Annotated in this window: 212 protein-coding genes, 4 tRNA genes, 2 pseudogenes and 1 riboswitch (1 of these 219 cut by a window edge); of the genes and pseudogenes, 155 read left to right on the top strand and 63 right to left on the bottom strand. The window is 72.0% G+C overall.

Annotation, left to right across the window (positions count from 1 at the left end; all coding sequences use genetic code 11):
• The 8 genes from hemL to ACWD3O_RS04675 all read left to right on the top strand — a co-directional run.
• Positions 1-992 carry the 3' portion of a glutamate-1-semialdehyde 2,1-aminomutase gene (hemL, locus tag ACWD3O_RS04710; RefSeq protein ID WP_451410657.1) on the top strand. 325 nt of this gene lie to the left of the window's left edge, so 992 of the gene's 1,317 nt are visible here — the last part of the coding sequence; its start codon lies beyond the left edge, outside the window; its stop codon occupies positions 990-992.
• Positions 989-1,684 carry a histidine phosphatase family protein gene (locus tag ACWD3O_RS04705; protein ID WP_451410656.1) on the top strand — a complete coding sequence of 232 codons (696 nt, stop codon included), beginning with the start codon at positions 989-991 and terminating at the stop codon, positions 1,682-1,684. The genes hemL and ACWD3O_RS04705 overlap by 4 nt, the downstream gene beginning before the upstream one ends.
• 103 nt (positions 1,685-1,787) lie before the next feature.
• On the top strand, positions 1,788-2,408 hold the full coding sequence (locus ACWD3O_RS04700) for a TlpA family protein disulfide reductase (protein WP_451410655.1): 621 nt from the start codon (positions 1,788-1,790) through the stop codon (positions 2,406-2,408).
• A gap of 37 nt (positions 2,409-2,445) precedes the next feature.
• On the top strand, positions 2,446-3,168 hold the full coding sequence (locus ACWD3O_RS04695; RefSeq protein WP_451410672.1) for a cytochrome c biogenesis CcdA family protein: 723 nt from the start codon (positions 2,446-2,448) through the stop codon (positions 3,166-3,168).
• 3 nt (positions 3,169-3,171) lie between these two features.
• On the top strand, positions 3,172-4,980 hold the full coding sequence (gene resB / locus ACWD3O_RS04690) for a cytochrome c biogenesis protein ResB (RefSeq protein WP_451414820.1): 1,809 nt from the start codon (positions 3,172-3,174) through the stop codon (positions 4,978-4,980).
• A 65-nt stretch (positions 4,981-5,045) separates the two neighbouring features.
• Complete coding sequence (gene ccsB / locus ACWD3O_RS04685; RefSeq protein ID WP_451410671.1) at positions 5,046-6,077, top strand: c-type cytochrome biogenesis protein CcsB; 1,032 nt, start codon at positions 5,046-5,048, stop codon at positions 6,075-6,077.
• Positions 6,078-6,195: 118 nt separating this feature from the next.
• Positions 6,196-6,975 (top strand): CDP-alcohol phosphatidyltransferase family protein, encoded by a 780-nt coding sequence (locus ACWD3O_RS04680; protein ID WP_451410670.1) that lies wholly within the window; start codon positions 6,196-6,198, stop codon positions 6,973-6,975.
• A gap of 138 nt (positions 6,976-7,113) precedes the next feature.
• Complete coding sequence (locus tag ACWD3O_RS04675) at positions 7,114-8,079, top strand: DMT family transporter (protein WP_451414819.1); 966 nt, start codon at positions 7,114-7,116, stop codon at positions 8,077-8,079.
• Here ACWD3O_RS04675 and ACWD3O_RS04670 read toward each other — a convergent pair.
• Positions 7,964-8,875 carry a LysR family transcriptional regulator gene (locus ACWD3O_RS04670; RefSeq protein WP_451414818.1) on the bottom strand — a complete coding sequence of 304 codons (912 nt, stop codon included), beginning with the start codon at positions 8,873-8,875 and terminating at the stop codon, positions 7,964-7,966. The two genes, ACWD3O_RS04675 and ACWD3O_RS04670, sit on opposite strands and share 116 nt — an antisense overlap.
• An 87-nt stretch (positions 8,876-8,962) precedes the next feature.
• Complete coding sequence (locus ACWD3O_RS04665; protein WP_451414817.1) at positions 8,963-9,343, bottom strand: PLD nuclease N-terminal domain-containing protein; 381 nt, start codon at positions 9,341-9,343, stop codon at positions 8,963-8,965.
• Positions 9,344-9,479: 136 nt separating this feature from the next.
• On the opposite strand from ACWD3O_RS04665, the gene ACWD3O_RS04660 reads away from it, so the two are divergent.
• Together ACWD3O_RS04660 and mqnP are read left to right on the top strand one after the other, a co-directional pair.
• Positions 9,480-10,943 (top strand): menaquinone biosynthesis decarboxylase, encoded by a 1,464-nt coding sequence (locus tag ACWD3O_RS04660; RefSeq protein ID WP_451414816.1) that lies wholly within the window; start codon positions 9,480-9,482, stop codon positions 10,941-10,943.
• The gene (gene mqnP, locus ACWD3O_RS04655) at positions 10,927-11,856 is read left to right on the top strand and encodes a menaquinone biosynthesis prenyltransferase MqnP (protein WP_451410649.1); all 930 of its coding nucleotides are present in this window, start codon (positions 10,927-10,929) and stop codon (positions 11,854-11,856) included. Before ACWD3O_RS04660 ends, mqnP begins: the two co-directional genes overlap by 17 nt.
• Positions 11,857-12,253: 397 nt before the next feature.
• On the opposite strand, the gene ACWD3O_RS04650 is transcribed toward mqnP, so the two are convergent.
• Entirely contained in the window at positions 12,254-12,871 is a 618-nt protein-coding gene (locus tag ACWD3O_RS04650) for a rhomboid family intramembrane serine protease (RefSeq protein ID WP_451410648.1), read from the bottom strand.
• A gap of 128 nt (positions 12,872-12,999) precedes the next feature.
• Here ACWD3O_RS04650 and ACWD3O_RS04645 point away from each other — a divergent pair, with 128 nt between their 5' ends.
• The 9 genes from ACWD3O_RS04645 (at position 13,000) to ACWD3O_RS04605 (ending at position 24,396) form a co-directional block, all read left to right on the top strand.
• On the top strand, positions 13,000-16,512 hold the full coding sequence (locus ACWD3O_RS04645) for a hypothetical protein (protein ID WP_451414815.1): 3,513 nt from the start codon (positions 13,000-13,002) through the stop codon (positions 16,510-16,512).
• 67 nt (positions 16,513-16,579) lie between these two features.
• Complete coding sequence (locus ACWD3O_RS04640; protein WP_451414814.1) at positions 16,580-17,257, top strand: UbiX family flavin prenyltransferase; 678 nt, start codon at positions 16,580-16,582, stop codon at positions 17,255-17,257.
• Positions 17,258-17,423: 166 nt separating this feature from the next.
• Positions 17,424-17,879: an Lrp/AsnC family transcriptional regulator gene (locus ACWD3O_RS04635; RefSeq protein ID WP_356137216.1), complete on the top strand. Its 456-nt coding sequence runs from the start codon at positions 17,424-17,426 to the stop codon at positions 17,877-17,879.
• Positions 17,880-17,951: 72 nt separating this feature from the next.
• Complete coding sequence (locus ACWD3O_RS04630; RefSeq protein WP_451410645.1) at positions 17,952-18,476, top strand: N-acetyltransferase family protein; 525 nt, start codon at positions 17,952-17,954, stop codon at positions 18,474-18,476.
• Between the two features lie 143 nt (positions 18,477-18,619).
• Complete coding sequence (locus ACWD3O_RS04625; protein WP_451410644.1) at positions 18,620-18,880, top strand: DUF4229 domain-containing protein; 261 nt, start codon at positions 18,620-18,622, stop codon at positions 18,878-18,880.
• Between the two features lie 354 nt (positions 18,881-19,234).
• On the top strand, positions 19,235-20,575 hold the full coding sequence (locus ACWD3O_RS04620) for a dicarboxylate/amino acid:cation symporter (protein WP_451410643.1): 1,341 nt from the start codon (positions 19,235-19,237) through the stop codon (positions 20,573-20,575).
• 233 nt (positions 20,576-20,808) lie between these two features.
• Positions 20,809-21,444: a TetR/AcrR family transcriptional regulator gene (locus ACWD3O_RS04615; protein WP_451410642.1), complete on the top strand. Its 636-nt coding sequence runs from the start codon at positions 20,809-20,811 to the stop codon at positions 21,442-21,444.
• Between the two features lie 18 nt (positions 21,445-21,462).
• Complete coding sequence (locus ACWD3O_RS04610) at positions 21,463-23,640, top strand: MMPL family transporter (protein WP_451410641.1); 2,178 nt, start codon at positions 21,463-21,465, stop codon at positions 23,638-23,640.
• Positions 23,641-23,742: 102 nt separating this feature from the next.
• Positions 23,743-24,396, top strand: coding sequence for a TetR/AcrR family transcriptional regulator (locus ACWD3O_RS04605; RefSeq protein WP_451414813.1), 654 nt, complete (start codon positions 23,743-23,745; stop codon positions 24,394-24,396).
• Between the two features lie 26 nt (positions 24,397-24,422).
• Here the strand turns inward: ACWD3O_RS04605 and ACWD3O_RS04600 are convergent, their stop codons facing one another.
• Complete coding sequence (locus ACWD3O_RS04600; protein WP_451414812.1) at positions 24,423-25,319, bottom strand: MaoC/PaaZ C-terminal domain-containing protein; 897 nt, start codon at positions 25,317-25,319, stop codon at positions 24,423-24,425.
• Between the two features lie 4 nt (positions 25,320-25,323).
• The gene (locus tag ACWD3O_RS04595) at positions 25,324-26,637 is read right to left on the bottom strand and encodes a 3-oxoacyl-ACP reductase (RefSeq protein WP_451414811.1); all 1,314 of its coding nucleotides are present in this window, start codon (positions 26,635-26,637) and stop codon (positions 25,324-25,326) included.
• 190 nt (positions 26,638-26,827) lie between these two features.
• On the opposite strand from ACWD3O_RS04595, the gene ACWD3O_RS04590 reads away from it, so the two are divergent.
• Positions 26,828-28,117 (top strand): acetyl-CoA C-acetyltransferase, encoded by a 1,290-nt coding sequence (locus ACWD3O_RS04590; RefSeq protein ID WP_451414810.1) that lies wholly within the window; start codon positions 26,828-26,830, stop codon positions 28,115-28,117.
• A 156-nt stretch (positions 28,118-28,273) separates the two neighbouring features.
• Here the strand turns inward: ACWD3O_RS04590 and ACWD3O_RS04585 are convergent, their stop codons facing one another.
• The gene (locus ACWD3O_RS04585) at positions 28,274-28,477 is read right to left on the bottom strand and encodes a cold-shock protein (protein WP_108954893.1); all 204 of its coding nucleotides are present in this window, start codon (positions 28,475-28,477) and stop codon (positions 28,274-28,276) included.
• Between the two features lie 353 nt (positions 28,478-28,830).
• On the opposite strand from ACWD3O_RS04585, the gene ACWD3O_RS04580 reads away from it, so the two are divergent.
• From ACWD3O_RS04580 to ACWD3O_RS04555, 6 genes are all read left to right on the top strand, one after another.
• Positions 28,831-29,679: a menaquinone biosynthetic enzyme MqnA/MqnD family protein gene (locus ACWD3O_RS04580; RefSeq protein ID WP_451414809.1), complete on the top strand. Its 849-nt coding sequence runs from the start codon at positions 28,831-28,833 to the stop codon at positions 29,677-29,679.
• A gap of 80 nt (positions 29,680-29,759) precedes the next feature.
• The gene (locus tag ACWD3O_RS04575) at positions 29,760-30,491 is read left to right on the top strand and encodes a prepilin peptidase (RefSeq protein WP_451410634.1); all 732 of its coding nucleotides are present in this window, start codon (positions 29,760-29,762) and stop codon (positions 30,489-30,491) included.
• Between the two features lie 126 nt (positions 30,492-30,617).
• Entirely contained in the window at positions 30,618-31,820 is a 1,203-nt protein-coding gene (gene mqnC, locus ACWD3O_RS04570) for a cyclic dehypoxanthinyl futalosine synthase (RefSeq protein WP_451410633.1), read from the top strand.
• 14 nt (positions 31,821-31,834) lie between these two features.
• A complete protein-coding gene (locus ACWD3O_RS04565; protein WP_451414808.1) occupies positions 31,835-32,488 on the top strand; it encodes an imidazolonepropionase-like domain-containing protein in 654 nt (217 codons plus the stop codon).
• 50 nt (positions 32,489-32,538) lie between these two features.
• Positions 32,539-33,234 (top strand): demethylmenaquinone methyltransferase, encoded by a 696-nt coding sequence (locus ACWD3O_RS04560; RefSeq protein WP_451414807.1) that lies wholly within the window; start codon positions 32,539-32,541, stop codon positions 33,232-33,234.
• An 810-nt stretch (positions 33,235-34,044) separates the two neighbouring features.
• Positions 34,045-35,283 (top strand): hypothetical protein, encoded by a 1,239-nt coding sequence (locus ACWD3O_RS04555; protein WP_451414806.1) that lies wholly within the window; start codon positions 34,045-34,047, stop codon positions 35,281-35,283.
• Between the two features lie 67 nt (positions 35,284-35,350).
• Here ACWD3O_RS04555 and ACWD3O_RS04550 read toward each other — a convergent pair whose 3' ends face one another.
• Together ACWD3O_RS04550 and ACWD3O_RS04545 are read right to left on the bottom strand one after the other, a co-directional pair.
• Complete coding sequence (locus ACWD3O_RS04550; RefSeq protein WP_451410629.1) at positions 35,351-35,863, bottom strand: GNAT family N-acetyltransferase; 513 nt, start codon at positions 35,861-35,863, stop codon at positions 35,351-35,353.
• Between the two features lie 77 nt (positions 35,864-35,940).
• The gene (locus ACWD3O_RS04545; RefSeq protein WP_451414805.1) at positions 35,941-36,453 is read right to left on the bottom strand and encodes a GNAT family N-acetyltransferase; all 513 of its coding nucleotides are present in this window, start codon (positions 36,451-36,453) and stop codon (positions 35,941-35,943) included.
• A 91-nt stretch (positions 36,454-36,544) separates the two neighbouring features.
• Here ACWD3O_RS04545 and ACWD3O_RS04540 point away from each other — a divergent pair, with 91 nt between their 5' ends.
• Both ACWD3O_RS04540 and ACWD3O_RS04535 read left to right on the top strand, forming a co-directional pair.
• The gene (locus ACWD3O_RS04540) at positions 36,545-37,825 is read left to right on the top strand and encodes a geranylgeranyl reductase family protein (RefSeq protein WP_451410627.1); all 1,281 of its coding nucleotides are present in this window, start codon (positions 36,545-36,547) and stop codon (positions 37,823-37,825) included.
• Positions 37,826-37,927: 102 nt separating this feature from the next.
• Positions 37,928-39,571, top strand: a complete 1,644-nt coding sequence (locus ACWD3O_RS04535) for a hypothetical protein (protein ID WP_451410626.1) — start codon at positions 37,928-37,930, stop codon at positions 39,569-39,571.
• An 82-nt stretch (positions 39,572-39,653) separates the two neighbouring features.
• Here the strand turns inward: ACWD3O_RS04535 and ACWD3O_RS04530 are convergent, their stop codons facing one another.
• Positions 39,654-40,469 carry a C40 family peptidase gene (locus ACWD3O_RS04530; RefSeq protein WP_451410625.1) on the bottom strand — a complete coding sequence of 272 codons (816 nt, stop codon included), beginning with the start codon at positions 40,467-40,469 and terminating at the stop codon, positions 39,654-39,656.
• A 735-nt stretch (positions 40,470-41,204) separates the two neighbouring features.
• On the opposite strand from ACWD3O_RS04530, the gene ACWD3O_RS04525 reads away from it, so the two are divergent.
• Genes ACWD3O_RS04525 through nuoN form a run of 14 tightly spaced genes read left to right on the top strand, consistent with a single transcriptional unit; the run spans position 41,205 to position 57,368 of the window.
• The gene (locus tag ACWD3O_RS04525) at positions 41,205-41,567 is read left to right on the top strand and encodes an NADH-quinone oxidoreductase subunit A (protein ID WP_451410624.1); all 363 of its coding nucleotides are present in this window, start codon (positions 41,205-41,207) and stop codon (positions 41,565-41,567) included.
• Between the two features lie 28 nt (positions 41,568-41,595).
• Complete coding sequence (locus ACWD3O_RS04520; protein ID WP_356128452.1) at positions 41,596-42,150, top strand: NuoB/complex I 20 kDa subunit family protein; 555 nt, start codon at positions 41,596-41,598, stop codon at positions 42,148-42,150.
• Entirely contained in the window at positions 42,147-42,899 is a 753-nt protein-coding gene (locus ACWD3O_RS04515) for an NADH-quinone oxidoreductase subunit C (RefSeq protein ID WP_451410623.1), read from the top strand. The genes ACWD3O_RS04520 and ACWD3O_RS04515 overlap by 4 nt, the downstream gene beginning before the upstream one ends.
• On the top strand, positions 42,896-44,218 hold the full coding sequence (locus ACWD3O_RS04510) for an NADH-quinone oxidoreductase subunit D (RefSeq protein ID WP_356128458.1): 1,323 nt from the start codon (positions 42,896-42,898) through the stop codon (positions 44,216-44,218). Before ACWD3O_RS04515 ends, ACWD3O_RS04510 begins: the two co-directional genes overlap by 4 nt.
• Before the next feature lie 41 nt (positions 44,219-44,259).
• A complete protein-coding gene (gene nuoE / locus ACWD3O_RS04505; RefSeq protein WP_451410669.1) occupies positions 44,260-45,138 on the top strand; it encodes an NADH-quinone oxidoreductase subunit NuoE in 879 nt (292 codons plus the stop codon).
• Positions 45,138-46,490: an NADH-quinone oxidoreductase subunit NuoF gene (gene nuoF, locus ACWD3O_RS04500; RefSeq protein ID WP_451410622.1), complete on the top strand. Its 1,353-nt coding sequence runs from the start codon at positions 45,138-45,140 to the stop codon at positions 46,488-46,490. The genes nuoE and nuoF overlap by 1 nt, the downstream gene beginning before the upstream one ends.
• Positions 46,487-49,006 carry an NADH-quinone oxidoreductase subunit G gene (locus ACWD3O_RS04495; RefSeq protein WP_451414804.1) on the top strand — a complete coding sequence of 840 codons (2,520 nt, stop codon included), beginning with the start codon at positions 46,487-46,489 and terminating at the stop codon, positions 49,004-49,006. The genes nuoF and ACWD3O_RS04495 overlap by 4 nt, the downstream gene beginning before the upstream one ends.
• Positions 49,007-49,044: 38 nt before the next feature.
• Positions 49,045-50,391, top strand: coding sequence for an NADH-quinone oxidoreductase subunit NuoH (gene nuoH / locus ACWD3O_RS04490; RefSeq protein ID WP_451410668.1), 1,347 nt, complete (start codon positions 49,045-49,047; stop codon positions 50,389-50,391).
• The gene (gene nuoI / locus ACWD3O_RS04485; protein ID WP_356128466.1) at positions 50,384-51,031 is read left to right on the top strand and encodes an NADH-quinone oxidoreductase subunit NuoI; all 648 of its coding nucleotides are present in this window, start codon (positions 50,384-50,386) and stop codon (positions 51,029-51,031) included. Before nuoH ends, nuoI begins: the two co-directional genes overlap by 8 nt.
• On the top strand, positions 51,028-51,891 hold the full coding sequence (locus tag ACWD3O_RS04480) for an NADH-quinone oxidoreductase subunit J (RefSeq protein WP_451410620.1): 864 nt from the start codon (positions 51,028-51,030) through the stop codon (positions 51,889-51,891). Before nuoI ends, ACWD3O_RS04480 begins: the two co-directional genes overlap by 4 nt.
• Positions 51,888-52,187, top strand: a complete 300-nt coding sequence (gene nuoK / locus ACWD3O_RS04475) for an NADH-quinone oxidoreductase subunit NuoK (RefSeq protein ID WP_108954875.1) — start codon at positions 51,888-51,890, stop codon at positions 52,185-52,187. The genes ACWD3O_RS04480 and nuoK (ACWD3O_RS04475) overlap by 4 nt, the downstream gene beginning before the upstream one ends.
• Positions 52,188-52,199: 12 nt before the next feature.
• Complete coding sequence (gene nuoL / locus ACWD3O_RS04470; RefSeq protein WP_451414803.1) at positions 52,200-54,137, top strand: NADH-quinone oxidoreductase subunit L; 1,938 nt, start codon at positions 52,200-52,202, stop codon at positions 54,135-54,137.
• 1 nt (position 54,138) lies between these two features.
• On the top strand, positions 54,139-55,710 hold the full coding sequence (locus tag ACWD3O_RS04465; RefSeq protein ID WP_451410618.1) for an NADH-quinone oxidoreductase subunit M: 1,572 nt from the start codon (positions 54,139-54,141) through the stop codon (positions 55,708-55,710).
• Positions 55,707-57,368, top strand: coding sequence for an NADH-quinone oxidoreductase subunit NuoN (gene nuoN / locus ACWD3O_RS04460; protein WP_451414802.1), 1,662 nt, complete (start codon positions 55,707-55,709; stop codon positions 57,366-57,368). Before ACWD3O_RS04465 ends, nuoN begins: the two co-directional genes overlap by 4 nt.
• 214 nt (positions 57,369-57,582) lie before the next feature.
• On the opposite strand, the gene ACWD3O_RS04455 is transcribed toward nuoN, so the two are convergent.
• Positions 57,583-58,593: a polyprenyl synthetase family protein gene (locus ACWD3O_RS04455; protein ID WP_451410616.1), complete on the bottom strand. Its 1,011-nt coding sequence runs from the start codon at positions 58,591-58,593 to the stop codon at positions 57,583-57,585.
• A gap of 431 nt (positions 58,594-59,024) precedes the next feature.
• A riboswitch (cyclic di-AMP (ydaO/yuaA leader) is annotated at positions 59,025-59,196 on the top strand.
• A gap of 5 nt (positions 59,197-59,201) precedes the next feature.
• On the opposite strand from ACWD3O_RS04455, the gene ACWD3O_RS04450 reads away from it, so the two are divergent.
• On the top strand, positions 59,202-59,714 hold the full coding sequence (locus ACWD3O_RS04450) for a transglycosylase SLT domain-containing protein (protein ID WP_451414801.1): 513 nt from the start codon (positions 59,202-59,204) through the stop codon (positions 59,712-59,714).
• A 20-nt stretch (positions 59,715-59,734) separates the two neighbouring features.
• Here ACWD3O_RS04450 and ACWD3O_RS04445 read toward each other — a convergent pair whose 3' ends face one another.
• The 9 genes from ACWD3O_RS04445 to ACWD3O_RS04405 form a co-directional block, all read right to left on the bottom strand.
• Complete coding sequence (locus ACWD3O_RS04445) at positions 59,735-60,574, bottom strand: HAD family hydrolase (protein WP_451414800.1); 840 nt, start codon at positions 60,572-60,574, stop codon at positions 59,735-59,737.
• Positions 60,575-60,669: 95 nt separating this feature from the next.
• Positions 60,670-62,526: a DNA helicase RecQ gene (gene recQ / locus ACWD3O_RS04440; protein WP_451414799.1), complete on the bottom strand. Its 1,857-nt coding sequence runs from the start codon at positions 62,524-62,526 to the stop codon at positions 60,670-60,672.
• A 137-nt stretch (positions 62,527-62,663) separates the two neighbouring features.
• Positions 62,664-63,128, bottom strand: coding sequence for a VOC family protein (locus tag ACWD3O_RS04435; protein ID WP_451410612.1), 465 nt, complete (start codon positions 63,126-63,128; stop codon positions 62,664-62,666).
• A gap of 50 nt (positions 63,129-63,178) precedes the next feature.
• On the bottom strand, positions 63,179-64,264 hold the full coding sequence (rarD, locus tag ACWD3O_RS04430; RefSeq protein ID WP_451410611.1) for an EamA family transporter RarD: 1,086 nt from the start codon (positions 64,262-64,264) through the stop codon (positions 63,179-63,181).
• A 128-nt stretch (positions 64,265-64,392) separates the two neighbouring features.
• Positions 64,393-65,445: a 2-oxoacid:ferredoxin oxidoreductase subunit beta gene (locus ACWD3O_RS04425; RefSeq protein ID WP_451410610.1), complete on the bottom strand. Its 1,053-nt coding sequence runs from the start codon at positions 65,443-65,445 to the stop codon at positions 64,393-64,395.
• A complete protein-coding gene (locus ACWD3O_RS04420) occupies positions 65,438-67,333 on the bottom strand; it encodes a 2-oxoacid:acceptor oxidoreductase subunit alpha (RefSeq protein ID WP_451410609.1) in 1,896 nt (631 codons plus the stop codon). The genes ACWD3O_RS04425 and ACWD3O_RS04420 overlap by 8 nt, the downstream gene beginning before the upstream one ends.
• 184 nt (positions 67,334-67,517) lie before the next feature.
• Entirely contained in the window at positions 67,518-68,177 is a 660-nt protein-coding gene (locus ACWD3O_RS04415) for a response regulator transcription factor (RefSeq protein WP_451414840.1), read from the bottom strand.
• A gap of 97 nt (positions 68,178-68,274) precedes the next feature.
• Positions 68,275-68,952 carry a sensor domain-containing protein gene (locus ACWD3O_RS04410; RefSeq protein WP_451410608.1) on the bottom strand — a complete coding sequence of 226 codons (678 nt, stop codon included), beginning with the start codon at positions 68,950-68,952 and terminating at the stop codon, positions 68,275-68,277.
• Positions 68,953-68,956: 4 nt separating this feature from the next.
• Complete coding sequence (locus ACWD3O_RS04405) at positions 68,957-70,195, bottom strand: sensor histidine kinase (protein ID WP_451410607.1); 1,239 nt, start codon at positions 70,193-70,195, stop codon at positions 68,957-68,959.
• Between the two features lie 165 nt (positions 70,196-70,360).
• On the opposite strand from ACWD3O_RS04405, the gene ACWD3O_RS04400 reads away from it, so the two are divergent.
• The 11 genes from ACWD3O_RS04400 (at position 70,361) to htpX (ending at position 81,290) form a co-directional block, all read left to right on the top strand.
• The gene (locus ACWD3O_RS04400; RefSeq protein WP_451410606.1) at positions 70,361-70,732 is read left to right on the top strand and encodes an NADH-quinone oxidoreductase subunit A; all 372 of its coding nucleotides are present in this window, start codon (positions 70,361-70,363) and stop codon (positions 70,730-70,732) included.
• A complete protein-coding gene (locus tag ACWD3O_RS04395; RefSeq protein ID WP_451414798.1) occupies positions 70,723-71,352 on the top strand; it encodes an NADH-quinone oxidoreductase subunit B in 630 nt (209 codons plus the stop codon). Before ACWD3O_RS04400 ends, ACWD3O_RS04395 begins: the two co-directional genes overlap by 10 nt.
• Complete coding sequence (locus ACWD3O_RS04390) at positions 71,349-72,434, top strand: NADH-quinone oxidoreductase subunit C (protein WP_451414797.1); 1,086 nt, start codon at positions 71,349-71,351, stop codon at positions 72,432-72,434. Before ACWD3O_RS04395 ends, ACWD3O_RS04390 begins: the two co-directional genes overlap by 4 nt.
• Positions 72,431-73,396: a complex I subunit 1/NuoH family protein gene (locus tag ACWD3O_RS04385; RefSeq protein ID WP_451410603.1), complete on the top strand. Its 966-nt coding sequence runs from the start codon at positions 72,431-72,433 to the stop codon at positions 73,394-73,396. Before ACWD3O_RS04390 ends, ACWD3O_RS04385 begins: the two co-directional genes overlap by 4 nt.
• The gene (locus tag ACWD3O_RS04380; protein WP_451410602.1) at positions 73,396-73,947 is read left to right on the top strand and encodes a NuoI/complex I 23 kDa subunit family protein; all 552 of its coding nucleotides are present in this window, start codon (positions 73,396-73,398) and stop codon (positions 73,945-73,947) included. The genes ACWD3O_RS04385 and ACWD3O_RS04380 overlap by 1 nt, the downstream gene beginning before the upstream one ends.
• Positions 73,944-74,492 (top strand): NADH-quinone oxidoreductase subunit J family protein, encoded by a 549-nt coding sequence (locus ACWD3O_RS04375; protein WP_451410601.1) that lies wholly within the window; start codon positions 73,944-73,946, stop codon positions 74,490-74,492. The genes ACWD3O_RS04380 and ACWD3O_RS04375 overlap by 4 nt, the downstream gene beginning before the upstream one ends.
• Complete coding sequence (nuoK, locus tag ACWD3O_RS04370) at positions 74,492-74,971, top strand: NADH-quinone oxidoreductase subunit NuoK (RefSeq protein ID WP_451414796.1); 480 nt, start codon at positions 74,492-74,494, stop codon at positions 74,969-74,971. Before ACWD3O_RS04375 ends, nuoK (ACWD3O_RS04370) begins: the two co-directional genes overlap by 1 nt.
• Positions 74,968-77,010 (top strand): NADH-quinone oxidoreductase subunit 5 family protein, encoded by a 2,043-nt coding sequence (locus tag ACWD3O_RS04365; RefSeq protein WP_451414795.1) that lies wholly within the window; start codon positions 74,968-74,970, stop codon positions 77,008-77,010. Before nuoK (ACWD3O_RS04370) ends, ACWD3O_RS04365 begins: the two co-directional genes overlap by 4 nt.
• 6 nt (positions 77,011-77,016) lie before the next feature.
• Positions 77,017-78,612, top strand: coding sequence for an NADH-quinone oxidoreductase subunit M (locus ACWD3O_RS04360; protein WP_451410598.1), 1,596 nt, complete (start codon positions 77,017-77,019; stop codon positions 78,610-78,612).
• On the top strand, positions 78,609-80,249 hold the full coding sequence (locus ACWD3O_RS04355) for a proton-conducting transporter transmembrane domain-containing protein (protein ID WP_451410597.1): 1,641 nt from the start codon (positions 78,609-78,611) through the stop codon (positions 80,247-80,249). Before ACWD3O_RS04360 ends, ACWD3O_RS04355 begins: the two co-directional genes overlap by 4 nt.
• A gap of 177 nt (positions 80,250-80,426) precedes the next feature.
• The gene (htpX, locus tag ACWD3O_RS04350) at positions 80,427-81,290 is read left to right on the top strand and encodes a zinc metalloprotease HtpX (RefSeq protein ID WP_451410596.1); all 864 of its coding nucleotides are present in this window, start codon (positions 80,427-80,429) and stop codon (positions 81,288-81,290) included.
• Positions 81,291-81,323: 33 nt separating this feature from the next.
• Here the strand turns inward: htpX and ACWD3O_RS04345 are convergent, their stop codons facing one another.
• From ACWD3O_RS04345 to ACWD3O_RS04335, 3 genes are all read right to left on the bottom strand, one after another.
• The gene (locus ACWD3O_RS04345) at positions 81,324-81,746 is read right to left on the bottom strand and encodes a YccF domain-containing protein (RefSeq protein WP_451414794.1); all 423 of its coding nucleotides are present in this window, start codon (positions 81,744-81,746) and stop codon (positions 81,324-81,326) included.
• Positions 81,747-81,777: 31 nt separating this feature from the next.
• Positions 81,778-83,010, bottom strand: coding sequence for an APC family permease (locus tag ACWD3O_RS04340; RefSeq protein WP_451414793.1), 1,233 nt, complete (start codon positions 83,008-83,010; stop codon positions 81,778-81,780).
• Positions 83,011-83,138: 128 nt separating this feature from the next.
• Positions 83,139-83,627, bottom strand: a complete 489-nt coding sequence (locus ACWD3O_RS04335; protein WP_451410593.1) for a YajQ family cyclic di-GMP-binding protein — start codon at positions 83,625-83,627, stop codon at positions 83,139-83,141.
• A 217-nt stretch (positions 83,628-83,844) separates the two neighbouring features.
• Here ACWD3O_RS04335 and ACWD3O_RS04330 point away from each other — a divergent pair.
• Positions 83,845-83,929: transfer RNA gene (locus ACWD3O_RS04330), tRNA-Tyr, on the top strand.
• A 152-nt stretch (positions 83,930-84,081) separates the two neighbouring features.
• Here ACWD3O_RS04330 and ACWD3O_RS04325 read toward each other — a convergent pair.
• The 13 genes from ACWD3O_RS04325 to ACWD3O_RS04265 all read right to left on the bottom strand — a co-directional run bounded on the left by ACWD3O_RS04325 (position 84,082) and on the right by ACWD3O_RS04265 (position 95,015).
• Positions 84,082-85,458, bottom strand: coding sequence for a tyrosine-type recombinase/integrase (locus tag ACWD3O_RS04325; protein WP_451414792.1), 1,377 nt, complete (start codon positions 85,456-85,458; stop codon positions 84,082-84,084).
• Positions 85,459-85,522: 64 nt separating this feature from the next.
• Complete coding sequence (locus tag ACWD3O_RS04320; RefSeq protein ID WP_451414791.1) at positions 85,523-85,723, bottom strand: helix-turn-helix transcriptional regulator; 201 nt, start codon at positions 85,721-85,723, stop codon at positions 85,523-85,525.
• A gap of 429 nt (positions 85,724-86,152) precedes the next feature.
• Positions 86,153-87,631 (bottom strand): ATP-binding protein, encoded by a 1,479-nt coding sequence (locus tag ACWD3O_RS04315; RefSeq protein WP_451414790.1) that lies wholly within the window; start codon positions 87,629-87,631, stop codon positions 86,153-86,155.
• A 2-nt stretch (positions 87,632-87,633) separates the two neighbouring features.
• The gene (locus ACWD3O_RS04310) at positions 87,634-88,482 is read right to left on the bottom strand and encodes a bifunctional DNA primase/polymerase (protein ID WP_451414789.1); all 849 of its coding nucleotides are present in this window, start codon (positions 88,480-88,482) and stop codon (positions 87,634-87,636) included.
• Complete coding sequence (locus ACWD3O_RS04305) at positions 88,479-89,210, bottom strand: DNA methylase (RefSeq protein ID WP_451414788.1); 732 nt, start codon at positions 89,208-89,210, stop codon at positions 88,479-88,481. Before ACWD3O_RS04305 ends, ACWD3O_RS04310 begins: the two co-directional genes overlap by 4 nt.
• Positions 89,211-89,299: 89 nt before the next feature.
• Positions 89,300-89,740 carry a hypothetical protein gene (locus tag ACWD3O_RS04300; protein WP_451414787.1) on the bottom strand — a complete coding sequence of 147 codons (441 nt, stop codon included), beginning with the start codon at positions 89,738-89,740 and terminating at the stop codon, positions 89,300-89,302.
• Between the two features lie 210 nt (positions 89,741-89,950).
• The gene (locus ACWD3O_RS04295) at positions 89,951-92,071 is read right to left on the bottom strand and encodes an ATP-binding protein (protein ID WP_451414786.1); all 2,121 of its coding nucleotides are present in this window, start codon (positions 92,069-92,071) and stop codon (positions 89,951-89,953) included.
• 110 nt (positions 92,072-92,181) lie between these two features.
• Positions 92,182-92,499, bottom strand: coding sequence for a hypothetical protein (locus ACWD3O_RS04290; RefSeq protein WP_451414785.1), 318 nt, complete (start codon positions 92,497-92,499; stop codon positions 92,182-92,184).
• A 9-nt stretch (positions 92,500-92,508) separates the two neighbouring features.
• On the bottom strand, positions 92,509-92,838 hold the full coding sequence (locus ACWD3O_RS04285) for an RRQRL motif-containing zinc-binding protein (RefSeq protein WP_451414839.1): 330 nt from the start codon (positions 92,836-92,838) through the stop codon (positions 92,509-92,511).
• Positions 92,838-93,662 (bottom strand): protein spdB, encoded by an 825-nt coding sequence (locus tag ACWD3O_RS04280; protein WP_451414838.1) that lies wholly within the window; start codon positions 93,660-93,662, stop codon positions 92,838-92,840. Before ACWD3O_RS04280 ends, ACWD3O_RS04285 begins: the two co-directional genes overlap by 1 nt.
• Positions 93,663-93,709: 47 nt before the next feature.
• Entirely contained in the window at positions 93,710-94,159 is a 450-nt protein-coding gene (locus ACWD3O_RS04275) for a Pycsar system effector family protein (protein WP_451414784.1), read from the bottom strand.
• Positions 94,156-94,425: a DUF6284 family protein gene (locus ACWD3O_RS04270; protein ID WP_451414783.1), complete on the bottom strand. Its 270-nt coding sequence runs from the start codon at positions 94,423-94,425 to the stop codon at positions 94,156-94,158. The genes ACWD3O_RS04275 and ACWD3O_RS04270 overlap by 4 nt, the downstream gene beginning before the upstream one ends.
• Before the next feature lie 164 nt (positions 94,426-94,589).
• A complete protein-coding gene (locus ACWD3O_RS04265; protein WP_451414782.1) occupies positions 94,590-95,015 on the bottom strand; it encodes an NUDIX domain-containing protein in 426 nt (141 codons plus the stop codon).
• 403 nt (positions 95,016-95,418) lie between these two features.
• On the opposite strand from ACWD3O_RS04265, the gene ACWD3O_RS04260 reads away from it, so the two are divergent.
• The 5 genes from ACWD3O_RS04260 to ACWD3O_RS04240 all read left to right on the top strand — a co-directional run bounded on the left by ACWD3O_RS04260 (position 95,419) and on the right by ACWD3O_RS04240 (position 100,592).
• Positions 95,419-96,285 carry a winged helix-turn-helix domain-containing protein gene (locus ACWD3O_RS04260; RefSeq protein WP_451414781.1) on the top strand — a complete coding sequence of 289 codons (867 nt, stop codon included), beginning with the start codon at positions 95,419-95,421 and terminating at the stop codon, positions 96,283-96,285.
• On the top strand, positions 96,275-96,964 hold the full coding sequence (locus tag ACWD3O_RS04255) for an HAD family hydrolase (RefSeq protein WP_451414780.1): 690 nt from the start codon (positions 96,275-96,277) through the stop codon (positions 96,962-96,964). The genes ACWD3O_RS04260 and ACWD3O_RS04255 overlap by 11 nt, the downstream gene beginning before the upstream one ends.
• Before the next feature lie 299 nt (positions 96,965-97,263).
• On the top strand, positions 97,264-97,899 hold the full coding sequence (locus tag ACWD3O_RS04250; protein WP_451414779.1) for a hypothetical protein: 636 nt from the start codon (positions 97,264-97,266) through the stop codon (positions 97,897-97,899).
• The gene (locus ACWD3O_RS04245; RefSeq protein ID WP_451414778.1) at positions 97,868-99,049 is read left to right on the top strand and encodes a helix-turn-helix domain-containing protein; all 1,182 of its coding nucleotides are present in this window, start codon (positions 97,868-97,870) and stop codon (positions 99,047-99,049) included. The genes ACWD3O_RS04250 and ACWD3O_RS04245 overlap by 32 nt, the downstream gene beginning before the upstream one ends.
• 733 nt (positions 99,050-99,782) lie before the next feature.
• Positions 99,783-100,592, top strand: coding sequence for a leucine-rich repeat domain-containing protein (locus ACWD3O_RS04240; RefSeq protein WP_451414777.1), 810 nt, complete (start codon positions 99,783-99,785; stop codon positions 100,590-100,592).
• 108 nt (positions 100,593-100,700) lie between these two features.
• Here the strand turns inward: ACWD3O_RS04240 and ACWD3O_RS04235 are convergent, their stop codons facing one another.
• Both ACWD3O_RS04235 and ACWD3O_RS04230 read right to left on the bottom strand, forming a co-directional pair.
• Positions 100,701-101,360 carry an SDR family oxidoreductase gene (locus ACWD3O_RS04235; RefSeq protein WP_451414776.1) on the bottom strand — a complete coding sequence of 220 codons (660 nt, stop codon included), beginning with the start codon at positions 101,358-101,360 and terminating at the stop codon, positions 100,701-100,703.
• Between the two features lie 53 nt (positions 101,361-101,413).
• On the bottom strand, positions 101,414-102,748 hold the full coding sequence (locus ACWD3O_RS04230) for an amidohydrolase family protein (protein ID WP_451410590.1): 1,335 nt from the start codon (positions 102,746-102,748) through the stop codon (positions 101,414-101,416).
• Positions 102,749-103,069: 321 nt separating this feature from the next.
• Between ACWD3O_RS04230 and ACWD3O_RS04225 the strand changes: the two genes are divergently transcribed.
• From ACWD3O_RS04225 to ACWD3O_RS04185, 9 genes are all read left to right on the top strand, one after another.
• A tRNA-Thr gene (locus ACWD3O_RS04225) sits at positions 103,070-103,142 on the top strand.
• A gap of 46 nt (positions 103,143-103,188) precedes the next feature.
• Positions 103,189-103,261: transfer RNA gene (locus ACWD3O_RS04220), tRNA-Met, on the top strand.
• Between the two features lie 92 nt (positions 103,262-103,353).
• Positions 103,354-103,518: a 50S ribosomal protein L33 gene (rpmG, locus tag ACWD3O_RS04215; protein WP_003948671.1), complete on the top strand. Its 165-nt coding sequence runs from the start codon at positions 103,354-103,356 to the stop codon at positions 103,516-103,518.
• Between the two features lie 121 nt (positions 103,519-103,639).
• On the top strand, positions 103,640-104,092 hold the full coding sequence (locus ACWD3O_RS04210) for an FAS1-like dehydratase domain-containing protein (RefSeq protein WP_451410589.1): 453 nt from the start codon (positions 103,640-103,642) through the stop codon (positions 104,090-104,092).
• 5 nt (positions 104,093-104,097) lie between these two features.
• Complete coding sequence (locus tag ACWD3O_RS04205) at positions 104,098-104,526, top strand: MaoC family dehydratase (RefSeq protein WP_451410588.1); 429 nt, start codon at positions 104,098-104,100, stop codon at positions 104,524-104,526.
• 113 nt (positions 104,527-104,639) lie between these two features.
• Positions 104,640-105,260: a TetR/AcrR family transcriptional regulator gene (locus ACWD3O_RS04200; protein ID WP_451414775.1), complete on the top strand. Its 621-nt coding sequence runs from the start codon at positions 104,640-104,642 to the stop codon at positions 105,258-105,260.
• A 143-nt stretch (positions 105,261-105,403) separates the two neighbouring features.
• Positions 105,404-106,885: a DHA2 family efflux MFS transporter permease subunit gene (locus tag ACWD3O_RS04195; protein ID WP_451414774.1), complete on the top strand. Its 1,482-nt coding sequence runs from the start codon at positions 105,404-105,406 to the stop codon at positions 106,883-106,885.
• A 719-nt stretch (positions 106,886-107,604) separates the two neighbouring features.
• Entirely contained in the window at positions 107,605-107,985 is a 381-nt protein-coding gene (locus tag ACWD3O_RS04190) for a DUF3291 domain-containing protein (protein ID WP_451410585.1), read from the top strand.
• A gap of 78 nt (positions 107,986-108,063) precedes the next feature.
• Positions 108,064-109,119, top strand: a complete 1,056-nt coding sequence (locus ACWD3O_RS04185) for a UDP-N-acetylmuramate dehydrogenase (RefSeq protein ID WP_451414773.1) — start codon at positions 108,064-108,066, stop codon at positions 109,117-109,119.
• Between the two features lie 73 nt (positions 109,120-109,192).
• Here ACWD3O_RS04185 and ACWD3O_RS04180 read toward each other — a convergent pair whose 3' ends face one another.
• Both ACWD3O_RS04180 and ACWD3O_RS04175 read right to left on the bottom strand, forming a co-directional pair.
• Positions 109,193-110,218 (bottom strand): adenosine deaminase, encoded by a 1,026-nt coding sequence (locus ACWD3O_RS04180; protein WP_451410583.1) that lies wholly within the window; start codon positions 110,216-110,218, stop codon positions 109,193-109,195.
• Positions 110,219-110,373: 155 nt separating this feature from the next.
• The gene (locus ACWD3O_RS04175) at positions 110,374-111,600 is read right to left on the bottom strand and encodes a pyridoxal phosphate-dependent aminotransferase (RefSeq protein ID WP_451410582.1); all 1,227 of its coding nucleotides are present in this window, start codon (positions 111,598-111,600) and stop codon (positions 110,374-110,376) included.
• A gap of 275 nt (positions 111,601-111,875) precedes the next feature.
• On the opposite strand from ACWD3O_RS04175, the gene ACWD3O_RS04170 reads away from it, so the two are divergent.
• The 11 genes from ACWD3O_RS04170 to ACWD3O_RS04120 all read left to right on the top strand — a co-directional run bounded on the left by ACWD3O_RS04170 (position 111,876) and on the right by ACWD3O_RS04120 (position 126,196).
• Positions 111,876-111,948 (top strand) — tRNA-Trp (locus ACWD3O_RS04170).
• Positions 111,949-112,056: 108 nt separating this feature from the next.
• The gene (gene secE / locus ACWD3O_RS04165; protein WP_356128579.1) at positions 112,057-112,332 is read left to right on the top strand and encodes a preprotein translocase subunit SecE; all 276 of its coding nucleotides are present in this window, start codon (positions 112,057-112,059) and stop codon (positions 112,330-112,332) included.
• A gap of 241 nt (positions 112,333-112,573) precedes the next feature.
• The gene (gene nusG / locus ACWD3O_RS04160; RefSeq protein WP_451410581.1) at positions 112,574-113,419 is read left to right on the top strand and encodes a transcription termination/antitermination protein NusG; all 846 of its coding nucleotides are present in this window, start codon (positions 112,574-112,576) and stop codon (positions 113,417-113,419) included.
• Positions 113,420-113,583: 164 nt separating this feature from the next.
• Positions 113,584-114,018: a 50S ribosomal protein L11 gene (gene rplK / locus ACWD3O_RS04155; protein WP_108954835.1), complete on the top strand. Its 435-nt coding sequence runs from the start codon at positions 113,584-113,586 to the stop codon at positions 114,016-114,018.
• Between the two features lie 76 nt (positions 114,019-114,094).
• Positions 114,095-114,820, top strand: a complete 726-nt coding sequence (gene rplA, locus ACWD3O_RS04150) for a 50S ribosomal protein L1 (protein ID WP_451410580.1) — start codon at positions 114,095-114,097, stop codon at positions 114,818-114,820.
• A gap of 253 nt (positions 114,821-115,073) precedes the next feature.
• Positions 115,074-116,012, top strand: coding sequence for a hypothetical protein (locus tag ACWD3O_RS04145; RefSeq protein WP_451414772.1), 939 nt, complete (start codon positions 115,074-115,076; stop codon positions 116,010-116,012).
• A 308-nt stretch (positions 116,013-116,320) separates the two neighbouring features.
• Entirely contained in the window at positions 116,321-116,851 is a 531-nt protein-coding gene (gene rplJ / locus ACWD3O_RS04140) for a 50S ribosomal protein L10 (protein ID WP_356128592.1), read from the top strand.
• A gap of 122 nt (positions 116,852-116,973) precedes the next feature.
• Positions 116,974-117,360, top strand: a complete 387-nt coding sequence (rplL, locus tag ACWD3O_RS04135) for a 50S ribosomal protein L7/L12 (protein ID WP_108954831.1) — start codon at positions 116,974-116,976, stop codon at positions 117,358-117,360.
• Between the two features lie 665 nt (positions 117,361-118,025).
• Positions 118,026-121,511: a DNA-directed RNA polymerase subunit beta gene (gene rpoB, locus ACWD3O_RS04130; RefSeq protein WP_451410578.1), complete on the top strand. Its 3,486-nt coding sequence runs from the start codon at positions 118,026-118,028 to the stop codon at positions 121,509-121,511.
• 103 nt (positions 121,512-121,614) lie between these two features.
• Positions 121,615-125,514 carry a DNA-directed RNA polymerase subunit beta' gene (locus tag ACWD3O_RS04125; protein ID WP_451410577.1) on the top strand — a complete coding sequence of 1,300 codons (3,900 nt, stop codon included), beginning with the start codon at positions 121,615-121,617 and terminating at the stop codon, positions 125,512-125,514.
• A gap of 172 nt (positions 125,515-125,686) precedes the next feature.
• Positions 125,687-126,196: a DUF1707 and DUF4190 domain-containing protein gene (locus tag ACWD3O_RS04120; RefSeq protein ID WP_451414771.1), complete on the top strand. Its 510-nt coding sequence runs from the start codon at positions 125,687-125,689 to the stop codon at positions 126,194-126,196.
• Between the two features lie 674 nt (positions 126,197-126,870).
• Here the strand turns inward: ACWD3O_RS04120 and ACWD3O_RS04115 are convergent.
• The 7 genes from ACWD3O_RS04115 to ACWD3O_RS04085 all read right to left on the bottom strand — a co-directional run bounded on the left by ACWD3O_RS04115 (position 126,871) and on the right by ACWD3O_RS04085 (position 135,158).
• Positions 126,871-127,773 carry an N-acetylmuramoyl-L-alanine amidase gene (locus ACWD3O_RS04115; protein WP_451410575.1) on the bottom strand — a complete coding sequence of 301 codons (903 nt, stop codon included), beginning with the start codon at positions 127,771-127,773 and terminating at the stop codon, positions 126,871-126,873.
• Positions 127,774-127,927: 154 nt separating this feature from the next.
• Positions 127,928-129,424 (bottom strand): M48 family metalloprotease, encoded by a 1,497-nt coding sequence (locus tag ACWD3O_RS04110; protein WP_451414770.1) that lies wholly within the window; start codon positions 129,422-129,424, stop codon positions 127,928-127,930.
• Positions 129,425-129,462: 38 nt separating this feature from the next.
• The gene (locus ACWD3O_RS04105; RefSeq protein ID WP_451414769.1) at positions 129,463-130,056 is read right to left on the bottom strand and encodes a Pycsar system effector family protein; all 594 of its coding nucleotides are present in this window, start codon (positions 130,054-130,056) and stop codon (positions 129,463-129,465) included.
• Positions 130,053-131,246, bottom strand: coding sequence for a hypothetical protein (locus ACWD3O_RS04100; RefSeq protein ID WP_451414768.1), 1,194 nt, complete (start codon positions 131,244-131,246; stop codon positions 130,053-130,055). Before ACWD3O_RS04100 ends, ACWD3O_RS04105 begins: the two co-directional genes overlap by 4 nt.
• Positions 131,247-131,261: 15 nt before the next feature.
• Positions 131,262-133,418: a hypothetical protein gene (locus ACWD3O_RS04095; RefSeq protein WP_451414837.1), complete on the bottom strand. Its 2,157-nt coding sequence runs from the start codon at positions 133,416-133,418 to the stop codon at positions 131,262-131,264.
• A gap of 5 nt (positions 133,419-133,423) precedes the next feature.
• Positions 133,424-134,314: a hypothetical protein gene (locus ACWD3O_RS04090; protein WP_451414767.1), complete on the bottom strand. Its 891-nt coding sequence runs from the start codon at positions 134,312-134,314 to the stop codon at positions 133,424-133,426.
• 139 nt (positions 134,315-134,453) lie between these two features.
• The gene (locus ACWD3O_RS04085; RefSeq protein ID WP_451414836.1) at positions 134,454-135,158 is read right to left on the bottom strand and encodes a Crp/Fnr family transcriptional regulator; all 705 of its coding nucleotides are present in this window, start codon (positions 135,156-135,158) and stop codon (positions 134,454-134,456) included.
• Between the two features lie 364 nt (positions 135,159-135,522).
• Here ACWD3O_RS04085 and rpsL point away from each other — a divergent pair, with 364 nt between their 5' ends.
• The 8 genes from rpsL (at position 135,523) to ACWD3O_RS04045 (ending at position 147,259) form a co-directional block, all read left to right on the top strand.
• Entirely contained in the window at positions 135,523-135,894 is a 372-nt protein-coding gene (gene rpsL, locus ACWD3O_RS04080) for a 30S ribosomal protein S12 (RefSeq protein WP_003948652.1), read from the top strand.
• A 2-nt stretch (positions 135,895-135,896) separates the two neighbouring features.
• Positions 135,897-136,367: a 30S ribosomal protein S7 gene (gene rpsG / locus ACWD3O_RS04075; protein ID WP_003974303.1), complete on the top strand. Its 471-nt coding sequence runs from the start codon at positions 135,897-135,899 to the stop codon at positions 136,365-136,367.
• Between the two features lie 39 nt (positions 136,368-136,406).
• Positions 136,407-138,533, top strand: coding sequence for an elongation factor G (gene fusA, locus ACWD3O_RS04070; protein ID WP_108954827.1), 2,127 nt, complete (start codon positions 136,407-136,409; stop codon positions 138,531-138,533).
• Between the two features lie 164 nt (positions 138,534-138,697).
• Positions 138,698-139,891 carry an elongation factor Tu gene (gene tuf, locus ACWD3O_RS04065; protein WP_166021546.1) on the top strand — a complete coding sequence of 398 codons (1,194 nt, stop codon included), beginning with the start codon at positions 138,698-138,700 and terminating at the stop codon, positions 139,889-139,891.
• A 333-nt stretch (positions 139,892-140,224) separates the two neighbouring features.
• Positions 140,225-143,374, top strand: coding sequence for a glycosyl hydrolase 115 family protein (locus tag ACWD3O_RS04060; protein ID WP_451414766.1), 3,150 nt, complete (start codon positions 140,225-140,227; stop codon positions 143,372-143,374).
• Positions 143,375-143,491: 117 nt separating this feature from the next.
• Positions 143,492-144,577 carry an endo-1,4-beta-xylanase gene (locus ACWD3O_RS04055; protein ID WP_451410573.1) on the top strand — a complete coding sequence of 362 codons (1,086 nt, stop codon included), beginning with the start codon at positions 143,492-143,494 and terminating at the stop codon, positions 144,575-144,577.
• A 243-nt stretch (positions 144,578-144,820) separates the two neighbouring features.
• Entirely contained in the window at positions 144,821-145,744 is a 924-nt protein-coding gene (locus ACWD3O_RS04050) for a LysR substrate-binding domain-containing protein (protein WP_451410572.1), read from the top strand.
• 138 nt (positions 145,745-145,882) lie between these two features.
• Positions 145,883-147,259, top strand: coding sequence for a carbohydrate-binding protein (locus ACWD3O_RS04045; protein WP_451410570.1), 1,377 nt, complete (start codon positions 145,883-145,885; stop codon positions 147,257-147,259).
• Positions 147,260-147,501: 242 nt separating this feature from the next.
• Here the strand turns inward: ACWD3O_RS04045 and ACWD3O_RS04040 are convergent, their stop codons facing one another.
• The gene (locus ACWD3O_RS04040) at positions 147,502-147,912 is read right to left on the bottom strand and encodes a four-helix bundle copper-binding protein (protein WP_451414765.1); all 411 of its coding nucleotides are present in this window, start codon (positions 147,910-147,912) and stop codon (positions 147,502-147,504) included.
• 137 nt (positions 147,913-148,049) lie between these two features.
• On the opposite strand from ACWD3O_RS04040, the gene ACWD3O_RS04035 reads away from it, so the two are divergent.
• From ACWD3O_RS04035 to truA, 32 genes are all read left to right on the top strand, one after another.
• The gene (locus tag ACWD3O_RS04035) at positions 148,050-149,759 is read left to right on the top strand and encodes a DUF2207 domain-containing protein (protein ID WP_451414764.1); all 1,710 of its coding nucleotides are present in this window, start codon (positions 148,050-148,052) and stop codon (positions 149,757-149,759) included.
• A gap of 736 nt (positions 149,760-150,495) precedes the next feature.
• Positions 150,496-150,804, top strand: a complete 309-nt coding sequence (gene rpsJ / locus ACWD3O_RS04030; RefSeq protein ID WP_003948644.1) for a 30S ribosomal protein S10 — start codon at positions 150,496-150,498, stop codon at positions 150,802-150,804.
• Positions 150,805-150,821: 17 nt separating this feature from the next.
• Positions 150,822-151,466 carry a 50S ribosomal protein L3 gene (rplC, locus tag ACWD3O_RS04025; protein WP_451410567.1) on the top strand — a complete coding sequence of 215 codons (645 nt, stop codon included), beginning with the start codon at positions 150,822-150,824 and terminating at the stop codon, positions 151,464-151,466.
• An 8-nt stretch (positions 151,467-151,474) separates the two neighbouring features.
• Entirely contained in the window at positions 151,475-152,122 is a 648-nt protein-coding gene (gene rplD / locus ACWD3O_RS04020; protein WP_451410566.1) for a 50S ribosomal protein L4, read from the top strand.
• Positions 152,122-152,541 carry a 50S ribosomal protein L23 gene (rplW, locus tag ACWD3O_RS04015; RefSeq protein WP_451410565.1) on the top strand — a complete coding sequence of 140 codons (420 nt, stop codon included), beginning with the start codon at positions 152,122-152,124 and terminating at the stop codon, positions 152,539-152,541. The genes rplD and rplW overlap by 1 nt, the downstream gene beginning before the upstream one ends.
• A gap of 39 nt (positions 152,542-152,580) precedes the next feature.
• Positions 152,581-153,417, top strand: a complete 837-nt coding sequence (rplB, locus tag ACWD3O_RS04010) for a 50S ribosomal protein L2 (protein ID WP_151771773.1) — start codon at positions 152,581-152,583, stop codon at positions 153,415-153,417.
• 12 nt (positions 153,418-153,429) lie between these two features.
• A complete protein-coding gene (rpsS, locus tag ACWD3O_RS04005) occupies positions 153,430-153,711 on the top strand; it encodes a 30S ribosomal protein S19 (protein WP_003948639.1) in 282 nt (93 codons plus the stop codon).
• A 43-nt stretch (positions 153,712-153,754) separates the two neighbouring features.
• Positions 153,755-154,102 carry a 50S ribosomal protein L22 gene (rplV, locus tag ACWD3O_RS04000; protein WP_108954813.1) on the top strand — a complete coding sequence of 116 codons (348 nt, stop codon included), beginning with the start codon at positions 153,755-153,757 and terminating at the stop codon, positions 154,100-154,102.
• A complete protein-coding gene (rpsC, locus tag ACWD3O_RS03995) occupies positions 154,102-154,944 on the top strand; it encodes a 30S ribosomal protein S3 (protein WP_356128633.1) in 843 nt (280 codons plus the stop codon). The genes rplV and rpsC overlap by 1 nt, the downstream gene beginning before the upstream one ends.
• A gap of 3 nt (positions 154,945-154,947) precedes the next feature.
• Entirely contained in the window at positions 154,948-155,367 is a 420-nt protein-coding gene (rplP, locus tag ACWD3O_RS03990; protein ID WP_005313579.1) for a 50S ribosomal protein L16, read from the top strand.
• Positions 155,367-155,591: a 50S ribosomal protein L29 gene (rpmC, locus tag ACWD3O_RS03985; protein WP_108954811.1), complete on the top strand. Its 225-nt coding sequence runs from the start codon at positions 155,367-155,369 to the stop codon at positions 155,589-155,591. The genes rplP and rpmC overlap by 1 nt, the downstream gene beginning before the upstream one ends.
• Positions 155,588-155,872, top strand: a complete 285-nt coding sequence (gene rpsQ / locus ACWD3O_RS03980) for a 30S ribosomal protein S17 (protein WP_108954810.1) — start codon at positions 155,588-155,590, stop codon at positions 155,870-155,872. Before rpmC ends, rpsQ begins: the two co-directional genes overlap by 4 nt.
• Positions 155,873-156,042: 170 nt before the next feature.
• Positions 156,043-156,411: a 50S ribosomal protein L14 gene (gene rplN / locus ACWD3O_RS03975; protein WP_055718836.1), complete on the top strand. Its 369-nt coding sequence runs from the start codon at positions 156,043-156,045 to the stop codon at positions 156,409-156,411.
• A gap of 2 nt (positions 156,412-156,413) precedes the next feature.
• Entirely contained in the window at positions 156,414-156,725 is a 312-nt protein-coding gene (gene rplX / locus ACWD3O_RS03970; RefSeq protein WP_108954809.1) for a 50S ribosomal protein L24, read from the top strand.
• Entirely contained in the window at positions 156,722-157,279 is a 558-nt protein-coding gene (gene rplE, locus ACWD3O_RS03965) for a 50S ribosomal protein L5 (RefSeq protein WP_166024943.1), read from the top strand. The genes rplX and rplE overlap by 4 nt, the downstream gene beginning before the upstream one ends.
• A gap of 5 nt (positions 157,280-157,284) precedes the next feature.
• The gene (locus ACWD3O_RS03960; protein WP_003956452.1) at positions 157,285-157,470 is read left to right on the top strand and encodes a type Z 30S ribosomal protein S14; all 186 of its coding nucleotides are present in this window, start codon (positions 157,285-157,287) and stop codon (positions 157,468-157,470) included.
• Between the two features lie 237 nt (positions 157,471-157,707).
• On the top strand, positions 157,708-158,106 hold the full coding sequence (gene rpsH, locus ACWD3O_RS03955) for a 30S ribosomal protein S8 (RefSeq protein ID WP_180220786.1): 399 nt from the start codon (positions 157,708-157,710) through the stop codon (positions 158,104-158,106).
• A 22-nt stretch (positions 158,107-158,128) separates the two neighbouring features.
• Complete coding sequence (gene rplF / locus ACWD3O_RS03950) at positions 158,129-158,668, top strand: 50S ribosomal protein L6 (protein WP_356128641.1); 540 nt, start codon at positions 158,129-158,131, stop codon at positions 158,666-158,668.
• A gap of 3 nt (positions 158,669-158,671) precedes the next feature.
• Entirely contained in the window at positions 158,672-159,055 is a 384-nt protein-coding gene (gene rplR, locus ACWD3O_RS03945) for a 50S ribosomal protein L18 (protein WP_451410564.1), read from the top strand.
• A 46-nt stretch (positions 159,056-159,101) separates the two neighbouring features.
• Positions 159,102-159,707 carry a 30S ribosomal protein S5 gene (rpsE, locus tag ACWD3O_RS03940; protein WP_019753099.1) on the top strand — a complete coding sequence of 202 codons (606 nt, stop codon included), beginning with the start codon at positions 159,102-159,104 and terminating at the stop codon, positions 159,705-159,707.
• Positions 159,707-159,889 carry a 50S ribosomal protein L30 gene (gene rpmD, locus ACWD3O_RS03935; RefSeq protein ID WP_003974250.1) on the top strand — a complete coding sequence of 61 codons (183 nt, stop codon included), beginning with the start codon at positions 159,707-159,709 and terminating at the stop codon, positions 159,887-159,889. Before rpsE ends, rpmD begins: the two co-directional genes overlap by 1 nt.
• A 2-nt stretch (positions 159,890-159,891) precedes the next feature.
• A complete protein-coding gene (gene rplO / locus ACWD3O_RS03930) occupies positions 159,892-160,347 on the top strand; it encodes a 50S ribosomal protein L15 (RefSeq protein ID WP_151771766.1) in 456 nt (151 codons plus the stop codon).
• Positions 160,348-160,630: 283 nt separating this feature from the next.
• Complete coding sequence (gene secY / locus ACWD3O_RS03925; RefSeq protein WP_451410563.1) at positions 160,631-161,944, top strand: preprotein translocase subunit SecY; 1,314 nt, start codon at positions 160,631-160,633, stop codon at positions 161,942-161,944.
• Positions 161,944-162,597 (top strand): adenylate kinase, encoded by a 654-nt coding sequence (locus ACWD3O_RS03920; protein WP_356128654.1) that lies wholly within the window; start codon positions 161,944-161,946, stop codon positions 162,595-162,597. Before secY ends, ACWD3O_RS03920 begins: the two co-directional genes overlap by 1 nt.
• A gap of 205 nt (positions 162,598-162,802) precedes the next feature.
• A complete protein-coding gene (gene map / locus ACWD3O_RS03915) occupies positions 162,803-163,642 on the top strand; it encodes a type I methionyl aminopeptidase (protein ID WP_451414763.1) in 840 nt (279 codons plus the stop codon).
• 277 nt (positions 163,643-163,919) lie between these two features.
• Positions 163,920-164,141, top strand: a complete 222-nt coding sequence (infA, locus tag ACWD3O_RS03910; protein WP_004927214.1) for a translation initiation factor IF-1 — start codon at positions 163,920-163,922, stop codon at positions 164,139-164,141.
• A 75-nt stretch (positions 164,142-164,216) separates the two neighbouring features.
• Complete coding sequence (gene rpmJ / locus ACWD3O_RS03905; RefSeq protein WP_003998809.1) at positions 164,217-164,330, top strand: 50S ribosomal protein L36; 114 nt, start codon at positions 164,217-164,219, stop codon at positions 164,328-164,330.
• 206 nt (positions 164,331-164,536) lie between these two features.
• Positions 164,537-164,917: a 30S ribosomal protein S13 gene (gene rpsM, locus ACWD3O_RS03900; RefSeq protein WP_351110686.1), complete on the top strand. Its 381-nt coding sequence runs from the start codon at positions 164,537-164,539 to the stop codon at positions 164,915-164,917.
• 65 nt (positions 164,918-164,982) lie between these two features.
• Positions 164,983-165,387 carry a 30S ribosomal protein S11 gene (rpsK, locus tag ACWD3O_RS03895; protein WP_003956432.1) on the top strand — a complete coding sequence of 135 codons (405 nt, stop codon included), beginning with the start codon at positions 164,983-164,985 and terminating at the stop codon, positions 165,385-165,387.
• A 305-nt stretch (positions 165,388-165,692) separates the two neighbouring features.
• Complete coding sequence (locus ACWD3O_RS03890) at positions 165,693-166,715, top strand: DNA-directed RNA polymerase subunit alpha (protein WP_151771761.1); 1,023 nt, start codon at positions 165,693-165,695, stop codon at positions 166,713-166,715.
• A 123-nt stretch (positions 166,716-166,838) separates the two neighbouring features.
• The gene (rplQ, locus tag ACWD3O_RS03885; protein ID WP_451410561.1) at positions 166,839-167,360 is read left to right on the top strand and encodes a 50S ribosomal protein L17; all 522 of its coding nucleotides are present in this window, start codon (positions 166,839-166,841) and stop codon (positions 167,358-167,360) included.
• A gap of 102 nt (positions 167,361-167,462) precedes the next feature.
• A complete protein-coding gene (gene truA / locus ACWD3O_RS03880) occupies positions 167,463-168,377 on the top strand; it encodes a tRNA pseudouridine(38-40) synthase TruA (protein WP_451410560.1) in 915 nt (304 codons plus the stop codon).
• Between the two features lie 91 nt (positions 168,378-168,468).
• Here the strand turns inward: truA and ACWD3O_RS03875 are convergent, their stop codons facing one another.
• Positions 168,469-169,365: a hypothetical protein gene (locus ACWD3O_RS03875; RefSeq protein WP_451410559.1), complete on the bottom strand. Its 897-nt coding sequence runs from the start codon at positions 169,363-169,365 to the stop codon at positions 168,469-168,471.
• Positions 169,366-169,770: 405 nt separating this feature from the next.
• Here ACWD3O_RS03875 and rplM point away from each other — a divergent pair, with 405 nt between their 5' ends.
• From rplM to glmM, 3 genes are all read left to right on the top strand, one after another.
• Entirely contained in the window at positions 169,771-170,214 is a 444-nt protein-coding gene (gene rplM / locus ACWD3O_RS03870) for a 50S ribosomal protein L13 (RefSeq protein WP_108954789.1), read from the top strand.
• A gap of 42 nt (positions 170,215-170,256) precedes the next feature.
• Entirely contained in the window at positions 170,257-170,769 is a 513-nt protein-coding gene (rpsI, locus tag ACWD3O_RS03865) for a 30S ribosomal protein S9 (RefSeq protein WP_361138106.1), read from the top strand.
• A 208-nt stretch (positions 170,770-170,977) separates the two neighbouring features.
• A complete protein-coding gene (gene glmM, locus ACWD3O_RS03860; RefSeq protein WP_451410558.1) occupies positions 170,978-172,336 on the top strand; it encodes a phosphoglucosamine mutase in 1,359 nt (452 codons plus the stop codon).
• A 122-nt stretch (positions 172,337-172,458) separates the two neighbouring features.
• Here glmM and ACWD3O_RS03855 read toward each other — a convergent pair whose 3' ends face one another.
• The gene (locus ACWD3O_RS03855; RefSeq protein WP_451410557.1) at positions 172,459-173,406 is read right to left on the bottom strand and encodes a DUF389 domain-containing protein; all 948 of its coding nucleotides are present in this window, start codon (positions 173,404-173,406) and stop codon (positions 172,459-172,461) included.
• A 124-nt stretch (positions 173,407-173,530) separates the two neighbouring features.
• Positions 173,531-174,523, bottom strand: coding sequence for a type I pantothenate kinase (gene coaA / locus ACWD3O_RS03850; RefSeq protein ID WP_451410556.1), 993 nt, complete (start codon positions 174,521-174,523; stop codon positions 173,531-173,533).
• Between the two features lie 438 nt (positions 174,524-174,961).
• Here coaA and glmS point away from each other — a divergent pair, with 438 nt between their 5' ends.
• The 6 genes from glmS (at position 174,962) to tsaE (ending at position 182,098) form a co-directional block, all read left to right on the top strand.
• Entirely contained in the window at positions 174,962-176,827 is a 1,866-nt protein-coding gene (glmS, locus tag ACWD3O_RS03845) for a glutamine--fructose-6-phosphate transaminase (isomerizing) (protein WP_451414762.1), read from the top strand.
• 138 nt (positions 176,828-176,965) lie between these two features.
• Complete coding sequence (locus tag ACWD3O_RS03840; protein WP_356128686.1) at positions 176,966-177,337, top strand: holo-ACP synthase; 372 nt, start codon at positions 176,966-176,968, stop codon at positions 177,335-177,337.
• 22 nt (positions 177,338-177,359) lie between these two features.
• Positions 177,360-178,892, top strand: coding sequence for an NAD(P)H-hydrate dehydratase (locus ACWD3O_RS03835; protein WP_451410553.1), 1,533 nt, complete (start codon positions 177,360-177,362; stop codon positions 178,890-178,892).
• Between the two features lie 127 nt (positions 178,893-179,019).
• Positions 179,020-180,186 (top strand): alanine racemase, encoded by a 1,167-nt coding sequence (gene alr, locus ACWD3O_RS03830; protein ID WP_451410552.1) that lies wholly within the window; start codon positions 179,020-179,022, stop codon positions 180,184-180,186.
• A gap of 84 nt (positions 180,187-180,270) precedes the next feature.
• Positions 180,271-181,572: an alpha/beta fold hydrolase gene (locus tag ACWD3O_RS03825; protein ID WP_451410551.1), complete on the top strand. Its 1,302-nt coding sequence runs from the start codon at positions 180,271-180,273 to the stop codon at positions 181,570-181,572.
• Entirely contained in the window at positions 181,523-182,098 is a 576-nt protein-coding gene (gene tsaE / locus ACWD3O_RS03820; protein ID WP_451410550.1) for a tRNA (adenosine(37)-N6)-threonylcarbamoyltransferase complex ATPase subunit type 1 TsaE, read from the top strand. Before ACWD3O_RS03825 ends, tsaE begins: the two co-directional genes overlap by 50 nt.
• A 66-nt stretch (positions 182,099-182,164) precedes the next feature.
• Here the strand turns inward: tsaE and ACWD3O_RS03815 are convergent, their stop codons facing one another.
• A complete protein-coding gene (locus ACWD3O_RS03815) occupies positions 182,165-182,380 on the bottom strand; it encodes a hypothetical protein (protein ID WP_451410549.1) in 216 nt (71 codons plus the stop codon).
• A gap of 178 nt (positions 182,381-182,558) precedes the next feature.
• The gene (locus tag ACWD3O_RS03810) at positions 182,559-183,104 is read right to left on the bottom strand and encodes a hypothetical protein (RefSeq protein WP_451410548.1); all 546 of its coding nucleotides are present in this window, start codon (positions 183,102-183,104) and stop codon (positions 182,559-182,561) included.
• Positions 183,105-183,229: 125 nt separating this feature from the next.
• Between ACWD3O_RS03810 and tsaB the strand changes: the two genes are divergently transcribed.
• From tsaB to ACWD3O_RS03780, 6 genes are all read left to right on the top strand, one after another.
• Positions 183,230-183,883: a tRNA (adenosine(37)-N6)-threonylcarbamoyltransferase complex dimerization subunit type 1 TsaB gene (gene tsaB, locus ACWD3O_RS03805; protein ID WP_451414761.1), complete on the top strand. Its 654-nt coding sequence runs from the start codon at positions 183,230-183,232 to the stop codon at positions 183,881-183,883.
• 56 nt (positions 183,884-183,939) lie between these two features.
• The gene (gene rimI, locus ACWD3O_RS03800; RefSeq protein WP_451410666.1) at positions 183,940-184,443 is read left to right on the top strand and encodes a ribosomal protein S18-alanine N-acetyltransferase; all 504 of its coding nucleotides are present in this window, start codon (positions 183,940-183,942) and stop codon (positions 184,441-184,443) included.
• The gene (tsaD, locus tag ACWD3O_RS03795; protein ID WP_451414760.1) at positions 184,436-185,578 is read left to right on the top strand and encodes a tRNA (adenosine(37)-N6)-threonylcarbamoyltransferase complex transferase subunit TsaD; all 1,143 of its coding nucleotides are present in this window, start codon (positions 184,436-184,438) and stop codon (positions 185,576-185,578) included. The genes rimI and tsaD overlap by 8 nt, the downstream gene beginning before the upstream one ends.
• The gene (locus tag ACWD3O_RS03790) at positions 185,575-185,832 is read left to right on the top strand and encodes a hypothetical protein (protein ID WP_451414759.1); all 258 of its coding nucleotides are present in this window, start codon (positions 185,575-185,577) and stop codon (positions 185,830-185,832) included. Before tsaD ends, ACWD3O_RS03790 begins: the two co-directional genes overlap by 4 nt.
• A gap of 7 nt (positions 185,833-185,839) precedes the next feature.
• On the top strand, positions 185,840-186,247 hold the full coding sequence (locus tag ACWD3O_RS03785; protein ID WP_451410544.1) for a DUF7919 family protein: 408 nt from the start codon (positions 185,840-185,842) through the stop codon (positions 186,245-186,247).
• Positions 186,248-186,779: 532 nt separating this feature from the next.
• Positions 186,780-187,475 (top strand): hypothetical protein, encoded by a 696-nt coding sequence (locus ACWD3O_RS03780; protein WP_451414758.1) that lies wholly within the window; start codon positions 186,780-186,782, stop codon positions 187,473-187,475.
• A gap of 54 nt (positions 187,476-187,529) precedes the next feature.
• Here the strand turns inward: ACWD3O_RS03780 and ACWD3O_RS03775 are convergent, their stop codons facing one another.
• Both ACWD3O_RS03775 and ACWD3O_RS03770 read right to left on the bottom strand, forming a co-directional pair.
• Positions 187,530-189,860, bottom strand: a complete 2,331-nt coding sequence (locus ACWD3O_RS03775) for a beta-xylosidase/alpha-l-arabinosidase (protein ID WP_451410665.1) — start codon at positions 189,858-189,860, stop codon at positions 187,530-187,532.
• An 18-nt stretch (positions 189,861-189,878) separates the two neighbouring features.
• Positions 189,879-190,055 (bottom strand): annotated as a pseudogene (locus tag ACWD3O_RS03770) (carbohydrate ABC transporter permease); the annotation flags it as partial.
• A 47-nt stretch (positions 190,056-190,102) separates the two neighbouring features.
• Between ACWD3O_RS03770 and ACWD3O_RS03765 the strand changes: the two are divergent.
• The gene (locus ACWD3O_RS03765) at positions 190,103-190,297 is read left to right on the top strand and encodes a hypothetical protein (RefSeq protein WP_451414757.1); all 195 of its coding nucleotides are present in this window, start codon (positions 190,103-190,105) and stop codon (positions 190,295-190,297) included.
• Here the strand turns inward: ACWD3O_RS03765 and ACWD3O_RS03760 are convergent.
• Complete coding sequence (locus ACWD3O_RS03760; protein WP_451414756.1) at positions 190,290-191,603, bottom strand: ABC transporter substrate-binding protein; 1,314 nt, start codon at positions 191,601-191,603, stop codon at positions 190,290-190,292. The genes ACWD3O_RS03765 and ACWD3O_RS03760 overlap by 8 nt on opposite strands.
• Before the next feature lie 217 nt (positions 191,604-191,820).
• Here ACWD3O_RS03760 and ACWD3O_RS03755 point away from each other — a divergent pair, with 217 nt between their 5' ends.
• Entirely contained in the window at positions 191,821-192,879 is a 1,059-nt protein-coding gene (locus tag ACWD3O_RS03755; RefSeq protein WP_451410540.1) for a LacI family DNA-binding transcriptional regulator, read from the top strand.
• A gap of 83 nt (positions 192,880-192,962) precedes the next feature.
• Positions 192,963-194,195 carry an LCP family protein gene (locus ACWD3O_RS03750; RefSeq protein WP_451414755.1) on the top strand — a complete coding sequence of 411 codons (1,233 nt, stop codon included), beginning with the start codon at positions 192,963-192,965 and terminating at the stop codon, positions 194,193-194,195.
• Between the two features lie 121 nt (positions 194,196-194,316).
• Here the strand turns inward: ACWD3O_RS03750 and ACWD3O_RS03745 are convergent, their stop codons facing one another.
• Complete coding sequence (locus ACWD3O_RS03745) at positions 194,317-195,510, bottom strand: THUMP-like domain-containing protein (RefSeq protein WP_451410538.1); 1,194 nt, start codon at positions 195,508-195,510, stop codon at positions 194,317-194,319.
• A 352-nt stretch (positions 195,511-195,862) separates the two neighbouring features.
• Here ACWD3O_RS03745 and groES point away from each other — a divergent pair, with 352 nt between their 5' ends.
• The 5 genes from groES to ACWD3O_RS03720 all read left to right on the top strand — a co-directional run bounded on the left by groES (position 195,863) and on the right by ACWD3O_RS03720 (position 201,715).
• Positions 195,863-196,171, top strand: coding sequence for a co-chaperone GroES (gene groES / locus ACWD3O_RS03740; RefSeq protein WP_031477499.1), 309 nt, complete (start codon positions 195,863-195,865; stop codon positions 196,169-196,171).
• Between the two features lie 160 nt (positions 196,172-196,331).
• Entirely contained in the window at positions 196,332-197,963 is a 1,632-nt protein-coding gene (gene groL, locus ACWD3O_RS03735) for a chaperonin GroEL (RefSeq protein ID WP_451410537.1), read from the top strand.
• Between the two features lie 335 nt (positions 197,964-198,298).
• Positions 198,299-198,751, top strand: coding sequence for a hypothetical protein (locus ACWD3O_RS03730; RefSeq protein WP_451410536.1), 453 nt, complete (start codon positions 198,299-198,301; stop codon positions 198,749-198,751).
• Between the two features lie 19 nt (positions 198,752-198,770).
• Complete coding sequence (locus ACWD3O_RS03725; RefSeq protein ID WP_451414754.1) at positions 198,771-201,017, top strand: hypothetical protein; 2,247 nt, start codon at positions 198,771-198,773, stop codon at positions 201,015-201,017.
• A gap of 164 nt (positions 201,018-201,181) precedes the next feature.
• Positions 201,182-201,715, top strand: a complete 534-nt coding sequence (locus ACWD3O_RS03720; protein WP_451414753.1) for a hypothetical protein — start codon at positions 201,182-201,184, stop codon at positions 201,713-201,715.
• Between the two features lie 26 nt (positions 201,716-201,741).
• On the opposite strand, the gene ACWD3O_RS03715 is transcribed toward ACWD3O_RS03720, so the two are convergent.
• Both ACWD3O_RS03715 and ACWD3O_RS03710 read right to left on the bottom strand, forming a co-directional pair.
• Positions 201,742-202,644 (bottom strand): hypothetical protein, encoded by a 903-nt coding sequence (locus ACWD3O_RS03715; protein ID WP_451414752.1) that lies wholly within the window; start codon positions 202,642-202,644, stop codon positions 201,742-201,744.
• Positions 202,641-203,657 (bottom strand): SPFH domain-containing protein, encoded by a 1,017-nt coding sequence (locus ACWD3O_RS03710; protein WP_451414751.1) that lies wholly within the window; start codon positions 203,655-203,657, stop codon positions 202,641-202,643. The genes ACWD3O_RS03715 and ACWD3O_RS03710 overlap by 4 nt, the downstream gene beginning before the upstream one ends.
• Positions 203,658-203,842: 185 nt before the next feature.
• On the opposite strand from ACWD3O_RS03710, the gene ACWD3O_RS03705 reads away from it, so the two are divergent.
• Both ACWD3O_RS03705 and ACWD3O_RS03700 read left to right on the top strand, forming a co-directional pair.
• Positions 203,843-205,285, top strand: a complete 1,443-nt coding sequence (locus tag ACWD3O_RS03705; RefSeq protein ID WP_451414750.1) for an NAD(P)-binding domain-containing protein — start codon at positions 203,843-203,845, stop codon at positions 205,283-205,285.
• A 14-nt stretch (positions 205,286-205,299) separates the two neighbouring features.
• Positions 205,300-205,695 (top strand): GNAT family N-acetyltransferase, encoded by a 396-nt coding sequence (locus tag ACWD3O_RS03700; protein ID WP_451414749.1) that lies wholly within the window; start codon positions 205,300-205,302, stop codon positions 205,693-205,695.
• A 148-nt stretch (positions 205,696-205,843) separates the two neighbouring features.
• On the opposite strand, the gene ACWD3O_RS03695 is transcribed toward ACWD3O_RS03700, so the two are convergent.
• On the bottom strand, positions 205,844-206,620 hold the full coding sequence (locus ACWD3O_RS03695) for an SDR family NAD(P)-dependent oxidoreductase (RefSeq protein WP_451410529.1): 777 nt from the start codon (positions 206,618-206,620) through the stop codon (positions 205,844-205,846).
• Between the two features lie 63 nt (positions 206,621-206,683).
• A complete protein-coding gene (locus ACWD3O_RS03690; protein WP_451414748.1) occupies positions 206,684-207,352 on the bottom strand; it encodes an MOSC domain-containing protein in 669 nt (222 codons plus the stop codon).
• Positions 207,353-207,434: 82 nt separating this feature from the next.
• Here ACWD3O_RS03690 and ACWD3O_RS03685 point away from each other — a divergent pair, with 82 nt between their 5' ends.
• On the top strand, positions 207,435-208,346 hold the full coding sequence (locus ACWD3O_RS03685; protein WP_451410527.1) for a LysR family transcriptional regulator: 912 nt from the start codon (positions 207,435-207,437) through the stop codon (positions 208,344-208,346).
• A 254-nt stretch (positions 208,347-208,600) separates the two neighbouring features.
• On the opposite strand, the pseudogene ACWD3O_RS03680 reads toward ACWD3O_RS03685, so the two are convergent.
• Positions 208,601-208,909 (bottom strand): annotated as a pseudogene (locus tag ACWD3O_RS03680) (WhiB family transcriptional regulator); the annotation flags it as partial.
• Between the two features lie 403 nt (positions 208,910-209,312).
• Here ACWD3O_RS03680 and ACWD3O_RS03675 point away from each other — a divergent pair.
• From ACWD3O_RS03675 to ACWD3O_RS03660, 4 genes are all read left to right on the top strand, one after another.
• Positions 209,313-209,924, top strand: coding sequence for a response regulator transcription factor (locus ACWD3O_RS03675; protein WP_003948568.1), 612 nt, complete (start codon positions 209,313-209,315; stop codon positions 209,922-209,924).
• Between the two features lie 295 nt (positions 209,925-210,219).
• The gene (locus tag ACWD3O_RS03670) at positions 210,220-210,795 is read left to right on the top strand and encodes a sigma-70 family RNA polymerase sigma factor (protein WP_356128757.1); all 576 of its coding nucleotides are present in this window, start codon (positions 210,220-210,222) and stop codon (positions 210,793-210,795) included.
• Between the two features lie 224 nt (positions 210,796-211,019).
• Positions 211,020-212,525, top strand: a complete 1,506-nt coding sequence (guaB, locus tag ACWD3O_RS03665; protein WP_451410526.1) for an IMP dehydrogenase — start codon at positions 211,020-211,022, stop codon at positions 212,523-212,525.
• 115 nt (positions 212,526-212,640) lie between these two features.
• A complete protein-coding gene (locus ACWD3O_RS03660; protein WP_451410525.1) occupies positions 212,641-213,765 on the top strand; it encodes a GuaB3 family IMP dehydrogenase-related protein in 1,125 nt (374 codons plus the stop codon).
• Between the two features lie 78 nt (positions 213,766-213,843).
• Here the strand turns inward: ACWD3O_RS03660 and ACWD3O_RS03655 are convergent, their stop codons facing one another.
• Positions 213,844-214,449: a hypothetical protein gene (locus ACWD3O_RS03655; protein WP_451410524.1), complete on the bottom strand. Its 606-nt coding sequence runs from the start codon at positions 214,447-214,449 to the stop codon at positions 213,844-213,846.
• Between the two features lie 116 nt (positions 214,450-214,565).
• The gene (locus ACWD3O_RS03650; protein ID WP_451414747.1) at positions 214,566-215,795 is read right to left on the bottom strand and encodes a nucleotide sugar dehydrogenase; all 1,230 of its coding nucleotides are present in this window, start codon (positions 215,793-215,795) and stop codon (positions 214,566-214,568) included.
• Between the two features lie 312 nt (positions 215,796-216,107).
• On the opposite strand from ACWD3O_RS03650, the gene ACWD3O_RS03645 reads away from it, so the two are divergent.
• The 5 genes from ACWD3O_RS03645 (at position 216,108) to ACWD3O_RS03625 (ending at position 226,889) form a co-directional block, all read left to right on the top strand.
• Positions 216,108-217,814 carry a glycerol-3-phosphate dehydrogenase/oxidase gene (locus ACWD3O_RS03645; protein ID WP_451410522.1) on the top strand — a complete coding sequence of 569 codons (1,707 nt, stop codon included), beginning with the start codon at positions 216,108-216,110 and terminating at the stop codon, positions 217,812-217,814.
• Positions 217,815-218,467: 653 nt separating this feature from the next.
• Positions 218,468-220,405 (top strand): protein kinase domain-containing protein, encoded by a 1,938-nt coding sequence (locus ACWD3O_RS03640; RefSeq protein WP_451414746.1) that lies wholly within the window; start codon positions 218,468-218,470, stop codon positions 220,403-220,405.
• 161 nt (positions 220,406-220,566) lie between these two features.
• Positions 220,567-223,170: a protein kinase gene (locus ACWD3O_RS03635; protein WP_451414745.1), complete on the top strand. Its 2,604-nt coding sequence runs from the start codon at positions 220,567-220,569 to the stop codon at positions 223,168-223,170.
• Between the two features lie 115 nt (positions 223,171-223,285).
• Positions 223,286-225,031, top strand: coding sequence for a serine/threonine-protein kinase (locus tag ACWD3O_RS03630; protein WP_451414744.1), 1,746 nt, complete (start codon positions 223,286-223,288; stop codon positions 225,029-225,031).
• Between the two features lie 223 nt (positions 225,032-225,254).
• Positions 225,255-226,889, top strand: a complete 1,635-nt coding sequence (locus tag ACWD3O_RS03625; RefSeq protein WP_451414743.1) for a succinic semialdehyde dehydrogenase — start codon at positions 225,255-225,257, stop codon at positions 226,887-226,889.
• Positions 226,890-227,171: the final 282 nt, after the last annotated feature.

Raw genomic sequence — 227,171 nt, 5'->3', positions numbered from 1 at the left:
TGGCGCGCATCGCCCCGCTGGAGCAGGTCCGCCTGGTCTCCAGCGGCACCGAGGCCACCATGTCCGCGATCCGCCTGGCCCGCGGGTTCACCCGCCGCTCCAAGGTCGTGAAGTTCGCCGGCTGCTACCACGGCCACGTCGACTCGCTGCTGGCCGCGGCCGGTTCGGGCCTCGCCACCTTCGCGCTGCCGGACACCCCCGGTGTCACCGGCGCGCAGGCCGGCGACACCATCGTGCTGCCCTACAACGACCTCGACGCCGTGCGCGCCGCCTTCGCGGCGCACCCGGGCGAGATCGCCTGTGTGATCACCGAGGCCTCGCCCGGCAACATGGGCGTGGTCCCGCCGCTGCCCGGCTTCAACCAGGGCCTGAAGGACCTGTGCGCCGAGAACGGCGCGCTGTACGTCTCCGACGAGGTGATGACCGGTTTCCGCACCTCGAAGGCCGGCTGGTTCGGCGTCGACGGCGTGGTCCCGGACCTGATGACCTTCGGCAAGGTGATGGGCGGCGGCTTCCCCGCCGCGGCGTTCGGCGGCCGCGCCGACGTGATGGCGCACCTCGCCCCGGCCGGCCCGGTCTACCAGGCGGGCACCCTCTCCGGTAACCCCGTCGCGACCGCCGCGGGCCTGGCCCAGCTGCGGCTCCTCGACGACGCCGCCTACGAGAAGCTGAACGCCACCTCGGAGCGCCTGAGGGCGATGGTCACCGAGGCCCTGACCAAGGAGGGCGTCGCGCACACCGTGCAGAGCGCCTCCAACATGTTCTCGGTGTTCTTCACCGACCGGCCGGTGCGCGACTACGAGGACGCCAAGGCCGCCGAGGCGTTCCGCTTCACCGCCTTCTTCCACTCGATGCTGGCGAGCGGCGTCTACCTGCCGCCGTCCGCCTTCGAGAGCTGGTTCCTGTCCACGGCCCACGACGACGCCGCCCTCGAGCGGGTCGCCGCCGCGCTGCCCGCCGCCGCCCGCGCCGCCGCGAAGGCCACGGCATGAGCGCGTCCACCGGCTCCGCCAAGGACGTCACCGTCGTCCACCTGATGCGCCACGGCGAGGTGGAGAACCCCACCGGGCTGCTCTACGGCCGGCTGCCCGGCTACCACCTGTCCGAGCTCGGCCGGAAGATGGCCGACCGGGTCGCCGAGCACCTGGCGCACCGTGACATCACCTACGTCTGCGCCTCCCCGCTGGAGCGGGCGCAGGAGACGGCCGCGCCCGTCGCCAAGACGCACGGGCTGGAGCTGGACACCGACGAGCGGCTGATCGAGGCGGAGAACGTCTTCCAGGGCAAGACCTTCGGGGTCGGCGACGGCGCGCTGAAGCGGCCGGGCAACTGGAAGCACCTGTTCAACCCGTTCAAGCCGTCCTGGGGCGAGCCCTACGCCGCGCAGGTCGCGCGCATGCGGGCGGCGCTGGACGCCGCCGCCGCGGCCGCCCGCGGCCACGAGGCGGTCCTGGTCAGCCACCAGCTGCCGATCTGGATCGTGCGGTCCGCGATCGAGGGCCGCCGGCTGTGGCACGACCCGCGGCGCCGGGAGTGCACCCTGGCCTCGCTGACCTCCTTCACCTACGAGGACGACCGGATCGTGGCCGTCGGCTACAGCGAGCCGGCCCGCGATCTGGTGCCCGCCCACCTGCTGGCCGGCGCCAAGCCGGTGAAGGGCGGCCAGAAGGCGTTCGGCGCCTGAGACCGACCGGCGGAGCAAGCCCGCGAACCCCCGCTGAAGTGGGGGTTCGCGGGGCCGAGGGGGGTCCCCAAGATCCCCGGAACGGACATGCGAAACTTTTCACATGACTGGCCACAAGCGTCGTGAGCACCGCCGCCACCGCCGCACCGGGCTCGCCGCAGCCACCGCTGCCGCCGCGCTGCTGCTGTCGGCGTGCGGCTCGGACAGTGACGGCGGCGGCCCCGCCTCGGGCAGCGGCACCAACTTCGTCACCAGTGAGAGCGGCATCGCCACCGTCGCCAAGGGCGAGCGCGGGCCCGCTCCCCGGCTGCAGGGCAAGACGCTGGACGGCGGACAGCTCGACACGGCCGACTACAAGGGCAAGGTGCTCGTCCTCAACGTGTGGGGCTCCTGGTGCGCCCCGTGCCGCGCCGAGGCCAAGCACTTCGTGAAGGTCTCCGAGGAGACCAAGGACCAGGGCGTCCAGTTCGTGGGCATCAACACCCGCGACGCCGCCGTCCAGCCCGCCCTCGCCTTCGAGAAGGAGGAGGGGGTCACGTATCCGAGCCTGTACGACCCGACGGGCCGGCTGCTGCTCCGCTTCGACAAGGGCACGCTCAACCCGCAGGCCGTCCCCACCACGCTGATCATCGACCGGGACGGCCGGGTCGCGGCGCGTGGTCTCGGGGCGCAGAGCGAGGAGAAGCTGCGCGAGATGCTCGACCCGGTGCTGGCGGAGAAGTGACGTGACGCTCCTCGCCCTGGACGTGACCGGCACCGTGATGAGCGGGGCCCTGCTGCTGGCCCTGCCGATCGCGGTGCTCGGCGGACTCGTCTCCTTCTTCTCGCCGTGCGTGCTGCCGCTGGTGCCCGGCTACCTCTCCTACGTCACCGGCGTCACCGGCACCGACCTGGCGGAGGCCCGGCGCGGTCGGATGGCGGCCGGCGCCTCGCTCTTCGTCCTCGGCTTCACCGTCGTCTTCGTCTCCACGGGCGCGCTGTTCGGCTACTTCGGGCAGACGCTGCAGGAGTACAGCGGCGTGCTGTCCAAGGTGCTCGGCGTGCTGATGATCGCGCTGGGCGTCTTCTTCATGGGGCTGATGCCCTGGCTGACCCAGCGCGAGTTCCGCTTCCACCGCAAGCCCGCCGCCGGCCTCGCGGGCGCGCCGCTGCTCGGCGCGCTCTTCGGCATCGGCTGGACGCCCTGCATCGGGCCCACGCTGACGTCCGTGCTGGCGCTCTCCAGCGACCAGGCCAGCGCCGGGCGCGGGGCGATCCTGACCGTGGCCTACTGCGTCGGTCTGGGCCTGCCGTTCGTGCTGGCCGCCGTCGCCTTCCGCAAGGCGCTGGGCGCCTTCGGCTGGGTCAAGCGGCACTACGTCTGGGTGCTCCGCGTCGGCGGCACCATGATGATCGTGACCGGTGTGCTCCTGCTCACCGGTGTCTGGGACCTGCTCGTGCAGCACATGCAGGGCTGGGCCAACGGCTTCACACCGGGGATCTGATCCATGAGCGACACCACGACCACCGAACCGGCCGGCGAGGCGGGCGACACCGAGTCGCAGACCCGGCTGTCCACCGCGCCGGTGGAGGACGCCGCGTCGACCGCGATGCCGGGCTCCTTCGGCGGCCGCCGCGCCCCCGGACCGTGGGGGTGGATCACCTGGACCGGCCGGGAGGTCACCGGCTGGGTCCGCTGGTTCTGGCGCCAGCTCACCTCCATGCGGACGGCGCTGCTGCTGCTCCTGCTGCTCTCGCTGGCCGCCGTGCCCGGCTCGCTGATCCCGCAGAACGGCGTCGACCCGATGAAGGTCGAGCAGTTCCGCGAGGAGCACACCACGCTGTCGCCGGTCTACGACGCGCTGGGCATGTTCGACGTGTACAGCTCGGTGTGGTTCTCCGCGGTGTACATCCTGCTGTTCGTCTCGCTGATCGGCTGCATCGTCCCGCGCACCTGGCAGTTCGTGGGCCAGCTCCGCGGACGGCCGCCGGGCGCGCCGCGGCGGCTGGACCGGATGCCGGCGTACACCACCTGGCGCACCGACGAGGCGCCCGAGAAGGTGCGCCAGGCGGCCTTCGGCGTGCTCAAGGGCCGCCGGTTCCGCGTCGAGGCGGTGGGTGACGCGGTGGCCGCGGAGAAGGGCTACCTGCGCGAACTCGGCAACCTCGCCTTCCACCTGGCGCTGATCGTGATGCTGATCGCCTTCGGCTGGGGCGAGCTGTTCAAGTCCGAGGGCAACAAGCTGATCGTCGAGGGCGACGGCTTCGCCAACACGCCCGTGCAGTACGACGACCTCCGCTACGGGAGCCTCTTCTCCTACGACGACCTGGAGCCGTTCAGCTTCGACCTGGACGACTTCCGCGCCACCTACGCCACCTCCGGCCCCAACCGCGGCACCCCGCGGACGTACGAGGCCGAGCTCACCTACCGCGAGGGCGTCGACGGGGCCGAGAAGAAGAAGGTCGTCGAGGTCAACAAGCCGCTGGAGATCGGCGGCTCCAAGGTGTACCTGACCAGCCACGGCTACGCGCCGGTGGTGACGGTGCGGGACGGCAAGGGCGAGGTCGTCTACTCCCAGCCGGTGCCGATGCTGCCGATCGACCAGAACATCACCTCGCAGGGCGCGGTGAAGGTGCTGGACGGCTACCGCAACCCGAAGGGCGAGGAGGAGCAGCTCGGCTTCTCCACGGTCTTCGTGCCGACCTTCGCCGGTCAGGGCAAGGGGACGATGTTCTCCCAGTTCCCGGCGCTGGAGTACCCGGTCCTCGCGGTCGCCGGCTTCCACGGCAGCCTGGGCGTGGACTCGGGCATCCCGCAGAACGTGTACCAGCTCGACGACCGGAAGCTGAAGCAGTTCAAGGACGAGAACGGCGACATCGTCCGGAAGATGCTGCTGCCCGGCGAGACCATGGAGCTGCCCGGCGGCGCCGGCTCGATCACCTTCGAGAAGGAGATCAAGGAGTGGGCGAACTTCCAGGTGGTGCAGCAGCCCGCCGGCGGCTGGGCGCTGGGCGGCGCCGTCGTCGCCATCGCCGGTCTCTCCGGGTCCCTGTTCATCCAGCGCCGCCGCGTGTGGGTGCGCGCCGTCCCCGCCGGCGGGGGCGGGACCGTCGTCGAGATGGCCGGGCTGGGCCGCAGCGAGTCGGCGCGGCTGCCGCAGGAGCTCGGCGAGCTGGTCGGCCTGGTGCACGACCGGGCGCCCACCGCCCCGTCCGCCGCCGACTCCGACCCCGTCTCCGGGGCCGCCGCCGACTCCGACTCCGACTCCGACTCCGAAGAATCCCCCGTACCTTCCCCTGAAGGGGCTGACAAGTGACGACGCTCGCCGCCAGTACCAACGAGAGTCTCGCGGAGATCAGCAATCTGCTGATCTACTCCGCGATGGCCGTGTACACCCTGGCCTTCTTCGCCTACATCTTCGAGTGGATCTTCGGCAGCCGCAGCAAGGTGGCCCGCACGGCCGCCGCGCTGACGGCGGGCGACCAGGCCGCCCCGGCCGCCCCGTCCGCTCCCGCGGTGACGGTGAAGAAGGCCGGCGGCACGGCCGTGATGGAGCGGCCCGAGGTCGTCGTCCGCTCTTCGGCCTCCTCGCGCGCCGACGTCCCGGACGGCCCCGGCGCCCACGGCGGTGACGAGAAGGGCGACCTCTACGGCCGGATCGCGGTCTCGCTGACCGTCCTCGGCTTCCTGCTCGCCTTCGGCGGCGTGCTCACCCGCGCGCTGTCGGTGCAGCGGGCGCCGTGGGGCAACATGTACGAGTTCAACATCACCTTCACCACGGTGGCCGTCGGCGTCTACCTGGCCCTGCTGGCCTTCCGCAAGAACGTGCGCTGGATGGGCCTGCCGCTGATCACGGTGGTCCTGCTGGACCTCGGCCTCGCGGTCACCGTGCTGTACACCGAGAGCGACCAGCTCGTCCCGGCGCTCCACTCGTACTGGCTGTACATCCACGTCTCCACCGCCATCCTCTGCGGCGCGGTGTTCTACGTGGCGGCGGTCTCCACGATCCTCTACCTGTTCCGCGACTCCTACGAGAACAAGCTGGCCGCCGGCGGCAAGCCGGGCCGGTTCGCCACCTCGGTCCTGGAGCGGCTGCCCGCCGCCGCCTCGCTGGACAAGTTCGCCTACCGGGTCAACGCCGCGGTCTTCCCGCTGTGGACGTTCACGATCATCGCGGGCGCCATCTGGGCGGGCGACGCCTGGGGCCGCTACTGGGGCTGGGACCCCAAGGAGACCTGGTCGTTCATCACTTGGATCGCCTACGCCTGCTACCTGCACGCCCGGGCCACCGCCGGCTGGAAGGGCCGCAAGGCCGCCTACCTGGCGCTGATCGCCTTCGGCTGCTGGCTGTTCAACTACTACGGCGTCAACATCTTCGTCTCCGGCAAGCACTCCTACGCCGGCGTCGAGTGACGCGGCCCCCCGGAACGCCTGGAGCCGCCCCCGCCGAGGGGGCGGCTCCGTGCTGTCCGGGGGCCTCCTCTACCCTGGCCGTCTCTCAGCCCGTCGGTGGAAGGAACAAGTGAAGATGGTGGCTGCTGCCCCGGTCCTGGAGGAGCTGCGGGAGGTCTGCCAGCCGCAGGCCAAGCTGGCCAGCCGCAACGGCGAGCACTGGGCCGGCCGGCTGTACATGCGGCGGATCTCCCTGCGGGTGACGCGCCAGCTGGTGCGGACGCCGGTCACCCCGGACGCGCTGACCTGGACGATGGTCGTGTGCGGTGTCGCCGCCGGCGCGGCCCTGCTGATCCCCGGACTCACCGGCGCGGTGCTGGCCGCCGTGCTCTTCCAGCTGTTCCTGCTCTTCGACTGCGTCGACGGCGAGGTCGCGCGCTGGAAGGGCCAGAACAGCGCGGCCGGCATCTACGTCGACCGCCTCGGCGCGTACCTGGCCGACGCCGCGCTGCTGGCCGGCGCCGGCTTCCGGGCCGCCGGCTGGGGCGAGGGCGGCGGCTTCGACGGCTGGGTCGCGCTGGGCCTGTTCACCGCGATGGGCGTCGTCCTGCTGAAGGCCTCCACCGACCTGGTGGACGTCGCCCGCGCCCGCCGCGGACTCACCGTGGCCGACGACGAGTCGACCCGGCCGCGCTCCGAGGGCGTCGCCACGCTCCGCAAGGTGGCCGCCGCGTTCAAGATCCACCGGCTGACCAACGGCATCGAGGCCTCGCTGGTCCTCCTGGCCACCGCCGTCGTGGACGCCGCCCTCGGCTCCCTGGACGCCACGCGGATCGCGCTGGTGGTGCTGGCCGCGGTGACCTGGGTGATGGTCCCGGCGCACCTCTTCTCGATCCTGTCCTCCTCCCGCCTGCGGTAACTCCCGCCTGCGGCAGCTCCTGTGGGGTGACGGAAACCCGCTCCCACCTGGGGTCATCGGCTCGGCCGATGGCCCCATCGGCATCCCGGCGGGGTGCGCCGTGGCCCTGCGTGACGCCCGGGCCGTAGCTTCGTCGGCATGACAACAGAGACGAAGGGGATCGCCCAGCTCACCGCCGCCATGGTGCTGTCCGGGACGATCGGCGTGTTCGTGGTCGAGTCGGGGGCCTCCTCGCTCAACGTGGTGTTCTTCCGGGTGCTGTTCGGCGCGCTGGCGCTCGGCGTCTACGTCGCGGCCCGCGGTTGGACGCGGGGACACGGGTTCACCCGGCGGAGCCTGGCCCTGACCGTGCTGGCGGGGCTGTTCATCGTCGGGAACTGGATCCTGCTCTTCGAGGCGTACGGCAACACCTCGATCTCGGTGGCCTCGGTCGTGTACCACATGCAGCCGTTCTTCGTGGTGGTGTTCGGCGCCCTGCTCTTCCGGGAGCGGCTGACCGCCGCGACCCTCGGCTGGGTGGGCGTGGCCTTCGTCGGCCTGGTCCTGGTCTCGGGGGTGCGGCCGTCCGACCTGGCCGGGGGCGGCGGCGAGTACCTGCTGGGCATCGGCCAGGCGCTGGGCGCGGCCGTGCTGTACGGACTGGCCACGCTGGTGGTCAAGCGGGTGAACGGGGTGCGCCCGCACCTGATCGCGCTGGTGCATGTCCTCGTGGGCATCCCGCTGCTGCTGCCCTTCGCCGACCTGGGCGCGATGAGCGGCGCGGGGGCCGGCTCCTGGGGCTGGCTGGTGGCGCTGGGGGTCTTCCATACCGGCGTGATGTACGTGCTGATGTACGCCGCCTACGCCAAGCTCTCCACGCAGAAGATCGCGGTGCTGGCCTTCGTCTACCCGGCGGTGGCGATGCTGACGGACTGGGTGGTCTACGGGCACCACATGGGCCCGCTGCAGGCCCTGGGGCTGCCGCTGATCGTCTGGGCGAGCCTGCGGGTCACCCTTCGGAAGCCCGCTGCTCCCGCAGTAGTTGCCGGGTCCGCTCCACGAACAGACGCGCCGCCGGCGTCAGTTGCTTCCCGGAGCGCCACGCCAGTTGCGAGTGGAGAGTGAACGGAGGTCGCCAGTCGAGGCGTTGAAGCGTCCCGGCGGCCAGCAGGTCGGCGACCGTGACCTCGGGGAGCAGCGCGATCCCCAGGGCGGTCGCCGCGGCGCGCCGGGTCGCCTCCACGGTGCCGAACTCCCGGAACGAGACCGGCCGCGGGGCGGCGGCGTTCAGCTCGGCCTCGAAGAGGTCGCGGAACGCGCAGCCGGACTCCACCGCCAGCAGCCTCTCCCCGCGCAGTTCTTCGGTGGCGAGCGGCCGTCCGGCCAGCGGGTGGCCGGGCGCGGCGACCAGGACGAGCGGCTCGGTCAGCAGCACCACCGACTCCAGCCCGGCGTGCTCGGTCCGGGCCTCCATCAGGAAGCCGAGGTCGTAGGCGCCGCGGCGCAGCGCGTCCAGGGTCTCGTCGCCGCCGGTGGTGCGCAGCGAGAGCCGGATGCCGGGGTAGCGGTGGTGGAACAGCTCGAAGAGCGGCGGCAGCCGGTAGGACGTCAGGGACTCGATGGTGCCGACGGTGAGCTGACCCGAGGGTTCGCCGGGGGCGACGGCGGCGGCGCGGGCCTCGTCGGCGAGGTCCAGCAGGCGGCGGGCGTAGGGCAGCAGCCGCTCCCCGGCCTCGGTGAGCCGGATGCGGCTGCCGAGGCGGTCGAAGAGCTCGACGCCGAGGTCCTGTTCCAGGGCGCGGACCTGCGCGGTCACCGTGGACTGCGCGTACGACAGGTCGGCGGCGGCCCGGGTGAAGCTGAGGCGGGTCGCGACCTTCTCGAAGGTCGCGAGGAGCCGCAGTTCGAGCGTCCCGGACACCGGCGTCGCTCCTCCTCGGTCTCTGGCACGCGCTCGGGGGCGGGAGTTGTGGCGAGGGGCGGTGCGGTTCCGCCGGGCGCCGGGGGATCAGGCCTCGGGGGTGTCCTCGTCGCGCTTGCCGTCGCGCGGGTCACCGTCCGACGGGTCCTGCGGCTCCTCCCGCTTCTTGCGCGACTCGTCCCCCAGCGACTTCAGGAAGTCCGGGTTGTCGTCCGGCGCGACGAACCGCCGGCGCCGGCCGCCCCCCATCCCCGGCGAACGCCCTTCGGCGCCGCCCGCCCCGTGGCGGACCTTGCCCGCGACCAGCCACGCGACCGGCCCGATCAGCGCCGTGCCCAGCAGCAGGATCACCAGGGCCCACACCGGCTTGGGCAGTACCCGGACGTCTTCCTCCGGGGTGTTCAGACAGTCGATGAACGCGTAGATGGTCAGGGCCAGCACCAGCAGCAGCGGCAGGATCCTCAGCATGACGGGCGTTCCCCCAGGCAACGACGGCGGGACGGCGGAGGCCGACCCGTGACGTCACCCAGGGTAGCGGCTGGGCGGGTGCTTCGTCCGAGGGGCGGACGCGGAGCCCGGGGGGCCCTCGGCGATACTGGGGGGCATGGCTTACGACGATCTTCGCTCCTTCCTGCGGGCCCTGGAGCGCGACGGAGACCTGAAGCGGGTGACGGCCGAGGTCGACCCCCATCTGGAGATCGGTGAGATCGTCGACCGGGTCCAGAAGGCGGGCGGACCGGCGCTGCTCTTCGAGAACGTGCGCGGTTCCGCGATGCCCCTCGCGATGAACGTGTTCGGCACCGACCGCCGCCTGCTGAAGGCGCTCGGCCTGAAGTCGTACGAGGAGATCGGCGAGACCATCGGCGGCCTGCTCAAGCCGGAGCTGCCGCACGGTTTCGTGGGTGTCCGCGAGGCGTTCGGGAAGCTGGGCACCATGACGCACGTGCCGCCGAAGAAGGTGAAGGACGGCCCCGTGCAGGAGGTCGTGCTCACCGGCGACGACGTGGACCTCGAGCAGCTTCCGGCGCTGTTCACCTGGCCCCAGGACGGCGGCGCGTTCTTCAACCTGGGCCTGACCCACACCAAGGACCCGGAGACCGGGGTCCGCAACCTCGGGCTCTACCGCCTCCAGCGCCACGACAAGCGCACCATCGGCATGCACTGGCAGATCCACAAGGACAGCCGCAACCACTACCAGGTGGCCGCCCGCCGGGGAGAGCGGCTGCCGGTCGCGATCGCCTTCGGCTGCCCGCCGTCGGTGACCTACTCGGCGACCGCGCCGCTGCCGGGCGGGATCGACGAGTACCTGTTCGCCGGGTTCGTCGCCGGACGCCGGATCGAGATGGTGGACTGCAAGACGGTGCCGCTCCAGGTCCCGGCCAACGCCGAGGTGGTGCTGGAGGGCTGGCTGGAGCCGGGGGAGATGCTGCCGGAGGGGCCGTTCGGCGACCACACCGGTTTCTACACCCCGCAGGAGCCCTTCCCGGCCCTGACCATCGACTGCGTGACCATGCGGAAGAAGCCGCTGCTGCAGTCCATCGTGGTGGGCCGGCCGCCGACCGAGGACGGTCCGCTGGGCCGTGCCACCGAACGGTTCTTCCTCCCCCTGCTGAAGATCATCGTGCCGGACATCGTGGACTACCACCTGCCCGAGGCGGGCGGCTTCCACAACTGCGCGATCATCTCGATCGACAAGAAGTACCCGAAGCACGCCCAGAAGGTCATGCACGCGATCTGGGGCGCGCACATGATGTCGCTGACCAAGCTGATCGTGGTGGTCGACTCCGACTGCGACGTCCACGACCTGCACGAGGTGGCCTGGCGGGCGCTGGGGAACACCGACTACTCCCGCGACCTCACGGTGGTGGAAGGCCCCGTCGACCACCTGGACCACGCCTCCTACCAGCAGTTCTGGGGCGGCAAGGCGGGAATCGACGCGACCGCGAAGTGGCCCGAGGAGGGGTACACCCGGGACGGCGGCTGGCCCGAGATGGTCCTGTCCGACCCGGAGACGGCGGCGAAGGTCGACCGCCGGTGGAAGGAGTACGGCCTTGACCGCCGCCGCTGAAGCCGCCGACGCCTCCGGTCCCGTACCCGCCGGGTCGCGGCCCGGCCGGGTGCGCGCGTTCCTGCGCCTGGTGATGATCGAGCACTCGGTCTTCGCGCTGCCCTTCGCCTACATCGCCTCGCTGACCGCGATGTTCACGGTGGACCGGTCCGTGCACTGGGTGGACCTGCTGCTGGTCACCGTCGCCATGGTCGCCATGCGCACCTTCGCCATGGCGGCGAACCGGATCATCGACCGGGAGATCGACGCCCGGAACCCGCGGACGGCGCAGCGGGAACTGGTCACCGGCGCGGTGTCGGTGCGGACCGCCTGGACGGGGGCGCTGGTCGCGCTCGCCGTCTTCCTGGTCACGGCGGCGCTGCTCAACCCGCTGTGCCTGGTGCTGGCGCCGCTCGCCGCGATCCCGATGGTGGTCTACCCGTACGGCAAGCGGTTCACCAACTTCCCGCAGGCCATCCTGGGCCTGGCCCAGGCGATCGGGCCGCTGGGCGGCTGGCTGGCCGTCACGGGTGAGTGGTCCTGGGAGGCCGTCGTCCTCGGCGTGGCGGTGGGCGTGTGGATCGGCGGGTTCGACCTGATCTACGCCTGCCAGGACGTCGAGACGGACCGGGAGGTCGGCGTGAAGTCCGTCCCCGCCCGCTTCGGGATTCCCGCGGCGATCTGGGGCGCCCGCGGCTGCCACGTCGTCACCACCGCGCTCTTCGCCTGGTTCGGCCTCCTCACCGGGGCGGGCCTCTTCTACTGGCTGGGCCTGCTGATCGTGGCCGGCGCGTTCGTCTACGAGCACACCATCGTCCGCCCGCACGACCTCTCCCGCCTCAACCGGGCCTTCTTCAGCGTCAACGGCTTCATCGGCATCGCCCTCTTCGTGTGCGCGCTGCTCGACCTGGTGGTACGCGGCCTCACGGTCTGACCCCCGGGGCCTTGCCCGAAGCCTGCCGCCGGGCGGCCCGGCGGGCGGGTCCGGGGTTCGGCGCCTGCCTGACCGGTCGTCTGCCCGACGGTCGGGCGTAGGCACCGCGTTGTACGGGTGAGCGCTGCTCGACCTGGCGCTGTACGGCCGCACCTCCTGACGCCCGGCGGCTGGGCGGGCCAACGCCCTGGTGTCCGCCCGACGGTCAGCCGGCGGTACCCGCCCGGTACGGGTGGGCGCTGCTCGACCTGTTGGTGTGCGGCCTCACGCGCTGACGCCCGGTGCCCGGCGGCCCGACGGCTCGGGGGTCCGATGCGCGCGCCCGGTGGTCCGTGCGTCGACGCCCGACGCGGCGCTCAGGGCAGGCGGGGCACCTTGACCGGTGCGCCCCGTGGGGTCAGGCGTCGGCGGGGCGGCGGCGGGCCAGGAGGAAGGCGGCGGCGACGCCGGCGAGCAGACCGATCAGGTGGCCCTGCCAGCTGACGCCCGTCTGGTTCGGCGACAGCCCGGCCAGCACGGAGCCGCCCCAGACCGCGGTGATCAGCACCGCGACCAGGACGCCCAGCGGCCGGCGCTCCACGAAGCCGGAGACCAGCAGGAACCCGAAGAGCCCGAAGATCACCCCGGAGACCCCCGCCGTGTTCACCCCGGCCGGGGATATCAGCCAGACGCCGACCCCGTCGGCCACCACGATCAGCGCGCACACCGCGAGGAACCGCCGCACCCCGCCCAGGGCGGCGAGGAAGCCGAGGACCAGCAGCGGGACCGTGTTGGCGGCGACGTGGGCGAACCCGAAGTGGATGAACGCCGAGGGCACCACGTCCACCAGCTCGCCGGGATCGCGCGGCATCACCCCGAAGCGGTCCAGGGAGTTCCCCAGCAGGACGTCGGTGATCTCCAGCGCCCACAGCAAGGCCACCCAGCCCAGCATCAGCTTCACGGCGAGCCGCGCCCGGCCCCCGCGCGACACCGCCGCACCGGGTCCCGCACCCGTACCGCCACCGATGGCCGCCATGGCTCCCCCGTCCCTGTCGTGGACCGCCTGCTCCCAGAACGCTTTGTGCCCCTTGTCCGGTTCCCGGATCCGCGCACCAGATCGAAATCCGTTCGCACGGCCCGACCGCGCGGGACACAATCACGCCCATGCCCAGCTCCGCCGACCGGCTGCTCGAAGCGCTGGAACCCTTGTCCTTCCCCGCCGGACTCCGCCTCACCGCGACCACCGCCCGGGACCTCGCCCGCCAGGGGGACGGCGCACTGGCCGAGCTGCTGGCCGCGCTCGACGCCCGCGGCCCCTACGAGCGGCGCCTCGCCGCGCTGGCCGCGTACGCCGGGCGGGACGTGGCGTTCCTGACCGCACGCCTCGCCGACCCCGACGCGGTGGTCGCCCGGTACGCGCACCGCGCCGCCCGTACCCTCCCGGTGCCGGACGAGGCCGTCGAGGCGGCCTATCGGGACGCCCCGGACGCGCTCCGCCACCGCCTCGCCGCCCTGATCGTCTCCGGCCACCGCACCGGGCTCGCCGAACGCCTGCTGCCGCGGCTGCGCGAGGAGTGGGGCGACCACGAGGCCGCCCGCCTGCTGCGCGCCTGCTCCGCCGCCTTCGTCGCCCGGCACCTTCCCGCCCTGGCGCACGCCGTGTGGAGCTGGCCGGCGCTGGCCCGCCGCCACCCCGACGCCGTGCTGGACCACCTCGCCGCGGAGCCGGGGCACCGGAGCGCCGTCGCGGAGCGCGAGGGCTGGTGGCGGGAGCACGCCCCCACCCTGACCGCACTCGCCGCGGCCCGGCCCGCCCGCGTGATGGAGCTGCTGGAGCGCCACGGCCCGGCGAGCATCCCGGTGGCGCTGCACCCCGTCTTCCCCGCGCTGGTCATCGCCGACGCCGACCGCCTCGCCCGGTGGCTGGTCGCCCCGGAGCGCGAGCCGGAGAGGGGAGAGGCGACCCTCCCGCCGGGCGTGCTGCGGAAGCTGGTCCGGGCCGAACGGGCGTCCCTGGTGGCCCTCGCCCGCCACTGGACGCACCGCCCCGCCAGGATCCGGTCGCTGCTGAGGGCCCTGCCGCCCGCCGCGCGGCCGGCGCTCCTCGACGAGGCATGGGGCGCGGACGGGGGCGAGCGCGGGGGATGGGCGAACCTCGACGTCCTCCTGCTGCTGCCCCGCGAGCGCCGCCACGCCGAGGTACGCCGACAGGTCGCGCTGTTCGACCCGGACGACCTCTGGTGGGACGACCTGGACACGCTCGCCCACGGCGCCTACGAGGAGGCCCGCGAGGAACTGCTCGCGGCGGTGCGCCGTCGCGAGGCGGGCGACCGGGAGCTTGCCTGGCCGCCGTTCGTGCGCGCCGCCACCCTGGACGGCGGCGAGGCCGCGGTCACCGAGCTGCTGACGGTCATGCGCAGCCGGCTCCGCAACGACCAGGACCCGGTGCGCCGCGCGGCCCTGGAGGCGCTGGCCGACGCCCGGCCCACGGTGTTCGCCGCCGTCCACGCGCCGCTGCTGCGGCGGATCGCCGCCGACGCGCTCCAGGCCCGGGACGCCTCCGCGGGCACCCGGGACGCGCTCCGGCTGCTGGCCACCCGGGTCCTCGCCGCCCACGCCACGGGCACCGCCCCCACCACCGACGCCGCCGAACCCCCGCGCGCCGCCGAACCCCCGCGCGAAGGCGACGTCCCGCGCGAAGGCGACGTCCCGCGCGACGGCGACGCCCTCCGCGGCTGGGCGCTCGCCACGCTGGACGGGCTCACCGGCCGCACCGGCGTGCCCGACTTCGGCCCCCTGCACCGCGTGCTCCGCCGCGGCCAGGAACACGAGGTGCTGGACACGCTCCGCCCCTGGCTCGACGCGGCCGCCGACCGCGCCGACTTCCGGCTGCTGCTCGGCCTCGCCGCCGCCCTCGGCCCCCGCGCCCGGCGGATGCCCGAGCTGCAGGACCGTCTGGCCACCGCCGTGGAACGCGGCGACGACGACACCGTCCGCACCGCCGCCGAGCTGTGGCTCGCCGACCCCCGCACCCGCGACGAACGGGTCGAGGCACTCCTGCGGCGGGAGCCCTCCGCCGCCGTCCTGCCACCCGTGCTCACGGTGCTGTCCCGCCGCCGCACCGACCTGCTGGACGTCCTGCTCGGCGACGAACCCCCGTACGGGCGCTTCCTGACACCGGGCGCCCGCCGCCCGCTGCCGCACCTCGCCGACGGCGGCCGCTGGCTGCCCCGCCGGCAACGGGCCGCCGCGCGCCTGGCCGAGCGGACGGCGGCGGATCCCGGGCTCCCGCTGGACGAGCGGGCCGCGGTGATCCGCGCCGCCGCGCCCCTGCCGGAGCTGGGCGCCCGGCTGGCGTTGCGGCACGTCGACGATCCGGAGGTGGTGGTCGCGGAGGCCGCACTGGCCGCGCTGCCCTGGACCGACCGCCCCGAGGACGCCCTCCCCGTGCTGCTGGAGCACGCCGGCACCGACCGTGCCCGGGTCGCCGTGTACGCCGCCGCGCGGGCCGCCCGCTTCACCGCGCCCTCGGCCCTGGGGCCGTCGCTGGGCGCGATCCTGACCGGGGAGCGTCCCGCGAAGGTGACCTCCCGCAAGGAGGCGGCCCGCCTGGCCGCCCGGTTCCTGCCGCCCGGGCAGGCGGTCGCGCTGCTGGCCGGGGCGTTCGGCGCCGAGGACAGCCAGGCCGACGTGCGGGCCGCGATCGTCCGCGTCCTCCCCGCGCTGGCCGGTACGGCGTCCGCCTGGGAGGTGCTGGCCGCCGGCGGACGCGACCCGGAGTGGGAGGTGAGGAACGAGCTGTTCGCCCTCCGCCCGTGGGACTTCGCCGAGGAGCACCGCCGCCGTTTCGCCGCCCTGCTGGGCGAGGCGTACGACACCCACCTGACGACGGGCCTGGACCTTCCGCCTTCGGCGGCCGACACCCTCGCCGCCTGGGTGCGCCACGACGCGCGGATGGCCGACCGGCTGTCGCGCACCGTGTGCGATCTCGTGGACGGCGCCCGCTCGGTCATGGGCATCTCCGCCTGGTCGTTCGCGGCCGACGCCCTGCTCGGGATCGCCGCCTCGGAGCTGCCCCACCCGCTGGGCGGAGCGGCGGAGGGCAGCGTCCTCCACACGACGGTGACCACCCTGCTCTCCCTGCTGCACACCCCCGAGGGCGGCCGCGAGGCGCTGGAGCGCAGCGACCTCCCCGCCCTGCAGCGGCTGAGGCGCCTGCTGTGGACGACGGGACGGCACGACGCCATCACGCGGACCCTCACCGAACTGTTCGCCCGGGAGCCGCTGCTGGCGTTCGAGCACGCCCAGCTCGTCGCCCGGCGGGTCGACCTCACGGCCCGGCCGGACGTCCTCCACGCCGCCCTGTCGGAGCTGGCGGACACCCTGGAATCCCTCGGCGTGCAGGCGGCCGTCACGATCGCCGGCGAGCTCGCCCGCCACCGGCCCGCGACGCCCGGGACCGCCGGGGAGGCGACCGAGGGGGTGGCCGAGGCGGTCGGACGGCTGCTGGGCGACGGCCGCACCACCACCGGCCTCCTCGCCGTCACCCTCACCACCGAGGGCGGCCTGCGGGGGCAGTGGACCGAGGAGTGGCGCGACCTGCTGCGCGCCCTGCGCCGCCACCCGGACCCGGACGTGCGGCACCTGGCCTACCGGACGCTCACCGCGCGGGAGTAGGGGCGGTGCCGGCGTACGCGGCCCCGCCCCTGCCGGACCTGTCCGGCCCCGCCGGTAGGCTCGGAGTGTGAACGCAGGGGAAAAGCGGCGGACTCCTTGGATCGTGGGGGTCTCCGGGGCATCCGGTACGCCATACGCGGCCGCGGTACTGCGCGGGCTGATCGAGGCCGGGGAGAGCGTCGACCTGGTGGTCAGCCGCGCGGCCCGGCTGACCCTGCTGGACGAGACCGGGATCGCCTTCCGCGACGCCCACTGGCAGGACGACCTGTCCGCCTGGCTGGCCAGGGGCGCCGACGGAAAGCCCGGCACCTTCGCCCCGCCGCAGGGCGACATCCGGTACTGGACCGCCGGCGACCTCGCCGCGGGCCCCTCGTCCGGCTCCTACCCGGCCCGCGGGATGCTGATCGTGCCCGCCTCCACCGCCTGCGTGGCCGGTGTGGCGCTGGGCCTCTCCAAGGACCTGCTGCAGCGCGTCGCGAGCGTGACGCTCAAGGAGCGCCGCCCGCTGGTGGTCTCCGTGCGCGAGACGCCGCTCAACGGACAGACGCTGCGGCACCTGGTCACGCTGGACGACGCCGGGGCGAGCGTCGTCCCGGCCTCCCCGGCCTTCTACGCGGGAGCCACCCACATCCAGGACCTGGTGGACTTCGTCGCCGGCCGGGTGCTCGACGCGGCGGGCGTCCCGCACACGCTCTACCGGCGGTGGAAGGGCGGCCTCGGCGAGGCGAGGTCCGCCGGGAGCTGACCGCCGCACCTCCGTCGGCGACGGGACCGGCCCCGGCCCCGTCGGGACGCCACCGGCCGCCCCACCACCCGCTCCACCACACCCCCCGTACTACCGGTCACGTCACCGGGCACACGTCTTCGATCACATTCGCGCAGGAACACCTCACCGGAAGGCAATCGATCGCATGGACGCCGTGGACAGGCAGCTCATCCAGGCTCTCAGGGAGAACGGGCGGGCCTCCTACGCGGAACTGGGACGCCTCGTCGGCCTGTCGGGGCCCAGCGTCACCGACCGCATCAACCGGCTGGAGGCCGCCGGGGTCATCACCGGCTACCGCGCCACCGTCGACGCGGCCTCGCTCGGCCTCGGCGTCACCGCGCTGATCGGCATCTCGCTCTCCGACGCCGCCGACCACGAGGACGTCGCGCAGCGGCTCAAGGAGCTGCCCGAGATCGAGGACTGCTGGTTCATCGCCGGTGACGACAGCTACATGCTGAAGGCCCGCGCGAAGGACGTCGACGGCCTGGAGCGCATCATCCGGCGGCTCTCCGGCACCCACGGGGTGTCCCGCACCCGCACCACCATCGTGCTCTCCACCAAGTGGGAGAACCGCGTCGGAGAGCTCCCCGAGGAGTCCTGACCGCGCACCTGCCCGTGTCCGCCCTGTGGAATCGTCTTGAGGAGCGCGAACGGTAATAAGTAAGGTCGCATCATGACCCTTACTTTCACGTTCGACCCGGCCGTCACCCCGGACCTTCGCGACGGCATCCTCGACCTCTGGGTGGACGTGACCAACGCCGGCGGCGCCGTCGGGTTCGTGCCCACGGTGACCCGTGACGACGTCCGCCCGGCGCTGGTCAAGCAGCTCACCCAGGTCGCGGACGGCACCGCCCGGCTCCTGGTCGGCCGGGACGCGGACGGCCGCGTGCTGGCCACCGGCTTCCTCGCCTTCAACAGCCACCGGCTGATGCGGCACTGGGTCATGGCCTACACCGTGATGGTCCACCCCGGCCACCAGGGCAAGGGGTACGGCCGCGACCTGATGGCCGCGCTCGCCGACGCCGCCCGCGGCCTGGACGGCATCGAGGCCGTCAAGCTGACCTGTCGCGGCGGGCTCGGGCTGGAGCGCTTCTACGCCTCCTGCGGCTACAAGGAGGTCGGCCGCGTCCCCGGCGCCATCCGGGTCGCGCCGGGCGACGACCGCGACGACATCACCATGTACCTGCCGCTGGCCTAGGGCTCCGGCCCTCCGCGCCTCCGGCCCTCCGCACCTCCGGTTCTCCGCCCTTCCGCCCCGCGCGCAAGATCCGTCCGCCGTCGTGTTTCACTGGACGGCAGTGCCTGTGACTCGGGCTCGTTGGACGGAAGAGTGGGTGTGAGATGCTCCGCTACACACTGATGCGCCTCGGCATCTTCGTGGGCTGCTTCGTGGTCGTCTGGGGCGGTGTCTACGCCGGTCTCCTGCCGAGCGCCGTCGGTGACGCCAACGGCATGTGGATCGTCCTGCTGGCGCTGGTGCTCTCCGCCCCGATCAGCTTCGTGGTGCTGCGCGGCGAGCGCGACCGCGCCTCGGTGCGGATCGTCGAGCGGATGGAGCGCGCCAAGCTCAACCTGGAGCGCAACCGCACCCAGGAGGACTGACCCGCTTCCGCGCACCCTCGGTGCCCCGATTCCCCAAGGGAGTCGGGGCACTTGCCATTTATCGGGTGAAAGAGCGTCCTGCCTCACAAAGAAAGGCTTTGGGGTTCCCAAAGCATTGCTGTTAACGTATTCGCATGACGTCAGCAGCCGCGCCCTCCACGCCTCAGCGCCTCGCGCTGGTGGCGCGCCTGCATGTGGACCTCTGCCGCCGCACGGCCGCGGCGTGTCCGGCTCTCACCTGAGCCCGTTCCACACGCTCGATCCCTTCCGCGGCGCTGCTGACCGATTCCGGGGCGCCGCCCTCGCACGTCTCGTCCCCCCGCGCCCCCGCGCGTTCCTCGTCGGAGTGTGTCCGTGTCCGTGTCCGAGAGCACGAAAACCCCGAGCAAGCCGAAGCGCTCGTTCCCGGTGCCCTTCTGGGCCCAGATCATCGCCGGCCTGGTCCTCGGCGTCCTGCTGGGCTGGCTGGCCCGCAGCCAGGACCTCACCTGGCTGGTCACCACGCTCGACAAGATCGGCGGAACGTTCGTCCAGCTGCTGAAGCTGGCCGTCGCACCGCTCGTCTTCTTCGCGATCCTGGTGTCCATCACCAACCTCCGGAAGGTCAACAACGCCGCCCGGCTGGCCTCCCGCACCCTGCTCTGGTTCCTGATCACCTCGCTGATAGCCGTGGTGATCGGCCTCGCCATCGGCCTGATCACCAATCCGGGCGCCGGCACCGGCCTGACCCCGAAGGACGGCGCCAAGCCGGACAGCCAGGGCAGCTGGATCGACTTCCTGACGGGCATCATCCCGACCGACGTCATCACGCCGTTCACCGAGCTGAACGTGCTCCAGATCGTCTTCATGGCCGCCGTCGCCGGCATCGCCGCGCTCGCCATCGGCGAGAAGGCGCAGCCCGTCCTCTCCCTCAGCGAGTCGGTCCTGGAGCTGCTGCAGAAGGCGCTGTGGTGGGTCATCCTGCTCGCCCCGATCGGCACGATCGGCCTCATCGGCCGCGCCATCGCCACCTACGGCTGGGACCTGATCGGCAAGTACGCGACCTTCACCGCCGACGTCTACATCGGCTGCGCGCTGGTGATGTTCGGCGTCTACCCGCTGCTGCTCGCCACCGTCGCCAAGGTCAGCCCGGTGCAGTTCTTCAAGGGCGCCTGGCCGGCCATCCAGCTGGCCTTCGTCTCGCGCTCCTCGGTCGGCACCATGCCGCTGACCGTCAAGGTCGTCGAGCGCCTGGGCGTCCCGCGTGAGTACACCTCCTTCGCGGTGCCGTTCGGCGCCACCACCAAGATGGACGGCTGCGCCGCCATCTACCCGGCGCTGGCCGCGATCTTCGTGGCGCAGATCTTCGACATCCAGCTCGGCATCCAGGAGTACCTGCTGATCGCGTTCGTCGCGGTCGTCGGCTCCGCCGCCACCGCCGGCCTCACCGGCGCCACCGTGATGCTGACCCTGACGCTGTCCACGCTGGGTCTGCCGCTGGAGGGCGTGGGCCTGCTGCTGGCCATCGACCCGATCCTGGACATGATGCGCACCGCCACCAACGTGGCCGGCCAGGCGGTCGTCCCGGTGATCGTGGCCGCGCGGGAGAACATCCTGGACCGCGACGCCTACCGCACCGCCTCCGCGTCGCCGCTCGAGGGTGACGAGCCGGAGGTCCGCGACCGGGCCCCCGAGCCGGTGCCCGCCACCGTCTGACCCGCTCAGTCACCGCTTCCCGCTCCACCACCGCTACCGCCCGGGCCGCGTCCGCCGCCCCGGCCGAGCAGCCGCAGACCCCCTCCGCCCCGTTCGGGTGGAGGGGGTCTTTCGGCATGTTCGGAGCATTCCGGTCCACTTCGGGCCTTCCCGTGCGCTTCCGTGACCGAACACACACCGCGTCGACTGTCCGAACGGTCAGATCTGACCGTTCGGACAGTTAGCGTGGGGCTATGGCACGCCCGTCCAGCGGTCTGCACGAGCGCCTGCTCGCCTCCGCCCTGCGCCTGTTCGTCTCCCGCGGCTTCCGCGGCACGTCCCTCGCGGACATCGCCGCCGACGTGGGCTGCTCCAAGGCGTCGTTGCTCTACCACTTCAGCAACAAGGAGGCCATCCTCACCGAGCTGCTGATGCCGGTGGGATGCGAGGTCTTCGCGCTGGACGACCGGCTGGCGGAACTGGACGGCGAGGAGGCCGCGCTCACCGCGGTCCACGCCTTCGTCGACATCACCCTGCGCTTCCGCCGCGAGATCAAGCTGCTCTTCGACAACCTCGCCGACGTGTCCACGCTGCCCGACCTGGGCGTGGAGACCATCGACGGGATCCGCGAGCGGCTGGTCGACGCCGTCGCCGGGCGCTCCACCGACCCCCGCGACCGCATCGCCGCGGCGATGGCCCTCGGCGGCGTCTTCGCCACCGGCGCCGGCGACCTGCCCTACGACGACCGGACCCTCCGCGAGGCGCTGCTCACCGGCGCCCTGCGGACCCTCGACCGGGACCCCGGCCGCGCCGCCCTCGACCCGGACGCCCCTCGGGACGCCGGTCGGGGCGCCGGTCACGACATCGATCCACAGCTCGGGAAGAACTAGAAGAAGGGCCCCACTCCCATGGCGACCTTGCTCTACCGGTTGGGCCGCGCGTGCTTCGGGCGCCGCGGCCTGGTGGTGGCCGTATGGCTGCTGCTGCTCGCCCTGATGGGCGGTGCGGCGGCCGCCTTCATGGGCACCACCACCAACGCGTTCCGGATGCCGGGGACCGAGTCCCAGCGTGCGATGGACGCGTTGCAGAAGCAGTTCCCGCAGGCCGCCGGCGCCACCGGCACGGTGGTGATCACCTCCGAGCGGAAGCTCACCCCGGCCGACGTCACGCCCGTCGTGAAGGACGCGGCCGCCATACCGGGCGTGGTCGCCGCGATGGACCCCTTCCAGATGCGGTCCGTCTCGCCCGACGGGCGGTACGCGCTGGTCCAGGTCCAGTTCAAGGACGAGATCGCCGACATCACCGACAAGCAGCGCGAGGCCTACGCCGAGCTGCCCGAGGAGTACGACGGCGAGGGCGGCGCGGTCCGGGTCGAGGTGGGCGGCGAACTCGCCCAGACCCCGCCGGAGATCGGCTCCACCGAGGCGATCGGCGTGGCGGTCGCCGCCGTCGTCCTGGTGGTCACCTTCGGCTCGCTGGTCGCCGCCGGCATGACGCTGCTCAACGCCCTGGTGGGCGTGGGCGTCGGCATGGCCGGTCTGTACGCCCTCACCGGCTTCGTCGAGCTCAACAGCACCAGCCCGGTGCTGGCGCTGATGCTGGGCCTGGCCGTCGGCATCGACTACTCCCTCTTCATCACCTCCCGCTACCGCCAGTTCCTGGTCGAGGGCATGGAACGGCCCGAGGCGGCCGGGCGGGCCATCGGCACGGCCGGCTCCGCGGTGGTCTTCGCCGGCGCCACGGTGGTCATCGCCCTGGCCGGCCTGTCCGTCGTCGGCATCCCGTTCCTGTCCGCCATGGGCCTGGCCGCGGCGGCCACCGTCGCGGTCGCGGTGCTGGTGGCGCTCACCCTGCTCCCGGCGGTGCTGGCCTTCGCCGGCGACAAGATCCTGCCGCGCAAGCTGCGCGGCACGGTCGCCGAGAAGGGCGAGGCGGAGGTCAAGGAGGGCTTCGGGTACACCTGGGGCCGCCTGGTGCTGAAGCTGCGCATCCCGATCCTGCTGGTCGGCATCGTCGGCCTGGGCGCGCTGACCCTGCCCGCCCGCGACATGCACCTGGCGCTCCCGGACGCCGGCACCGCCGCCGTGGAGACCACCGAGCGGCAGGCGTACGACCTCACCGCGGAGGGCTTCGGCCCCGGCTTCAACGGCCGCCTGATGGCCGTCGTCTCCGCCGACACCCCGAACGCCACCAAGGCCGCCGTCCAGGACGTCGCCGCGCTGCTCCCGGACGTCAAGGGCGTCGCCGCCGTCGCACCGCCGCAGTTCAACCAGGACGGCACGACCGCGCTGGTCGCGGTGATCCCGACCACCGGCCCGACCGACCCGGTCACCGAGGACACCGTCCACGCCATCCGCGGCAAGGTCGCCGACGTCCAGGGCGCCGACGTGGCGCTGACCGGCATGACCGCCATCGGCATCGACATCTCCGAGAAGCTGGCGGACGCCCTGCCGGTCTACCTGCTGCTGGTGGTCGGCCTCTCGGTCCTGCTGCTGATGCTGGTGTTCCGCTCGGTCCTGGTGCCGCTGAAGGCCGCCCTCGGCTTCCTGCTGACCGTCGGCGCCACCTTCGGCCTGACCACGGCGGTCTTCCAGGAGGGCCACCTCGCCGACCTGGTGGGCGTGGACACGCCGGGCCCGCTGGTCAGCTTCCTGCCGATCATCCTCATCGGCATCCTGTTCGGCCTCGCCATGGACTACGAGGTGTTCCTGGTGTCCCGGATGCGGGAGGACTTCGTCCACGGGGACACCCCGCGCCAGGCCACCGTCAGCGGCCTCGGCCACAACGCGCGGGTGGTGACGGCGGCCGCGCTGATCATGATCGCGGTGTTCGCGGGCTTCGTCTTCGCCCACGACCCGATCATCAAGTCCATCGGCTTCGCCCTCGCCGTCGGCGTGGTGATCGACGCGTTCGTCGTCCGCATGACGCTGGTGCCGGCGGTCATGTCGCTGATGGGCCGCGGCGCGTGGTGGCTGCCGAAGTGGCTGGACCGGGCGCTGCCGGACCTCGACATCGAGGGCGAGAAGCTCCGCCACGCGCTCGCGGAGCCGGCCACCGGGGACCGCGAGAAGGTCACCGTGGGCTGACGCCGCGTCGCGCACGTCTCCGGAGCCCCGGCGGATGCTTCCGCCGGGGCTCCGTCGTGAACGAGGGGTTCCGCCCGGCGGCGGGCGTCATAGGGTGGCCGCATGGTTGGAGGAGCGGTGCGGACCCGTCGCCTGCCGCGGGCGGAGCGCGAACGACAGATGATGGACGCCGCCGTCCGGGTGTTCGGCCGCCGCGGCTACCGCGGCGCGTCCATGGACGAGGTCGCCGAACTGGCGGGTGTGTCCAAGCCGTTGGTGTACCTCTACCTCAACTCCAAGGAAGACCTGTTCACCGCGTGCATCCGCCGCGAGGCCCAGGCGCTCTCGGACGCGGTCCGGGCGGGCGTCGCCGACGCCTCGCTGCCCGCCGACCGCCAACTCTGGGCAGGGCTCCACGCGTTCTTCCGGCACACCGCCGAACACCCCGACGGCTGGGCGGTGCTGCACGTCCAGGCCCGGACCCACGGGGAGCCGTTCGCGGCGGAGGTGGCGGCGATGCGGGAGGAACTGGTCGCGCTGGTGACCCACCTGATCGCGGTGGGGGCGCGGGCCGCGCACCGCGACCCGGACCTCCCGGAACGGGAGGTGGCCGGGCTCGCGGAGGCGCTGGTGGGGGCGGCGGAGTCGATGGCGGCGTGGGCCAACGCGACGGAGGGGGTGTCGGCCCGGCAGGCGGCCGCGACGCTGATGAACTTCGCCTGGGCCGGCCTCGGCAACCTCACCACCGGCCACCCCTGGACCCCGCCCCCACCCTGAGCGGAGCGGCGGCGGGACAGCGGGGGTCAGGCCGGGGTGACGTCGCCCTCGACGTGGAGGCGGCCGGGGGAGCGGAGCTGGAAGCGGGGGCCCGCCTCGGCGTAGTGGACGGTGGCCGGCAGCAGCACCGGCGCCTTGAAGCGGGCGCCCACCACCGCCCCCTCCGGCACCCCGTACGCCGCGAGGGACCGCGCCACCGTCCACATGCCGTGCGCTATCGCCCGCGGGAAGCCGAACAGCCGTGCCGTCGCCGCCGAGAGGTGGATCGGGTTCCGGTCCCCGGACGCGGCCCCGTACCGCCGGCCGAGGTCACCGGACAGCCGCCACTCCGCCGCCACCGGCAACTCCTCCGGCTCCGCCCGCTGCTCCTCCCGCTTCCCCGTCGGCTGCTCGGTCTCCTCCGGCTCCGCCCGTTCCCCGCCCTCGGAGCCCGCCGCGCCCGGCGGGACCCGGTGCCGCGCCAGGTACGTGCTGCGGGACTCCCACACCAGCTCGCCGGCGTCCCGCGCCCGGGTGAGGACCGTCGCCTCGGTGCCCCGCCGGTGCGGGGCGAGCCCCTCCACCTCGACCGCGATCTCGTACGGCCGGTCCGCCGGCATCGCGCCGCGCCGCGTGATCCCGATCGACGTGTGCACCAGCCCCAGCACCGGCAGCGGGAACGCCCGCCCGCTCATCAGCCGCATCGTGGCGGCGAACCCCAGGACGTGCGGGTAGGTCACCGGCAGCGTGCCGTCGCCCTCGAACCCGCAGATCCGCCGGTAGGCGTCGAGCCGCCCCGCGTCCGCCCGCACCGCGGGCTGCACCAGCCGCGTCCGCGGGAACGGGGCGTCGGGTCGGGGCCGCTTGGTGGGGGAGAGCAGGGCGCCCCGCAGCAGCAGCGGCGTCAGCGCGGGCGGCCGGGTGAGCACGATCGCGTCGGTCATGTCCTCACGCCCCCAGCAGGCTCTGGCCGCAGACCCGCACGACCTGGCCGTTGACGCCGCCGGAGGCGGGGCCGGCGAACCAGGCGTGGGTCTCGGCGACGTCCACCGGAAGTCCGCCCTGGACCAGGGAGTTCATCCGCCGGCCCGCCTCGCGGATCATCAGCGGGACCGCCGCCGTCATCTTGGTCTCGATGAACCCCGGCGCCACCGCGTTGACGGTGACCCCGTGCTCGGCGAGCGCCCGCGGTGCCAGCGACCGGACCATGCCGATGACGCCCGCCTTGCTGGCGGCGTAGTTCGTCTGCCCGGAGTTGCCGGCGATGCCCGCGATGGAGGCGGTGGCGGTGATCCGGCCGCCGCGCGGGATCAGCCCCTGCGCCAGCAGCGTGTCGGTGGTGTGCAGCACGCTCGCCAGGTTGACGTCGAGCACCGAACTCCAGCGCTCGGCGGGCATGTTGACCAGGCGGCGGTCGCGGGTGATCCCGGCGTTGTGGACCAGCACGTCCAGCCGCCCGTCGGGCAGGACCGCGGCGATCCGGTCCGCGGCGTCCACGGCGGTGATGTCCAGGCCCAGGGCGGTGCCGCCCAGCCGCATGGCGAGCGCGCGGGCCTCCTCCTCGGCCTGCGGCACGTCCAGCACGACCACATGGGCGCCGTCCCGCGCCAGGGTCTCGGCCACGGCCGCGCCGATGCCCCGGGAGGCGCCGGTGACCAGTGCGGTCCTTCCGGCCAACGGGCGGTCCCAGTCCTCGGGAGCGGTCACCTCGGCCTCGTCGACCTCGATCACCTGGCCGTCCACGAACGCGGACTTCGGCGAGAACAGGAAGCGCAGCGTGGACTCGGCGGAGGCGGCGTCGGTCAGGCGGACCAGGTTGACCGTCCTGCCCCGGCCGATCTCCTTGCCCAGCGAGCGGACGAAGCCCTCCAGGCCCTGCTGCACCGCCGCCTGATGGTGGTCGCCCGCGTCGAGCGGCGCCCCGAGGACGACCACCCGGCCGGACTCGGCGACACCGCGGACCACCGGGTGCAGCGCGCCGTGCACCTCGGCCAGCGCCTCCACGGTCCGCACACCGGTGGCGTCGACCACCACCGCGGCCGGCCGCTCGGCGCCCTCGGTGCGCACCTCCGGCCCGGTGCGGGCGAGCACGGGCGCGAGGTCGAGGGCGGACTTCCCGGCCGTCAGGTGCAGCAGGGGGCCGTCGAGGGCGGGCCGCTCGGCCGACCACCGGCGCAACGGGGCGGGCTGCGGCAGCCCCAGCCGCTTGCTGAGGAAGCGGCCGGGGGCGGTCCGGGTGAAGCTCTGATAGCGGTCGGCCATGTGGGGGCTCCCAGGCAGGTGCTCGACGAACGAGGGCGGCTTGCGGTGGCTTCGCGTGGCGTGCGGTGGCTTACTCTGGAGTAACGTTACCGATGGTAAGGCTCGATGGGTAAGCCCCGGTCGCTGGACCGGTGCGTGAGCGCCGCCGAGGCCCGGGCGGCACCAGGCTCGAGGTAAGGAGCAGGCAGAGATGACCGATTCCCCCCAGCCCCCGGCGACCCGGCGCGTCGCCGTCGTGGGCGGCACGCGCATTCCGTTCGCCCGCTCCGACGGCCCCTACGCCACCGCCTCCAACCAGGACATGCTGACGGCCGCCCTGGACGGGCTGGTCGAGCGGTACGGCCTCCACGGGCCGGGCGCGGTCGGCGAGTTCGTGGCCGGGGCGGTCCTCAAGCACAGCCGCGACTTCAACCTGGCCCGGGAGACGGTCCTGGGCTCGCGGCTGGATCCCAGGACGCCCGCCTACGACATCCAGCAGGCGTGCGGCACCGGCCTCCAGGCCGTGATCGCCGTGGCCAACAAGATCATGCTGGGCCAGCTGGAGTCCGGCGTGGCGGGCGGCGCCGACACCGCCAGCGACGCCCCGCTGGGGCTCAACGACCGGCTGCGGAAGATCCTGCTGGAGGCCCGCCGGGCGAAGTCCGCCGGCGCCCGGCTCAAGGCGCTGTCCCGGGTGCGCCCCTCCCACCTGGTCCCCGACATCCCGCGCAACGCCGAGCCCCGCACCCGCCTCTCCATGGGCGAGCACGCGGCGATCACCGCGCGGGCCTGGGGTGTCACCCGCGAGGCGCAGGACGAACTGGCCGCGGCGAGCCACCGCAAGCTGGCCGCGGCCTACGAACGGGGCCTCTTCCAGGACCTGGTGGTGCCCTTCCGGGGCCTGGCCCGCGACCAGAACCTGCGGCCCGGCTCCACGGTGGAGAAGCTGGCCACCCTCGAGCCGGTCTTCGGCCTGGACGGGCCGGAGCCCACCATGACGGCGGGCAACTCCACGCCGCTCACCGACGGCGCGGCCACCGTGCTGCTGGCGAGCGAGGAGTGGGCCGAGGCGCAGGGCCTGGAGCCGCTGGCCTACCTGACGGCCTACGAGACGGCCGCCGTGGACTTCGTGCACGGCGACGTCGCCGACGGCGAGGACGGGCTGCTGATGGCCCCGGCCCACGCGGTGCCGCGGATGCTGGAGCGGGCCGGGCTGGGCATCGAGGACTTCGACCTGATCGAGATCCACGAGGCCTTCGCCTCGCAGGTGCTGGCCACGCTGGCCGCCTGGGAGAAGCGGGGCCTGGCCCCGGTCGACCGCGACCGGCTGAACGTGGCCGGGTCCTCGCTGGCCACCGGTCACCCCTTCGCCGCGACCGGCGCCCGGGTGGTCGCCACGCTGGCCAAGCTGCTGGCCGAGCGGGACGGGCCGGGCCGCGGCCTGATCTCCGTCTGCGCGGCCGGCGGGCAGGGCGTCACGGCCATCCTCGAACGGGCCTGAGCGCCGGAGACGGCAGGAGCCCCCGAGGCGGGAGCCGGAAAAAGGCAGGAGCCCCCGGACGCCGGCGAAGGCCGGCAGGGGGCTCCTTGGGTACTGCACTCGTTCCGGAATCAACTCAACCGGAGCAGAGCATCGGGCTCTCTTCGAGCCGGAGGCTTACTGCGGGGTGACGTTCTCCGCCTGCGGGCCCTTCGGACCCTGGGTCACGTCGAAGGTCACCGCCTGGTTCTCCTCGAGGGAGCGGAAGCCGCTCGCGTTGATCGCGGAGTAGTGGACGAAGACGTCGGGGCCTCCGCCTTCCTGGGCGATGAAGCCAAAGCCCTTTTCGGCGTTGAACCACTTCACGGTTCCGGTAGCCATAAGCCCTCCTTGGGCCCAAAGGGTTGCCCTGCTCCAGATCCTGCAAGTGTCCGAAACAACTGCACAAGTCTGAAAACGACGAGAGCCCGCGGTCACATGCTCCGCAGGCTCTGTACTGCAAGGGAAACCAAACTGCAACTTGCTGCGAGCCTAGCACGCGAGGGCCCGGACGCAAGAGAGGGCAAGATCACGTCACCCGTGTGCATAAAACCCGCAGATCGGGGTTGACGGTCGGGTTGGGCCGTGCGGGTGAGCGGGGGCGGTGCCGGTCGTGGCGCGGGCACGAGGTACGCGGGCGCGCGCGGGCACACCCTGAGCGCCGGGTTGCGCCGGACGGGGTCTAGTCTCGCGATGTGGACAATTCTCGCATCCGGCCGCGCGTCGGCCACATCCAGTTCCTGAACTGCCTGCCCCTCTACTGGGGGCTCGCGAGAACAGGCACGCTCCTCAATCTGGAGCTGACCAAGGACACCCCGGAGAAGCTCAGCGAGAAACTGGTCGCGGGCGACCTGGACATCGGCCCGGTCACGCTCGTCGAATTCCTGAAGAACGCCGACGAACTGGTCGCCTTCCCGGACATCGCGGTCGGCTGCGACGGACCCGTGATGTCCTGCGTGATCGTCTCCCAGCTCCCGCTGGAGCAGCTCGACGGCGCCCGCGTCGCCCTGGGCTCCACCTCCCGGACCTCGGTGCGGCTGGCCCAGCTCCTGCTGCAGGACCGTTTCGGCGTCACCCCCGAGTACTTCACCTGCCCGCCGGACCTGGGCGCGATGATGCTGGAGGCGGACGCCGCGGTGCTGATCGGCGACGCGGCCCTGCGGGCCAGCCTGCACGACGCGCCGCGGCTCGGTCTGGCCGTGCACGACCTGGGCGCGCTGTGGAAGGAGTGGACGGGCCTGCCGTTCGTCTTCGCCGTCTGGGCCGCGCGGCGCGACTACCTCGAGCGCGAGCCGGAGCTCACCCGCCGCGTCCACGAGGCGTTCCTCGCCTCCCGCGACCTCTCCCTGGAGGAGGTCACCAAGGTCGCCGAGCAGGCCGCCCGCTGGGAGGCCTTCGACGCCGAACTCCTGGAGCGGTACTTCACCACCCTCGACTTCCGCTTCGGCCCCGAACAGCTCGGCGCGGTCACCGAGTTCGCCCGCCGCGTCGGCCCCACCACGGGCTTCCCGGCAGACGTACGGGTCAACCTGCTGGAGCCGTAGGAGCGGAGCGGGGAGCCCGGCCCGCGGCCCGGAATCCGCAGGGCCCCTTCCCTGACCGTTCCCCGGCCTAGGCTGGGTGGGTGACGACCGAGCTGTGGCTGCTGGTGCTGGTGGCGGCGGGGTGGGGGGCGGTGGCGGGGCTGCCGCTGGCGAGGCCCGCGTACCGGCTGGCGGTGGAGCCGGGGCTGCCGTGGCGGGCCGACTGCCCCGACGGGCACGCGCTGGCCGGCTGGCTCGGCACCGCCCGGTGCGGTGGCTGCGCCGGGCCGTACGGCGGGGGCGGGGTGACGCTGCCCCTGGTCACCGCCGCTCTGTGCGGGGCCCTCGCCGCCGCGACCGGGCCGCGCCCGGAACTCCTCGTCTGGCTGCTGCTGACCCCCGTGGGCGTGCTGCTGGCCGCCGTCGACCTCCGGGTCCACCGCCTGCCCGACGTGCTGACCCTGCCGCTGGCCGGGGCCGCCCTCTCGCTGCTGGGGGCCGCCGCGCTCCTGCCCGGGCACGCGGGCCGGTGGACCGGCGCGGTGCTCGGCGCCCTCGCGCTGGCCGGCGGTTACCTGGTGCTCCACCTGGTCAGCCCGGCGGGCATGGGCTTCGGCGACGTCAAGCTCGCCCTCACCGCCGGCGCCGTCCTCGGCTGGTACGGCTGGGGCGCCGTGATCCTGGGCGCCTTCCTCGGCATCCTCCTCGGCGGCCTCCAGGGCCTCGCCCTGGTCGCCCTCCGCCGCGCCGGCCGCCGCACCGAGTACCCCTTCGGCCCCGCCCTGCTCCTGGGCACCCACCTCACCCTCCTCGCCGCCGCCCGGGCGGCCTGACCCCACCTCCCCGGCGCACGGCGGCAGGCGGTGGCCGCAAGGTGCCCGGAGGCTCCGGCGGGGCCGGTGAGGGGCTGGCGTAGGCTGAGGCGGTCCGTCCAAACCCTTGACGAAAGGGACGCATCGGTGACCGAGAAGGCCGAACTTCAGTCTGTGCTCGACCGTGCCGCCGATGGTGGGCGGATCACCCCCGAGGAGGCGGTCGCCCTCCTCCGGGACGCCCCGCTGCACGCCCTCGGCCAGGCCGCCGACGCCGTCCGCCGCCGGAAGTTCGCCGGTATCGAGCACATCGCGACGTACATCATCGAGCGCAACATCAACTACACGAACGTGTGCGTCACCGCGTGCAAGTTCTGCGCCTTCTACGCGGCCCCGAAGGACACCAAGAAGGGCTGGACCCGCGACCTCGACGACATCCTGCGCCGCTGCGCGGAGACGGTCGAACTGGGCGGCACCCAGATCATGTTCCAGGGCGGGCACCACCCGGACTACGGCGTCGAGTACTACGAGTCGCACTTCAAGGCCATCAAGGACGCCTTCCCGCAGCTGGTCATCCACAGCCTCGGCGCCTCCGAGGTCGAGCACATGGCCCGGATCTCCAAGGTCTCCGTCGAGGAGGCCATCACCCGGATCCACCAGGCCGGCCTGGACTCCTTCGCCGGCGCCGGCGCCGAGCTGCTGCCCGCGCGGCCGCGCAAGGCGATCGCCCCGCTGAAGGAGAGCGGCGAGCGCTGGCTGGAGATCATGGAGACCGCCCACCGCCTCGGCGTCGAGTCGACGACGACCATGCTGATGGGCACTGGCGAGACCTACGCCGAGCGGATCGAGCACCTGCGGATGATCCGCGAGGTGCAGGACCGCACCGGGGGCTTCCGCGCGTTCATCCCGTACACGTACCAGCCGGAGAACAACCACCTGAAGGGCCGCACCCAGGCGACGCTCTTCGAGTACCTCCGGATGATCGCCGTGGCCCGCCTCTTCCTGGACAACGTCACCCACATCCAGGGCTCCTGGCTGACCACCGGCAAGGAGGCCGGCCAGCTCTCCCTGCACTACGGCGCGGACGACCTGGGCTCGATCATGCTGGAGGAGAACGTGGTCTCCTCGGCGGGCGCCCGCCACCGCTCCAACCGGCAGGAGATCATCGACCTGATCCGCGCCGCGGACCGCGTCCCCGCGCAGCGCGCGACGACGTACGAGCACCTCGCGGTGCACGACGACCCGGCGAACGACCCGGGCGACGGCGACCGCGTCACCTCGCACATCTCCTCCACGGCGATCGAGCGCGGCATCGCCCACCCGGAGCTGCAGATCGTCGACGCGGGCTGAGGGACGACGCCACGGTGCCGACCATCCACGCCGCCGAGCTCCTGGTGACGGGGGACCGGCGGCCGCCCGTACCCCGGGGCGCGGTGCTGGTGGAGGGCCGCACGGTCGTCAGCGTCGGGCCGTACGAGGAGGTCGTCGCGGCCCACCCGGCCGCACGGGTGCGGCGCTGGCCCGGGATCATCACGCCCGGCCTGGTCAACCCGCACGGCCCCGAGCTGCTGGAGGGCACCTACCACCCGGACCCGCGCGAGGCGGACGAACTGGGGACCGAGCCGCTGGCCGGGGAACGGCTGACCGCCCTGGAGATGACCGACGCCCGGTGGTCCGCGAGCGCCCGCCGCGGCGTGCAGCGGATGCTGGCCCACGGCACGGTGGCCGTGGCCGGCGCCCTCCGGCGGCCGGGCGCGCTCGACGCCGTCGACCGCGTCGGCCTCGTTCCCGTTTCCGGTTCCGAGGAACGGTTCGCGGTACCAGGGGGGCCGCCCTCGCTGGACCCGCTCGCCGGGCGGACCCCGGCCGAGGCCTACGGCCCGCCCTTCGCCCTCGACGGCGCGGACGCCACCTTCGCGGTCTTCGACGTCCCCGACGAGGCCGCCCTCGCCGAACGGGGCGCGTCCACCTGCGTCGCCACCGTCCTCCACGGCCGCCTGCTCTTCCGCCGCCGCTGATGGACGGGGCGTCGGTCCCGGGTGGGAGGGCGGCTGCAACAATGGGCGGCGTGACCCGCGCATCCCTGGACAAGCAGCCGCACGAAGTCGCCTCGATGTTCGACGGCGTGGCGAAGCGGTACGACCTCACCAACGACGTGCTGTCCCTGGGCCAGGCCCGGCTCTGGCGCAAGGAGGTCGCCCGGGCGGTGGACGCCCGGCCGGGACAGAAGGTGCTCGACCTCGCCGCCGGCACGGCCACCTCCTCGCAGCCGTTCGCGGAGGCCGGCGCCTACGTGGTGCCGTGCGACTTCTCCCTCGGCATGCTGCGGGTCGGCAAGGAACGCCACCCGTGGATGCCGTTCACCGCGGGCGACGCCACCAGGCTGCCGTTCAAGGACGACACCTTCGACGCCGTCACCATCTCCTTCGGCCTGCGCAACGTGCACGACACCGACGCCGCGCTCGCCGAGATGTTCCGGGTGACCAGGCCCGGCGGGCGCGTGGTCATCAGCGAGTTCAGCCGGCCCGTGTGGGCCCCGTTCCGCACCGTGTACATGGAGTACCTGATGAAGGCGCTCCCGCCGGTGGCCCGGGCGGTCTCCTCCAACCCGGACGCGTACGTCTACCTGGCCGAGTCGATCCAGGAGTGGCCCGACCAGCCGACGCTGGCCTCCCGACTGGTCAAGGCCGGTTGGGGCGAGGTGGCGTGGCGGAACCTCACGGGCGGCATCGTGGCCCTGCACCGGGGTTTCAAGCGGGTCTGAGGGGCCGGCCAACGCCGTTACCCGGCGCGGATGTTGGGGAACTGACGGGGTACGTCCCGGTGTCCGAAGGGGCAGTCCAGTCCTCCAGGATGGGTGGTACCCATGGCTACGTTCTGCCCGAGATGCCGTATCCCGGGGCCCGACGGGGCTCGTTTCTGCTCGCGCTGTGCCGCGCCGGTGATCGAGGGCCCGCCCCCGGGCCCACCGCCCGGCGACCCCTCCGCCCCACCCGCCCCCAGCCCGGTCACACCCCCCGAGCCACCGCAGCCGCCTGGTGCCTCCGCCCCTCCGGAGCCGCCGCAGCCGCCTGGTGCCTCCGCCCCGCCTGAGCCGCCGCAGCCGCCCGGTGCCACCACGCCCCCGGAGCCGCCGCAGCCGCCCGGGTCCGCCGCGTCGCCCGAGTTGACGCCGCCCCCGGCCTCCGCCGTGTCGCCGGAGCCGACCGAGCCCCCGGCCCCCGCAGCCCCGCCGCGGCCGAACACGGCGCCCGGGTCCGCCGCGTCGCCCGGGCAGCCCGCGCCCCCGGCGCCCGCCGCCTCGCCGCAGCCGACGGTGCCGCCCGGGCCCGCCACCCCGCCGGAGCCGAGCACGCCCCCGGCCGGCGCGGCTTCGCCCGAGCAGCCCGCGCCCCCCGCGCCCACTGCCCCTCCGCAGCCGACGGTGCCGCCCGGGCCCGCCACCCCGCCCGCGCCGACCGACCCCCCGGCCCCCGCGGGACCGCCGCCGCCCGCCCCGCCGACGCCCCCCGCACCCCGCACCCCGCCGCCGCCCCCCGGTGCTCCGGGGCCGGCGGCGCACGGGCACGGGTTCGTGGAGCGGTTCGTCGGGGGTGACTGGGCCGGCGCGGCGTTGGGCGCGCTGATCCCGGTGGGGCTGCTGCTGGGGACCGCGGTGGTCGTCGGCGTCGTGCTCCAGATCACCGGCGGCGACTCCGCTGGCGAAGCGGTCGGCGGGATCCGCGGCATCCTGGCCCTGCTCCTGCTGGGCCTCGGTGTCGGCGGCCTGGAGGTCCGGCAGCAGGGCGACGGCTTCTCGCTGTTCGCGCCGGACGACTACGCGCTGAACGTCTCGGGCGTCCCCTACACGGCCACCGCCCTGTGGCTGCTGGGGCTGTGGCTGGCCGGCCGCATCCTCCGCGCCCGCACGGCCACCCGCGCGGCGGCGGTGGCCGGAACCGCGCCGGGACGCCCCGCCGGACCCGCCCCCGCCCTGGAGGCCGCCCTCCGCACCGCCCTGCCGGCCGGCCTCGGCGCGCTGCTGCTGGCCCTGTTCGCGAACTCCGGCAGCTGGGACGGGGCGACCTTCGAGGTCTCCCCCTTCCGCGCGTTCCTGTCCGCGCTGGTGGTCACCTTCGTCGTGGTCGCCCTGATCGCCGGCCGCGACGGGCTCGCGTCGTGGCGCGCCGGACGGCCCGGGGCCGACCTGCTGCTGCGGGCCGGCGGGACGGCCGTGCGGGCCACGGCCGCCGTCCTGGCGCTGTGCGCGGCGGTCGCCCTGGTGCTGCTCGTCCTGGTGCTCACCGAGGTGGTGCCCGTGGACGGAGCCCCGCCGAACGCCGAGGAGGGCGCCGCCCTGCTGGCGCTGCTGCCCAACCTCGCGGTCCACCTGCTCGGGCTCTCCTGGGCGGTCCCGGTCCACGGCGAGGGCTGGGCGTTCGCCGCCCGCGGCGACCGCGGGGGCGAGTGGACCTACGGGCTCTCCGAGCTCGCGGACGACGGCACGGGTCTCGCCCTGGGCGCCCTCGCCCTCGGGCTGCTCTGCTCCCTGCTGATCGGATGGGTGGTCGCCCGCCGCTCCGCCGAGCCCCGTGAGGCACTGCTGGCCGGGGGCCTGGTCCTCGTCCTGTTCCTGCTGCTCGCCGCGTGCGGAGGTGTGACCAGCGAGGTCGCCGACCTGGAGGGACTGCCCGGCGAGATCCTCAGCGGCGTCACCGGCACCCGGACGCTGCTCGAGGCCGGCCTGGACCTCGGACTCGCCGCCCTGCTGGGCATCCTGTGGATCCTCGGGCCCGCCGCCGTCGCCGCCCGGTTCGCCCGTCCCCGCGGCTGAACGCCCGGAGGCCCGCCGCGGCACGACCCCGGCGGGCCCCCGGCCGGGCCCTCCGCCCGGCCCGGTGTCACGCCAGGTCGAGCCGGTACATGTTCCAGTCCCGCCCCGTCTCCGGCGCGACGAGCCCCTCGGCGAACTCCATGCCGAGACGCCGGGTCACCGCGACGGACCGCGCGTTCTCCGCGTCGACCATGGCGATCACCGTCCCGACGCCGGCCTCCCGGATCCGCTCCAGCGTCTCCACGGCCGCGGCGGTCACGTACCCGCGGCCCCAGTACGCGCGGCCCATGCGCCAGGCCACCTCGATCTGCTCGGCGTCCGGGCCCCAGTCCTGCCCCCACGGCTGCGCGCCGACGAAGCCCATCACCCGGTCGTCCTCGTCGAGCACGGACCACAGGCAGAAGCCGTACCGCTCGGCGTAGTCCCGCTGGCGGGCGGTGGCCCGTTCGTAGGCGGCGAGCGGCGCCGGTTTGCCGCCGAAGAACTCCATGACCTCCGGGTCGTCGAAGAGGGCGTGCCATGCCACGGCGTCCTCCTCGGTCGGGACACGGAGTCGCACGGCGGGGAGCGGTCGGTTCATGACAGGGGTCCTTCGGCCGGGGAGGTGCGTCGCCGCATCCTGCCAAGTTGCCGCCGCCCCGGGGAAGCCGCCGGTCGTCAGGTCAGGTCCAGCCGGTACATGTGGCCCTCCCGCTGCGGTGCGGGGGTGACGAACCGCCGGGCGAGGTCCATGCCGAGGCGCCGGGCGACCGCGGCGGACCGCGCGTTCTCCGCGTCGACCATCGCCACCACCGACCCGACGCCGGCCTCCCGCACCCGGTCCAGCGTCTCCAGCGCCGCGGCGGTCACATAGCCGCGGCCCCAGTACGCGCGGCCCAGCCGCCAGCCGATCTCGATCTCGCCGACCGCGGGACCCCACCCCCAGGGCCAGGGCTGGGCACCGGTGAACCCCATCACCTCGTCGTCCTCGTTGAGCACCGACCAGAAGCAGAAGCCGTGCTCGGCCGCGTTCCGGCGCTGGCGGGCCGTGCTCTCGTGGTAGGCGGAGAGCTCCTTGGAGGCCCCGCCGAGGAACTTCATGACCTCCGGGTCGTCGAAGAGTGCGTGCCAGGCCCAGGCGTCCTCCTCGGTCGGCACGCGCAGTCTCACCGCGGGAAGCGTCGTGTTCACAGGTACGTCCTTCGGCCGGAGACGGATGGTCGCTGCATAGACTGCCCAGGACCAGCCCCGTCGGCACCCTCGATCCCGGGGAGATTCCGCTGTGACCGAGCCGCCCTCCGACACCGCCGACGTGATCGTGGTCGGCGCGGGTCCCTCCGGTGCGACCGCCGCCTACCACCTGGCGCGTGCCGGACTGGACGTCCTGCTCCTGGAGAAGACCGCGTTCCCGCGCGAGAAGGTGTGCGGCGACGGCCTCACACCGCGCGCCGTCAAGCAGTTGGTCGCCATGGGGATCGACATCTCCCCGGAGGCGGGCTGGCTGCGGAACAAGGGCCTGCGGGTGATCTCCGGCGGGATGCGCATGGAACTGGACTGGCCGCAGCTCGCCACCTTCCCGGACCACGGCCTGGTGCGGCGGCGCGACGACTTCGACGAGCGGCTGGCCCGCCAGGCGCAGAAGGCGGGCGCCCGGCTGACCGAGCGCTGCACCGTCACCGGCCCGGTCCGCGACGACCGCACCGGCCGGATCACCGGCGTGCACGCCACGCTGGGCGAGGACAAGCACCCGGTGACCTACCGGGCCCCGCTGGTGGTGGCCGCCGACGGCAACTCCAGCCGGCTCTCCCTGGGCATGGGCCTGCACCGCCGCCACGACCGGCCGATGGGCGTCGCGGTGCGCACCTACTTCACCAGCCCGCGGCACGACGACGACTACCTGGAGTCCTGGCTGGAGCTGCCGGACCGGCCCGGTCCCGAGGGGCGGCTGCTGCCCGGCTACGCCTGGGTCTTCGGCATGGGCGACGGCACCTGCAACGTGGGCCTGGGCGTCCTGGACGCCTCGCTGCCGTACCGGGAGCCGGACTGGCGCGGGATCCTGCGCACCTGGTGCGCCGGGCTGCCCGAGGACTGGGGCTTCACGCCGGAGAACATGACGGGCCCGATCCGCGGCGCGGCGCTGCCCATGGGCTTCAACCGGCAGCCCCACTACGCGGACGGCCTGCTCCTGGCCGGCGACGCGGCGGGCGCCGTCAACCCGTTCAACGGCGAGGGCATCGCCTATGCGATGGAATCCGGGCGCACCGCGGCCGAGGTCGTCACCCAGGCCCGCGCCCGCCGCACCGCGGAGGGGCGCGAGGCGGCGCTGCGCCACTACCCGCGCGTCATGAAGGACACCTACGGGGGCTACTACACGCTGGGCCGGGCCTTCGTGAAGCTGATCGGCCGGCCGCGGCTGATGCGCCTGGCCACCGAACGAGGGCTGTCCCACCCGCAGTTGATGAGGATCGCGTTCCGCCTGGTCAACAACCTGACGGACCCGACCGGCGGGGACGCCGTCGACCGCGTGCTCGGCGGCCTGACGAAGCTGGTCCCCCGAGCGTGATGCGTTCGTGACGAACTCCTGAGCAACCGGGGGCGGTTGTGGCCGGTCGGACCGGGTGTACGCACCACCCGGTGCGCCCCTTCGGCGAAAAGGTTGTCCCTCATGAACTCATCGGCCCGACGGCCCTTGGGCCCCCGCGGAGCGGTCGGTCTGCTGGCCGCCGCCGTCCTGCTGACCGGCGGTCTCGCGGGAACCGCCCAGGCCGAGGACGAGGCCCCGCTCACCCTCCCGATCACCGCGAGCAAGACCCAGGTGGACGTCGACCTCGCCGACCACGCGGAGGGCATGCAGGGGCCGCAGGTCACCATCGGCTTCAAGGGCCCCGGTGAGGAGCCCGAGCCGGACGAGGAAGGCGTCATCTACCCGGTCCGTTACGCGGACTTCACGGTGACCGTCGACGCCAGCGACCTGGAGGGCGTCGCCTCGGTCGACTGGGAGGACCTGCACAACTGCGACGTGGAGGACATGGTCGCGGTCTGCGACGGCTGGGAGGTCTACGCGGGCGAGTACTACAACGAGCTCGGCGGCATCGAGTTCAACGCCAACTCCCGCAGTGAGTCCGGCGACACCGGCACCGTCCGCATCACGGGCGAGGGCGAGAACCTGACCTTCACCCCGCAGGACATCGAGGTGCGGGTCGGCGGTGCGGCGTACAAGGGCCGCACGCTCACCGAGCCCGAGGGCTTCGCGGCCGGTGACACCCTGAAGGCCCCGCTGGGCTTCCGCAACGCCGGCGGCCAGGACGGCAAGGGCGCCGTGCTCACCGTCCACGGCAGCCACGGTCTGCTCTTCGAGCAGCGGTACCGCAACTGCACCTACACCGAGACCACCACCGGCTCGCTGCTCCGCCAGGGGACCGACGTGGTCTGCGTCTTCCCCGGCACCTTCACGGCCGGCGCGGCGTACGAGCTGTCGGCGCCCATGGAGATCGGCACCCGTGACTACGCGGCGTTCGACATCGTCAACTACCGCTTCGTCCCCGGCACGACCGGCGGCGCCGGGACGCCCGGCGACGGCCCGGAGCTGACCCTGCGCGAGGTCCCCGGCGCCGACGCCGGCGACTACGCCACCTACACCGAGCTGGACTTCCCGACCAACACGCCCATCGACCTGGAGCTGACCGGCGCCTCGGTGAAGGGCGCCAAGGGCGACACCGTCACGGCCGAGCTGGGCTTCCGCAACAACGGCCCGGCCTGGATCAGCTCGCTCCGCTCGGGCGGCGAGCCCATCCGGTTCACGGTGGGGACGCCGGAGGGCACCACGGTGACGAAGGCCCCGGCCAACTGCCGCCAGGCCAACGTCGAGGACCGGCGCGAGTACTTCTGCTCGGTCGCCACGCCGATGCTTCCCGACGCCTCCTTCGACCTGCCGTTCGAACTGCGCATCGACGAGGTGGTGGCGGGCGCCAAGGGCAAGGCGGCCCTCCCCGACGGCGGCCGCCCCGACTCCGACCCGTCGAACGACACCGCCTGGATCGTGGTCAACGGCACCGGTGACGAGGCGCCCGGCGAGGGCGGCGACGGCGGCCAGGGCGAGGGTGAGGGCGACGGCGGCACCGCCGGCGGCGACGACGACGGCGGCGCCCAGGGCGGCGGCGGCCAGGACGAGGGCGACACCGCCGGCGGACTCGCCTCCACCGGCGCGGGCGGCGTCCTGCTCATCGGCGGCGGCGCGCTGCTGCTCGTGGCGCTCGGCGCGGGCCTCTACCTGCTCCGCCGCCGGACGGCCGGAGCCACCGTGGCCTGACACGCGGCAGAAGCACACGGCGAAGGGCCGCAGCCTGGAGGCTGCGGCCCTTCGCCGTGCTACGCGTGGGTGGGGACGGACGTCAGAGGACGCGGACCGCGCCGGACGGCGGGTCGTAGTCCAGGGACGCCTGGACCACGCCGGTGCCGGAGTTCTGCGCGCCGACGAACTGGCCGCCGCCCACGTAGATGCCCACGTGGTACGCGCTGCCCGCGCCACCCCAGTACAGGATGTCGCCCGGCTGCAGGTTGCTCAGCGAGACCTGGGTGCCGGCCACGGACTGGCTCTGGGAGACGCGCGGCAGGTTGACGTTGACCTGCTTGTAGGCGGCCTGCACGAGGCCGGAGCAGTCCCAGGAGTTGGGACCGGTGCCACCGGAGACGTACGCGTCGCCGACCTGCGCCTTGGCGAAGGCGACCACGGCGGCGGCGGAACCGGTCGCGGCGGTGGAGCTGTTGGAGGAGGAAGAGGAGGCGGAGGCGGCCGTGGTGGTGAGGCTCTCGCGGGAGGAGTCGCGGGAGGCGCGCTCGGCGGCCTCGCGGGCGGCCTCCTCCTCGGCCTTCTGCTGCGCCTCGGCCTCCGCCTTCGCCTTCTTGAGGTTGCGCTCGGCCAGGTCGGCGGCGCGCTCGGCGGCGGCGTCACGCTCCGCCTGGAGCTCGTAGGTCGCGGCGGCCGACGCGGTGGCCTCCGCGGAGCGGGCGACCTCGCTGGAGAGGTCCGCCGTGAGCGTGGGGAGTTCCAGCGTCTGCGTCACGGGCTCGGCCGCAGTCGCCGTACCCGAGGCGCCGGCCACGGCCAGGGTGCTGAGAACGCCACCGGCGACCCCGGCGCGCATCGCGATCTTCGATGCGCTGCGGCGGGGCTTCCGGTGGCTGCGTATGTGAGCGGTCTGGGACATGGCACCCAGACCTACCAGGGGATCACCCCGCCTTCAACAATCGTGCCGTCCGCCACATTTGGCGCCCGACGCCCCCGAAGTCGCTTCCGGGGAACGGATATTGGCCCCGAAAAGGTCAAAACGGGCACAGTCGTGCGAGGCCCTGAGCATGGACTTCCGTCGTTACGCCCGATTTGCCCTCGCTTACCATCCGTGCACGAGTTCGCCAACTCGAGGGCCTGGAAGCGCCACGCCGATGTGGCGGAGGTCACGGAGAGGTCACTGTTGTGATCTTCCTGTGTCGCTCGTGAACGCGCGCACACGCCGGGCGCCGGTCGCGGGGCGGAGCCGGCGCCTCCGGGAGGCGCGTCCCCCGGCTTCGCGGGAGAGCGCTCGCTTATATCAATGATCAACGATCATCGCGAATTTGCATGCACGGTAAGCCTCTTGATATAGAGACGCGCCCTCTGGCCTGCGGCGACGAGCCAACTTGTCACTTCATGTGATCAGTTGTGTGCGGTCAGCGTCAAGATCCAAGCCGTTCCGGCCCGTTGAACCCCTCGCGGGTGGCAGAGATCACAAAGACCGTCTCGTATCGCGTGTCGCAGATCACAGACCACCAGGCATAAGATGCGGAGCAGCCGGGCTTGTGACCTGCTTCACATGTTCTCGATCTTCGCGAACACGCAGAGGCAGGAAGCGGATCCGGTGTGCAAGCGCCAGCAGTCCAGTGCCGACTGAGAGGAGCGAGGAGCGGTGAACGCGTATGCGCCCATCCTCGTACTGGGAGCCCTCGGGGCAGGCTTTGCGATCTTCTCCGTGGTCATGGCCACGCTTATCGGTCCAAAGCGATACAACCGAGCCAAGCTCGAGGCGTACGAGTGCGGTATCGAGCCGACCCCTCAACCGGCCGGCGGTGGGCGATTCCCCATCAAGTACTACCTGACGGCGATGCTCTTCATCATCTTCGACATCGAGATCGTCTTCCTCTACCCGTGGGCGGTCTCCTTCGACGCCCTGGGGATCTTCGGGCTCGTCGAGATGCTGCTCTTCGTGCTCACCGTCTTCGTCGCGTACGCCTACGTGTGGCGGCGCGGCGGCCTGGACTGGGACCGATAGGCCCGCGGGGCCTGAGGGGCTGAGAGACATGGGACTCGAGGAAAAGCTGCCGAGCGGATTTCTGCTGACCACCGTCGAGCAGGCCGCGGGCTGGGTGCGCAAGTCATCCATGTTCCCCGCCACGTTCGGTCTTGCCTGCTGCGCCATCGAGATGATGACGACGGGCGCGGGCCGGTACGACCTGGCGAGGTTCGGCATGGAGGTCTTCCGCGGATCGCCGCGCCAGGCCGACCTGATGATCGTGGCCGGCCGGGTGAGCCAGAAGATGGCGCCCGTCCTGCGTCAGGTCTACGACCAGATGCCCAACCCCAAGTGGGTGATCTCGATGGGCGTCTGCGCCTCGTCGGGCGGCATGTTCAACAACTACGCGATCGTGCAGGGCGTCGACCACATCGTGCCGGTCGACATCTATCTCCCCGGCTGCCCGCCGCGGCCGGAGATGCTGATGGACGCGATTCTCAAGCTCCACGAGAAGGTGCGCACCTCCAAGATCGGCGTGAACGCCGAGGAGGCGGCCCGGGAGGCGGAGGAGGCGGCGCTGAAGGCCCTGCCGACCATCGAGATGAAGGGCCTCCTGCGATGAGCGACGCCAAAGAACCCGACCGGCACCACGAGCCCAACCCGGAGAAGGAGCTGTCCGCCTCCAACCTCCCCGGACAGCGGGGGGACCACGGCGAGCAGATCCGCGTGCAGCGCGGCATGTTCGGCGCGAACAACGGCGGCGACACCTCCGGCTACGGCGGCCTGGTCCGCCCCGTCCGGCTCCCCGGCCCGTCGTCCCGCCCCTACGGCGGCTGGTTCGACGAGGTGGCGGACGAGCTGGAGGGCGCCCTGGAGGAGCAGGGCCTGCTGCCGGACAACGCCATCGAGCGCACCGTCGTCGACCGGGGCGAGCTCACCTTCCACATCGAGCGCGAGCACCTGCTCCGGGTCGCCCGCACCCTGCGCGACGACCCGGCGCTGCGCTTCGAGCTGTGCACCGGCGTCAGCGGCGTGCACTACCCGCACGACAAGGGCCGCGAGCTGCACGCCGTGTACCACCTGCGGTCGATCACCCACAACCGGCTGATCCGGCTGGAGGTCAGCGCGCCCGACGCCGACCCGCGGATCCCGTCGCTGGTGCCGGTCTACCCGACCAACGACTGGCACGAGCGCGAGACGTACGACTTCTTCGGCATCGTCTTCGACGGTCACCCGGCACTGACGCGGATCATGATGCCGGACGACTGGCAGGGCCATCCGCAGCGCAAGGACTACCCCCTCGGCGGCATCCCCGTCGAGTACAAGGGCGCCCAGATCCCGGCTCCGGACCAGCGGAGGTCCTACTCATGAGCACGCAGTCGGCAACAGCCCGCGACACCACCGAGGGCAAGGTCTACACGGTCACCGGCGGCGACTGGGACGAGGTCGTCGAGGCTGCCGCCAAGGCCGACGACGAGCGCATCGTCGTCAACATGGGTCCCCAGCACCCGTCCACCCACGGGGTGCTCCGCCTGATCCTCGAGATCGAGGGCGAGACGGTCACCGAGGCCCGCTGCGGCATCGGCTACCTGCACACCGGCATCGAGAAGAACCTCGAGTACCGGACGTGGACCCAGGGCACCACCTTCGTCACCCGCATGGACTACCTGACGTCCTTCTTCAACGAGACGGCCTACTGCCTCGCGGTGGAGAAGCTCCTCGGCATCGAGGACCAGGTACCCGACCGGGCGACGATCATCCGCGTCCTGCTGATGGAGCTCAACCGGCTCTCCTCCCACCTGGTGTGCATCGCCACCGGCGGCATGGAGCTGGGCTCCACCACGATCATGATCTACGGCTTCCGCGACCGCGAGATCATCCTGGACCTCTACGAGCTGATCACCGGCCTGCGCATGAACCACGCGTTCATCCGTCCCGGCGGGCTCGCCCAGGACCTCCCGCCCGGCGCCGTCGACCAGATCCGCGAGGCGATCAAGAAGCTGCGGAAGAACCTCCCGGAGTACGACAAGCTCGCCACCGGGAACCCCATCTTCAAGGCGCGCATGGAGGACATCGGCCACCTGGACCTGGCCGGCTGCATGGCGCTCGGCGCCACCGGCCCGATCCTGCGCTCCACCGGCCTCCCGCACGACCTGCGCAAGACGCAGCCGTACTGCGGCTACGAGACCTACGACTTCGAGGTCCCGACCGCCGACACCTGCGACTCCTACGGCCGGTTCCTGATCCGGCTGGAGGAGATGCGCCAGTCGCTGCACATCGTCGAACAGTGCCTGGACCGGCTGGCGCCGGGACCGGTGATGGTCGCCGACAAGAAGATCGCCTGGCCGGCCCAGCTGGCGCTCGGCCCCGACGGGCTCGGCAACTCCCTCGACCACATCCGGAAGATCATGGGCACCTCCATGGAGGCCCTGATCCACCACTTCAAGCTGGTCACCGAGGGCTTCCGGGTCCCGCCCGGCCAGGCCTACACGGCCGTCGAGTCGCCCAAGGGCGAACTGGGCGTGCACGTCGTCTCCGACGGCGGCACCCGCCCCTTCCGGGTCCACTTCCGCGACCCGTCCTTCACCAACCTGCAGGCCATGGCGGCGATGTGCGAGGGCGGCCAGGTCGCCGACGTCATCGTCGCCGTCGCGTCCATCGACCCCGTGATGGGAGGCGTCGACCGGTGACCACCACACCTTCCCAGGGCACCGAGGCGGTCGGGCTGGGCATGCCCCAACTGCCCGCCCCGGACTACCCGGAGGACGTGCGGGCCCGGCTGGAGGCCGACGCGCGCGAGATCATCGCCCGCTACCCGGACTCCCGCTCGGCGCTGCTCCCGATGCTGCACCTGGTGCAGTCGGAGGAAGGCCACGTCACCCGCACCGGGATGCGGTTCTGCGCCGAGACGCTGGACCTCACCACCGCCGAGGTGACCGCGGTCGCCACCTTCTACAGCATGTACCGCCGCCGGCCGAGCGGCGACTACCAGGTGGGCGTCTGCACCAACACGCTCTGCGCGGTGATGGGCGGCGACGCCATCTTCGAGGAGCTCCAGGAGCACCTGGGCGTCACCAACAACGGCACCACCGCCGACGGCAAGGTCACGCTGGAGCACATCGAGTGCAACGCGGCCTGCGACTTCGCCCCCGTGGTGATGGTCAACTGGGAGTTCTTCGACAACATGACCCCGGCCACCGCCCGGCAGCTCGTCGACGACCTGATCGCGGGCCGCCCGGTGACACCGACCCGCGGCGCGCCGATGTGCACCTTCAAGGAGACGGCCCGCATCCTGGCCGGCTTCCCCGACGAGCGCCCCGGCGCCGTCGAGTCGGGCGGCAGCGCCGGCCCCGCGTCCCTCGCCGGGCTCCGCCTCGCCAAGGGACTGCCGCTCGGCCCCCGCGTGGTGCACCCCCGCGACGCCGCCGGACACGACGGCGAGGGCAGGCACGGCGCCGCCTTCGACGACGGGCCCCGCACCGGCCCCTCGCCCGCGGCGCACCCCAGCTCGCACGACGCGCCGAGCACCACCTCGGCGTCCGACCCGGCCCACCCGTCAGGTCCCGTGGCCGGCGGCGGCCGCCGTGCCGAAGAAGAGGAGGGGGAGTGATGAGCGTGGCGACCGGAGAGCTCAACGAGACGAGCCCGGACAAGCTGCTCGCTCCCGTGCTGTCGGCGTTCTGGGACGAGGACCGCTCCTGGACCCTGGACGTCTACCGGCGGCACGAGGGCTACGAAGGGCTCCGCAAGGCCCTGACGATGACCCCCGACGAGGTCATCGCCTACGTCAAGGACTCCGGGCTGCGCGGCCGCGGCGGCGCCGGCTTCCCCACCGGGATGAAGTGGCAGTTCATCCCCCAGGGCGACGGCAAGCCGCACTACCTCGTCGTCAACGCCGACGAGTCCGAGCCCGGCACCTGCAAGGACATCCCGCTCCTCTACGCCAACCCGCACTCCCTCATCGAGGGAATGATCATCGCCTGCTACGCGATCCGCTCCTCGCACGCCTTCATCTACCTGCGCGGCGAGGTCGTCCCCGTGCTGCGGCGGCTGCACTCCGCCGTGCGCGAGGCCTACGCGGCCGGCTACCTCGGCGAGAACGCCCTGGGCAGCGGCCTGGACCTCGACATCACCGTCCACGCGGGCGCGGGCGCGTACATCTGCGGCGAGGAGACGGCCCTGCTCGACTCGCTGGAGGGACGCCGCGGCCAGCCCAGGCTGCGCCCGCCCTTCCCCGCGGTCGCCGGCCTCTACGCGTGCCCCACCGTGGTGAACAACGTGGAGTCCATCGCCTCGGTTCCCGCGATCCTGCACCACGGCAAGGACTGGTTCCGCTCCATGGGCAGCGAGAAGTCCCCGGGCTTCACGCTGTACTCGCTCAGCGGCCACGTCGCCAACCCCGGCCAGTACGAGGCCCCGCTCGGGATCACACTGCGCCAGCTGCTCGACATGAGCGGCGGCATGCGGCCCGGCCACCGCCTCAAGTTCTGGACGCCCGGCGGCTCCTCCACCCCGCTCCTCACCGACGAGCACCTCGACGTCCCGCTGGACTACGAGGGCGTCGGAGCGGCCGGCTCCATGCTCGGCACCAAGGCCCTGCAGTGCTTCGACGAGACCACCTGCGTGGTCCGCGCCGTCACCCGCTGGACCGAGTTCTACGCGCACGAGTCCTGCGGCAAGTGCACCCCCTGCCGCGAGGGCACCTACTGGCTGGTCCAGCTGATGCGCGACATCGAGGCCGGCAAGGGCGCCCTGTCCGACCTCGACAAGCTCAACGACATCGCCGACAACATCAACGGCAAGTCCTTCTGCGCCCTCGGCGACGGCGCCGCCTCGCCGATCTTCTCCTCCCTCAAGTACTTCCGCGACGAGTACGAGGAGCACATCACGGGGCGCGGCTGCCCCTTCGACCCGGCGAAGTCCACCGCCTGGGCGGACAAGCACCTGGAGGTGAACGCATGACAGCGCCGACCAGTGCTCCCTCCGGCGGCGGCAAGGGAGCCGGGGCCGCGCCCGCCGAGGACCTCGTCACGCTGACCGTCGACGGCGTGGAGATCAGCGTGCCCAAGGGCACCCTGGTCATCCGGGCCGCCGAGCAGCTCGGCATCGAGATCCCCCGGTTCTGCGACCACCCGCTCCTCGACCCGGCCGGCGCCTGCCGCCAGTGCATCGTCGAGGTGGAGGGCCAGCGCAAGCCGATGGCCTCCTGCACCATCACCTGCACCGACGGCATGGTGGTGAAGACGCAGCTCACCTCCCCGGTCGCCGAGAAGGCGCAGAAGGGGGTGATGGAGCTGCTGCTCATCAACCACCCCCTGGACTGCCCGGTCTGCGACAAGGGCGGCGAGTGCCCCCTGCAGAACCAGGCGATGTCGCACGGCGACGCCGAGTCCCGCTTCGAGGGCCACAAGCGCACCTACGAGAAGCCGGTCCCGATCTCCACCCAGGTGCTGCTGGACCGCGAGCGCTGCGTGCTCTGCGCCCGCTGCACCCGCTTCTCCAACCAGGTCGCGGGCGACCCGATGATCGAACTGATCGAGCGGGGCGCGCTGCAGCAGGTCGGCACCGGCGCGGGCGACCCGTTCGAGTCGTACTTCTCCGGCAACACCATCCAGATCTGCCCGGTCGGCGCGCTCACCTCGGCCGCCTACCGGTTCCGGGCCCGCCCGTTCGACCTCATCTCCAGCCCCTCGGTCTGCGAGCACTGCGCGGGCGGCTGCGCCACCCGCACCGACCACCGGCGCGGCAAGGTGATGCGCCGGCTCGCCGCGGACGACCCGCAGGTCAACGAGGAGTGGATCTGCGACAAGGGCCGCTTCGCCTTCCGCTACGCCCAGCAGCGCGACCGCCTGGCCTCGCCGCTGGTGCGCAACGCCGACGGGGTGCTGGAGCCGGCCTCCTGGCCGGAGGCGCTGGAGGCGGCGGCCCGCGGGCTGAACGCGGCGCGCGGCCGGGCCGGCGTGCTCACCGGCGGACGGCTCACCGTCGAGGACGCCTACGCGTACTCCAAGTTCGCCCGGATCGCGCTGGACACCAACGACATCGACTTCCGCGCCCGGGTGCACAGCGACGAGGAGACCGTCTTCCTCGCCTCCCGGGTCGCCGGACGCGGTGTCGGCCTCGACGGCACGGGCCTCACGTACACGACGCTGGAGCAGGCGCCCGCCGTGCTGCTGGCCGGCTTCGAGGCGGAGGAGGAGGCCCCCGGCGTCTTCCTGCGGCTCCGCAAGGCCTGGCGCAAGCACGGCCAGAAGGTGTTCTCGCTGGCGAGCCACGCCACCCGGGGCCTCACCAAGGCGGGCGGCACCCTGCTGCCGGCCGCCCCGGGCACCGAGACGGCCTGGCTGGAGGCGCTCGCCGACGGCACCGGCCTGGAGGGCGACGCCCCCAAGGTGGCCGAGGCGCTGCGCGCCGAGGGCGCGGTGATCCTGGTCGGCGAGCGGCTCGCGGCCGTGCCCGGCGCGCTCACCGCCGCCGTCCGGGCCGCCACCGCCACCGGCGCCCGGCTGGTGTGGATCCCGCGCCGGGCCGGTGAGCGCGGCGCGATCGAGGCGGGCGCGCTGCCCGGGCTGCTGCCCGGCGGACGCCCCGCCCACGACCCGCAGGCCCGCCGCGAGGTGGCCGCCGCCTGGGGGACCGCCGTCCTGCCGGAGCGCCCGGGCCGCGACACCGCCCGGATGCTCGACGCGGCGGCCGAGGGCGAACTGGCCGCGCTGGTCGTCGCCGGCGTCGAGGTCGCCGACCTGCCGGACCCGGCGCTCGCGCGGCGCGCGCTCGCCGAGGTGGGCTTCCTGGTCTCCCTGGAACTACGGCCGAGCGAGGTCACCGACCACGCCGACGTGGTGCTGCCGGTGGCCGCCGTCGCCGAGAAGGCCGGCGCCTTCGTCAACTGGGAGGGCCGGGTGCGGCCGTTCGACACCGCGCTCAAGCCCGACCAGACGACCACCCGCCACCACCCCGCGGACAGCAGGGTGCTGCACATGCTGGCCGACGCCATGGACCGCCACCTGGGCCTGCCCGACCTGCGCACCACCCGTGCGGAGATCGACCGGCTCGGCGTGTGGGAGGGGCAGCGCCCCGAGGGCCCGGCCGCCGTCCCCGCCGAACTGCCCCGCCCCGCCGCGGGCGAGGCGGTGCTCGCCGGGCACCGGCTCCTGCTCGACCTGGGCGTGCTCCAGCAGGGCGACGACGCCCTGGCCGGCACCCGGCACGCGGCGACCGTGCGGCTCTCCGCCGCCACCGCCGCCGAGGCCGGCGTCAAGGACGGCGACCTGGTGGCCGTCACCGGCCCCGCGGGCAGCGTCGCGCTGCCGCTGACGGTGACCGCGATGCCCGACCGGGTGGTCTGGCTGCCGCTCAACTCCACCGGGGGCGGCGTCGCCTCCGACACCGGGGCGCTGCCCGGCGCCCTGGTCCGCGTCGGCCCGGCGACCCTCGCCGCCGAGGCCCCCGGTACCGCCGAGGAGGCCGAAGCGTGAACCCGAACCTCACGCCGCTCGCCGCGGAAGACCTCTCGATGTTCGGCCAGGACCCCTGGTGGCTGGTCGTCGTCAAGGCCGTCTTCTGCTTCGCCTTCCTGATGGTGACGGTGCTCTTCGCCATCGTCTGGGAGCGCAAGGTCGTCGCCTGGATGCAGTTGCGCGTCGGTCCCAACCGCCACGGCCCCTGGGGACTGCTGCAGTCCCTGGCCGACGGCGTGAAGCTGATGCTCAAGGAGGACGTGATCGTCCGCCGGGCCGACAAGGTGGTGTACGTCCTGGCGCCGATCGTCGCCGCGATCCCCGCCTTCATGGCCATCGCGGTGATCCCGTTCGGCCCGCCGGGCAACGAGGTCTCCATCTTCGGCCAGCGCACCACCATGCAGCTGACGGACCTGCCGATCGCGATGCTGTACATCCTGGCGGTCGCCTCGGTGGGCATCTACGGCATCGTGCTGGCCGGCTGGAGCTCCGGCTCGACCTACCCGCTGCTGGGCGGCCTGCGCTCCTGCGCGCAGATGATCTCCTACGAGATCGCCATGGGCGCCGCCTTCGCCTCGGTGTTCCTCTACTCCGGGTCGATGTCCACCTCGGAGATCGTGGCCCAGCAGGAGGACCGCTGGTTCATCGTGCTGCTGCCGGTCTCGTTCATCCTCTACATCGTGACCATGGTCGGCGAGACCAACCGGGCCCCGTTCGACATGCCGGAGTCCGAGGGCGACCTGGTCGGCGGCTTCAACACCGAGTACTCCTCCATCAAGTTCGCGATGTTCATGCTCGCCGAGTACGTGAACATGGTGACGGTCTCGGCGGTCGCCACCACGCTCTTCCTGGGCGGCTGGCGGGCCCCGTACCCGATCAGCTCCTTCTGGGAGGGCGCGAACCACGGCTGGTGGCCGATGCTCTGGTTCGTCCTCAAGGTGCAGCTGCTGCTCTTCCTCTTCATCTGGCTGCGCGGCTCGCTGCCCCGCGTCCGGTACGACCAGCTGATGAAGCTCGGCTGGAAGGTCCTCATCCCGGTCTCGGTGGTCTGGCTGATGGTCGTGGCCACCATGCGGGCGCTGCGCAACGAGGGCTACGGGTTCACCGACATCGCCCTCTACGTGGCCGCGGCGATCATCGCGCTGCTGCTGATCTCGCTGGTCGTCGACACGCTCCGTGAACGGCGCGCGCCGAAGGAGGACGCCTCCGCCGGCGGCCCCGCCGCCTTCGACCCCATGGCGGGCGGATTCCCGGTGCCCCCGCTGCCCGGACAGCAGCTGCCCCCGGTGCCGCGGCGCCGCTCGCGCACCGAGCGGGAGCTCGTTGTCAGTGGCGGGACGGACACTCTCAGTGACGGACCCCGTGACGGATCTCTGGATGGAAAGGAGGCGTCCGATGGCTGAGGAACAGCAGAACCCCGGTGACACGAAACCGGGCTTCATGAATCCCGTGGCCGGCTTCGGCGTGACCTTCAAGGCCATGTTCAAGAAGCGGCTGACCGAGCAGTACCCGGAGCAGAAGAAGACCACGGCCCCGCGGTTCCACGGACGGCACCAGCTCAACCGCCATCCGGACGGCCTGGAGAAGTGCGTCGGCTGCGAGCTGTGCGCCTGGGCGTGTCCCGCCGACGCGATCTACGTGGAGGGCGCGGACAACACCGACGAGGAGCGCTACTCGCCCGGCGAGCGGTACGGCCGCGTCTACCAGATCAACTACGCCCGCTGCATCCTCTGCGGTCTGTGCATCGAGGCGTGCCCGACGCGGGCGCTGACCATGACCAACGACTTCGAGCTCGCCGACCTGTCCCGGCAGAACCTGATCTACACCAAGGAACAGCTGCTGGCCGGGCTCGAGGAGGGCATGGTCGACACGCCGCACTCCATCTTCCCGGGCACCGACGAGCAGGACTACTACCGGGGCCTGGTCACCGAGGCCGCCCCCGGCACGGTCCGGCAGGTCGCGGTCTCCCAGGGCGAGAAGCCGGAAGAGGCCACCCAGGACGCGGACACGCAGCCCACGGCCCAGCAGGAGGTGGGGGCGTGAACGCTCTTGCCGCCTACACCACCTCCACCGGCGAGGCCGTGCAGTTCTGGATCCTCGGCACGGTCGCGGTGATCGGTGCCCTGTGCACGGTCTTCATGCGCAGGGCGGTGCACAGCGCCCTCTGCCTGGCCGGCACGATGATCGTCCTCGCGGTGTTCTTCCTGGCCAACGGCGCGTACTTCCTGGGCATCGTGCAGATCGTCGTCTACACCGGCGCGATCATGATGCTGTTCCTGTTCGTGGTGATGCTGGTCGGCGTCACGGCGGCGGACTCGCTGAAGGAGACCATCAAGGGCCAGCGCTGGCTGGCCCTGCTGTGCGGTCTCGGCTTCGGCGCGCTGCTCGTCGGCGGCATCGGCAACGCGGCCGTCACCGAGTTCGAGGGACTGGCCGCCGCCAACTCCGGCGGCAACATCCAGGGCCTGGCGGCCCTGCTGTTCGGCAAGTACGTCTTCGCCTTCGAGATCACCGGCGCGCTGCTGATCACGGCGGCGGTCGGCGCGATGGTGCTCACCCACCGGGAGCGCACCGAGCGGGCCAAGACCCAGAAGGAGCTGGCCGAGGAGCGCGTCCGCAAGGGCGAGCACCTCCCGCCGCTGCCCGCCCCCGGCGTCTACGCCCGCCACAACGCGGTCGACATCGCGGGCCTGCTGCCCGACGGCACCCCCTCGGAGCTGACGGTCAGCGCCACGCTGCGCGAGCGCGGCCAGATCCGTGACGTCTCCACGGAGGCCATCGCGGACCTGCGGGCGCTGGAGCAGCGGTCCAACGAGCGGCTCGAGCGGACCCCGGTGGAGCCCCCGCGGCCGCGCCGCGGCGGGTCCACGGAGCTCACGCGGGCGGAGGAGGCCCAGCAGTGAACCCGGTCAACTACCTCTACCTCGCGGCTCTGCTGTTCACCATCGGAGCCACCGGTGTGCTGGTCAGGCGGAACGCCATCGTGGTGTTCATGTGCATCGAGCTGATGCTCAACGCCTGCAACCTCTCGCTGATCGCCTTCTCCCGCATGCACGGCAACCTCGACGGCCAGATCATCGCGTTCTTCACGATGGTCGTCGCCGCCGCGGAGGTCGTGGTCGGTCTCGCGATCATCGTGTCGCTCTTCCGTACCCGCCACTCGGCCTCGGTCGACGACGCTCGACTGATGAAGCTCTAAGGGGTCGCAGACGTGGAGAACATGATCGCGCTGCTGATCGCGGCGCCCCTGCTTGGAGCGGTCGTCCTGCTGTGCGGCGGCCGGAGACTGGACGGGGTGGGCCACTGGATCGGCACCGCCCTGGCCGGCGTCTCCTTCGTCCTGGGCGCCGTCCTCTTCGCCGGCCTGCTGGGCCGTGACGCCGAGGACCGCACCCTGGTCCAGCACCTGTTCAGCTGGGTCCCGGTGGAGGGCTTCCAGGCGGACATGGCGTTCCGGCTGGACCAGCTGTCCATCACCTTCGTCCTGCTGATCACGGGCGTCGGCTCGCTCATCCACGTGTACTCGATCGGGTACATGGAGCACGACGAGCGCCGCCGCCGGTTCTTCGGCTACCTCAACCTGTTCCTCGCGGCGATGCTGATCCTGGTGCTCGCCGACAACTACCTGCTGCTGTACTTCGGCTGGGAGGGCGTGGGTCTCGCCTCCTACCTGCTGATCGGCTTCTGGCAGCACAAGCCCAGTGCGGCCACCGCGGCCAAGAAGGCCTTCCTGGTCAACCGCGTCGGCGACATCGGCCTGTCCATCGCGATCATGCTGATGTTCACCACCTTCGGCACCTTCGCGTTCACGCCGGTGCTGGACTCGGTGGGGGAGACGAGCGAGGGCACGCTCACCGCGATCGCGCTGATGCTGCTGCTCGCCGCCTGCGGCAAGTCCGCCCAGGTGCCGCTGCAGTCGTGGCTGGGCGACGCGATGGAGGGCCCGACCCCGGTCTCGGCCCTGATCCACGCGGCGACCATGGTCACCGCCGGCGTCTACCTGATCGTCCGCTCCGGCGCGATCTTCAACGCGGCGCCGGACGCGCAGCTGGTGGTCACCATCGTCGGCGCGGTCACGCTGCTCTTCGGTGCGATCGTCGGTTGCGCCAAGGACGACATCAAGAAGGCGCTGGCCGGCTCGACGATGTCGCAGATCGGCTACATGGTGCTGGCCGCGGGCCTCGGCCCGATCGGCTACGCGGTGGCCATCATGCACCTGGTGACGCACGGCTTCTTCAAGGCCGGGCTCTTCCTCGGCGCGGGCTCCGTGATGCACGGCATGAACGACGAGGTCGACATGCGCAAGTACGGCGGCCTGCGGAAGTACATGCCGGTCACCTTCGTGACGTTCGGCCTCGGCTACCTGGCGATCATCGGTTTCCCCGGCCTGTCCGGGTTCTTCTCCAAGGACCTGATCATCGAGGCCGCCTTCGCCAAGGGCGGCGTCCAGGGCTGGATCCTGGGCGGGGTGGCGCTGCTGGGCGCCGGGATCACCGCGTTCTACATGACGCGCGTGATGCTGATGACCTTCTTCGGCGAGGAGCGCTGGCGGAACCTCCCGGCGGCCTCCCCGGACCGGTCCGACGTGGAGCCGGCCGCCGGTCACGGCGGGGTGCCGCACCCGCACGAGTCGCCCAAGGTGATGACCGTCCCGATGATCGTGCTGGCCTTCGGCTCGGTCTTCGCCGGCGCCTTCTTCGGCATCGGCGAGCGTTTCGTGCACTGGCTGGAGCCGGTGACCGCGTTCGAGCACGGCCACCCGCCGGTCAGTGCGCTCACCGTCACCGCGGCCACGGTCACGGTGATGCTGCTCGGCGTCGGCCTGGCCTGGCTGCAGTACGGACGGCGTCCGGTGCCGGTGGTGGCCCCGCGCGGTTCGCTGCTCACCCGGGCGGCCCGCCGGGACCTGCTCCAGGACGACTTCAACCACGTGGTCCTGGTCCGCGGCGGCGAACACCTCACCCGCTCCCTGGTCTACGTCGACCACACCCTGGTCGACGGGGTGGTCAACGGCGCGGCGGCCGGGGTGGGCGGGCTGTCGTCCCGGATGCGCCGGCTGCAGAACGGCTTCGCGCGCTCCTACGCGGTCTCGATGTTCGGCGGTACGGCGGTCCTGGTCGCCGCGACCCTGCTGATGAGGGCGGTCTGACATGAGCTTTCCCCTGCTGACGGCGACCGCGGTGCTGCCCGCCCTCGGGGCGATCGCCACCGCCGCCGTCCCCGCCGCGCGGCGCGAGGCCGCCAAGTGGCTCGCGCTGCTGGTCTCGCTGGGCACGCTGGTGCTGGCCGTCGTGGTCGCCGTCCGCTTCGAACCGGGCGGCGCGCGCTACCAGCTCACCGAGTCCTACGAGTGGATCCCGGCCTTCGGGGTGCGCTACGAGCTCGGCGTGGACGGCATCGGGGTGGCGCTGCTGCTGCTGACCGCGCTGCTGATCCCGTTCATCGTGCTGGCCGGCTGGCACGACGCCGACCCCCTGGAGACGCAGACCAAGCGGTGGAGGCCCACCCAGGGCTTCTTCGCGCTGATCCTGATGGTCGAGGCGATGGTGATCCTCTCCTTCGAGGCCACCGACGTCTTCCTCTTCTACATCTTCTTCGAAGCCATGCTCATCCCGATGTACTTCCTCATCGGCGGCTTCGGGGACCGCGCCCACCAGGGCGGCGAGGAGGCGGCCGCCACCCAGCGGTCGTACGCGGCGGTCAAGTTCCTGCTCTACAACCTGGCCGGCGGCCTGATCATGCTGGCCGCGGTGATCGGGCTGTACGTGGCGGCGGGCAGCTTCTCGCTCCCGGACATCGTGGCCGCCCGCGCCAGCGGCGAGCTGGAGATGGCGACGAACACCGAGCGGCTGCTCTTCCTCGGCTTCTTCCTCGCCTTCGCGGTGAAGGCGCCGCTGTGGCCGCTGCACACCTGGCTGCCCAACGCCATGGGCGAGGCCACCGCCCCTGTCGCCGTGCTGATCACCGCGGTGGTCGACAAGGTCGGCACCTTCGCGATGCTCCGCTTCTGCCTCGGTCTCTTCCCGGAGGCCAGCAAGTGGGCCACCCCGGTGGTGCTGGTGCTGGCGCTGATCAGCATCGTCTACGGGGCGCTGCTGGCGGTCGGCCAGCGGGACATCAAGCGGCTGGTGGCGTACGCGTCGATCTCCCACTTCGGCTTCATCATCCTCGGCATCTTCGTGATGACCAGCCAGGGCCAGTCCGGCGCCACGCTGTACATGGTCAACCACGGGATCTCGACGGCGGCGCTGATGCTGGTGGCCGGCTTCCTGATCTCCCGCCGCGGCTCGCGCCTGATCGCCGACTACGGCGGGGTGCAGAAGGTCGCCCCGGTGCTGGCCGGCACCTTCCTGATCGGCGGTCTGGCCACCCTGTCGCTGCCCGGACTCGCCCCGTTCGTCAGCGAGTTCCTGGTGCTGGTGGGCGCGTTCGCCCGGTACCCGGTGGTCGGGATCATCGCCACCTTCGGCATCGTCCTGGCCGCGCTCTACACGCTGGTGCTCTACCAGCGGACCATGACCGGCCCGGTCAAGCCCGAACTGACCAAGCTGCCCGACCTGCGGGTGCGTGAACTGGCGGTCGTCGCGCCGCTGATCGCCCTGCTGATCTTCCTGGGCGTCTACCCGAAGCCCCTCACGGACCTCGTCAACCCGGCGGTCCGGCACACCATGTCCGACGTGCAGCAGCACGACCCCGAGCCCGAGGTGGAGGCGGCCAAGTGAGCGCATCAGCCGTCCACGGCCTGTGGACAGACCTGGCCGCACCCGCGGCCGAGCCGATCGCGAAGATCGAGGCCCCCACGATCGAGTACGCGCAGCTCTCGCCCGTGCTGATCGTGATCGGCGCGGCGGTGCTGGGCATCCTGGTGGAGGCCTTCGTGCCCCGCCGGGGCCGCTACCCCGCGCAGCTCTTCCTCGCCGCCGTCGCGCTCGCCGCCGGCTTCGCCGCCGTGGTGGCGCTGGCGGTGAGCGGCTACGCCACCACCGAGGCCGGGATCGCCGCCGAGGGCGCGCTCGCCGTCGACGGGCCCGCGCTGTTCCTGCAGGGCGTGGTCCTGCTGGTCGGCCTGGTGGCGCTGTTCACCTTCGCCGAGCGGCGCCTGGACCCGGCGGCGCACGGCAACCAGGTGGACTCCTTCGCCGCGCAGGCGGCGGCGGTGCCCGGCAGCGAGGGCGAGAAGGCGGCCGTGAAGGCCGGTTTCACCACCACCGAGGTCTTCCCGCTGCTGATGTTCGCGGTCGGCGGCATGATGGTCTTCCCGGCCGCCAACGACCTGCTGACCCTGTTCATCGCGCTGGAGGTCTTCTCCCTCCCGCTGTACCTGCTCTGCGCGCTGGCCCGCCGCAAGCGGCTGCTGTCGCAGGAGGCCGCGGTCAAGTACTTCCTGCTGGGCGCCTTCGCCTCGGCGTTCACCCTGTTCGGCATCGCCCTGCTGTACGGCTACGCCGGCTCGGTCTCCTACGGCCGGATCGCCCAGGTCGTCGAGGGCACCGTCCAGGACGTCAGCCCGGCCCTCGCCGGGACCATGGGCAACGACGCGCTGCTGCTCCTGGGTGCCGCTCTGGTCACGATGGGCCTGCTCTTCAAGGTCGGCGCGGTGCCGTTCCACATGTGGACGCCCGACGTCTACCAGGGCGCTCCCACCCCGGTGACCGGCTTCATGGCGTCGGCGACCAAGGTGGCGGCCTTCGGCGCGCTGCTGCGGCTGCTGTACGTGGTGCTGCCGGGCCTGCGCTGGGACTGGCGGCCGGTGATGTGGGCGGTGGCCGCGGTGACCATGGTGATCGGTGCGATCGTCGCCATCACCCAGACCGACATCAAGCGGCTGCTGGCCTACTCCTCGATCGCGCACGCCGGGTTCATCCTGGCCGGTGTGATCGCGGCGAGGCCCGAGGGCATCTCCTCGGTCCTCTTCTACCTGGCCGCCTACTCCTTCGTCACGGTCGGCGCCTTCGCCGTGGTGACGCTGGTGCGCGACGCGGGCGGCGAGGCCACCCACCTGTCCAAGTGGGCCGGGCTCGGGCGGCGTTCGCCGCTGGTGGCGGCGGTGTTCGCGGTGTTCCTGCTGGCCTTCGCGGGCATCCCGCTGACCTCCGGGTTCGCGGGCAAGTTCGCCGTGTTCAAGGCCGCCGCGGAGGGCGGCGCGGCGCCGCTGGTGGTGGTCGGCGTGCTGTCCTCGGCGGTCGCGGCGTTCTTCTACATCCGGGTGATCGTGCTGATGTTCTTCAGCGAACCCAAGCCGGAGGGGCCGACGGTGGCGGTGCCGTCGCCGCTGACGACCACGGCGATCGCGGTCGGCGTGGCGGTCACGGTGGTGCTGGGCGTCGCCCCGCAGTACTTCCTCGACCTGGCGACCTCGGCAGGCACCTTCGTCCGCTGACGGCCGGCCCGCACCTGCAGGCGCGCCCGCCACCTGAGGCCGACCCGCCGCCTGACGGCGGCTCGCCCCACCAGGCGCCGGCATCCACGCCGAAGGCCCGGCTCCACCAGGAGCCGGGCCTTCGGCGTACACGCGGGGAGCGCGGCCGGGGCCGCGGCAGGGGTCGCGCGGCCGAGGCCGCGGCGGGGGTCAGCCCGCCCGGGGCCGCGGCGGGTCAGCCCGCCCGGTGCACGACCGCGTCGCACAGGTGCACCAGCGCCGTCCGCGCCTCGCACTCCGGCAGCGGGGTCAGCGCCGCCCGGGCCTCCTGCGCGTACCGCACCGTGTCCGCCCGTGCCTCCTCCAGCGCCGGGTGGGCCCGCAGCCGCGCCACCGCCTCGGCGAGCCGCGCCTCGTCCGTCAGGTCGGAGTCCAGCAGCTCGCACAGCTCGACGTCCTCCGCCAGCCCCAGCCGCTCCACCCGCTCGCGCAGGCGCAGCACCGGCAGGGTGGCGATGCCCTCGCGGAGGTCGGTGCCGGGGGTCTTGCCGGAGTCCGAGGACTCGGAGGCGATGTCCAGGACGTCGTCGGCGAGCTGGAACGCCACGCCGAGCCGCTCGCCGTACTGGGTCAGCACGTCCACGACCTGGTGGTCGGCGCCCGACATCAGCGCGCCGAAGCGGCAGGCGACCGCGACCAGCGAGCCGGTCTTGCCGGCCATCACGTCGAGGTAGTGGTCGATGGGGGAGCGCCCCTCGGCCGGACCGGCGGTCTCCAGGATCTGGCCGGTGACCAGGCGCTCGAACGCCTCGGCCTGCACCCGTACCGCCTCCGGGCCCAGGTCGGCCAGGATGTGCGAGGCCCGCGCGAACAGGAAGTCGCCGGTGAGGACCGCGACCGAGTTGCTCCAGCGGCTGTTGGCGCTGGGCACCCCGCGGCGCACCTCGGCCTCGTCCATGACGTCGTCGTGGTAGAGGGTGGCGAGGTGGGTGAGCTCGACGACCACGGCCGAGGGGACGATGCCCGGGGCGTCCGGGTCCCCGAACTGCGCGGCGAGCATCACGAGCAGCGGGCGGAACCGCTTGCCGCCCGCCTTCACCAGGTGCTGCGCGGCCTCGGTGATGAACGGGACCTCGCTCTTGGTGGCTTCGAGCAGACCTTCCTCGACGGCCGCCATGCCGGCCTGGACTGCGGCCTCCAGCGCCTGGTCCCGAACCCTCAGCCCGAACGGCCCGACCACGGTCACGAGGGGTCTCCTGTCTGCTGGTGTGTGTCGACGGTTACACGGTTTGTCGATAGGTCATTGCCATCACCCCACTCAGCGTATCCGGTCAGCTTTCGATCACCGACAGCCCCCACCCGCCAGATGGCCGGAGACACCCCTGTCCGGTTTAGAAGGGTTGTGCGGGTAGTTTCGCATTCACTCCTTTTGGGTGGCCAACGGCTGATCCGTGACATGAGCCACAGGAGCGGGTGGCCGGATGGATGGGGCGGCTGGCCCGAACTCGGCTCTGGCAAAAGCCAGTTGGGGTGGCCCGGTGCGGGCGGGCGAGGGGCAAATCACCCGTAACCATGATCAAGGGTCTTGATCATCCGAGTTCGTACTTGTTTCGGACATTCGCTCTCACATACGTTTCGCGCCAGCCGGGTGGAACGCCGAGTCCTGCCGCCGTCCGGTCCTCACTGATCCATTCCACGCACGGCAGGAGCGGGGGACCCAGGTACACCGCCGGACCGGAGCGCGCTCCGGACGGCTCGGGGTGAAGCCTGCCGCCCGCCAGGGCGACGGGCCGGGCAGCCTTTCTGGCCCGAACCCGACAGCTCACCTCGCAGGCGCCGGAAAGGAAGAGCGCAATGTCCCGTCTCACCCGTACCGCCTCGGCCCTGGCCGTCGCCGCGGCCGTCGTCGCCACCCCGGTCATGGGTGCCACCGGCGCCTGGGCCGCCGAGACCCCGGCCGCCCAGACCTCGGCCGCCCAGACCTCGGCCGCCCAGGCCAAGGTCGCCGTCGCCCCGGGCAACAAGGTCACTCACCTGGCCGCCACCCAGGACAACCTCGACGGCTGGATCCGCGAGGCCCTCGCCGTCATGGCGAAGAACGGCATCCCGGGCACCTACGAGGGCATCCACCGCAACGTGATGCGCGAGTCCTCGGGCAACCCGCTCGCCATCAACGACTGGGACATCAACGCGATCAACGGCATCCCCTCCAAGGGGCTGCTGCAGGTGATCGACCCCACCTTCGACGCGTACCACGTCGAGGGCACCGAGCCCTCGCCGTTCGACCCGGTCGCCAACATCGTCGCCGCCTGCAACTACGCGGCCGACCGCTACGGCTCGATCGACAACGTCAACGGTCCCTACTGACCGACCCCGTCACCCGTGGCTCACGGGGACGGGAACAACCGCTCGAGGACGACGGCCACGCCGTCGTCCTCGTTGGTCGTGGTGACCTCGTCGGCCACCGCCTTCAGGTCGGCGTGCGCGTTGGCCATGGCGACGCCGTGGGCCGCCCATCTGAACATGGGCACGTCGTTCGGCATGTCGCCGAAGGCGATGGCGTCCTCCGGGCCGAGGCCCAGCCGGGACGCCGCCATGGCCAGGCCGGTCGCCTTGGTGACGCCGTGCGGCTGCAGTTCGACGGTGCCGGGGCCGGACATGGTCGCCGTCGCCAGCGAGCCCACCGCGGCGGCGGCCACCGCGGTCAGCTCGTCGTCGGTCAGCCGGGGGTGGGCCAGCAGCACCTTGGTGATGGGCCGCTCCCACAGGTCGTCGCGCCGGCCGACCCGCACCGCGGGCAGCGTCGGCCGCGCCATCCGGTAGCCGGGCTCGATCAGCGTGAGCCCCTGGACGCCGTCCTGGTCGACGGCCGCGTACACCTGGCCCACCTCGGCCTCGATCTTGCCGAGCGCGGTCTCCGCCAGCTCCCGGTCCAGGGTCATCGACCACACCAGGCGGTCCCGGTCGGCGTCGTAGAGCTGGGCGCCCTGGCCGCACACCGCGAAGCCGCCGCCGATGCCGGCGAGCAGGTCGCGGACCCGCGGCGCGGGGCGGCCGGTCACCACCAGATGGCGGGCCCCCGCCCTGGCCGCGCACCCCAGTGCGGCGCGGGTGCGGGGTGAGACGGTGTCGTCGTCACGCAGGAGCGTGCCGTCCAGGTCGGTGGCGACGAGCGCGTACGCGGGGAGCGCACGGGAGGGGGGCGCATAGGCGGCGGGTGCGGGCATGATCAGAGAATACGGATCCTCCGGCGCGCCCCCGTGACGGGTTGACAGCTCAGCGTGATGTGTGCAATAGGGCGTTGGTCATCTCATCTGAGCGATCACTCGTCCAGCGAGGCCAGGAGTTCGACCACGCTCTCGCCGTGGGTGGCCAGCTTCTTCTCGCCGATGCCGCTGATCCCGCGGAGCTCGTCCACCGAGGACGGGCGGGCCGCCGCGATCTCGCGCAGCGTGGCGTCATGGAAGACGACGTAGGCGGGGACGCCCTGCTCACGGGCCCACTCGGCCCGCCACGCGCGCAGCGCCTCGAAGACCGGCTGGAGTTCCTCGGGCAGCTCGGCCGCGGCAGCCGCGGCCTTGGCCTTGCGCTCACCACGGGCGGAGGGCGCCTTCTTGGGCTCCTTGCGCATCGGCACCTGCCGCTCGCCGCGCAGCACGGCGGCGCTGCCCTCGGTCAGCACCAGCGTGCCGTACTCGCCCTCCACCGACAGCAGGCCCTGGGCCAGCAGTTGGCGGATCACGCCGCGCCACTCGCCCTCGGCCAGGTCCTCGCCGATGCCGAAGACCGAGAGCTGGTCGTGGTCGAACTGGATCACCTTGGCCGTGCGCTTGCCGAGCAGGATGTCGGTGATCTGGGTGGCGCCGAACTTCTGGCGCCGTTCACGGTCCAGCCGGACCACGGTGGACAGCGCCTTCTGCGCGGCCACCGTGGCGTCCCAGGTCTCCGGCGGGCTGAGGCAGGTGTCGCAGTTGCCGCAGTGCTCCTTCTCTGCCTCCTGGCCGAAGTAGGCGAGCAGCTGGCCCCTGCGGCACCGCACCGTCTCGCACAGGGCCAGCATGGCGTCCAGGTGGGCCTCGGCGCGGCGGCGGAAGGACTCGTCGCCCTCGCCCGACAGGATCATCTTCCGCAGCTGGACGACGTCGTTGAGGCCGTAGGTCATCCAGGCCGTCGACGGCAGTCCGTCGCGGCCCGCGCGGCCGGTCTCCTGGTAGTAGCCCTCGACCGACTTCGGCAGGTCCAGGTGGGCCACGAAGCGCACGTCCGGCTTGTCGATGCCCATGCCGAAGGCGATGGTCGCCACGACCACCAGGCCCTCCTCACGCAGGAACCGGGCCTGGTGGCGGGCGCGGGTCCCGGAGTCCAGGCCCGCGTGGTACGGCACCGCGTCGATGCCGTGGGAGGTCAGGAACTCGGCGGTCTTCTCGACCGAGTTCCGGGAGAGGCAGTAGACGATGCCGGCGTCGCCCTGGTGCTCCTCGCGCAGGAAGGCCAGGAGCTGCTTCTTCGGTTCCGCCTTGGGCACGATCCGGTACTGGATGTTCGGCCGGTCGAACCCGGCGACGAAGTGCCGCGCCGAGCCGAGGCCGAGCCGGCGGGTGATCTCCTCGTGGGTGGCCCGGGTGGCCGTCGCGGTCAGGGCGATCCGCGGGACGTCCGGCCAGCGCTCGCCCAGCACCGACAGGGCGAGGTAGTCGGGACGGAAGTCGTGGCCCCACTGGGCGACGCAGTGCGCCTCGTCGATGGCGAAGAGGGAGATCCGGCCGCGGGAGAGCAGGTTGAGCGTGGACTCCAGTCGCAGCCGCTCGGGGGCCAGGTAGAGCAGGTCGAGCTCACCGGCGAGGAACTGGGCCTCCACCACCCGCTGCTCGTCGAGGTCCAGGGTGGAGTTGACGAAACCGGCGCGCACGCCGGCCGCGCGCAGGGCGTCGACCTGGTCCTGCATCAGGGCGATCAGCGGGGAGACCACCACGCCGGTGCCGGGGCGGACCAGGGCGGGGATCTGGTAGCAGAGGGACTTGCCGCCGCCGGTGGGCATCAGGACGACCGCGTCCCCGCCCGAGACGACGTGCTCGACCACGGCCTGCTGCTCGCCGCGGAAGGACTCGTAGCCGAAGACCCTGCGCAGCGTCTCGAGTGCCGGGGTCTCCGCGGGTCCGTCCGCGTCCGTCTCCGTCATGGTTGCCGTGGTCACACCTGTACCGCCTGTCCCTGCCGTCCGTAGCCCTGCCTCCACCATAGGGGGACGGACCGACGGGCCCGGAGTTTTCCACAGGCCCGCGCGAACCCGGGGAACGCGCGGGGCCGGCGACAGGCTCAGTGGAGGCAGAACTCGTTGCCCTCGGGGTCGTACATCACCGTCCACGCGCCGCCCTGCTCGCGGACCTCGCGCAGCACCCGCGCGCCCAGGGAGGTGAGCCGCTCCACCTCGGCGGCGCGCAGGCCCTCACCGGGGTGGAGGTCGAGGTGGAGGCGGTTCTTGACGGTCTTCGGTTCCGGGACCCGCTGGAACAGCAGTCGACGCCCCAGCCCGGTGCCGGACTCCTCGTCGTACGGGTCGTCCGGGTGCCGGACCGCCGCCAGGTTCCGCCACGCCGCGCGGCCCCGCCACTCCAGGGTGGCCTCGGCCGGCACCACCCCGGCGGCCAGCAGCTTCTCCACCAGTGGGGCGTGGTCCTCGGGGAGGTAGTGCAGCGCGGCCGCCCAGAAGTCGGCCAGGGCGTGCGGGTCGGCCGCGTCGACGACGAGCTTCCAGTGGACAGGCGTCGTGGGTTCCGTCATGCCACCACTCTTACGGGTGGTGAGCGGGCGTGCGCAACCGGAATGCGTGATCAGGCGGTGCGCTCCGGGGCACCCGCCGCGCGCGGGTCCGGGACAGTGGCCGCACCGGTCTCCGCGACCGCGGCCGCACCGGTCCCCGCCACGGCCGCCACACCGGTCTCGGGGACCGCCGCCGGGTCGGCCGGGCCCACCACGGGAGCCGTGGCCACCGCCGCGGCGGCCGCCTTCCGCAGGGCGCGGGCCGAGCGGCGGGCGGTGCGCAGCGCGTCCCAGGTGAGCAGGGACAGCGCGAGCCAGACCAGGGCGAAGCCGGCCCAGCGCTCCGGCGGCATGGCCTCGTGGAAGTAGAGGACGCCCAGCGCGAACTGGAAGACCGGCGCCAGGTACTGCAGCAGGCCCAGCGTGGACAGCGGGACCCGGATCGCGGCGGCGCCGAAGCAGATCAGCGGCACGGCGGTGACCACTCCGGTGGCGGCCAGCAGCGCGGCGTGCCCGGCGCCCTCGGTGCCGAAGGTGGAGCTGCCCCGGGACCCCAGCCACAGCAGGTAGGCGAGGGCGGGGAGGAACTGGAGCGCGGTCTCGGCGGCCATGGACTCCAGGCCGCCGATGTTCACCTTCTTCTTCACCAGGCCGTACGCGGCGAAGGAGAAGGCGAGGGTGAGGGAGATCCACGGCAGGCGGCCGTAGCCGACGGTCAGCACCACCACGGCGGCGACGCCGACGCCGACCGCCGCCCACTGGACGGGACGCAGCCGCTCCTTCAGCAGGAGCACGCCGAGCGCGATGGTGACCAGCGGGTTGATGAAGTAGCCGAGGGAGGCCTCGACGACCTGCCCGGCGTTGACCGCCCAGATGTAGACGCCCCAGTTGACGGTGATCACGGCGGCGGCCACGGCGATCAGCGCCAGCTTGCGCGGCTGGCGTATCAGCTCGCCGGCCCAGGCCCAGCGGCGTATCACCAGGAGGATCGCGCCGACCAGGACCAGTGACCAGATCATGCGGTGCGCCAGGATCTCGGCGGCGCCGGAGGGCTTCAGCAGTGGCCAGAAGAGGGGGACCAGGCCCCACATGCCGTAGGCGGCGAATCCGTTCAGCAGACCGATCTTGTTCTCGTTCCGCGGCGCCGGCTGGGGCATGTCTCCTCCTTCTGCATGCCTCGCTCCCGCAGCGTCGGCACGTTCGGACGGTAACGCCGCGCGCCCCTCCTGTCATTCCCGTATCGACATACGGTCCTGACAGGAGGGGCGCGCGGGTGGTGCCGGGCTCAGCCGGTGACGGTCCAGGTGTCGCTGCCCGCCAGCAGCGCCCCCAGGTCGCCCTCGCCCTGCCGCTCGACGGCGTCCTCCAGCTGGCGCGCCATCAGCGTGTCGTACACCGGGCGCCGCACCGACCGCAGGACGCCGATGGGCGTGTGGTGCAGGGTGTCCGGGTCGGCCAGGCGGGAGAGCGCGAAGGCGGTGGTCGGCGAGGCGGCGTGCGCGTCGTGGACCAGGACCTCGGCCTCGTTCTCCGGCGTGACGTCGACCACCGTGAGGTCGCCGGTCGCGCGGTCGCGGACCACCCCCTTGGCGTCGTCCGCGCCGAAGCGGATCGGCTGCCCGTGCTCCAGGCGGATCACGGCCTCCTGCGCCCGCTCCCGGTCCTTGATCACGTCGAAGGCGCCGTCGTTGAAGATGTTGCAGTTCTGGTAGATCTCCACCAGGGCCGTGCCCTCGTGGTCGGCGGCCTGCCGGAGCACCTCGGTGAGGTGCTTGCGGTCGGAGTCCACCGTCCGCGCCACGAAGCTCGCCTCCGCGCCCAGCGCCAGCGACACCGGGTTGAAGGGTGCGTCCAGCGAGCCCATCGGGGTCGACTTGGTGATCTTGCCGAGCTCCGAGGTGGGGGAGTACTGGCCCTTGGTCAGTCCGTAGATCCGGTTGTTGAACAGCAGGATCTTCAGATTGACGTTGCGGCGCAGGGCGTGGATCAGGTGGTTGCCGCCGATGGAGAGGGCGTCGCCGTCACCGGTGACCACCCAGACGCTCAGGTCCCGCCGCGAGGTGGCCAGGCCGGTGGCGATGGCCGGGGCGCGGCCGTGGATGGAGTGCATCCCGTAGGTGTTCATGTAGTACGGGAAGCGGGAGGAGCAGCCGATGCCGGAGACGAAGACGATGTTCTCCTTCGCCAGCCCGAGCTCCGGCATGAACGCCTGCACGGCGGCGAGGATCGCGTAGTCGCCGCAGCCCGGGCACCAGCGGACCTCCTGGTCCGACTTGAAGTCCTTCATCGTCTGCCGGCCGTCCGCCTTGGGGACCAGCTGGAGCAGGTTGTCAGCCATCGATGGCCTCCTTCAGCGCCGCGGCGAGCTGCTCCGCCTTGAACGGCATGCCGTTGACCTGGGTGTGGGAGCGGGCGTCGACCAGGTACTTCGCCCGGAGCAGGGAGGCGAGCTGGCCCAGGTTCATCTCCGGGACCACCACCTTGTCGTAGGCCCGGAGCACCTCGCCCAGGTTGGACGGGAACGGGTTGAGGTGCCGCAGGTGGGCCTGGGCGACCGCGTGGCCGATGCCGCGCAGCCGGCGCACCGCCGCCGTGATCGGCCCGTAGGTGGAGCCCCAGCCGAGGACCAGGATCCGGGCGTCGCCGTCCGGGTCGTCGACCTCGACGTCCGGCACCGCGATGCCGTCCACCTTGGCCTGGCGGGTGCGCACCATGAAGTCGTGGTTGGCCGGGTCGTAGGAGATGTTGCCCGTGCCGTCCTGCTTCTCGATGCCGCCGATCCGGTGCTCCAGGCCGGGCGTGCCCGGAACCGCCCAGGGGCGGGCCAGCGTCTCGGGGTCGCGCTTGTACGGCCAGAAGACCTCGACGCCGTCCTCGGTGGTGTGGTTCGGCCCGTCGGCGAAGGCCACCCGCAGGTCGGGCAGGTCGGCCACCTCCGGGATCCGCCAGGGCTCGCTGCCGTTGGCGAGGTAGCCGTCGGAGAGCAGGAAGACCGGGGTGCGGTAGGTCAGGGCGATCCGGGCGGCCTCCAGCGCGGCGTCGAAGCAGTCCGCCGGGGTGCGCGGCGCGACCACCGGGACCGGGGCCTCGCCGTTGCGGCCGTACATCGCCTGGAGCAGGTCCGCCTGCTCCGTCTTGGTGGGCAGGCCCGTCGACGGGCCGCCGCGCTGGATGTCCACGATCAGCAGCGGCAGCTCCAGCGAGACCGCGAGGCCCACCGTCTCGGACTTCAGCGCCACGCCGGGGCCGGAGGTCGTGGTGACCGCCAGCGAGCCGCCGAAGGCCGCGCCGAGCGCGGCGCCGATGCCGGCGATCTCGTCCTCCGCCTGGAAGGTGCGCACGCCGAAGTTCTTGTGCCGGCTGAGCTCGTGCAGGATGTCGGAGGCCGGGGTGATCGGGTAGGAGCCCAGGTAGAGGGGCAGTCCGGCCTGGCGGGAGGCCGCGATCAGGCCGTAGGACAGCGCCAGGTTGCCGGAGATGTTGCGGTACCGGCCGGGCGGGAACGCCCGCGAGGCCGGGGCCACCTCGTAGGAGACGGCGAAGTCCTCCGTGGTCTCGCCGAAGTTCCAGCCCGCCCGGAAGGCGGCGATGTTCGCCTCGGCGATCTGCGGCTTCCTGGCGAACTTCTTGCGCAGGAACGCCTCGGTGCCCTCGGTCGGCCGGTGGTACATCCAGCTGAGCAGGCCCAGCGCGAACATGTTCTTGCTGCGCTCGGCCTCCTTCCGGGTGAGACCGAATTCCTTGAGAGCCTCGACCGTAAGTGTGGTCAACGGCACCGGGTGCACCTGGTAGCCGTCCAGCGAACCGTCCGCGAGCGGGTCGGCCGCGTAGCCGACCTTCTGCAGCGCGCGGGGGGTGAACTCGTCGGTGTTGACGATGATCTCCGCGCCGCGCGGCAGGTCGGCGAGGTTCGCCTTGAGCGCGGCCGGGTTCATGGCGACCAGCACGTTCGGCGCGTCGCCGGGGGTGAGGATGTCGTGATCCGCGAAGTGGAGCTGGAAGGAGGAGACGCCCGGGAGGGTGCCTGCGGGGGCGCGGATCTCGGCGGGGAAGTTGGGCAGGGTCGACAGGTCGTTGCCGAAGGACGCCGTCTCCGAGGTGAAACGGTCGCCGGTGAGCTGCATCCCGTCACCCGAGTCACCCGCGAAGCGGATGACCACCCGTTCCAGCCGGCGGACGTCCTTCGCCGCTGCCGGTTCACGCTCTGTACTGACCTGGCTGGTCACTGAACTGGACCTCCCTGGGCGGCCTGTGCGGGAGCCGCCTCGGACCGGTGGCCCCGCTTCAACCCTAAGTCTGTAAGGGCTGCCTTCCTGTGTCATTCGCTCGGACTCGCATGGCGCTGGAGCGCGGGGCCGGTCGCTGCTGACAAACTGTCAGTAGCGGCCCGGCGTCCAGGGTGGCACCGGTTCAGGAGTTCAGATAGGTGAGGACGGCGAGAACCCGCCGGTGATCCCCGTCACTCTGTGCCAGGCCCAGCTTCATGAAGATGTTGCTGACGTGCTTCTCCACCGCTCCGTCGCTGACCACCAGCCTGCGGGCGATCGCCGAGTTCGTCCGGCCCTCCGCCATCAGCCCCAGCACCTCCCGCTCGCGCGGGGTCAGCCCCTCCAGCACGTCCTGGCGGCGGCTGCGGCCGAGGAGCTGGGCCACCACCTCGGGGTCCAGCGCCGTCCCGCCCCCGGCCACCCGCACCACCGCGTCGGTGAACTCGCGGATGTCGGCCACCCGGTCCTTGAGCAGGTAGCCCACGCCCCGGCTGGAGCCGGCCAGCAGTTCGGTGGCGTACCGCTCCTCCACGTACTGCGAGAGCACCAGCACGCCCACCTCGGGGTGGTCCTTGCGGATCCGGACGGCGGCCCGCACCCCTTCGTCCGTATGGGTGGGCGGCATCCGCACGTCGGCCACCACCACGTCGGGCAGCTCCCCCCGCGTGGCGAGGTCCGAGACCGTCTTCACCAGTCCCTCGCCGTCGCCGACCCCCGCGACCACCTCGTGGCCCCGGTCGGTGAGCAGCCGCGTCAGCCCCTCACGCAGCAGCACCGAGTCCTCGGCGATGACGACCCGCACCCTGTTGTCCTCCACGTTCTCCACGAGCCCAGCATCCCAGCAACATCACGGCGGCGGGGGCGTTTCCGCCCCCGCCGGTCACCCCTTCGCGCCGCCGTCAGCGCGCGGTCCTCCCCGAGGGCCCGAGCAGGCCGCGGGCCAGGGCCGCGTCGACCGCGGCCGTCCCGCGCACCGTCCAGGCCGCGCCCAGGGTCACCGCCGCGCCCACCAGGCACGCCACCAGCAGTTCGAGCGGGGTGGAGCCCCACAGGGAGCCGTCGCCGAAGAGGTGGATCTCCCGGTTGTCGGCCGGCAGCGTCCAGTACCAGAGGGGCATCGACAGCATCCCCAGGCCGGCCGTCCACAGGGTCACCGTCACGGTGAAGGAGACCACCGCCCACGGCAGGTGGACGAAGGCGTACAGGGCCTGCCGCCAGGTCGAGCCGCTGCGCAGCACCGCGCCGCACCAGGCGACCGGCCGCGGCGCGTCCCCGCGCGGCTCCAGGGGCTCCGGCGCGGCGACCGGCACGCCCAGCAGCAGCCGCACCCGGGCCCGCTCCGCGGCGCCGAGCAGCCGGCAGCCGGCCAGGGCCAGCACCAGGACCGGCAGCCCGATCACCGTCACCAGCAGCCCGGCGCCCAGCGACAGGGCGGTCACCACATAGGTGAACAGCACGACGGCGACCGGCAGGTTCAGCAGCGAGTGCAGGACGGCCAGGGCGGTGGCGGGGTCCAGCAGCGGGGCCAGCACCGCCGGAGCGTGGGCGGTCCGCTTGTAGGGGTGGACGGCGGTCATGGCGTCAGCCTTCCTTGGTGAGGGTGACGGGCCGGTCCCGCCAGGGCAGTTCGGCGGTGACCGTGGTCGGTCCGCCCTCGGGCGAGTCGACGACGAACACGCCGTCCACCGCGCCCAGCCGTTCGGCCAGCCCCGCCAGGCCCGTCCCGGCGTCGAGCCGCGCGCCGCCCCGGCCGTCGTCGTGGACCTGGAGCATCAGGCGGTTCCCGGAGCGCCACACGTCCACCGAGGCGGTGCGTGCCCCGCTGTGCTTGCTGACGTTCTGCAGGAGCTCCGAGACGGTGAAGTAGGCGATGCCCTCGACGGCCTCGGCCGGCCGGTTCTCCAGCTCCACCGACACGCGCACCGGAACGGTGCAGCGGGACGACACCGAGGACAGCGCCGCGTCCAGACCCCGGTCGGTGAGTACCGCCGGATGGATGCCGCGGGCCAGGTCGCGCAGCTCCTGGAGGGCGAGCTTCACCTCGCCGTGCGCCTCGTCGACCATGGCGGCGGCGGTCTCCGGGTCCTCCAGCAGCTTCTCCTTGGCCAGGCCCAGCCCCATCGCCAGGTTGACCAGCCGGGCCTGGGCGCCGTCGTGCAGGTCGCGCTCGATGCGGCGCAGGTCGGCGGCGGCGGTGTCGATCACGACGCCCCGGTCGGACTCCAGTTCGGCGATCCGCCGCTCCAGGTCCGGGGAGGGCGACAGCAGGCCCCGGACCATCGCCCGGTCCACCGTCGTCATGGCGCGCACCAGATAGGGGAGCACCGGCCACAGGACGAACAGGCCGGTCAGCGTCACCGTGAAGGTGACCACCCCCCAGGGCAGCCGGATCAGCTGGTAGAGCATCGACCGCCAGCCCACCGGGTCCTTCAGCGCCGTCCACAGACGGGTGAAGAACCCGCTCGAGCGGCTGTGCGACCGCAGGGGGCTCGGCTCGTCGATCCGCAGGCCCAGCAGCCGGCGGGCCCGGCCGCGCTCCAACCCTCCTAGCACCCGTGCGCCCATCAGGGCCAGGGCCATCAGCGGCAGCCCGATCGCGGTGACGGTCAGTCCGGCCGCGGTCGGCAGCACGACCATGGCGTAGGTGAAGCCGACCACGGTCACCGGGAGGTTGCTCAGCAGGAAGGCGATCTCCCGCCAGGTGTAGGCGTCGTAGGCCGGACGCGCCGGAGGAAGGCGGTCACCGTCCGGCTGCGGGGCCGGGACCGGGGCCGCCGGGGACGAGGCCGGCAGCGGGGCCGGAGTCGGTTCGGTGGTCATGGGGCCAGACTGCCCGCCGGGAACGGGCCCGCGCCATGAGGCGGCCCTGCCGAGCCGTACGGGGGAAAACCCCACCACCGCACCCGGACGCCGCCGAGGACCCAGGGCCTAGACTCCCGTTGCGTACGTTTCCCGAGCGATCAGACGTGAGGAGCGAGGACAGAGGTGCCCGACTACTTCCCGTCCTACTCGGTCGTGGGCCTCCTCGCCGCGGTCGGCGTGCTGTTCGTCGCCGCCGCCTTCGGCGCGGGACGCCTGCTGCGGCCCGTGGTGCCGACACCCGAGAAACTGCTCACCTACGAGTGCGGCGTCGACCCGGTCGGCGAGGGCTGGGCGCACACCCAGGTCAGGTACTACGTCTACGCCTTCCTGTACGTGATCTTCGCGGTGGACTCGGTGTTCCTCTTCCCCTGGGCGACCGTCTTCGACACGCCGGGCTACGGGGCCACCACCCTCGTGGAGATGTTCCTCTTCCTCGGCTTCCTCGCCGTGGGCCTGCTGTACGCCTACAAGAAGGGCGTCCTGGAATGGACGTGACCGCTGCCTCCGCCGCCGGCACCCCCGAGCCGGAGCCGGTGATGCTGCCCGAGCCCAAGCGGCTGGGCGCACTGTCCCGGCTGGCGCCCGAGCCGATGAAGGTGGTCCTCAACTGGGGCCGCCGGTACTCGCTGTGGGTCTTCAACTTCGGGCTGGCCTGCTGCGCCATCGAGTTCATCGCCGCGTCGATGTCCCGGCACGACTTCATGCGCCTCGGCGTTATCCCGTTCGCGCCCGGACCGCGCCAGGCCGACCTGATGGTCGTCTCGGGCACCGTCACCGACAAGATGGCGCCCGCGGTGAAGCGGCTCTACGAGCAGATGCCGGAGCCCAAGTACGTCATCTCCTTCGGCGCCTGCGCCAACTGCGGCGGGCCCTACTGGGACTCCTACTCGGTGACCAAGGGCGTCGACCAGATCGTCCCCGTCGACGTGTACGTGCCGGGCTGCCCGCCGCGGCCGGAGGCGCTGCTCCAGGGGATCATCAAGCTCCAGGAGAAGATCGCCAGGGAGTCGCTGGGGGAGCGGTACGGCCCGGCGGCCGGCGCGGCCCCCCGCCCCTCGACCGCCGCGCTGCGGAGCGCTCCGGTACGGCCGCCGGCCCCGGAGGGGGACCGATGAGCGAGGGCTGGCTGCCGGAGCCGGCGGACGCGCTCTTCGGCGAGGGCGCCGAGGCGCACGAGGCGTACGAGGTCCTCACCGTCGACGTGCCGCCGGAGTCCTGGATCCAGGCGCTGACCGTGGCCCGGGACCGGCTCGGGTGCACCTTCTTCGACTGGCTGAGCGCGGTGGACGAACCGGGCACCGGCTTCCGGGTCTGCGCCCACGTGGCCGCGCTCGGACCGGTCCGGCGCCTGCTGCTGCGCACCACCGTGCCGCACGACGCGCCGCTGCTGGCCTCGGCGGTCGGCGTCTACGCGGGAGCCGCCTGGCACGAGCGGGAGACCCACGAGATGTTCGGCGTGCGGTTCGACGGCCACCCCGGGCTGGAGCCGCTGCTGCTGCCGGAGGGCTTCGAGGGACATCCGCTGCGCAAGGACTTCGTGCTCGCGGCGCGGGTCGCCAAGGCGTGGCCGGGCGCGAAGGAGCCGGGCGAGTCCGCGGCGGGGGACCACGGCGGGCCCCGGCGGCGGCAGATGCTGCCACCGGGGGTGCCGGACCCCAACGAGTGGGGCCCGCTGAGGGGCACCCTCCCGGCCGCGCCCGCCCGTGGCGCCGCCGCCGACCGCCCCCGCCGCACCCGCACCGCCACCGAGGGCTCGGCGTCCCAGGGGCCCGAGACCCCGCGGCGTTCCCGCAGCGCCGCGGAGGGCTCCGCGTCCCAGGGCACCGAGGCCCCGCGGCGCGCGCGGAGCGTCTCCGGGGGGTCCGCGTCGCAGCGCGGGGAGGCGGCGGGCGGCGCGCCCGAGGCCCCGGTGTCCGGTGCGGGTCCGCGGCGTGCCCGCAGCGTGTCGGAGGGTTCCGCGTCGCAGCGCGGGGAGGCGGCGGCTCCGGGCCGCCCGGGCACCGCGCCCCGCAGCCCCGACGCCCCGTGGCACCACGCCAAGCCCGCCTTCGAGGAGCCCGACACCCCCGCCGAGGGCGAGGGCGAGGGCGAGGGCAAGGGCAAGGACACGGCCGCGGGCGAGAACACGACGAACGACAACGCGACGCACGACAACGACGAACGCACCACCGACCACCCCGAGGGAGGCGGACAGTGACCGACGCACTCGACGTCACCCTGCGCCTGCTCGCCGTCCTCGCCGCCTTCCTGGTCCTCCCCCTGGTCGTGGGCCAGACCGAGCACAAGGTGATGGCGCACATGCAGGGCCGCCTCGGCCCCATGTACGCCGGCGGCTTCCACGGCTGGGCCCAGCTCGTCGCCGACGGCGTGAAGTTCGTGCAGAAGGAGGACGTCGTCCCCAACGGCGCGGACCGGCGGATCTTCCAGCTCGCCCCCGCCGTCGCCCTCCTGCCGTACCTGCTGGTCCTGCTGGTCATCCCGCTCGGCCCGGGCGACGCCGTGGGCCAGGCGATCGACGCGGGGATCTTCTTCGCCCTGGCCGTGATGGGCGTCGGCGTCCTCGGCTCGCTGATGGGCGGCTGGGCGTCCGCGAACAAGTTCTCCCTGCTCGGCGGCCTCCGCACCGCCGCCCAGCTCCTCTCCTACGAGCTCCCCATGCTGCTCGCCGCCGCCTCGATCGCCATGGCGGCCGGCACCGTCTCGCTCACCGGCATCGTGGACGCCTTCGAGTGGTGGTGGCTGCCCTGGCAGATCGTCGGCGCGATCGTGTTCTTCGTGGCCGGCCTCGCCGAGCTCCAGCGCCCGCCGTTCGACATGCCGGTGGCCGACTCGGAGATCATCTTCGGCGCGTACACCGAGTACACCGGCCTGCGCTTCGCCTTCTTCCTGCTCGCCGAGTACGCCGGCATCGTCGTCCTCTGCGGCCTGACCACCGTGCTGTTCCTCGGCGGCTGGCACGGCCCGTTCGGCGGTGACGGCCTCGGATGGTTCTGGACGCTGCTGAAGACCGCCGTCCTGGCCTTCGTGGTGATCTGGCTGCGCGTCACCTACCCCCGGCTGCGGGAGGACCAGTTGCAAAAGCTGTCATGGACCTTCCTGGTTCCCCTTGCCCTCGGCCAGATCGCCCTCACCGGCGTCGTCAAGGTGGTGGTCCCGTAATGCCCTCGACGCACGGAGTGCCCGGCAGCGGACTGGCCAAGGGCCTGGCCGTCACCCTGCGCACGATGATGCGGAAGAACGTGACCGCGCAGTACCCCGACGTCCAGCCCGAACTCGCCCCCCGCACCCGCGGGGTGATCGGCCTGTTCGAGGAGAACTGCACGGTCTGCATGCTCTGCGCCCGCGAGTGCCCGGACTGGTGCATCTACATCGACTCCCACAAGGAGACGGTGCCCCCGGCCGCCCCCGGCGGACGCGAGCGCCAGCGCAACGTCCTGGACCGTTTCGCCATCGACTTCGCGCTCTGCATGTACTGCGGGATCTGCGTCGACGTGTGCCCGTTCGACGCGCTGTTCTGGTCGCCGGAGTTCGAGTACGCCGAGACCGACATCCGCGAACTCACCCACGAGCGGGACAAGCTCCGCGAGTGGATGTGGACGGTGCCCGCCCCGCCCGCGCTCGACGCGGGAGCGGAGGAGCCCAAGGAGATCGCCGCGGCGCGCCGGACGGCGGACAAGCTGCGCCAGGCGGAGGAGGGGGAGGCCCCGTGAGCCACGGATTCCTCTCCCCGACCGGGGTGGAGATCGCCTTCCTGCTGGTCGGCGTGGTCACCCTGGGCGCGGCGGTGATCAGCGTCACCACCCGGCAACTGGTGCACGCCGCGCTCTGGCTGGTGGTCGCCCTCGGCGGCCTCGCCGTGGAGTACCTGCTGCTCACCGCGGAGTTCATCGCCTGGGTGCAGGTCCTGATCTACGTCGGGTCGGTGGTGGTGCTGCTCCTCTTCGGCCTGATGCTCACCCGGGCGCCCATCGGACACTCGCCGGACGCCGACTCCGGCAACCGCGGGGTCGCCCTCGGCGTGGCCGTGACCGCGGCGGTCGCCCTGGTCTGGGTGGTCGTCGACGCCTTCCGCACCACCTGGATCGAACTGGACGGGGCCTCCGCCGGCACCACCGAGGTCACCGGCGAATCCCTCTTCCAGCACTGGGTCCTCCCCTTCGAGGCCCTCTCCGTCCTGCTGCTGGCCGCCCTGGTCGGCGCGATCGTCCTCTCCCGCAAGCGGGCCGCCGCCCGCGGTGAAGGAGACGAACGCTGATGCACCTCGCGTACCCCGCGGTCCTGTCCGCGCTGCTCTTCTGCACCGGCGTCTACGGCGTCCTGGCACGCCGGAACGCCATCCTGGTGCTGATGTCCGTCGAGCTGATGCTCAACGCCGTCAACCTCAACCTGGTCGCCTTCGACGCCTGGCTGAGCCGGGCCGCCGCAACCGCGTTCCCCCACGACGGGCTCCACGCGGGCCAGGCGCTGACCCTGTTCACCATCGCCATCGCCGCCGCCGAGATCGGCATCGGCCTGGCGATCGTCCTCGCCGTGTACCGCAACCGCGGCACCGCCGACATCGACCGCCTCCGCGACACCGCCGAACGCGACACCGCCGAACGCGACGGCACCGAGCGTGCCGGCGCGGACGCCGCCGGGGACGACCCGGGCACGGGCGCCGGGGCCGGCGCCGGGGCAGCCACCGACCCGGGCACCGGTGCCGGGCCCGGCACGAAGGCCGGGGCCGCCGCATGAGCACCGTCACCCTCGCCGTCCTCGTCCCCCTGCTGCCGTTCCTCGGCGCGGTCGCGGGACTGCTGCTGGGCCGTACCGCCCCCGGCTTCGTCCGTCCCCTCGCCGTACTGCCGGTGCTCGCCTCGCTCGTCCTGGCCGTGCTGGTCGCCGTCCGCCAGGGCGGCGGCGACCCGGTGGAGGCCGTCACCGAGCTCACCCCCACCGGCTCGGTGCCGATCGAGCTGGCCCTGTACGTCGACGGCTTCGCCGCCCTCGCCGCCGTGCTGGTCACGCTGGTGGCGGCCTGCGTGCAGATCTACTCCACCGCCTACCTCCGCCACGACGCCCGCTACCCCTCGTACGCGGCGCTGGTCTCCCTCTTCACCGCCGCGATGCTGCTGGTGGTCCAGACCGGCGACCTGATGGTGCTGCTGGTCGGCTGGGAGGTCATGGGCATCTGCTCCTACTTCCTGGTCGGCCACTACTGGGAGACCCCCGAGGCGCGCGCCGCCTCGCTGAAGGCCTTCCTGGTCACCAAGGCCGGTGACGTGCCGTTCCTGATCGGTCTGTTCGCCCTGGCGGCCGACGCCCGCTCCTTCCGGATCACCGAGATCCTGGAGGCCGTCCGCACCACGGCCGTCGACCCGGGCTCCCCGGCCCTGGCCGCCGTGGAACGGATCGACCACCCCACCCTGATCGCGCTCCTCCTGCTGGCCGGAGTGGCGGGCAAGTCGGCCCAGTTCCCGCTGCACACCTGGCTGCCCGACGCCATGGCGGGCCCCACGCCGGTGTCCGCGCTGATCCACGCCGCCACCATGGTCGCCGCGGGCGTCTACTTCGTGGCCCGGCTCCTCCCGCTCTTCCAGGCGTCCCAGGCAGCCATGACCGTCCTCGCCGTGATGGCCGCCGTCACCATGATCGGCTCGGCCCTCGCCGCCCTGGCGCAGGACGACGTCAAACGGGTCCTCGCGTACTCGACCATCGGTCAGCTCGGCTACATGACCGGCGCCCTCGCCGCCGGCGACCGTTCCGCCGCCGCCTTCCACCTCCTCACCCACGGCGCCTTCAAGGCGCTGCTGTTCCTCGGGGCGGGCGTCCTCATCCACGCCGCCGGCACCAACTCCCTGGCCGCCATGTCCCGCATGAGCGGCCTGCGCGCCCGCGTGCCCGACGCCTACTGGACGATGACCATCGCCCTGCTGGCGCTGGCCGCGATCCCGCCGTTCAGCGGCTTCTTCTCCAAGGAGGCCGTCCTGGTCGCCGCCGAGCACGCCGCCACCGCCCACACCGGCGCCGACGGCACCGCCGGCCCGGTCACCGCCGGATGGATCGTGCTGACGGCCGGACTGCTCACCGCCCTGCTGACCGCCGCCTACGCCGCCCGCCTGTGGCTGCGGGCCTTCCGCGGCCGCGGCACCGAGGCCCCCGCGCACGCCAGGCAGCCCCTCGCCATGAACGCCGTGCTCTGGGTCCTCGCCGTGCCCTCCCTCGCGCTCGGCGCCGCCTTCGGCGTGCTCCCCGACTGGTTCGACGGCGACTCCCTCGCCCCCGGCTGGACCACCTCCCTGCTCGCCACCGGCATCGCCCTGGTCGGCGGCGTCGTCACCTACGCGACCTGGCGGCACACCACCGCCTTCGCGGTGAGCACCCCGCTCGGGGCCGTCGCCGCCCATCCCGGGGCGGACCCCGGCCAGGTGGAGGCCGAGGCCATCGCGAGCCACGCCCCCGCCTACGGCGACGTCGCCGACGCCCCCGACCCGTCGGACCCCGGACGGCTCCTGCTGGGCCCGCTGCACCGCCACGCGGCCGTCGGCTTCCACCTGGACGCCCTCTACCGCACGGTCCTCGTCCGCCCGGTGACCGCGGCGGCCTCCCTGGTCCGCTTCCTGGACCGCGAGGTCGTCGACACCTACGTCCGCGGCGCCGCGGCCACGCCCCGCCTGCTGGGCGCGGCCGTCCGGCGGGCCCAGACCGGCAACCTCCAGACCTACGTGAGCGCGTTGCTCGCCGGAACCGTCGTCCTCGCGGTGGCCGTCGTCCTCGCCGTCTCGGGAGCGTGAGCAGCCGTGATCGATATCAACGAGTCCGTGATGCGGTTCCTCCTCGCGTTCGTCGTGGTGATCCCGCTGGCCGGCGCCGCCACGGCCCTCCTCCCGGCGCCGCCCGGGCTGAAGGGGAAGTCGCCCGAGCAGGCCGTGCTGCGGCACGGGGTGACCGTCACCGGCGCCGTCCTGCTGGCCGCCCTGGCCCTCGCCGCCGGGTTCGACCACAGCCGGCCCCAGACCATGCAGGCCACCACCGACATCAGCTGGATCCCCGCCCTCGACGTGCGGATCCACCTGGGCGTCGACGGCATCTCGCTGCCCCTGCTCGTCCTCACCGCGCTGCTGACCTTCCTCTGCGCCCTCCACACGTACTTCAACCCGCCCCGGGGCGGCGCCCCGAAGGCGTTCGTCGCCCTGCTGCTCGTCCTGGAGACCGGCACCCTCGCCTCCTTCGCCGTCCTCGACCTGCTGCTGTTCTTCCTCGCCTTCGAGACCGTGCTGATCCCGATGTACTTCCTGATCGCCCGCTGGGGCGGCGCCGGGCGCGCCGCGGCGGCCTGGAAGTTCGTGCTCTACACGCTGCTCGGATCCGTGGTCATGCTGCTCGGCCTGCTCCTGATCGGGATCGAAGCGGGCACCTTCGACATGGTGGCACTCGCCTCCGACAACGGACGGTCACTCACCGTGACGGTGCAGGTGGTCGCGGTCCTGGCGATCGGCATCGGCCTGGCGGTGAAGACCCCGATGTGGCCCCTGCACAGCTGGCTGCCCGACGCCCACACCGCCGCCCCCACCGTGGGCTCCGTCCTGCTGGCCGGCGTGCTCCTCAAGCTGGGCACCTACGGCTTCGTCCGCATCCTGCTGCCCGCCGCCCCCGAGGGCTTCCGGACCTTCGCGCCCTACCTCGCCGCGTTCGCCGTCGTCGGCATCGTCTACGGGTCCCTGGCCTGCCTGGCCCTGGCCCGCAAGGGTGCCAGGGGCGACCTCAAGCGCCTGATCGCCTACTCCTCCGTCGGCCACATGGGCTTCGTGCTGCTGGGCATCGCCACCATGACCCCCACCGGCGTCAACGGCGCCCTGTTCGCCAACGTCGCCCACGGCCTGATCACGGGCCTGCTCTTCTTCCTGGTCGGCGCCCTCAAGGACCGCACCGGCACCACCGACCTGGACACCCTCTCCGCGCAGGGCGTGCAGGCCACCGGCGCCGCCCTGTACGGCCGCGCCCCGCGCCTCGGCGGCCTGCTGGCCTTCGCCGCCGTCGCCTCGCTCGGCCTGCCCGGCCTGGCCGGCTTCTGGGGCGAGATGCTCGCCCTCTTCGGCGCCTTCGACCCCGCGGCCGGCCTCAGCCGCCCGGCGTACCTGGTCTTCATGGCGATCGGCGCCTTCGGCACCCTGCTCACCGCCGCCTACCTGCTGGTCGTGGTCCGCCGCGTCTGCATGGGCGTGCCCTCGCGCGAGGGCGACGACGTGCCGCTCCTCGCCGACGTCCGCGGCCACGAGTTCGCCGCCTGGACCCCGCTGGTGGTCCTCACCGTCCTCGCCGGGCTCTGGCCGAAGGTGCTCCTCGGCCTCACCGACCCGGCCGTCCAGCAGCTCCTCGCAGGAGGCCCCCGATGAGCGTCCTGGCCGCCGAGAGCGTGGTCCAGTCCGTCGACTGGCTCGCCGTCGCGCCCCCCACCCTCACTGCCGTGGCCGCCCTCGCGGTGCTGGTGGCCGACCTGTTCCTCCCCGAGGCCCGCAAACCGCTCCTCGGCTGGATCTCCGTCGCCGCCCTCGCGGCCGGCCTGCTCACCCTGCTGCCGCTGCTCGACGGCACCCGCTCCACCTTCTGCCTGGTCGGCGAACCGGACGTCTGCAGCTACGTCGCCGACCGCTTCGCCCTGGTCGTCCAGCTGGTCGTCCTCGGCGGCGCGCTGATCGCCGCGCTCCTGTCGGTGACGGCGCTGCGCGACGAGTCCCGGCGACTGCCCGCCGGCGAGTACTGGTTCCTGCTGCTCAGCTCGGCCGCCGGCGCCGCCCTGCTGCCCGCCTCGCGGGACCTGGCCACCCTGATCGTCGCCCTCGAGGTGGCCTCGCTCCCCGCGTTCGCCCTGGTGGGCCTGCGCCACGGCGACCGCCGCTCCTCCGAGGCGGCCCTCAAGTTCTTCCTCTCCTCGGTCACCGCCACCGCCGTCAGCCTGCTCGGCGTCAGCTTCGTCTACGCCGTCACCGGCTCGATGCACCTGACGGTGATCGCGGAGGAGATCCAGCAGGTCGACGGCCAGTTCGCCGCCCTCGCCCGGACCGGCGTCGTCCTCACCCTGGTCGGCTTCGCCTTCAAGACCGCCGCCGTCCCGTTTCACTTCTGGGTGCCCGACACCTACACGGGCGCGCCGCTGCCCGTCGCCGCCTACCTGTCGGTCACCGGCAAGGCGGTCGGCTTCAGCGGCCTGATCCTGGTCACCGTCCTCGCCTTCCCGTCGTACGCGCCGGTGTGGGGCCCCGCCATGGCGGTACTGGCCGCGCTCACCATGACGATCGGCAACGTCGGCGCCCTGCGCCAGCGCCGCGACCGCGACCGCAGCGCGGTCCGGCTGCTGGCCTGGTCGTCCGTGGGGCAGGCCGGCTACCTGCTGGTCCCGGTCGCGGCCGCCGCCTACACCGACGACCCGGACCGCGCCGTCGGCTCCACCCTCGCCTACGCCCTGATGTACGCCGCCGTGAACCTCGGCGCCTTCGCCGTGGTCGCCGTGGTGGGCCGCGGCCGCCCGGCGGGCCGGGTCGACGACCACCGCGGCCTGTACGCCGCCCGCCCGGCCGCCGCACTGCTGCTGGCCTTCTTCCTGCTCTGCCTGGCCGGACTGCCGCCCGGCATCGTGGGCCTCTTCGCCAAGGTCACCGTCTTCGCCTCCGCGGTGGAGGCGGGGATGGGCTGGCTGGCCGTGCTGATGGCCGTCAACGTCGTCATCGCGCTCGTCTACTACCTGCGCTGGACCGCCCTGCTCTTCCGCCCGGCCCCCGCCGGAGCGGGCCTTGACGCGTCCGCCCCCGCCGGAGCGGGCCTTGACGCGCCCGCCCCCGCCGGAGCGGGTCTTGACGCCCCCGCCCCCGCCGGAGCCGGCCGCGACGCCTCCGCGCCCGTCGGGCCCGCCCCCGCCGCCGTACGCGCCACCGTCCCGCTCACGGCCGCCCTGGTGGCCACCGGGCTGATCGCCGTCGCCCTCTCCGGCGCGCCGCAGCTGATCCTCCGCCTCACCGGCGTGACCCTCTTCTGACCGACCCGGCCGCGCCGCCCCCTCCGGGGGCGCGTGCGACGGACGCCCGCCGGGGTACTCCACGGAGGACCGGCGCGGGGAACTGGGACGGCCCGCACCGCGTTGACCTGTACGTAAGGGTCCACTGGACGCGCCGCACCAGAGGCTCCCCCCGCCGCACCACTTGGAGGGCGTACCGTGCACCGTCGGCACAACGGACTCAGGACCGCGGTCCTCCTCGGGGGGCTGTCGGCGCTCATCATCCTCATCGGCGGCTTCTTCGGCCGCACCGGCCTCGTCGTCGCCGTCCTGGTCGCCGTGGGCACCAACGCCTACGCCTACTGGAACAGCGACAAGCTCGCCCTGCGCGCCATGCGGGCCCGCCCGGTCAGCGAGTTCGAGGCCCCCGGGCTCTACCGGATCGTCCGCGAGCTCTCCATACAGGCCCGCCGGCCGATGCCCCGGCTCTACATCTCACCCACGGACGCCCCCAACGCCTTCGCCACCGGCCGCAACCCGCGCAACGCCGCCGTCTGCTGCACCGACGGCATCCTGCGCATCCTCGACGAGCGCGAACTGCGGGGCGTGCTCGGCCACGAGCTCAGCCACGTGTACAACCGCGACATCCTGACCTCCTCCGTCGCGGGAGCGCTGGCCTCGGTGATCATGTTCCTGGTGAACTTCGCCTGGCTGATCCCCATCGGCCGTTCGAACGACGACGACGGCCCCGGCCTGCTCGGCATGCTCCTGATCATGCTGCTCGGCCCGCTCGCCGCCTCCGTGATCCAGCTCGCCATCAGCCGCTCCCGCGAGTACGAGGCCGACGCCGACGGCGCCCGCCTCACCGGCGACCCCCTGGCCCTGGCCAGTGCCCTGCGGAAGCTGGAGGCCGGCGCCAAGGCGCTGCCCCTGCCGCCGGAACCGCGGATCGAGACGGCCAGCCACATGATGATCGCCAACCCGTTCCGCCCCGGCCAGGGCCTGTCCAAGCTCTTCTCCACCCACCCGCCGATGGCCGAGCGCGTCGCCCGCCTGGAGCGCATGGCGGGCGGCCGCGACTGACACCACGACCGGCACGCGGGCCGGGCGGCGGGGTCACCAGCGCTGCTGCGCCCCCTCCGGAGCCCGCTGGGCCTCCTCCACGGGGACGACCTCGGAGCCGAGCGGCATCAGCGAGATCGGGATCATCTTCAGGTTCGCCCAGCCGAAGGGGATCCCGATGATCGAGAGGAACAGCGGCACGCTGGTCACCAGGTGGCCGAGCGCCAGCCACCAGCCGGCCACGATCACCCAGACGACGTTGCCGACCATCGACCCCACGCCCGCCGTCGGCTTGGGCACCGTGGTCCGCCCGAACGGCCAGAGGGCGTACCCGGCCAGCCGCAGCGAGGCGACGCCGAACGGGATGGTGATGATCAGCACGAAGCTGATCAGCGCCGCGACCAGATAGCCCACCGCCATCCAGAAGCCGCAGAAGACCACCCACAGGATGTTGAGCACCAGATTGACCGGCTTCATGGCCCTTCCCCTCCGTCGTCGGTGCGCGGCCCTACCCGACCAGTGTCCGTCGGATCCGGTGGACGAGCGCTCCGGCCAGGACGACCGCCGCCCCCGCCACCACCGAGGCCACGGGCAGCGCGAACGCCAGCAGCAGGCACCCGAGCAGCCCCACACCGGGGAGGACGCGGGACGCGGCCGACCGGTTGAGCGTCCACGCGGAGGCGTTGGCGATCGCGTAGTACAGCAGCACGCCGAACGACGAGAACCCGATGGCGCCCCGCAGATCCGCCGTGGCCGCCGCCACCGCGACCACCGCGCCCACCGCCAGCTCCGCCCGGTGCGGCACCCGGAAACGGGGGTGCACCGCCGCCAGGGCACCCGGAAGGTGCCGGTCGCGGGCCATCGCCAGCGTGGTCCGCGACACGCCCAGGATCAGCGCCAGCAGCGACCCCAGCGCGGCCACCGCCGCCGCCCCCCGCACCACGGGCGCCAGCCCGTCCGCCCCGGCCGCCCGCACCGCCTCCACCAGCGGCGCCCCGGCCCCGGCCAGACCCCCCGCCCCCAGCACCGACAGCACGGCCGCGATCACCGCCGCGTACACCACCAGCGCGATCCCCAGGGCGATCGGGACCGCGCGCGGGATCGTCCGGGCCGGGTCCCGCACCTCCTCGCCCAGGGTGGCGATCCGCGCGTACCCGGCGAAGGCGAAGAACAGCAGCCCCGCCGCCTCCAGCACCCCGCCCGCGGTCACCGGGACCCCCGGCACCCGCCCCGCGGACCCGCCACCGCCCAGACAGACCACCACCACGGCCGCCAGCACCGCCAGCACCACCGCGACGATCACCCGCGTCACCCGGACGGACCTGTTGACCCCCCGGTAGTTCACGGCCGTCAGCGCCACCACCGCGGCCACCGCCACCGCCCGTTCGTGCCCCGGCCAGACGTACGCACCGACCGTCAGCGCCATCGCCGCGCAGGAGGCCGTCTTGCCCACCACGAACGCCCATCCGGCGAGGTAGCCCCAGAACTCCCCGAGCCGCTCCCTGCCGTACACGTAGGTGCCCCCGGACGCCGGGTAGACCGCCGCCAGCCGCGCCGAGGAGGTCGCGTTGCAGTACGCGACCACGCCGGCCAACGCCAGTGCCGCCAGCAGCCCCGCCCCGGCCGCGCGGGCCGCCGGAGCCGGGGCCGTGAAGATCCCGGCCCCCACCATCGACCCCAGCCCGATCACCACCGCGTCCCGCACGCCCAGCGTCCGCCGCAGTCCGCCCTGCTCACTCATGCCGGGCACGGTACCGGCGCCACCACCGGCCCCCACAGCGGCAGGGGCGCACCGCCGGGCCGTACCCCGCGATGCGCCCCTGCCGCTTCGGTGCGCGTCGGACCACCGTTGTCCGAACCGCCGTTTACTTAGCGGTAGTTGACGAACTGCAGCGCGAAGTCGAAGTCCTGGTTCTTCAGCAGGGCGATCACGGCCTGCAGGTCGTCCCGGCTCTTGGAGCTGACCCGCAGCTCCTCGCCCTGGACCTGGGCCTTGACGCCCTTGGGGCCCTCGTCGCGGATGAGCTTCGCCACCTTCTTGGCGTTCTCCTGGGAGATGCCCTCCTTGATCTCCGCGAAGATCTTGTACTCCTTGCCGGAGAGCTGCGGCTCGCCGGCCTCCAGCGCCTTCAGCGAGATGCCGCGCTTGATCAGCTTGGACTGGAAGACGTCGAGGACCGCCTTGACCCGGTCCTCGGAGTTGGCCTCCATGAGGATCTTCTCGCCGGACCACGAGATCGAGGCGCCGACGCCCTTGAAGTCGTAGCGCTGCGAGATCTCCTTGCCGGCCTGGTTGAGGGCGTTGTCGACCTCCTGCCGCTCGACCTTCGAGACGATGTCGAAACTGGAGTCGGCCATGTCCTGTGGCTCCTTGCATCGGGGTGTGTGTCGGGGTGCTTGCGGGGCCGCCGACCCGGGAACCACGCCCCGGATCGAGCCCGCCCCAGCCTAGCCATCCCACGCCCCGCGAACCGCGATCAATGGAGTGGCGGAGCACCCCCGGGCATCAGGTATTGTTTACGTCGTCGCGAGGGAGACCCGGCCGCAAACCGGTTCGACTTCGTGGCACCGTCTAGGCGGTGTGCCCGAGCGGCCAAAGGGAGCAGACTGTAAATCTGCCGGCTCAGCCTTCCCAGGTTCGAATCCTGGCGCCGCCACCAGACAAACGGAGCCCCCTCCGACCAGCCATCACGGCAGGTCGGAGGGGGTTTCGTCGTTCCCAGGGGCGACCTTGCGGAGCACTTGGCCTGTCTCACTGCGTATCGCTCGGATCCAGGTGGTGATCAGAGCGTCTTCCCCAGGCGTTCCCCAACTACTCGGGCTCGTTCCAGTCCCGCATGGCCTCCTCGATCCGCTTGTTGGCGCGCTCCTGCGAGCGGGCGAGGACCTTGGCGTAGACCCGCAGGAGCACACCCACGGAGTGCCCGGCACGGCGGGCGCACTCCGACGGATCTACACCAGAACTCAGCCAGAACGAGACGCCTGCATGACGAAGGTCATAGGGGCGGCGGGCTAGGAGCGACGCCGCCTCCTGCTCCGTGAGCGCTGACTGCCGGGCCGCTGCCCAGACCTCGCCGTAGCCGGTCTCCTGGAGCAGGCCGCCACGGTTCGTCCGGAAGAGGCGGCCGTCCGGGGCGGTGCCGTGGACGGCGACGTGGTGGAGCAGTTGGCGGACGAAGTGCGGTGGGATCGGGACCGGCCGGGAGTCCTTCTCCGCCCGCGCCTTCAGATGCCGGGCCTCGTGCGCCGAGCCGTCGTTCGTCCAGGCCCGGCCGGCCCGCACGGAGCCCTTTCGGAGAGTGAGAGTCCCCCAGCCGGACTCGGGCAGGTGGCATTGACCGAGCGTGAGTGCCGTGGCCTCGGCCGGGCGCATGGCTGCGTAGTAGAGGCAGCCGAAGAACGCCTCCAGGTGAGCCCCGCGGGGGCCCTGCTCGCGGACCGCACGGAGAAGGGCACGGACTTGCCGGGGGTTGGCCACGCTGTCCAGGTCAACCTCTTCGACGGACTTCGGCGGCGTCCACTTCACCGTGGTGATCGGGTTCACCGGGATGGTGAAGTACTTCTCCTCCACCGCCAGGCCTAGAACCTCGCTGAGGCACGCGCGCTTCCGCCGGGCCGTCCTCGGCGCGGCCGGTGTGCCGTCCAACTTCAGGCTGAGAGCGTCAAGGGCGGCCCGGAGAGTCTTGGCCTCCTCCAGCTCCGAGACGGGGAGCGAGTTCTTCTCCACCCAAGCCAGAGCTGCCGCGATCTCCTCCGGGGGCGTGAGGTCCCACCTGTTCCTGTTGTACGCCCAGCCGTAGAGCGCCGCCCGCAGCAGCGTGGCGTCCGGGCGGCCTTTGGCGGGCTTCAGCAGGGCTGGGGTGATCGTGGCGAGCGCGTCGGCGTAGTTCTTGCGGGACTTGGCCGGTGCCCCCGCCCACTTCCGGTCGATGTACGCGCGGGTGTGCTGGTACCAAGTGACCGAACTCCGCTGGGCGCGCAGCTCGGAGACGGGCAGCCCGGTGTCCCTGTCGAACTGCTCGCCCTTGCGGGCGGCCGTCATGAGCTCCGAACGCCGGCCGTCGGCCTGAGCGCGCAGGGTGTAGCTCTTGGAGTGCTTCCGGTCGCCGACCAACCAGTGCAGGCGGTATGGCTTCGGGCGGTCCTTGCGCGTCTCGATCGAGTACACGCGAACGTCGTACGTGAGCATGGTTCCCCTCATAGGGCCGGGGCCCGCGAGCAGTGCGCTCGCGGGCCCCGGCGGGTGGGCTGGTTCAGGCGACCTGGGTGATCTCGTTGCTCTCCAGCCAGGCGTCGAGGTCGGCGCGGCGGCAACGAAGCTGGCCGTTGGGGAGCTTGACGAGGCGGGGGGCATGGCCACGTGCTCGCATGCGGTAGAAGGCGGCGCGGCTCATGCCGAGTTCGGCGAGGACTTCGGAGAGCTTGAGGAGTGCGGGGCGGGGTGAGGTAGCCACGGGCTCTTTCCTGTCGGCAGGGTGCGGGTGGGCGGTCCTGTCCGAGGTACGGATTTCTGCGTCACTGCGTCATCTGAGTCACGTAGGCATCTGACCTGCGGCTTTGCGTGACGCGAGCGGGCAGGGGCGCGTCACCGCGTGACGCGGGTGCCTGTCACGCGGTGACGCGGGTGACGCGAGGTGACGCGGTGGTTGGCCGTCTGCGTCATCGTTCTTCCGGCAGGTCACCGGGTGCGTTCGGGCTGTCAGTGACGCGGGTGACGCAGGTCTTCCTACTTCGGACAGAGAGGGGGTGTCTGTTGTGTTCGCAAGGGTGTGAAGAAGGAGCCGCTTCGCGGCACGTCCATGCAGGGCGGCTGCCGCCGCCGAACAGCAAGAGGAGCACGCTTCGGCGGGTGCTCCTCTTGCTTGTACGGCCGGTGCCGCCGGTCAGAACGCCGGTTGCTGCTCGTGCGGGGGCGGCGGGGCCGGGGGGCGGGCCATCTCGATGTAGCGGGCCTTGCTGGTGCGGCCCCAGTCGATGAGGACGCCTCGGGCCGCGAGGGTGGGCTGGAGGCGCTTGAGGCGGTCGGAGAGCACCTTGCCGGTGGTCGGCCACCCTTTAGGCAGGGGGCGGAAGTCCTCGCCGCTGTAGAGGCCCGTGAGGCAGTGCAGCCACTCGGCCGACGTCATCCGCTGCTCGCTGCCCGGGTCGATGCCGGCGGCGTGCTTGAGCACGGTCTGCGCGAGCAGATCGCCTTCGATGACGTCGTCGTTGAGGTCGTCCAGGCTGGCCCGGTAGGCGGCGAGCGCCCCCAGGCCGGTGGCGGCGTCGAGCTGCGCGCACAGGTGGGCGAAGTCGGCCATGCGCAGGTCGGTCGGAATGTCCGCCTCCGCCGCCCGCACCTGCACGGTGAGATCCAGGAGCGAGCCGAGGATGACTGGCAGCACCTCCGCGAAGTCCGACCACAGTTCCGCCTCCGTGCGCCGGACCTTCGGCCTCTCCAGCCGCAGGGGCAGGAGCCGTTCGGCGAGGTCGGGGCGGATGACTCCCACGTCGATGCCGGTGAGGAGCAGGGGGCGGCGGTAGCCGACGCGGAAGACGTCGCCGTCGGTGAACAGGGCGCGCTTGACGTTCTCGGCGCCGGTGACGATGCAGCACATGGCGTCGGAGAGGTCCGGGGTCATGTGGGAGAGGTTGTCCAGGGCGGTGACCCATCCTGCGGCCACCGCGGCGATCAGGTTCTCCTCGTCCTTCGGTGCGCGGCGCAGGTCGCCGGTCATGCCTTCGATGATCCGGACGAGCATCCGGCCGCCGGTGGACTTGCCCGCGCCCTGGGGTCCGGTGAGGAACGGGGCCGGGACGGGGACGGAGGGTCCGAGGCAGCCGATGAGCCAGGCGACGGCCAGGCACTCGGTTTCGGCGTTGGCGAAGTTGCACAGCCGCATGAGCAGGTCGATGCCCTTGCCGTCGGTGTCCTTGGCCGGTAGGGGCAGTTCCCCGGTGAGCTGGGTGCGCCGCCAGCAGACTTCCTGTGGGTCGGGGACGGTGATGTCCCAGCCGGTGGGGTGGATGCGTACGGACTGCCCGTCGGCCCGCCCGAGGTCCAGCCACGTCGCTCCGTCGAAGCCGGGGGCGACGCGGATATGCACGGGCTGCACCTCCTCGGTCAGCGCCAGCGCCTCGATCAGGTCCAGCGCTTCCTTCATGGCGGTGCCGTTGAACACGCCCACACCGTCCTTGAACAGACCGACCATGAGTTCCTGCCGGTGGCTGCCCGTCGTGCCCTGCGAGCGGATCGGCCGGGCCACGGGGTGGCCCTTGCGCTGTGCGTACACGGTCCCGTCGGCGGTCCGGAAGTACCGAAAGTGCGCCTGCGCGTAGTCGGTGATGACCTCGCGGGCCGGTGTCTTCTCGTCGTCGGACATGGTCACAGCCCCAACCGGGTGAGGGCGTTGGCCCACGCGTCAGTGCAGTGCCGCAGGGTCTCTCCCTTGGCCTGCGCGGCGGCGAACAGGCGGGCGATGTGGGTGTCGGTGAGGCAGCCGCACCGGCCGTGCGTGGACAGCACCGCGAGGAACGCCCGGTACACGGTCGCGTGGACGCCGCTGGACGCCTCGGTGATCCGCTGCTCGGCCATGGCAATGCCGCGCTCGAGGAAGGCGGGCTTACGGTGCGGGCACTGCCCGCCCCCGCTCCCGGCGGACATGGCAACCGCGGGCAACGCCGTACGGACCGGGAGAGGCTTCTTCATGGCCAGGGCGCGGACGGCGTCGGGCAGGGCGGTCAACGTGCCGGCGCCGGGGCCGAGGTAGCGGGCGTAGGACATGGTCGACTTGATGTCGACGCCCGGCCGGACCCCGTTGGACGAGCCCATGGTGCCCCGGTAGATCCAGTGCTCACCGCGCGTCGTCGCCACCGTCCGCGTGCCCGGCAACGCCGCACGGGCCCAGGCGATGGCGTCGGCGTTGTCCAGGTCGACCACGGTCAGCCCGGCACCGCCGGGGTGGTAGCCGACGCACACCGCACGCCGCCACGCCGCCGCCCAGGCGGGCGAGGTGATGACGGCGGCCTCGGTGGCGGCGGCGGCCCAGGCGTGGCAGACGCCGGGGCAGTCACAGGGCCCGGCGGTCTTCATGTTCGGCCGGCCGCCGCACGCGTTGCCGGTGCAGGCGCGGCAGTTGCCGAACGGCACCTTGCCCCGACGCAGGGGCAGCACGGGCACACCGGACGCCGCGAGGTCCAGCGCGGTGCGCAGGAGCGAGGACGTGGCGCTCATGCCGCCACCTCCGACGGTGCCGCGAGCGCGGCCAGGGCGGCGCGGCCGATGTGCTCGGTGTAGGCGGGTGGGATCGCCTCGGTCAGCTCCTCGCGGACCTCGGTCCAGGTGATGCCCATGGCCGTCTGCAACTCGGCGATGGTGGGCTTGCCGCCGCCGTTGCCGTAGGCGGCCACGTACGGGCCGTCGTAGAACCGGCCGTGCCGCCACCCGCGCACCCGGCCCCGGTGCGGGACGTGCGCCGGCTGCTCGATGGTCCAGCCGCCCAGCTCGAAGTTGCGGTGGCGGATGACCCCGAGCCCGAACATCTCCCCGCACAGGGTGAGGTCTTTGCGGATCTCGGCGCGGCCGTTGGGTTGCTCGATCACGTACGGCAGGCCCGTGGCGTCCAGCAGGGCGCGGGTCGCGGCGACGAGGTCGGTATGGGTGCGTCCCCAGCCGCGGGCGGTGTTGGTGCCCACGGTGAGGGTGCAGCCGTGCTGGCACGGCGGGGAGGCGTGGACGAACGCGTACTGCCGGATCTCCCCGGAGGCGATGAGTCCGGCGAGGTGCTGCAACGCGTCGCCGTGGTGGCGGGGGAAGGGGTAGTTGGGCCGGTCGGCGATGTCGACGCCGTCCACGGCGAATCCGGCGCGGGCGTACCCGACGGCCGCGCCGCCGGCGCAGCAGAACAGGTCGAGCAGACGCGGACGGTCGTCGTCTCGTCGGATGGGGATGGGCTGGTGCATGCTGGAGGTCTCCAGTTCTCTATCTCAGTGCTGGATCACGAGGGCGGCCCCGGTGTTCTTGGCGGAATCGGGGGCCGCCCTCGGCGCAGCTAGCCGTGGAAGTGGTTGCGCTTGATCACGGCCTTGCGGATGTTGACGGTCGTCGTGCCGCCGCCCTTGCTGGTGCTGAAGACCTGCACGGCGATCCAGCCGCCGAAGACGACGGCGGCGAGGATGATGAGCTGCTGGACGAGCGCGGCCAGCGCGGCGATGAACGTGGCGGCGAGGGCGAGCCCTCCGCAGACCGCAGCGAACCCGATCCCACCAAGGGCGACGTTCACGGCCGTCCGCGAGACGGCCGGCTTGGTCGTGACGGGCTCCGGGCGGGTGTGGTCGATGGCGTAGCCGGTGACGATCCGGCCGTCCGGCAGGACGACCGAGGCGACCTCCGGCAGCGCACCCGGCTGCACCGCCGGCAGGTGCGCGGCGGCCGGTATCGGGGTGGGCTGGTGGACCTGGACGGCCCGCTGCGGGGCGTCGTCGGGGTACATGCGGAATCCCTTCCGGCGCTAGGCCAGGGAAGCGAAGACACCCCCCTGCGGGGGCGCTGTGGAGGGGGTTACAGGGGTCTGACCTGGGGTGCCTCCCTGACTCCCTGATGGATCATCCATGCAGGTCAGGGCCAGGGAGGCGGGTCAGGGAGGGGTTCAGGGAGTTCTCCCTGCCTCCCTGACCGTGGACAGGTTTGGTCCCTGCCGTTTTCAGGCGGAAGCGGAACCCTGCTCGTTGCGGTTGGCGAGGGCGCGGTGGACGCGGTCGCGGCCGACGACCATGCGGCCGTCGGACTTGTAGGGCTCCGCTCCGTGAGCCTCCAGCACCTGCTTCAGGTCGCTGTTCGTCCACCCGTTGTAGGTGCCGGGGTCGAGCGCGGACAGCCGCTTCAGCACGTCCGCGGTGAGCACGCGCGGGGCGTCGCCGAGGACGCCGGCGATGTCGGCGAGCGGGTCGCGGTCCTCGGTGTGGTCGACTGCGGTGAGGGTGGTGACGCCGTCGCGCAGGGCCTTGGCCCGGTCCGCGATGACGGCGGCGTCCTCGTCGCCGATGAAGTGCGTGCGCACGGTGATGGAGGCCTGCCCGGCGGGGATCTCGATCCCGTCGGAGGCGACCACGAGCGTGCCCTTGTCGAGTCCCTGGCGGAGCAGGTGCGGGGCGGCGCCGCCGTTGACGGCCTTGTCGCCCAGCGCCATGCGGGACTGCGACTCCGTCCCGAGCGCGAGGGAGGCACGGGTGTGGGCGCCCTCGCGGACCAGCTTGGGAAGGTTCTGGTCGGTGGGGTCCTGCGTGCCCTGCCACATCAGCACGTCCACCGCCCGCCCCTGATTGTGAATCTTGCGGACCGCCATGAAGTACCGGGACGTGGCCTTGGAACCGCCGTAGGGCACGCCCTTGTCGTCCTTGGACGGGCACATGAACGCCACCTGCGCCTCGTCGACCAGCACGATCAGCGGGCGGAACACGGTCGACGGGTCGAGCCGACGCTCCTCGATCCGTCGGTTCATCTCCTCCACCGCGCCCTCGACCATCTCCGTGGTCTCGATGACGTGCTCGTCGGTCGGGCCCTGAATGAGGATTTCGGCGATGCCGTCGAACATGGCCCAGTCGCCGACCCCCTTCAGGTCCGCCATCCGGAAGTCCACCGTGCGGTCCAGGGCCGCCCACAGGGCCAGGGCGCGCAGGCTCGCGGTCTTGCCCTGGTTGGACAGGCCCGTGACCAGCAGGTGCCGCTGGTACAGGCTCAGGGCGGCGGCGTCGCCGCGCAGGTCCTGGCCCCAGGGGGCCTTGCCCTTCTTGTAGTCGGCCGTCACCGTGGCGTCGGTGGTGAGCGGGGACGGGCCGATCGGCTCGTCCAGCGCGCCGGAGTCGGCGATCCACAGCCGTACGGTGCGGGCGGCCTGCGGGATGGTGATGAACACCTCGTGCTCGTGCCGGGTCAGGTTCTCGGCCAGCTTGCGCCGCCGCTTCTGCACCTCGGTCGTCTCCACACCGGACGGGAGCGTGACGTCGACCTCCACGCCGCATCCGGCGATCCGGATTGGCCCGAGCATGGATGCGCCGGCGTCGCCCATGTCCTTGATGGCGTTTCGCAGGGTGGCGATGCCGAGGTCGCGCAGGGCCTTGACCACGATGGACGGGGTGATCGGCTCCCCCTCAGCGTTGCGGACGTTCGCCGGGAGGGCCCAGGCGGGGGCGGCCTGCTGGTGGCGGCCGACGGACCAGAGGGCGAGCAGGGCGAGGAGCGGGCCGATGGTGAGGGCCGGGCCCCAGACGACCTGGACGATGCGGATGAGCAGGGCGATGAAGTCGATCGTGGCCGACAGGGGGGTGATGACGTCCCCGACCTGGCCGGTGTTGATGGCCATCACGACGCCGAGGGCGACCAGGACGCCGATGCTCATCCCGGTGCCTACGGCGGCGCCCTTGGCGGCCTGGACGGGCGAGTGGAGCAGGTCCATGCGGCGGTGATGGCGGGCGGTGCGGAAGCGCTGCAGCCGCTCCTCCCACTCCTCGGCCGCTTCGAGGTTCCCCGCCGCCTCGGCGGTCCGGATCATCCGCTCGTAGCGGGCGCCGGTGCGGCCGTCCCAGGCGCGGCGGGCGACGATTCGGCCGCCGTTGACGGTGTAGAGGGTGTGCCGGGCCACCGCCCGAGCAGCACCCTTGGTGCGCTCGTGGGTGACGGCGGTCTTCACCGCGAGGCCGGAGCGCGCCCACAGGGGCACGGGCCGGGCCGGCGGGGCGTCGGGGACGACCGTCAGCACGGTCGGCGCGGTGTCCGGGGGCGGGGTGTCGGTGGGCTTGTGGAGGTGGACGACGTTTTCGGACATGCTGGGAGTGCTCCCGTCTGCCCCAGTGGGGCGGGATGGAGGGTGAGCCGGGGTGGCCGGGTCCGTGGAAAGAGCGGCCACCCCGGTGGGGCGCTGTACGAGAGGGCTGGTCACCACCAGCCGGAGGACTTCTTGGCGACCTTGGCGCGGGCGGCCTCCGTGCGCAGCCGCTGCCGCTCGACGTGCAGCGCGGTCAGCTCCGCGTTCAGCCGGGTCTCGGCGGCGCTGCCGACGGTGTCCATCCGCTGCTCGGCGCGGCCGGTGCTGCGGCCCCGGGCGGCGCTGATGCCGCCACCGGCGAGGGCGCGGGCCATCGCGGCGCGCTCGCGGCCGGTCAGCGGCCACCACTCGCCCCGGCGGACCGCGTCCAGCTTCTTCTCCGTCGCCCGGATCTCACGGTCAACGCGGCGCAGGTCGGGATTGCTCATCACGCACTCCTAGAGGGTGGAGGGGTAGGCGCAGGGCACGCAGGTGCCGAGCGACGACGGGATGACGTATCCGGCGTCGCGCCGGCAGCCGGGGCAGATCCGGCGAGCGGCGTTGGCCTTCGCGAGCGCCTCCCACCGACCGGGCGTCATCGGCCGGACCGGCTTGGCGAGGTCGACGCGGTAGAGGTAGGCGACCAGCGGCCCCCGCCGCCGTCGGCGCCGCTCGAGCTGGGCGGCCACCGGCTGGCCACCGGGCCGCAGCCCAGCGGCACGGAGCTGGCGGCGGGTGGCGTAGCCGTCCGGGGCGAGCCGCCACCGGTAGACCGGCAGCGCGCCCATCAGGCGGCCACTCGCTTCCACGCCGCCCGCAGCCGCGTCTCAGCCGCGGAGTGACCCGCCGCGCGGAAGCGCGCCGACATCTCGCGGTAGGACAGGGCCGGGGTCTCGCTGGTGCGGATCGCGTCCACCAGCCGGTCCAACTCCGTGTCGGACAGGGCGGGTGCGGCTTCCAGGGCGAGGGGCTCGGAGGGGCCCCAGACGGGCAGTTCCCAGCGGGGCTGTGACTGGGGTGTGACGCGGGCCGTCACGCAGGTCAGCGCCCGCCCGGTGCCCTCACCGGACCGCGCCTTCTCCAGGGTGGCCCAGGCGTCGGCGAGGGTCGCGGCGGTCTCGGCCTGGACGCGTGCGACGCGCGCCCCGGCCTCCGTCACGGCCGCAAGGCGGGTGGCCTCCGTAGCCGCCTCGGCTCGCAGCGCGGCCCGCGCGACCGCGGCTTCGTCGCGGGCTTCCTGCTGGATGCCCGCGATGTCCTCCAGCGCCTCGGGCGTGAGGGCGGTGCGCTCCCACAGTCCGTGGACCAGCCACAGGCACTTCGCGGCCAGCGGCAGCCACGCCACGGCGAGCCAGGCCGCCATGTCCTCGCGGGGGCCGGTGATCGCGTGGGCGATCAGGACGGCCGTCGCGACCGCGCCGAACGCCCACCCGACCCGCGCCACCGCGGTGGAGTGGTCCCCCTGCGCGGCAAGGCGACGCTCGTAGGCGAGGGTGGCGAGCCATCCGCCGTCCAGCCCGATACCGACGACCGCGGCAACGCCGACGTGCATCGCCGGGCCCAGCCACATCATGACGACCGCGAGGGTCAGCACCATGGACACGGCCGTCATCGCGACCGCCGGACCCACGGTCCGCAGCCTGCGCCAGTCGAGCCCGTTCACGCCGCACCTCCCAGCAGCGCGAGCACGGAGGCCACGGTGAGCAGTGCGTCGCCGGTCATGGTGAGGTCGACGGCGCGGCGCAGGCAGGTGAATTTGGTGACGGCCAGGCGGGACAGGTTGGCGATGTCCGCCGCCATGTCCCGGCGGACGGTGGTGGTGATTTCCTCGGCGGTGAGCGTGGCCCACAGGGGGAAGCCGTGCCGGCCGCACAGGTTCGGGCGGACCGCCCGCAGCAGCAGACCGGCCGCCGCGACCAGCACCGCCATACCGGCGCCGCCGACGACGACCGCGGCCGTCGTCAGGGGCATGTCCTTGGCGAGAGCTCCCGCGCCGGCCAGGACGGCGCCAATGAACGCCAGCAGGAGCGCGGTCTTGGTGTCCGTCCGCGCAATCTCCGCCTTCACCTCGGCGTGCGCCGCCTTCACGAACTCGTCCGGAGTACTCACGCCGCACCTCCCGCCGACGTCGTCGTGGCGGTGCGGTTGGCGAGGTGGGCCCGCTCGGCGAGCAGACGCCGGCAGGCGCGGCGCACCCGGCGGATGTCCAGCTCGGTCGGGACGCGGTCCATCGTGTGGATCAGGGCGTCGGTGAGGTCGATGTCCGCGCGGATCGCGGGCATCTCCTCCTCGATCGCGTCCAGCTCCGCGTCGGTGGGCTCCATGAAGTCGGCGAACGCGGTAACGGCGTCCGCCAGGGTCACGATGGTGCTCATGGGTCGTGTTCTCCCTTGCAGGTGGCAACGGCCCGAACAGCGCCCCCGAAGTTGCCTCTTCGGGGGCGCGCGCCGTTTGAAGAGCTCCCGCCGCGGGCGTGGCGGGAGAGTGCCCCGGGCCAGATTCGATCCGGCAGCGTCACGCCGGGTCCGGGGCTGGAGGATCAGCGGATGCTGGTCACCACGGCCGCGTGGATGATGTAGGCGTGGTCGAAGGCGAGCGGCGGAAGCTGGGTCAGGGGCCACCACCGGGCGTTGAGCGCGTCGTCTCCGGCCTCGATGGGCGTTCCGGAGGCGACGGTGAGCTGGTAGGCGACCGTCACGTACCGGCCGCGCGGGTCGCGGCCCGGCTCGTCGAACGTGCCGACCTGCTCCAACTCCTCCGGCTGCGCGTACACGCCAGCCTCCTCGGCCAACTCGCGGGCGGCGGCGGTTCGGCTCGTCTCGCCCGGGTCGACGTGCCCGCCGGGCAACGCCCACCGGCCCGCGTAGGGCTCGTACTTGCGCTCGATCAGCAGGACGTAGCCGTCAAGGCGGGTGACGACGACATCGGCGGTGAAGCGGATGGTCTCGAAGGTCTCGGTGCTCACAGTTGATCTCCCCAATCGGCGGTTCTAGCGGTGTTGCGGAGCGCCCCGGGCCGGATCCGATCCGGCAGCCTCATGCCAGGTCCGGGGCTGTGGAGCACACGCGGCTTCCCGCCGCGCGATCCGTCTTTTCGACTCGGGGAGACGGGGCCCACCTATTCAGTTCTCAAACAGCGACCGCTCCCCGGCGAGCGCGGTAACCCCAGATCAGGGCTCCCGTCTTTCACGGGACTCGCCGAGCGCTTACAGCCCTCGGAGCTGTGCCCAGGGCACAGCTCACCGGTTCAGCCTGGCTCGCCTGGCTAGCCCGGTTGGCACGAGAACAACGTAGCCAGCCTGGCTAGCCACGTCAATAGATGGATAGCCAAGCTGTCCAAATAGTCAGGTGGGTCGTAGCATCGAGGGCATGACCTTTGAGCTGGAGCCGCTGGACCCTGACGACGATCGCCCGCCGTATGAGCAGGTAGCTCGCAGCCTCGGTGCGGCTATCCGCACCCGAAAGCTCGCTCCCGGAGAGAAGCTGCCGTCACACGCGAAGCTGACGGAGCACTACGGCTTCGCCCGCGCCACGATCCAGCGAGCACTTCGCGACCTGGAGGACGAAGGACTGGTCGTCTCCCGCAAGGGGAGCGGCGTCTTCGTCCGTCACCGGACCGAACGGCCGGCGGGCCTGCGTCCCTACGTCGAGCAGGCGTTCTCAAGTCGGAACGTGACGATCGACTTCGCTGGCTTCTCCAGCGAGACCCTGCACGGGGCCCTTCAGGAACCGCTAGACAAGATCCGTACCGGGCGGCTCACGCCCGCCAGCATCCGGATCCGCATCCTCGTGCCCGACATGGCCGTGCCACAAGCGGCGCCCGTCCGCCGCGAGGACTGCGCCGACGATCCCCGCCTCCGCGCCCGCATGCACCGCATCATGGCTGGCTACACCCGCAGCATCGCCGACTCGATCAGCGAACTGGAGCACCTCGGGCTCATCCAGGAAGGCGACGTCAGCGTGCGCGTGCACAGCGGAACGCAGTTCTTCAAGTTGTACGTCGTCAACAAGGAAGACGCATTCTTCGGGTACTACCCGATCCGGCCGAACAAGGTGGTCGCCGAGGGGGAGGCCATCGACATCTATGACCTGGTGGGCAACGACACCATCCTGTTCCACCACTCCCTGAACGATGGCGACTCGTCCAGTGGCGCCCAGCAAGTGGAGCAGGCTCGCATGTGGTTCAACAGCGTGTGGGAAACCATCGGAAGGGACCGCGACACAGATGGACTCTGACGGCCTGGCCAAGGTGTTCGCCAACTGTGACGCCGTGCTCTTCGACTTCGACGGCCCGATCTGCGATGTCTTCGCAGGGCTGCCCGCCCCCGACGTGGCTCGCGAACTTTCGCGCCTACTCCAGCAACTCGCACCTGAGTTCGCCGAGGCCGCACGGTCGACCGACGACCCGATGGTGGTGCACCAGCTCTCCGCACGGGCTGGAGAGGGCGTCCTAGATGCCGTGGAGGCGGCGCTCACCGCGGCCGAAGTCCGGGCCGTTGCTGTGGCCGGCGCGCCAACCACCGGTGCTGCTGAGGCCCTGCACGCGGCACAGGCGTCCGGGCGGCGGGTGGCGGTCGTGAGCAACAACTCGGCCGAGTGCGTACGCGCCTATCTCGACGCCCGGGGCCTTGCGGAGGCCGTTGGCGCAGTCGTCGGCCGGCCGCCCCTGCGCCCGAACCTCATGAAGCCCTCACCGCATCTTCTGCTCGAAGCAGCGGCACTCCTCAGCACGCCCGCGGAGCGCACCGTGCTCATCGGTGATTCGGTGACCGACGTTCTGGCAGCTCGGGCGGCCATGTCTGGAAGCATCGGATACGCCAACAAGGCAGGCAAGGACGAGTCACTGCGGACGGCTGGTGCGGACGTGGTCGTCCTCACAATGGCCGCTGTGGCCCGCGCCCTCGGTGACGCCTAGACCTACGCCAACGGCTACGCCAACAGCAGCGCACAACTAAGCCCCCGCGAGACCATTGACGCCCGACCCTCGTAGGCAGCAACCCGGCAGGACACCGCCTGAAAAGCGGGCGGTCGCGGTTCGGTCCAGGCCAGTCACTGCCGTGAACAGGTCGCGAGCCCTTCTGCCGACGCAGTCCTAACTGCTGCTGGTGGGAGGGCTCGTTCGCTGCCGACGGACTGTCAGGATCTGCACCCTGCGGCGGTGTTACCGAGGCCAGCACCTACAACCTTAACTTTCCCCGTGATATTTTCACGTCTGTGATTAAGGATGAGGTCGCCCGCATCCGTGATGCCGCGGCGCAACTCTGTGAACCCCTGCACGACGCCTTTGCCTGGGCTGTCCAGCGGCAGCGCAGGCAACTCCCCGAGATGAATGGCCACTCCTACGGGTGGATCCGCACGCACATGACCCGTGCCCTCGTCCATTCCCGACTCGCCTCGGCGGCCGACAGCCTTGGTGAGTGGCGGCTCAGCGGAAACCACCGCCGTAACGGAGAGCTGTGGCTCACGAACGATGAGTACCGCACCCGCCTGCTGCACGGCTTCCGGGATGATCACGTTCCAGCTCCAGGGCCCAACCAGCAGCGCCGGGCCTTCTACCAGAATCAGCCGCTGACGAAGTTCGGCCAGATGACCCTGCTCGGGCCGAAGGACAACGACCTGCTTATCCTCTGGCGTATCGATGCTGAGGGCGCGCCGCTGTTCCGGGTGGTCCGGACGATTGGTGCGTGGCGGTTCGGCAAGGAGCAGCTAGTCGACCTCGACTTCCCGCTCCTCACCAGCGCGTCCGACCTGCGCGACCTTCACTTCGAGCCGCAAGATGAAGGTCTGGAACTGGAACTTCCGAACGAGGAGACGAACGATGCCGACGGCACTGGAGGCTTCTCCCGGTGAGCGGCTGCGGACCCTTCGTGACCTTCTTGGACTCACTGGCGCCGACCTACATCGACTGACCAAAATCAGTCAGAGTTGGATCTCGCAAGTAGAGACCGGCGTCCGCGAGCCGGCAGAGGACCGCCTACGCGTCATCGCCGATGCCACTGACACGCCGATGAGCTTCTTCTATGCGAGGCCGTCCTCTGTGCCACTGGACTCCCTGCGCTTCCGCAAGATGGCCACAGCTAGCAGAACAGTCACCCGCCGGATTAGTACCTTCTACGGCGAAGGCTTCCGCGTAACCGAAGAGATCACTGGCCGGGCTCAGTACCCGGCGCCACCTCTCCCGTGCGCCAGTGAGGCGGCGCTTAGCGATGACGACATTGAGGAGCTAGCAGCACAGACTCGGGTTGCCCTGCGCCTTGCCGCAGACAAGCCAATCCCGCACCTGACTCGTGCCCTGGAGCGGGCGGGCATCGCCGTCGCCCCCATCGTGCTGCCTGATCCAACGGGTGACTCCGTCAGCCCGACAAACAAGCACTTCGGCGTGTCGTACTGGGCGGGCATCGGAGAAACGGCGCTGATCGCATACTTCCCTGGACCACAGGGAGACCGCGACCGGTTCACCCTTGCCCATGAGCTTGGTCACTTGGTGCTTCATACCTTCAGGCCCCAGGCGGCGGACCCCGAAGGAGAGGCGAACCGCTTCGCCGGCGCATTTCTGGTGCCGTACGAGCGGGCACAAGAAGAGCTGACGGACCGCCTGACGCTGGAGGGTTTTGCCCGCCGCAAGCAGGCATGGGGCGTGTCCATCCAAGCCCTCATCCTCCGGGGTGCCGCTGTGGGCAACATCGGTGAGAGCCGTAAACGATCGCTCTATGTGCAGCTCACTCAGCGAGGCTGGCGCAAGGCAGAGCCTGTAACAGTCGGCCAAGAAGACCCCCTGCTCCTGTGGAGTCTGCTGCAACGCCAGTATGGGGACAAACCGTATCTACCCGCCTCGGACGCGCTTGCGATCCAACCCACGGTCTTGCGGTCCATCGCTCCACAGCCAGCCAGCAAGAGGCCCGTAAGCCATGCATCGAAGCCTCGCCCCGACGGAAAAATCCTGGACTTCGCCCCCCGCCCCACACAGTCGCCGCCAACTCTTCGAAGGGCAGCGCACTAGTCTCGCTCCGGCCAGCCTCTGGCCAAGCCGTTGGCTTCTTCGTGTCGTGCGGTGCTGAGGTTGCAGATCAGAGCGTACGAGCTGTCGCCCGGTGGGCGGTCTTTGAAACCGTCGTGGAGGCGATGTGGAGCGGTGCCTCTTCCCCAGGTGTCCCCCAGCAGCGGAGGCCAGAGGAAGATTCGCAGATCAGGGCTACCTGGGGGAGCCCGCTGTAAATCTGCCGGCTCAGCCTTCCCAGGTTCGAATCCTGGCGCCGCCACCAGACAAACGGAGCCCCCTCCGACCAGCCATCACGGCAGGTCGGAGGGGGTTTCGCTGTGCCGCGAGGGTGTTCGCGGGGCGGCCTTCCATCGCGGCCGGGAGTGGAGTAGTTGCTCCGCCGGAATTCCCGGCCCGCGGTCTGTGCACGTGTTCACCTGCCGTTCGAGCAGACCGCGACCGCGGCTGTGGCGGGCGTCAGGGGGAACGGGTCGTGGGCTCAGGGGCCGGCGCCATCGTTCTGGTGGCGTTCTTCTACGCGCTCCTCGCGGCGCCGTTCCGCGCCCTCGTCGGCACGAGCACGAACAGCAACGCGCGACGCCGCACGAGATCACCTCCGGATCGGCACGGCACGGCACGGCACGGCACGACTCAGGGAACCAGGAAACCGACCAGGAGGGTGAGCGGCAGGAACACCAGGGGAACCGCCATCAACCAGCCCATCCGCCGTGACGTTCCCCCTTACGGTGACCGGATGGGCGAGGAGACGAGACCACGGGTGTTCCCGAACCGCTGGGCCGACGCGGTCGGACCGGCGGGCGACGGCCCCTCCCAGGACCGGTGCGACTGCATCGCGCCCGTCAGGAGCGCCGGCCGGCGACCGACCCGCTTCCACACCGAACGCCAGGACACCACCGCCCCGGGCTGGTTGCGCCTCCTGGAACTCGTGGAGGAGGCGGCGGCCGACGGGCGCGAGGAGTTCAAGCCGCTGGTGGAACTCTCCGCCGAGGAGCGGCGTCAGGTCGTCACCCTGCCGCCGACCATCGCCCGGCTGACCGCGGTGAAGAGCCTGGTTCTGTACCGCAGCAACCTGGTGCGGATCCCGCCGGAGATCGGCGCGATGACGAGCCTGGAGAGCTTCAGCCCGTACACGTCCTACCGCCTCCACTGGTTCCCGTACGAGATCACCCGGTGCCGCGCTTTGCGGTACAGCACCGTCAGCACCCGTGCGCTGTACGGGAGTTACAAAATCCGGCCGCACTTCCCGGCCCTCGCCGGCGCCGCGCCCGAGGGTGCCGGCCTCGGGGACCTCGACCCCGGTGTGCGGGGTGCCACGGCGATCCGTTCCTGCAGCGTCTGCGACGGGCCGGTCACGGCCGGAACGCTGCGCCAGGTCTGGCTCTCGCTGTGGACGTCCGGCGCCGACGTCCTGCCCCTGCTGGTCAACGCCTGCTCCGCGGCCTGCGTCGACGCGCTCCCGGCACCGGCCAAGGGGTACGTGGAGGCCCCGCACACCGGCGGACCCGGTGTCGTCCAGCCCCCCGCGGGCCGCATGCCCCGCTGAGCGCGAACGGCGCCACGGACCCGGCGGCACGGACCTCGGCGCCACGGACCGGCGCCACGGATGCGTGGCCAGGACCCCGGCGGGGGCAAGGACCTCCGCGCCTACCGCCTACTCCCCGGAGACCATCTTCACCGCGTCGGAGACCGGCGTGGAGCCGCTGATGAGCTCCAGCGTCAGCCCCACCGTGCCCGGGAAATCCAGGAGTTCGGCGAGGACGGCTGCCACGTCGTCCCGCGGCACCGGGCCCCGGCCGGTCGAGGCGCGGAGCAGCACGCGGCCCGTGCCGGCGTCGTCGGTGAGCATGCCGGGGCGCAGGATCGTCCAGTCGAGGGCGTCGCCGAGGGAGCGGACATGGGCGTCGGCCTCGCCCTTGGCGCGCAGGTAGACGTCGAAGATCTCGTCGCCCTGGTGGTTGGGGTCGGCGGCCATCGAGGAGACGACCAGGTAGCGGCGGACACCCGCCCGGACGCAGGCGTCGGCCATCAGGACCGCCGCGCCCTTGTCGACGGTCGCCTTGCGGTCCGCCCCGCTGCCCGGGCCCGCGCCCGCCGCGAAGACGGCGGCGTCCGCGCCGCGCAGCAGCTCGGTGACCTCCTCGACCGCGGCGGACTCCAGGTCGAGGACCAAGGGTTCCGCGCCGGCCTCACGGAGGTCGTTGGACTGGTCGGGATTGCGGATGATGCCCGCCACCTCCTCGCCCCTCGCGGCGAGCAGACGCGACAGTCGCAGGGCGATTTGGCCGTGGCCTCCGGCGATGACGATACGCATGCTTCGACCGTAACGCGGTGGGCCGGACGATGCCCCGCGACGCGTCAGGGACCTCAGGGATGCCGTGCCTGGCGCGGCAGTTCCAACGCCGTGGCCGCGCTGCCGAGGTCGCAGTACTCGCGGACCGCGCTGGTCCGGGACACCACCCGGCCGGCGTGGATCACGATCCGGCTGTACGCCAGCGACAGGGCCCCGGCGAGGCGGTCGCCGCGCACCGCGATCAGGTCCGCCGGGAAGCCGGCCTCCACCCGCACCGGCGGCAGCCCCAGAACCGAACGGGCGGCCGCGCCCACCGTGTCGTAGGCGTCCTCGACCGGCAGCGCGTCCTGCGAGGCCAGCAGGTACGCGGCCTCCAGCGGATCGCCGCGGCCGACCGGGTTGCACAGGTCACGCAGGGTGCCGCTGCCCGCCGCGACCCGCACGCCCGCGGCGCGCAGCAGCCGCACCGGGGCGGCACCACGCCGGTCCGCGCCCGCGCAGCCGCCCTGGGGCAGGCAGACGACGCCGACCCCGGCCGCCGCGAGCTGGTCGGCGCAGCGGGAGGCCACGTCGGTGGGGAGCAGGCCCAGCCCGCCCAGCGGGCCGACCGTCACCCCGCCCCGCAGGCCCCCCGCCATGGCGGCCAGGCGGCACAGCCGGGCCGGGTCCGTGCCGTCGGTGTGCAGGTCGACGGCGCAGCCGTGCGCGGCGGCGAGTTCCAGGACCGCCTCCACGTAGCCGGTGGGGTCCGGGTCGGTGTCCGGGCAGCCGCCGACCACGGTGGCGCCCATGCCGACGGCGTCCCTCAGCAGGGCCAGTCCGTCCGCCCCGGCGGCGCCGGTGAGCAGCCGCGGCATCGCCACCGGGGCGAGGTCGACCAGCTCGCGCACCACGCCGCGGACCCGCAGCACGGCCTCCAGGGCGCCGAGGCCCTGGACGTCGCCGACGCGGACGTGCGAGCGGATGGCGGTGGCGCCGTGGCCGAGCTGGGCGAGGACGGCCTCGGTGGCGCGCCGCTGGACGTCCTGGGGGTCGGCCGGGACCGGGCCGTCCGACTCCGCGGTGAGCGCGGTGTCGGCGTGCGCGTGCGGTTCGACCGGGGCGGGGAGGAGCAGGTAGCCCTCCAGGTTCACCCGGGCCGGCGCTGGGACCGGCGCGGGCGCGGGTGCCGGGACGGCCTCCGCGGGGGCGGGGACCAGCGGGCCGGGGACGGTGCCTGCGACGGGGTCGCCGGCCAGGCTGCCCGCCGTGCCAACGGCCTCGATCCGCCCGCCGCCGAGCCGGACGTCCACCGTGCGGCCGTCGGTCAGGCGCGCGCCGCACAGCAGGAGGGCCGCGGGTTCGACGGGGCCGGGCGTGGAGGAGGGCGACGGGTTGGGCTGCTGGGGCGGCGGCTGGCTGTCGGACATCGCGTTCCTGAGGGTCCGGATCCGGGTGCTGCTGCGGGACGGCGCCGAGGGCGACCGGGAAGGAGAGGGGTGATCGAAAGATCAGGTGGTGTGGACCGAGCCTAGGGCGGCGACCCGCGCGCGCCGGGGAGGAGCGCAATAGTCGTACCGGCGTGGTGCCGCCGGCGCGGGAGCCGGGACGGAGGCGGGGGCCGGGGCGGAGGCGGGGGTCCGGAGGGGCCGCCGGGGCGGGGCGGGGGCCGGTTCGGGACATCCCGGCGCAGGACACCGGGAAACGGATTTGGGGGATCGGCGGACGACCGTGTAATGTCTTCCTCGCTCGCCCCAATAGCTCAGTCGGTAGAGCGTCTCCATGGTAAGGAGAAGGTCTACGGTTCGATTCCGTATTGGGGCTCAGGTGAGAGAGGTTCCCGCCGCAAGGCGGGAACCGATCGATCCGCAGCGGTGTAGCTCAGTCGGTAGAGCAAGCGGCTCATAATCGCTGTGTCACCGGTTCAAGTCCGGTCACCGCTACTCTTAGTAGCCGATTGCGGGGTCGGTCCTTCGGTCGGCTACTATTTTTCTGTCTGCATATTGTCCCATCCGTTCGTCAAGGAGCACTTCACGTGGCTGCCACCGACGTCCGCCCGAAGATCACGCTGGCCTGCGTGGAGTGCAAGGAGCGGAACTACATCACCAAGAAGAACCGGCGTAACAACCCGGACCGACTGGAGATGAAGAAGCACTGCCCGCGTTGCAACGCGCACACCGCGCACCGTGAGACGCGATAAATCAGGCTCGTACGTGAGGCCGTCCCCGCGAGGGGGCGGCCTTTCGTCGTTCCGTGGCGTCGCGCGTCCGGCGTCGTTCTAGGGTTACGGCAGCAAGCACAGGCAGCAGGAGGTGGCGCCCATGGCGCTGGACCAGTCGTTCGTCGGGCGGAGCTACCCGCCCACCGACCCGTACGAGGTCGGCCGGGAGAAGATCCGGGAGTTCGCCGCCGCCATCGGCGACACGACCCCCGCGTACACGGATCCGGAGGCCGCCAAGGCTCTCGGGCACCCGGACGTGATCGCGCCGCCGACCTTCGTCTTCGCCGTCTCCTTCAAGGCCGCGAGCCGGGTGATCCACGACCCGGAACTGGGCCTCGACTACAGCCGCGTGGTGCACGGCGACCAGAAGTTCGCCTACCGGCGCCCGGTCCGCGCCGGCGACCGGCTCACCGTCACCACCACCATCGACGCGATCAAGTCGCTGGCGGGCAACGACATCCTGGACATCCGCGGCGACGTGTACGACGAGACCGGCGAGCTCGTGGTGACCGCCTGGACCAAGCTGGTGGCGCGCGCCGCCGAGGAGGGATGACGAGCATGACGGCGAAGGTCACGTACGCCGACGTGGAGGTCGGCACCGAGCTGCCCGCGCAGGTCTTCCGGCTCACCCGCGCCACCCTGGTCGAGTACGCCGGCGCGTCCGGCGACTTCAACCCGATCCACTGGAACGAGAAGTTCGCCAAGGAGGTCGGGCTGCCGGACGTCATCGCGCACGGCATGCTCACCATGGCCGAGGCGGCCCGCGTGGTCACCGACTGGGCCGGCGACCCGGGCGCGGTCGTCGAGTACGGCGTCCGCTTCACCAAGCCGGTCGTGGTCCCCAACGACGACGAGGGCGCCACGGTCGAGGTCAGCGGCAAGGTCGCCGCCAAGCTGGACGACAACCGGGTCCGTGTGGACCTGACCGCCACGCACGGCGGGCAGAAGGTCCTCGGCATGTCGCGTGCCGTGGTGCGGCTGGCCTGAGAGTCGGCCCGGACCGTGGACGGGGCCTCCCTCCCCGGGAGGCCCCGTCCGCCATTTTCCGGGACCCTTTCCCGGGGGTTGCGTAGTTAGTGAGTGCGTACTAACTTTGCGGCATGGTTCGGATGAGCGCCGACGAGCGGCGCGAGGCGGTGATCCGCGCGGCGATGAGCGAGTTCGCCCGCGGCGGCTACGCGGGCACGTCGACGGAGTCGATCGCCCGTCGGGTCGGCGTCTCGCAGCCGTACCTCTTCCGCCTCTTCCAGGGCAAGAAGGGGCTCTTCCTCGCCGCGATCGAGCGGTGCATGGAGGAGTTGCAGGTCACCTTCGAGGAGGCGTCCAAGGGTGTGCACGGGGCGGACGCCCTGGTCGCCATGGCGGGCGCCTACACCGGTCTGATCGCCGACCGTCCGGAACTGCTCCGGCTGCAGATGCAGATGTTCGTCACCGTGTCCGCCGCCGAGGAGGCCGGTGACCACGAGTTCGGGGAGTCGGTCCGGGCCGGCTGGATGCGGCTCTGGGACACCGTCCACCTGCCGCTGGGGTCGGACGTCGACGAGACCACGCGGTTCATGGCCGCGGGGATGCTCATCAACTCCCTGGTGACCATGGGCTTCCCGGCCGGGCACCGGGTCTGGGCGGGGCTCGGCGCCCCGTGCGACGCGGAAGCCGGGCCGGAGGAACCCGAGGGGCCCGAGGGGTCGGAGGGGTCGGAGGGGTCGGCGTCGGGGGAGTAGCCGGATCCGCGGCCGTGCCGGTCGTGGGGGCGGACCTTTCTCATGGGCGTAAAAGTTAGTGATCAATCACTAGGCAGTACCCGCAGGACCAGCAGATCCGCGGAACGCGCGGAACAGGCACGTGCACACTCTCAGGGGGAGAGATGTCACCACGCACCACCACCGGTCACCGCCAGGGCTCCACGGCCTGGACGCTCGCCCTCACCGGGATCGCGGGCTTCATGGCGAGCCTGGACAACCTGGTCGTCACCACCGCCCTGCCCCGGATCCGCGAGGACCTCGGCGGCGCGCTGCACGACCTCGAATGGACCGTCAGCGCCTACACGCTCACCTTCGCCGCGCTCATGATGCTCGGCGCGGCCCTCGGCGACCGGTTCGGCCGCCGCAGGATGTTCCTGGTCGGGCTGGCCGTCTTCATGGCGGCCTCCGCGGGCGCGGCCCTCGCGCCCGGCATCGACGCCCTGCTCGTCGCGCGCGCCGCGCAGGGCGTCGGCGCGGCCGTCATGATGCCGCTGACCCTCACCCTGCTGACCGCCGCCGTGCCGGAGGAACGGCGGGGCGCCGCCCTCGGGATCTGGGGCGCGGTCAACGGGCTCGCGGTGGCCGGCGGTCCGCTCATCGGCGGCGCCCTCACCGAGAACATCTCCTGGCAGTGGATCTTCTGGCTGAACGTCCCCACGGGCCTGCTCCTGCTGCCGCTGGCCCGTCTGCGGCTCGCCGAGTCGCGCGGCGCCGAGGTGCCGCTCGACCTGACCGGCACCCTGCTGGCCGGCTCGGGGCTGTTCGGACTCGTGTACGGACTGGTCCGCGGTCCCGCCGACGGCTGGACGGACCCGGTGGTGCTGCTCAGCCTGGTCGCCGGTGTGGGGTTGCTCATCGGCTTCGTCGCGTACGAGTCCCGGACCGCGCACCCGATGCTGCCGATGCGGCTCTTCCGGTCCCGGGCCTTCAGCGCGATCAACGCGGCGAGTCTGCTGATGTTCGTCGGGATGTTCGGGTCGATCTTCCTGCTGAGCCAGTTCCTGCAGTCCGTGCTGCGCCACTCGCCCACCGAGGCCGGGCTGCGGATGCTGCCGTGGACCGCCATGCCGCTGGTGGTCGCACCGCTGGCGGGAGTGCTCTCCGACCGGATCGGCGGACGTCCGGTGGTGGTCGCGGGCCTGTTCCTGCAGGCGGCCGGCCTGGGCTGGTTCGCCGTCGTCACGTCGACGGACGTGAGCTACGCGGCGCAACTGCCCGCGCTGATCGTCAGCGGCATCGGCATGGGCCTCTACTTTGCCCCGGCCGCGGGCCTGGTCATGTCCTCCGTCCTCCCGCACCGGCGGGGCATCGCCTCCGGGGCGAACAACGCGCTCCGCGAGGTCGGGGGCGCCCTGGGCGTCGCGGTGATGTCCTCCGTCTTCTCCGCGGCCGGGGGCCTCGGTTCGGGGGCGGACTTCGTCGCGGGACTGAGGCCCGCGCTGGCGGTCGGCGCCGTGACGGTGGCGCTCGCGGGCGCGGCCGCGCTGGCGCTGCCCGTCTCCCCGGCGAAGGCCCCGGCTCCCGCCGAGCCCGGCCCGCGACCGGCACGGAAGGCGGAGGCCGTCGCCTCCGCGTCCCCCGGTCACCTGCCCGACAGCGGCTGACCCACGAGCCCGCCCTACGGCTGACCCACGGGCCCTGGCCGGCCGGCCGCCCCACCGGACCGGTGCTGAGCCTCCCGCAGGCCCGTCCCGCCGGACCATGCGCCGACCGCCCCGCTGACCGCCCCGCGGGAACGACGCGCGAGCCGCCCCGCAGGCCCGACCCACGGGCCCGTTCCACCGGGCCGGAGCACCGACCCGACCCGCCGGACCATGCGCCGACCAATCCGCCAACCGCCTCGCGAGCCCGACCCGCGAGCTGTCCCGCCGGACCGGAGCACCGACCGACCCACCGGCCGCCCCGCGGCCCCGACCCGCCGGGCCGGAGCACCGGCCGATCCGCCGGACCATGAGCAGACCCGCCGCCCCGCCGACCCGCCGGCCCGCCCCGTCGGCCCGCCCCGCGAGCCGTCCCCGTCGGGCCGGAGCGTCGGCCGATCCGCCGGACCATGAGCAGACCTGCCGCCCCGCCGACCCGCCGGACCGCCCCGCGAGCCGTCCCCGTCGGGCCGGAGCGTCGGCCGATCCGCCGGACCATGAGCAGACCCGCCGCCCCGCCGACCCGCCGGACCGCCCCGCCGGCCCGACCCGCGAACCGTCCCCGCCGGACCGTCCCGCTGCCCCGCCCCGCGAGCTGTCCCCGTCGGGCCGGAGCGCCGGCCGACCCGCCGCGCGACCCCCGTACCGCCGAGTGCCCGTACGTGACGAGAGGGAGACCTGTCATGCCGACCCTGCCGTGGACCGTGCCCAACCCGCCCCCCGAGGGCGCCGACGTGCACGTGTTCGCGTCCCGTTTCGAGACCCGCACCCGCTGGGGCGCGCTGAGGTTCCTCCTCGGCACCCCCGCCGTCTGGCGTCAGGTGGCCGCCGCGCCCGGCGCGTACGGGGCGAGCCTGCGCGCCGCTCCGCTGCGGCGGACGTTCTGGACGGTCTCCGCCTGGGAGTCGCCCGAGGCGCTGCGCGCCTTCGCCCGTTCCCGCCCGCACGGGCCGGCCGCCCGCGGGCTGTCCGCCACCATGAAGGACAAGCGGTACGCCTCCTGGAGCACGCCCGCCGACGGCCTGCCGGTCGCCTGGGACGAGGTCCTGCGCCGCCTCGGCTGACCGGCCCGGCCGCCCCGGCCGCCCCGGCCCCCGCGCCCGCGGGGGAACCGGGCGGCCGGGTCTCGTAGGCTGGTGCGCGTGCAGGAACGACATGACGCCCCGCTCGCCCCGCTGACCACCTTCCGTCTCGGAGGGCCGGCCCGCCGGCTGATCACCGCGACCACCGACGCCGAGGTGATCGAGACCGTCCGCGAGGCGGACGCCTCCGGCACGCCCCTGCTGGTCGTCGGAGGCGGGTCCAACCTCGTCATCGGCGACAAGGGCTTCGAGGGCACCGCCCTGCGCATCGCCACCAGCGGCTTCTCGCTCGACGGCACCCGGCTGGAGCTCGCCGCCGGCGAGGTCTGGTCCGAGGCCGTGGCGCGCACCGTCCAGGCCGGTCTGGCAGGCGTCGAGTGCCTGTCCGGCATCCCCGGCTCGGCGGGCGCCACGCCGATCCAGAACGTCGGCGCCTACGGGCAGGAGGTCTCCTCCACCATCACCGAGGTGATCGCCTACGACCGGGCGGAGGGACGCACCGTCACCCTGTCCAACGCCGAGTGCGCCTTCTCCTACCGGCACAGCCGCTTCAAGGCAGACCCCGACCGCTACGTCGTCCTGCGGGTCCGCTTCGAGCTGGAGGACGCCGGCGGCATGTCCGCCCCCGTGAAGTACCCCGAGACCGCTCGGGCCCTGGGTGTCGAGGCCGGGGACCGGGTGCCGCTGGAGCAGGCCCGGGAGACGGTCCTGAAGCTCCGGGCCGGCAAGGGCATGGTGCTGGACGCCGAGGACCACGACACGTGGTCCGCCGGCTCCTTCTTCACCAACCCGATCCTGGACGACCAGGCCTTCGCCGCCTTCCGCGAGCGGGTCCGCGAGCGGCTGGGCGACGACGTGACGCCGCCCGCCTACCCGGCGGGGGAGGGCCGCACCAAGACCTCGGCCGCCTGGCTGATCGACAAGGCCGGCTTCACCAAGGGCTACGGCACCGGGCCCGCCCGTATCTCCACCAAGCACACCCTGGCCCTCACCAACCGCGGCGAGGCCACCACCGAGGACCTGCTCGCCCTGGCCCGCGAGGTGGTGGCCGGCGTCCGGGAGGCGTTCGGCGTCACGCTGGTCAACGAGCCGGTCATGGTGGGCGTCGGCCTCTGAGCACCGGGCTCACCTCACGACCCGCCCCCTGGCCGGCCCCGGCGTACCTCCGGCCGCCCCCGCGGTCACGCCGTCACGCCGGCGAGGTCAGCCAGGTGTCGATGCCGGCCAGCAGACGGGACCGCACCTCCGGCGGCGCCGCGGAGCCGCGGACCGACTGACGGGCCAGCTCGGCCAGCTCCGCGTCGTCGAAGGCGTGGTGCTCCCGGGCGACCTCGTACTGCGCGGCCAGCCGGGAGCCGAAGAGCAGCGGGTCGTCCGCGCCCAGTGCCAGCGGCACCCCCGCCTCGAACATGGTGCGCAGCGGGACCTCCTCCGGCTTGTCGTAGACGCCCAGCGCCACGTTGGAGGAGGGGCACACCTCGCAGGTGATCTGCCGGTCCGCGAGCCGCCGGAGCAGCCGCGGGTCCTCCGCCGCCCGCACGCCGTGGCCGATCCGGGTGGCCGCCAGGTCGTCCAGGCAGTCCCGCACCGAGGCCGGGCCGGTCAGCTCGCCGCCGTGCGGCGCCGCGAGCAGGCCGCCCTCCCGCGCGATCGCGAAGGCCCGGTCGAAGTCACGGGCCAGGCCCCGGCGTTCGTCGTTGGAGAGGCCGAAGCCGACCACCCCGCGGTCCGCGTACCGCACCGCCAGCCGGGCCAGGGTCCGCGCGTCCAGGGGGTGCTTCATCCGGTTCGCCGCCACCAGCACCCGGATGCCCAGGCCGGTCTCGCGGGCGGCCGCGTCCACCGCGTCCAGGATGATCTCCATGGTGGGGATCAGGCCGCCCAGCCGCGGCGCGTAGGAGGTCGGGTCCACCTGGATCTCCAGCCACCCCGAGCCGTCCCGGACGTCCTCCTCGGCGGCCTCCCGGACCAGCCGGCGGATGTCCTCCTCGTCCCGGAGGCAGTTCCGGGCGGCGTCGTAGAGCCGCTGGAAGCGGAACCAGCCCCGCTCGTCGGTGGCGCGCAGCTGCGGGGGCTCCGCCCCGGTCAGCGCGTCCGGCAGACGGACGCCGTGCTTGTCGGCCAGTTCGAGCAGGGTCTGGGGGCGCATCGAACCGGTGAAGTGCAGGTGCAGATGAGCCTTCGGCAGCTTGGTGAGATCACGTACGCGCTCCATTGCCCGATCCTGCCGTACTCCCATGGCCCTCTCCTACCCCGTTCCTCCTCAGGGACCTTGCCCGAACGAAAAAACGGTCCGGCAAACCGGGCGAAAAGGGGACGGGGCCGGTGCGTGACCCCACGCACCGGCCCCGCCCACGGGGTCCGCCGGGCTCAGTCCTGAGCCTCCGCCAGCAGCTTCTGGACGCGGCTGACGCCCTCGACGAGGTCCTCGTCGCCCAGCGCGTAGGAGAGCCGCAGGTAACCGGGGGTGCCGAAGGCCTCGCCCGGGACGACCGCGACCTCCACTTCCTCCAGGATCAGCGCGGCGAGTTCCACGGAGTTCTGCGGACGGCGGCCGCGGATCTCCTTGCCGATGAGCGCCTTCACCGACGGGTAGGCGTAGAACGCGCCCTCCGGCTCCGGGCAGACCACGCCGTCGATCTCGTTGAGCATCCGCACGATGGTCCGGCGGCGGCGGTCGAAGGCCTCGCGCATCTCCTCCACGGCGGTCAGGTCGCCGGAGACGGCGGCCAGCGCGGCGGCCTGGGCCACGTTGGAGACGTTGGAGGTGGCGTGCGACTGCAGGTTGGTCGCGGCCTTCACGACGTCCTTGGGGCCGATGATCCAGCCCACCCGCCAGCCGGTCATCGCGTACGTCTTGGCGACGCCGTTGACCACGATGCACTTGTCGCGCAGCTCGGGCAGCAGGGCCGGCAGCGAGGTGAAGGAGGCGTCGCCGTAGACCAGGTGCTCGTAGATCTCGTCGGTCAGCACCCACAAGCCGTGCTCGACGGCCCAGCGGCCGATGGCCTCGGCGTCCTCACGGCTGTAGACCGCGCCGGTCGGGTTGGAGGGGGAGACGAACAGGACGACCTTGGTGCGGTCGGTCCGGGCGGCCTCGAGCTGCTCGACCGAGACCCGGTAGCCGGTGGTCTCGTCGGCCACGACCTCCACCGGGACGCCGCCGGCCAGGCGGATCGACTCCGGGTAGGTGGTCCAGTACGGGGCCGGGACGATGACCTCGTCGCCCGGGTCGAGGATCGCGGCGAAGGCCTCGTAGATGGCCTGCTTGCCGCCGTTGGTCACCAGCACCTGCGAGGGGTCGACCTCGTAGCCGGAGTCGCGCAGCGTCTTGGCGGCGATCGCGGCCTTGAGCTCGGGCAGGCCGCCGGCCGGGGTGTAGCGGTGGAACTTCGGGTTCTTGCAGGCTTCGATCGCGGCCTCGACGATGTAGTCCGGCGTCGGGAAGTCCGGCTCGCCGGCGCCGAAGCCGATCACCGGGCGCCCGGCGGCCTTCAGGGCCTTGGCCTTGGCGTCGACGGCGAGGGTCGCGGACTCGGAGATCGCGCCGATGCGGGCGGACACCCGCCGCTCGGTCGGAGAGGTAGCTGCGCTCATGGCCGCCATGGTTTCAGAAAGGAAACAGCGTCGGCATCCCGGTTCGCGGAGTGAACAAGGGGTGCACAGGCGTGCCCATCCGGGTGCCGCGGCCGGAGCTCTTCCCGAGGCTCTTCCCGAGGTCTTTCCCGAGGCGGGCGGGGGTCGCGGAACTTTATGTTCGACGCCGGGCCCAAGAGCACGTACACTCTCACCTCGTTGGACGCCGACGGACCGTGCCGGTCGGGAGCTTGCGAGTCTCCCGATTCCATGCGGTAGGTTGGTGGACACCACAAAGGGTCGTAGCTCAATTGGTAGAGCACTGGTCTCCAAAACCAGCGGTTGGGGGTTCAAGTCCCTCCGGCCCTGCTACACACACCTAGCCAGGATGTGTGCGCATGTCAGTACTGCTATGCACCGCCGTGCGGCTCATACCGGGCTCGTGCACGGCATGACCCGGGATTCAGGTGAGGACGAGTGACGGACGCCGTGGGCTCCATCGACATGCCTGACGCCCAGGACGAAGACAAGAAGCCGCGCAAGGGCGGAAAGCGCGCCAAGAAGGGCCCGCTGAAGCGCCTGGCGCTCTTCTACCGCCAGATCGTCGCGGAGCTTCGCAAGGTCGTCTGGCCCACCCGCAGTCAGCTCAGCACCTACACCACCGTGGTCATCATCTTCGTGGTGATCATGATCGGCCTGGTCACGGTGATCGACTTCGGTCTCGACGAGGCCGCCGGCTGGGTCTTCGGATAGCCCCAGCAGCACCTGGAACCGCATCGCAGCAGACAGGGCGCCGTGCAAACGGCGCCCTTGTTCGCGTCCTGGCCCGGTGTTCATGAACACCTGACAGGGACGAATCGTCCGCTAGGCTGAACCCCAGTGTTCCGTTGGACCGTCGACGTCTCTCCCGCGAGAGGCCCGGCGGGGAGCGCCCCGGCAGGCGGCGCCGGCGGAACGGCATCAACCCCCATGTACCCAGGAAGAAGCAGCCACCGTGTCTGACCCGAACCTGAACGACGCCAGCGAGTCGGTCGAGGCCGTCGAGGACGAGCTCGAGATCGTCGAGGGCGCGGACACCGAGGACACCGAGACCTCCGCCGAGGTCGAGGCTGCCGACGCCGACGTCGAGGAGACGCCCGAGGGCGACGCCGAGGAGTCGGAGGAGACCGCTGACGCTGCCGCGGAGGCCGACGAGGAGACCGAGGCCGCCGAGGCCGAGGCCGTGGACCCCGTCGCCGCCCTCCGCGAGGAGCTGCGCACGCTGCCCGGCGACTGGTACGTGATCCACACGTACGCCGGCTACGAGAAGCGCGTGAAGGCCAACCTCGAGCAGCGTGCCGTGTCGCTGAACGTCGAGGAGTTCATCTACCAGGCCGAGGTCCCCGAGGAAGAGATCGTCCAGATCAAGAACGGCGAGCGGAAGACGGTCAAGCAGAACAAGCTGCCCGGCTACGTGCTCGTCCGCATGGACCTGACGAACGAGTCCTGGGGCGTCGTCCGCAACACCCCCGGCGTCACCGGCTTCGTGGGCAACGCCTACGACCCGTACCCGCTGTCGCTGGACGAGATCGTGAAGATGCTCGCCCCGGAGGCCGAGGCCAAGGCCGCCCGCGAGGCCGCCGAGGCCGAGGGCAAGCCGGCGCCGCAGCGCAAGGTCGAGGTCCAGGTCCTGGACTTCGAGGTCGGCGACTCGGTCACCGTCACCGACGGCCCCTTCGCCACCCTGCAGGCGACGATCAACGAGATCAACGCCGACTCGAAGAAGGTCAAGGGCCTGGTCGAGATCTTCGGCCGCGAGACCCCGGTCGAGCTGTCCTTCGACCAGATCCAGAAGAACTGATCCAAAGACTTCCGAAACAGGTCGGACGGCACACTTCGGTGGCCGTCTGACCTGCTCGGTTTTCAGCCGCACATGGATACCCGTTATCGTGGTGCGGTATGCCTCCATCCGGCTGATTCGGATGGTTGGCTCGAAACTCTCACTAAGACCCGGAGAGAGAGCACATGCCTCCCAAGAAGAAGAAGGTCACGGGGCTCATCAAGCTCCAGATCAACGCCGGCGCGGCCAACCCGGCCCCGCCGGTCGGCCCCGCGCTGGGCCAGCACGGCGTCAACATCATGGAGTTCTGCAAGGCCTACAACGCCGCGACCGAGTCGCAGCGTGGCTGGGTCATCCCGGTGGAGATCACGGTCTACGAGGACCGCTCCTTCACCTTCGTGACCAAGACTCCGCCGGCCGCGAAGATGATCCTCAAGGCCGCGGGTGTGGAGAAGGGCTCCGGCGAGCCGCACAAGACCAAGGTCGCGAAGATCACCGACGCGCAGGTCCGTGAGATCGCCACGACCAAGATGCCCGACCTCAACGCCAACGACATCGACGCCGCCGCGAAGATCATCGCCGGCACCGCCCGTTCCATGGGCATCACCGTCGAAGGCTGACCACCACCCGTAGCAGTTGACGTGGAAGGGCCTGCTCGGCCCGGACCACGACTCCTCTCAGTACTCAGGAGCAGAAGTGAGCAAGCGCAGCAAGTCTCTCCGCGCTGCGGACGCCAAGATCGACCGGGAGAAGCTCTACGCCCCGCTCGAGGCCGTCCGTCTCGCCAAGGAGACCTCCACGACCAAGTTCGACGGCACCGTCGAGGTCGCCTTCCGTCTGGGTGTCGACCCGCGCAAGGCCGACCAGATGGTCCGTGGCACCGTGAACCTCCCGCACGGCACCGGTAAGACCGCCCGGGTCCTGGTCTTCGCGACCGGCGACCGTGCCGAGGCCGCGCGTGCCGCGGGTGCCGACATCGTCGGCTCCGACGAGCTCATCGACGAGGTCGCCAAGGGCCGCCTCGACTTCGACGCCGTCGTCGCCACCCCGGACCTCATGGGCAAGGTCGGCCGCCTCGGCCGCGTGCTCGGTCCGCGTGGTCTGATGCCGAACCCGAAGACCGGCACCGTCACCATGGACACCGCGAAGGCCGTCACCGAGATCAAGGGCGGCAAGATCGAGTTCCGGGTCGACAAGCACTCGAACCTGCACTTCATCATCGGCAAGACGTCCTTCGACGACACCCAGCTGGTGGAGAACTACGGCGCCGCGCTGGAGGAGATCCTCCGTCTGAAGCCGTCCGCCGCGAAGGGCCGCTACATCAAGAAGGCCGCGCTCTCCACGACGATGGGTCCCGGCATCCCGCTGGACTCGAACCGTACGCGGAACCTCCTCGTCGAGGAGGACCCGGCCGCGGTCTGAGCCTGACGCTCACCGCGACGGATTCTTCCGGTGGCCCCGCCCCCTCTCCGGGGGCGGGGCCACCACCGTTTCCGGCCGCCCGGACACCGTTTCCGGGACCGGGCAACGCGGCGGTCGCCAACAGTGCCGGAAAAAGGGGGACGCGCTGTCGTACCCCGTGCCTAGGGTGGAGGACGACTCGAAGGGGCGCCGCACGCGCGGCACCGGGACCGGGTCGCGTACGCATACCGGCAACGATCCCGGGGGATCACCCATGACACTTCGCACCCGTCGCCCGCTGGCCGCCGTCGCCGCCGTCTCGGCCGTGCTGCTCGGCGCCTCCGCCTGCCAGGGTGAGGAGACGGCCGGCCGGACGGACGCCGCCTCCCAGGCGAAGGGGGGAGCCAACCCGGAGGCCGCGCTGGCCGCCGCGTTCGAGAAGACCTCCGACGTCAACACCGCCCACGTCGAGCTGACGATGACCGTCCCCGGCCCCCAAGGCGGCGAGATCACCATGAGCGGGGTCCAGGGCTGGGACCCGGGCCTGCTGGACGTGACGATGTCGGGCGAGGCGCTCGGCGGCGGGCAGCCGGGGGCGCCGGAGGAGATCCGGACGCTGATGGTCGACAACGCCATGTACATGGACATGGGTGAGGCCGCCGCCGCGGAGATGGACGGCAAGCGCTGGATGAAGATGGACTTCGCCGAGCTGGCCAAGTCCGCCGAGAAGCAGGGCGGGGCCGGCGCGTCCGGCCTCTCCGGCGCCATGAACGAGAACATGAACCAGAACCCGGCCGAGTCGCTGGCCATCCTGCTGGAGTCGCCGAACATCCAGCACCTGGGCGCCGAGAAGGTCAACGGCCTGGAGACCGAGCACTACAAGGGCACCGTGCCGGTCGCGGAGATGATCGACTCCAACAAGGCCTTCGACGACCTCACCGAGGCCCAGCGCGAGAAGCTGGCGGCCACCGTCGAGACGGCCGGGGTGAAGTCCTACGAGATCGAGGTCTGGGTGACGGAGGACGACCTGCCCGCCCGGATGGACATCGTCATGGACTCCTCCCTGGGGGAGATGGAGATCCGGATGGACCTCTCCGAGTTCGGCACCAAGGCGAAGGTCACGCCGCCGCCGGCCGAGGAGACCTTCGACCTGGCCGAGATGATGGCGGGCGCGGGCGCGGGCGCGGGCGCTGGCACGGGTTCCGGCGCCTGACGGTTCCGGTCCCCGTGTGAAAAGGGGGCGTCCCGGGCGGATTTGCTCCGGGGCGCCCCCCTCGCGTACTCTTCCGAGGAAGCCAAAGACCGCTGGTCGTTGCCGTGCGCTCGCATGAGGGTGCGGTGGCCGAAGGATCCGCTGAAGTGCGGACGACCCGCGTAGGTGACCGTGGATGAGTTCCCGGAACGGCCTGAGCCGTGCCGGTCGAGCTGAGCCCCGTGCGCCTGCGCATGGGGCGTTTCGTTTTTCCCAGTCCTCCTTCGGGTCCGCGCGGTCCGAATCACCCGGAAGGAGGCCGAGGCTCTATGGCGAGGCCCGACAAGGCTGCCGCGGTTGCCGAGCTCGTGGACGCGTTCCGCAGCTCCAACGCCGCCGTGCTGACCGAGTACCGCGGTCTCACCGTGGCCCAGCTCAAGCAGCTGCGCCGTTCGCTCGGTGAGAACGCCCAGTACGCCGTGGTGAAGAACACGCTGACCAAGATTGCGGCCAACGAGGCCGGGATCTCCTCGCTCGACGACCTGTTCAACGGTCCGACGGCGGTCGCCTTCGTCACCGGTGACCCGGTGGAGTCGGCGAAGGGTCTCCGTGACTTCGCCAAGGAGAACCCGAATCTCGTCATCAAGGGCGGTGTCCTTGACGGCAAGGCGCTGTCCGCCGACGAGATCAAGAAGCTTGCGGACCTCGAGTCCCGCGAGGTTCTGCTCTCCAAGCTGGCGGGTGCCATGAAGGGCAAGCAGTCCCAGGCTGCCTCTGTCTTCCAGGCGCTCCCGTCGAAGCTCGTCCGCACCGTGGACGCGCTTCGCGCCAAGCAGGACGAGCAGGGCGGTGCCGAGTAATTCGGCTCGCTTTCTGATCGCCGCCGCCTGAGCGCGTCGGGGATCAACAGCGGGCCCAACGTACGCCCGCCTCACCCAGTACATCCGGCACCACCTGCCGATTGAGTGGAAGGACCGCCATCATGGCGAAGCTCAGCCAGGAAGACCTGCTTGCCCAGTTCGAGGAGATGACCCTCATCGAGCTCTCCGAGTTCGTGAAGGCCTTCGAGGAGAAGTTCGACGTCACCGCCGCCGCTGCCGCGCCGGTCGTCGTCGCCGGTGGTGCCGCTGGCGGCGCCGCCGAGGCCGTCGAGGAGAAGGACGAGTTCGACGTCATCCTCACCGGTGCCGGCGACAAGAAGATCCAGGTCATCAAGGTCGTGCGCGAGCTCACCTCCCTCGGCCTGAAGGAGGCCAAGGACCTGGTGGACGGCACCCCGAAGCCCGTCCTCGAGAAGGTCAACAAGGAGGCCGCGGAGAAGGCCGCCGAGTCCCTCAAGGGCGCCGGCGCCTCCGTCGAGGTCAAGTGACCTCACGGATCCGCAGGGATCCCGGCTCGGTCGTGACAGCCTCCGCGTGAGCGGGCTGTAACGCTGAAGCACTGAAGAGCGATCACCCAAGTGGGTGGTCGCTCTTCGGCGTTTCCCGGGCCCTCCGGCGGGCTCCTTGCGGTGTCGGTGGCTCGGGGTATGGTGATCTTCGCCGTGCCCGGGGAGTCCCGCACGCAGTGCTTTCCGGTGGCCGTGGCAGCGCGCCGCCGGGGAACAGCCGGTCGGCGGGGAGCCCTTGACGAACCGCACGTGGCGCGCGATTCTCAGTTCGCGCCGCGACACGATCCGTATCCGAGGCATGGATCGGCGGCGAAGAGGGCAGTATCACCGTGCGTTGACGGCAGGGGGGTATCGCTCCAGCCCGAGGCGCCGTCGAGACGGTGACGAGACAAGGTGTCGAGAACAGCGAGGGTCAACGGCATTCGTGGGGTTCACGCATACCCGCACTGGACATCAGTGAGCCATGTGGCTACACTGACCCTTTGCGCTGCCTGTTAGCTGCCCCCTGCCCGTCACCAGGGGTCTGCCCTCGCTCGAGCCAGGAAGGCCGGACCGTCCCGACCTGGGATTTCGTCCTCCCTTCCTCCCCTCTGCGGGGGGCCGGTACGCGCGTAGTGAGTCCGAGCCCTCGGAAGGACCCCCTCTTGGCCGCCTCGCGCACTGCCTCGACCGCGAATACGAACAACGGTGCCAGCACCGCCCCGCTGCGCATCTCCTTTGCAAAGATCAAGGAGCCCCTCGAGGTTCCGAACCTTCTGGCGCTGCAAACCGAGAGCTTCGACTGGCTGCTCGGCAACGACGCGTGGAAGGCTCGCGTCGAGGCGGCTCTGGAGTCAGGTCAGGACGTCCCCACCAAGTCCGGTCTGGAGGAGATCTTCGAGGAGATCTCCCCGATCGAGGACTTCTCCGGGTCGATGTCGCTGACCTTCCGCGACCACCGTTTCGAGCCCCCGAAGAACTCCATCGAGGAGTGCAAGGAGCGCGACTTCACGTACGCGGCTCCGCTCTTCGTCACCGCCGAGTTCACCAACAACGAGACCGGCGAGATCAAGTCCCAGACGGTCTTCATGGGCGACTTCCCGCTCATGACCAACAAGGGCACCTTCGTGATCAACGGCACCGAGCGTGTCGTGGTCTCGCAGCTGGTCCGTTCGCCGGGCGTCTACTTCGACTCCTCGATCGACAAGACGTCCGACAAGGACATCTTCTCCGCCAAGATCATCCCCTCCCGGGGTGCCTGGCTGGAGATGGAGATCGACAAGCGCGACATGGTCGGTGTCCGCATCGACCGCAAGCGCAAGCAGTCGGTCACCGTGCTGCTCAAGGCGCTCGGCTACACCACCGAGCAGATCCTCGAGGAGTTCGGCGAGTACGAGTCCATCCGCGCCACCCTGGAGAAGGACCACACCCAGGGCCAGGACGACGCGCTGCTGGACATCTACCGCAAGCTGCGTCCGGGCGAGCCCCCGACCCGTGAGGCCGCGCAGACGCTGCTCGAGAACCTCTACTTCAACCCCAAGCGCTACGACCTGGCCAAGGTCGGCCGCTACAAGGTCAACAAGAAGCTGGGCACGGACACCCCGCTGGACGCCGGGATCCTGACCGTCGAGGACATCATCGCGACGATCAAGTACCTGGTGAAGCTGCACGCCGGCGAGACCGAGACGGTCGGTGACAACGGCTCGACCGTGGTCGTCGAGACCGACGACATCGACCACTTCGGCAACCGCCGCCTGCGCAACGTCGGCGAGCTGATCCAGAACCAGGTCCGTACGGGTCTCGCCCGTATGGAGCGCGTCGTGCGCGAGCGCATGACCACCCAGGACGTCGAGGCGATCACGCCGCAGACCCTGATCAACATCCGGCCGGTCGTCGCCTCCATCAAGGAGTTCTTCGGCACCAGCCAGCTGTCCCAGTTCATGGACCAGAACAACCCGCTGTCGGGTCTGACCCACAAGCGCCGCCTGTCGGCGCTGGGCCCCGGCGGTCTGTCCCGTGAGCGGGCCGGCTTCGAGGTCCGTGACGTCCACCCGTCGCACTACGGCCGCATGTGCCCGATCGAGACCCCTGAAGGCCCGAACATCGGTCTGATCGGCTCGCTCGCCTCCTACGGCCGCGTCAACGCGTTCGGCTTCGTCGAGACCCCGTACCGCAAGGTCATCGACGGCCAGGTCACCGACGACGTCGACTACCTGACCGCCGACGAGGAGGACCGCTTCGTCATCGCGCAGGCCAACGCGCCGCTGACCGACGAGCTCCACTTCGCCGAGGCCCGCGTGCTGGTCCGCCGCAAGGGCGGCGAGGTCGACTACGTCGGCCCCGAGGACGTGGACTACATGGACGTCTCGCCGCGCCAGATGGTGTCGGTCGCGACCGCCATGATCCCGTTCCTCGAGCACGACGACGCCAACCGTGCCCTCATGGGCGCGAACATGATGCGCCAGGCCGTGCCGCTCATCAAGAGCGAGGCCCCGCTGGTCGGCACCGGCATGGAGTACCGCTCCGCCGTCGACGCCGGCGACGTGGTCAAGGCCGAGAAGGACGGTGTGGTCCAGGAGGTCTCCGCGGACTACATCACCACGGCCAACGACGACGGCACGTACATCACGTACCGCCTGGCCAAGTTCTCCCGCTCCAACCAGGGCACCTCGGTCAACCAGAAGGTCATCGTCAACGAGGGCGACCGGATCATCACCGGTCAGGTCCTCGCCGACGGCCCGGCCACCGAGAACGGCGAGATGGCCCTCGGCAAGAACCTGCTCGTGGCGTTCATGCCGTGGGAGGGTCACAACTACGAGGACGCGATCATCCTGTCGCAGCGCCTCGTGCAGGACGACGTCCTCTCCTCGATCCACATCGAGGAGCACGAGGTCGACGCCCGTGACACCAAGCTCGGCCCCGAGGAGATCACCCGGGACATCCCGAACGTCTCCGAGGAGGTCCTGGCCGACCTCGACGAGCGCGGCATCATCCGCATCGGCGCCGAGGTCATCGCCGGCGACATCCTGGTCGGCAAGGTCACGCCCAAGGGTGAGACCGAGCTGACCCCGGAGGAGCGCCTGCTGCGCGCGATCTTCGGTGAGAAGGCCCGTGAGGTCCGCGACACCTCGCTGAAGGTGCCGCACGGCGAGACCGGCAAGGTCATCGGCGTGCGCGTCTTCGACCGCGAGGAGGGCGACGAGCTGCCGCCGGGCGTGAACCAGCTGGTCCGCGTCTACGTCGCGCAGAAGCGCAAGATCACCGACGGTGACAAGCTCGCCGGCCGTCACGGCAACAAGGGCGTCATCTCGAAGATCCTGCCGATCGAGGACATGCCGTTCCTGGAGGACGGCACCCCGGTCGACATCATCCTCAACCCGCTGGGTGTGCCGTCCCGGATGAACCCGGGACAGGTGCTGGAGATCCACCTCGGCTGGCTCGCCAGCCGCGGCTGGGACGTCTCCGGCCTGGCCGACGAGTGGGCCCGCCGCCTCCAGGCGATCGGCGCCGACGCCGTCGAGCCCGGCACCAACGTCGCGACCCCGGTCTTCGACGGTGCGCGTGAGGACGAGCTCGCCGGCCTGCTGCAGCACACCATCCCGAACCGCGACGGCCAGCGCATGGTGCTGCCGTCCGGCAAGGCGAGGCTGTTCGACGGCCGCTCCGGCGAGCCGTTCCCGGACCCGATCTCGGTCGGGTACATGTACATCCTCAAGCTGCACCACCTGGTCGACGACAAGCTGCACGCCCGCTCGACCGGCCCGTACTCCATGATCACCCAGCAGCCGCTGGGTGGTAAGGCCCAGTTCGGTGGCCAGCGCTTCGGTGAGATGGAGGTGTGGGCGCTGGAGGCTTACGGCGCCGCGTACGCCCTCCAGGAGCTGCTGACCATCAAGTCCGACGACGTGACCGGCCGCGTGAAGGTCTACGAGGCCATCGTCAAGGGCGAGAACATCCCTGAGCCCGGCATCCCCGAGTCCTTCAAGGTGCTCATCAAGGAGATGCAGTCCCTGTGCCTCAACGTGGAGGTGCTGTCCAGCGACGGTATGTCCATCGAGATGCGTGACACCGACGAGGACGTCTTCCGCGCTGCGGAGGAGCTCGGCATCGACCTGTCCCGGCGCGAGCCGAGCAGCGTCGAAGAGGTCTGACGGGAGTCCGGTGGGGGGCCTGCCCGACAGGCCGGCCCCCCGCCGATCCCGCGACCCCCGTTTCAGACCACAGACTTACAACCCTGAGAGGGATTGACGCATAGTGCTCGACGTCAACTTCTTCGACGAGCTCCGGATCGGTCTGGCGACCGCTGACGACATCCGTCAGTGGAGCCACGGCGAGGTCAAGAAGCCCGAGACCATCAACTACCGCACGCTCAAGCCGGAAAAGGACGGGCTCTTCTGCGAGAAGATCTTCGGTCCCACCCGGGACTGGGAGTGCTACTGCGGCAAGTACAAGCGCGTCCGCTTCAAGGGCATCATCTGTGAGCGCTGCGGCGTCGAGGTGACCCGCGCCAAGGTGCGCCGTGAGCGGATGGGCCACATCGAGCTCGCCGCCCCCGTCACCCACATCTGGTACTTCAAGGGCGTTCCGTCGCGGCTGGGCTACCTGCTCGACCTCGCCCCGAAGGACCTCGAGAAGGTCATCTACTTCGCCGCGTACATGATCACGTACGTGGACGAGGAGCGTCGTCAGCGCGACCTGCCCTCGCTGGAGGCCCACGTCTCCGTCGAGCGTCAGCAGATCGAGAACCGCCGTGACGCGGACCTCGAGGCCCGCGCCAAGAAGCTCGAGAACGACCTCGCCGAGCTCGAGGCCGAGGGCGCCAAGGCCGACGTGCGCCGCAAGGTGCGCGACGGTGCCGAGCGCGAGATGAAGCAGCTCCGCGACCGCGCCCAGCGCGAGATCGACCGCCTCGACGAGGTGTGGAACCGCTTCAAGAACCTCAAGGTCCAGGACCTCGAGGGCGACGAGATGCTCTACCGCGAGCTGCGTGACCGCTTCGGCACGTACTTCGACGGCTCGATGGGCGCCGCCGCGCTGCAGAAGCGGCTGGAGTCCTTCGACCTCGAGGAGGAGGCCGAGAAGCTCCGCGAGATCATCCGCACCGGCAAGGGCCAGAAGAAGACCCGTGCGCTCAAGCGCCTCAAGGTCGTCTCCGCGTTCCTGCAGACCAGCAACAGCCCCAAGGGCATGGTGCTCGACTGCGTGCCGGTCATCCCGCCGGACCTGCGTCCGATGGTGCAGCTGGACGGTGGCCGCTTCGCGACCTCCGACCTGAACGACCTGTACCGCCGCGTCATCAACCGCAACAACCGCCTGAAGCGGCTTCTCGACCTCGGCGCGCCCGAGATCATCGTGAACAACGAGAAGCGCATGCTCCAGGAGGCCGTGGACGCGCTGTTCGACAACGGCCGTCGTGGCCGGCCGGTCACCGGTCCGGGCAACCGTCCGCTGAAGTCCCTGAGCGACATGCTCAAGGGCAAGCAGGGCCGCTTCCGCCAGAACCTCCTCGGCAAGCGCGTGGACTACTCCGCGCGTTCCGTGATCGTCGTCGGTCCGCAGCTCAAGCTGCACCAGTGCGGTCTGCCGAAGGCGATGGCGCTGGAGCTCTTCAAGCCGTTCGTGATGAAGCGCCTGGTCGACCTGAACCACGCGCAGAACATCAAGAGCGCCAAGCGGATGGTCGAGCGCGGCCGCACGGTCGTGTACGACGTCCTCGAAGAGGTCATCGCCGAGCACCCGGTTCTGCTGAACCGTGCGCCCACCCTGCACCGCCTGGGCATCCAGGCCTTCGAGCCGCAGCTGGTCGAGGGCAAGGCCATCCAGATCCACCCGCTCGTCTGCACCGCGTTCAACGCGGACTTCGACGGTGACCAGATGGCCGTCCACCTGCCGCTCTCCGCGGAGGCGCAGGCCGAGGCGCGCATCCTGATGCTCTCCTCGAACAACATCCTGAAGCCGGCCGACGGCCGCCCGGTGACGATGCCGACCCAGGACATGGTCCTCGGTCTGTTCTTCCTCACCACGGACGCCGAGGGCCGCAACCCCAAGGGCGAGGGCCGCTCGTTCGCGTCCGTCGCCGAGGCGATCATGGCCTTCGACGCCGGTGAGCTCTCGCTCCAGGCCGAGGTGGACATCCGCTTCCCGGTCGGCACCATGCCGCCCCGCGGCTGGACCCCGCCGGCCGACGACGAGGACGCCGCCGAGTGGCAGCAGGGTGACTCGTTCCGTCTGCGGACGACCCTCGGTCGCGCGCTCTTCAACGAGCTGCTGCCGGAGGACTACCCGTTCGTCGACGAAGAGGTGGGCAAGAAGCAGCTCTCCGAGATCGTCAACGACCTCGCCGAGCGCTACCCCAAGGTGATCGTGGCGGCGACGCTCGACAACCTGAAGTCGTCCGGCTTCTTCTGGGCGACCCGCTCGGGTGTCACCGTGGCCATCTCCGACATCGTCGTCCCGGACGCGAAGAAGGAGATCGTCCAGTCGTACGAGGCCAAGGACGAGAAGGTCCAGAAGCAGTACGAGCGCGGTCTGATCACCAAGGAAGAGCGCACCAACGAGCTCATCGGCATCTGGACCGAGGCGACCAACAAGGTCGCCGAGGCCATGAGCGACAACTTCCCGAAGGTCAACCCGGTCTCCATGATGGTGAACTCGGGTGCCCGAGGAAACATGATGCAGATGCGTCAGATCGCCGGTATGCGTGGTCTGGTGTCGAACGCCAAGAACGAGACGATTCCGCGTCCCATCAAGGCGTCCTTCCGTGAGGGCCTGTCCGTGCTGGAGTACTTCATCTCCACCCACGGTGCCCGTAAGGGTCTCGCGGACACCGCTCTGCGTACCGCCGACTCGGGTTACCTGACCCGTCGTCTGGTGGACGTCTCGCAGGACGTGATCATCCGCGAGGAGGACTGCGGCACCGAGCGCGGCCTCAAGCTGAAGATCGCCGAGCGCGACGAGGCGGGCGTCTTCGCCAAGGTCGGCAACGTGGAGACCTCGGTCTACGCACGCTGCCTCGCCGAGGACGTCGTCGTCGACGGCAAGGTGCTCGCCCCGGCGGGCGTCGACCTCGGTGACGTGCTCATCGACCAGCTGGTCAAGGCCGGCGTGGAGGAGGTCAAGACCCGCTCGGTCCTGACCTGCGAGTCCGCCGTCGGCACCTGCGCCATGTGCTACGGCCGCTCGCTGGCCACCGGCAAGCTGGTCGACATCGGTGAGGCGGTCGGCATCATCGCCGCCCAGTCCATCGGTGAGCCCGGTACCCAGCTGACGATGCGTACCTTCCACACCGGTGGTGTGGCCGGTGACGACATCACCCAGGGTCTGCCGCGTGTCGTCGAGCTCTTCGAGGCCCGTACCCCGAAGGGTGTCGCCCCGATCTCCGAGGCCGCCGGCCGCGTGCGGATCGAGGAGACCGAGAAGACGAAGAAGCTCGTCGTCACCCCGGACGACGGCAGCGACGAGATGCCCTACCCCATCTCGAAGCGCGCCAAGGTCCTGGTGGGCGAGGGCGACCACGTCCAGGTCGGTCAGCAGCTCACCATGGGTGCGACCAACCCGCACGACGTGCTGCGCATCCTCGGCCAGCGTGCGGTCCAGGTCCACCTGGTCGGCGAGGTCCAGAAGGTCTACAACTCGCAGGGCGTGTCGATCCACGACAAGCACATCGAGATCATCATCCGGCAGATGCTGCGCCGCGTGACGATCATCGAGTCCGGCGACGCGGAGCTGCTGCCGGGCGAGCTGGTGGAGCGCTCGAAGTTCGAGACCGAGAACCGTCGTGTGGTCCAGGAAGGCGGCCACCCGGCCTCCGGCCGTCCGCAGCTGATGGGTATCACCAAGGCCTCGCTGGCGACCGAGTCGTGGCTGTCGGCGGCGTCCTTCCAGGAGACGACCAGGGTCCTGACGGACGCGGCGATCAACGCCAAGTCCGACTCCCTGATCGGCCTCAAGGAGAACGTCATCATCGGTAAGCTCATCCCGGCCGGTACGGGTCTGTCCCGCTACCGCAACATCCGGGTCGAGCCGACCGAGGAGGCCAAGGCCGCCATGTACTCGGCGGTGGGCTACGACGACATGGACTACTCGCCGTTCGGCGCCGGCTCCGGCCAGGCGGTGCCGCTGGAGGACTACGACTACGGTCCGTACAACCAGTAAGCGGTAGCTCCACGCGAGCGGAAGGGCGGTCACCCCTGGGGGTGGCCGCCCTTCGGCGTGCCCGGGGGCCGCAGGGAGCCGTGGAGGGGGCCGAACGGGGGAAAACGGGGGCAGAGGGAACCGGCCGTGCGAGGGCGGGCGTTTCTCCCACCGAGGGAGAGGGTGGTGGGACATGAACGTGCAACCGTGGGGGTCCTACGGAGCCGGAGGCCCGATGCTGGCCTCGACGGCCGACCGTGAACGCGCGGTCGACGTACTCCGGGCCGGCTTCGCCGAAGGGCGTCTGGTGAAGGCCGAGTTCGAGCAGCGGGTCGCCCAGGCGTACGCCGCGCGCACCCAGGGAGAGCTGTCCGCGCTGGTCTCCGACCTGCCGCACGGCCCCGTCTCCGCCATGCCGCCGCCGCCCGTCGTGCCGCCGGCCCCGGCGTACTGGCCGGTGGCGCGGCCCGCGAGCACCAACGGCAAGGCGGTCGCCGCGCTGGTGCTGGGCATCCTGTCCGTGGCCACCGGGGGCATCACCAGCATCCCGGCGGTGGTCTTCGGGCACCTCGCGCGGGCGGAGATACGGAACACGGGCCAGGACGGCGACGGCTGCGCGCTGGCGGGGATCGTGCTGGGCTGGCTGTGGGTGGTGGGGTGGAGCGTCTTCTGGGTGCTGACGGTGGTGGGCTCGACGCGGTAGGGGGCGCCGGCCTGCCGGTCGGGGGTGCCTGCCGGTGGCGGGGCCGGGTTCCCGCGGGCGGTGCGGCTTGCGGGCGGGCGAGCCGCGGGGACATCGGCGTGCGGTCGGGCTCGCACCGCCGTCGGGGCCGGTACAGCGCAGCCGGGATCGGAGCGGCCCCGCGGGGCGGCGGCCGGCGGATCGGTGCGGCACCGCGACGGATCGCGGGCGGTGGTGGTGGCCTCGGACGGCGGTCCCGGCGGACGGTGGTGCGAGACGAGGGGTGCTGCGGCGGCGGGCGCTGTGACGGCTGAGCCGGGCCTGTGGGGCGGGTCCGGATCGCGACGTGGGGATGGCGCTGGGTGCGGCCGGGGAGGGGCCGGGGTTGCTGCCGTGCCGCGGGGGCGCGGCGGTTCGGGTGGGCGTCCGGGGACGGGTCCGGGAGGCCTGTGGGGTGCGACAGGGGCGCGGCGGCGTCAGGGGGCGGCGAGGGCCGGTGGGCCGTCGGCGGGGACGGGTCCGGGAGGCCTGTGGGGTGCGACAGAGGGGCGCGGCGGCGTCGGGGGCCGACGCGGGCCGACGGGCCGTCGCGGGGGACAGGGCGGGGGTGGTGTGGTGCGGTGTGGCGGGGTGGGGGGTGGCCACGGGGTGGGCGGGGCCCGGTGCGTGCTCGGTTGCGGGGGTGGGTCAGTGGGTCACTGCTGGACCGTGAAGCCGTGTTCGTCGCCCAGGCGGCGCAGGGTGGACATGCCGGGGATGCCGTCCGCGTCCGCGCCCGAGTAGCCGCAGCGGCGCTGCCAGGCGGCGTAGGCGGTCACGGTCTGGGTGCCGAAGTGGCCGTCCGCGTACGCCGCGGCCAGGAGCCCCTCGGCCACCAGGGCCCGCTCCACGGTCTTCACGCCGCTGTAGCTGACGGGCGTGCCCGGGGCGGCGGGATCGTTCCTCGCCGCGGCGACCAGCCGGGAGAGGTCCACCACGGGCCGCGGGGGAGGCGTGGGGGCGGCGGCGCCGAGGCGGGAGGCGATGCGCTCGCGCATGCCGGCCATCGAGAAGCCGCGGGGGTCGATCTTGGTGTTGGTCCACTCCTTGTGCCCGATCACCGACCGGGCGCTCCACCGGTGGGCGCGGCAGAGCGCGGCCGCGGCCGCCTCTATCGCCTCCAGTTGGGCCGCCGGCCAGGGGTCCTTGCCGTCGCCGAGGTTGACGCACTCGAAGCCGTAGAAGCGCGAGTTGCCGTCGGTGTTGTTCTCGTTCGGCGCCGGCAGCGCCGCGGACTCGGCGACCACCGCGCGCAGCACGTCGTCGTCGCCCAGGCCCGCGTGGTTGGCGCGGCCGTTGCCGACCAGGTGGACGGTGCCGTCCTTGGCGATGACGCCGTGGCACAGCGGTCCGGGGAGGTCGGACCTGCCGTTGAAGCACAGCCGCACGGTGGCGTCCGTGCCGCTGGTCACCGTGTGGTGGATCATCACGCCGTGGACCGGACCCCAGGGCCCCTTGGAGTTCCGGTTGTTGGTGCGCCAGCCGGAGTGCTCGACCACCTTCACGCCTTCGTTCCGCAGCGCTCTGACCAGCGCGTCGGCAGTGAGAGGTGAAGCCATGGTGCGTTCCCTTCGCTCGGTGTCCCTGCGCCTCTCATTCCCTTTGCCGCGCGTATCAACAAACGCGCGGCGGAACTTGGGCCGACAAACGTCGCCCGATGGAAGGCGGGTTGTCCGTGTGCGCCGTGGTGCGTGCGCGGGCGCGCGCGGCGGATCACCCACCCACCGCGGGCGGGTCGGTGTCGGGCCCACCGGTCGCGGGGAGCGGCGCGGGCTGCAGGAAGGGCTGCAGGTGCTGGAGGCGGGTGGGGTGGTCGGGGTGGGAGGAGAGGAGCTTGCCCAGCGCGCCGGGCCCGGCGGGCGGCTTCCCGGTCCGCATCAGGACGGCGTGCTTGGCCGCCTCGTCCTGCTGGTGGAGGCGGTGCAGCACGGAGGCCAACATGGGAGCGAAGCCGAGTTCGGCGGCGTGCAGGTCGGCCCGGAGTTCGGCGCGTCGGCCCACCGCGGCCAAGGCGTAGGGCGCGAGCAGGATCAGCAGCGGCAGCCCGTACAGCGTGGCCACGGTAGCCATGGCGACGAGGACGACGGTGAGACCGAGTACCACGACGGCCAAGGCGGAGAAGACGGATGCCACGCGGAAGAGCACGACGGTGAGGAACGTCATCACCCGCCACGCGATCCGCGCGGGCAGGGAGTACCAGTGGCCGAGCAGGGACGACCAGGCATGTCCGCCGACATGGTGCCCCAGCTCGTGGGCGAGCACGGCGGCGAGTTCGCCGTCGGAGAGGTTCCGAAGGGCGAAGCGGGTGACTCCGACGATGTGGCCGGCTGCTGCGACGGCGTTGAGGTCCTCGGACTCCTGGACCCACAGCTGGTAGTTCTCGGTGTCGACCCCGGCCCGGCGTGAGACCTGGTCCCAGATGTGGGCGAGCCGCGACCGCTCCTCAGGCAGAGGTTCGCGCAGTCCGAGTACCTGGCGGGCGAAGATCCGCTCCGAGGGCCGATGGAAGATGAGCAGACCGCTGAGGAGCCAGAGGGCCAGCAGGACGACGCCCAGACCGGTGGCCAGCGACAGGAGGGACATCACGCCGAGGCTGCAGACGAAGTGGGGCAGGTGGATCAGCAGGTTGCCCACGGCGGTGGTGTCCGTGCGGCGCTGATCGGCCCGGATGATCCGGCGGCCGGTGTCCGTCTCGAGCTGATGCCCGGGCAGGGACGGTACTGCCTGCGCCGGGTGCCCGGGGGCGGTGGGTGCGGGGCTCGCCGGCTGCTGGGGGAACGCGGGCGGCCCGGACGGTACCGGAGGCGGGGCGGCGGGGAGCGGGGGCGTCGGATGCACGGGCGCCTGGGAGCGCGGCGTCCGGTGCGCGGGCGCAGGGATGCGAGCCCCTCGGGACCCGTTGCCGACCGGGTACGACGGTGTTGCCTTGGGCGGAGTCCCCGGCGTCATCGGTGACGCCGGAGAGGTGAGCGCCGCGGTTCCGGCGGAGCCGGGGTACGGCGGTGTCGCGGCCCCGGGGTACTGGGGCGCGGCGGGTGTGGCGGTGTCCGGGTACTGCGGGGTGGTGGTCTGCTGCGGGTAGGGCGGCGGTGTCGTGCTCCCGGGGTACTGGGGCGCGGCGGGTGCCTGCGGGTACTGCGGGGCCTCGTCCGGCCCGGGACGCGGCGCGGCTCCGGCCGGCTCGGGGTACTGCGGAGGTTGGGCGGACATGGTTCTCCTTCGTACTGGGCGAAGAGACGACGGGAAGGTCAGCCGACCAGGAGCGAGACGGGCAGGAGGACGACCCCCGCGCAGAAGCCGCACAGGCCCAGCCGGATCCACTGGTGCTTGCGGGCCGCGATGCGGCTGGTTTCGGTGAGGGCGGCGGTCAGCCCGGCCACGGGGCGGCGTTCGGTGTCCTCGAGGGCGTCCGCCAAAAGCCCCAGACGGACGGCCTGCCGGATGTCACCGAAGTAGGACAGCGGGTCCCCCGGTGCCCAGGTGCTGCGGCGGTAGCGGGGCACGACCGCCAGCAGCAGCGAGGCCAGGGAGACGACAAGGGCGGAGCCCCCGGTCCACCACAGGGCCGCTGCCACGTCGGAGAGGTCGGCGGGGCTCCACTTCTCCCCGGCGACGAGACCGCTGAACGCGCCGGCGGTGATGCCGAGGGCGGCGACCAGCACGGACGCCTTCTGGTCGGCGCGGGTGATCTCGGCGCGCAGGTCGGTCAGCAGCCGTTCGCAGATCTCCAGCCGGGCCCGGGCGGGGCCGGCCTCGGTGGCCGGGCCGGCAGCCCCCGGGCCGCTGACGGGCGCTTCCGTGGCGGGCGGCGCCGTCCCGGTGGGAGCCTCCGGGACCGTCATGCCGGGCCACCGTCCTGGGGCGGCCGCTGCCCGGACGGCGCGGTGGGCGTGCTGCCGTAGCCGGGCGGAGGCTGCCACGCCGGAGGCGCCTGAGCGGGCGCGGGCGGCTGGGCGTACGGGCCCGCCGACCGCGCCGTCCCGGCATCGACACCGTTCGTTCCGGAGGCCTGGGGGAGCCGGGGGTCGGCGGCGGTCTCGTGCGGGCCGTCGTCCGCGGGGAGCATGGGCGGAGTGTGGGCAACACCCGGAAGACGCTGGTTGAGGATGTCGGTCATGGTGCGCAGGGCGATCTGCCGTGGGGCGTCCAGTTCGAAGCGTTCTGCCGCGTTGCCACCCAGCAGCGTCTGCACCAGACTCATCTGGTCCTTGATCATGCGGAGCTGGTCCTCGCGCATGCTGTTCATCACCAGGAGGGAGTCCTCCGGGTGCTGGGCGAGGTGCAGCGCCCAGGCGTGCACCCCGCCCTGCTCGAGGTGCCACTGGTAGAACGCGACCTTCTTCTGCTCGAGTTCCATCCGCTCCAGCTCGTACCGCTCCTGCTGCATCCGCAGCTGGTGCTCCCGGTTCAGCTGGGCGGCATCCACCCCGACCCCGAGCTCGGCGACGTGGATCTGCTCGGCCGCGCTGAGGGAGGCGTGGTCCCGCCGGACCTTGACGCTCCAGGTGGCGAGGAGCCCCGCGCCGGTGCCGAGCGGGCCGCGGGCGGTGACCGCGTCGACCAGAGCGGCTTCGACGGCGGCGCTGTCGGAGATGCGGAAACGGCGGGACACCGGGCGGGCGGTCTGCTGGAACTCGGCCAGCAGCAGGGTCGGAACGTTGCGGTGGCCGCTGCGGACGAAGGCGACGGGGTCGGCAACTTGCCAGGAGAAGTCCGTGTCGGCGGTGAACTCCACGGCGTCGTTCTCGCTCGGCAGGGTGAAGGATTCGGTGAAGTGGTGGATGCCCATGTCCACCTCGTAGAGCGCGGTGAACCGACGGGTGGCGATGTCGGAACGGGTGGGCCGCTCCGGCGGCAGGTAGGGCACGTACTCGCCCTGGCCGGTCGAGAACACCAGGGCGTGCTGGATGCGGGCAGTGTGCTTCAGCGAGAACTCGAAGCGGGAAAGCTGGCGTACGGACAGCACCGGGTCGGTGAGCTGGGTGCCGCGGTCCGCCTGCTGGTGCCACTCGGGCTGGTGGAAGCTGGGCATGATGCGTTTCTCCGGTCAGTGGGACGGAAGGGTGGACGAGAGGCGGCCCGCGACGGCCGGGGGCGGTGCGCCGTCCTCGCCCGGCATGGTGCGCAGGAGATGACTCAGCCGCCGGGCGTCCGTCGGGACGGCGACCAGCCGTGGCAGGAGGGCGGCGAGGGCCCATTCGGCGGCGTCGGAGCGGGACGCGGCCAGGACCCATCCCCGCATGGCGTCCAGGGCCTCCTCGGTGGTGCCGGGGTAGGACAGCGCCCGCCGCCACAGGAGGGGGATCAGACGGCCGGCCGGTGCCTCCTCGCCGAGTGCCTGGGCGTACCACGCGAGGAGGAGGGGCTGCCCGTACGGTTCGTCGTCCTCGGTGTGGTGGCAGGCGGCCACGAAGCCGTGCAGCGCAAGGGCCCGGACGGCGGGGCCGTCCTCCAGGTGGGCGGTGAGCTCGTCGAGGACCTCGTCCCCGGCCGGTGAGTGGATCAGCAGCTCGACCGCTTCGACGAGTTCGCGGGCCGATCCCAGGTCGAAGGCGTCCGGCGCGGCCGAGGCGCCGCCCAGGCGGCGTACGGCCTCACGGAGCGATGCCAGTGCCTGCCGGGGCCGCTCCGGGCCGATGAGGGCGTGGCCCCGGACGGCGACCCAGCGGCGGTGACGGTCGGTGTCTCGGGACCACTGGTCGAGGACCCGCGGGATGTTGGGGGTGCCGAGCACGTGGGCGAGGGTCAGGGCGTTGACGGCGGCCTGCCGCCGTCTCGGGGCGCGGGAGGTGGCCCACGGCTTGATCAGCAGGGCCATCGCGGAAGGCAGGTCGGCCCGGGCCAGGACGGCCGCGGTGAAGGCGGCACGGGTGCGGACCAGGGGGCGGCCGTCCTCGGCGAGCCGGCGCAGCCAGTCGATGAGGGCGGGCCTGGCGGAGGGATGGCCGGACCAGAGCTCGCGGAGCAGGACCGGGGCGGTCCTGTCGTCGATGAAGGCGGCCTTCCGCTGGACGACGGGACCCCACTCGGTGCTCTCCTGCTCCTCGTACTGCCGGGCGCGGGCGGGTTGGAGGCGCTTGCTCGCGTGCGTGCCGAAGACGGGGACCTCGGGGACGCACGAGGGGTTCTCCGCCCGCTGCAGCAGGCGGTACAGGCCGTCGCCGAGTTCCGCGGTGAGGGCGTAGGGGCCGCCGTCGAAGGCGGCGAGCGCGATCAGGAAGGCCTTGTCCCGGAGGGTGAGGGCGTTCTCCTCGTCCGAGAACCACTCGGCCACCTGTTTCTCCACCATCGCGAGTGAGAAGTTCTCGACGGCTTCCCGGTCGGCCCGGCCCGACGAGTGGAGGGCGAGCACCGTGGCGAACTCGGTCGTCTCGCGCAGCTGGTGGCCCCGGCCGAGGAAATCCTGGACGGCGGGCAGGGCCATCAAGCGGGCCGTGGCCTCCGGGCCGGCGAGGGTGTCCAGGCGGGAGGAGAGGACCTGGTGGGGCGCCGGGGGTGTCCAGTCCACGTGTGCCGCCTCCTCCAGCACGGCGGTGCGGTCGACGGTGACGACGAGGTAGGAGTCGTGCTCGCGCAGCCGGGCGGCCGCGGCCAGCAGGTGGGACTCGCGCAGCGGGCGGCCGCGACGGGTCGGGAGGTCGCAGAGGACGTGGCCCCGGACCGGGCGGTCTCCGTCGCGGGGGGTGCAGCGCTCGGCGAGGTCACCCGGGTCGGTGTCGCGGTCCAGTAGATGGACCGGGGTGGCGTCCAAGGCGTGCAGCAGCTTCAACGCTGCGGTGCGGCGGCCGGTGAACCGCGGGCCGGAGAGCACCAGGTAGCGGTCGCGGCGCAGCCGGGCGACGAGTTCCCCGAAGCCGTCCGGGGCCACGAAGGAGGCGGCCGTCCGGTCCAGGACGGCCGGCGGGACCTCGCCGGAGGCGCTGCCCGTGGCGGGACGGGCCCAGTGGTGGATCTCGGTTTTGCCGCCCATAATGACGTCGCCGGTGACCTGGCCGCCGCTGACCCCGTGCTGGTCCCGGCCGGACAGGCCGCCGCCGAACCGCGCGGGACCGCCCAGGTGGAGGGAGGGAGGGCTGTGGTCGAACAGATCCTTCCGCGCGGACCAGGCGTTCTGGTCGTCCTCCGACTCCTCCGTCCCGTCCTCCTGGGGGGGCTCCTCCTCCGGGTCGCCCGGTGCTGACCGATCCTGGTCCTCCAGGGACATCGCGCTCACGCCCGGTCACCCCGCAGGACGTCCTTGCCGCCCATGACCACGTCGCCGGTGACCTGGCCGCCGCTGACCCCGTGCTGGTCCCCGCCGGACAGGCCGCCGCCGAAGGAGACCGTCCCGTTGAAGTTGAGGACGGGAGCGGTGGGGGCGGCGACCTCGGGGGCGGGGTGCGCTGCACGAGCCGCCGACGGGGCCGCGGGTTGCCGCCCGGCCGGGGCGTCCGGACCGTGCGGTGAACCGTCCGCCGTGGAGTCCCGTGGGCTCGCGGAGTCAGCCGTCGGAGCTGCCTGCACCGCCGCGGGCGGTGCGGAGACGGCGCCCATGGGCACGGGACCGTGCAGCCATGCCTCCAGGGGCCCGTTCTTGCTGTCCATGGTGATGGCATGGAATTCGTCCGCAGGGATGCCGTGGTGTCCGTGCCGCACCACCCCCGCGTGGACGCTCTGCGAGACGCAGAGGACGTAGTCGCCGGCGCGTTCCCGTAGCGCCGCGCGCAGCACCGAGGCGTCCAGCAGGCGGCAGGCGTGGTTGAGGTCGGAGCCGACCCAGCCCTTCTCGTCGACGGCGACGTACCCTGTGGCGACCACGCAGCGCAGCCGGATCTGCGCGGAACTCGACGCCATCCGGTTGACTGCCCGCAGCCTGGCCGGCACCTCGGTGAGCAGCGCCCGCAGGAGGGCCGTGACCGAGGCGTTGGCGTCGATCAGGTCCATGACCGAATCGCCGGCGTCCTGCCGAAGCCGCTGGTGCTCGTCGATGCCCGCGGCCGCGAGCGCCCGGTCGGTGATGTCGTAGAGCATGCGCCGCAGATAGGCCTGCTCGACGTCGTCCCGGTCGCTGAACCGTTCGATGTCGAGCAGCAGGATGGTGCGGTTGACGGGATCGGTCATGGTCGCCCTTCGGCAGTGCCCGGCTGGCTGGTGGTGCCAGAACAGTGGGGCACGCGGGGGGAGGGCGGTGAGGACTTCTGACCCACTGGAACTGTGACGGGGTGCACACAAGGGGCCGGTGAGATGCCCGGCCGAAGGGTCAGCGGCCCGCGATGCGGCGCAGAACCTCCGGGCGGCGGACGACCAAGGCACGCCGACCGGTCAGGATGGCCTCCCGGTCCCGCAGGTCGCGCAGCAGTCGCTGGACCATCTCCCGCGAGGCGCCCACGGAGCCGGCGAGCTCCTGTTTGCTGAGGGGGACGCCCAGTTCGATGCCCTCGGGGATGCGCCGGCCGTGCGAGCGGGCGAGGTCGAGCAGCAGCGAGGCGAGACGCTCCCGCACCGACAGGGACGCGAACTCCAGCCGCCGCCGGTCCGCTGCCCGGGTCCGGTCCGAGGTGAGGCCGAGCAGGGCGAAGGCGGCCGCGGGGGAGTTGCTCAGGAAGGTCCGAAAGCGTTCCTGCTCCACCACCACGGTGCGCACCTCCTCCAGGGCGGTGACGGTCGCCGACCGGGACCGGCCGGTGAGCACGGCGGCCTCGCCGATGATGTCGCCGGGGCCGCGCAGGGCGAGCAGCGCTTCGTAGCCGTTGGCGGCGGAGGCGGTGACCTTGGTCCAGCCCTGTGTCAGCAGGAGTACGTAGGAGGAGGGCTCCTGCTGGTGGAAGAGGGTCGAGCGGGCCGCGAACTCCAGGGGTCTGCCCAGTCCCAGCAGCGCGGTGCGGTCCTCCGGTTCCAGCCGGGCGAGGAAGGGTACGCGGTCGTCCAAGGCGCCTTCGTCGTGCAGTTCGGGCGGATCGGACATCTCCATCGAGTCCCCCTCGTGTCTACCGCGACCCCGTCGGGCCGACGTGACCTGACGGACCGACATTTTTTCGTATCGGTCAACGTAACCGAACCCGGAGACGTCCGTCCGAGGGCCGCGCACGGCCCCGGGGCATTTGTTTTGACCAGGGAGAGTGCGGTAGGTACGCTCAGACCTTGTGCCTGGGGTGTGCCCTGGCCCCCTTGCGTGCCTTTCCACCGCAGGGGGAGTCCGCATCGGCCACCGTAATCTGCGCAGTTCTCGCCTTCGGGCGCAGGTCCGCGTGATTCGACACACCCGACCGCGTGGGTCGGCGATGTTCCAGGTTAGCTTCACCATTCGGCACACAGAAACCGGAGAAGTAGTGCCTACGATCCAGCAGCTGGTCCGGAAGGGCCGGCAGGACAAGGTCGAGAAGAACAAGACGCCCGCACTCGAGGGTTCCCCTCAGCGCCGTGGCGTCTGCACGCGTGTGTTCACGACCACCCCGAAGAAGCCGAACTCGGCCCTGCGTAAGGTCGCGCGTGTGCGTCTGACCAGCGGTATCGAGGTCACTGCTTACATTCCGGGTGAGGGACACAACCTGCAGGAGCACTCCATCGTGCTCGTGCGCGGCGGCCGTGTGAAGGACCTGCCGGGTGTTCGCTACAAGATCATCCGCGGCTCCCTCGACACCCAGGGTGTCAAGAACCGCAAGCAGGCCCGCAGCCGCTACGGCGCCAAGAAGGAGAAGTAAGAATGCCTCGTAAGGGCCCCGCCCCGAAGCGCCCGGTCATCATCGACCCGGTCTACGGTTCTCCTCTGGTGACCTCCCTGATCAACAAGGTGCTGCTGAACGGCAAGCGCTCCACCGCCGAGCGCATCGTCTACGGCGCCATGGAGGGCCTGCGCGAGAAGACCGGCAACGACCCGGTCATCACGCTGAAGCGCGCTCTCGAGAACATCAAGCCGACCCTCGAGGTCAAGTCCCGCCGCGTCGGTGGCGCCACCTACCAGGTGCCGATCGAGGTCAAGCCCGGTCGCGCCAACACGCTGGCCCTGCGCTGGCTGGTCGGTTACTCCCGCGCCCGTCGCGAGAAGACGATGACCGAGCGTCTGCTCAACGAGCTTCTCGACGCCTCGAACGGCCTCGGTGCGGCCGTCAAGAAGCGCGAGGACACGCACAAGATGGCCGAGTCCAACAAGGCCTTCGCGCACTACCGCTGGTAGTCGCAGACCCCATCGAGACCGAGAGAAGACTGAAGCCTTATGGCTACCACTTCGCTTGACCTGGCCAAGGTCCGCAACATCGGGATCATGGCCCACATCGACGCGGGCAAGACGACCACCACCGAGCGGATCCTGTTCTACACGGGCGTCAGCTACAAGATCGGTGAGGTCCACGACGGCGCCGCGACCATGGACTGGATGGAGCAGGAGCAGGAGCGTGGCATCACGATCACCTCTGCTGCCACCACCTGTCACTGGCCGCTGGAGGACGTCGACCACACGATCAACATCATCGACACCCCGGGCCACGTCGACTTCACCGTCGAGGTGGAGCGCTCCCTGCGCGTGCTCGACGGTGCCGTGACGGTGTTCGACGGCGTCGCCGGCGTGGAGCCCCAGTCCGAGACGGTGTGGCGTCAGGCCGACCGTTACGGCGTTCCGCGTATCTGCTTCGTGAACAAGCTGGACCGTACCGGCGCGGACTTCTTCCGCTGCGTTGACATGATCGTCAACCGCCTGGGCGCCCAGCCGATCGTGATGCAGCTCCCGATCGGTGCCGAGGCCGACTTCGTCGGTGTCGTCGACCTGGTCCGCATGAAGGCCCTGGTCTACTCGCCCGAGGCCACCAAGGGCGAGATGTACGACATCGTCGACATCCCGGCCGACCTGCAGGAGCAGGCCGAGGAGTACCGCGCCAAGCTGGTCGAGGACGTCGCGGAGAACGACGAAGAGCTGATGGAGATGTACCTCGAGGGCAACGAGCCCACCGAGGAGCAGCTCTACGCGGCGATCCGTCGTATCACCATCGCGTCCGGCAAGGGCGGCGGCACCACCGTCACCCCCGTGTTCTGCGGCACCGCGTTCAAGAACAAGGGCGTCCAGCCCCTGCTCGACGCCGTCGTGCGCTACCTGCCGTCGCCGGTCGACATCGAGGCGATCGAGGGCACGGACCCGAAGGACTCCGAGACCGTCGTCAAGCGCAAGCCGTCCGACGACGAGCCGCTCGCGGCCCTCGCGTTCAAGATCATGAGCGACCCGCACCTGGGCAAGCTCACCTTCGTCCGGGTGTACTCGGGCCGCCTGGAGTCCGGCTCTTCGGTGCTGAACTCCGTCAAGGGCAAGAAGGAGCGCATCGGCAAGATCTACCGCATGCACGCGAACAAGCGTGAGGAGATCGAGTCGGTGGGCGCCGGCGACATCATCGCCGTGATGGGTCTCAAGCAGACCACCACCGGTGAGACGCTGTCGGACGACAAGGCCCCGGTCATCCTGGAGTCCATGGACTTCCCGGCGCCGGTCATCCAGGTCGCCATCGAGCCCAAGTCCAAGGGCGACCAGGAGAAGCTGGGTGTCGCCATCCAGCGTCTCGCGGAGGAGGACCCCTCCTTCCAGGTCCACTCGGACGAGGAGACCGGCCAGACCATCATCGGTGGTATGGGCGAGCTGCACCTCGAGGTGCTGGTCGACCGCATGCGCCGTGAGTTCAAGGTCGAGGCCAACGTCGGCAAGCCGCAGGTCGCGTACCGCGAGACGATCCGCAAGGCCGTCGAGCGCGTGGACTACACCCACAAGAAGCAGACCGGTGGTACCGGTCAGTTCGCCAAGGTGCAGATCGCGATCGAGCCCATCGAGGGCGGCGAGGCGTCGTACGAGTTCGTGAACAAGGTCACCGGTGGCCGCATCCCGAAGGAGTACATCCCTTCGGTGGACGCCGGTGCGCAGGAGGCCATGCAGTTCGGCATCCTCGCGGGCTACGAGATGACCGGCGTGCGCGTCACCCTCATCGACGGTGGCTACCACGAGGTCGACTCCTCCGAGCTCGCCTTCAAGATCGCCGGTTCGCAGGCCTTCAAGGAGGCCGCGCGCAAGGCCAGCCCCGTGCTGCTCGAGCCGATGATGGCCGTCGAGGTCACCACGCCCGAGGACTACATGGGTGAGGTCATCGGCGACATCAACTCCCGCCGTGGCCAGATCCAGGCCATGGAGGAGCGTGCCGGCGCCCGCGTCGTCAAGGGCCTGGTTCCGCTTTCGGAGATGTTCGGCTACGTCGGCGACCTCCGCAGCAAGACGTCGGGTCGCGCGAGCTACTCGATGCAGTTCGACTCCTACGCCGAGGTTCCGCGGAACGTCGCCGAGGAGATCATCGCGAAGGCCAAGGGCGAGTAACTCCACCGAGTTCCACGCTTTAGGCTTGACTCCGTGCCTCCAGGGGCATTCCGGCGCGAACCGAGAGGAACGTGCCGGGGTGCCCCGAGGGGCCGGGCATTCCAGCAAAGATCACCTGGCGCCGATGAAGCAAGGCGTTCAGAACCACTCCCAGGAGGACCCCAGTGGCGAAGGCGAAGTTCGAGCGGACTAAGCCGCACGTCAACATCGGCACCATCGGTCACATCGACCACGGTAAGACGACCCTCACGGCCGCCATTACCAAGGTGCTGCACGACGCGTACCCGGACCTGAACGAGGCCACCGCGTTCGACAACATCGACAAGGCTCCTGAGGAGCGCCAGCGCGGTATCACCATCTCCATCGCGCACGTCGAGTACCAGACGGAGGAGCGTCACTACGCCCACGTCGACTGCCCCGGTCACGCGGACTACATCAAGAACATGATCACCGGTGCCGCCCAGATGGACGGCGCGATCCTCGTGGTCGCCGCGACCGACGGTCCGATGCCGCAGACCAAGGAGCACGTGCTCCTGGCCCGCCAGGTCGGCGTTCCGTACATCGTCGTCGCCCTGAACAAGGCCGACATGGTGGACGACGAGGAGATCCTGGAGCTCGTCGAGCTCGAGGTCCGTGAGCTCCTCACCGAGTACGAGTTCCCGGGCGACGACGTCCCGGTCGTCAAGGTCTCCGCGCTGAAGGCGCTCGAGGGCGACGAGAAGTGGGCCCAGTCGGTCCTCGACCTCATGAACGCCGTCGACACCGCCATCCCGCAGCCGGAGCGCGACGTCGACAAGCCGTTCCTCATGCCCATCGAGGACGTCTTCACGATCACCGGTCGCGGTACGGTCGTCACCGGCCGTATCGAGCGTGGTGTCCTGAAGGTCAACGAGACCGTCGACATCATCGGCATCAAGACCGAGAAGACCACCACCACGGTCACCGGTATCGAGATGTTCCGCAAGCTGCTCGACGAGGGCCAGGCCGGTGAGAACGTCGGTCTGCTCCTCCGTGGCATCAAGCGCGAGGACGTCGAGCGCGGCCAGGTCATCATCAAGCCGGGTTCGGTCACCCCGCACACCGAGTTCGAGGCCCAGGCCTACATCCTCGGCAAGGACGAGGGTGGTCGCCACACCCCGTTCTTCAACAACTACCGCCCGCAGTTCTACTTCCGTACGACGGACGTGACCGGCGTCGTGACCCTCCCCGAGGGCACCGAGATGGTCATGCCGGGTGACAACACCGAGATGAAGGTGGAGCTCATCCAGCCCGTCGCCATGGAGGAGGGCCTGAAGTTCGCCATCCGTGAGGGTGGTCGTACCGTGGGCGCCGGCCAGGTCACCAAGATCGTCAAGTAAGTACCCCTTGCTTGAAGGTCATGCCATGACCTGAGCTCTTGTGGCTCAAGGAGGGCCCGCACGACGTCATGTCGTGCGGGCCCTTCGGCGTTCCCGCGGCGCCTCCGGGGCGCCTCCAGGGTTTCTCCGGGGTTGCGGACCACGATCGAAAGTTGCGGTGTCCGGCGCCTCGATCGCCCCTCCCGAGCCCCCTGCCAGGCTTGATTCCGGGACGTTCCCGGCCGGGTCGGGGCATCGAAAGTTTTCGTTGCCGACGACCCGTTGTCGTGCTCCCGTCGCTGCTCCAACATTTGTCAGGCCGGTTACCAAAATCAGCCGAGGAGTGGGTGAGCCATGCGCGGAAACGTCAGCCGCAGAAGCGTCCTGGGGACGGGGGCGGCGGGTCTGGTGGCTCTGCCCCTGGTCAACGGCGGGGCCGGCACCGCGTACGGGGCCCAGGGCGAGGCGGAGCGCGGCGCGGCCGGAGGGGGGCCGCGCCGCACCGACAAGGGCGCCTACGTGGTGTTCCGGGCCGAGCGCGGCGCGTTCCCCCTGGTGCGCAAGGGACAGGCCGCCCCGGTCCTGGTGGACCCGGACGACCACGCCGGCGTCGTCCGGGTCGCCGAGGACCTCCGCGCGGACGTCGAGCGGGTCACCGGCGTGAAGCCGGCGGCGCGGGCCGGGTCGGCCCGCGAGGTCGTCATCGTCGGCACCCTCGGCAACAGCGGGCTGGTCGACCGGCTGGTCGAGTCCGGCAAGCTGGACGTGTCCGGGATCCGCGGCAGGTGGGAGACCTCCCAGCAGACCGTCGTGGAACGCCCGATGCCCGGTGTGGACCGTGCGCTGGTCGTCGTCGGCAGCGACCAGCGGGGCGCCATCTTCGGCGCCTACGACGTCAGTCACGGCATCGGCGTCTCCCCCTGGTACTGGTGGGACGACGTGCGGCCGGTGCGGCGCCAGGAGGTCTACGTCAAGGCCGGCTCCTGGACCCAGGGCACGCCGAAGGTGAAGTACCGCGGCGTCTTCATCAACGACGAGAACCCGAACCTCGGCACCTGGGCCCCGCGGTTCTTCGGACCGGGCAAGGCGCCGGGCTACGAAGGCGGCTTCAACGCGAAGTTCTGGGAGAAGGTCTTCGAGGTCCTGCTCCGCCTGAAGGGCAACTACCTGTGGCCGGCCGTGTGGGGCCGGGCGTTCGCCGAGGACGACCCGGAGAACCACGCCCGCGCCACCGCCTACGGCGTCGTCATGGGCACCTCCCACGAGGCCCCGATGATGCGCGGCATCGAGGAGTGGAACCGGCACGCCAAGGCCGCGGTGCGCGACTCCGCGGGCAACATCACCACTCCCGGCAGCGACCCGTACGGCGGCACCGGCGAGTGGTCCTTCCGCCGCAACCGCGCCGCCGTCGAGGCGTACTGGCGCGAGGGCATCGAGCGGATGCGCCGCGAGGACTTCGAGGGCGTGGTCACCCTCGGCATGCGCGGCAACGGCGACGTCAGCCTGCCCGACGGCGACGGCATCGAGCTGATGGAAGACATCATCGCCACCCAGCGCCGGATCATCGCCGAGGTGTTCGGCTCGGAGACCGCCGTGCCGCAGGTGTGGACCCTCTACAAGGAGGTCCAGCGCTACTGGAGCCGGGGCCTGCGCGCGCCCGAGGACGTCACGGTGGTGCTCTGCGACGACAACTGGGGCAACCTCCGGATGCACCCGGACCCGGACGAGCCGGCGCGCTCGGGCGGTTACGGTATCTACTACCACTTCGACTACGTCGGGGCCGGCCGCAACTACAAGTGGGTCGACACCACCTCGCTGCCGAACATGTGGGACCAGCTCCACCAGGCGATCGCCTACGGCAACCACGGGCTGTGGATGACCAACGTGGGCGACCTGAAGGGCAACGAGGTGCCCACCCAGTTCTTCCTGGACTACGCCTGGGAGCCCTCGCGCTGGGAGCTGGAGAACATCCCCGAGTGGGAACGCCGTTACGCCGCGCTCCACTTCGGCGAGGAGCACGCCGAGGCGATCGCCGAGATCCTCTCCCGCTACGCCCACCTGCAGCAGCTGCGCAAGCCCGAGCTGCTCAACCGCCGGATCACCCTGGACCCGTCCAAGGACATCACCAAGGACGACAGCGCGGTCGTCTACGACGACGAGCAGACCCCCTTCCACCAGGGAGAGCTGGAGCGCGTCACCCGGGCGTGGCGGGAGCTCGACCGGGACGCGGCCCGGGTGGCACGGAAGCTGCCGGCCTCCGCCCGGGAGGCCTGGTTCGAGCTGGTCGGCTACAACGTGGCGGCCACCGCCAACGTGTACCACCTGCGCGAGGCCCAGTTCACCAACATCCTCTACGCCGGCCAGGGCCGCGCCCTCACCAACGAGCTCGCCTCCCGGGCCGAGGCGGCGCTCCAGGAGGACTTCCGTCTCCAGGACGTCTTCAACAAGGAGATCGCCGACGGCAAGTGGAAGGACTTCCAGCTCCAGCCGCACATCGGCTACGGCGACGTCGAGCGGTACGGCCCCAACGCCGGGTGGCAGCAGCCGGAGCTGGACAACGTCGCCATCCCCGACGAGATCTACCCCGCGGTGCGGCGCATCGAGCTGCCGGACACGGCGGAGATGGGCGTGGCGGTCAGCGGCTCCGAGGAGTGGTGGCCGCAGGCCGGGGGAGAGCCGGTGCTCCCGGAGTTCAGCCCGTACCGCACCGGGGACGAGGTGTACGTCGAGATCTTCAACCGGGGGTCGCGCCCGTTCGACTACCGGGTGACCTCCTCGGCGCCCTGGCTGCGGGTGGAGCGCACCCGCGGCACCGTCGGCGAGCAGGTCCGGCTCCCGGTGCGCGTCGACTGGCACCGCGCGCCGTCCGGCCGCGGCGAGGCCGAGCTGACCGTGGAGGGCGCCGGCCGCACGGTGACCGTGAAGGCGGTCGCCGTCCGGGTCTCGCCGCGGGGCGTGAAGGGCTTCGTCGAGGCGGGCGGCTACGTCGCCATCGACGCCCACCACTACTCCCGGGCGGTCGGCGCGAAGGGCGCCGACTGGCTGCGGATCGACCGGATCGGCCGCACTCCGGCGGGCATGTCCCCGTGGCCGGTCACCGCCCCGCCGCAGACCCCCGGCGCCGGCGCCCCGTACCTGGAGTACGAGGTCACCCTGCTCACGCCGGGCGAGGTCACCGTCTGGGCGTACGTGTCGCCGCGCAACCCCGCGCTGGCGCGGCCGGGCCTGCGGTACGCGGTCTCCTTCGACGACCAGGCGCCGACGACCGTCGACTTCATCGCGGCGACCGGGCCGGACGACGGCGGGCTGAACAAGCGGTGGGCCCGCCACACCTCCGACAACGTCAACCGGACCTCGTCGGCGCACACCGTCGCCCGGGCCGGCGTCCACAAGCTGCGCTTCTGGATGGTCGACCCGACCGTCGTGCTGCAGCGGCTGATCGTCGACACCGGCGGGCTCCCGGAGACCTACCTCGGCCCGGTGGAGAGCCACCGGGTCCGCTGAGACCAGGGGCGCCGACCTGGGGAGGTCCGGCGCCCCTTCCCCCACACCCCCCCACGTCCCCACGGCCCACCCCCGCCACCCGCACCACCGACACCGAGCACCATCGAGAGGACCGCAATGAAGCACCTCCGTGCTGCCGCCGCCGTCATGGCGAGCGGGGCCCTGCTGTTGACCGGCGCCGTCGCCTCGGCGCAGGCCGCCCCGGCCGGCGCCCACCACCACCCCAAGGGCGCTCCGCTCAAGGCGCTGGCCGCCCGCGCCGACCTGCGCTTCGGCACGGCCGTCAACATGGACGCGCTCGCCGAGGACACGACCTACCGCAGGATCACGGCCCGTGAGTTCAACTCGGTCACCGCCGAGAACGTGATGAAGTGGGAGACCCTCCAGCCGCAGCGGGGCGTCTACGACTTCAGCCAGGGCGACGCGCTGGTCGCGTTCGCGCGGGCCAACGGCCAGCAGGTCCGCGGGCACACGCTGCTCTGGCACAACCAGCTCCCCGGCTGGCTGACCTCCGGCGTCGCGGACGGCTCGATCACCAAGGACGAGCTGCGCCGGATCCTGCGCGAGCACGTCACCACGGTGGCCAAGCACTACAAGGGCAAGATCTACCAGTGGGACGTCGTCAACGAGGTCTTCGAGGAGGACGGCAGCTACCGGCAGTCCCTCTGGTACCAGCAGCTCGGCCCGTCCTACATCGCCGACACCTTCCGCTGGGCCCGGCAGGCCGACCCGCACGCCAAGCTCTACGTGAACGACTACAACGTCGAGGGCGTCAACGCGAAGTCCACCGCCTACTACAACCTGGCGAAGGAGCTGCGCGCCCAGGGCGTCAAGGTGGACGGCTTCGGCATCCAGGGCCACCTGAGCACCCAGTACGGCTTCCCGGGCGACATCCCGGCCAACCTGGAGCGGTTCGCCGACCTGGGCATGGAGAGCTCGTTCACCGAGGTCGACGTCCGCGGCGTCATGCCGATGGACGAGGCCAAGCTGACCCGCCAGGCCGACTACTTCCGCGGCATGCTGGACGCCTGCCTGGGCCAGGAGCGGTGCACCTCGTTCACCATCTGGGGCTTCGCCGACCAGTACTCGTGGGTGCCCGGGGTCTTCGCCGGGGAGGGCTCGGCCAACATCTACGACGAGTCCTACGCGCCCAAGCCGTCCTACTGGGCGGTGCGTCAGGAGCTGGCCGAGGGCCGCGACTGACTCCTTCCCGCGGGCCGCTGAGGCCCGCAACCGCAGCGCGGGCCGCCGAGGCCCGTGCCCCCGTGCCGCCGACGCGGCACGGGTGACCGGCTCCGGCGGGCACACTTCACCCCGCGCCGCCCGCCGGTGAACGCGCCCCCGCCGGGGCCCTCCAACCCTCCGGCGGGGGCGCCCCGCCGTACCCGGCCGACGCCCGGGACCTCGGCCCTTGCGCTGGTCCGGGCCAAGGACCAAGCTCCGTCCATGGAGCTGGAGTTGCGTCATCTGAGGGTGATCAGGGAGATAGCCGACGCGGGCAGTCTGACCCGGGCCGCGAAGACGCTGGGGCTGTCCCAGCCCACACTGAGCGCGCAGCTGAAGCGGATCGAGCGGACGCTCGGCGGCACGCTCTTCGAGCGCGGGCGGTTCGGGGTGCGGGCGACGCCGCTGGGGGAGCTGGTGCTGGCCCGCACCCGGGTGGTGCTGCCGGCGGTGACCGAGCTCCAGCAGGAGGCGGCGCTCTTCGCCCGCACCCGCTCCGGCCTGCGGCGTTTCCGGCTGGGCGGCACGCACGGGCCACTGCTGGGCGGTCTGCTGGCCCGCCTGTCCGACGCGGCCTCCGAGGTGCCGGTCACCACCACCACGACCTGGTCGGAGCGGGAACTGGCCGCGCAGGTCTCCGAGGGGCGGATCGACTTCGCCCTGCTCGGGGTGTGCGGATCCGCGCACCCGCCGGCGGCCCCCCAGGTGTCCTGGCGGGAGATCGCCGTGGACGCCGTGCACGTGATGCTGCCGGCCACCCACCCCCTGGTGGGGCGTGCCGCCATCGACCTGGCCGAGCTGGCCGGGGAGGACTGGGGGGCCGTGCCGGGCGACGGCTGCTTCGCGGACTGCTTCGCCGCGGCCTGCACCCGGGCCGGCTTCACCCCGCGCAGCCTGTACGAGACGGACACCTCGTCGATCGTGCACCTGGTGCAGGTGGGACGGGCGCTGGGGCTGGCGCGGGCGACGTTCCCGCCGACGCCGGGCATCGTCACCCGGCCGCTCGCCGGGACGCCGCTGACCTGGCGGCACCTGCTGGGCTGGCAGGGCGCCGCGCAGCCGGACCCGGTCGTCGACCTGGTCCTCGCGCAGGCCCGCGCGGCGCACGCGGACGCCCGGGAGCGCGCGGAGGCGGGCCCCGTATAGCGGCGGTGGCCGATCCATAGCTCCGGGGGAGGGGGTCGGCCGGAGGCTGACGCGGACATGTCTGGCGGTCGTACGTTCACGGCAGCGCCAAGCTCCCCGCACGGCTCCTGCTCCACCTCCCACCTGTAGGAGACACCCATGCCTCCCTTCTCCCGGGCCGCCGGCACGGCCGCCCTGCTCGCCGCCGGCACGCTGTTGCTGTCCGGCCTGGCCGGCACCGCCACGGCCAGGCCGACCGTGCCGCCCCGCGTCGACGCCCCGTCCGCCGCCGAGACCCTCCGCACCGACCGCGCCCCGGCCGGACTGCTGAAGGCCCTCCAGCGCGACCTCGGCCTGACCGCCGCCCAGGCGGAACGGCGCCTGGCCAACGAGGCGCAGGCCGGTGCCACCCTCGGGCGGCTGCGCCTGGCGCTCGGCGCCGACCACGCCGGCGGCTGGATCGGCGGCGCGGACGCCGGCGCCCTCACGGTGGCCACCACGGACCGCTCCGACGTCGCCGTCATCGAGCGGGCCGGCGCCCGGGCCGTCGTCGTGGACCGGTCGCTGGGAGAGCTGGAGGCGGACCGCGCCCGGCTGGACCGGGCCGCCGGAGAGGTCTCCGCCGCGGACGTCCCGGTCCGCTACGTCGACCTGCGGCGCAACAAGGTCGTCGTCGAGGCGGTCGACCCGGCGGCGGCCGAGCGGCTGGTCGCGGCGGCGGGCGTGGACCCGGCACACGTCGAGGTGGTGCGGACCGCGGAACGCCCGCGCACCTACTACGACGTGCGCGGCGGCGACGCCTACTACATGGGCGGCGGCGGCCGATGTTCGGTCGGCTTCGGCGTGACCCGGTCCACCACCCAGGGCTTCGTGACCGCCGGTCACTGCGGCACGGTCGGCCAGAGCACCTCCGGCTACAACCAGGTCGCCCAGGGCACCTTCCAGGGCTCCAGCTTCCCGGGCCGGGACATGGCCTGGGTGGCGGTCAACTCCAACTGGACGGCGACCGCGACCGTCGTGAGCTCCAGCCAGCAGGTGACCGGCTCCACCCAGGCGGCCGTGGGCGCGTCGATCTGCCGCTCCGGATCCACCACCGGCTGGCGCTGCGGCACGGTGCAGCAGCACAACACCTCCGTCACCTACCCGGAGGGCACCATCTCCGGCGTGACGCGCACCTCGGTGTGCGCCGAGCCGGGGGACTCGGGCGGCTCCTTCATCTCCGGCAGCCAGGCCCAGGGCGTCACCTCGGGCGGCAGCGGCAACTGCAGCTCCGGCGGGACGACGTACTACTACCCGGTCAACCCGATCCTCTCCTCGTACGGCCTCACGCTGAAGACGGCCGGCGGCACCACGCCGCCGCCCACCACCCCGCCGCCCACCGACCCGGGCGCCACCACCTGGGCGCCGGGCGTCGTCTACCAGGCGGGCGCGACCGTCACCTACAACGGCGTGAGCTACCGGTGCCTCCAGCAGCACCAGGCGCAGGGCGGCTGGGAGCCGCCGAACGTGCCGGCCCTGTGGCAGCGGGTCGGCTGACCCCGCGGCCCCGCCGCCCGGTACCACCGCCCACCCCGACTCCCCCGGCCCCCGGGGGACCGTCGCCGACGGGACCCTGACCCCGTCGGTACACCGCGCCCCCGCCGGAGCTCCATCCCTCCGGCGGGGGCGCACCCGTGCGCGGGGGAGGCCGCCCCCGGTCCATGGGCCGCGCCGGCCGCCCGAGGGCCGCCCCCGGCCGCCCCCGGGTCCATGGGCCGCCCGCAGCCCGAGGGCCGCCCTCAGCCCAGGGAGGCCAGCAGCGCCTCGCAGGCGTCCTCGCAGGACCGGCAGGACTCGGCGCAGATCTGGCAGTGGTCGTGCTGGGTGTGGTGGGCGCACTCCTCGCCGCACGTGCGGCACGCGGTGGCGCAGGCGGTGAGCAGGGTGCGGGCGACGTCGGCGTGGAAGCCGGTGTGCCGCGAGAGCACGGTGGCGGTGGTGGTGCAGATGTCGGAGCAGTCCAGGTCGGTGCGGACGCAGTCGGCGAGCTCGTCGACCATCTCCTCGGACAGACAGGCGTCCGCGCAGGCCGTGCAGACCTGGGCGCAGGACACGCATTCCTCGATGCAGGCGGTCAGCTTCTCCCGGTCGAGGCCGCCGAGTGCCGCGGGGTAGGCGTCGAGCATCTCCTTGACCTTCAGGGCGCTCATACGGTCACTCTCCTTCCGCTCGTCACCCCGCCCGGGTGGGCGGATCGGGCGCGACCAAACCTGACCCCGCCCCGCCGCGGTTACGCTCCCGGCAGCGCGGCCGACGGCGTCGGGGGCAGGCCGGGACGGGAGGTTCGGTGGCGACGAGGACGAGGGACCGGAGCGGGCGAGGCGCCGTGCTCCTGGCGGTGGGCGTGCTGGTGGTGGGGCTGACGGGGCTCCTGGGGGCGGTGTTCGGCGGGCCGGGGGAGCGGGTGCTGCTGCACCGGGTGGTCGCCGAGCTCGCCGAGGACGACAGCGCGCGGATCACCGAGGTGATCGACTACGACTTCGCCGGCGAGGACCGCCACGGCATCCACCGGCGGATCGGCGGCACCGGCACGGGGACGCCGCGGGACAAGACCGCCACCCTCGACGGGGAGCCCGTCCCCTTCACCACCACCGACACCGGCGTCGGCGGCGTCCGCGTCCGGCTCGGCGACCCGGACGGGACGCTGACCGGGGTCCACCGGTACCGGCTCGGCTACACCCTGCCCGGCCTGGTCCACGCCGGCCAGGGGTTCTCCTGGGACGTGAACGGGCTCGGCTGGGAGGTCCCGGCCGAGCGCGTGCAGGTGCGGATCACCGCCCCGGCCCGGCTGGAGTCGGTGGTCTGCACGCACTACGGCACCGGCGGCGACGGGTCGTGCGAGATGCGGCAGCCCACACGCGGACGGCTGGACGCGGACGTCTCCGGGCTGGACGAGGGGGAGGGCGTCCTGCTCCGCGCCGAGGTCGGCCGGGCGCTGACCGGCGGCGCGGCCGGCGCCCCGCCCGCGGAACCGGCCGGACGCCCCGCCGCGCCGGAGCACCCCGGTCCGGTCCTGGCCGGGCTGGGAACCGCGGCGGCCGCGGCGGCCGCGACGCTGCTCACGGCGGCGCTGGTCCGGTTCGCCACGCGGGCACGGGTCGAGGACGCCGACGGCGGGGTGCGGCGGCGGGACCTGCGCCGCGCGGCCGCCGCCGTGAAGCCGTCCCCCGTCCCGCCCGCGGGGCTCACCCCCGCCCAGGCCGGGATCCTGCACGCCGGGCGGGTGCGGGACGAGCACCGGGCGGGCTGGCTGATGAGCGCCTCGCGGGACGGCGCGCTCACCATCACCGGCCGCAAGAGGCCGGTCCTGTTCCGGGGCGCGCGCCTGGCGAACGGTGCCGCCGATCCGGTCACCGCGGAGGTCCTGGACCTGCTCTTCGCGCGCCGCCGCAAGATAGGTCTCGGGCAGTACCACCGGGACTTCGCCGCGGCCTGGAAGCTGCTGCGCACGCGCCTCGACGAGTGGCGGTCCGCCGGCGGCGAGGGGCTGTGGACGCCGCGGGGCGACGCGTACGTCCGGGCTGCCCGGACCGTGGGCGCCGTGGCGGCCCTGACGGGGACCGTGCTGACCGCGGTCGTGGACGCGCGGGCCGGATGGGCGGCGGTGGCCGGAGCGGGCCTCGCGCTGCTGGTCCTCGCCGGCGAGCTGCGCGTCCGCACCGCGCGAGGGGCTCAACTCTGGCTCGCGACCGAGGCGTTGCGGCGCCACCTGGCCGACCCCGGCACGCCCCGCACGGACCGCGACACCCCGTGGGCGGTGGCCCTCGGCCTCGCCGCCACCTGGTCCGCGGGCCACCGCCGCGACGGGGACCTGGTCGCCCTCGCAGCCCACCTGCCGGACGCCGCGGCGGCGGCCGGCAGCCGTGTCGCCCCCGACACCGGGGGCTCGTCGTCCTCGTCCGGCGGTCACACCGGCGGCGGTGACGGAAGCGGGGGAGGGGGCGGCGGCGGCTCGAGCGGCGGCGGCGACGGGGGAGGCGGCGGGGGCTCCTGGTAGGCCCTGGCCGTCCCGAACGGTTCGCCCCGTGTCCTGGCCCTGCCGAACGGTTCACCCGGCGTGCCCTGGCCCTGCCGAACGGATCGCCCGGCGTGTCCTGGCCGTCCCGAACGGTTCGCCCGCGTGTCCTGACCGCTCGTGCCGGACGGCCCCGCCCGTGCCGGACGACCCGCATGATCCGCGCCACATTCCGCACCCCCGTGCGCGAGAGCGGCCCCGAACGCCCGCGGACCCGGTCCGGCGGGTCCGGCGCGCAGGCGGCGCCGGACCCCGCGCCGTGGCCTCCGCACCCCCGCCGACCTGCGGATTCGCCCCCCGCGTGAGCGACACGGCGCCCTCGGGTTTGACCTGCTCGTCACGCGGGGTACGCTCTTCCGCCCGATTGGCCAGGCTCATGCCCCGTATGGCACACTAGCCAAGTTGCTCGGTCGAGTGTTGATGTCGCACGCCTCCCGCCGGGAGGACCGGAAGCGAGTCCCACAGTACTCGTCAGCCCCATGCGGGCTGGAAGTACGGGAATCTTCCGGGAAGTGCCGGCGCGACTCCGGCCAGGCGCCCGGTGGGCCTTCCGCTCCCGGTTCCGCGGCGGTGAGCCGCACTCCCCTGGTAGGGATTCCCGGTTCGGGACTTCGTATCGACGGGAGCGCGACACGCCCGACCGCGTGGGTCGGCGAAGAGGGTCCAGCAAACCCATCGGGTTCCAGAGCGTTACTAGAGACAGGACTACTGAGTAGCCATGGCGGGACAGAAGATCCGCATCCGGCTCAAGGCCTACGACCACGAGGTCATCGACTCCTCGGCGAAGAAGATCGTCGAGACGGTGACCCGCACTGGTGCGTCGGTCGCGGGCCCGGTGCCGCTGCCCACTGAGAAGAACGTGTACTGCGTCATCAAGTCGCCGCACAAGTACAAGGACTCGCGCGAGCACTTCGAGATGCGCACGCACAAGCGCCTGATCGACATTCTCGACCCGACGCCGAAGACCGTTGACTCCCTGATGCGACTCGACCTCCCGGCCGGTGTCGACATCGAGATCAAGCTCTGAAGGCCGGTGATCTGAGAATGGCTAAGCAGATCAAGGGCATCCTGGGCGAGAAGCTCGGCATGACGCAGGTGTGGGACGCGAACAACCGCGTCGTCCCGGTCACCGTCGTCAAGGCCGGCCCGAACGTCGTGACCCAGGTCCGTACGAACGACATCGACGGCTACGAGTCGGTCCAGATCGCCTTCGGCGAGATCGACCCGCGCAAGGTGAACAAGCCCCTCAAGGGCCACTTCTCCAAGGCCGACGTCACCCCCCGCCGCCACCTCGTCGAGATCCGTACCTCGGACGCTGCCGAGTACACCCTCGGCCAGGAGATCACCGCCGAGGTGTTCGAGGCCGGCATCAAGGTCGACGTGACCGGCAAGAGCAAGGGCAAGGGCTTCGCCGGTGTCATGAAGCGTCACAACTTCAAGGGCCTCGGCGCCGGTCACGGCACCCAGCGCAAGCACCGCTCTCCCGGCTCCATCGGTGGCTGCGCCACCCCGGGCCGTGTGTTCAAGGGCCTCCGCATGGCGGGTCGCATGGGCAACGAGCGGGTCACCACCCAGAACCTGACCGTCCACGCCGTTGACGCGGAGAAGGGTCTGCTGCTCATCAAGGGCGCGGTTCCCGGTCCGAACGGCGGCCTCGTCCTGGTCCGCACCGCGGCCAAGGGGGCCTGAGGTAACCGATGAGCACTGTTGACATCCTTTCGCCGGCGGGCGACAAGGCCGGTACCGTCGAGCTCCCCGCGGAGATCTTCGACGCCAAGGTCAGCGTTCCGCTGATCCACCAGGTCGTCGTCGCGCAACTGGCCGCTGCCCGTCAGGGCACGCACAAGACCAAGACCCGTGGCGAGGTCCGTGGTGGTGGCCGCAAGCCGTACCGCCAGAAGGGCACCGGCCGCGCCCGTCAGGGCTCGACCCGCGCGCCCCAGTTCGCCGGTGGTGGCGTCGTGCACGGTCCCGTGCCGCGTGACTACTCGCAGCGGACCCCCAAGAAGATGAAGGCCGCCGCCCTGCGTGGCGCCCTCACCGACCGCGCGCGTCACAACCGCATCCACGTCGTCTCCGGCGTGGTCGAGGGTGCTGCCTCCACCAAGGCCGCGAAGTCGCTGTTCGGCAAGATCTCGGAGCGCAAGAACGTGCTCCTGGTCGTCGACCGCGCCGACGAGGCCGCGTGGCTGTCCGCCCGCAACCTGCCCCAGGTCCACATCCTGGAGCCGGGCCAGCTGAACACGTACGACGTTCTCGTCTCGGACGACGTGGTCTTCACCCAGGCCGCGTTCGAGTCCTTCGTGTCCGGCGGCCAGGCCGTCACCGAAGGGAGCGAGGCCTGATGGCTACGCGTCACCCGAGCATCGCCTCCAAGGCTGCGAAGGCCGCCAAGGCCGCGCGCGTCGCCAAGGCGCGCCGCCACGCCGCCGAGGGCAAGAACACCGTCGTCACCCCGGCCAGCAAGGCGTTCACGGACCCCCGTGACGTGCTGCTGAAGCCGGTCGTGTCGGAGAAGAGCTACGCGCTCATCGACGAGAACAAGTACACGTTCATCGTCGCGCCGGGCTCCAACAAGACCCAGATCAAGGAGGCCGTGCAGTCGGTCTTCTCGGTCAAGGTCACCGGGGTCAACACGATCAACCGCCAGGGCAAGCGCAAGCGGACCCGCACCGGGTTCGGCAAGCGTCCGGACACCAAGCGCGCGATCGTGACCCTCGCCGAGGGCGACCGTATCGACATCTTCGGCGGTCCGACCGCCTAAGGGCGTCGGATCGTCCGAATATCGGACGAGGACTGAGAAATGGGTATCCGCAAGTACAAGCCGACGACTCCGGGCCGTCGTGGCTCCAGCGTCGCCGACTTCGTCGAGGTCACGCGGTCCACGCCGGAGAAGTCGCTGGTCCGCCCGCTGCACAGCAAGGGCGGCCGTAACAACGCCGGTCGTGTGACCGTTCGCCACCAGGGTGGCGGACACAAGCGCGCCTACCGCGTGATCGACTTCCGTCGTCACGACAAGGACGGCGTGCCGGCGAAGGTCGCGCACATCGAGTACGACCCCAACCGCACCGCGCGCATCGCGCTGCTGCACTACGCGGACGGCGAGAAGCGCTACATCATCGCGCCGCGCAACCTGCAGCAGGGTGACCGTGTCGAGGCCGGTCCCGGGGCCGACATCAAGCCGGGCAACAACCTGGCGCTCCGCAACATCCCGGTCGGTACCACGATCCACGCGATCGAGCTCCGTCCCGGTGGCGGCGCCAAGTTCGCCCGCTCCGCAGGCGCCTCCGTGCAGCTGCTCGCGAAGGAGGGCTCGATGGCCCACCTCCGCATGCCTTCCGGTGAGATCCGCCTGGTCGACGTGCGCTGCCGCGCCACCGTCGGCGAGGTCGGCAACGCCGAGCAGAGCAACATCAACTGGGGCAAGGCCGGCCGCAAGCGGTGGCTGGGCGTTCGCCCGACCGTCCGTGGTGTCGTCATGAACCCGGTCGACCACCCGCACGGTGGTGGTGAAGGCCGTACCTCCGGTGGCCGTCACCCCGTCTCCCCGTGGGGCAAGAAGGAAGGTCGTACTCGTTCGCCCAAGAAGGCGTCGAACAAGTACATCGTCCGCCGCCGCAAGACGAACAAGAAGCGCTAGGAGCGGGTTTAGATGCCGCGTAGTCTCAAGAAGGGGCCCTTCGTCGACGACCACCTCATCAAGAAGGTGGATGTCCAGAACGAAGCCGGCACCAAGAACGTCATCAAGACCTGGTCCCGTCGCTCGATGATCGTCCCGGCCATGCTCGGCCACACGATCGCGGTGCACAACGGCAAGACCCACATCCCGGTGTTTGTCACCGAGTCCATGGTCGGCCACAAGCTCGGCGAGTTCTCGCCGACGCGCACCTTCCGGGGTCACGTCAAGGACGACCGGAAGTCGAAGCGCCGCTAAAGCGGGGCTGTGAAAGACCATGACAGACACTGAAGGGACAACCATGGAAGCCAGGGCCCAGGCGCGGTACATCCGCGTCACGCCCATGAAGGCCCGCCGCGTGGTGGACCTTATCCGTGGCATGGATGCCACGGAGGCTCAGGCGGTCCTGCGTTTCGCCCCGCAGGCCGCGAGCGTGCCGGTCGGCAAGGTGCTGGACAGCGCCATCGCCAACGCCGCGCACAACTACGACCACACCGATTCGTCGAGCCTGTACGTCTCCGAGGCGTACGTCGACGAGGGCCCGACCCTGAAGCGGTTCCGTCCGCGCGCCCAGGGCCGCGCCTACCGGATCCGCAAGCGGACCAGCCACATCACCGTGGTCGTCAGCAGCAAGGAAGGAACCCGGTAATGGGCCAGAAGGTTAACCCGCATGGGTTCCGGCTCGGTGTCACGACCGACTTCAAGTCGCGTTGGTACGCCGACAAGCTGTACAAGGACTACGTCAAGGAAGACGTCGCCATCCGTCGGATGATGACGTCCGGCATGGAGCGCGCCGGCATCTCCAAGGTCGAGATCGAGCGCACCCGTGACCGCGTGCGGGTGGACATCCACACCGCCCGTCCGGGCATCGTGATCGGCCGCCGCGGCGCCGAGGCCGACCGCATCCGCGGTGACCTCGAGAAGCTCACCGGCAAGCAGGTCCAGCTGAACATCCTCGAGGTCAAGAACCCCGAGACCGACGCTCAGCTCGTGGCCCAGGCCGTCGCCGAGCAGCTGTCCTCCCGCGTCTCCTTCCGTCGCGCCATGCGTAAGAGCATGCAGTCGGCGATGAAGGCCGGCGCCAAGGGCATCAAGATCCAGTGCGGTGGCCGTCTCGGCGGCGCCGAGATGTCGCGCTCGGAGTTCTACCGCGAGGGCCGCGTGCCCCTGCACACGCTCCGCGCCAACGTCGACTACGGCTTCTTCGAGGCCAAGACGACCTTCGGCCGCATCGGTGTGAAGGTCTGGATCTACAAGGGCGACGTCAAGAACATCGCCGAGGTCCGCGCCGAGAACGCCGCCGCCCGCGCCGGCAACCGTCCGGCCCGTGGTGGCGGCAACGACCGCCCGGCCGGCCGTGGTGGCCGCGGTGGCGAGCGTGGCGGTCGTGGCCGCAAGCCCCAGCAGTCGGCTGCCGCCGCCGAGGCCCGCACGGCCGAGGCTCCCGCGGGCGCCGCTGCCGAGCCGAGCTCTGCCGGAAAGGAGAGCTGACCCATGCTGATCCCGCGTAGGGTCAAGCACCGCAAGCAGCACCACCCCAAGCGCCGCGGTATGGCCAAGGGCGGTACGACGGTTGCGTTCGGCGAGTACGGCATTCAGGCCATGACGCCGGCGTACGTCACCAACCGCCAGATCGAGGCCGCTCGTATCGCGATGACCCGCCACATCAAGCGTGGCGGCAAGGTCTGGATCAACATCTACCCGGACCGCCCCCTCACCAAGAAGCCGGCCGAGACCCGCATGGGTTCCGGTAAGGGTTCGCCGGAGTGGTGGGTCGCGAACGTGCACCCGGGTCGGGTCATGTTCGAGCTGTCTTACCCCAACGAGAAGATCGCCCGTGAGGCGCTGACCCGTGCGGCCCACAAGCTGCCGATGAAGTGCCGGATCGTCAAGCGCGAGGCAGGTGAAGCGTGATGTCGGCCGGTACCAAGGCGTCCGAGCTGCGCGAGCTGGGCAACGAGGAGCTTCTCGCGAAGCTCCGCGAGGCCAAGGAAGAGCTGTTCAACCTCCGCTTCCAGGCGGCGACGGGCCAGCTCGAGAACCACGGCCGTCTGAAGGCGGTCCGCAAGGACATCGCCCGGGTCTACACCCTCATGCGTGAGCGTGAGCTCGGCATCGAGTCGGTGGAGAACGCATGAGCGAGAACAACGTGACTGAGCAGAAGACCGAGCGCAACGCACGCAAGACCCGTGAGGGTCTGGTCGTCAGCGACAAGATGGACAAGACCGTCGTCGTCGCCGTCGAGGACCACGTGAAGCACGCGCTGTACGGCAAGGTCATCCGCCGTACGAACAAGCTCAAGGCGCATGACGAGCAGAACGCTGCCGGCATCGGCGACCGCGTCCTCCTGATGGAGACCCGGAAGCTGTCCGCCACCAAGCACTGGCGCGTCATCGAGATCCTCGAGAAGGCGAAGTAAGAAGCCGGGGCCCTGCCCCAGCTGACCGGCCGGGGGGCTTCCCCGCCCCCCGGTCCGGTTCTTCGCCTCAGAGGCCACAGGTAATTCCCGCGGGGGCTTCCCGCGGGTGAGTTCCGCCAGGCTCTCCGGCTCTGCTCCGGAGGGAACCGGCAGACGATCAGGAGATAGACGTGATCCAGCAGGAGTCGCGACTGCGTGTCGCCGACAACACTGGTGCGAAGGAAATCCTTTGCATCCGTGTGCTCGGTGGCTCCGGTCGCCGCTACGCGGGCATCGGTGACGTCATCGTCGCCACCGTCAAGGACGCGATCCCCGGTGGCAACGTGAAGAAGGGCGACGTCGTCAAGGCCGTCGTCGTTCGCACCGTCAAGGAGCGCCGCCGTCCGGACGGCTCGTACATCCGCTTCGACGAGAACGCCGCCGTCATTCTGAAGAACGACGGCGACCCTCGCGGCACCCGTATCTTCGGCCCCGTGGGCCGTGAGCTGCGCGAGAAGAAGTTCATGAAGATCATCTCCCTCGCGCCGGAGGTGCTGTGAGCATGAAGATCAAGAAGGGCGACCTGGTCCAGGTCATCACCGGCAAGGACAAGGGCAAGCAGGGCAAGGTCGTCGCGGCCTTCCCCCGCGAGAACCGCGTCCTGGTCGAGGGTGTCAACCGGGTCAAGAAGCACACGAAGGCCGGCCCGAACCAGGCCGGCGGCATCGTGACCGTCGAGGCGCCGGTCCACGTGAGCAACGTTCAGCTCGTCGTGGAGAAGGACGGCCAGAAGGTCGTGACCCGCGTCGGTTACCGCTTCGACGAGAACGGCAACAAGATCCGCGTTGCCAAGCGGACGGGTGAGGACATCTGATGGCTACCACCACTCCGCGTCTGAAGACGAAGTACCGCGAGGAGATCGCGGGCAAGCTGCGTGACGAGTTCAAGTACGAGAACGTCATGCAGGTTCCCGGCCTCGTCAAGATCGTGGTCAACATGGGTGTGGGCGACGCCGCCCGCGACTCCAAGCTGATCGAGGGCGCCATCCGCGACCTCACCACGATCACCGGTCAGAAGCCGGCCGTCACCAAGGCCCGCAAGTCCATCGCGCAGTTCAAGCTGCGTGAGGGTCAGCCGATCGGTGCCCACGTCACGCTCCGTGGCGACCGCATGTGGGAGTTCCTGGACCGCACCCTGTCGCTCGCGCTCCCGCGCATCCGCGACTTCCGCGGCCTGTCCCCCAAGCAGTTCGACGGCCGTGGCAACTACACCTTCGGTCTCACGGAGCAGGTCATGTTCCACGAGATCGACCAGGACAAGATCGACCGCACCCGAGGCATGGACATCACCGTGGTGACCACGGCTGCCAACGACGCTGAGGGCCGTGCGCTCCTCCGTCACCTCGGCTTCCCGTTCAAGGAGGCGTGAGCGAGATGGCGAAGAAGGCTCTCATCGCGAAGGCTGCTCGCAAGCCCAAGTTCGGTGTGCGCGCGTACACCCGCTGCCAGCGCTGCGGCCGTCCGCACTCCGTGTACCGCAAGTTCGGCCTCTGCCGCGTGTGCCTCCGTGAGATGGCTCACCGCGGCGAGCTGCCGGGCGTGACCAAGAGCTCCTGGTAATCCCCTATTTGGGGACCCCGGACTCTCGGTAAGCAGGCCGGTCCGGCAGGCGACCCGCCACACATGGCTTAGGCTGGTGTGGTTGGGCGCTTGCCGTGCCCGGCCGTCCGCGGGCACGGTCCCGCTCAATGACGCTTACTACGCCGTAGGTCCACCGCGCCGCACCCGTCCCGTCTCGGATCGGGGAGAGGGATGGCGCATCAGGAAACCCCGGCGAGAGAGGCCTAAGGCCAATTCATGACCATGACTGATCCGATCGCAGACATGCTCACGCGTCTGCGTAACGCGAACTCGGCATACCACGACACGGTGTCGATGCCGCACTCCAAGATCAAGTCGCACATCGCGGAGATCCTCCAGCAGGAGGGCTTCATCACCGGCTGGAAGACCGAGGACGCCGAGGTCGGCAAGAACCTCGTCCTCGAGCTGAAGTTCGGCCCGAACCGCGAGCGCTCCATCGCGGGCATCAAGCGGATCTCCAAGCCCGGTCTCCGGGTGTACGCGAAGTCCACCAACCTGCCCAAGGTCCTCGGCGGCCTCGGCGTGGCGATCATCTCCACGTCGCACGGTCTCCTGACCGACAAGCAGGCCGGCAAGAAGGGCGTGGGTGGGGAAGTCCTCGCCTACGTCTGGTAACGGAAGGGAACGAGATACAGCTATGTCGCGTATCGGCAAGCTCCCCATCGCGGTTCCCGCCGGCGTGGACGTCACCATCGACGGCCGTACGGTCTCGGTCAAGGGCCCCAAGGGCTCTCTGACCCACACCGTCGTGGCGCCGATCGAGATCGTCAAGGGCGAGGACGGCACCCTCCAGGTGACCCGCCCCAACGACGAGCGTCAGAACAAGGCCCTCCACGGCCTGTCCCGCACGCTGGTGGCGAACATGATCACCGGCGTGACCCAGGGTTACGTGAAGAAGCTCGAGATCAGCGGTGTCGGTTACCGCGTGACGGCCAAGGGCTCGAACCTCGAGTTCGCGCTCGGCTACTCGCACCCGATCACCGTCGAGGCGCCCGAGGGCATCACCTTCAAGGTGGAGACCCCCACCCGCTTCCAGGTCGAGGGCATCGACAAGCAGAAGGTCGGCGAGGTCGCGGCGAACATCCGCAAGCTGCGCAAGCCCGACCCGTACAAGGCCAAGGGCGTCAAGTACGAGGGCGAAGTCATCCGCCGCAAGGTCGGAAAGGCGGGTAAGTAACCCATGGCATACGGGCAGAAGATCCTGAAGGGCGACGCCTACAAGCGCGCCGCCATCAAGCGTCGGCACATCCGGATCCGGAAGAACATCTCCGGCGACGCCGAGCGTCCCCGTCTCGTCGTGACCCGCTCGAACCGCCACATCGTGGCCCAGGTGATCGACGACATCAAGGGTCACACCCTGGCGTCGGCGTCCACCCTGGACGCTTCGATCCGCGGCGGCGAGGGCGACAAGTCCGCGCAGGCCCAGCAGGTCGGCGCCCTGGTCGCCGAGCGTGCCAAGGCCGCGGGCGTCGAGGCTGTCGTGTTCGACCGTGGTGGCAACAGGTACGCCGGCCGCATCGCGGCCCTGGCCGACGCCGCCCGCGAAGCCGGTCTCAAGTTCTGAGCCGGTTCCGTAGCGAAGCTAGCGGAAACAGAGAGAGGTAATTCCAATGGCTGGACCCCAGCGCCGCGGCAGCGGTGCCGGTGGCGGCGAGCGGCGGGACCGGAAGGGCCGTGACGGCGGCGCAGCTGCCGCCGAGAAGACCGCTTACGTTGAGCGCGTTGTCGCGATCAACCGTGTCGCCAAGGTTGTGAAGGGTGGTCGTCGCTTCAGCTTCACCGCGCTGGTCGTGGTGGGCGACGGTGACGGCACCGTGGGTGTCGGTTACGGCAAGGCCAAGGAGGTGCCGGCCGCCATCGCCAAGGGCGTTGAGGAGGCCAAGAAGCACTTCTTCAAGGTCCCCCGCATCCAGGGCACCATCCCGCACCCCATCCAGGGTGAGAAGGCTGCCGGCGTCGTGCTGCTCAAGCCCGCGTCCCCCGGTACCGGTGTTATCGCCGGTGGTCCGGTGCGTGCCGTGCTCGAGTGCGCCGGTATCCACGACGTGCTGTCGAAGTCGCTCGGCTCCGACAACGCGATCAACATCGTGCACGCGACCGTGGAGGCCCTGAAGGGCCTGCAGCGTCCCGAGGAGATCGCGGCCCGCCGTGGTCTGCCGCTCGAGGACGTCGCTCCCGCGGCTCTCCTTCGTGCGCGTGCCGGGGCGGGTGCGTGATGGCGCAGCTGAAGATCACCCAGGTTAAGTCGTACATCGGCAGCAAGCAGAACCACCGCGACACCCTGCGTTCCCTTGGTCTCAAGGGCATCAACACGCAGGTCGTCAAGGAGGACCGCCCCGAGTTCCGCGGCATGGTGCACACCGTCCGCCACCTCGTGACGGTCGAGGAGGTCGACTGATCATGGCGGAGCAGAACCCGCTCAAGATCCACAACCTCCGTCCCGCCCCGGGCGCCAAGACCGCCAAGACCCGTGTGGGTCGTGGTGAGGCGTCGAAGGGTAAGACGGCCGGTCGTGGTACCAAGGGCACCAAGGCCCGTTACCAGGTTCCGGAGCGCTTCGAGGGTGGCCAGATGCCCCTCCACATGCGTCTCCCGAAGCTCAAGGGCTTCCGGAACCCCTTCAAGACCGAGTTCCAGGTCGTGAACCTGGACAAGCTCGCCGCCCTCTACCCCGAGGGTGGGGAGGTCACCGTTGCCGACCTGGTCGACAAGGGTGCCGTCCGCAAGAACCAGCTCGTCAAGGTCCTCGGCCAGGGCGAGATCTCCGTGGCGCTGCAGGTGACGGTCGACGCCGTCTCCGGCTCCGCCAAGGAGAAGATCACCGCCGCCGGCGGTACGGTCACCGAGCTCGTCTGACGAGTTCCGGACACGGTCGGCGTCCTTGCGGCGTACGGCTGAGGTCCCTGTGACCCGAGCGATTCCCGACCGGGGATGCCCCACAAATGGGGTATCCCCGGTTGGTCGTTCTCAAGGGGTTGGTGTCGCCGGTAAGGTGACCTCCACTGCCACCCTTCGACCAGTGCGCCCAGACGACGCACCGGGCACTCGAAGCGGCGGCGGCCCGTTACATCGTTTGGTATTTGTCGATCCTCAAGACCGTCACCCTTGACGCAGTTGCGCGGGGGTCGCAGGAGGCACCGTGCTCACCGCGTTCGCCCGGGCGTTCAAGACGCCCGACCTGCGCAAGAAGCTGCTCTTCACGCTCGGCATCATCGTTGTCTACCGCGTCGGTACACATGTCCCGATTCCCGGTGTGGACTACCGGTCCGTACAGATCTGTGTGGACCAGGCGGCCGGCAACTCGGGTCTCTTCGGCCTGGTCAACATGTTCAGCGGTGGTGCGCTGCTGCAGATCACGATCTTCGCGCTCGGCATCATGCCGTACATCACGGCGAGCATCATTCTGCAGCTGCTGACCGTGGTGATCCCGCGGCTCGAGGCCCTCAAGAAGGAGGGCCAGAGCGGTACGGCGAAGATCACCCAGTACACCCGATACCTGACCATCGCGCTGGCCGTGCTGCAGGGCACCGGCCTCGTCGCGACCGCCCGCAGCGGCGCGCTCTTCAGCGGCTGCTCCGTGGCCGGCCAGATCGTTCCGGACCGCTCGATCTACGTCACCGTCATCATGGTCATCACCATGACGGCCGGCACCGCCGCCGTCATGTGGCTGGGCGAGCTCATCACCGACCGCGGCATCGGCAACGGCATGTCGATCCTGATGTTCATCTCGATCGCCGCCACCTTCCCCTCCGCCCTCTGGGCGATCAAGGAGTCGGGCACGCTGGCCGACGGCTGGATCGAGTTCGGCACCGTGATGCTGGTCGGCTTCGTCATGGTCGGCCTGGTCGTGTTCGTCGAGCAGGCGCAGCGGCGCATTCCCGTCCAGTACGCGAAGCGCATGATCGGCCGCCGGTCCTACGGCGGCACGTCGACCTACATCCCCCTGAAGGTCAACCAGGCGGGTGTGATCCCGGTCATCTTCGCCTCGTCGCTGCTGTACATCCCGGCCCTGGTGGCCCAGTTCTCGAGCGGTACGTCCGGCTGGAAGACGTGGATCCAGGCGCACCTTGTGGATGGCGATGACCCGATTTACATCGCCATGTACTTCCTGCTGATCGTCTTCTTCGCCTTCTTCTACGTGGCCATCACCTTCAACCCCGAAGAAGTGGCCGACAACATGAAGAAGTATGGTGGGTTCATCCCGGGCATCCGGGCTGGCCGACCGACCGCTGAGTACCTGAGCTACGTGCTCAACCGGATCACCTGGCCGGGTTCGCTGTACCTGGGTCTGATCGCTCTCGTGCCGACAATGGCGTTGGCCGGTTTCGGGGCAAACCAGAACTTCCCGTTCGGTGGCACCAGCATCCTGATCATCGTGGGTGTGGGCCTCGAGACGGTGAAGCAGATCGAGAGCCAGCTCCAGCAGCGCAATTACGAAGGGTTCCTCCGCTGATGCGAATCGTCCTCGTCGGGCCGCCTGGTGCCGGTAAGGGAACGCAGGCCGCGTTCCTCGCCGAGAACCTCTCCATCCCGCACATCTCCACGGGCGACCTGTTCCGGGCCAACATCGGCCAGCAGACGGAGCTGGGCAAGCTGGCGAAGTCCTACATGGACAAGGGCGACCTGGTGCCGGACGAGGTCACCATCGCCATGGCCAAGGACCGCATGGAGCAGGCGGACGCCGTGGGCGGCTTCCTCCTCGACGGCTTCCCCCGCAACGTCTCGCAGGCCGAGGCGCTGGACGGCATGCTCGGCGAGGGCGGCATGAAGCTGGACGCGGTGCTGGACCTCGAGGTCCCCGAGGACGAGATCGTGAAGCGGATCGCCGGCCGGCGCATCTGCCGCAAGGACTCCGCGCACGTCTTCCACGTCACCTACAACCCGCCGAAGGCCGAGGGCGTCTGCGACGTCTGCGGCGGCGAGCTGTACCAGCGTGACGACGACACCGAGGACACGGTGCGCAAGCGCCTGGAGGTCTACCACACGCAGACCGAGCCGATCATCGACTACTACCGGGCGCAGGACCTGGTCGTGACGATCGAGGCGCTCGGCAAGGTGGACGAGGTCACCGCCCGCGCCATGGCCGCGCTCAAGGTCGGCGAGTAGTCCTCCCGCCCGCACAGCGCCGTACGAGGCCGCGGTTCCCCCCTGGGGAGCCGCGGCCTCGGCGTGTGCGGGCCCTGTCGCCCCGGTGCGCTGCGTGCGCGTCCGGGGCCGGGCTGTCACGGCGCGTGCGGGGAACACGTATCGTTGGTGGTGTACGTACAGGACGGGACCACGTCGGTCCGGCGGAGAAAGGCCCGTAGCGCTCATGGTGCAGATCAAGACCCCGGAGCAGATCGCGAAGATGCGCGAGGCGGGGCTGGTCGTCGCCGCCGTGCACGCCGCCACCCGGGAGGCCGCGGTCCCCGGCGCCACCACCCGTGACCTCGACGAGGTGGCCCGCAAGGTGCTCGCCGAGCACGGCGCGAAGTCGAACTTCCTCGGCTACGGCGGTTTCCCGGCCACCATCTGCACCTCGGTCAACGAGGTGGTCGTCCACGGCATCCCGTCCGACGAGGTGGTCCTCAAGGACGGCGACGTGATCTCCATCGACGCCGGCGCCATCATCGACGGCTGGCACGCGGACGCCGCGTACACCTGCTTCGTGGGCTCCGGCCACCTGCCCGAGCTGCACGAGCTCTCCCGGGTGACCGAGGAGTCGATGTGGGCGGGCATCGCGGCCATGAAGCAGGGCAACCGGCTGGTCGACATCTCCCGCGCCATCGAGACGTACATCCGCCGCCAGCCGAAGCCGGGCGGCGGCAAGTACGGCATCGTCGAGGACTACGGCGGCCACGGCATCGGCACCGAGATGCACATGGACCCGCACCTGCTGAACTACGTCGAGCGGCGCCGCGGCAAGGGCCCCAAGCTGGTCACCGGCTTCTGCCTGGCCATCGAGCCGATGGTGTCGCTGGGCACCCCGAAGACCAAGGTCCTCTCCGACGACTGGACCGTGATCACCACGGACGGCACCTGGTCCTCGCACTGGGAGCACTCGGTGGCGCTGACGGCCGAGGGCCCGCTGGTCCTCACCGCCCCGGACGGCGGCCGCGCCAAGCTGGCCGAGCACGGCATCACCGCCGCCCCGGACCCGCTGGCCTCCTGACGACGGCCCCCACCCCGGTTCGCCGCCACCCCCGTCCCGCGGAGCCCCGTGCCCGCCCGGCGGGGGTGCGGTGTTCCGCGCCCCCGGCGTGCGGGGAGTCACCGCGATGCGTTCCGTCGGCCCGGGCGGGCATAAGGATCACGCGGATGGGGCATTCTTCCCCGATTCGTATTTCGCGGAGCCCTGACGTAGACTGACTCGTCGGCTCCCGTGCACCCGCATGCCTGTATGCGCTTCGTGCGGAGTCGATCAAGGTAGTCGATTCGAAGGGCGAAGCGTGGCCAAGAAGCAAGGTGCCATCGAGATCGAGGGCACTGTCGTCGAGTCTCTGCCGAACGCCATGTTCAGGGTCGAGCTCCAGAACGGCCACCAGGTCCTGGCTCACATCAGCGGCAAGATGCGCATGCACTACATCCGCATCCTCCCTGACGACCGGGTCGTGGTGGAGCTTTCTCCGTACGACCTGACGCGTGGCCGGATCGTCTACCGGTACAAGTAGATCTGCCTGCACTCCGTGCGCCGTCCGGCTTGGGCGGTCCGCGGGTGGTGGCACTGACCCGGAGAACCTCATCCCATGAAGGTCAAGCCGAGCGTCAAGAAGATCTGCGACAAGTGCAGGGTGATCCGCCGTCACGGTCGGGTCATGGTCATCTGCGAGAACCCGCGCCACAAGCAGCGCCAGGGCTGACGCACTGACCTCCCCTCTGCTTCCGCAGAGTCTTCGCGCGACGCGAGCAAATTGTCATACGCAGGACCCGGAACCGTTCGATCGGTTCCGACACCCCCGGTCGGAGGCCGGGGACCCGTCCCGTACCGACCCCGTGAAAGCGGCGGGGAACGGCGGGCGGGAGCCGGTTCTGCCGCAGACCTCCGACAACCAACTGGAGCCATTGAATGGCACGCGTTTCCGGTGTTGACATCCCGCGCGAAAAGCGCGTGGAGGTCGCCCTCACCTACGTGTTCGGCATCGGCCGGACCCTCTCCCAGCAGACTCTGGCTGCCACGGGCATCGACCCCAACGTGCGAGTGCGCGACCTCTCCGAGGAGCAGCTCGTCGCGATCCGTGAGTACGTCGACGCCAACATCAAGACCGAGGGTGACCTCCGTCGCGAGATCCAGGCCGACATCCGCCGCAAGGTCGAGATCGGCTCGTACCAGGGTCTGCGTCACCGTCGTGGCCTGCCGGTCCGCGGTCAGCGCACCAGCACGAACGCTCGTACCCGCAAGGGCCCGCGTCGCGCCATCGCCGGCAAGAAGAAGCCGGGCAAGAAGTAGTCCGCAGCGGACGACTGTCCACGGTCTTCGCTGTAGGACCGACCACCTCCCGTAGGAGATAAGACATGCCCCCCAAGGGACGTCAGGGCGCTGCCAAGAAGGTGCGCCGCAAGGAAAAGAAGAACGTCGCTCACGGCCACGCGCACATCAAGAGCACGTTCAACAACACGATCGTCTCGATCACGGACCCGTCCGGCAACGTGATCTCCTGGGCCTCCGCCGGCCACGTCGGCTTCAAGGGCTCGCGCAAGTCCACCCCGTTCGCCGCGCAGATGGCCGCCGAGTCGGCCGCGCGTCGCGCGCAGGAGCACGGCATGCGCAAGGTCGACGTCTTCGTCAAGGGTCCCGGCTCCGGCCGTGAGACCGCGATCCGCTCCCTCCAGGCCACCGGCCTCGAGGTGGGTTCGATCCAGGACGTCACCCCCACCCCGCACAACGGCTGCCGTCCGCCGAAGCGCCGCCGCGTCTGATCGGTCGCCGGGTTCCCACCCGGCTGCCGGTCACGGCGGAGGGGCTCCGGCCGGGGGTCCGGGGGTTGTCCCCCGGGCGTCGCAGCACGGCTGCCGTCCGCCGAAGCGCCGCCGCGTCCGATCCGCGGCCGGGGGTTCCCGGCCGAGGGTTCGGCAGCGCGCCCGTGAGGGCTTGAGGTTCGGGCGGTACGACTCCGGAAGGGGACGTGCCGCCCGTATCCTTGCAGTACCCGCGCCTCCTGCCGGGCGCGGTTCCGTCGGACGTCAAATAGCGGGCGTCCACGAAAGAAGGATCTGATCCCAGCATGCTGATCGCTCAGCGTCCCTCGTTGACCGAAGAGGTCGTCGACGAGTTCCGGTCCCGGTTCGTGATCGAGCCGCTGGAGCCGGGCTTCGGTTACACCCTCGGCAACTCCCTGCGCCGTACCCTCCTCTCCTCGATCCCGGGTGCGGCGGTCACGTCCATCCGCATCGACGGCGTGCTGCACGAGTTCACCACCGTGCCGGGCGTCAAGGAGGACGTCACCGACCTGATCCTCAACATCAAGCAGCTGGTCGTCTCCTCGGAGCACGACGAGCCGGTCGTGATGTACCTGCGCAAGCAGGGTCCGGGTCTGGTCACCGCCGCCGACATCGCGCCCCCGGCCGGTGTCGAGGTGCACAACCCCGACCTGGTTCTGGCCTCGCTGAACGGCAAGGGCAAGCTGGAGATGGAGCTGACCGTGGAGCGCGGTCGCGGCTACGTCTCCGCCGTCCAGAACAAGCAGGCCGGCCAGGAGATCGGCCGCATCCCGGTCGACTCGATCTACTCGCCGGTCCTCAAGGTCACCTACAAGGTCGAGGCGACCCGAGTCGAGCAGCGCACCGACTTCGACAAGCTGATCGTCGACGTCGAGACCAAGCAGGCCATGCGCCCGCGTGACGCCATGGCGTCGGCCGGCAAGACCCTGGTCGAGCTGTTCGGTCTGGCCCGCGAGCTCAACGTCGACGCCGAGGGCATCGACATGGGCCCGTCGCCGACGGACGCCGCCCTGGCCGCCGACCTGGCGCTGCCGATCGAGGAGCTGGAGCTCACCGTTCGGTCGTACAACTGCCTCAAGCGCGAGGGCATCCACTCCGTGGGTGAGCTCGTCGCCCGCTCCGAGGCCGACCTGCTGGACATCCGCAACTTCGGCGCGAAGTCCATCGACGAGGTCAAGGCGAAGCTGGCCGGCATGGGCCTGGCCCTCAAGGACAGCCCGCCCGGATTCGACCCGACCGCCGCCGCCGACGCCTTCGGCGCCGACGACGACTCGGACGCCGGTTTCGTCGAGACCGAGCAGTACTGAGCCCGGTCACGACAGCCGCACTTCCCGCGCCCCCTCGGGGGCGCGGGTCTCCGACGGGCGACCGCCCGCTCGGATACTGACTCCGGTACCTGATACGGCCGGGGCAGACACCTAGGAGAAGACATGCCGAAGCCCACCAAGGGTGCCCGTCTGGGCGGCAGCGCCGCGCACGAGAAGCTGCTCCTCGCGAACCTCGCGAAGAGCCTCTTCGAGCACGGCCGCATCACCACCACCGAGGCGAAGGCGCGCCGTCTGCGCCCGTACGCCGAGCGTCTGGTCACCAAGGCGAAGAAGGGCGACCTTCACAACCGCCGCCAGGTGCTGCAGGTGATCACGGACAAGAGCATCGTCCACACGCTCTTCACCGAGATCGGCCCGCGCTACGAGAACCGCCCGGGTGGTTACACCCGTATCACCAAGATCGGTAACCGCCGTGGCGACAACGCGCCCATGGCCGTCATCGAGCTGGTGGAGGCCCTGACCGTGGCCCAGGAGGCCACCGGCGAGGCCGAGGCTGCCACGAAGCGTGCGGTCAAGGAGTCCTCCGAGAAGGACGCCAAGCAGGCCGAGGCCACCGAGACGAACGAGGCCGCCGAGGGCACCGAGGCTCCGGCCGAAGAGGCCAAGGACGCCAAGGACGCCTGAACCGGCGCCCCAGGCTGACGCCTGACGCGAGCGGGTCCGCCCTTCTTGGGCGGGCCCGCTTTCGCATGCCGGTACCCGAACGGGACCTGAGAGGATCGAAGGGTGAGCGACGAAGTACAGCCCGGTTTCGTCCGGGTGCGCCTCGACCTGTCCTACGACGGCACCGATTTCCACGGCTGGGCCAAGCAGGCCGGCGGGAAGCGGACCGTGCAGGGCGAGATCGAGGACGCGCTGCGGACCGTGACCCGGTCGCGGGAGACCACGTACGAGCTGACCGTGGCCGGCCGCACCGACGCCGGGGTGCACGCCCGGGGCCAGGTCGCGCACGTCGACCTGCCCGAGCAGCTGTGGGCCGAGCACCGGGAGAAGCTGCTGAAGCGGCTGGCGGGGCGGCTCTCGCGGGACGTGCGGATCTGGTCGGCGGTCGAGGCGCCCCCCGGGTTCAACGCGCGGTTCTCCGCGATCTGGCGCCGGTACGCCTACCGCGTCACCGACGCCCCCGGCGGCGTCGACCCGCTGCTGCGCGGCCATGTGCTCTGGCACGACTGGCCGCTGGACGTGGCCGCGATGAACGAGGCCGCCAAGGCGCTGCTGGGCGAGCACGACTTCGCCGCGTACTGCAAGAAGCGGGAGGGCGCCACCACCATCCGCACCCTCCAGGAGCTGAGCCTGGTCCGCGGGGACGACGGGATCGTCACCGCGACGGTGCGGGCCGACGCGTTCTGCCACAACATGGTGCGCTCGCTGATCGGCGCGCTGCTGTTCGTCGGCGACGGGCACCGGCCGGTGGAGTGGCCCGGGAAGGTGCTGGCCGCCGGGGTGCGGGACTCCGCCGTGCACGTGGTGCGGCCGCACGGGCTGACGCTGGAGGAGGTCGGCTACCCGGCGGACGACCAGCTCGCCGCCCGCAACCTCGCCGCCCGCAACCGGCGCACGCTGCCGGGGGCGGGGCCGGGCTCGGTGCCGGGTTCGGTGCCGGGTTCGGCGGCCGTCGAGGGCTGCGTCACCTGCGACTGACCTGACCTGAACCCGACCCGATCGATGCGGAGCCGGCCCGGCACGCGCCGGGCCCCTCCGTTTCGTCCGTCCCAGGTCCCGCGGGCGCGGGTCACTGCGCCGGGGCCGCCGTCGCCTGGGCCTCGCCGCGGCGGTGGATCTGCTGGAAGGCGTAGTGGGCCAGGTGGTCGCCGGCGTCGAAGACGTCCTTGTCCGAGGCCTTGACGTCCTTGCCGTCGGTGAAGCCGGTGATGGTGAAGTAGGTGTACCGGCCGTAGGAGTTGATCGTGCTGCGGCAGACCGCCCCGTCGCAGAACGGCTTCACGTCCTTGCCGGAGAGCGGCTCGATGATGGCGCTCTTGTCGGACTGCTCCCGCGCCGCCGTCGCGTCCTCGGCGCTGTCGAAGACGGCCACGCCCACGGTGACGGCGACGCCGTCCCGGGTGTAGGTGGCGCGCAGCATCTTGGTGCAGCCGTTGTCGGCCAGCACCTTCGGGAGGGTGTGCTGGGCGGCGGAGGCGCAGTCGGCGGTCTCGGCGGAGGGGCCCTTGATGTAGGCGGCCTCGCCCAGGGTGAGCTTGCCGCCCGCCTTGCCCGGGAAGAGGGCGGCGGGGGAGAGCGGCGCGGTGTCCTTGCGGGAGTCCGCCAGGATCTCCTCCGGGTCCAGCGGCGGCGGGGCGCTGGTGGGCGCGAACGACGGCGTGCCGGTGGAGCCCGAGGCGCTGGTTCCCCCGGAGCCCGCCGCCGGGCCGGGGTCGTCCCCGCCGCGGGTCAGCAGGACCGCGGTGACGGCGCCGGCCACGACGACCACCGCCGCGACGGCGGCCGCGACGATCCGGCGGCGCTTCGCCTTGGCGGCGGAGGCCTCCGCGAGCGCCTCCCAGTCCGGTCCCCCGGGGTTGCCGGAACCGCCCTGCGCCCACGGCTGCGGTGCGGCGTCCGGCTGCTGCGAATGAGGCTTCCAAGGGTCCCACTGCTGTGGCCCAGGCCCCCCTTGCCCATAACTCATGCCGCGCATCCTAGACCGGGCTCCACGCGGTCCGTGCCGGGGCGGCCGGGGGGTGTGGCGCAGGTCTCCCGGCGGGCCGTGCGGAGTGGCGCGCGGCCGTGCGGCGCACGGGCCGCCGGCCGGACGATCATGCCCCGCCGGGCGGAACGATCACGCCCGGGCGGGGTGCGGGTGCTGAACAGGCGAACGGGCGTTTTGACCCGTGGGCCGGGCGAGGGGTAACCTGCCTTTTCGTTGTGTATTGGCTTGCTCATTCTCACGGGACGGGCCCTTACACCGGTCCACCGGGCCGATGACCAGCGACCAGCACGCGGTTTGCGTCACCGCAGTGCGGTCAGGGCTGTCGTGATCGCTTCGGTGACCTTGTCTAGGACCATTCACTGAAGATAGCGAAGGCTACGAACCGTGCGTACGTTCAGCCCCAAGCCCGGCGATATCACCCGCCAGTGGCACGTCATTGACGCCCAGGACGTCGTCCTCGGCCGTCTGGCGTCCACCGCCGCCTCCATCCTGCGGGGCAAGCACAAGCCGATCTACGCCCCCCACGTTGACACCGGTGACTTCGTCATCATCATCAACGCGGACAAGGTGCACCTGTCCGGCAACAAGAAGACCCAGAAGATGGCGTACCGCCACTCCGGCTACCCGGGCGGTCTGCGTTCGGTTCGTTACGACGAGCTGCTCGCGAAGAACCCGGAGAAGGCCATCGAGAAGGCCGTCAAGGGCATGCTTCCCAAGAACACCCTGGGCCGTCAGATGCTCTCCAAGCTGAAGGTCTACTCGGGCGAGAACCACCCGCACGCTGCGCAGCAGCCGGTTCCGTTCGAGATCACCCAGGTCGCGCAGTAAGTACGGCCACCCCCTAAGCCTGAAGAGAATCTGAGGAGAATCGTGGCCGAGACCACTGCCGAGCAGCCGCTCGAAGAGCTTGACATCGACAGCTACACCACCGAGTCCGAGGCCCCCGTCGAGGGCGAGTACACCTCGGAGTCCATGGCCTCCCGCTTCGGCGAGCCGCAGCCGGCCGCCGGCCTGGGCCGTCGCAAGAACGCCATCGCCCGCGTCCGGATCGTCCCGGGCACCGGCAAGTGGAAGATCAACGGCCGCACCCTCGAGGACTACTTCCCGAACAAGGTGCACCAGCAGGAGGTCAACGAGCCCTTCAAGGTGCTCGAGCTCGAGGGCCGTTACGACGTCATCGCCCGCATCGCGGGTGGCGGCGTCTCCGGTCAGGCCGGTGCGCTCCGTCTGGGTGTCGCCCGTGCGCTGAACGAGGCGGACGTCGACAACAACCGTGGCCCGCTGAAGAAGGCCGGCTTCCTGAGCCGCGACGCGCGTGCCGTCGAGCGCAAGAAGGCCGGTCTGAAGAAGGCCCGCAAGGCGCCGCAGTACAGCAAGCGCTAAACCCGGTCCTGCCTGTACGTACGGCAGACCGACAGCACGTCCGAACGCCCCGTCGGCACTCACTTGGTGCCGTCGGGGCGTTCGTTTATCGGCGGCAGCAGTCATATAAGGGAACAATGTGCTGTAACGCTCGTAGCGTCCGTAGGGCGTCAAGCACGGCGGATCAGACGCGGCGTTCGTCACCATGTAGCACTTCTCTGGAGGACCAGTGGCACGACTCTTCGGCACCGACGGTGTACGCGGTGTCGCCAACGCGGATCTGACGGCCGAGCTCGCGCTCGGTCTCTCCGTGGCGGCGGCACATGTCCTGGCCGAGGCGGGCACCTTCGAGGGGCATCGCCCGAAGGCGGTCGTCGGACGGGACCCGCGGGCGTCCGGAGAGTTCCTGGAGGCGGCCGTGGTGGCCGGTCTCGCCAGCGCCGGGGTCGACGTGCTGCGGGTGGGCGTGCTGCCCACGCCGGCCGTCGCCCACCTGACCGGCGTACTCGGCGCGGACCTGGGCGTGATGCTTTCCGCCAGCCACAACGCCATGCCCGACAACGGCATCAAGTTCTTCGCCCGTGGCGGCCACAAGCTGGCCGACGACCTCGAGGACCGCATCGAGGCCCGGTACCGCGAGCACAGCACCGGAGCGCCGTGGGACCGGCCCACCGGGGCCGGCGTCGGCCGGGTCGGCGAGCACGGGGAGGGCCTGGAGACGTACGTCCAGCACCTGCTCGGCGTGCTCCCCAACCGCCTCGACGGCCTGAAGGTCGTCCTCGACGAGGCGCACGGCGCCGCCGCCCGGGTCTCCCCGGTCGCCTTCGAGCGCGCCGGCGCCCAGGTCGTCACCATCGGGGCCGACCCGGACGGCCTCAACATCAACGACGGCTACGGCTCCACCCACCTGGAGAAGCTGAAGGCAGCCGTCCTCGAGCACGGCGCCGACCTCGGCATCGCGCACGACGGCGACGCAGACCGGTGCCTGGCGGTCGACCACACGGGCGAGGAGGTCGACGGGGACCAGATCCTGGCGATCCTCGCGCTGGCCATGCGGGAGCAGGGCGTGCTGCGCGCCGACACCGTGGTCGCCACCGTGATGTCCAACCTGGGCTTCACGCTCGCCATGGAGCGCGAGGGCATCCAGCTCGTCCAGACCGCGGTCGGCGACCGCTACGTGCTGGAGGAGATGAAGGACAAGGGCTACGCGCTGGGCGGCGAGCAGTCCGGGCACGTGATCGTGCTGGACCACGCCACCACGGGCGACGGCACGCTGACCGGTCTGCTGCTCGCGGCCCGGGTCGCGGCGAGCGGACGGCCGCTGCGGGACCTGGCCTCCGTGATGGAGCGCCTGCCGCAGGTGCTGGTCAACGTGCGCGACGTGGACAAGACGCGGGTCTCCACCTCCGCCGAGCTGACCGCCGCCGTGGAGGAGGCCGAGCGGGAGCTGGGCACCACCGGGCGCGTGCTGCTGCGGTCGTCCGGCACCGAGCCGCTGGTGCGGGTGATGGTCGAGGCGGCCGACATCCACCAGGCCGAGTCGGTGGCCAGGCGTCTGGCCGACGTGGTCAAGTCCGCGCTGGGCTGACCGGGGCGGGTGACCGGGCCCTTCGCGGGCGACGACGGGGGGGCGGGGCCGTGGGGTCCCGCCCCCCGTCGTCGTGTGCCGCTCGCCCGACGGTGGCCTGAGGGCGTCGGGGTGTCAGGGCGTCAGGGCGTCGGGTTGAGCGGGTGGCGGCGGAGCTTGCGGGACCAGCTCCACTTCTGCACCAGGAGCGTCAGGGTGCCCGCCAGGACGATGCCCGCGAGGTTGACCATGAGCTGGAGGGACGACCCCCAGCCCTGCCCGTAGTCGCCGTAGTCGAAGGCGACCGCGGCATTGGCGGCGGCCGGGACGGTGGTGACCGAGATGGCGACGCCGACCAGGGCCCCCGACTTGGCCGAGGTCAGCGAGAGCATGCCCGCGCAGCCCGCCAGCAGGGCGACCACGAAGGAGAAGAGGTCGGGGTCGTAGATGAACCCCGTGTTGGGACGGTCGGCGTCGAGCTGCTCGGCGCTGAAGAGCCCCACGCTGGTCATGAACAGGCTGAACAGGGCCGTCAGCGCCATCGCCACCGCGAAGCCGCCCAGCAGCGCCACGAGCGAGCGGACGGCCAGGCGCGGGGCCGGGCGGACCAGGGCGGTGCAGAAACCGGCGAGCGGGCCGAACTCCGGGCCCACCGCCATGGCGCCCACGATCAGCACCGCGTTGTCCAGCACCACACCGCAGGCCGCGATCATGGTGGCCAGCGTCAGGAAGGCCACGTAGGTCCAGGAGAAGCTCGATTCCTCGTGGGTGGCCTCCACGAGCTGGTCCCAGACCACCGCGTCGGCGCCCTCGCCGGGCGCCTCCCGCTCGGCCCGGTCGGCGTGCGCGGACAGGGACAGGTCGAGGTTGTCGGCGCTGATGGAGCCCTCCTTGTCCAGCCCCATCCTGCGCAGCTCGCCGATCACCTCGTCGGCGGCCTCACGGGCCACGTCCACCGTCAGCAGGTCGCCGGCCGGCTCGCGGGCCGCTCCGGGAACGACCACCAGGTGGGTGCAGCCGACGGTCTTGCGGAGGAGGCCGACCACTTCGTCGGTCCGCCCGCACGGTGTGATCAGTCGCAGGTGCAGCATGCGCGGCAGACTAGCGGGGCCGCGGGCCCGGGGCCGACGGTGCGCCGGGAAGCGGCACCGGTTCGTGATCTCCGCGCGGGGGCGGGCACGTGATCGCGTGCCGGTGGCGTGCGGCCGTCGCCGGTCAGAGCTTGCGCAGGCGCAGGCGCTGGACCTTGTGGTCGGGGCCCTTGCGCAGGACCAGGGTGGCGCGGCCGCGGGTGGGGGCCACGTTCTCCATCAGGTTGGGCCGGTTGATGGTCTGCCAGGTGCGGCGGGCGTACTCCAGGGCCTCCTCCTCGGAGACCTGGGTCCAGCGGCGGAAGTACGACTCGGGGTTCTGGAACGCCGTCTCCCGCAGGCGGCGGAAGCGGTGCAGGTACCACTTCTCGATGTCCTCCGCCTTGGCGTCGACGTACACGCTGAAGTCGAAGTAGTCGGCCAGCGCCACCCGGGTGCGGCCGTCCTTGCCCGGCAGGGCGGGCTGGAGGACGTTCAGGCCCTCGACGATCAGGATGTCCGGGCGGCGCACGGTGAGCTTCTCACCGGGGACGATGTCGTAGATCAGGTGGGAGTAGACGGGGGCGGTGACCTCGTCCTTGCCGGCCTTGATGTCGGCGACGAACCGGGTGAGCGCCCGGCGGTCGTACGACTCGGGGAAGCCCTTGCGCTCCATCAGGCCGCGCGCCTGCAGCTCCCGGGTGGGCAGCAGGAAGCCGTCGGTGGTGACCAGCTCGACGCGGGGGTGCTCGGGCCAGCGGGAGAGCAGCGCCCGCAGCAGGCGGGAGACGGTGGACTTGCCGACCGCCACCGATCCGGCGACCCCTATGACGAACGGCGTGCCCGACTGCGAGCCCTTCTCGCCGAGGAAGGTGTTCAGCGAGGACCGCAGGTTGTCCGTGGACCGCACGTAGAGGTTGAGCAGCCGGGAGAGCGGGAGGTAGATGTCCCGGACCTCGTCCAGGTCGATCACGTCGCCCAGGCCGCGCAGCCGCTCGACCTCCTCCGCGGTGAGGGGGAGCGGCGTCTTGTCGCGCAGCGCGCTCCACTCCGCACGGGTCAGGTCCACGTACGGAGTCGCCTCCGGCCGGGACCGGGGGGCGCCGCCGGAGGGCATCGGGGAGGCCGGAGAGATCACAGTCCATTGTTACGGGCCTGCGAACAGGTCGCGGGGTGGGGTGCGTCACTCAGGGGTCCGGCTGGGGTGCGGCGGGGGTCGGGTGGGGTGGGAGTGGGGCCGGGTGGGGGTGGGGCTGGGGTGGGTCGCGGGCTGCCGGGGTCGGGCGGGGTCGGTCGGGGTGGGTCGGGGTGGGTCGGGGCGGGGCGCGCTTCTGCCGGGGCCGGTCCGGGGCGGTCGGGGTCGGTCCGGGGCGGTCGGGGTCGGTCGGGGTGGGTCGGGGTGGGTCGGGGCGGGGCGCGCTTCTGCCGGGGCCGGTCCCGGTCGGTCGGGGCCGGTCCGGGGCGGTCGGGGTCGGTCGGGGTCGGTCGGGGTCGGTAGGGGGAGTGCGGGCGGGGCGGGGCCCGAACGGACCACGACCGGCCGCGCCGTCCCGGGGTCCGGCCTAGGGTGAAGGACATGTGTGGAATCGTGGGATATGTGGGGCGACAGGCGGCACTCGACGTCGTGACGGCCGGGCTGCGCAGGCTGGAGTACCGGGGCTACGACTCGGCGGGGGTGGCCGTCCTCGCCGACGGGGTCCTGGCCGCGGTCAAGAAGGCCGGCAAGCTGGTCAATCTGGAGAAGGAGCTCGGCGAGCGGCCCCTCCCCGCCGCCACCACCGGCCTCGGCCACACCCGCTGGGCCACCCACGGCCCGCCCAACGACGTCAACGCCCACCCGCACCTCGACGACGCCGGGCGGGTCGCCGTCGTGCACAACGGGATCATCGAGAACTTCGCGTCGCTGCGGGCCGAGCTCGCCGGGCGGGGCCACCGGCTGGCCTCGGAGACGGACACCGAGGTGGTGTCCCACCTGCTGGCCGAGGAGTACTCGGTGTGCGGCGACCTCGCCGAGGCGATGCGGCTGGTGTGCCGGCGGCTGGAGGGCGCGTTCACCCTGGTGGCGGTCGCGGCGGAGGAGCCCGGTGTGGTGGTCGGCGCCCGGCGGAACTCGCCGCTGGTGGCCGGCGTGGGCGAGGGCGAGGGGTTCCTCGCCTCGGACGTGGCCGCCTTCATCGAGTACACCCGGGACGCGATCGAACTGGGCCAGGACCAGGTCGTCGAGCTGCGCCGGCAGGAGGCGGACGGGTCGGTCGCGGTGACGGTGACCGGCTTCGACGGGCAGCCCGCCGAGGTGCGGGAGTTCCACATCGACTGGGACGCCTCGGCCGCCGAGAAGGGCGGCTACGACTACTTCATGCTCAAGGAGATCGCCGAGCAGCCGAAGGCGGTCGCCGACACCCTGCTCGGACGGATCGACGGCGCCGGGCGCCTGTCGCTGGACGAACTGCGGATCCCGCCGGAGGAGCTGCGCGAGATCGACAAGGTGGTGATCGTCGCCTGCGGCACCGCCTTCCACTCCGGGCTGATCGCCAAGTACGCCGTCGAACACTGGACGCGGGTCCCCTGCGAGGTGGAGCTGGCCAGCGAGTTCCGCTACCGCGACCCCATCCTGGGGCCGCGCGCCCTGGTCATCGCCATCTCCCAGTCCGGCGAGACCATGGACACCCTGATGGCGCTGCGCCACGCCCGTGAGCAGGGCTCCAAGGTGCTGGCCATCTGCAACACCAACGGCGCGACGATCCCCCGCGAGTCCGACGCGGTGCTGTACACCCATGCCGGTCCCGAGGTGGCGGTCGCCTCCACGAAGGCGTTCCTGACGCAGCTGGTTGCCTGCTACCTGGTCGCCCTCTACCTGGGGCAGGTGCGGGGCACCCGGTCGGGCGAGGAGATCCGCGAGCAGGTGCGGGAGCTGTCGGGGATCGCCGACTGCGTCGAGCGGGTGCTGGGGACGATGGAGCCGGTGCGGGAGCTGGCCCGCTCGCTGGCCTCCCGCAACACGGTGCTGTTCCTGGGACGACACGTGGGCTACCCCGTGGCGCTGGAGGGCGCGCTCAAGCTGAAGGAGCTCGCCTACATGCACGCCGAGGGGTTCGCGGCGGGCGAGCTGAAGCACGGGCCGATCGCGCTGATCGAGGAGGGCGTGCCGGTGGTGGTGATCGTGCCGTCGCCGCGGGACCGGTCGGTGCTGCACGACAAGATCGTGTCGAACATCCAGGAGATCCGGGCGCGCGGGGCGCGGACCGTGGTGATCGCGGAGGAGGGGGACGAGGCGGTCCTGCCGTACGCGGACCACCTGGTGCGGATCCCGGCGACGCCGCCGCTGCTCCAGCCGCTGGTGGCCACGGTGCCGCTCCAGGTGTTCGCCTGCGAGCTGGCGACGGCCCGCGGCAACGAGGTCGACCAGCCGCGGAACCTGGCGAAGTCCGTCACGGTGGAGTGAGCGGCGGGGGTGCGGGGTTGCCGGGGGTGCCGGGGTTGCCGGGGCTTGCGGCGCGGGTTTTCCACAGGTGGTGAGCGGTGAGGGGCGGTTGTCCACAGGCAGGGCGGGTGGGTGGCGCCGGTCCGTAGGGTGAGGGCCATGAGCATCATCGGCGTCGGTATCGACGTGGCCGAGATCGACCGCTTCCAAGCGGCCCTCGCCCGCACCCCGCACATGGCGCAACGCCTCTTCAACGACAGCGAACTGATACTGCCCAGCGGCGAGCGGCGCGGCATCGCCTCGCTGGCCGCCCGGTTCGCCGCCAAGGAGGCGCTCGCCAAGGCCCTGGGCGCGCCGCCCGGGCTGCAGTGGCGGGACGCCGAGGTGTACCTGGAGGACAGCGGGCAGCCGCGGCTGCGGGTCACCGGTACGGTCGCCGCCCGCGCCGCCGAACTGGGCGTCAGCTCCTGGCACGTGTCGCTCAGTCATGACGCGGGCGTCGCCTCGGCGGTGGTGATCGCGGAAGGCTGATTCCTGGGGAAGACTCGGCGGTATGCGGAGTGCCTACAGCGTGGAGACGGTACGTGCGGCCGAGCGGGAGCTGATGGCGAGGCTCCCCGAGGGCGCGCTGATGCAGCGGGCGGCCGCCGGGCTCGCCGCCGCCTCGGCCCAGGTCCTGGGCCGGACGGCGGGCCGGGTCTACGGCAGCCGGGTGGTGCTGCTGGTCGGCAGCGGGGACAACGGCGGGGACGCCCTGTACGCCGGTGCGCGGCTGGCGCGGCGCGGGGCGGGGGTGACGGCCGTCCTCGTCACGCCCGACCGGGTGCACGGTGGCGGACTGGTCGCGCTGCGGCGGGCGGGCGGACGGGTCGTGACGCTGCCGGCGGGCGCGGCGGTTTCCGGTGCGGCCGTGGGCGCGGGGTCCGGGGCGTCGGGTGGTGTGCCGGAGGAGGTGGTGCGGCTGATCCGGGCGGCGGACCTGGTGCTGGACGGGATCGTCGGCATCGGCGGGCGGGGCGGCCTGCGGGAGGGCGCCGCGCCGCTGGCGGAGCTGACCGCGGCGTCCCGGGCCGCGGTGGTCGCCGTGGACCTGCCGAGCGGCGTGGAGGCCGACACCGGCGAGGTCCGCGGTCCCGCGGTGCGGGCCGACCTCACCGTCACCTTCGGCACCCACAAGCCGGCGCTGCTGGTCGACCCGGCGCGCGCGTACGCGGGCTCGGTGCGGCTGGTGGACATCGGCCTCGGCCCGTGGCTGCCGGACGAGCCGGAGATGGAGGCCCTGCAGCACCAGGACGTGGCCCGGCTGCTGCCGCGGCCGGGGGCGGAGAGCGACAAGTACCGGCGGGGCGTGGTCGGCGTCGCCGCCGGGTCCGCGCGGTATCCGGGGGCCGCGGTGCTCGCCGTCGCGGGCGCGCTGCGCGGCGGTGGCGGGGCGGTCCGGTACGCGGGACCGGCCGGGGAGGCGGTGCTGGCGCGGTTCCCCGAGACGATGGTCTCCGAGGGCGGACCGCGCCGGGCCGGCCGGGTGCAGGCGTGGGTGATCGGACCCGGAGCCGGGGACGACGCGGGCACGGTGGCCGAGGCGCTGGACGTCGCCGGCGAGGCGGAGGTCCCGGTGCTGATCGACGCCGACGGGCTGCGGCTCGCGGACCGCGAGGCGGTGCGGTCCCGGACCGCCCCGACGCTGCTGACCCCGCACGCGGGAGAGGCCGCGGCGCTGCTCGGCGTCGACCGGGCGGAGGTGGAGTCCGCGCGGCTCACGTCGGCGCGGGAGCTGGCGGAGCGGTACCGGGCCACGGTGCTGCTGAAGGGGGCGACCACGCTGGTGGTGTCCCCGGGCCCGGCCGCCGTGCGGGTCAACCCCACGGGGACGCCGTGGCTGGCCACGGCCGGATCGGGCGACGTGCTGTCCGGGCTGGCCGGGGCGTTGCTGGCGGCGGGGCTGTCGGCGCGCGACGCGGGGAGCGTGGGGGCGTACCTGCACGGGCTGGCGGCGCGGAGGGCGGCGGCCGGGGCGCCGGTCGCCGCGCAGGACGTCGCCGCCGCCATCCCCACCGCCTGGCGCGACATCACCACCCCGGAGTGACCCCCGCCCCCGCCGCCGCTGCCCCCGCCCTCGCCGCTGTCCTCGCCGGCGTGAGGTCCGCGGAACGGGGGCCAGGGCGTCGGGTGGGCAGGGGCGGCGGGTGGGGCTCTGTCAGACTGGGGGGACCATGAGTGAACGTGATGCGCGCCCTCGCGACACGACCCGCGTCCGCGCGGAGGTCGACCTCGCCGCCCTCCGCGCCAACGTGACGTCGCTGCGCGCACGGGTCTCCGGTGCCGCCCTGATGGCCGTGGTGAAGGCCGACGCCTACGGCCACGGCGCCGTTCCCTGCGCCCTCGCCGCCCGGCAGGCGGGCGCGGAGTGGCTGGGCACCGCCACCCCCGAGGAGGCGCTGGCCCTGCGCGAGGCCGGCCTGGGCGGGCGGATGCTGTGCTGGCTGTGGGCCCCCGGAGGCCCCTGGCGCGAGGCGATCGCCGCCGACGTGGACGTCTCGGTCAGCGCCCTGTGGGCGCTGCGCGAGGTGACCGCCGCGGCCCGCGCCGAACGCGCCCCCGCCCGGGTGCACCTGAAGGCGGACACCGGCCTCGGCCGCAACGGCTGCCAGCCCGCCGACTGGCCGGAGCTCGTCGCCGCCGCCCTCGCCGCCGAGCGGGACGGCCTGGTCCGCGTCGTCGGCCTCTGGTCGCACTTCGCCTGCGCCGACGAGCCCGAGCACCCGGCGAACGACGCCCAGCTCGCCCGGTTCCGCGAGATGGTGGCGTACGCCGAGGGCCAGGGCGTCCGGCCCGAGGTGCGGCACATCGCCAACTCGCCCGCGCTGCTCACCCGCCCCGACGCCCACTTCGACCTGGTCCGCGCCGGCATCGCCACCTACGGGGTGTCGCCCGGCCCCGAACTGGGCTCGGCCGCCGACCTCGGCCTGCGGCCCGTGATGCGGCTCTCCGCCGACCTGGTACTGGTCAAGGAGGTGCCCGGCGGGCACGGGGTCAGCTACGGGCACCACTACGTCACCCCCGGCGGGACCACCCTCGGCCTCGTCCCCGCCGGTTACGCCGACGGCATCCCCCGGCACGCCTCCGACGCCGGCCCGGTGCTGGTCGGCGGCAAGCTGCGCACGGTCGCCGGACGGGTCGCCATGGACCAGTTCGTGGTGGACCTCGGCGGCGACCGGCCGGAGCCCGGCGCGCAGGCCGTCCTGTTCGGCGCGGGGGACCGCGGCGAGCCGACCGCCGAGGACTGGGCGCAGGCCTGCGGCACCATCGCCTACGAGATCGTCACCCGGATCGGCGTCCGGGTGCCCCGCGTGTATGTGAACGAGCACGCCACGGGGTAATCGAACGGCAGAGGGCCTGACGCGACGCGGCGGCAGGCGGGTCCGCCGAACGATCCCGGGAGACGGGAGAAGAAGGAGCGCCAGGTGAGCGAGGAGAGCCCGGCGGTGACCGCGGTGACCGTGCCCGAACTGGTCGTCGCCGCCACGGGCGTCGCCGCCCCGGCCCCCCGGGCCTGGCGCCGCAGCACCGGACTGGCGGGCGCCGCGATCGGCGTGGTCGCCGCGGGCGCGGCCGCCGGGGTGGCCGTCGAGCGCCTCACCATGGGCCGCGGCATCCGCCGCAGGGCCCGCCTCGCCTTGGAGGTCACCGGCCCCTACGGCACCCTGCGCGGCACCCCCGGCACCGCCCGCGCCGACGACGGCACCGAGCTGTACTACGAGGTGGACGAGGTACCGGCCCCCGCGCCCGAACCGGCCCCGCGCAGGCGGCGGCTGTTCGCCGGCCGCCGCCGGACCACGGAACCGCCCCGGCCGCCCGTCACCGTGGTGTTCAGCCACGGCTACTGCCTGAACCAGGACGCCTGGCACTTCCAGCGCGCCGCGCTCCGCTCGGCCGGCGTCCGCGCCGTCTACTGGGACCAGCGCAGCCACGGCCGGTCCGGCCGCGGCGCCTCCCGGGCGGAGCAGGGCGCGCCCGTCACCATCGACCGGCTGGGCCGCGACCTCCGGGCGGTGATCGACGCCGCCGCGCCGGAGGGCCCGCTGGTGCTGGTCGGGCACTCGATGGGCGGGATGACGGTGATGGCGCTGGCCGACCGGTTCCCCGACCTGATCCGCGAGCGGGTCGCCGGGGTGGCCCTGGTGGGCACCTCGTCGGGCGGGCTCGGCGAGGTCAACTTCGGTCTGCCGATGGCCGGCGTCAACGCGGTGCGGCGGCTCCTGCCGGGCGTGCTGCGGGCGCTGGGACAGCGGGCCGAACTGGTCGAGAGGGGGCGGCGCGCCACGGCCGACCTGTTCGCCGGGATCATCAGCCGCTACTCGTTCGCCTCCGCCGAGGTCGACCCGGTGGTCGCCCGGTTCGCCGAACGGATGATCGAGGCGACGCCGATCGACGTGGTCGCCGAGTTCTACCCGGCCTTCGACGAGCACGACAAGACGGCGGCGCTGGCCCGTTTCCGCGGGCTGCCGGTGCTGATCGTGGCCGGCGAGGGGGACCTGGTCACGCCCGTGGGCCACAGCGAGACCATCGCCCGCGAGCTGCCGGAGGCGGAACTGGTGCGGGTGCCCGACGCCGGGCACCTGGTGATGCTGGAGCACCCCGAGGTGGTCGACGCCCGGCTCGCCGACCTCCTCGTCCGCGCGGGAGCGCTGCCCGGGGCGGCTACCGTGGGGTCCCATGGAAGCACCCGCGGCACCGCACAACCCCAGCGAACAGAACCCCGGTGAGCACGGCCGTCCCGACGGCGCCGCCGGCGACCGGCAGACGCTCGAACTGACCGTCTCCTCCGCCGAGGAGATGCTGGACCTCGGCCGTCGTCTCGCCGGTCTGCTGCGCGCCGGCGACCTGGTGATGCTCACCGGCGAGCTCGGCGCGGGCAAGACCACGCTCACCCGGGGGCTCGGCGAGGGCCTGAACGTCCGGGGCGCGGTCACCTCGCCGACGTTCGTGATCGCCCGCGTCCACCCCTCGCTCGGCGACGGCCCGCCCCTGGTGCACGTCGACGCCTACCGGCTCGGCGGCGGGCTGGACGAGATGGAGGACCTGGACCTCGACGTCTCGCTGTCCGACTCCGTGGTCGTCGTGGAGTGGGGCGAGGGGAAGGTCGAGGAGCTCACCGAGGACCGCCTGCAGGTCCTGATCGCCCGCGCGACGGGCGACACCGCCGACACCGACGACGACGTCCGCCGGCTGACGGTCACCGGTCTCGGCGACCGCTGGGCCTCCGCCGACCTCGGCGCCCTCCGGGGCTGAGCCGCGGGCCGGCCTCCGGTTCCGTCAGGAGCGCTCCCCGCTCGCGCCGAAGCGAGGCGGCCTGCCTCAGGCCGCCTCGCGGGTGGTGCGGGTGGCGGGAGTGGCCCGGGGGTCCGCGGCGGGGCGGTCGGGGCTCGGCGGCGAGGAGACGGCGTGGGCCGCCGCGCAGGACGCGAGCAGGTCCCGCATGGACACGGCGGCGGCCCCGCGCGCGACCGCGTCCGCCGGCGCGGCGTCCGCGCGACGCTCCGTGGTGTCGGGGCCGGCAACCGGAAAGAGCATGACGCCTCCTGGGATCCCGAGGGCGGGCGTGGTTAGGTAGACCTAACCACGCCCGCCGGGCGGCGCGCAATATCTTCCCGACGCGGTGTCGGAAACCCCGGTGAACGCCCCGGTGAACGCCCGGGTGAAGGCTCGGGCGAACACTCGGGCGAACGTGCGACACGGGCGGCGGCGCCCGTCACCGGACGACGACCACCCGCCCGCCCAGCACCGCGAAGTCCCACATGGCGAGGCCGTCCGGCCGGGCCTCGCGGATCCCGCCGGTGCCCGGCGCGGGGGTCCCCGCCACCGCGCCGCCGCCACGGGGCGCGCTGAAGCCGACCACCACGCCCCGCACGTCCGCGAACCGGACCACGTGCTCGATGGGCGCCCCGTCCGCCCCGACCCCGCGCAGCGACCGCGAGGTCACCGTGTACGTCCCCGGCGCCGGGTCCACCGCGCCGGGCACCACGCGGAAGACCCGCCGCACCCCGCCCCGGGCGTCCACCAGCCACACCCGGTCCTGCCCCAGCGAGTACACGACCCGTTCCCCGCGCCCGGAGCGGGCGGGCAGCCCGCGCGGTCCCGGCGGCTCGGGGGCGGGCGCGGTTCCGGCGGCCGCCGGGGGGCCCGGCGCGCGCAGGGCCGGCGGCACGTTCGCGTTCGCCTGGAGCCCGAGCACCACCACCGTGGTCAACGCCGCGCCCGTCAGTACCCCCACCAACACCCCGCTGCGGACCGCCACCGCCGGTCTCCCTCGCTCGTCGAACCATCACTCTGCGCAGTCGTATGTATGCGCGACGTTAGCAGCGGGGGTGGTCCGAGCCCCGCGAGGCCGTGCGGGCGGCCCGGGAGCCGTAGGCTGTTCGCGTGCTCTTGCTCGCTCTGGATACCGCAACCCCCGCCGTCACCGCCGCCCTGCACGACGGGACGGACGTCGTCGCCTCGTCGAGCCAGGTGGACGCGCGCCGCCACGGAGAGCTGCTGCTGCCCACCGTCGACCGGGTCCTCGGCGCGGCGGGCGTCGGGCTCGACGCCGTCACCGGCATCGTCGTCGGCATCGGGCCCGGCCCCTACACCGGACTGCGCGTCGGCCTGATGACCGCGGACACCTTCGGCCTGGCGCTCGGCGTCCCCGTCCACGGCGTGTGCACGCTGGACGGGCTGGCCTGGGCCGCCGACATCGACGGCCCCTTCGTCGTGGCGACCGACGCCCGGCGCAAGGAGGTCTACTGGGCGCGCTACACCGACTCCCGCACCCGGCTCACCGACCCCGCCGTCGACCGCCCGGCCGACATCGCGGAGCAGGTCGCCGGCATGCCCGCCGTCGGCGCCGGCGCGCTGCTCTACCCCGACACCTTCCCGGACGTGCACGGACCCGAGCACGTCTCCGCGGCCGCGCTGGCCTCGCTCGCCGCCGAGCGGCTGGCCCGCGGCGAGGAGCTTCCGGCGCCGCGCCCGCTCTACCTGCGGCGCCCGGACGCCCAGGTCCCCAAGAACTACAAGGTGGTCACCCCCCGGTGAGCGCCGCAGTGAACACCGTGCCGGACGCCCCGGCGCCCACCGCGGCGATCCGCGAGATGCGCTGGTGGGACATCGACCCGGTGCTGACGCTGGAGAAGGAGCTCTTCCCGGAGGACGCCTGGTCCCGCGGGATGTTCTGGTCGGAGCTCGCCCACTCCCGCGGGCCCGGCGCCACCCGCCGGTACGTGGTCGCCGAGGCCCCGGACGGCCGGCTGGTCGGCTACGCGGGGCTCGCCGCCGCCGGCGACCAGGGCGACGTCCAGACCATCGCCGTCGCGCCCGGCCACCAGGGCACCGGCCTCGGCAGCCGCCTGCTCGTCGAACTGCTCCGCGCTGCCACCGACTTCGAGTGCCACGAGGTGATGCTGGAGGTCCGGGTCGACAACGTCCGCGCCCAGCGGCTCTACGAGCGGTTCGGCTTCGAACCGATCGGCTTCCGCCGCGGCTACTACCAGCCCGGCAACGTCGACGCGCTGGTGATGCGCCTGACCGACCCGGCGTCCGCCCCCTCCTCCGCCGTCACCCCCTCCGCTGCACAAGGAACCCCGAACCATGGCTGACCTGCGGGACGAGCCCCTCGTCCTCGGCATCGAGACCTCCTGCGACGAGACCGGCGTCGGCATCGTCCGCGGCACCACCCTGCTGGCCGACGCCGTCGCCTCCAGCGTCGACGAGCACGCCCGCTTCGGCGGCGTGGTGCCCGAGGTCGCCTCACGGGCGCACCTGGAGGCGATGGTGCCCACCATCCAACGGGCGCTCCAGGAGGCCGGCGTCAGCGCCAAGGACCTCGACGGCATCGCGGTCACCGCGGGCCCGGGCCTCGCGGGCGCGCTCCTGGTCGGCGTCTCCGCCGCCAAGGCGTACGCCTACGCGCTGGGCAAGCCGCTCTACGGCGTCAACCACCTGGCCTCGCACATCTGCGTGGACCAGCTCGAGCACGGGCCGCTGCCCGAGCCGACCATGGCGCTGCTGGTCTCCGGCGGCCACTCCTCGCTGCTGCTGTCGTCCGACATCACCTCCGACGTCCGGCCGATGGGCGCCACCATCGACGACGCGGCCGGCGAGGCCTTCGACAAGATCGCCCGGGTGCTGAACCTCGGCTTCCCCGGCGGTCCGGTGATCGACCGGTACGCCAAGGAGGGCGACCCGAACGCCATCCCCTTCCCGCGCGGTCTGACCGGCCCCCGCGACCCCGCCTACGACTTCTCCTTCTCCGGCCTCAAGACGGCGGTGGCCCGCTGGATCGAGGCCCGGCGGGCGGCGGGCGAGGAGGTCCCGGTGCGGGACGTCGCCGCCTCCTTCCAGGAGGCCGTGGTGGACGTGCTCACCCGCAAGGCGGTGCGCGCCTGCAAGGACGAGGGCGTCGACCACCTGATGATCGGCGGCGGCGTCGCGGCCAACTCCCGGCTGCGGGCGCTGGCCCAGGAGCGGTGCGAGAAGGCCGGCATCCGGCTGCGGGTGCCCCGCCCCAAGCTGTGCACCGACAACGGCGCGATGGTCGCCGCCCTCGGCGCCGAGATGGTGGCGCGCGGGCGGGCCGCCTCCGCGTGGGACCTGTCGGCGGACTCCTCGCTGCCGGTGACCGAGCCGCACGTGCCCGACCCGGAGGCCGGGCACGGGCACGGACACGGACACGGGCACGCCCACTCCCACGACCATGTGCACGAACTGTCGAAGGAGAACCTGTACTCGTGACGGTCGCGCTGATGTGGGAGGCCCGGGCGGTCGAGGGCCGCGGCGAGGAACTGCTCGGCTGGGCGCGGGAGCAGGGGCTGCCGCGCGAACCGCTGCGCCGCGAGACCTTCCGGGCCGCGCAGGACCGCGTCCTCGTCGTCACCTGGTGGGACGCCGGCCTGCACGAGCCGCTGCCGGAGCTCCCCGAGCCTCCCCCCGGCCTGGTCTCCCGCGCGGTGCACCGCTGGCGGTTCGAGTCGCTCGGGACGGAGTGACGCCCCGGTGCCCTACTACGCCGACCTCACGCCGTACACCTTCCTCCCGCCCGGCGGGCCGGGAACCGAGGCGGCCCGGCCGTGGCACGGGCTCCCGCTGGTCAACGTCGGCTGGCTGAGCGCCGCCCGGCGCTACCGCAAGGGCACCGCCCCGCAGGGCCTGGTGGACGCGCTGTGGGAGCGGACGCGCACCCACCGGGCGCAGCAGACCCGCGGTTTCCACCTCTGCCCCTGGTGCTCGATGCGGCTGCTGCGGGCCGGCCCCGACTGCCCGCGCGGCAGCGCGGAGATCAGGGCGGTGGGCGACGGGGTCGCCTACGCGGCCCCGGAACTGGTCGCGCACTACGTCGAGGCGCACCAGTACCTGCCGCCCGACGCCTTCGTCCGGGCCGTGCTCGGCGGCCCGGGGTCCTGAACGTTCGTCTCGTGTTCCGGGCGTTGTCAGTGGCGGATGCGAAGATCCCACCAGGTGCTGTCGATGACCCGGACGTAGGGCCGGGCCGCCCGTAGGGGGTCGGCGATGTGGGACGAGCGGAGCAAGACTCGCAGTCGCGAACCTGTGCTGCTGCGCGATGTGCTGGTGGCCACCACCGAGGCGCTGAGGGAGGCCTCGCGGTCGGCGGAGGTCGCGCCACCGGCGCCGCGCTGCGGTGAGTGCGGGGCGGAGCCCCGGCGGGTCGCCCGCGCGATACCGGGGCGGCGCCCGCGGACGGGCGCCGAGCCGCCCTGCCCGTACCGTTCGGCCGCCTGAACGCCTCGCCGCCCAGGGGCGGGCCGTGCCGGGTCGGGCCGGCGCGGGCCGGTGCGGGCTGTGCCGGGGCCATCCGGGGGACCGTCCGGGCCGATCAGACGATTTTTAGCTCGCCTGGCCCAGTGCCCCTGAGTGACCCGGACCACCGCAGGTCACAGCTTCCTCGCAGACCGACGAACGAGACGCGGGAGAGCAGATGACTTCTGGACACGGGAGGCCGCGGCGCCGCCGCGCCGTGTGGGCCGCCGGCGGGGTGTCGGCGTCGCTGGCCGTCGCGCTGGCCTGCGGAGCGGCCGGCGGCGCGGTGGCAGCGGAGCAGCCGCGGGCCGCGGTGCCGGCCCCGGCCGCCGGCGACAGGTGCGAGGAGGACGGCGACCGGCGCCGGGAGAACGGGGGCGGCGGGGCGCTCGCCTCCTGGTTCACCCTGTGGGGCCTCGGCGACCGGGCGGCGCGGGGCTGCGAGGGCGAGTGGGACCGGTGCGACGACCGGCCGCTGCCGCAGCCCGGGCCGGACGGCGCGCGTCCGGACCAGGCGGCCGGTGCCGCCGCACCCGTCACACAGGCGGGCGCCGCCCCGCGCGCCGCCGCCCCGGGCGCCGCCGTGCCGGGCGGCGCCTGTGAGACGCCGGACGGTCTCACCGAGGTGGTCGGCGAGGTGGTGGAGGTGGCCCCGGGCGGGACCGGGGAGAGCGTCGCCGTCTGCCCGGAGGGCATGGTCGCGGTCTCCGGCGGCTGGTCCACCGCCGAGCCCGGCCTGGTGGTCGGTGTCTCCCAGCGGCTCGGCGCCGACGGCTGGCGGGTCGTGCTCGACAACCCGGCCGCCGACGGCGAGCCGATCAGCGGGCTGGCCTTCGTCTACTGCGAGGACGAGGACGCCCGCAGGGACGCCTGAGGAGACGCCCGAGGGGACGCCCGGCGGACGCCCAGGGCCTGCTCGGCCTCGGGCCTACTCCGCCTTGGTGACCTCCGTCGCGCAGAGCAGCTCCCGGTCGTACCCGACCTCCCGGACCTCGCCGTCCAGGGTGAGCGGGAAGACGTGCCGCACGTCCGCCGAGGACGTGGCGAGGCGGAGCTCCAGCCTGCCGGGCTCGACGATCCGGACGCCGTCGCGGCCGGTGAACGACGCGAGGTCGGCGTGGAAGCGGAAGGTCACCCGGCGGGCCTCGCCGGGGGCCAGCTCCAGGCGCCGGTAGCCGATCAGCCGGACGTCCGGCCGGGTGACCGAGGCGACGGGGTCGTGCAGGTACAGCTGCACCACCTCGGCGCCGCTCCGGTCACCGTCGTTGCGGACGGTCACCGACACCTCGTAGGCGCCGTCGGTGCCGATGCGGGGGCCGGAGGCCGGGGACTCGAAGCGGTCCCAGGCGAACGTCGTGTACGACAGGCCGTGGCCGAAGGGGTACAGCGGCGTCGGATCCAGGTTGGTGATGTCGTTGGCCAGGCCCAGCGGCGGCTGGAGGTAGGTCCACGGCTGTCCGCCCGGGTCGCGCGGCACGCTGACGGGGAGGCGGCCCGAGGGGGTCACCCGCCCGGACAGCACGCCCGCCACGGCGGGGCCGCCCTCCTCGCCGGGGAAGAAGGCCTGCACGACGCCGGCCAGCCGGTCCGCCCAGCGGCCCAGCGCGTACGGCCGCCCGGTGAGCAGCACCAGCACCACCGGCCTGCCGGTCTCCAACAGCGCGTCCAGCAGCTCGCCCTGGACGCCCGGCAGGGCCAGGTCGGCGGCGTCGCAGCCCTCGCCCGAGGTGCCCCGGCCGAAGAGACCGGCCCGGTCGCCCAGCACGGCCACGACCACGTCCGAGGAGGAGGCCAGCGCCGCGGCGTCCGCGAACCCGGACGTGTCGGCGTCCTGGACGTCGCACCCGGCGGCGAACTCCACGGCGGCGTCCGGGAACTCGTCGCGGAGGGACTCGAGCACGGTGGGGATCTCCACGCCCAGCTCGGTGTCGGGGTGGTGCGGCAGCACGTGCGAGGGGAAGGAGTAGCAGCCCAGCATCGCCATCGCGTCGTCGGCCCGCGGGCCGATCACCGCGATGCGGCGCACCGCCGACGGGCCGGACGGGGCCAGCGGCAGGACGCCGCCGCCGTTGGCGAGCAGCACCACCGACTCGTCCGCGAGCCGGCGGGCCAGCGCACGGTTGCCCGGGGAGTCCAGGTCGAGGGAGCCTCGCGGCTCCGGCGACCAGCCCTCGTCCAGCAGCCCCAGCTCGCACTTCTGCAGCAGCACCCGACGGGCCGCCCGGTCCACCAGGGCCTCGGGAAGCCGGCCCTCGCGCACGGCCTCGACCAGCGGCTTGCCGTAGCAGTGCAGCGTCGGCAGCTCGACGTCGACACCGGCCTCCAGGGCCACGCGCGCGGCGTCGCCCAGGCCGTCCGCCACCCGCTGCAGGCTGTTCAGGAAGCCGACACCGAAGTAATCGGCGACCACGGTGCCGGTGAAGCCCCACTTCTCCCGCAGCAGTCCGGTCAGCAGGGAGGCGTCGGAGTGGGAGGGCACGCCGTCGATCTCCGTGTAGGCGGCCATCACCGACCGCGCCCCGCCGTGCCGCAGACCGTGCTCGAACGGGGGCAGCGTGACGTCGGCGATCTCCCGCACCCCGGCGCGCACCGGCGCGTGGTTGCGGGCCCCCGCCGACGAGGCGTAGCCGGCGAAGTGCTTCAGGGTGGCGATCACCCCGGTGGACTCCAGGCCCCGGACGTAGGCCGAGGCGATGGTGCCGACCAGGTACGGGTCCTCGCCGACGGTCTCCTCCACCCGGCCCCAGCGCGCGTCGCGCACGACGTCCAGGACGGGCGCGAGTCCCTGCTGGACGCCGGCCGCGGCGAGGTCGTCGCCGACGCGGCGGCCCAGCTCCTCGACCAGCTCGGGGTCGAAGGAGGCGCCCCAGGCGAGCGGCACGGGGTACGCGGTCGCGCCCCACGCGGTGAAGCCGGCCAGGCACTCCTCGTGCGCGACGGCCGGGATGCCGAACCGGTTGGCGGCCATGATGGTCCGCTGCGCCCGGGCGAGCGCGCGGGCGCCCTCGTCCGGTGCGATCGGGGCGGTGCCGTAGGAACGGGTGATCTGGCCCAGGCCGTGGGCGATCACCTCGTCCCAGTCCCAGTCGGTGGCCATCTCGTGCTGGTGCGGGGCCACGCCCGCTTCAGTGTCCGTCGAGGCGCCGACCCACACTCCATAGAGCTGTGCGGCCTTCTCCTCCAGGGTCATCCGGGAGAGAAGGTCGTCGACACGGGCTTCGGCGGTCAGTGCGGAATCGCGCCAGGGGGCGGTCATGATGCTCCTGAGAGAAAAGTGTTACTTGCCGCCGACGCCCATCGACCCGCTCACCAGGGCCCGCCGGGCCACCAGGTGAACGGCGAGGATCGGCACGCCGGAAGGAACGACGGAGGCCAACAGCGCGGGGACGTCGCCCCCGAACTGGCTGACGTAGTTGTACAGACCCGGTCCGAGGACACACGGTTCCTCGGACCGGGGGGACAGGGGAGCGCGGGGCGGGCGTCACCGGGAGCCCGACAACGATGGCAACGACGCCGAGGGCGGCGACCGCCGTGCCGGACGGGTGGTGGCTCACCCCGGTGAGCAGGACGGCGAAGAGGACGCAGACCAGCACGCCGGGCAGCGCCCAGGAGGCGTGCGGCCGACCCGCCCGGGTCGCCCGCACGCCGCTCCTGGGCGCTGCGCCGGCGTACGTGGTGACCGACCCGGTCACGTGAGCCCCTTCAGCGCGTCGACGAATTCCTTGGGCGTGGACCTGCCCAGGAAGAGCTTGTCGATCTCGGTGAGCATCGGCGCGGACCAGTCCGGCTTGACGGCCTGGTCCCAGCTGAGGGTGAACGCCGGGGCACTCTCCACGAGTTCGTACTGGAAGGTGGCGAACTCCGGGTTGGGCGAGTTCTCCAGCAGCACGGCGGCGTTGGAGGTGGTGGGGATGTCGCCGTTGGCGACCAGCGCCTTGGCGTACTCCTCCGACGCACAGGTCTTCAGGAACGCGATCACCGCCTCCCGGTTCTCGGTGCGGGAGCTCACCGACCAGTAGTTGCTCGGGTTGCCCACGACGTTCTTGATGTCGCCCGCGCCGCCCTCGTAGGCCGGGAAGACGAACCAGCCGAGGTCCTTCCTGGCGAAGTCCTCGAACTTGCCCAGCTGGGTCGAGTACTCCCAGGAGCCCATCAGGTGCATGGCGGCCTTGCCCGTGGCGAGCAGGGCCGAGGCGCCGCCGTTGTTGTACTGGACGGAGCCGAAGCCCTTGCCGAAGGCCTGGCCGTCGACCAGGTCCTTGATCTCCTCGGCCGCCCGCAGGACCGCCGGGTCGCCCCAGCCGGCGGGGTCGCCGGACTGGATGGCGCGGAAGACCTCGGGACCGCCGATGCGGTCCACCAGGTACTCCACCCACATCAGCTCGGTCCACTTGTCCGCGCCGCCCAGCGCGAACGGCGTGATCCCGCGGGCCTTGAGCCTCCGGTTGACGTCGAGCATGCCGCCCCAGGTGGTGGGCGGCTCGATGCCGTTCTGCGCGAACACCTTCTTGTTGAAGAACATCAGCACGGGCTGCATGCCGCGCATCGGAATGCCGTACGGGCGGCCGTCGAGGGCGCCGGACTGGATGACCGAGGGCAGGAAACCGTTCTTCAACTCCGGCGTGGACTCGATGATGTCGTGGAGGTCGATGATCTGGTCCTCGTCCACGTACGCCTTGATCGAGCCGCCGCCCCAGTTGAAGAACAGGTCGGGCGCGCTCGGCGAGCCCATCGCGGTGCGCAGCTTGGCGGTGTAGTCGCTGCCCGGTATGCGCTGCAGCTTGATGGTCGCGCCGGACTTCTTCGCCGCGGCGGACTCGTTGAAGCGCTGGATCGCCGCCTCCTGGATCCGCGCGGCGTCGTCGCCCCAGACGAACGCCGTGAGTGTCCCGTCCTTGCTGTCGGTGTCACCGCTGCCGTCCGAGCCGCAGGCGGTGAGGCCGGCGGTGAGCAGAGTGGCGCCGCCGACGCCCAGGAACCAACGCCTGTTGTAGGACTCCATGGGACTCGTACTCCTCGGAAGAAGCGGTCGTCGTTGACCGCAAAAGGGACGGGGGCGGGGCGTTCGCGGAGCTGCCCGTTCTGCGGCTCACGGCTCGTCCGGTGGAGATGCTTTGATACTTCCTTCGAAGGTTTCGATCGATGCCGCGAATGTTTTGGGAACCTAAGCGCGCCAGGGGGGTTCGTCAAGAGGTTGCGCAGATATACGATCCCGAACCATGACGACTCCGGAATCCGCCGAAACCCCCTCCGTGCCCCGGCAAGGGCGCACAGCGACGCTTGCCGAGATCGCACGGGCGGCCGGTGTGTCCGCTCCGACAGTTTCGAAAGTCCTCAACGGCAGGGCCGACGTGGCTCCGGCGACCCGCTCCCGGGTGGAGCGCCTGCTGCGCAGCCACGGTTATCGCAGGCGCCGCGCGGACGCCTCCCGGTCCCCGCTCGTCGAGCTCGTCTTCCACGAGCTGGAGAGCGCCTGGGCCATGGAGGTCATCCGCGGCGTGGAGCGGGCGGCGCGGCGTGCCGGGCTGAGCGTGGTGCTCTCCGAGAGCGCCGGACGCCATACGCCCGGCGGGAGTTGGGCGGACCAGGTGGCGGCCCGCCGGCCGCACGGCGTGATCCTCGTGCTGTCGGGGCTGGACGAGAGTCAGCGGACCCTGCTCACCAGCCGGTCCATCCCGTTCGTGGTGATGGACCCGGCCGGAGACCCCGGCGCGGAGGTCCCCTCGGTGGGCGCCACCAACTGGCAGGGCGGGCTGTCCGCCACCCGGCACCTGGTGGAGCTGGGCCACACCCGGATCGGCGCGATCAGCGGCCCCACCCGGATGATGTGCGCTCGCGCCCGCGTGGACGGCTACCGCGCCGCCCTGGAGACGGCCGGGCTGGCCGTGGACCCCGGTCTGATCCTGGACGGCGACTTCCACCACGAGGCGGGCTACCGGCTCGGCCTCGACCTGCTGCGCCGCGAGAACCGGCCGACGGCCGTCTTCGCGGGCAACGACCTCCAGGCGCTGGGCCTGTACGAGGCCGCGCGCGAACTGGGGCTGCGGATCCCCGACGACCTGAGCGTGGTCGGGTTCGACGATCTGCCGGTGGCCCGCTGGGTGGGCCCGCCGCTGACCACCGTCCGGCAGCCGCTGACCGAGATGGCGGAGGCGGCCACCCGGATGGTTCTCGAACTCGGGCGCGAGGAAAAGCCGTCGGCGGGCGCGCGGATGGAGCTCGCGACCAGTCTCGTGGTGCGCAGCAGCACCGCTCCGCCGCCCGGCGGGGGTTCCTGAGTCGCCGATTTCCTTCGAAACTTTCGAAGGCGGTCCCCCCGGCTTCTCCGGCGGAAGGTTCCGTACCGGGCCTATTCGGACTTATGTTCAGGCTCGTGAGCGAGAACGAGGGGACCAAGGGGAGCGGGGAGCGTGGCCGGGGAGCCGCCGCCCGGACGCCGAACAGGCGCTGGGTCAGGGCCGTCCGGTACACGCTCGGGGGAGTGCTGGTGCTCGCCGCCGTGGGGGGCGGCTGGGCCTACTGGCACCTGGACGGCAACATCCGCAGTGTCGACATCGACGCGGCGCTGGGTGACGACCGGCCGCACGCGCCGGTGGGCATGCCGATGCAGTCCGCGGGGGCGTCGCAGGGCTCGGCGGAGGGCGGCGGCGGGGCGCTGAACATCCTGCTGCTGGGCTCCGACTCGCGCGACGGCGAGGAGAACCGGCGCCTGGGCGGCGGCAGCCCGGGCAGCGCCCGGGCGGACACCGCGATGGTGGTGCACCTGGCGGAGGGGCGGACCTCCGCGACGGTGGTCTCCATACCGCGTGACACCCTGGTGACCCGTCCGGCCTGTCCGCTGCCGGACGGCGGCACCACGGCGGCGGCCCAGGGGGTGATGTTCAACAGCGCCTACGCGGTGGGGGGTCCGGTCTGCGCGGTGAAGACCGTGGAAGCCCTGTCGGGCGTGCCGATGGACCACTACCTGGAGGTCGACTTCGCCGGGTTCGCGAACCTGGTCGACGCGTTGGGCGGCGTCACGGTCGAGCTCGCCGAGCCCATCGACGACGACCTGAGCCACCTGCACGTCGACGCCGGGGTCCACCACCTGTACGGCGAGGACGCGTTGGCCCTGGCCCGCACCCGCCACGGCGTCGGGGACGGCAGCGACCTGGGGCGGATAGGCCTGCAGCAGCAGCTGGTCAGGGCACTGATGGAACAGGTCGAGCGGGCCGACCTCCTGACCGACCCGGTGCGGCTGTACCAGGTGGCGGACGCGGCCACCTCCGGCCTGACCGCCGACACCGGGCTGGACTCGCTGGAGGAACTCGCGGGGTTCGCGCGCAGCCTGAGCGGTCTCACCCCCGCGTCCGTCCGGACGGTGACCCTCCCGGTGGTGCCCGCGCCGTTCGACCGGAACCGGGTGGTGCCCGACGAGCCGGAGGCGGGGGAGCTGTGGGCTTCCCTGCTCCCGGGGGCGCCCGCCGTCGTGCCGGAGCCCTCGGGGCCGGGGGCGTCCGCGACCCCGGCAGGGCCGTCGTACGGGCCCTCGACCCGGTCGCCGTCCGGGGCCTCGACCCGGTCGCCCTCCGCGCCCGGGACAGCGCCGCAGTAACGTTTCTCCGCCGGTGGCCGGTGGCCGGTGACCCGTGATGGGTGACGGGTGACCGGTGCCAGGCCGACCGGGCGGCTGCCGGGGGCGGCGGGCGCGTGCGGTGCCCGCCCGGGCGCCGGCGTCAGCGCGGCAGCGGCTGTCCCAGGAGCATCACCGGGGCGCCCGCGGCGCGGGTCAGGAAGACCGTGACCGCGGCACGCCCCTGCGGCTTGGGGAGCGCCTTGCGGCGGAGCTCCTCCGGCTCGACCGCCGAGCCGCGCTTCTTCACGGTGAGCGTGCCGACCTCGCGTTCCCGCAGCAGCGCCTTGAGCTTCTTCACGTTGAAGGGGAGCGCGTCGGTGATCTCGTACCCGGTGGCGTACGGGGTGGGGCGGAGTTCGTCGGAGGTGACGAAGGCGATGGTCCCGTCGATCAGCCCGCCGCCGACCTCCTCGGCCACCTCGGCGACCAGGTGGGCGCGGATGACCGCCCCGTCCGGCTCGTACAGGTACCGCCCGACGGGGCGGACCGCCGGGTCCGGCAGGCCCCGGCCGAGCAGCCGCCGGGGGCCGGGCAGCAGCGTTGCGCACACCCCGCCGGGGCGGGCCGCCTCCCCGAACCAGAGGACGGCCTCCTTGACGTCGCCGCCGTCCGAGATCCACTCCGCCTCGGCGTCCTCGGGCACCGCCTCGTGCGGGATGCCCGGGGCCACCTTCAGCGCGGCGGCCCGGGAGGCGCCGCGGGCGGCCCCCACCGCCCAGGACAGCGGCGGGGAGTAGGCCTCGGGGTCGAAGATCCGCCCCCGTCCGCCGCGGCGCGCCGGGTCGACGAACACGGCGTCGAAGGGGGCGGTGTCCACCTCGGTGACGTCGGCCTCCCGCACCTCGATCAGGTCCGCCAGGCCCAGCGCCTCGGCGTTGGCCCGGGCCACGGCGGCGGTCAGCGGGTCCCGGTCGACGGCCAGCACGCGGATGCCGGCCCGGGCCAGCGCGAGGGCGTCGCCGCCGATGCCGCCGCAGAGGTCGGCGACGGACCGGACGCCGAGGGCGGCGAACCGTTCGGCACGGTGGGCGGCCACCGAGGCGCGGGTGGACTGCTCGACGCCGTTGGGGGTGAAGAACATCCGCCGGGCGTCGTCCGGGCCGAACTTCGCGGCGGCGCGGGCGCGCAGGCGGGCCTGGGTGAGGGCGGCCGACACCAGCTCGGGGGAGTGGGTCCGGCGCAGCCGGGTGGCGGCGGCGAGTTCCCCGCCGGGGGCGACGTCGCGCACCTCGTCGAGGAGGGCGCGGCCCTCGGGGCTCAGCAGCGCCGCGAACGCGGCCACGGTCTCACTCACCGTCCCATTCTCCCCGTCGGCCGCCGCGGGCCGCGCGGCGGGCTCGGGGCGGGCTCGGGGCGAGCCCCAGAGGCGGCGCGCGGCGTGCGGTGCGCGGGGCGGCGGGCGGGGCGGCGCGCGCGGGGCGGGGGCCGGGAACGCCCCCTCCGCACCGCCGTTTCCACGCAACCCGCCGAGAAATTGGCACTCCGCTTGACCGAGTGCTAACCCCGGTCATAGTCTCAGCCTTGGCACTCGCCCCAGGTGAGTGCCAACAAGCGACGGGCAGGTCCGGCACCCGCGACGACGGATCGACCTGGTCGCCACCTCAGACAGTTAACCCCGTGAGATCTCCGAAGGGGGAGGTCGGATCGTGACGACCGCCAGCTCCAAGGTTGCCATCAAGCCGCTCGAGGACCGCATCGTGGTCCAGCCGCTGGACGCCGAGCAGACCACGGCCTCTGGCCTGGTCATTCCGGACACCGCCAAGGAGAAGCCCCAGGAGGGCGTCATCCTGGCCGTGGGCCCGGGTCGCTTCGAGAACGGCGAGCGCCTGCCGCTCGACGTCAAGGTCGGCGACATCGTGCTCTACAGCAAGTACGGCGGCACCGAGGTGAAGTACAACGGCGAGGAGTACCTCGTCCTCTCGTCCCGCGACGTCCTCGCGGTCATCGAGAAGTAATTTCACCCCGCTTCCCAGAAGCACCAGAAGCACCGAGCTGCGCCCCGGGCCCCCGCGCCATAAGCCGGGCGCCGGGGCGCAGTTCGCTTTCCAAGACTTCGTACCGCTCAGACACACCGGCGATACACCGCATTTCTCCCGAGAGGGCTGAACCGCTCCCATGGCGAAGATCCTGAAGTTCGACGAGGACGCCCGTCGCGCCCTCGAGCGCGGCGTCAACAAGCTGGCCGACACGGTCAAGGTGACGATCGGCCCCAAGGGCCGCAACGTCGTCATCGACAAGAAGTTCGGCGCCCCGACCATCACCAACGACGGCGTCACCATCGCCCGTGAGGTGGAGATCGAGGACCCGTACGAGAACCTCGGCGCCCAGCTGGTGAAGGAGGTCGCGACCAAGACCAACGACATCGCCGGTGACGGTACGACCACCGCGACCGTGCTCGCCCAGGCGCTGGTCCGCGAGGGTCTGCGCAACGTCGCCGCCGGCGCCTCCCCGGCCGCCCTGAAGAAGGGCATCGACGCCGCGGTCAAGGCCGTGTCCGAGGACCTCCTCGCCACCGCCCGTCCGATCGACGAGAAGTCCGACATCGCCGCCGTCGCCGCCCTGTCCGCCCAGGACAAGCAGGTCGGCGAGCTCATCGCCGAGGCGATGGACAAGGTCGGCAAGGACGGTGTCATCACCGTCGAGGAGTCCAACACCTTCGGTCTGGAGCTGGACTTCACCGAGGGCATGGCCTTCGACAAGGGCTACCTGTCCCCGTACTTCGTGACGGACCAGGAGCGCATGGAGGCGGTCCTCGAGGACCCGTACATCCTGATCAACCAGGGCAAGATCTCCTCCATCCAGGACCTCCTGCCGCTGCTCGAGAAGATCATCCAGACCAACGCCTCGAAGCCGCTGCTGATCATCGCCGAGGACGTCGAGGGCGAGGCCCTGTCGACCCTCGTGGTCAACAAGATCCGCGGCACGTTCAACGCCGTCGCGGTCAAGGCCCCCGGCTTCGGTGACCGCCGCAAGGCGATGCTGCAGGACATGGCCGTCCTCACGGGCGCCCAGGTCATCGCCGAGGAGGTCGGCCTCAAGCTCGACCAGGTCGGCCTCGAGGTGCTCGGCTCCGCCCGCCGCGTGACCGTCACCAAGGACGACACCACCATCGTCGACGGCGCCGGCTCCTCCGAGGATGTGCAGGGCCGCGTCGCGCAGATCAAGGCCGAGATCGACACCACGGACTCCGACTGGGACCGCGAGAAGCTCCAGGAGCGCCTCGCCAAGCTGGCCGGCGGCGTGTGCGTGATCAAGGTCGGCGCCGCCACCGAGGTGGAGCTGAAGGAGAAGAAGCACCGTCTGGAGGACGCCATCTCCGCGACCCGCGCCGCGGTCGAGGAGGGCATCGTCTCCGGTGGTGGCTCCGCGCTGGTCCACGCCGCCAAGATCCTCGAGGGCAACCTCGACAAGTCCGGCGACGAGGCCACCGGTGTCGCCGTGGTCCGCAACGCGGTCGTCGAGCCGCTGCGCTGGATCGCCGAGAACGCCGGCCTCGAGGGCTACGTCATCGTCTCCAAGGTCAAGGAGATGGAGAAGGGCCAGGGCTACAACGCCGCCACCGGCGAGTACGGCGACCTGGTCAAGTCCGGCGTCATCGACCCGGTCAAGGTCACCCGCTCCGCCCTGGAGAACGCCGCCTCCATCGCCTCCCTGCTCCTCACGACCGAGACCCTGGTCGTCGAGAAGAAGGAAGAGGAGGAGCCGGCGGCGGGCGGCCACGGCCACGGCCACGGTCACGCCCACTGACCCACCCCGCTCCGCCCGTACCACCCCGAGGCCCGGCCTCCCGCACTCCGCGGGACGCCGGGCCTCGGCGCGTCCACCGTCCTTCCGTGCCGGCCCCCGCGTCCGCTTCACCCGTACGAGTCACGCCATCCCCGCCCCGCCGACCCGCCCGCCCGGGTGATCCTCGGCAGGGCCTTCCACCAGCGCCGTCGGCGGTGGACGTGCCGTGGAGGCGCGCCGACCCACGGACAGGTTCAGGCCGGATCGCCATAGCGCCCTGAAACGACCGGATGTGCTTGGTACGACTGGTGGCACCGGCCGGTACGGGCGGGATCACGGGAGGTACGGGGGACGGCATGACCTGGAACGAGTGGGAGCAGCTGAAAAAGGATGCGACAGCATCCGCGGCCACGGCGGGCGGAATGCGGCTCAACCAGCTTCCCGCCGCCCAAGGCTCCGGCGGCCCCGACCTCAAGGTCCGGCATCAGCAGCTCCGCGCCCTCGGCGGGCTCGCCGACGACCTGAGACAACGTCTCCAGGTGGACGGGGACCATGCGCGGCCCGCCACGTTCTCGGCAGGCACGAGCCTTTCCAACGACGGCCTCGCCTCGGGCCACCAGGTGCTGCGACTCGCCGAGGTGTGGAGCACCAAGCTGCATGTCCTGCTGGACGCGTGCTCCCACATCCGCAACCACCTGAGCTTCACCAGCTCACAGCACGGCGGCGACGACGAAGCGGCCGGAAGCGGCGTCGGGGCCGCGGGTGCCGACCTGCAGCCGCTGTCGAAGATCTCCGACTACATCAAGTGACACGCACGGGGGACAGCGAATGGCGGACATCGCGACGCTGACGGTCGAGGAACTCCGACACCTCCGCCTCGGCAATCTCGACAAGGCCGTCGCGGACTGGCGAGTCATGGCGGACAAGCTCACCAAACTCGCCACGGGCGGCAGCGGTGACGTGAGCGCCCGCGACCTGGAGAGCAAGGCCAAGGCCGCCGACTGGGAAGGCGTCAACGCGACCGTCTCCCGGGAGTTCGTCACCAGGACGGCCAAACAGTTCGACGACGCGGCCGCGGAGGCGAAGGACGTCCTGGGCATTCTGAGCGACCTCGCGTCGCAGATGGCGAAGCACAAGGAGAGCCTGGACACGGCGATCACCGAGCTGGGCCGCCGGAACATCGGCGTCACCGGCAACGGCACGATCACCTACAACAGTCCCAGCGCCCCCAGCGAGGTGACCGGTGTGGTCAGGCCCTCGAAGGAGGAGATGGAGGTCGCCAAGCAGCGAGTCACCCGCATCCTGTGGGAGGCCACCGAGACCGACCGCATCGCCAAGGACGCCCTGCGCGCCATCATGAAGGACCAGCACGACTTCTCCGGGGCGGGCGCGGGCAGCCTCAAGGAAGCCGACATGCGGCAGGGGCAGGCGCAGGCCGAGAAGTGGAAGAAGGACATCCTCTCCGGCGAGTACAAGCGCTGGAGCGACGAGCAACTCGAGGCGTTCAACCGGTCGCTCGTCCTCCACCGCGACAACCCCGGCTTCACCGAGGCGTTCTTCACCGGCATCGGCGCGGACCAGACGTTGATGATGTGGCGGGAGATCGCCGACAACGACGGGCCGGAGAACAAGGACCGCCCCAAGCTCCTGGCGAAGCTGCAGGACAACCTCAGCATGGCCCTCGCCAACGCCTCGTACGGGGACAGCCCGGCGGTCGAGCAGTGGAAGAAGGACCTGATCGCCGCAGGCCCCCGGCAGCTCGCCGGTGATCTTCCCATCGGGCCCACAGGCTTCCAGGTGATGAGCAGCCTGATGCAGAAGGGCCGTTTCGAGGACGAGTTCCTCCACGATTACGGCACAGCGCTCATCACCCACGAGCGCGAGAAGTTCCGGGGATCCGGCGAACCCTGGCTCAGCGGTGTCACCCTCAATTACCCGGACGACAAGAAGAACCCCAACGACCCGATGTCCGGCTTCCTCGAAGCCCTCGGCCACAACCCCGAGGCCTCACTCGACTTCTTCAACCAGGAGACCGGCAAGGACGACGAGCGGATCAGCAACTTCGAGTACCTCGTCGGCCACGAGGAGCATGGCCGCAAGTGGCCCGGGAACACCGACGGCTTCGACAACCTGGGCCACGCACTGGAGTCGGCGACCCTGGGCTACCCCCATGACCAGTTGGACCCGCAGACCCCGCCGCTGAAGGACCCGGACGACATCCGCGCGCGAGATGAACGACTGGCTCTGTTCCGGCAGGTCATCGAGGCATATGGCACCTCCGACGCGGTGGAGAAGCATGAGGGGATCACGCCTAGTTTGACCAGGATCGCCGTCGGTCATTTGGACACCTTGAACTACTCGATGGCCGACTGGGGTGGCACTGGTGACCATGCCGCACGGGAACTGCGCTTCCATGCGGAGAAGTACCGGCTGGGAGATATCCCAGGAGGGATGGCAGCCGACTTCCTGGGCGCCCTCGCCGCTGATCCTGACGCGTATAACTCGTTGTCCGCCGCGCAGCAGTTGTACGGGAGCAGTGTCATAGCCTCACACCCCGACGACCTGGACTCGGCGAAAGCGGCTGCCCTGGTCGGCGTTGGCGTCCACGGCATTCTCGACGAAGCGCGAATGGAAGCACTGGGTCGAGAGATGGCCGACGAAAAGGAGAAGCAGCAGGTCATGCTCGAGGAGCAGGCCGCGTGGCGGGACTTCGCCGTGGAGGCAGCCGTGGGAAGCGTGGTGGGTGTGGGCTCCTCTCTGTCGATTGTGACTGGTCCAGGCGCCCTGATCATTCCGGTGGTCCTGGAAACGGCAGGTGGGGCTGTCACTACATGGTCAGGGCTCCAGACCGCGGAATGGCTCCGCGACAACGAGTACGACAACACCAAGGAGGCCGTGGAGAAGACTGGAACCGTACTCGACATGGGCAGGCACAGTGCCATGATTCCGCTCAACAACCTGATGGACAGCGGGAGTATGAGCCAGGTCGAAAAGGACCAACTGATCGCCAATGCCAAGACTTACTACAACGATGGCATGAGTGAGGTCGACACAGACAATGTCAGGGGTCATTGATGAAGTTGTGGAGCATGAGGGCTGTTGTGTGCGCCGCACTGCTTGCCGGACTGTCTTCCTGTTCTCCGGAGGGGGTTGACAGACCTGCGTCCTCAGCGGGAACCGCCAACTCCGCACCGCCGGAGACCTGTGAGAAGCTCCTCGGCGAGGAAGGTCTTGCCTGGGTGCGTGATGCCGGGGCCGGCCGGACCGGGATCACGATCGACGAGCCGACAGCGGACGCGGTCGACCGATTCAGAAGAATCGCCAAAGAATGGCGTCCGAGCGCCGACGGCACCTTGTCCACCCTGGAGCTCTGCCGTTTTGTCCGCAAGGACCAGGTTCCCCATAGGGACGCCTTTTCGATCGAGTTCGGGCCCTCGATCTCGGAACTGCACCAGTCGTGGATTGCGGGAGAGCCGATCGATTCGGTGGAGAACCTGCCGGTCAACGACGATGTCCGACTCGGAGTCCTGCGGAGCAAGGCTCTGGGGGACCAGTACGTTGTCCGAGTCGGGTGCCGAATTCCCGGTACTGTCGAAGGGCAGGAAACCCAGGTGCCGCTTGAAGGGCTTTTCAGGGACGAATTGCTGCAAGACACGACCGACGAGGAGCACCTGCGGCACCTCCTGCACGCGGCACGGGTGATGGTGGACGAGGTGGGCTGCGAAAACGGGCCTGTGCTCCCCGCCGATCCGCCCCCGGTGCCGAAGTCCTGACGTGGGGCGGGGGCCCTGCCAAGTGTTCACACCAGCCGCAGGCGGTCCTCGCAGACGCCGATGCGGACGGTCTGGCCCCAGGTGAGGGCGAGGGCGTCGTCCTCCATGCCGTCGCCGAAGGCCACCAGGTGCTCGGACTCCACGGTGAGGGAGAGGCGGGCGCGGGCGGTCAGTTCGCCGGCGACGAGTGAGGTGCCGGTGCCCGGCGAGGGCCAGGCCTCGCGGACGTACCAGAGGAGCCGGTCCTCGGTCGGGGCGGGGAGAGCGAGCCGGCCGGGCTCCGGGCGTTCCTGCCACACGGAGCGGATCCAGCCCGTCGCCCCCGTGCCCGTGCCGACCAGGACCCCGGAGGACGCCTGCGACTCCACGGAGGGGGAGGGGGCGTCGAGGCCCAGGCGGTAGCGGGCGGTGCGGTGGCCGGGGGCGCCGAGGTAGATCTCGTTGAGGGCGGTCAGCCGCTGCGTGTCGTCCGCCACCGCCTCCACCATGGTGAGCTCGTCGGCCCGCGCCGACGGCCGCGCCGCGTGACGCAGCAGCCGGCCCGCGGCGTCGGGACGGTGCCGGACCAGGACACCGGGGTTGCGGCCCGGGTCCGTGTCGACGCCGATCACCGGCTGCCCCGACAGGTACTTGGCGACGTTGGCGACCAGGCCGTCCTGCCCGACCACGACCACCACGTCCTCCGGCGCGAACAGGAACCGGTCCACGTCCCGCCGCTCCACCCGCGCCTGCCGCCAGGTCAGCGGCACCGCCGCGGCCACCTCTGCCAGCGCCCGGTGGTTGCGGGCGTGACGGTCGGCGACCTCGTCGATGTTCCGGCCGCGGGAGGCGAGGAAGAACGCGGCCTGACCGTGGGTGCCGTGCCGGGCCACCAGCTCCTCGTACTCGGTGGCCCGGTGCACCACCACGGCGCGCGGTGCGAGGCTCATGCGGCCGGCCCCGAGGGCTGCGTGCCGGCCAGCTTGGAGAGCAGCCCGGTGAGGACGTCCGGCGAGACGGTGAGGTTCGCGATGTCGGGCACGTGCTGGGCGAGCTGCATGCCGGTGAGGGCCCGCAGCGTCCCGGCGTCGACCTCGGCGTGCACCCGCAGCCAGGCGGCCTGCGCCTCGGCCTTGGCCGCGCCGGTCTCCCGTTCCGCCTGGGCCTGGGCCTGCGCCAGACGCACCGTGCGCGCCGCCTCGGCCTCGGCCCGTACCGCGTCGGCGGCCGCCTGCTCCTCCGCCTGGCGGCGGGCGTTGGTGCCGTGCTGGTCGACCAACTGCTCCTCCCGCCGGGCCAGTTCGATCTTGCTGGCCAGTTCGTTCTCGGCGATGGTGCGCTCCCGCTCCACGGCCACCGCACGCCGCTCGTACGTGGCGCGGTCCGCCTCCTGCTGGATCCGCTCCCGCGCCGGGGTGCGCAGCGCCCGTTCCACCTCGGGCTCGGGCCGCAGCGCCACCACCCGCACGGTGACGATCTCGATGCCCGTCGCCGGCAGCCGCGGCTCGGCGGCCAGCCCGGCGGCGACCCTCTCCCGCACCAGCCCCACGCCGTCCGCGAGCGCCCGCTCCAGCGGGGTGCGTGCCATCACGTCCAGCACCTGCTGCTGCGCCGACTCGGTGAGCAGCGTGGACAGTTGCTCCAGGGGCGAGCCGCGCCAGACGCCGGTGTCCGGGTCGATGGAGAAGTCCAGCCGCTCGGCGGCGACCGCGGGGTCACCGATCCGGTAGGTGACCGTGGCCTGGACCGTGACGTCCTGGAAGTCCGCGGTGCGGGCGTGGAACGTCATCGCCAGCTCACGGTCGTCCACCGGTACCTCGGAGAGGGCGGCGGTCAGCGACCGGTACCAGAAGCTGATGCCGGGCCCCTCGTGCACCAGCCGTCCGGAACGGTGGTGCCGGATGTGCGCGGTGGGGGTTCCCCGCAGGTGGCGCATGCCGAGGCGCTTGATGATGTCAGCCATGAGGGGCTCCAGCCGTCGAACCGTTTTCGTCAACATGACGATATAGCGCACGGCCTCTTATCGTCAACTGGACGAGAATGAGTTCCGCTAGTTCGATGGGTGTCTATGTTGACGGATGTCGAAGTCGGTGTCAGGCTGGGTGGCGAGGGGTTCGACGTTCATCGATACACGGGCCAGGAGTGGGCATGACCGAGCAGGTACAGCTTCCCGTCGTCGTCATCGGAGCCGGGCCCGTCGGCCTGGCCGCCGCCGCGCACCTGACCGGGCGCGGGCTGACCCCGCTGGTGCTCGAGGCGGGGCGGACCGCGGGGGCAGCGGTGCGGGAGTGGGCGCACGTGCGGCTCTTCTCCCCCTGGAGCGAACTGGTGGACGCGGAGGCCGAGAAGCTCCTCGCCCCCACCGGCTGGACGCGCCCCGACGCCGGCTCGTACCCCACCGGCGGGGACTGGGCCGAGCGATACCTGCAGCCGCTGGCCGACGTCCTCGGGGACGCGGTCCGCTACGGGGCCACCGTCACCGGCGTGTCCCGTGTCGGGCGGGACCGGGTGGTCGACGCCGGCCGGGAGGCCCAGCCGTTCACCGTGCGCGTCACCCACGCCGACGGCCGCGAGGAGCGGCTGCTCGCCGCCGCGGTGATCGACGCCTCCGGCTCCTGGACGCTGCCGGGCCCGGCCGGCGGCGACGGGCTGCCCGCCCCGGGGGAGAAGGCCGCCGCGGACCGGACGACCTACCGGGTGCCCGACCTGACCGACCCCGCCGTGCGGGCCCGCCACGCCGGGCGCCGCACCGCGGTCGTCGGCTCCGGCGCCTCGGCGTTCACCGCGTTGGCCGCCCTCGCCGATCTGGCCGCGGCGGAGGACGGCGCGGGGACGCACACCACCTGGGTCCTGCGACGCGGCATCTCCGGCTCCACCTTCGGCGGCGGCACCGCCGACCAGCTCCCCGCGCGTGGCGCCCTTGGCCTCGCCGCCAAGGCCGCCGTGGACCAGGGGCACGCCGACGCCGTCACCGGCTTCCGCACGGCCGCCGTCGAGCGGGACGGCGAGGGGCGCGTCGTCCTGGTGGCCGAGGACGGCCGCCGCCTCGACCCGGTCGACGAGGTGATCGTGCTGACCGGCCTCCGCCCGGACCTGTCGTTCCTCTCCGAGATCCGCCTCCGCCTCGACGAGCGGCTGCTGGCGCCGGTCGAGCTGGCCCCGCTGATCGACCCCAACCAGCACTCCTGCGGCACGGTCTACCCGCACGGCCACCGCGAACTGGCCCACCCCGAGCGGAACTTCTACCTGATTGGTGCCAAGTCCTACGGCCGCGCCCCGACCTTCCTGGCCCTCACCGGCTACGAGCAGGTCCGGTCCGTGGCCGCCGCGCTGGCCGGTGACACCGCAGCCGCCGACCGCGTCGAACTGGTCCTCCCGGAGACCGGCGTCTGCGGCGGCGCGGGCCTTTTCGACACCGCCGCCCCCGAACAGGCCGCGGACAGCGGCTGCTGCGCCCCGGCGGCCCCGGCCATCCCCCTGGCCCAGGCCGCCCCCGCGGCCCAGGCCGCCCCGGCACCCCAGGTCGCGCGGACCCCGCAGGTCGTCCAGCTGGGCGAGCGCCCGGCGCCGGGCGGCGGCTGCTGCGGCTGAGCTAGCCTCCGCGCATGACGACCCACTACGAGTGGCGTGGCCACGTCCAGGACGCCGAACTGGACGCCTTGCACGCGGCGGCGTTCGGACACCCGCCAGGCGACGGCGGATGGGAGGCGCAACTGAAGGGGCACAGCCTCGGCTGGGTCTGCGCGCGCGACGGCGGGAAGCTCGTGGGGTTCGTCAACGTCGCGTGGGACGGCGGCACGCACGCGTTCCTGCTCGACACCGCTGTCGCCCCGGAGCGGCAGGGCGAGGGGACCGGGGCAGCCCTGGTACGGATGGCGGCGCGGGAGGCGCGTGCGGCGGGGTGCCGCTGGCTCCACGTCGACTTCGAGGAGCCGCTGCGCCCCTTCTACGTCGACGCGTGCGGCTTCCGTCCGACGGCGGCGGGCCTGCTCGCGCTGTGACACGGCTGTGGCCGCCTCACCGGGAGACGGCCACGGACGGGGACCGGGACGGGAACGGAAACAGAGGGCGGGACGGAAACGGGGGCCGGGACGGAACCGGAGACGGGGGCCGGGACGGAAACGGGGACCGGGCCAGGGGCGGCGCGGGTCAGCGGCTCGGGCCGTACTTCCGGCCCGCGGAGGAGGAGACCCCGCCGATCAGGTTCCGGGGGACCAGCTTGGTCAGCCCCATCAGGGCCTTGTAGCGGGGGTCCGGGATGGACAGGGTCCTGCCGCGGGCGAGGTCGTCGAGGGCGGCCGTGACCACCTTGTCGGCGTCCAGCCACATCCAGCCGGGGATGTTGTCCGTGCCCATGCCCGCGCGCTCGTGGAACTCGGTGCGCACGAAGCCGGGGCACAGGGCCATCAGGCGGACCCCGTCGGCGGCGACGTCACGGGCCGCGCCCTGGGTGAACTGGACGACCCAGGCCTTGGACGCGCCGTAGGTGCCGCGCGGGACGAACGCGGCGACCGAGGCCACGTTGATCACGCCGCCGCGGTGGCGCTCCCGCATCCCCTCGACCGCCGAGGAGGTCAGGCGCAGCACCGCCTCGCAGTGCACCTTGAGCATGCGCAGCTCGTCCGCGAGGGGGACCTCCAGGTAGCGGCCCTTGTTGCCGAACCCCGCGTTGTTGACCAGGAGGTCGACCGAGTTCCGGCGGTCGGAGAGGCGGGCGGCCACCGCCTCGATGCCCTCGTCGGTCGCGAGGTCCGCGGTGAGCACCTCGGCCTCGATGCCGTGCCGGTCGTGCAGCTCGGTCGCCTGCGTGCGCAGCCGCTCGGTGTCCCTGGCCACCAGCACCAGGTTGTGCCCCCGGGCGGCCAGCCGACGTGCGAAGGCGGCGCCGAGGCCGGCCGTCGAACCTGTGATCAGAGCAGTGGTCATGGGGTCAGGTTATGCAGGCCGGCGGGCCCGGGGGAGGCGGGGCGGCGGGTGAACGGACGCCGGTCAGGGCGCCTGCCGCTCCCGGTACTTCCGCACGGCCTCGCGCTCCTCCTCCGGAAGGTCCTCGCCTGCCTCCAGGAGACGCGGCAGCAGGGAGCGCTCCACCATCAGGGCGCGGAAGACCAGCGCGACGGTGACGTCGTGATCCGGGCGGTGGACCACCTCCACCGCGTCCCCCGCGCGGATCTCGCCGGGGGTGAGCACCCGGAAGTAGGCGCCGGGGGCGCCCTTGGCCGTGAACCGCTTCACCCACTGAGGCTCCCCCATGTGGCCCTGGAAGGTGCCGCAGGGGATGCGCGGCGAGGTGACCTGGAGGACGACCTCGGGGCCCACCCGCCACCGCTCGCCCACCCGGGCGCCCGACACGTCGAGGCCGGAGACGGTCAGGTTCTCGCCGAAGACGCCGCTGCGCAGAGGCCGGCCGAGGTCGCGCTCCCACTCGTCGAGGTCCTCGCGGGCGTACGCGTAGACCGCCTGGTCGTCACCGCCGTGGTGGCGGGTGTGGCAGACCGCGTCGCCGGTCATGCCGCTCGCGCCTGCGCCCTTCGGGCCGGGGGCGAACACCCGGACGGGGCCGTCCACCGGGCGTTTGTCGATGCCGGTGAGACCGTCCGGCTGCTGGGTGTACGGCACCGCGACGGCGGACCCGAGATTGAGCGAGAGCACCTTCATACGCGGCACGGTAGCGCCGACGGCATCAAAGCGGGAGGTGGTTTTTCCCGTTCCGCTCCAAGGCTGACTTATGCTCGGAAGGGTGATCGAGGCCCGTCATCTCCGTGTCCTGCGCGCCGTCGCCGCCACCGGTTCGTTCTCCGCGGCCGCCCGCGAGCTGGGCTGCACGCAGCCTGCCGTCAGCCAGCAGATGAAGGCGCTGGAGTCCTCCGCCGGCACCCCCCTGATCGTCCGCGCCGGTCGCGGCATGCGGCTCACACAGGCCGGTGAGGCCCTGGTGCGGCACGCCGCGGGCATCCTCGCCGGGCTGACCGCCGCCGAGGAGGAGGTGGCGGCGATCGCCGGGCTGCGGGCGGGCCGGGTCCGCCTGGTGTCGTTCCCGAGCGGCAGCTCCACACTGGTGCCGACGGCGCTGGCCGCGCTGCGGGCCGAGCACCCCGGCACCCAGGTGTCGCTGGAGGAGGCCGAGCCGCCGCGCTCGGTGGAGATGCTGCGCGCCGGTGACTGCGACGTGGCGCTCGCCTTCCGCTACGCGGCGGCCTCGGGCTCCGCGGAGTCGGAGGAGTGGGACGACCTGGTGGTGCGGCCGCTGCTCAGCGACCGCCTGGTGGGTCTGGTGCCCGAGGGGCACCGGCTGGCGTCCGCCGAGTCGGTCGGGATCGGCGAACTGGCCGGGGAACCGTGGATCGCGGGCTGTCCGCGGTGCCGCGGGCAGCTGGTGCAGGTGTGCGCGGAGGCCGGGTTCACGCCGCGGATCGACTTCGCGACGGACGACTACCCGGCCGTGGCCGGGCTGGTCGGCGCGGGCCTGGGCGTGGCGGTGCTGCCCCGGCTGGCGGTGGAGTCGGTCAGGGGGCGGGGCGTCCGCGAGGTCCGCGTGGAACCGGCCGTGCGGCGCGAGATCGTTGCCCTCACCCTTCCCGACCTGGAGCAGGTGCCCGCCGTGGCGGCCACCCTCGCCCAGCTGGAGCGCGCCGGAACCACGCGCGACTGAGCCCGCGCGACCGAGCCGGGGCGCACCCCGGGGAACCAGCAGAAACGTTCACTCCCCGACCCAGGCCGCAGCGGGCGCTACAGATCCCCGTGCGCCCCGTGGACCCCGTGCGCCTCGGCGACCCCGTGTGCCTCGTGGAGCCCGTGCGTTTCGCGAACCCCGTGCCCCTCATGGACCCCGTGGACCCCGTGCGCCTCGTGGACTCCGTGGTGTCCGTGGCCCCCCTGGGCCAGGCCCTCCGTGTCGTGGACCCGCGGCCCCCGGTCCGGCACCGGGACGAGGCGGTGCCGTGCCCGCCCCATCAGCTCCTCGCGTTCGTCCTCGGTGAGCCCGCCCCACACTCCGTAGGGCTCCCGGACCGCCAGTGCGTGCGCGGCGCACTCCGCCCGTACCGGGCACCGCATGCACACCTCCTTGGCCGAGTTCTCGCGGGCACTGCGGGCCGCCCCGCGTTCTCCCTCCGGATGGAAGAACAGCGAACTGTCGACCCCTCGGCAGGCGGCGTGGAGCTGCCAGTCCCACAGATCCGCGTTCGGCCCGGGAAGGCGGGAGAAATCAGCCATGGCGTGTCCCCTTGGTGCTGGTTGCCGGTTCGGCGACCGCGTACCCGCGATCAATGAAGATCTACGAACGATCTAAGGAGATGAAAATATGACTCATTGCGAATCTAGCTACAGACACCAGCAAAAGGGAAGAAAAGGGACCAAACGGGTCAGAGTGCCTGAGGAAAACTTGTGTGCATGCTGTGTGTGACCGATACGTGATGACCCCCTCACGTAGAGTGCTGAAGGCGGCCTTTCTCCCCGTAACTCTTTCGAGTGACCGTCGTTGAGAGGGCGAGGCGGTCGACGGAACAAGCGCTCGGGTGGAAGATCCGAGAGGCCCGCGATGGATCGACCGCACAGGTGACGATTTCGTACCAGCCTGGAGGCTCAAGGTGACGCGCATCAGCTGCGGAGGGCGGTCATGACTTCCGTCCTCGTCTGCGACGACTCCCCGCTTGCCCGAGAGGCGCTCCGCCGCGCGGTCGCGACCGTGCCCGGCGTCGAGCGTGTGACGACGGCGGCCAACGGCGAGGAAGTCCTCCGCCGCTGGGGCGCCGACCGCTCGGACCTCATTCTCATGGACGTCCGCATGCCCGGCCTGGGCGGTGTCGAGACGGTCCGCCGCCTCCTCTCCGCCGACCCCGGCGCGCGGATCATCATGCTCACCGTCGCCGAGGACCTGGACGGCGTGGCGCTCGCCGTCGCCGCCGGTGCCCGCGGCTACCTGCACAAGGACGCCTCCCGGGCCGAACTGCGCGCCACGGTGACGCAGGCCCTGGCCGACCCGACGTGGCGGCTCGCCCCGCGCCGGCTGCGGTCCGCCGAGATGGGCGCCGCGCCCACGCTCACGGCCCGTGAGATCCAGGTCCTCGAGGGCATGAGCCACGGCCGCTCCAACGCCGAGATCGGCCGTGAGCTGTTCCTCTCCGAGGACACGGTCAAGACGCACGCCCGCCGGCTCTTCAAGAAGCTCGGCGCCTCGGACCGGGCGCACGCCGTGGCACTCGGCTTCCGCTGGGGCCTGGTCCGGTAGGACCCACACCCGTGGGTCGTCTCGATGACTGCGTCACGGCGGGGTCCCGGAGAGACTCCGGGAGGCCCCGCCTGCCGCACCTGTGACGGAGACGTCAGAACCTCCCGACGGGTGCCCGATGCTCGTTTCCCGGCGGATGCCGCATCCTTGAGGATGTGGAGTTCTCGGGGACGAGTCGGTCGAGCGGAAGGGGAGGGCGCAGGGGATGAGTGCCGGCGCACCTGCTCATAACGCTTCGGTGCACAACCAGGGCCGTGGCGGACCCGGCTCGCGGGCTCCAGGGCACCATGGAGCGATGCGCGACGACGAGACGACGGTGATCGGTGCCCTCGTCCTCCGTGCCGTCGACGGCGACGAACAGGCGACGCACGACCTGCTCGCCCGGGTGCACCCGCTGGCCCTGCGGTACTGCCGCACCCGGCTGTCCCGGCTCCCCGGCGACGCCCGCCACTTCGTGGAGGACCTGGCGCAGGAGGTCTGCGTCGCCGTGCTGCTGGCCCTCCCGCGCTACCGGGACACGGGCCGGCCCTTCGAGGCCTTCGTCTTCGCCATCGCCGCCCACAAGGTCGCCGACCTGCAGCGCGCCGCGATGCGCCACCCCGGATCCACGGCGGTGCCCTCGGACGAGATGCCCGAGCGGCCCGACGACTCCCTCGGCCCCGAGGAGCGGGCGCTGCTCAGCAGCGACGCCGAGTGGGCCAAGAAGCTGCTCGCCAACCTTCCGGAGAACCAGCGGGAACTGCTGCTGCTGCGGATCGCGGTCGGCCTCACGGCGGAGGAAACCGGCCAGATGTTGGGAATGTCACCCGGTGCCGTGCGGGTCGCCCAGCACCGTGCGCTGAGCCGTCTGCGGGCGCTCGCCGAGCAGTGACGGTCACTGCGCGCGACGGCGCTACCGGCCATTTCCGGCCATCGTGCGTCTCCACCACCGGGCACGGCGCGTTCCGTCACCGCGGCGCGGACGGCGATCACCGCCGGTAACCGAACGCGGGGCCGGGGTGTCACCCACCACGCCCACGAATGGTGGAATGCCGGACCCCAGGATCCCGTTAGCATGGACATCCGCACCGATCAAGGCCATTTGGGGAAGGTGTCATGACTGCAAACGTCGACGGAGTGCCCGCCAAGTTCGCGACACTCGGGCTGACCTACGACGACGTGTTGCTGCTACCGGGAGCGTCGGACGTCCTCCCCAACGCGGTCGACACCTCCACCCGGATCTCCCGGAACATCAAGGTCAACATCCCGCTGCTCTCGGCGGCGATGGACAAGGTGACCGAGTCCCGGATGGCCATCGCCATGGCCCGCCAGGGCGGCGTCGGTGTGCTCCACCGCAACCTCTCCATCGAGGACCAGGTCAACCAGGTCGACCTGGTGAAGCGCTCCGAGTCCGGCATGGTGACGGACCCGATCACCGTGCACCCCGAGGCGACCCTCGCCGAGGCCGACGCGCTGTGCGCCAAGTTCCGCATCAGCGGCGTCCCGGTCACCGACCCGGCGGGCAAGCTGCTGGGCATCGTCACCAACCGCGACATGGCCTTCGAGACCGACCGCAGCCGCAAGGTGCACGAGGTCATGACGCCGATGCCGCTGGTCACGGGCAAGGTCGGCATCTCCGGCGCCGACGCGATCGAGCTGCTCCGCAAGCACAAGATCGAGAAGCTGCCGCTGGTCGACGACGCGGGTGTGCTCAAGGGCCTGATCACGGTCAAGGACTTCGTCAAGGCCGAGCAGTACCCCAACGCCGCCAAGGACTCCGAGGGCCGGCTGCTCGTCGGCGCCGCCGTGGGCGCGAGCCCCGAGGCGCTGGAGCGGGCCCAGGCGCTGGCCGCCGCCGGTGCGGACTTCCTGATCGTCGACACCTCCCACGGCCACAACAGCAACGCCCTCTCCTGGATGGCGAAGATCAAGTCCGCGGTGAACGTGGACGTGATCGGCGGCAACGTCGCCACCCGTGACGGCGCCCAGGCGATCATCGACGCCGGCGCGGACGGCGTGAAGGTCGGTGTCGGCCCCGGCTCCATCTGCACCACCCGCGTGGTCGCCGGCATCGGCGTCCCGCAGGTCAGCGCCATCTACGAGGCGTCCCTCGCCGCCCGCCCGGCCGGTGTTCCGGTCATCGGCGACGGCGGCCTGCAGTACTCCGGCGACATCGGCAAGGCGCTGGCCGCCGGCGCGGACAGCGTGATGCTGGGCAGCCTGCTGGCCGGCTGCGAGGAGTCCCCGGGCGAGCTGCAGTTCATCAACGGCAAGCAGTTCAAGTCCTACCGCGGCATGGGCTCGCTCGGCGCGATGCAGTCCCGCGGCCAGGGCAAGTCCTACTCCAAGGACCGCTACTTCCAGGCCGAGGTCGCGTCCGACGAGAAGCTCGTCCCCGAGGGCATCGAGGGCCAGGTCCCCTACCGGGGTCCGCTCTCCAACGTGCTGCACCAGCTCGTCGGCGGCCTGCGCCAGACCATGGGCTACGTGGGCGCGGAGACCATCGAGGAGATGGAGTCCAAGGGCCGCTTCGTCCGGATCACCTCGGCGGGTCTCAAGGAGAGCCACCCGCACGACATCCAGATGACGGTCGAGGCGCCGAACTACAGCGGCAAGCTGTAAGCAGGAGCACGGAAAACAACGCAGGAGGGCGGTCCCGCCGGGCGCGGGGCCGCCCTCTGCATGGGCGTCGGCGATACTGGATGACGCCTGACAAGCAGAGGGAAAGGCCACAGACGTGACTGAGATCGAGATCGGGCGCGGCAAGCGCGGCCGCCGGGCGTACGCCTTCGACGACATCGCCGTCGTCCCGAGCCGCCGCACGCGGGACCCGCAGGAGGTCTCGATCGCGTGGCAGATCGACGCCTACCGCTTCGAGCTGCCGTTCCTGGCGGCGCCGATGGACTCGGTCGTCTCCCCGGCCACCGCCATCCGCATCGGCGAGATGGGAGGCCTCGGCGTCCTCAACCTCGAGGGCCTGTGGACCCGGTACGACGACCCGCAGCCGCTGCTCGACGAGATCGCCGAGCTGCCGGCCGAGGCCGCCACCCGCCGCCTCCAGGAGATCTACGCCGCGCCGATCAAGGAGGAACTGATCGGGCAGCGCATCAAGGAGGTGCGTGACGCCGGTGTGGTCACCGCCGCGGCGCTCTCCCCGCAGCGCACCGCCGAGTTCTCCAAGACGGTCGTGGACGCCGGCGTCGACATCTTCGTGATCCGCGGCACCACCGTGTCGGCGGAGCACGTGTCCTCCTCGCACGAGCCGCTCAACCTGAAGCAGTTCATCTACGAGCTGGACGTGCCGGTGATCGTGGGCGGCTGCGCCACCTACACGGCCGCGCTGCACCTGATGCGCACCGGCGCGGCGGGCGTGCTGGTCGGCTTCGGCGGCGGCGCCGCGCACACCACGCGCAACGTGCTGGGCATCCAGGTGCCGATGGCCACCGCGGTCGCCGACGTGGCGGCGGCGCGCCGGGACTACATGGACGAGTCCGGCGGCCGGTACGTGCACGTGATCGCGGACGGCGGCGTGGGCTGGTCCGGCGACCTGCCCAAGGCGATCGCCTGCGGCGCGGACTCCGTGATGATCGGCTCCCCGCTGGCGCGCGCCACCGACGCCCCGGGCAACGGCCACCACTGGGGCATGGAGGCGGTCAACACCGAGCTGCCGCGCGGCAAGAAGGTCGCGCTGGGCACCGTGGGCACCCTGGAGGAGATCCTCACCGGGCCGTCCCACTCGCCGGACGGGTCGATGAACTTCTTCGGCGCGCTCAAGCGGGCCATGGCGACCACGGGCTACAGCGAGCTCAAGGAGTTCCAGCGCGTCGAGGTGACCGTCGCGGACTCCCAGCACCGCCGCTGACCCCCACCCGTCACGCACGAGGGCCCGCCCACCGGTTCGTCCGGTGGGCGGGCCCTTCGTCTCGTCCGGGGTGCCGGATCAGTCGCTGCCGACCTTCTTGGCGACGCTGAACGCCGCCGCGCCGCCGAGGGCGATGAAGACGAAGCTCAGGAAGTCGAGCTCCTCGCTCCAGGCCTGCTGGACGATGGAGAAGTCCTCGACCAGCACCTGGAAGAAGCTGTCGTAGGGGAGCAGCGGGCTGTCCGCCGCGAAGACGGCGATGCCGATGAGCTGGCCCAGGTAGACCGAGCCCAGCGAGACGATCGCGGCGATGGCGCCCGTCACCGGGTTGCCGCCGCCGAGCTTGCCCGCGACCAGTCCCACGAGGGCGCCCACGCCCACCGCGGCGTAGCCGATCTCCACCTCGGCCTTGCCCAGGATCATGCCGTAGACCACGGCCGCCACCAGACCCGTGACCAGGCCGGCCACCGCGCCCAGCGCCAGCTTGCCGCCGGAGGGGAGGGCGGGGATCGCCGGGGCGCTGTAGGCCGGAGCCGGGGTGCCGTAGACCGGGGCACCCGGGTAGCCCTGCGGAGCCGGCTGGCCCTGCGGGGCGCCCTGGGGGGCGCCGCCCTGCGGCGGGACACCGGGAGCGGCGGCGTACGGGTTGCCCTCGGCCGGCTGAGGAGGCGTGGGTTGGGTCATGACAGATCCCCCGTGGGTACGAGCGTGTGTACGAAGAGTGGGCAGAGTAGCAGTGGAGCCCTGCCGTCCTCGCACGATTTCGGCCGTCAGTCGCCCGCCCGTGACCTGTCACTTCGTCAGAGGCGGTGCGCCGCACCCGTCGGCGTCGCCCCCCTGGTGTCGAGCAGGAGCTGTGCCTTGACCGAGAGGCTCTGCAGGTCGTACGCCCGGTGCTGCTGGAGGAGGATCGTCAGGTCGGCGTCGGCTGCGGCCTCGTGGACGGAGTCGGCGCGGGGCACCGACCGGCCGTGAACGCGCCACTCGCCGATGTAGGGGTCGTGGAAGACGACCTCGGCCCCCAGGGCGCCGAGGTGGGCGGCGATCTCCTCGGCGGGGGAGTGGTGGTCGTCGTCGAGGTCGGGCTTGTAGGTGACGCCGAGCAGCAGGACCCGGGCGCCGCGCGCCGACTTGCCGTGCTCGTTGAGCAGGGCGGCGGCCCGCCGGGACACGTAGCGCGGCATGCCGGCGTTGACGCGGCGGGCGAGTTCCACCATGCGCAGGGCCGGCCCGGCCGCACCGGCCGCACCGGCGGTGCCGGCGGTGAGGTCGCGGGGCAGGCCGTGGCCGCCGACGCCGGGGCCGGGGCGGAACGCCTCGAAGCCGAAGGGCTTGGTCTCCGCGCAGCGGATGACGTCCCACAGGTCGACGCCCAGGTCGTGGCAGACCACCGCCATCTCGTTGACCAAGGCGATGTTGACGTGCCGGAAGTTGGTCTCCAGCAGGTGCACGGTCTCCGCCTCGCGCAGGCCGCGGGCGCGGACCACGCGGTCGGTGATCCGCGCGTAGAAGGCGATGGCGGACTCGGTGCAGGCGGGGGTGAGACCGCCGACCACGGTGGGGGTGTTGGCCGGCGTCCAGGTGCGGTTGCCGGGATCGACGCGGCTGGGGGAGTAGGCGAGGTGGAAGTCCCGCCCGGCCAGCAGCCCGGAACCCTGCTCCAGCAGGTCGCGCAGGAAGCCCTCGGTGGTGCCCGGGTGGGCCGGCGACTCGAGGATCACGGTGGTGTGGGGGCGCAGCCGGGCGGCGAGGGTCCGGGCCGCGGTGGCGACCTCGGTGAGGTCGAGGCCGCCGTCGGCCGCACGGGTGACGGGGGCGCAGATGACGGCGGTGCGGACCCTGCCGAGCTCGTCGGGGCGGTCGGTGGGGCGGAAGCCGCGGGCCAGCATGCGGCGGAGTTCGGCGGCGGTCAGGGATCCGGAGTCCGGTCCGAGGCGGTAACCGAGGGTGGGGACGCCGGCGGCGACGGCGGCCTGGGCCAGCGGCAGGCCGAGCGGGCCGAGTCCGATGACGGCGAGGTCTGCGGGCATGGGTGGGCCGTCCTTCCCGATAGCCGGAGGGGGACAGGTGCGCAAGCCGGGAGATCCTCTCGGACGAGCGCACTGTCAGACTAGGAGTAAATATGACCGTTATGCGGCATTGTGGACGGCATGCGCGTGTTGATCACGCGGATCAGCCTCAGGGGTGACGGGGCGGCAGTGACGTGCGGGAACGCCGGGCAGGTTGTCCACAGGCAGGGGACGGGTGGTGGCCGATCCACGGCGAGCCGGTGAGAATCGATCAGCACGGGTGACCCACCCGGTTCGACCGGCACCAACACGACGACAGCGTGGGAGGCAGCGGTGAGGACAGCGACACTCGGGCCGGAGCAGCGGGGCGAGTCCCTGGCGGCCATGGCCGAGCGGGAACTCGACGTGCTGGTCGTCGGAGGAGGCGTGGTCGGGGCCGGCACCGCGCTTGACGCGGCGACCCGCGGCCTGGTGACCGGCCTGGTCGAGGCCCGCGACTGGGCCTCCGGTACGTCCAGCCGCTCCAGCAAACTGATCCACGGCGGCCTGCGGTACCTGGAGATGCTGGACTTCGCGCTGGTCAGGGAGGCGCTGAAGGAACGCGGCCTGCTGCTGGAGCGGCTGGCGCCGCACCTGGTGAAGCCCGTCCCCTTCCTCTACCCGCTCCAGCACAAGGCCTGGGAGCGGGCCTACGCCGGCGCCGGCGTCGCGATGTACGACGTGATGTCGCTGGCCCGCGGGCACGGCCGGGGACTGCCCGGCCACCGGCACCTGACCCGCCGTCACGCCCTGCGGGTCGCCCCCTGCCTGCGCAAGGACGCGCTGACCGGCGCGCTGCAGTACTACGACGCCCAGATGGACGACGCCCGCTACGTCGCCACCCTGGTGCGGACGGCCGCCGCCTACGGGGCCAAGGTCGCCAACCGGGCCCGGGTCACCGGGTTCGTCCGGGAGGGCGAGCGGGTGGTCGGCGCCCGGGTGAAGGACCTGGAGGGCGGCGGCGAGTACGAGATCCGCGCCCAGCAGATCGTCAACGCGACCGGGGTGTGGACGGACGACACCCAGGCGATGGTCGGCGAGCGCGGCCAGTTCCACGTCAAGGCGTCCAAGGGCATCCACCTGGTCGTCCCCAAGGACCGCATCCACTCCGCGACGGGGCTGATCCTGCGGACCGAGAAGTCCGTCCTGTTCGTCATCCCCTGGGGGCGGCACTGGATCGTCGGCACCACCGACACCGGGTGGAACCTCGACAAGGCCCACCCGGCGGCCTCCAGCGCCGACATCGACTACCTGCTGGAGCACGTCAACTCGGTGCTGGCCATCCCCCTCACCAGGGACGACGTGGAGGGCGTCTACGCCGGTCTGCGGCCGCTGCTGGCCGGGGAGTCGGAGGCGACCAGCAAGCTCTCCCGCGAGCACACCGTGGCGCACCCCGTGCCGGGGCTGGTGGTGGTCGCGGGCGGCAAGTACACGACGTACCGGGTGATGGCCAAGGACGCGGTGGACGCGGCGGTGCACGGGCTCGACCGGCGGGTGGCGCCCTGCGTCACCGAGGAGATCCCGCTGGTCGGCGCGGAGGGCTACCGGGCGCTGTGGAACGCGCGGGCCCGCATCGCCGCGCGCACCGGCCTGCACGTGGTCCGGGTGGAGCACCTGCTCAACCGGTACGGCTCGCTCGCCGAGGAGGTGCTGGAACTGATCGCCGAGGACCCCTCGCTGGCCGCGCCCCTTCCCGGCGCCGACGACTACCTGCGGGCCGAGGTGGTCTACGCGGCCCGCAGCGAGGGCGCGCTGCACCTGGACGACGTGATGACCCGGCGTACCCGCATCTCCATCGAGACGTTCGACCGCGGCACCCGCAGCGCGCGGGAGGTCGCCGAACTGATGGCCCCGGTCCTCGGCTGGGACGCGGAGCGGGTGGACCGGGAGGTGGAGTACTACGAGAAGCGGGTGGAGGCGGAACGGGAGTCGCAGCGCCAGCCGGACGACCTCACGGCGGACGCGGCGAGGCTCGGGGCCCCGGACATCATCCACTCCTGACGGCCCTGCCGCCGCCCTCTCGCGGGGGACGCCGGGGCGGCTGGGCCGCGGGCGCCGTACCGCGGGGCGGGTGCGGGATGGGCTGCGGCGAGCGGTGGTGCCGATGCCCGGCGCGCGCCGGCAGAGGGGAGTGGAGCGCCGTCCTGCGCGTCCGCGCGGCGCCCCGGCCCGCGGTGACGGCCTGCGGTGACACCCCGCGGTGACACCCCGCGGTGACACCCCGTGGTGACGGCCTGCGGTGACGCGGCGTGAGTGCGCGGTGGGGCCGTGGGGGGCGCGGGTCTGCGCCTCGGTGGTGGGCGGTCGTCGGCGGTCGCGCCCGTGCCGGGAGCGGGTTCCGGCCTGTGCGGCAGGTGGCCGACCCGCGCGACGACACCGTGGGGTGCGGGCACGCCGCGGGCTTCGGGGCCGCGTCCGGAACCGTGGGACGGGACGTGGGCTTCGGCGAGGACGGGGAAGACGGGGTGGAGAGGTGGGCGGATTCGTCCGCCGTCGGGGGTGGACGAGGCGGTTTTCGCCGGTACCGTCGACCGTGGTGGCAGCCCGTCATCGGTCAAGTACGGCAAGCCGGTTCATCCCCACCCGGCGGCCCGTTCACTTGTCGGGTGGGGGACAATGGAGGCTCTGTCAGGGCGGGTTGCATGAGGGGACGCATGTCGGAGACGGAGCGGGCGGGGACACCTCGTCAGGACAGGACCGGACGTCTCCTCGCCGGGCGCTACCGGCTGGAGTCGGTGCTCGGCCGAGGCGGCATGGGCACGGTCTGGCGCGCCGAGGACGAGACGCTCGGCCGGAAGGTCGCCGTCAAGGAACTGCGATTTCCGGTCAACATCGACGATGAGGAACAGCGCCGCCTCATCACACGCACCCTGCGCGAGGCGAAGGCGATCGCGCGGATCCGCAACACCAGCGCGGTGACCGTCTACGACGTGGTCGACGAGGACGACCGGCCGTGGATCGTGATGGAGATGGTCACCGGCAAGTCCCTCGCCGAGGTGATCCGCGAGGACGGCACGCTCAACCCGCGCCGCGCCGCCGAGGTGGGCCTCGCCGTCCTCGACGTGCTGCGCTCCGCCCACCGCGAGGGCATCCTGCACCGTGACGTGAAGCCGTCCAACGTGCTGATGGCCGAGGACGGCCGGGTGGTCCTCACCGACTTCGGCATCGCCCAGATCGAGGGCGACCCCTCCCTCACCTCCACGGGCATGCTCGTCGGCGCCCCCTCCTACATCTCCCCGGAGCGCGCCCGCGGTCACAAGCCGGGCCCCGCCGCCGACCTGTGGTCGCTGGGCGGCCTGCTGTACGCGGCCGTGGAGGGCGTGCCCCCGTACGACAAGGGCTCCGCCATCGCCACGCTCACCGCGGTGATGACCGAGCCGGTGGAGGACCCCCGGCACGCCGGGCCGCTGCGCGAGGTCATCCTGGGCCTGCTGGAGAAGGACCCCGCCAAGCGGCTGGACGACGCCAAGGCGCGCGCCCTGCTCGGCGCCGTGCTCTCGGGCACCGCCGCGGAGGCCGAGTCCACGCCGGTGGACGCCGTGCGCACCGTCCCGCTGCCCGAGGAGCGCGAGGGCTCCGCCGCGCTGCCCCTCACCGGCACCACCTCCCGCCCGATCGTCGCCGGCTCCGGGAAGGACGCCGCGGGGCCCGCGGGTGGGACGGCCGCGAAGTCCGGCGCCACGTCCGCCACTCCCGGCACGCCCGCCACTTCCGCCGCGCCCGCCGCGCGGCCGGGCTGGCCCGTGATGAGCACGCCCGCCGACATGCCGGAGCGGCCCGCCGCCCCCGCGTCGTCGAAGCAGGGCGGGCCGGGCGGGCCGGGCGGCTCCCTCGGGGACGTGTTCTCCCGGCGGACCGTGCTGATCGCCGTCGCGGTGGTCGCGGTCCTCGCCGTGCTGGTCACCGTCCTGGTCAACACGCTGGGCGACGGCACGGACGACTCCGCCGGCCGGGGCGACGTGGCGGCCAGCGGCGAGCCCGAGCCCGGCGACGGGAAGTCCGGCTCCTCGGAGGGCTCCTCCGGCGAGCCCGACGACCGCACCTCCCCGAGCGCCTCCAACGACGACGGCACGGAGGACGACAAGGGCGGTGACAAGGAGGACGGCAAGGGCGGCGGCAAGGGCGACGGCAAGGGCTCGGGCGCCTCCGACGACGGTCTGCTGGAGACCACCGCGTACACGTCCCCGCAGGGCTTCACCATCGGCCTGCCCGCCGGCTGGCGCTACCGCTCCAGCGACAAGGCCGGCGCCCGCTTCACCGGCCCCGGCGACCAGCGGCTGCTGATCGGCTGGACCAGCACCCCCAAGGACGACCCGGTGGCCGACTGGGAGCAGCAGGAGAAGTACATGGCCCGCGACCAGTACCGGCGGATCGGGATAGAGGCGGTGGACTTCCGCGGCTGGAACGCGGCCGACTGGGAGTTCACCTACGCCCAGGGGGGCACCAAGTACCGGGTCGTCAACCGCGGGTTCGTGGTCAGCCCCATCCAGGGCTACGCGCTGATGTACACCGCTCCGTCCGCCGACTGGGACGGTGACCGGCGCAAGGACACCTGGGACACCCTCACCGCCACGTTCCGGCCGAAGACCTGATCCGGCGGGGCCGCGCGGTGGCAGGATGTCGCATCGGAGCGGCGGGTGTCGGCCACGGCACGTATCGTGAATCCGCGCGGACCGTACGCAGACGGAAGAACGGCCGGAACACGGCGCACACCGAACGGAACTGACCGACCGGGCGGAGCGGGGAGGGTCTGGTGGACGACTACGCGGGACGGATACTCGCCGATCGCTATCGCCTGCCCCTGCCCCCGTCCGGCGAGGACCGGTACGACCTGGCCGAGGGGCTGGCCTTCGACACCTACAGCGGCCAGGAGGTGCGGGTCCGTCAGATCCCGCTCCCCGAGGTCGTCGAGGCCGAGGTGCTGGACGCCGACGGGCTGCCCGAGGGCTTCAGCGCGGCCGCGCGGTACGGCGGGAGCCGGGACGGCGAGCCCGCGGAGCCGGCGGTGCGCCGCGCCCTGGAGGCGGCCCGGGAGGCGGCGCGCATCCCCGACCACCCCCGGCTGGACCAGGTCTACGACGTGTTCGCCGACGGCGGCTCCCTCTGGGTCGTCGGCGAGGCCGTGCCGGGCCGCCCCCTCGGGGACCTGCTCGCCGAACGCCCGCTGACCCCGTACCGCGCCGCCGAGATCGCCGCCGACGTACTGATGGCGCTCCGGGTCCTGCACGCGCACGGCTGGGTCCACCGCAACATCACCCCGCGCACGGTGCTGGTCTGCGACGACGGGCGGGTGGTGCTCGGCGGGCTGGCCGCCGGAGCCGCCGAGGAAGCCCTCTGCGGCTACGACCCGGTCCCGCCGGAGACGCCGCCGCTGGACGCCCCCGAGCCGCCCGGACCCGAACCCGGGGACTCCGGCGGCCCGGAGTCCCCGGAACCCGACGCGTCCGCCGTCCCCGCCCCGCGCGCCGTCCCGGGCCTGCCCGCGCCCTCGCCCTCGCCCTCCTCCGACCACTGGGCCCCGGCCCCGGAGGCGGCGCCGTGGCCCGGAGCGGACGGCCCCGCGTCACGCGGCGAGGACGCCACGCACCGCGCGATCGCCGCCTACCAGGAGGGCGCGCACGCCGCGGCCGCCCGGGTGGACGAGGCGCTCAGCGCCGGCCGGAGCCTGGAGGAACACGGACCCGGCGGGCGCCCGGCGCTGCCCGGAGCCCGCACACCCGTGGAGGGCGTGCCCGCGCCGGAGAAGCCCGCCGACCCGCCCGGCCGGATAGCCGATCCCTACGGCGTGCAAGGACGGCCGTCCTGGCACGGTGTCGAGCCGCGCCCCGCCGCCTCCGTCACCTGGCCGACCCCGCCCGGGTCCGCGTCGACCGCCGATCCCGTCCCCCGCACGGCGAACACGCCCGTCCCGCAGCAGGGCGGGCCCTCGCGGCACGCCCCGGCGGCTCCCGCGGCTCCGGCCGCCCCGGCGGCCTCACCGGTCCCGCCGCCGCCCCCGGGCCGCGGCCCGGCCACCGCGCTCGCCGCGGAGCGGGCCCGGCAGGCGCGGATGACGGTGGTCGGCGCGGTCACCGAGCGGTGGGCGCCCGAACAGGCCCACCCGGTGCACGACAACTGGCAGCTCGCCGCGCCCGTGGGACCGGCCACCGACCTGTGGGCGCTCGGCGCGCTGCTCTTCCGCGCCGTGCAGGGCCACGCCCCCTACCCGGAGGACTCCACCGCCGAACTGGTCCAGCTGGTGTGCGCGGAGCCGCCGGCCTTCGCCGAGGAGTGCGGGCCGCTGCGTCCCGTCGTGGAGTCCCTGTTGCGCCAGGACCCCACCGACCGGCCGGACGTCGAGGAACTCGCCGGCTGGCTGCGTTCGATGGTGCGGTCCGCGCCGGAACCCGAGGCGGGCGTCAACGTCATCGCGCTGCCGCCGGCCGACCCGGAGCGGCTGCCGATGGTGCGCCGCAAGGGCGAACTGGTGCGCCGCCGCCGGGGCTCCCGCAAGGACGGGGCCGCCCGCGCCCGCCACCGCCGCGCGGCCGCCGACCAGCCGGAACGCGCCGTGCGCGCGGAGCGGGGTGTACGCGCCGACCGGCCGCCACGCCCGGAGCGTCCGGTCCGCGCCGCACGAGCCGAACGCGCCGGGCGGGCCGTGCCGGAGGAGCGCGAGCAGTCGCCGCGCAGCCTCGGACGGACGCTGCTCGTGGCGATCCTCCTGCTGCTGGTGGCCGCCGTCGCCTACGCGGTGCTCTTCCTGCCGGAGGCCGGTGAACAGGCGGACCGGCAGGGCCGGTCCGGCAACTCCTTCCCCGCCGACACCCCGCGGAGCACGCCGCCCCCGGACGACGCGAAGCCGTCCCCGTCGGCGTCCGCGAAGGACCCCGCCGGACCCTCCGACCCGCCCGAGGGCGACCTCGCGGACGGATTCACCCTCCGCAAGGACCCCGAGGGCTTCGAGATCGCCGTCGCCGGCGGCTGGGAGCGCGCACCGCGCAACGGCCAGGGCCAGGTCGTCTACTCGCGGGGCGACTTCCGGCTGATCGTGGTGCCCGGGCGGGACAGCGCCGAGCAGTACGGCCGCGACCCGCAGGTCTACCAGCAGGAGCACGAGCCCGAACTGCAGCCCTACCGGGACTCCACCTGGGCCGGGTCGGGCGGCCTGCGCCGCATCGAGGTGGGCGGCAAGGTCATGGCCGAGGGCGAGTTCACCTGGACGGACGACCAGGGACGCAAGCTCTACGTGCGCAACCTGGCCATCCTCGACGGCGGCCGCTACCACGTGGTGCAGCTGCGCGGGCCGGACGCGGAGAAGGACCAGGTGACGCGCCTCTTCGAACAGGCGTCGACCACCTACGAGTACACCGGCTGACCACCTGCGACTGGACCGGCTGACCACCTGAGTACACCCGCCGACCGTCACGGCTCTGTGACCGCTCGTCCGGGACGGTGGCTTCGTGCGGGCCGGGCGCGATAGGGATGGGTTCATGAGCAGCGACGGGGGAGCCGGCCACCGGCCCGAGAAACCGACCAGCTACGGCCTGCAGCCGCCGGCGCCGCCCGGCGCGCCCGCCCAGCAGCCGCCGGCGCCGTACGGGGTGCCCGCGCAGCAGCAGGCGCCCCACCCGGCCGCCCGCCAGGCGCAGCCGATGCCGCAGCACGCCCACGCGCCCGCGCCGCCCCACCCGGCGACGCCCGCCCAGCCCCACCCGCACCGGCCCACCCCGGCGACGCCGGAGCGGCCGCCCGCCCAGGACCCCGGCGCGGGACGCCTGATCGCGGGCCGCTACCGGTTGCTCTCCCGGCTCGGACACGGCGGCATGGGGACCGTCTGGCGGGCCATGGACGAGACGGTGGGCCGCGAGGTCGCCGTCAAGGAGCCCCGCGTCCCGGACCACCTGCCCGCGGAGGAGCAGGAGAAGCTCTACATCCGGATGCGGCGCGAGGCGACCACCGCCGCCCGGACCGACCATCCCGCCGTGGTCACCGTCCACGACGTGGCGCTGGTCGACGGCCGGCCGTGGATCGTCATGGAGCTGGTGCGCGGCCGCTCGCTCGGCGACGTCCTCCAGGAGGGCACGCTCGACTCCCGGGAGGCCGCCCGCATCGGACTCGAGGTGCTGGGCGCGCTGGAGGCGGTGCACGCGGCGCGGATCCTGCACCGGGACGTCAAGCCGGAGAACGTGCTGTTCGGCAGCCACGACCGGGTCGTCCTCACCGACTTCGGGATCGCCCAGGCCGAGGGCGACACCAGCCTCACCGACACCGGCGCCTTCGTCGGCTCGCCCGAGTACGTCTCCCCGGAGCGGGTGCTGGGGCAGCGGCCGGGGGAGGCCTCCGACCTGTGGTCGCTGGGGGTGGTGCTGTACGCGGCCACCCAGGGCGTCTCGCCGTTCCGGCGCAGCAACGTTCCGGCGACCCTGCAGGCGGTGCTCAACTCCGAGCCGCCCGCGCCGTCCGCCTCCGGTCCGCTCGCCGAGGCGATCACCGGGCTGCTCCGCAAGGACCCGGCGCACCGGCTGGACCACGCGGGCACCCGCCGCCTGCTGGAGGCGGCGCTGCGGCCCCCGGCCCCGCCCGCCCCGCCGCGTCCGGCACCGCCCCGCGCGGGCGGGACGTGGGTGCCGCGGAAGGTGCTGTTCGGGGCGTTGGCCTGCCTGCTGGCGGCGGTGCTGGCCACCTGGCTGGTGCTGGCCGACCCGTTCGCCGGTCCCCTGCCGGACGGCTGGAAGACCCACCACCGCAAGGCGCTCGGCGTGAGCGTCGGTGTGCCCGGCAGCTACACGGCGATCGAGCCCAAGGAGACCGACTCCCAGCAGGACAAGGTCACCTTCTCCGACCCCAGCGGCGTCATATGGGTCCGGGTCGAGCGGTACTCGCGGGACGACGTCCTGCGGGACGTCGCCGTCAGCCCGGACGCGCAGATGCACGCGGAGAACGACGAGTTCGTGAAGGACGGCGAGTTCGACTTCGACATGCCGGAGAGCCCCACGACCACCCCCCGGCCGGGCCTGAAGCACCAGGACCGGCCCGCGGCGGAGAACGTCGTCGCCTTCGACACCACCGACGCGCAGGACCCCCGTCGGGTCGAGATGCGGTTCTTCTACTACGAGAACACCGACGACCGGATGTACCGGGTCGTGATCGCCTATCCGGGCAAGGGCGACGTCACCGAGCGGGGCAGGGAAGTGGCGCGGCGGACCATCGAGAACCTGGTCTTCGACCCGGCCTGACGCGTCGTCCCGGGGCCCGGCGCGGACGCCCCGCCGGGCCCGCGGCGACCGCCGGGCGTCACCCGGCCGAAACCGGGCCGGAAGAGTTCTGCGAACCTGTTTCCCGTCGCACAACCCCTGATCAGGGCTTTTGTGCCAGCGATCACTGGCATGATGTGTCCACGAGGTGAAGGGGGTTACCGATGGGTACCCAAAGTGTTTCGACCGTCATACCCTGCGCGTCATGACGGAGACGCAGGCCCCGCGGGCGCGGAGGACGGACAGCGGCACGGCCGGCACCAACCCGGTGGCCGCCGCGCCGTCCGGCGCGCGCGCCATCGCCGACGTGGTGACGCCGGAACGGGTGGCGCGGCTGACCAGGGGTGTGACCGGTACCGGCCTCACCTTCAACCACAGTCCGTTCACCGGTGAACGGCTCGCCGACCTTCCGGAGACCTCCGTCGAGGAGGTCGCGACGGCGTTCGAGCGTGCCCGCGCGGCGCAGAAGGCCTGGGCCGCCGTCCCGGTGCGCCGCCGCGCGGCCGTCCTGCTCCGCTTCCACGACCTGGTGCTCCAGCGCCAGGCCGAGATCCTCGACCTGATCCAGGCCGAGACCGGCAAGGCCCGCCTGCACGCCCACGAGGAGCTGCAGGCCGTCGCCATGGCCGCCCGCCACTACGGCAGGAAGGCCCCGGCCTACCTGGCCCCCAAGGGTCACCTGGGCGCGGTGCCGGTGCTCACCAAGGTCGAGGAACTGCGCCACCCGCGCGGGGTGATCGGCCAGATCGCCCCCTGGAACTATCCGCTGGAGCTGTCCGTCGGCGACGCGCTGCCCGCGTTCGTGGCGGGCAACGCCGTGGTGATGAAGCCGGACACCGAGACCGCGCTGACCGCCCTGTGGGCGCGCGAGACGCTGATCGAGGCCGGGCTGCCCGCCGACGTCTGGCAGGTCGTCATCGGCGAGGGTCCGGTGGTCGGCCCCGAGGTGGTCCGCCACGCCGACTACGTCTCGTTCACCGGCTCCACCCGCACCGGCCGTGAGGTCGCCGAACGCGCCGCCGCCCGTCTGGTCGGCGTCTCGCTGGAACTCGGCGGCAAGAACGCCATGGTGGTCCTCGACGACGCCGACCTGGACAAGGCCGCCGAGGGCGCGGTGCGCGCCTGCTTCTCCACCGCCGGCCAGCTCTGCATCTCCATCGAGCGGCTCTTCGTCCACGCGTCGGTGGCCGACGCCTTCCTGGAGCGGTTCGTCGCCCGGACCAAGGCGCTCAGGCTGGGCAACTTCCTGGGATACGGCGCCGACATGGGATCCCTGGCCAGCGAACGCCAGATGGAGACCACCATGCGGCACGTCGAGGACGCGGTGGCCAAGGGCGCCACGGTCCTCGCCGGCGGTGTCGCCCGGCCCGACGTCGGCCCGTACTTCTACGAGCCGACCGTCCTGGACGGCGTGGAAGCCCCCATGTCGGTCTGCTCCGAGGAGACCTTCGGCCCGGTCGTCTCGGTCTACCGCTTCGCCGACGTGGAGGAGGCCGTGGAGCGGGTCAACGGCACCGACTACGGCCTCAACTCGTCCATCTGGTCCAAGGACACCCGCCGTGCCCGGCGCATCGCCGCCCGGCTGCAGACCGGCACCGTCAACATCAACGAGGGCTTCGCGCCCGCCTACGGCAGCGCCCGCTCGCCGATGGGCGGCATGAAGGACTCCGGCCTGGGCCGCCGTCACGGGTCCGAGGGCATCCTCAAGTACACCGAGGCGCAGACCGTCGCCGTGCAGCGGCTGATGCCGCTGGCGCCGTCGTTCGGCCTCAGCGACGAGCAGTACGCGAACGTGCTCAGCCTGGGCCTGAAGGTGATGAAGGCCTTCCGCCTGCGCTGACCGCCCCCGCGGCGGCGGGCCGCACCACGCCCGCCGCCGCACCAGGGTCTCCGCAGCCGCCCTCCCCGCAACCGCCTTTCCCCCGCAACCGCCCTTCCCCCCGCAGTCGACCACCGCACCGGACCCGTCCCACCGCACCGGACCGACCGGTCGGACCGCCGCACCGGACCGCCTTACCCATCGCCCGCCCCGGTTCTCAACCGTTCTCAGTGAGGAGCGCGCACGTGTCGCAGGAGAACGCTTCGCAGGAGAAGACCGCAGGCCTTTCCGACGCCCCGCAGG

Source organism: Streptomyces sp. NPDC002640 (assembly GCF_053592575.1).
This window is presented reverse-complemented; position numbering and strand designations above follow the sequence as displayed.

Coding starts and splice junctions, on each gene's coding strand:
- ACWD3O_RS04705 (WP_451410656.1), top strand. CDS start 989: ATGAGCGCGTCCACCGGCTCCGCCAAGGACGTCACCGTCGTCCACCTG.
- ACWD3O_RS04700 (WP_451410655.1), top strand. CDS start 1,788: ATGACTGGCCACAAGCGTCGTGAGCACCGCCGCCACCGCCGCACCGGG.
- ACWD3O_RS04695 (WP_451410672.1), top strand. CDS start 2,446: ATGAGCGGGGCCCTGCTGCTGGCCCTGCCGATCGCGGTGCTCGGCGGA.
- resB (WP_451414820.1), top strand. CDS start 3,172: ATGAGCGACACCACGACCACCGAACCGGCCGGCGAGGCGGGCGACACC.
- ccsB (WP_451410671.1), top strand. CDS start 5,046: ATGGCCGTGTACACCCTGGCCTTCTTCGCCTACATCTTCGAGTGGATC.
- ACWD3O_RS04675 (WP_451414819.1), top strand. CDS start 7,114: ATGACAACAGAGACGAAGGGGATCGCCCAGCTCACCGCCGCCATGGTG.
- ACWD3O_RS04665 (WP_451414817.1), bottom strand. CDS start 9,343: ATGCTGAGGATCCTGCCGCTGCTGCTGGTGCTGGCCCTGACCATCTAC.
- ACWD3O_RS04660 (WP_451414816.1), top strand. CDS start 9,480: ATGGCTTACGACGATCTTCGCTCCTTCCTGCGGGCCCTGGAGCGCGAC.
- ACWD3O_RS04650 (WP_451410648.1), bottom strand. CDS start 12,871: ATGGCGGCCATCGGTGGCGGTACGGGTGCGGGACCCGGTGCGGCGGTG.
- ACWD3O_RS04645 (WP_451414815.1), top strand. CDS start 13,000: ATGCCCAGCTCCGCCGACCGGCTGCTCGAAGCGCTGGAACCCTTGTCC.
- ACWD3O_RS04635 (WP_356137216.1), top strand. CDS start 17,424: ATGGACGCCGTGGACAGGCAGCTCATCCAGGCTCTCAGGGAGAACGGG.
- ACWD3O_RS04630 (WP_451410645.1), top strand. CDS start 17,952: ATGACCCTTACTTTCACGTTCGACCCGGCCGTCACCCCGGACCTTCGC.
- ACWD3O_RS04625 (WP_451410644.1), top strand. CDS start 18,620: ATGCTCCGCTACACACTGATGCGCCTCGGCATCTTCGTGGGCTGCTTC.
- ACWD3O_RS04615 (WP_451410642.1), top strand. CDS start 20,809: ATGGCACGCCCGTCCAGCGGTCTGCACGAGCGCCTGCTCGCCTCCGCC.
- ACWD3O_RS04610 (WP_451410641.1), top strand. CDS start 21,463: ATGGCGACCTTGCTCTACCGGTTGGGCCGCGCGTGCTTCGGGCGCCGC.
- ACWD3O_RS04605 (WP_451414813.1), top strand. CDS start 23,743: ATGGTTGGAGGAGCGGTGCGGACCCGTCGCCTGCCGCGGGCGGAGCGC.
- ACWD3O_RS04600 (WP_451414812.1), bottom strand. CDS start 25,319: ATGACCGACGCGATCGTGCTCACCCGGCCGCCCGCGCTGACGCCGCTG.
- ACWD3O_RS04595 (WP_451414811.1), bottom strand. CDS start 26,637: ATGGCCGACCGCTATCAGAGCTTCACCCGGACCGCCCCCGGCCGCTTC.
- ACWD3O_RS04590 (WP_451414810.1), top strand. CDS start 26,828: ATGACCGATTCCCCCCAGCCCCCGGCGACCCGGCGCGTCGCCGTCGTG.
- ACWD3O_RS04585 (WP_108954893.1), bottom strand. CDS start 28,477: ATGGCTACCGGAACCGTGAAGTGGTTCAACGCCGAAAAGGGCTTTGGC.
- ACWD3O_RS04550 (WP_451410629.1), bottom strand. CDS start 35,863: ATGAACCGACCGCTCCCCGCCGTGCGACTCCGTGTCCCGACCGAGGAG.
- ACWD3O_RS04535 (WP_451410626.1), top strand. CDS start 37,928: ATGAACTCATCGGCCCGACGGCCCTTGGGCCCCCGCGGAGCGGTCGGT.
- ACWD3O_RS04530 (WP_451410625.1), bottom strand. CDS start 40,469: ATGTCCCAGACCGCTCACATACGCAGCCACCGGAAGCCCCGCCGCAGC.
- ACWD3O_RS04520 (WP_356128452.1), top strand. CDS start 41,596: ATGGGACTCGAGGAAAAGCTGCCGAGCGGATTTCTGCTGACCACCGTC.
- ACWD3O_RS04515 (WP_451410623.1), top strand. CDS start 42,147: ATGAGCGACGCCAAAGAACCCGACCGGCACCACGAGCCCAACCCGGAG.
- ACWD3O_RS04510 (WP_356128458.1), top strand. CDS start 42,896: ATGAGCACGCAGTCGGCAACAGCCCGCGACACCACCGAGGGCAAGGTC.
- nuoE (WP_451410669.1), top strand. CDS start 44,260: ATGCCCCAACTGCCCGCCCCGGACTACCCGGAGGACGTGCGGGCCCGG.
- nuoF (WP_451410622.1), top strand. CDS start 45,138: ATGAGCGTGGCGACCGGAGAGCTCAACGAGACGAGCCCGGACAAGCTG.
- ACWD3O_RS04495 (WP_451414804.1), top strand. CDS start 46,487: ATGACAGCGCCGACCAGTGCTCCCTCCGGCGGCGGCAAGGGAGCCGGG.
- nuoH (WP_451410668.1), top strand. CDS start 49,045: ATGTTCGGCCAGGACCCCTGGTGGCTGGTCGTCGTCAAGGCCGTCTTC.
- nuoI (WP_356128466.1), top strand. CDS start 50,384: ATGGCTGAGGAACAGCAGAACCCCGGTGACACGAAACCGGGCTTCATG.
- ACWD3O_RS04465 (WP_451410618.1), top strand. CDS start 54,139: ATGAGCTTTCCCCTGCTGACGGCGACCGCGGTGCTGCCCGCCCTCGGG.
- ACWD3O_RS04450 (WP_451414801.1), top strand. CDS start 59,202: ATGTCCCGTCTCACCCGTACCGCCTCGGCCCTGGCCGTCGCCGCGGCC.
- ACWD3O_RS04445 (WP_451414800.1), bottom strand. CDS start 60,574: ATGCCCGCACCCGCCGCCTATGCGCCCCCCTCCCGTGCGCTCCCCGCG.
- recQ (WP_451414799.1), bottom strand. CDS start 62,526: ATGACGGAGACGGACGCGGACGGACCCGCGGAGACCCCGGCACTCGAG.
- ACWD3O_RS04435 (WP_451410612.1), bottom strand. CDS start 63,128: ATGACGGAACCCACGACGCCTGTCCACTGGAAGCTCGTCGTCGACGCG.
- rarD (WP_451410611.1), bottom strand. CDS start 64,264: ATGCCCCAGCCGGCGCCGCGGAACGAGAACAAGATCGGTCTGCTGAAC.
- ACWD3O_RS04425 (WP_451410610.1), bottom strand. CDS start 65,445: ATGGCTGACAACCTGCTCCAGCTGGTCCCCAAGGCGGACGGCCGGCAG.
- ACWD3O_RS04410 (WP_451410608.1), bottom strand. CDS start 68,952: ATGACCGCCGTCCACCCCTACAAGCGGACCGCCCACGCTCCGGCGGTG.
- ACWD3O_RS04405 (WP_451410607.1), bottom strand. CDS start 70,195: ATGACCACCGAACCGACTCCGGCCCCGCTGCCGGCCTCGTCCCCGGCG.
- ACWD3O_RS04395 (WP_451414798.1), top strand. CDS start 70,723: ATGGACGTGACCGCTGCCTCCGCCGCCGGCACCCCCGAGCCGGAGCCG.
- ACWD3O_RS04390 (WP_451414797.1), top strand. CDS start 71,349: ATGAGCGAGGGCTGGCTGCCGGAGCCGGCGGACGCGCTCTTCGGCGAG.
- ACWD3O_RS04380 (WP_451410602.1), top strand. CDS start 73,396: ATGCCCTCGACGCACGGAGTGCCCGGCAGCGGACTGGCCAAGGGCCTG.
- nuoK (WP_451414796.1), top strand. CDS start 74,492: ATGCACCTCGCGTACCCCGCGGTCCTGTCCGCGCTGCTCTTCTGCACC.
- ACWD3O_RS04365 (WP_451414795.1), top strand. CDS start 74,968: ATGAGCACCGTCACCCTCGCCGTCCTCGTCCCCCTGCTGCCGTTCCTC.
- ACWD3O_RS04355 (WP_451410597.1), top strand. CDS start 78,609: ATGAGCGTCCTGGCCGCCGAGAGCGTGGTCCAGTCCGTCGACTGGCTC.
- ACWD3O_RS04345 (WP_451414794.1), bottom strand. CDS start 81,746: ATGAAGCCGGTCAATCTGGTGCTCAACATCCTGTGGGTGGTCTTCTGC.
- ACWD3O_RS04340 (WP_451414793.1), bottom strand. CDS start 83,010: ATGAGTGAGCAGGGCGGACTGCGGCGGACGCTGGGCGTGCGGGACGCG.
- ACWD3O_RS04335 (WP_451410593.1), bottom strand. CDS start 83,627: ATGGCCGACTCCAGTTTCGACATCGTCTCGAAGGTCGAGCGGCAGGAG.
- ACWD3O_RS04325 (WP_451414792.1), bottom strand. CDS start 85,458: ATGCTCACGTACGACGTTCGCGTGTACTCGATCGAGACGCGCAAGGAC.
- ACWD3O_RS04315 (WP_451414790.1), bottom strand. CDS start 87,631: ATGTCCGACGACGAGAAGACACCGGCCCGCGAGGTCATCACCGACTAC.
- ACWD3O_RS04310 (WP_451414789.1), bottom strand. CDS start 88,482: ATGAGCGCCACGTCCTCGCTCCTGCGCACCGCGCTGGACCTCGCGGCG.
- ACWD3O_RS04305 (WP_451414788.1), bottom strand. CDS start 89,210: ATGCACCAGCCCATCCCCATCCGACGAGACGACGACCGTCCGCGTCTG.
- ACWD3O_RS04300 (WP_451414787.1), bottom strand. CDS start 89,740: ATGTACCCCGACGACGCCCCGCAGCGGGCCGTCCAGGTCCACCAGCCC.
- ACWD3O_RS04295 (WP_451414786.1), bottom strand. CDS start 92,071: ATGTCCGAAAACGTCGTCCACCTCCACAAGCCCACCGACACCCCGCCC.
- ACWD3O_RS04290 (WP_451414785.1), bottom strand. CDS start 92,499: ATGAGCAATCCCGACCTGCGCCGCGTTGACCGTGAGATCCGGGCGACG.
- ACWD3O_RS04285 (WP_451414839.1), bottom strand. CDS start 92,838: ATGGGCGCGCTGCCGGTCTACCGGTGGCGGCTCGCCCCGGACGGCTAC.
- ACWD3O_RS04280 (WP_451414838.1), bottom strand. CDS start 93,662: ATGACGGCCGTGTCCATGGTGCTGACCCTCGCGGTCGTCATGATGTGG.
- ACWD3O_RS04270 (WP_451414783.1), bottom strand. CDS start 94,425: ATGAGCACCATCGTGACCCTGGCGGACGCCGTTACCGCGTTCGCCGAC.
- ACWD3O_RS04260 (WP_451414781.1), top strand. CDS start 95,419: ATGACCTTTGAGCTGGAGCCGCTGGACCCTGACGACGATCGCCCGCCG.
- ACWD3O_RS04255 (WP_451414780.1), top strand. CDS start 96,275: ATGGACTCTGACGGCCTGGCCAAGGTGTTCGCCAACTGTGACGCCGTG.
- ACWD3O_RS04245 (WP_451414778.1), top strand. CDS start 97,868: ATGCCGACGGCACTGGAGGCTTCTCCCGGTGAGCGGCTGCGGACCCTT.
- ACWD3O_RS04240 (WP_451414777.1), top strand. CDS start 99,783: ATGGGCGAGGAGACGAGACCACGGGTGTTCCCGAACCGCTGGGCCGAC.
- ACWD3O_RS04235 (WP_451414776.1), bottom strand. CDS start 101,360: ATGCGTATCGTCATCGCCGGAGGCCACGGCCAAATCGCCCTGCGACTG.
- ACWD3O_RS04230 (WP_451410590.1), bottom strand. CDS start 102,748: ATGTCCGACAGCCAGCCGCCGCCCCAGCAGCCCAACCCGTCGCCCTCC.
- ACWD3O_RS04210 (WP_451410589.1), top strand. CDS start 103,640: ATGGCGCTGGACCAGTCGTTCGTCGGGCGGAGCTACCCGCCCACCGAC.
- ACWD3O_RS04205 (WP_451410588.1), top strand. CDS start 104,098: ATGACGGCGAAGGTCACGTACGCCGACGTGGAGGTCGGCACCGAGCTG.
- ACWD3O_RS04200 (WP_451414775.1), top strand. CDS start 104,640: ATGGTTCGGATGAGCGCCGACGAGCGGCGCGAGGCGGTGATCCGCGCG.
- ACWD3O_RS04195 (WP_451414774.1), top strand. CDS start 105,404: ATGTCACCACGCACCACCACCGGTCACCGCCAGGGCTCCACGGCCTGG.
- ACWD3O_RS04190 (WP_451410585.1), top strand. CDS start 107,605: ATGCCGACCCTGCCGTGGACCGTGCCCAACCCGCCCCCCGAGGGCGCC.
- ACWD3O_RS04180 (WP_451410583.1), bottom strand. CDS start 110,218: ATGGAGCGCGTACGTGATCTCACCAAGCTGCCGAAGGCTCATCTGCAC.
- ACWD3O_RS04175 (WP_451410582.1), bottom strand. CDS start 111,600: ATGAGCGCAGCTACCTCTCCGACCGAGCGGCGGGTGTCCGCCCGCATC.
- rplK (WP_108954835.1), top strand. CDS start 113,584: ATGCCTCCCAAGAAGAAGAAGGTCACGGGGCTCATCAAGCTCCAGATC.
- ACWD3O_RS04145 (WP_451414772.1), top strand. CDS start 115,074: ATGACACTTCGCACCCGTCGCCCGCTGGCCGCCGTCGCCGCCGTCTCG.
- rplJ (WP_356128592.1), top strand. CDS start 116,321: ATGGCGAGGCCCGACAAGGCTGCCGCGGTTGCCGAGCTCGTGGACGCG.
- rplL (WP_108954831.1), top strand. CDS start 116,974: ATGGCGAAGCTCAGCCAGGAAGACCTGCTTGCCCAGTTCGAGGAGATG.
- ACWD3O_RS04120 (WP_451414771.1), top strand. CDS start 125,687: ATGAACGTGCAACCGTGGGGGTCCTACGGAGCCGGAGGCCCGATGCTG.
- ACWD3O_RS04115 (WP_451410575.1), bottom strand. CDS start 127,773: ATGGCTTCACCTCTCACTGCCGACGCGCTGGTCAGAGCGCTGCGGAAC.
- ACWD3O_RS04110 (WP_451414770.1), bottom strand. CDS start 129,424: ATGTCCGCCCAACCTCCGCAGTACCCCGAGCCGGCCGGAGCCGCGCCG.
- ACWD3O_RS04105 (WP_451414769.1), bottom strand. CDS start 130,056: ATGACGGTCCCGGAGGCTCCCACCGGGACGGCGCCGCCCGCCACGGAA.
- ACWD3O_RS04100 (WP_451414768.1), bottom strand. CDS start 131,246: ATGCCCAGCTTCCACCAGCCCGAGTGGCACCAGCAGGCGGACCGCGGC.
- ACWD3O_RS04095 (WP_451414837.1), bottom strand. CDS start 133,418: ATGTCCCTGGAGGACCAGGATCGGTCAGCACCGGGCGACCCGGAGGAG.
- ACWD3O_RS04090 (WP_451414767.1), bottom strand. CDS start 134,314: ATGACCGATCCCGTCAACCGCACCATCCTGCTGCTCGACATCGAACGG.
- ACWD3O_RS04085 (WP_451414836.1), bottom strand. CDS start 135,158: ATGTCCGATCCGCCCGAACTGCACGACGAAGGCGCCTTGGACGACCGC.
- rpsG (WP_003974303.1), top strand. CDS start 135,897: ATGCCTCGTAAGGGCCCCGCCCCGAAGCGCCCGGTCATCATCGACCCG.
- fusA (WP_108954827.1), top strand. CDS start 136,407: ATGGCTACCACTTCGCTTGACCTGGCCAAGGTCCGCAACATCGGGATC.
- ACWD3O_RS04060 (WP_451414766.1), top strand. CDS start 140,225: ATGCGCGGAAACGTCAGCCGCAGAAGCGTCCTGGGGACGGGGGCGGCG.
- ACWD3O_RS04055 (WP_451410573.1), top strand. CDS start 143,492: ATGAAGCACCTCCGTGCTGCCGCCGCCGTCATGGCGAGCGGGGCCCTG.
- ACWD3O_RS04050 (WP_451410572.1), top strand. CDS start 144,821: ATGGAGCTGGAGTTGCGTCATCTGAGGGTGATCAGGGAGATAGCCGAC.
- ACWD3O_RS04045 (WP_451410570.1), top strand. CDS start 145,883: ATGCCTCCCTTCTCCCGGGCCGCCGGCACGGCCGCCCTGCTCGCCGCC.
- ACWD3O_RS04040 (WP_451414765.1), bottom strand. CDS start 147,912: ATGAGCGCCCTGAAGGTCAAGGAGATGCTCGACGCCTACCCCGCGGCA.
- rpsJ (WP_003948644.1), top strand. CDS start 150,496: ATGGCGGGACAGAAGATCCGCATCCGGCTCAAGGCCTACGACCACGAG.
- rplC (WP_451410567.1), top strand. CDS start 150,822: ATGGCTAAGCAGATCAAGGGCATCCTGGGCGAGAAGCTCGGCATGACG.
- rplD (WP_451410566.1), top strand. CDS start 151,475: ATGAGCACTGTTGACATCCTTTCGCCGGCGGGCGACAAGGCCGGTACC.
- rplW (WP_451410565.1), top strand. CDS start 152,122: ATGGCTACGCGTCACCCGAGCATCGCCTCCAAGGCTGCGAAGGCCGCC.
- rplB (WP_151771773.1), top strand. CDS start 152,581: ATGGGTATCCGCAAGTACAAGCCGACGACTCCGGGCCGTCGTGGCTCC.
- rpsS (WP_003948639.1), top strand. CDS start 153,430: ATGCCGCGTAGTCTCAAGAAGGGGCCCTTCGTCGACGACCACCTCATC.
- rplV (WP_108954813.1), top strand. CDS start 153,755: ATGGAAGCCAGGGCCCAGGCGCGGTACATCCGCGTCACGCCCATGAAG.
- rpsC (WP_356128633.1), top strand. CDS start 154,102: ATGGGCCAGAAGGTTAACCCGCATGGGTTCCGGCTCGGTGTCACGACC.
- rplP (WP_005313579.1), top strand. CDS start 154,948: ATGCTGATCCCGCGTAGGGTCAAGCACCGCAAGCAGCACCACCCCAAG.
- rpmC (WP_108954811.1), top strand. CDS start 155,367: ATGTCGGCCGGTACCAAGGCGTCCGAGCTGCGCGAGCTGGGCAACGAG.
- rpsQ (WP_108954810.1), top strand. CDS start 155,588: ATGAGCGAGAACAACGTGACTGAGCAGAAGACCGAGCGCAACGCACGC.
- rplX (WP_108954809.1), top strand. CDS start 156,414: ATGAAGATCAAGAAGGGCGACCTGGTCCAGGTCATCACCGGCAAGGAC.
- ACWD3O_RS03960 (WP_003956452.1), top strand. CDS start 157,285: ATGGCGAAGAAGGCTCTCATCGCGAAGGCTGCTCGCAAGCCCAAGTTC.
- rpsH (WP_180220786.1), top strand. CDS start 157,708: ATGACCATGACTGATCCGATCGCAGACATGCTCACGCGTCTGCGTAAC.
- rplF (WP_356128641.1), top strand. CDS start 158,129: ATGTCGCGTATCGGCAAGCTCCCCATCGCGGTTCCCGCCGGCGTGGAC.
- rplR (WP_451410564.1), top strand. CDS start 158,672: ATGGCATACGGGCAGAAGATCCTGAAGGGCGACGCCTACAAGCGCGCC.
- rpsE (WP_019753099.1), top strand. CDS start 159,102: ATGGCTGGACCCCAGCGCCGCGGCAGCGGTGCCGGTGGCGGCGAGCGG.
- rpmD (WP_003974250.1), top strand. CDS start 159,707: ATGGCGCAGCTGAAGATCACCCAGGTTAAGTCGTACATCGGCAGCAAG.
- rplO (WP_151771766.1), top strand. CDS start 159,892: ATGGCGGAGCAGAACCCGCTCAAGATCCACAACCTCCGTCCCGCCCCG.
- ACWD3O_RS03920 (WP_356128654.1), top strand. CDS start 161,944: ATGCGAATCGTCCTCGTCGGGCCGCCTGGTGCCGGTAAGGGAACGCAG.
- map (WP_451414763.1), top strand. CDS start 162,803: ATGGTGCAGATCAAGACCCCGGAGCAGATCGCGAAGATGCGCGAGGCG.
- rpmJ (WP_003998809.1), top strand. CDS start 164,217: ATGAAGGTCAAGCCGAGCGTCAAGAAGATCTGCGACAAGTGCAGGGTG.
- rpsM (WP_351110686.1), top strand. CDS start 164,537: ATGGCACGCGTTTCCGGTGTTGACATCCCGCGCGAAAAGCGCGTGGAG.
- rpsK (WP_003956432.1), top strand. CDS start 164,983: ATGCCCCCCAAGGGACGTCAGGGCGCTGCCAAGAAGGTGCGCCGCAAG.
- ACWD3O_RS03890 (WP_151771761.1), top strand. CDS start 165,693: ATGCTGATCGCTCAGCGTCCCTCGTTGACCGAAGAGGTCGTCGACGAG.
- rplQ (WP_451410561.1), top strand. CDS start 166,839: ATGCCGAAGCCCACCAAGGGTGCCCGTCTGGGCGGCAGCGCCGCGCAC.
- ACWD3O_RS03875 (WP_451410559.1), bottom strand. CDS start 169,365: ATGAGTTATGGGCAAGGGGGGCCTGGGCCACAGCAGTGGGACCCTTGG.
- ACWD3O_RS03855 (WP_451410557.1), bottom strand. CDS start 173,406: ATGCTGCACCTGCGACTGATCACACCGTGCGGGCGGACCGACGAAGTG.
- glmS (WP_451414762.1), top strand. CDS start 174,962: ATGTGTGGAATCGTGGGATATGTGGGGCGACAGGCGGCACTCGACGTC.
- ACWD3O_RS03840 (WP_356128686.1), top strand. CDS start 176,966: ATGAGCATCATCGGCGTCGGTATCGACGTGGCCGAGATCGACCGCTTC.
- ACWD3O_RS03835 (WP_451410553.1), top strand. CDS start 177,360: ATGCGGAGTGCCTACAGCGTGGAGACGGTACGTGCGGCCGAGCGGGAG.
- alr (WP_451410552.1), top strand. CDS start 179,020: ATGAGTGAACGTGATGCGCGCCCTCGCGACACGACCCGCGTCCGCGCG.
- tsaE (WP_451410550.1), top strand. CDS start 181,523: ATGGAAGCACCCGCGGCACCGCACAACCCCAGCGAACAGAACCCCGGT.
- ACWD3O_RS03815 (WP_451410549.1), bottom strand. CDS start 182,380: ATGCTCTTTCCGGTTGCCGGCCCCGACACCACGGAGCGTCGCGCGGAC.
- rimI (WP_451410666.1), top strand. CDS start 183,940: ATGCGCTGGTGGGACATCGACCCGGTGCTGACGCTGGAGAAGGAGCTC.
- tsaD (WP_451414760.1), top strand. CDS start 184,436: ATGGCTGACCTGCGGGACGAGCCCCTCGTCCTCGGCATCGAGACCTCC.
- ACWD3O_RS03780 (WP_451414758.1), top strand. CDS start 186,780: ATGACTTCTGGACACGGGAGGCCGCGGCGCCGCCGCGCCGTGTGGGCC.
- ACWD3O_RS03765 (WP_451414757.1), top strand. CDS start 190,103: ATGGCAACGACGCCGAGGGCGGCGACCGCCGTGCCGGACGGGTGGTGG.
- ACWD3O_RS03760 (WP_451414756.1), bottom strand. CDS start 191,603: ATGGAGTCCTACAACAGGCGTTGGTTCCTGGGCGTCGGCGGCGCCACT.
- ACWD3O_RS03755 (WP_451410540.1), top strand. CDS start 191,821: ATGACGACTCCGGAATCCGCCGAAACCCCCTCCGTGCCCCGGCAAGGG.
- ACWD3O_RS03750 (WP_451414755.1), top strand. CDS start 192,963: ATGTTCAGGCTCGTGAGCGAGAACGAGGGGACCAAGGGGAGCGGGGAG.
- groL (WP_451410537.1), top strand. CDS start 196,332: ATGGCGAAGATCCTGAAGTTCGACGAGGACGCCCGTCGCGCCCTCGAG.
- ACWD3O_RS03730 (WP_451410536.1), top strand. CDS start 198,299: ATGACCTGGAACGAGTGGGAGCAGCTGAAAAAGGATGCGACAGCATCC.
- ACWD3O_RS03725 (WP_451414754.1), top strand. CDS start 198,771: ATGGCGGACATCGCGACGCTGACGGTCGAGGAACTCCGACACCTCCGC.
- ACWD3O_RS03715 (WP_451414752.1), bottom strand. CDS start 202,644: ATGAGCCTCGCACCGCGCGCCGTGGTGGTGCACCGGGCCACCGAGTAC.
- ACWD3O_RS03710 (WP_451414751.1), bottom strand. CDS start 203,657: ATGGCTGACATCATCAAGCGCCTCGGCATGCGCCACCTGCGGGGAACC.
- ACWD3O_RS03705 (WP_451414750.1), top strand. CDS start 203,843: ATGACCGAGCAGGTACAGCTTCCCGTCGTCGTCATCGGAGCCGGGCCC.
- ACWD3O_RS03700 (WP_451414749.1), top strand. CDS start 205,300: ATGACGACCCACTACGAGTGGCGTGGCCACGTCCAGGACGCCGAACTG.
- ACWD3O_RS03695 (WP_451410529.1), bottom strand. CDS start 206,620: ATGACCACTGCTCTGATCACAGGTTCGACGGCCGGCCTCGGCGCCGCC.
- ACWD3O_RS03690 (WP_451414748.1), bottom strand. CDS start 207,352: ATGAAGGTGCTCTCGCTCAATCTCGGGTCCGCCGTCGCGGTGCCGTAC.
- ACWD3O_RS03675 (WP_003948568.1), top strand. CDS start 209,313: ATGACTTCCGTCCTCGTCTGCGACGACTCCCCGCTTGCCCGAGAGGCG.
- ACWD3O_RS03670 (WP_356128757.1), top strand. CDS start 210,220: ATGCGCGACGACGAGACGACGGTGATCGGTGCCCTCGTCCTCCGTGCC.
- guaB (WP_451410526.1), top strand. CDS start 211,020: ATGACTGCAAACGTCGACGGAGTGCCCGCCAAGTTCGCGACACTCGGG.
- ACWD3O_RS03655 (WP_451410524.1), bottom strand. CDS start 214,449: ATGACCCAACCCACGCCTCCTCAGCCGGCCGAGGGCAACCCGTACGCC.
- ACWD3O_RS03650 (WP_451414747.1), bottom strand. CDS start 215,795: ATGCCCGCAGACCTCGCCGTCATCGGACTCGGCCCGCTCGGCCTGCCG.
- ACWD3O_RS03640 (WP_451414746.1), top strand. CDS start 218,468: ATGTCGGAGACGGAGCGGGCGGGGACACCTCGTCAGGACAGGACCGGA.
- ACWD3O_RS03630 (WP_451414744.1), top strand. CDS start 223,286: ATGAGCAGCGACGGGGGAGCCGGCCACCGGCCCGAGAAACCGACCAGC.
- ACWD3O_RS03625 (WP_451414743.1), top strand. CDS start 225,255: ATGACGGAGACGCAGGCCCCGCGGGCGCGGAGGACGGACAGCGGCACG.